Annotated in this window: 200 protein-coding genes, 4 tRNA genes and 1 pseudogene (2 of these 205 running past the window's edge); 156 read left to right on the top strand and 49 right to left on the bottom strand. The window is 48.7% G+C overall.

The window, feature by feature from the left end; genetic code table 11:
- Together ileS and WFJ73_RS08875 are read left to right on the top strand one after the other, a co-directional pair.
- Positions 1-3,007 carry the 3' portion of an isoleucine--tRNA ligase gene (ileS, locus tag WFJ73_RS08880; protein WP_336773089.1) on the top strand. The gene continues 83 nt to the left of window position 1, outside the view, so only the last 3,007 of its 3,090 coding nucleotides appear in the window; its start codon lies beyond the left edge, outside the window; the stop codon is at positions 3,005-3,007.
- 192 nt (positions 3,008-3,199) lie between these two features.
- Positions 3,200-3,496, top strand: a complete 297-nt coding sequence (locus tag WFJ73_RS08875; RefSeq protein ID WP_190276227.1) for a DUF5665 domain-containing protein — start codon at positions 3,200-3,202, stop codon at positions 3,494-3,496.
- A 38-nt stretch (positions 3,497-3,534) separates the two neighbouring features.
- Here WFJ73_RS08875 and WFJ73_RS08870 read toward each other — a convergent pair whose 3' ends face one another.
- Positions 3,535-4,239: a TraR/DksA C4-type zinc finger protein gene (locus tag WFJ73_RS08870; RefSeq protein ID WP_336772680.1), complete on the bottom strand. Its 705-nt coding sequence runs from the start codon at positions 4,237-4,239 to the stop codon at positions 3,535-3,537.
- 168 nt (positions 4,240-4,407) lie between these two features.
- Between WFJ73_RS08870 and lspA the strand changes: the two genes are divergently transcribed.
- The 4 genes from lspA (at position 4,408) to WFJ73_RS08850 (ending at position 7,999) form a co-directional block, all read left to right on the top strand.
- Entirely contained in the window at positions 4,408-4,929 is a 522-nt protein-coding gene (lspA, locus tag WFJ73_RS08865) for a signal peptidase II (protein ID WP_336772679.1), read from the top strand.
- On the top strand, positions 4,910-5,857 hold the full coding sequence (locus WFJ73_RS08860) for an RluA family pseudouridine synthase (RefSeq protein ID WP_336772678.1): 948 nt from the start codon (positions 4,910-4,912) through the stop codon (positions 5,855-5,857). Before lspA ends, WFJ73_RS08860 begins: the two co-directional genes overlap by 20 nt.
- Positions 5,858-6,063: 206 nt before the next feature.
- Complete coding sequence (gene dapD / locus WFJ73_RS08855) at positions 6,064-6,774, top strand: 2,3,4,5-tetrahydropyridine-2,6-dicarboxylate N-acetyltransferase (RefSeq protein ID WP_336772677.1); 711 nt, start codon at positions 6,064-6,066, stop codon at positions 6,772-6,774.
- Positions 6,775-6,880: 106 nt separating this feature from the next.
- Positions 6,881-7,999, top strand: coding sequence for an N-acetyldiaminopimelate deacetylase (locus WFJ73_RS08850; RefSeq protein WP_336772676.1), 1,119 nt, complete (start codon positions 6,881-6,883; stop codon positions 7,997-7,999).
- Between the two features lie 55 nt (positions 8,000-8,054).
- On the opposite strand, the gene WFJ73_RS08845 is transcribed toward WFJ73_RS08850, so the two are convergent.
- Entirely contained in the window at positions 8,055-9,209 is a 1,155-nt protein-coding gene (locus tag WFJ73_RS08845; RefSeq protein WP_336772675.1) for an aminotransferase A, read from the bottom strand.
- A gap of 606 nt (positions 9,210-9,815) precedes the next feature.
- Here WFJ73_RS08845 and pyrR point away from each other — a divergent pair.
- The 13 genes from pyrR (at position 9,816) to WFJ73_RS08780 (ending at position 27,756) form a co-directional block, all read left to right on the top strand.
- On the top strand, positions 9,816-10,436 hold the full coding sequence (gene pyrR / locus WFJ73_RS08840) for a bifunctional pyr operon transcriptional regulator/uracil phosphoribosyltransferase PyrR (RefSeq protein WP_336772674.1): 621 nt from the start codon (positions 9,816-9,818) through the stop codon (positions 10,434-10,436).
- Positions 10,433-11,338, top strand: a complete 906-nt coding sequence (locus tag WFJ73_RS08835) for an aspartate carbamoyltransferase catalytic subunit (RefSeq protein WP_336773088.1) — start codon at positions 10,433-10,435, stop codon at positions 11,336-11,338. The genes pyrR and WFJ73_RS08835 overlap by 4 nt, the downstream gene beginning before the upstream one ends.
- A gap of 31 nt (positions 11,339-11,369) precedes the next feature.
- Positions 11,370-12,662 carry a dihydroorotase gene (locus WFJ73_RS08830; protein ID WP_336772673.1) on the top strand — a complete coding sequence of 431 codons (1,293 nt, stop codon included), beginning with the start codon at positions 11,370-11,372 and terminating at the stop codon, positions 12,660-12,662.
- 35 nt (positions 12,663-12,697) lie between these two features.
- Positions 12,698-13,843: a carbamoyl phosphate synthase small subunit gene (locus tag WFJ73_RS08825; RefSeq protein ID WP_336772672.1), complete on the top strand. Its 1,146-nt coding sequence runs from the start codon at positions 12,698-12,700 to the stop codon at positions 13,841-13,843.
- Positions 13,830-17,048, top strand: coding sequence for a carbamoyl-phosphate synthase large subunit (gene carB, locus WFJ73_RS08820; protein ID WP_336772671.1), 3,219 nt, complete (start codon positions 13,830-13,832; stop codon positions 17,046-17,048). The genes WFJ73_RS08825 and carB overlap by 14 nt, the downstream gene beginning before the upstream one ends.
- A gap of 130 nt (positions 17,049-17,178) precedes the next feature.
- Complete coding sequence (gene pyrF, locus WFJ73_RS08815) at positions 17,179-17,904, top strand: orotidine-5'-phosphate decarboxylase (protein WP_336772670.1); 726 nt, start codon at positions 17,179-17,181, stop codon at positions 17,902-17,904.
- Positions 17,905-17,907: 3 nt separating this feature from the next.
- Positions 17,908-18,555 (top strand): orotate phosphoribosyltransferase, encoded by a 648-nt coding sequence (gene pyrE / locus WFJ73_RS08810; RefSeq protein WP_336772669.1) that lies wholly within the window; start codon positions 17,908-17,910, stop codon positions 18,553-18,555.
- 177 nt (positions 18,556-18,732) lie between these two features.
- Positions 18,733-20,460, top strand: a complete 1,728-nt coding sequence (locus WFJ73_RS08805; protein WP_336772668.1) for a methyl-accepting chemotaxis protein — start codon at positions 18,733-18,735, stop codon at positions 20,458-20,460.
- Positions 20,461-20,635: 175 nt separating this feature from the next.
- Positions 20,636-21,367: an ABC transporter ATP-binding protein gene (locus WFJ73_RS08800; RefSeq protein ID WP_336772667.1), complete on the top strand. Its 732-nt coding sequence runs from the start codon at positions 20,636-20,638 to the stop codon at positions 21,365-21,367.
- Positions 21,333-22,409 (top strand): efflux RND transporter periplasmic adaptor subunit, encoded by a 1,077-nt coding sequence (locus WFJ73_RS08795; RefSeq protein WP_127497689.1) that lies wholly within the window; start codon positions 21,333-21,335, stop codon positions 22,407-22,409. Before WFJ73_RS08800 ends, WFJ73_RS08795 begins: the two co-directional genes overlap by 35 nt.
- 1 nt (position 22,410) lies before the next feature.
- Complete coding sequence (locus tag WFJ73_RS08790) at positions 22,411-25,314, top strand: ABC transporter permease (protein ID WP_336772666.1); 2,904 nt, start codon at positions 22,411-22,413, stop codon at positions 25,312-25,314.
- 5 nt (positions 25,315-25,319) lie between these two features.
- Complete coding sequence (locus WFJ73_RS08785) at positions 25,320-26,204, top strand: ABC transporter ATP-binding protein (RefSeq protein ID WP_251651605.1); 885 nt, start codon at positions 25,320-25,322, stop codon at positions 26,202-26,204.
- Between the two features lie 7 nt (positions 26,205-26,211).
- Positions 26,212-27,756: an ABC transporter substrate-binding protein gene (locus WFJ73_RS08780; RefSeq protein ID WP_336772665.1), complete on the top strand. Its 1,545-nt coding sequence runs from the start codon at positions 26,212-26,214 to the stop codon at positions 27,754-27,756.
- A gap of 100 nt (positions 27,757-27,856) precedes the next feature.
- On the opposite strand, the gene WFJ73_RS08775 is transcribed toward WFJ73_RS08780, so the two are convergent.
- Complete coding sequence (locus tag WFJ73_RS08775) at positions 27,857-28,369, bottom strand: 2'-5' RNA ligase family protein (RefSeq protein ID WP_336772664.1); 513 nt, start codon at positions 28,367-28,369, stop codon at positions 27,857-27,859.
- Between the two features lie 184 nt (positions 28,370-28,553).
- On the opposite strand from WFJ73_RS08775, the gene WFJ73_RS08770 reads away from it, so the two are divergent.
- The 11 genes from WFJ73_RS08770 to WFJ73_RS08720 all read left to right on the top strand — a co-directional run bounded on the left by WFJ73_RS08770 (position 28,554) and on the right by WFJ73_RS08720 (position 36,870).
- Positions 28,554-28,718: a hypothetical protein gene (locus tag WFJ73_RS08770; protein WP_015845421.1), complete on the top strand. Its 165-nt coding sequence runs from the start codon at positions 28,554-28,556 to the stop codon at positions 28,716-28,718.
- A gap of 152 nt (positions 28,719-28,870) precedes the next feature.
- Positions 28,871-28,947 (top strand) — tRNA-Met (locus WFJ73_RS08765).
- 36 nt (positions 28,948-28,983) lie between these two features.
- Positions 28,984-29,060: transfer RNA gene (locus tag WFJ73_RS08760), tRNA-Ile, on the top strand.
- Positions 29,061-29,081: 21 nt separating this feature from the next.
- Positions 29,082-29,170 (top strand) — tRNA-Leu (locus WFJ73_RS08755).
- Between the two features lie 144 nt (positions 29,171-29,314).
- A complete protein-coding gene (locus WFJ73_RS08750; RefSeq protein ID WP_336772663.1) occupies positions 29,315-30,259 on the top strand; it encodes a tyrosine-type recombinase/integrase in 945 nt (314 codons plus the stop codon).
- 209 nt (positions 30,260-30,468) lie between these two features.
- On the top strand, positions 30,469-31,863 hold the full coding sequence (locus WFJ73_RS08745) for a DUF3427 domain-containing protein (RefSeq protein WP_336772662.1): 1,395 nt from the start codon (positions 30,469-30,471) through the stop codon (positions 31,861-31,863).
- 202 nt (positions 31,864-32,065) lie between these two features.
- A complete protein-coding gene (locus tag WFJ73_RS08740; RefSeq protein ID WP_336772661.1) occupies positions 32,066-32,824 on the top strand; it encodes a hypothetical protein in 759 nt (252 codons plus the stop codon).
- On the top strand, positions 32,802-33,413 hold the full coding sequence (locus WFJ73_RS08735; RefSeq protein WP_336772660.1) for a hypothetical protein: 612 nt from the start codon (positions 32,802-32,804) through the stop codon (positions 33,411-33,413). The genes WFJ73_RS08740 and WFJ73_RS08735 overlap by 23 nt, the downstream gene beginning before the upstream one ends.
- 18 nt (positions 33,414-33,431) lie before the next feature.
- A complete protein-coding gene (locus WFJ73_RS08730; RefSeq protein WP_336772659.1) occupies positions 33,432-33,860 on the top strand; it encodes a hypothetical protein in 429 nt (142 codons plus the stop codon).
- A gap of 485 nt (positions 33,861-34,345) precedes the next feature.
- Complete coding sequence (locus WFJ73_RS08725) at positions 34,346-35,719, top strand: DNA primase family protein (RefSeq protein WP_336772658.1); 1,374 nt, start codon at positions 34,346-34,348, stop codon at positions 35,717-35,719.
- Positions 35,720-36,204: 485 nt separating this feature from the next.
- A complete protein-coding gene (locus WFJ73_RS08720; protein WP_336772657.1) occupies positions 36,205-36,870 on the top strand; it encodes a hypothetical protein in 666 nt (221 codons plus the stop codon).
- Positions 36,871-37,206: 336 nt separating this feature from the next.
- Here the strand turns inward: WFJ73_RS08720 and WFJ73_RS08715 are convergent, their stop codons facing one another.
- Positions 37,207-38,526: a hypothetical protein gene (locus WFJ73_RS08715; protein WP_336772656.1), complete on the bottom strand. Its 1,320-nt coding sequence runs from the start codon at positions 38,524-38,526 to the stop codon at positions 37,207-37,209.
- Positions 38,527-38,927: 401 nt separating this feature from the next.
- Between WFJ73_RS08715 and WFJ73_RS08710 the strand changes: the two genes are divergently transcribed.
- The 6 genes from WFJ73_RS08710 (at position 38,928) to WFJ73_RS08685 (ending at position 48,124) form a co-directional block, all read left to right on the top strand.
- The gene (locus WFJ73_RS08710; RefSeq protein ID WP_336772655.1) at positions 38,928-39,422 is read left to right on the top strand and encodes a hypothetical protein; all 495 of its coding nucleotides are present in this window, start codon (positions 38,928-38,930) and stop codon (positions 39,420-39,422) included.
- A gap of 588 nt (positions 39,423-40,010) precedes the next feature.
- Entirely contained in the window at positions 40,011-41,222 is a 1,212-nt protein-coding gene (locus tag WFJ73_RS08705) for a hypothetical protein (RefSeq protein ID WP_336772654.1), read from the top strand.
- 251 nt (positions 41,223-41,473) lie between these two features.
- Entirely contained in the window at positions 41,474-44,221 is a 2,748-nt protein-coding gene (locus tag WFJ73_RS08700) for a DEAD/DEAH box helicase (RefSeq protein ID WP_336772653.1), read from the top strand.
- Between the two features lie 166 nt (positions 44,222-44,387).
- On the top strand, positions 44,388-45,218 hold the full coding sequence (locus WFJ73_RS08695) for a hypothetical protein (protein WP_336772652.1): 831 nt from the start codon (positions 44,388-44,390) through the stop codon (positions 45,216-45,218).
- Between the two features lie 565 nt (positions 45,219-45,783).
- Positions 45,784-47,262, top strand: coding sequence for an AAA family ATPase (locus WFJ73_RS08690; protein ID WP_336772651.1), 1,479 nt, complete (start codon positions 45,784-45,786; stop codon positions 47,260-47,262).
- A 4-nt stretch (positions 47,263-47,266) separates the two neighbouring features.
- Positions 47,267-48,124, top strand: coding sequence for an HNH endonuclease (locus tag WFJ73_RS08685; RefSeq protein WP_336772650.1), 858 nt, complete (start codon positions 47,267-47,269; stop codon positions 48,122-48,124).
- A gap of 190 nt (positions 48,125-48,314) precedes the next feature.
- Here WFJ73_RS08685 and WFJ73_RS08680 read toward each other — a convergent pair whose 3' ends face one another.
- Entirely contained in the window at positions 48,315-49,277 is a 963-nt protein-coding gene (locus WFJ73_RS08680; RefSeq protein ID WP_336772649.1) for a hypothetical protein, read from the bottom strand.
- A gap of 463 nt (positions 49,278-49,740) precedes the next feature.
- On the opposite strand from WFJ73_RS08680, the gene rnhA reads away from it, so the two are divergent.
- Positions 49,741-50,418, top strand: a complete 678-nt coding sequence (gene rnhA, locus WFJ73_RS08675; protein ID WP_336772648.1) for a ribonuclease H — start codon at positions 49,741-49,743, stop codon at positions 50,416-50,418.
- Between the two features lie 12 nt (positions 50,419-50,430).
- Positions 50,431-51,120 (top strand): uracil-DNA glycosylase, encoded by a 690-nt coding sequence (locus tag WFJ73_RS08670; RefSeq protein ID WP_336772647.1) that lies wholly within the window; start codon positions 50,431-50,433, stop codon positions 51,118-51,120.
- Between the two features lie 61 nt (positions 51,121-51,181).
- On the opposite strand, the gene WFJ73_RS08665 is transcribed toward WFJ73_RS08670, so the two are convergent.
- The 6 genes from WFJ73_RS08665 to WFJ73_RS08640 all read right to left on the bottom strand — a co-directional run bounded on the left by WFJ73_RS08665 (position 51,182) and on the right by WFJ73_RS08640 (position 56,889).
- Entirely contained in the window at positions 51,182-52,135 is a 954-nt protein-coding gene (locus WFJ73_RS08665) for a protease complex subunit PrcB family protein (protein WP_336772646.1), read from the bottom strand.
- A gap of 191 nt (positions 52,136-52,326) precedes the next feature.
- A complete protein-coding gene (locus tag WFJ73_RS08660; RefSeq protein WP_336772645.1) occupies positions 52,327-53,244 on the bottom strand; it encodes a cation diffusion facilitator family transporter in 918 nt (305 codons plus the stop codon).
- A gap of 179 nt (positions 53,245-53,423) precedes the next feature.
- Positions 53,424-53,585 carry a hypothetical protein gene (locus tag WFJ73_RS08655; protein ID WP_015845409.1) on the bottom strand — a complete coding sequence of 54 codons (162 nt, stop codon included), beginning with the start codon at positions 53,583-53,585 and terminating at the stop codon, positions 53,424-53,426.
- A 166-nt stretch (positions 53,586-53,751) separates the two neighbouring features.
- Positions 53,752-54,582 carry a carbohydrate ABC transporter permease gene (locus WFJ73_RS08650; protein ID WP_127493584.1) on the bottom strand — a complete coding sequence of 277 codons (831 nt, stop codon included), beginning with the start codon at positions 54,580-54,582 and terminating at the stop codon, positions 53,752-53,754.
- Positions 54,582-55,457 (bottom strand): carbohydrate ABC transporter permease, encoded by an 876-nt coding sequence (locus WFJ73_RS08645; protein ID WP_373312702.1) that lies wholly within the window; start codon positions 55,455-55,457, stop codon positions 54,582-54,584. Before WFJ73_RS08645 ends, WFJ73_RS08650 begins: the two co-directional genes overlap by 1 nt.
- Positions 55,458-55,578: 121 nt before the next feature.
- A complete protein-coding gene (locus tag WFJ73_RS08640; protein ID WP_336772644.1) occupies positions 55,579-56,889 on the bottom strand; it encodes an ABC transporter substrate-binding protein in 1,311 nt (436 codons plus the stop codon).
- A 292-nt stretch (positions 56,890-57,181) separates the two neighbouring features.
- On the opposite strand from WFJ73_RS08640, the gene WFJ73_RS08635 reads away from it, so the two are divergent.
- The 3 genes from WFJ73_RS08635 to WFJ73_RS08625 all read left to right on the top strand — a co-directional run bounded on the left by WFJ73_RS08635 (position 57,182) and on the right by WFJ73_RS08625 (position 60,899).
- On the top strand, positions 57,182-58,810 hold the full coding sequence (locus tag WFJ73_RS08635; protein WP_336772643.1) for a sensor histidine kinase: 1,629 nt from the start codon (positions 57,182-57,184) through the stop codon (positions 58,808-58,810).
- A gap of 15 nt (positions 58,811-58,825) precedes the next feature.
- Positions 58,826-60,328: a response regulator gene (locus tag WFJ73_RS08630; protein WP_336772642.1), complete on the top strand. Its 1,503-nt coding sequence runs from the start codon at positions 58,826-58,828 to the stop codon at positions 60,326-60,328.
- Positions 60,329-60,608: 280 nt separating this feature from the next.
- Positions 60,609-60,899: a hypothetical protein gene (locus WFJ73_RS08625; RefSeq protein ID WP_336772641.1), complete on the top strand. Its 291-nt coding sequence runs from the start codon at positions 60,609-60,611 to the stop codon at positions 60,897-60,899.
- Positions 60,900-61,021: 122 nt separating this feature from the next.
- Here WFJ73_RS08625 and WFJ73_RS08620 read toward each other — a convergent pair.
- A tRNA-Val gene (locus WFJ73_RS08620) sits at positions 61,022-61,094 on the bottom strand.
- Between the two features lie 132 nt (positions 61,095-61,226).
- On the opposite strand from WFJ73_RS08620, the gene WFJ73_RS08615 reads away from it, so the two are divergent.
- Entirely contained in the window at positions 61,227-61,571 is a 345-nt protein-coding gene (locus WFJ73_RS08615; protein WP_336772640.1) for a cupin domain-containing protein, read from the top strand.
- Between the two features lie 43 nt (positions 61,572-61,614).
- Here the strand turns inward: WFJ73_RS08615 and WFJ73_RS08610 are convergent, their stop codons facing one another.
- The 5 genes from WFJ73_RS08610 to WFJ73_RS08590 all read right to left on the bottom strand — a co-directional run bounded on the left by WFJ73_RS08610 (position 61,615) and on the right by WFJ73_RS08590 (position 65,325).
- Positions 61,615-62,352: an anti-sigma factor gene (locus tag WFJ73_RS08610; RefSeq protein WP_336772639.1), complete on the bottom strand. Its 738-nt coding sequence runs from the start codon at positions 62,350-62,352 to the stop codon at positions 61,615-61,617.
- The gene (locus WFJ73_RS08605) at positions 62,349-62,921 is read right to left on the bottom strand and encodes an RNA polymerase sigma factor (RefSeq protein WP_336772638.1); all 573 of its coding nucleotides are present in this window, start codon (positions 62,919-62,921) and stop codon (positions 62,349-62,351) included. The genes WFJ73_RS08610 and WFJ73_RS08605 overlap by 4 nt, the downstream gene beginning before the upstream one ends.
- 112 nt (positions 62,922-63,033) lie before the next feature.
- Positions 63,034-63,717: a cupredoxin domain-containing protein gene (locus WFJ73_RS08600; RefSeq protein ID WP_336772637.1), complete on the bottom strand. Its 684-nt coding sequence runs from the start codon at positions 63,715-63,717 to the stop codon at positions 63,034-63,036.
- Between the two features lie 10 nt (positions 63,718-63,727).
- Positions 63,728-64,987 (bottom strand): plastocyanin/azurin family copper-binding protein, encoded by a 1,260-nt coding sequence (locus WFJ73_RS08595; protein WP_336772636.1) that lies wholly within the window; start codon positions 64,985-64,987, stop codon positions 63,728-63,730.
- A 143-nt stretch (positions 64,988-65,130) separates the two neighbouring features.
- A complete protein-coding gene (locus tag WFJ73_RS08590) occupies positions 65,131-65,325 on the bottom strand; it encodes a DUF2524 domain-containing protein (protein ID WP_336772635.1) in 195 nt (64 codons plus the stop codon).
- Between the two features lie 164 nt (positions 65,326-65,489).
- Here WFJ73_RS08590 and WFJ73_RS08585 point away from each other — a divergent pair, with 164 nt between their 5' ends.
- Positions 65,490-65,654, top strand: a complete 165-nt coding sequence (locus WFJ73_RS08585; protein ID WP_015845397.1) for a hypothetical protein — start codon at positions 65,490-65,492, stop codon at positions 65,652-65,654.
- Between the two features lie 62 nt (positions 65,655-65,716).
- On the opposite strand, the gene WFJ73_RS08580 is transcribed toward WFJ73_RS08585, so the two are convergent.
- Positions 65,717-65,950, bottom strand: coding sequence for a DUF3892 domain-containing protein (locus WFJ73_RS08580; protein ID WP_127493562.1), 234 nt, complete (start codon positions 65,948-65,950; stop codon positions 65,717-65,719).
- Between the two features lie 177 nt (positions 65,951-66,127).
- Complete coding sequence (locus WFJ73_RS08575; RefSeq protein ID WP_336772634.1) at positions 66,128-66,859, bottom strand: MBL fold metallo-hydrolase; 732 nt, start codon at positions 66,857-66,859, stop codon at positions 66,128-66,130.
- 132 nt (positions 66,860-66,991) lie between these two features.
- Here WFJ73_RS08575 and WFJ73_RS08570 point away from each other — a divergent pair, with 132 nt between their 5' ends.
- From WFJ73_RS08570 to WFJ73_RS08560, 3 genes are all read left to right on the top strand, one after another.
- Positions 66,992-67,207, top strand: a complete 216-nt coding sequence (locus WFJ73_RS08570) for a hypothetical protein (RefSeq protein ID WP_015845394.1) — start codon at positions 66,992-66,994, stop codon at positions 67,205-67,207.
- Positions 67,208-67,379: 172 nt separating this feature from the next.
- Positions 67,380-67,949 carry a stalk domain-containing protein gene (locus tag WFJ73_RS08565; RefSeq protein WP_127493558.1) on the top strand — a complete coding sequence of 190 codons (570 nt, stop codon included), beginning with the start codon at positions 67,380-67,382 and terminating at the stop codon, positions 67,947-67,949.
- Positions 67,950-68,065: 116 nt separating this feature from the next.
- A complete protein-coding gene (locus WFJ73_RS08560) occupies positions 68,066-68,386 on the top strand; it encodes a DUF1292 domain-containing protein (RefSeq protein ID WP_015845392.1) in 321 nt (106 codons plus the stop codon).
- Between the two features lie 67 nt (positions 68,387-68,453).
- Here WFJ73_RS08560 and WFJ73_RS08555 read toward each other — a convergent pair whose 3' ends face one another.
- Positions 68,454-68,852, bottom strand: a complete 399-nt coding sequence (locus tag WFJ73_RS08555) for a DUF1885 family protein (RefSeq protein ID WP_248757726.1) — start codon at positions 68,850-68,852, stop codon at positions 68,454-68,456.
- Positions 68,853-68,961: 109 nt separating this feature from the next.
- The gene (locus tag WFJ73_RS08550; RefSeq protein WP_336772633.1) at positions 68,962-70,431 is read right to left on the bottom strand and encodes an aminotransferase class I/II-fold pyridoxal phosphate-dependent enzyme; all 1,470 of its coding nucleotides are present in this window, start codon (positions 70,429-70,431) and stop codon (positions 68,962-68,964) included.
- 199 nt (positions 70,432-70,630) lie between these two features.
- Between WFJ73_RS08550 and WFJ73_RS08545 the strand changes: the two genes are divergently transcribed.
- Together WFJ73_RS08545 and WFJ73_RS08540 are read left to right on the top strand one after the other, a co-directional pair.
- Positions 70,631-71,815 (top strand): MFS transporter, encoded by a 1,185-nt coding sequence (locus tag WFJ73_RS08545; RefSeq protein WP_336772632.1) that lies wholly within the window; start codon positions 70,631-70,633, stop codon positions 71,813-71,815.
- 124 nt (positions 71,816-71,939) lie between these two features.
- Entirely contained in the window at positions 71,940-72,554 is a 615-nt protein-coding gene (locus tag WFJ73_RS08540; RefSeq protein ID WP_336772631.1) for a YitT family protein, read from the top strand.
- Positions 72,555-72,635: 81 nt separating this feature from the next.
- Here the strand turns inward: WFJ73_RS08540 and WFJ73_RS08535 are convergent, their stop codons facing one another.
- Genes WFJ73_RS08535 through WFJ73_RS08525 form a run of 3 tightly spaced genes read right to left on the bottom strand, consistent with a single transcriptional unit; the run spans position 72,636 to position 75,113 of the window.
- The gene (locus WFJ73_RS08535; RefSeq protein WP_336772630.1) at positions 72,636-73,295 is read right to left on the bottom strand and encodes a TetR/AcrR family transcriptional regulator; all 660 of its coding nucleotides are present in this window, start codon (positions 73,293-73,295) and stop codon (positions 72,636-72,638) included.
- A gap of 55 nt (positions 73,296-73,350) precedes the next feature.
- On the bottom strand, positions 73,351-74,370 hold the full coding sequence (locus tag WFJ73_RS08530; protein WP_336772629.1) for an ABC transporter permease: 1,020 nt from the start codon (positions 74,368-74,370) through the stop codon (positions 73,351-73,353).
- Positions 74,367-75,113 carry an ABC transporter ATP-binding protein gene (locus WFJ73_RS08525; RefSeq protein WP_336772628.1) on the bottom strand — a complete coding sequence of 249 codons (747 nt, stop codon included), beginning with the start codon at positions 75,111-75,113 and terminating at the stop codon, positions 74,367-74,369. The genes WFJ73_RS08530 and WFJ73_RS08525 overlap by 4 nt, the downstream gene beginning before the upstream one ends.
- Positions 75,114-75,357: 244 nt before the next feature.
- On the opposite strand from WFJ73_RS08525, the gene WFJ73_RS08520 reads away from it, so the two are divergent.
- On the top strand, positions 75,358-78,375 hold the full coding sequence (locus WFJ73_RS08520) for an efflux RND transporter permease subunit (RefSeq protein ID WP_336772627.1): 3,018 nt from the start codon (positions 75,358-75,360) through the stop codon (positions 78,373-78,375).
- A 250-nt stretch (positions 78,376-78,625) separates the two neighbouring features.
- Here WFJ73_RS08520 and WFJ73_RS08515 read toward each other — a convergent pair whose 3' ends face one another.
- A complete protein-coding gene (locus tag WFJ73_RS08515; RefSeq protein ID WP_336772626.1) occupies positions 78,626-79,276 on the bottom strand; it encodes a DUF1054 domain-containing protein in 651 nt (216 codons plus the stop codon).
- A gap of 403 nt (positions 79,277-79,679) precedes the next feature.
- Here WFJ73_RS08515 and WFJ73_RS08510 point away from each other — a divergent pair, with 403 nt between their 5' ends.
- The 3 genes from WFJ73_RS08510 to gndA all read left to right on the top strand — a co-directional run bounded on the left by WFJ73_RS08510 (position 79,680) and on the right by gndA (position 83,858).
- Positions 79,680-81,398 carry a proline--tRNA ligase gene (locus tag WFJ73_RS08510; RefSeq protein ID WP_336772625.1) on the top strand — a complete coding sequence of 573 codons (1,719 nt, stop codon included), beginning with the start codon at positions 79,680-79,682 and terminating at the stop codon, positions 81,396-81,398.
- Between the two features lie 181 nt (positions 81,399-81,579).
- Entirely contained in the window at positions 81,580-82,176 is a 597-nt protein-coding gene (locus tag WFJ73_RS08505) for a hypothetical protein (RefSeq protein WP_336772624.1), read from the top strand.
- Between the two features lie 269 nt (positions 82,177-82,445).
- Positions 82,446-83,858, top strand: a complete 1,413-nt coding sequence (gene gndA / locus WFJ73_RS08500) for an NADP-dependent phosphogluconate dehydrogenase (protein WP_336772623.1) — start codon at positions 82,446-82,448, stop codon at positions 83,856-83,858.
- A 10-nt stretch (positions 83,859-83,868) separates the two neighbouring features.
- On the opposite strand, the gene WFJ73_RS08495 is transcribed toward gndA, so the two are convergent.
- Positions 83,869-84,165 (bottom strand): hypothetical protein, encoded by a 297-nt coding sequence (locus WFJ73_RS08495; protein WP_127493527.1) that lies wholly within the window; start codon positions 84,163-84,165, stop codon positions 83,869-83,871.
- Between the two features lie 146 nt (positions 84,166-84,311).
- Between WFJ73_RS08495 and WFJ73_RS08490 the strand changes: the two genes are divergently transcribed.
- From WFJ73_RS08490 to ptsP, 5 genes are all read left to right on the top strand, one after another.
- Positions 84,312-84,827 (top strand): shikimate kinase, encoded by a 516-nt coding sequence (locus WFJ73_RS08490; RefSeq protein ID WP_336772622.1) that lies wholly within the window; start codon positions 84,312-84,314, stop codon positions 84,825-84,827.
- Between the two features lie 34 nt (positions 84,828-84,861).
- The gene (gene aroA / locus WFJ73_RS08485; protein ID WP_336772621.1) at positions 84,862-86,154 is read left to right on the top strand and encodes a 3-phosphoshikimate 1-carboxyvinyltransferase; all 1,293 of its coding nucleotides are present in this window, start codon (positions 84,862-84,864) and stop codon (positions 86,152-86,154) included.
- 30 nt (positions 86,155-86,184) lie between these two features.
- A complete protein-coding gene (locus tag WFJ73_RS08480) occupies positions 86,185-86,619 on the top strand; it encodes a CoA-binding protein (RefSeq protein ID WP_127493521.1) in 435 nt (144 codons plus the stop codon).
- 240 nt (positions 86,620-86,859) lie between these two features.
- Positions 86,860-88,746 (top strand): glucose PTS transporter subunit IIA, encoded by a 1,887-nt coding sequence (locus WFJ73_RS08475; RefSeq protein ID WP_336772620.1) that lies wholly within the window; start codon positions 86,860-86,862, stop codon positions 88,744-88,746.
- Positions 88,743-90,491, top strand: a complete 1,749-nt coding sequence (gene ptsP / locus WFJ73_RS08470) for a phosphoenolpyruvate--protein phosphotransferase (protein WP_336772619.1) — start codon at positions 88,743-88,745, stop codon at positions 90,489-90,491. Before WFJ73_RS08475 ends, ptsP begins: the two co-directional genes overlap by 4 nt.
- Before the next feature lie 34 nt (positions 90,492-90,525).
- On the opposite strand, the gene WFJ73_RS08465 is transcribed toward ptsP, so the two are convergent.
- A complete protein-coding gene (locus tag WFJ73_RS08465) occupies positions 90,526-91,053 on the bottom strand; it encodes a type 1 glutamine amidotransferase domain-containing protein (protein ID WP_336772618.1) in 528 nt (175 codons plus the stop codon).
- Positions 91,054-91,108: 55 nt separating this feature from the next.
- Between WFJ73_RS08465 and WFJ73_RS08460 the strand changes: the two genes are divergently transcribed.
- The 4 genes from WFJ73_RS08460 (at position 91,109) to WFJ73_RS08445 (ending at position 93,917) form a co-directional block, all read left to right on the top strand.
- Positions 91,109-91,525, top strand: coding sequence for a VanZ family protein (locus WFJ73_RS08460; protein ID WP_336772617.1), 417 nt, complete (start codon positions 91,109-91,111; stop codon positions 91,523-91,525).
- Positions 91,526-91,641: 116 nt separating this feature from the next.
- The gene (locus tag WFJ73_RS08455; RefSeq protein ID WP_336772616.1) at positions 91,642-92,055 is read left to right on the top strand and encodes a hypothetical protein; all 414 of its coding nucleotides are present in this window, start codon (positions 91,642-91,644) and stop codon (positions 92,053-92,055) included.
- A gap of 153 nt (positions 92,056-92,208) precedes the next feature.
- Positions 92,209-93,219: a catabolite control protein A gene (gene ccpA, locus WFJ73_RS08450; protein ID WP_336772615.1), complete on the top strand. Its 1,011-nt coding sequence runs from the start codon at positions 92,209-92,211 to the stop codon at positions 93,217-93,219.
- Entirely contained in the window at positions 93,219-93,917 is a 699-nt protein-coding gene (locus WFJ73_RS08445; RefSeq protein WP_336772614.1) for a 5'-methylthioadenosine/adenosylhomocysteine nucleosidase, read from the top strand. The genes ccpA and WFJ73_RS08445 overlap by 1 nt, the downstream gene beginning before the upstream one ends.
- 60 nt (positions 93,918-93,977) lie before the next feature.
- On the opposite strand, the gene WFJ73_RS08440 is transcribed toward WFJ73_RS08445, so the two are convergent.
- Both WFJ73_RS08440 and WFJ73_RS08435 read right to left on the bottom strand, forming a co-directional pair.
- The gene (locus tag WFJ73_RS08440; protein WP_336772613.1) at positions 93,978-95,153 is read right to left on the bottom strand and encodes an acetoin utilization protein AcuC; all 1,176 of its coding nucleotides are present in this window, start codon (positions 95,151-95,153) and stop codon (positions 93,978-93,980) included.
- Positions 95,154-95,179: 26 nt separating this feature from the next.
- Positions 95,180-95,815: a GNAT family N-acetyltransferase gene (locus tag WFJ73_RS08435; RefSeq protein ID WP_336772612.1), complete on the bottom strand. Its 636-nt coding sequence runs from the start codon at positions 95,813-95,815 to the stop codon at positions 95,180-95,182.
- A 237-nt stretch (positions 95,816-96,052) separates the two neighbouring features.
- Here WFJ73_RS08435 and acsA point away from each other — a divergent pair, with 237 nt between their 5' ends.
- Positions 96,053-97,777: an acetate--CoA ligase gene (gene acsA, locus WFJ73_RS08430; RefSeq protein ID WP_336772611.1), complete on the top strand. Its 1,725-nt coding sequence runs from the start codon at positions 96,053-96,055 to the stop codon at positions 97,775-97,777.
- Between the two features lie 189 nt (positions 97,778-97,966).
- On the opposite strand, the gene WFJ73_RS08425 is transcribed toward acsA, so the two are convergent.
- Entirely contained in the window at positions 97,967-101,056 is a 3,090-nt protein-coding gene (locus WFJ73_RS08425) for a transglycosylase domain-containing protein (protein ID WP_336772610.1), read from the bottom strand.
- A gap of 425 nt (positions 101,057-101,481) precedes the next feature.
- Here WFJ73_RS08425 and WFJ73_RS08420 point away from each other — a divergent pair, with 425 nt between their 5' ends.
- Positions 101,482-102,012 (top strand): NfeD family protein, encoded by a 531-nt coding sequence (locus WFJ73_RS08420; RefSeq protein ID WP_336772609.1) that lies wholly within the window; start codon positions 101,482-101,484, stop codon positions 102,010-102,012.
- Positions 102,013-102,044: 32 nt separating this feature from the next.
- Positions 102,045-103,580, top strand: coding sequence for a flotillin family protein (locus WFJ73_RS08415; RefSeq protein ID WP_336772608.1), 1,536 nt, complete (start codon positions 102,045-102,047; stop codon positions 103,578-103,580).
- 74 nt (positions 103,581-103,654) lie between these two features.
- Here the strand turns inward: WFJ73_RS08415 and WFJ73_RS08410 are convergent, their stop codons facing one another.
- Positions 103,655-104,428: a class I SAM-dependent methyltransferase gene (locus WFJ73_RS08410; protein ID WP_336772607.1), complete on the bottom strand. Its 774-nt coding sequence runs from the start codon at positions 104,426-104,428 to the stop codon at positions 103,655-103,657.
- Positions 104,429-104,703: 275 nt separating this feature from the next.
- Positions 104,704-105,303, bottom strand: coding sequence for a 30S ribosomal protein S4 (gene rpsD / locus WFJ73_RS08405; RefSeq protein ID WP_132306125.1), 600 nt, complete (start codon positions 105,301-105,303; stop codon positions 104,704-104,706).
- A gap of 363 nt (positions 105,304-105,666) precedes the next feature.
- Here rpsD and WFJ73_RS08400 point away from each other — a divergent pair, with 363 nt between their 5' ends.
- From WFJ73_RS08400 to WFJ73_RS08380, 5 genes are all read left to right on the top strand, one after another.
- Positions 105,667-107,619 carry a sensor domain-containing diguanylate cyclase gene (locus WFJ73_RS08400; RefSeq protein ID WP_336772606.1) on the top strand — a complete coding sequence of 651 codons (1,953 nt, stop codon included), beginning with the start codon at positions 105,667-105,669 and terminating at the stop codon, positions 107,617-107,619.
- A 120-nt stretch (positions 107,620-107,739) separates the two neighbouring features.
- A complete protein-coding gene (locus tag WFJ73_RS08395; protein ID WP_336772605.1) occupies positions 107,740-108,456 on the top strand; it encodes a hypothetical protein in 717 nt (238 codons plus the stop codon).
- Positions 108,457-108,531: 75 nt separating this feature from the next.
- Entirely contained in the window at positions 108,532-109,647 is a 1,116-nt protein-coding gene (locus WFJ73_RS08390; RefSeq protein WP_336772604.1) for an aminopeptidase, read from the top strand.
- Positions 109,648-109,748: 101 nt separating this feature from the next.
- A complete protein-coding gene (locus WFJ73_RS08385) occupies positions 109,749-109,991 on the top strand; it encodes an HPr family phosphocarrier protein (RefSeq protein WP_015845356.1) in 243 nt (80 codons plus the stop codon).
- A gap of 139 nt (positions 109,992-110,130) precedes the next feature.
- Complete coding sequence (locus WFJ73_RS08380; protein WP_127493480.1) at positions 110,131-110,418, top strand: YlaN family protein; 288 nt, start codon at positions 110,131-110,133, stop codon at positions 110,416-110,418.
- A gap of 33 nt (positions 110,419-110,451) precedes the next feature.
- Here WFJ73_RS08380 and cax read toward each other — a convergent pair whose 3' ends face one another.
- On the bottom strand, positions 110,452-111,510 hold the full coding sequence (gene cax / locus WFJ73_RS08375; protein ID WP_336772603.1) for a calcium/proton exchanger: 1,059 nt from the start codon (positions 111,508-111,510) through the stop codon (positions 110,452-110,454).
- Positions 111,511-111,693: 183 nt separating this feature from the next.
- On the opposite strand from cax, the gene WFJ73_RS08370 reads away from it, so the two are divergent.
- On the top strand, positions 111,694-112,077 hold the full coding sequence (locus WFJ73_RS08370; RefSeq protein ID WP_015845353.1) for an Asp23/Gls24 family envelope stress response protein: 384 nt from the start codon (positions 111,694-111,696) through the stop codon (positions 112,075-112,077).
- A gap of 56 nt (positions 112,078-112,133) precedes the next feature.
- On the opposite strand, the gene ftsW is transcribed toward WFJ73_RS08370, so the two are convergent.
- Both ftsW and WFJ73_RS08360 read right to left on the bottom strand, forming a co-directional pair.
- The gene (gene ftsW / locus WFJ73_RS08365; protein WP_336772602.1) at positions 112,134-113,309 is read right to left on the bottom strand and encodes a putative lipid II flippase FtsW; all 1,176 of its coding nucleotides are present in this window, start codon (positions 113,307-113,309) and stop codon (positions 112,134-112,136) included.
- Positions 113,310-113,312: 3 nt separating this feature from the next.
- Complete coding sequence (locus tag WFJ73_RS08360; RefSeq protein ID WP_336772601.1) at positions 113,313-113,657, bottom strand: YugN family protein; 345 nt, start codon at positions 113,655-113,657, stop codon at positions 113,313-113,315.
- A 265-nt stretch (positions 113,658-113,922) separates the two neighbouring features.
- On the opposite strand from WFJ73_RS08360, the gene WFJ73_RS08355 reads away from it, so the two are divergent.
- The 9 genes from WFJ73_RS08355 (at position 113,923) to WFJ73_RS08315 (ending at position 122,571) form a co-directional block, all read left to right on the top strand.
- Positions 113,923-115,104 carry a M20 metallopeptidase family protein gene (locus WFJ73_RS08355; protein WP_336772600.1) on the top strand — a complete coding sequence of 394 codons (1,182 nt, stop codon included), beginning with the start codon at positions 113,923-113,925 and terminating at the stop codon, positions 115,102-115,104.
- 58 nt (positions 115,105-115,162) lie between these two features.
- Complete coding sequence (locus WFJ73_RS08350) at positions 115,163-115,585, top strand: CBS domain-containing protein (RefSeq protein WP_336772599.1); 423 nt, start codon at positions 115,163-115,165, stop codon at positions 115,583-115,585.
- A gap of 124 nt (positions 115,586-115,709) precedes the next feature.
- On the top strand, positions 115,710-117,377 hold the full coding sequence (locus WFJ73_RS08345; RefSeq protein ID WP_336772598.1) for a DNA repair helicase XPB: 1,668 nt from the start codon (positions 115,710-115,712) through the stop codon (positions 117,375-117,377).
- Positions 117,378-117,392: 15 nt separating this feature from the next.
- Positions 117,393-119,159, top strand: a complete 1,767-nt coding sequence (locus WFJ73_RS08340) for a helicase-associated domain-containing protein (RefSeq protein WP_336772597.1) — start codon at positions 117,393-117,395, stop codon at positions 119,157-119,159.
- Positions 119,160-119,232: 73 nt separating this feature from the next.
- A complete protein-coding gene (locus WFJ73_RS08335; protein WP_336772596.1) occupies positions 119,233-119,709 on the top strand; it encodes a YlbF family regulator in 477 nt (158 codons plus the stop codon).
- Positions 119,710-119,746: 37 nt separating this feature from the next.
- The gene (locus tag WFJ73_RS08330) at positions 119,747-120,010 is read left to right on the top strand and encodes a YlbG family protein (RefSeq protein WP_041614405.1); all 264 of its coding nucleotides are present in this window, start codon (positions 119,747-119,749) and stop codon (positions 120,008-120,010) included.
- A gap of 261 nt (positions 120,011-120,271) precedes the next feature.
- Positions 120,272-120,709 (top strand): hypothetical protein, encoded by a 438-nt coding sequence (locus WFJ73_RS08325; RefSeq protein ID WP_127493463.1) that lies wholly within the window; start codon positions 120,272-120,274, stop codon positions 120,707-120,709.
- Positions 120,710-120,808: 99 nt separating this feature from the next.
- A complete protein-coding gene (locus tag WFJ73_RS08320; protein WP_336772595.1) occupies positions 120,809-121,720 on the top strand; it encodes a selenium metabolism-associated LysR family transcriptional regulator in 912 nt (303 codons plus the stop codon).
- Entirely contained in the window at positions 121,711-122,571 is an 861-nt protein-coding gene (locus WFJ73_RS08315; RefSeq protein ID WP_336772594.1) for a PHP domain-containing protein, read from the top strand. Before WFJ73_RS08320 ends, WFJ73_RS08315 begins: the two co-directional genes overlap by 10 nt.
- A gap of 63 nt (positions 122,572-122,634) precedes the next feature.
- Here WFJ73_RS08315 and WFJ73_RS08310 read toward each other — a convergent pair whose 3' ends face one another.
- Both WFJ73_RS08310 and WFJ73_RS08305 read right to left on the bottom strand, forming a co-directional pair.
- A complete protein-coding gene (locus WFJ73_RS08310; protein ID WP_336772593.1) occupies positions 122,635-123,219 on the bottom strand; it encodes a C40 family peptidase in 585 nt (194 codons plus the stop codon).
- A 437-nt stretch (positions 123,220-123,656) separates the two neighbouring features.
- The gene (locus tag WFJ73_RS08305; RefSeq protein WP_336772592.1) at positions 123,657-125,396 is read right to left on the bottom strand and encodes an Rqc2 family fibronectin-binding protein; all 1,740 of its coding nucleotides are present in this window, start codon (positions 125,394-125,396) and stop codon (positions 123,657-123,659) included.
- A gap of 158 nt (positions 125,397-125,554) precedes the next feature.
- Here WFJ73_RS08305 and WFJ73_RS08300 point away from each other — a divergent pair, with 158 nt between their 5' ends.
- The 11 genes from WFJ73_RS08300 to WFJ73_RS08250 all read left to right on the top strand — a co-directional run bounded on the left by WFJ73_RS08300 (position 125,555) and on the right by WFJ73_RS08250 (position 137,633).
- A complete protein-coding gene (locus WFJ73_RS08300; RefSeq protein ID WP_336772591.1) occupies positions 125,555-128,329 on the top strand; it encodes a calcium-translocating P-type ATPase, SERCA-type in 2,775 nt (924 codons plus the stop codon).
- A gap of 115 nt (positions 128,330-128,444) precedes the next feature.
- Positions 128,445-129,278 (top strand): diaminopimelate epimerase, encoded by an 834-nt coding sequence (dapF, locus tag WFJ73_RS08295; protein ID WP_336773087.1) that lies wholly within the window; start codon positions 128,445-128,447, stop codon positions 129,276-129,278.
- Between the two features lie 12 nt (positions 129,279-129,290).
- Positions 129,291-131,192, top strand: coding sequence for a bifunctional homocysteine S-methyltransferase/methylenetetrahydrofolate reductase (locus tag WFJ73_RS08290; protein WP_336772590.1), 1,902 nt, complete (start codon positions 129,291-129,293; stop codon positions 131,190-131,192).
- Between the two features lie 314 nt (positions 131,193-131,506).
- Positions 131,507-131,767, top strand: coding sequence for an extracellular matrix/biofilm regulator RemA (remA, locus tag WFJ73_RS08285; RefSeq protein WP_005548256.1), 261 nt, complete (start codon positions 131,507-131,509; stop codon positions 131,765-131,767).
- A gap of 13 nt (positions 131,768-131,780) precedes the next feature.
- Positions 131,781-132,398 (top strand): guanylate kinase, encoded by a 618-nt coding sequence (gmk, locus tag WFJ73_RS08280; protein ID WP_336772589.1) that lies wholly within the window; start codon positions 131,781-131,783, stop codon positions 132,396-132,398.
- Positions 132,399-132,415: 17 nt separating this feature from the next.
- A complete protein-coding gene (rpoZ, locus tag WFJ73_RS08275) occupies positions 132,416-132,628 on the top strand; it encodes a DNA-directed RNA polymerase subunit omega (protein ID WP_127493448.1) in 213 nt (70 codons plus the stop codon).
- Between the two features lie 302 nt (positions 132,629-132,930).
- Complete coding sequence (locus WFJ73_RS08270) at positions 132,931-133,689, top strand: DeoR/GlpR family DNA-binding transcription regulator (RefSeq protein WP_336772588.1); 759 nt, start codon at positions 132,931-132,933, stop codon at positions 133,687-133,689.
- A gap of 28 nt (positions 133,690-133,717) precedes the next feature.
- The gene (locus WFJ73_RS08265) at positions 133,718-134,446 is read left to right on the top strand and encodes a (Fe-S)-binding protein (protein ID WP_336772587.1); all 729 of its coding nucleotides are present in this window, start codon (positions 133,718-133,720) and stop codon (positions 134,444-134,446) included.
- Positions 134,443-135,957: a LutB/LldF family L-lactate oxidation iron-sulfur protein gene (locus tag WFJ73_RS08260; RefSeq protein ID WP_336772586.1), complete on the top strand. Its 1,515-nt coding sequence runs from the start codon at positions 134,443-134,445 to the stop codon at positions 135,955-135,957. The genes WFJ73_RS08265 and WFJ73_RS08260 overlap by 4 nt, the downstream gene beginning before the upstream one ends.
- Positions 135,950-136,690 carry a LutC/YkgG family protein gene (locus WFJ73_RS08255; protein ID WP_336772585.1) on the top strand — a complete coding sequence of 247 codons (741 nt, stop codon included), beginning with the start codon at positions 135,950-135,952 and terminating at the stop codon, positions 136,688-136,690. The genes WFJ73_RS08260 and WFJ73_RS08255 overlap by 8 nt, the downstream gene beginning before the upstream one ends.
- A gap of 358 nt (positions 136,691-137,048) precedes the next feature.
- Positions 137,049-137,633 carry a hypothetical protein gene (locus WFJ73_RS08250; protein WP_336772584.1) on the top strand — a complete coding sequence of 195 codons (585 nt, stop codon included), beginning with the start codon at positions 137,049-137,051 and terminating at the stop codon, positions 137,631-137,633.
- Between the two features lie 44 nt (positions 137,634-137,677).
- Here the strand turns inward: WFJ73_RS08250 and WFJ73_RS08245 are convergent, their stop codons facing one another.
- Complete coding sequence (locus WFJ73_RS08245; RefSeq protein ID WP_336772583.1) at positions 137,678-138,586, bottom strand: DnaJ domain-containing protein; 909 nt, start codon at positions 138,584-138,586, stop codon at positions 137,678-137,680.
- A 205-nt stretch (positions 138,587-138,791) separates the two neighbouring features.
- Between WFJ73_RS08245 and coaBC the strand changes: the two genes are divergently transcribed.
- From coaBC to spoVM, 12 genes are all read left to right on the top strand, one after another.
- Positions 138,792-140,027 (top strand): bifunctional phosphopantothenoylcysteine decarboxylase/phosphopantothenate--cysteine ligase CoaBC, encoded by a 1,236-nt coding sequence (coaBC, locus tag WFJ73_RS08240; protein WP_336772582.1) that lies wholly within the window; start codon positions 138,792-138,794, stop codon positions 140,025-140,027.
- Positions 140,024-142,525, top strand: a complete 2,502-nt coding sequence (priA, locus tag WFJ73_RS08235; RefSeq protein ID WP_336772581.1) for a primosomal protein N' — start codon at positions 140,024-140,026, stop codon at positions 142,523-142,525. Before coaBC ends, priA begins: the two co-directional genes overlap by 4 nt.
- A 33-nt stretch (positions 142,526-142,558) precedes the next feature.
- Positions 142,559-143,044 carry a peptide deformylase gene (gene def / locus WFJ73_RS08230; protein ID WP_336772580.1) on the top strand — a complete coding sequence of 162 codons (486 nt, stop codon included), beginning with the start codon at positions 142,559-142,561 and terminating at the stop codon, positions 143,042-143,044.
- A gap of 4 nt (positions 143,045-143,048) precedes the next feature.
- Positions 143,049-143,999, top strand: coding sequence for a methionyl-tRNA formyltransferase (fmt, locus tag WFJ73_RS08225; protein WP_336772579.1), 951 nt, complete (start codon positions 143,049-143,051; stop codon positions 143,997-143,999).
- Positions 143,996-145,471 carry a 16S rRNA (cytosine(967)-C(5))-methyltransferase RsmB gene (gene rsmB, locus WFJ73_RS08220; protein WP_336772578.1) on the top strand — a complete coding sequence of 492 codons (1,476 nt, stop codon included), beginning with the start codon at positions 143,996-143,998 and terminating at the stop codon, positions 145,469-145,471. Before fmt ends, rsmB begins: the two co-directional genes overlap by 4 nt.
- A gap of 98 nt (positions 145,472-145,569) precedes the next feature.
- On the top strand, positions 145,570-146,616 hold the full coding sequence (gene rlmN / locus WFJ73_RS08215; RefSeq protein ID WP_336772577.1) for a 23S rRNA (adenine(2503)-C(2))-methyltransferase RlmN: 1,047 nt from the start codon (positions 145,570-145,572) through the stop codon (positions 146,614-146,616).
- 6 nt (positions 146,617-146,622) lie between these two features.
- The gene (locus tag WFJ73_RS08210; protein ID WP_015845322.1) at positions 146,623-147,393 is read left to right on the top strand and encodes a Stp1/IreP family PP2C-type Ser/Thr phosphatase; all 771 of its coding nucleotides are present in this window, start codon (positions 146,623-146,625) and stop codon (positions 147,391-147,393) included.
- Positions 147,390-149,618, top strand: coding sequence for a Stk1 family PASTA domain-containing Ser/Thr kinase (gene pknB / locus WFJ73_RS08205; RefSeq protein ID WP_336772576.1), 2,229 nt, complete (start codon positions 147,390-147,392; stop codon positions 149,616-149,618). The genes WFJ73_RS08210 and pknB overlap by 4 nt, the downstream gene beginning before the upstream one ends.
- Positions 149,605-150,531, top strand: coding sequence for a ribosome small subunit-dependent GTPase A (gene rsgA, locus WFJ73_RS08200; RefSeq protein WP_336772575.1), 927 nt, complete (start codon positions 149,605-149,607; stop codon positions 150,529-150,531). Before pknB ends, rsgA begins: the two co-directional genes overlap by 14 nt.
- Before the next feature lie 5 nt (positions 150,532-150,536).
- Positions 150,537-151,181 carry a ribulose-phosphate 3-epimerase gene (gene rpe / locus WFJ73_RS08195; RefSeq protein WP_336772574.1) on the top strand — a complete coding sequence of 215 codons (645 nt, stop codon included), beginning with the start codon at positions 150,537-150,539 and terminating at the stop codon, positions 151,179-151,181.
- 5 nt (positions 151,182-151,186) lie between these two features.
- Positions 151,187-151,477: a hypothetical protein gene (locus WFJ73_RS08190; RefSeq protein WP_336772573.1), complete on the top strand. Its 291-nt coding sequence runs from the start codon at positions 151,187-151,189 to the stop codon at positions 151,475-151,477.
- Between the two features lie 143 nt (positions 151,478-151,620).
- A complete protein-coding gene (spoVM, locus tag WFJ73_RS08185; RefSeq protein ID WP_010345573.1) occupies positions 151,621-151,701 on the top strand; it encodes a stage V sporulation protein SpoVM in 81 nt (26 codons plus the stop codon).
- A gap of 523 nt (positions 151,702-152,224) precedes the next feature.
- Here the strand turns inward: spoVM and rpmB are convergent.
- Positions 152,225-152,413: a 50S ribosomal protein L28 gene (rpmB, locus tag WFJ73_RS08180; protein WP_015845317.1), complete on the bottom strand. Its 189-nt coding sequence runs from the start codon at positions 152,411-152,413 to the stop codon at positions 152,225-152,227.
- A gap of 302 nt (positions 152,414-152,715) precedes the next feature.
- On the opposite strand from rpmB, the gene WFJ73_RS08175 reads away from it, so the two are divergent.
- The 5 genes from WFJ73_RS08175 (at position 152,716) to WFJ73_RS08155 (ending at position 158,254) form a co-directional block, all read left to right on the top strand.
- Positions 152,716-153,075: an Asp23/Gls24 family envelope stress response protein gene (locus tag WFJ73_RS08175; RefSeq protein ID WP_015845316.1), complete on the top strand. Its 360-nt coding sequence runs from the start codon at positions 152,716-152,718 to the stop codon at positions 153,073-153,075.
- 57 nt (positions 153,076-153,132) lie between these two features.
- Positions 153,133-154,947, top strand: coding sequence for a DAK2 domain-containing protein (locus WFJ73_RS08170; RefSeq protein WP_336772572.1), 1,815 nt, complete (start codon positions 153,133-153,135; stop codon positions 154,945-154,947).
- A 24-nt stretch (positions 154,948-154,971) separates the two neighbouring features.
- Positions 154,972-155,826: a DegV family protein gene (locus WFJ73_RS08165; RefSeq protein ID WP_336772571.1), complete on the top strand. Its 855-nt coding sequence runs from the start codon at positions 154,972-154,974 to the stop codon at positions 155,824-155,826.
- An 11-nt stretch (positions 155,827-155,837) separates the two neighbouring features.
- Positions 155,838-157,892, top strand: a complete 2,055-nt coding sequence (recG, locus tag WFJ73_RS08160; RefSeq protein ID WP_336772570.1) for an ATP-dependent DNA helicase RecG — start codon at positions 155,838-155,840, stop codon at positions 157,890-157,892.
- A gap of 74 nt (positions 157,893-157,966) precedes the next feature.
- Entirely contained in the window at positions 157,967-158,254 is a 288-nt protein-coding gene (locus tag WFJ73_RS08155) for a stage VI sporulation protein F (protein WP_127493404.1), read from the top strand.
- Positions 158,255-158,338: 84 nt separating this feature from the next.
- Here the strand turns inward: WFJ73_RS08155 and WFJ73_RS08150 are convergent, their stop codons facing one another.
- The gene (locus tag WFJ73_RS08150; protein WP_336772569.1) at positions 158,339-159,037 is read right to left on the bottom strand and encodes an SOS response-associated peptidase; all 699 of its coding nucleotides are present in this window, start codon (positions 159,035-159,037) and stop codon (positions 158,339-158,341) included.
- A gap of 157 nt (positions 159,038-159,194) precedes the next feature.
- Between WFJ73_RS08150 and WFJ73_RS08145 the strand changes: the two genes are divergently transcribed.
- The 3 genes from WFJ73_RS08145 to WFJ73_RS08135 all read left to right on the top strand — a co-directional run bounded on the left by WFJ73_RS08145 (position 159,195) and on the right by WFJ73_RS08135 (position 162,416).
- Positions 159,195-160,502, top strand: a complete 1,308-nt coding sequence (locus tag WFJ73_RS08145; protein WP_336772568.1) for a DUF2515 domain-containing protein — start codon at positions 159,195-159,197, stop codon at positions 160,500-160,502.
- A gap of 187 nt (positions 160,503-160,689) precedes the next feature.
- Positions 160,690-161,943, top strand: a complete 1,254-nt coding sequence (locus WFJ73_RS08140) for a DNA polymerase IV (protein WP_336772567.1) — start codon at positions 160,690-160,692, stop codon at positions 161,941-161,943.
- Positions 161,940-162,416, top strand: coding sequence for a hypothetical protein (locus WFJ73_RS08135; protein WP_336772566.1), 477 nt, complete (start codon positions 161,940-161,942; stop codon positions 162,414-162,416). Before WFJ73_RS08140 ends, WFJ73_RS08135 begins: the two co-directional genes overlap by 4 nt.
- A gap of 51 nt (positions 162,417-162,467) precedes the next feature.
- On the opposite strand, the gene WFJ73_RS08130 is transcribed toward WFJ73_RS08135, so the two are convergent.
- On the bottom strand, positions 162,468-163,337 hold the full coding sequence (locus tag WFJ73_RS08130; RefSeq protein ID WP_336772565.1) for an AraC family transcriptional regulator: 870 nt from the start codon (positions 163,335-163,337) through the stop codon (positions 162,468-162,470).
- Positions 163,338-163,537: 200 nt separating this feature from the next.
- On the opposite strand from WFJ73_RS08130, the gene WFJ73_RS08125 reads away from it, so the two are divergent.
- The 18 genes and pseudogenes from WFJ73_RS08125 to mraY all read left to right on the top strand — a co-directional run bounded on the left by WFJ73_RS08125 (position 163,538) and on the right by mraY (position 182,475).
- Positions 163,538-164,401 carry an ABC transporter permease gene (locus tag WFJ73_RS08125; protein ID WP_336773086.1) on the top strand — a complete coding sequence of 288 codons (864 nt, stop codon included), beginning with the start codon at positions 163,538-163,540 and terminating at the stop codon, positions 164,399-164,401.
- A gap of 15 nt (positions 164,402-164,416) precedes the next feature.
- Complete coding sequence (locus WFJ73_RS08120) at positions 164,417-165,313, top strand: carbohydrate ABC transporter permease (protein WP_336772564.1); 897 nt, start codon at positions 164,417-164,419, stop codon at positions 165,311-165,313.
- Positions 165,314-165,389: 76 nt separating this feature from the next.
- Positions 165,390-167,090, top strand: a complete 1,701-nt coding sequence (locus WFJ73_RS08115; RefSeq protein ID WP_336772563.1) for an ABC transporter substrate-binding protein — start codon at positions 165,390-165,392, stop codon at positions 167,088-167,090.
- Positions 167,091-167,101: 11 nt separating this feature from the next.
- Positions 167,102-168,649, top strand: coding sequence for a glycoside hydrolase family 43 protein (locus WFJ73_RS08110; RefSeq protein WP_336772562.1), 1,548 nt, complete (start codon positions 167,102-167,104; stop codon positions 168,647-168,649).
- A 283-nt stretch (positions 168,650-168,932) separates the two neighbouring features.
- Complete coding sequence (locus tag WFJ73_RS08105; RefSeq protein ID WP_336772561.1) at positions 168,933-169,460, top strand: hypothetical protein; 528 nt, start codon at positions 168,933-168,935, stop codon at positions 169,458-169,460.
- Positions 169,461-169,985: 525 nt separating this feature from the next.
- Entirely contained in the window at positions 169,986-170,243 is a 258-nt protein-coding gene (locus WFJ73_RS08100) for a hypothetical protein (RefSeq protein ID WP_336772560.1), read from the top strand.
- A 244-nt stretch (positions 170,244-170,487) separates the two neighbouring features.
- A pseudogene (locus WFJ73_RS33355) lies at positions 170,488-170,664 on the top strand (stalk domain-containing protein); the annotation flags it as partial.
- Between the two features lie 192 nt (positions 170,665-170,856).
- On the top strand, positions 170,857-171,258 hold the full coding sequence (locus tag WFJ73_RS08095; protein ID WP_336772559.1) for a hypothetical protein: 402 nt from the start codon (positions 170,857-170,859) through the stop codon (positions 171,256-171,258).
- Positions 171,234-171,656, top strand: coding sequence for a hypothetical protein (locus WFJ73_RS08090; protein WP_336772558.1), 423 nt, complete (start codon positions 171,234-171,236; stop codon positions 171,654-171,656). The genes WFJ73_RS08095 and WFJ73_RS08090 overlap by 25 nt, the downstream gene beginning before the upstream one ends.
- Before the next feature lie 143 nt (positions 171,657-171,799).
- The gene (locus tag WFJ73_RS08085) at positions 171,800-172,861 is read left to right on the top strand and encodes a LacI family DNA-binding transcriptional regulator (protein WP_336772557.1); all 1,062 of its coding nucleotides are present in this window, start codon (positions 171,800-171,802) and stop codon (positions 172,859-172,861) included.
- A 29-nt stretch (positions 172,862-172,890) separates the two neighbouring features.
- Positions 172,891-174,759 (top strand): sensor histidine kinase, encoded by a 1,869-nt coding sequence (locus tag WFJ73_RS08080; protein ID WP_336772556.1) that lies wholly within the window; start codon positions 172,891-172,893, stop codon positions 174,757-174,759.
- Positions 174,756-176,270 carry a response regulator transcription factor gene (locus tag WFJ73_RS08075; RefSeq protein ID WP_336772555.1) on the top strand — a complete coding sequence of 505 codons (1,515 nt, stop codon included), beginning with the start codon at positions 174,756-174,758 and terminating at the stop codon, positions 176,268-176,270. Before WFJ73_RS08080 ends, WFJ73_RS08075 begins: the two co-directional genes overlap by 4 nt.
- Before the next feature lie 142 nt (positions 176,271-176,412).
- On the top strand, positions 176,413-177,291 hold the full coding sequence (locus tag WFJ73_RS08070; protein WP_336772554.1) for a carbohydrate ABC transporter permease: 879 nt from the start codon (positions 176,413-176,415) through the stop codon (positions 177,289-177,291).
- A 4-nt stretch (positions 177,292-177,295) separates the two neighbouring features.
- Positions 177,296-178,126, top strand: coding sequence for a carbohydrate ABC transporter permease (locus WFJ73_RS08065; protein ID WP_336772553.1), 831 nt, complete (start codon positions 177,296-177,298; stop codon positions 178,124-178,126).
- Between the two features lie 69 nt (positions 178,127-178,195).
- The gene (locus tag WFJ73_RS08060; protein WP_336772552.1) at positions 178,196-179,140 is read left to right on the top strand and encodes a glycoside hydrolase family 113; all 945 of its coding nucleotides are present in this window, start codon (positions 178,196-178,198) and stop codon (positions 179,138-179,140) included.
- A gap of 180 nt (positions 179,141-179,320) precedes the next feature.
- Entirely contained in the window at positions 179,321-180,664 is a 1,344-nt protein-coding gene (locus WFJ73_RS08055) for an ABC transporter substrate-binding protein (protein WP_336772551.1), read from the top strand.
- A gap of 195 nt (positions 180,665-180,859) precedes the next feature.
- Positions 180,860-181,342, top strand: coding sequence for an NTTRR-F1 domain (locus tag WFJ73_RS08050; protein WP_336772550.1), 483 nt, complete (start codon positions 180,860-180,862; stop codon positions 181,340-181,342).
- A gap of 179 nt (positions 181,343-181,521) precedes the next feature.
- Positions 181,522-182,475, top strand: coding sequence for a phospho-N-acetylmuramoyl-pentapeptide-transferase (gene mraY, locus WFJ73_RS08045; RefSeq protein WP_336772549.1), 954 nt, complete (start codon positions 181,522-181,524; stop codon positions 182,473-182,475).
- Positions 182,476-182,552: 77 nt separating this feature from the next.
- Here the strand turns inward: mraY and WFJ73_RS08040 are convergent, their stop codons facing one another.
- Entirely contained in the window at positions 182,553-183,110 is a 558-nt protein-coding gene (locus WFJ73_RS08040; RefSeq protein ID WP_336772548.1) for a TetR/AcrR family transcriptional regulator, read from the bottom strand.
- A gap of 194 nt (positions 183,111-183,304) precedes the next feature.
- Here WFJ73_RS08040 and WFJ73_RS08035 point away from each other — a divergent pair, with 194 nt between their 5' ends.
- The 3 genes from WFJ73_RS08035 (at position 183,305) to WFJ73_RS08025 (ending at position 185,635) form a co-directional block, all read left to right on the top strand.
- Positions 183,305-184,354 carry an NAD(P)-dependent alcohol dehydrogenase gene (locus WFJ73_RS08035; protein WP_336772547.1) on the top strand — a complete coding sequence of 350 codons (1,050 nt, stop codon included), beginning with the start codon at positions 183,305-183,307 and terminating at the stop codon, positions 184,352-184,354.
- Positions 184,355-184,392: 38 nt separating this feature from the next.
- Positions 184,393-184,788 (top strand): (R)-mandelonitrile lyase, encoded by a 396-nt coding sequence (locus tag WFJ73_RS08030; RefSeq protein ID WP_336772546.1) that lies wholly within the window; start codon positions 184,393-184,395, stop codon positions 184,786-184,788.
- A 265-nt stretch (positions 184,789-185,053) separates the two neighbouring features.
- Positions 185,054-185,635 carry a manganese efflux pump gene (locus WFJ73_RS08025; RefSeq protein WP_336772545.1) on the top strand — a complete coding sequence of 194 codons (582 nt, stop codon included), beginning with the start codon at positions 185,054-185,056 and terminating at the stop codon, positions 185,633-185,635.
- A gap of 44 nt (positions 185,636-185,679) precedes the next feature.
- Here WFJ73_RS08025 and WFJ73_RS08020 read toward each other — a convergent pair whose 3' ends face one another.
- The 3 genes from WFJ73_RS08020 to WFJ73_RS08010 all read right to left on the bottom strand — a co-directional run bounded on the left by WFJ73_RS08020 (position 185,680) and on the right by WFJ73_RS08010 (position 187,526).
- Positions 185,680-185,904, bottom strand: coding sequence for a twin-arginine translocase TatA/TatE family subunit (locus tag WFJ73_RS08020; RefSeq protein ID WP_336772544.1), 225 nt, complete (start codon positions 185,902-185,904; stop codon positions 185,680-185,682).
- A 122-nt stretch (positions 185,905-186,026) separates the two neighbouring features.
- Positions 186,027-186,566: a TetR/AcrR family transcriptional regulator gene (locus WFJ73_RS08015; RefSeq protein ID WP_336772543.1), complete on the bottom strand. Its 540-nt coding sequence runs from the start codon at positions 186,564-186,566 to the stop codon at positions 186,027-186,029.
- A gap of 150 nt (positions 186,567-186,716) precedes the next feature.
- Positions 186,717-187,526, bottom strand: coding sequence for an SDR family NAD(P)-dependent oxidoreductase (locus tag WFJ73_RS08010; RefSeq protein ID WP_201001020.1), 810 nt, complete (start codon positions 187,524-187,526; stop codon positions 186,717-186,719).
- A 246-nt stretch (positions 187,527-187,772) separates the two neighbouring features.
- On the opposite strand from WFJ73_RS08010, the gene WFJ73_RS08005 reads away from it, so the two are divergent.
- The 21 genes from WFJ73_RS08005 (at position 187,773) to WFJ73_RS07905 (ending at position 220,540) form a co-directional block, all read left to right on the top strand.
- Positions 187,773-189,590, top strand: a complete 1,818-nt coding sequence (locus WFJ73_RS08005; protein ID WP_336772542.1) for a sensor histidine kinase — start codon at positions 187,773-187,775, stop codon at positions 189,588-189,590.
- 40 nt (positions 189,591-189,630) lie between these two features.
- A complete protein-coding gene (locus WFJ73_RS08000; protein ID WP_336772541.1) occupies positions 189,631-191,214 on the top strand; it encodes a response regulator in 1,584 nt (527 codons plus the stop codon).
- Positions 191,215-191,366: 152 nt separating this feature from the next.
- Complete coding sequence (locus WFJ73_RS07995) at positions 191,367-192,272, top strand: ABC transporter permease (protein ID WP_336772540.1); 906 nt, start codon at positions 191,367-191,369, stop codon at positions 192,270-192,272.
- A gap of 2 nt (positions 192,273-192,274) precedes the next feature.
- Positions 192,275-193,150: a carbohydrate ABC transporter permease gene (locus WFJ73_RS07990; protein ID WP_336772539.1), complete on the top strand. Its 876-nt coding sequence runs from the start codon at positions 192,275-192,277 to the stop codon at positions 193,148-193,150.
- A 67-nt stretch (positions 193,151-193,217) separates the two neighbouring features.
- Positions 193,218-194,792 carry an ABC transporter substrate-binding protein gene (locus tag WFJ73_RS07985; RefSeq protein WP_336772538.1) on the top strand — a complete coding sequence of 525 codons (1,575 nt, stop codon included), beginning with the start codon at positions 193,218-193,220 and terminating at the stop codon, positions 194,790-194,792.
- A gap of 84 nt (positions 194,793-194,876) precedes the next feature.
- Positions 194,877-197,543: a glycosylhydrolase-like jelly roll fold domain-containing protein gene (locus tag WFJ73_RS07980; RefSeq protein ID WP_336772537.1), complete on the top strand. Its 2,667-nt coding sequence runs from the start codon at positions 194,877-194,879 to the stop codon at positions 197,541-197,543.
- A gap of 170 nt (positions 197,544-197,713) precedes the next feature.
- The gene (locus tag WFJ73_RS07975; protein ID WP_336772536.1) at positions 197,714-198,994 is read left to right on the top strand and encodes a glycoside hydrolase family 1 protein; all 1,281 of its coding nucleotides are present in this window, start codon (positions 197,714-197,716) and stop codon (positions 198,992-198,994) included.
- 238 nt (positions 198,995-199,232) lie between these two features.
- The gene (locus WFJ73_RS07970; RefSeq protein ID WP_442955929.1) at positions 199,233-200,198 is read left to right on the top strand and encodes an ABC transporter permease; all 966 of its coding nucleotides are present in this window, start codon (positions 199,233-199,235) and stop codon (positions 200,196-200,198) included.
- A 149-nt stretch (positions 200,199-200,347) separates the two neighbouring features.
- Positions 200,348-201,232, top strand: a complete 885-nt coding sequence (locus WFJ73_RS07965; RefSeq protein WP_442955928.1) for a carbohydrate ABC transporter permease — start codon at positions 200,348-200,350, stop codon at positions 201,230-201,232.
- 125 nt (positions 201,233-201,357) lie between these two features.
- A complete protein-coding gene (locus tag WFJ73_RS07960) occupies positions 201,358-203,112 on the top strand; it encodes a sensor histidine kinase (RefSeq protein WP_336772535.1) in 1,755 nt (584 codons plus the stop codon).
- Positions 203,109-204,719 (top strand): response regulator transcription factor, encoded by a 1,611-nt coding sequence (locus tag WFJ73_RS07955; protein ID WP_336772534.1) that lies wholly within the window; start codon positions 203,109-203,111, stop codon positions 204,717-204,719. Before WFJ73_RS07960 ends, WFJ73_RS07955 begins: the two co-directional genes overlap by 4 nt.
- A 95-nt stretch (positions 204,720-204,814) precedes the next feature.
- Positions 204,815-206,365: an ABC transporter substrate-binding protein gene (locus WFJ73_RS07950; RefSeq protein ID WP_336772533.1), complete on the top strand. Its 1,551-nt coding sequence runs from the start codon at positions 204,815-204,817 to the stop codon at positions 206,363-206,365.
- Between the two features lie 78 nt (positions 206,366-206,443).
- Entirely contained in the window at positions 206,444-208,765 is a 2,322-nt protein-coding gene (locus tag WFJ73_RS07945; protein WP_336772532.1) for a glycoside hydrolase family 2 protein, read from the top strand.
- 192 nt (positions 208,766-208,957) lie between these two features.
- The gene (locus tag WFJ73_RS07940) at positions 208,958-209,167 is read left to right on the top strand and encodes a hypothetical protein (protein WP_336772531.1); all 210 of its coding nucleotides are present in this window, start codon (positions 208,958-208,960) and stop codon (positions 209,165-209,167) included.
- 12 nt (positions 209,168-209,179) lie between these two features.
- On the top strand, positions 209,180-209,938 hold the full coding sequence (locus WFJ73_RS07935) for an SDR family oxidoreductase (protein WP_336772530.1): 759 nt from the start codon (positions 209,180-209,182) through the stop codon (positions 209,936-209,938).
- Between the two features lie 48 nt (positions 209,939-209,986).
- Complete coding sequence (locus WFJ73_RS07930) at positions 209,987-212,302, top strand: glycoside hydrolase family 2 protein (RefSeq protein WP_336772529.1); 2,316 nt, start codon at positions 209,987-209,989, stop codon at positions 212,300-212,302.
- Between the two features lie 203 nt (positions 212,303-212,505).
- Entirely contained in the window at positions 212,506-214,065 is a 1,560-nt protein-coding gene (locus WFJ73_RS07925) for a glycoside hydrolase family 43 protein (protein WP_336772528.1), read from the top strand.
- Positions 214,066-214,120: 55 nt separating this feature from the next.
- Positions 214,121-216,910: an alpha-L-rhamnosidase gene (locus WFJ73_RS07920; protein ID WP_336772527.1), complete on the top strand. Its 2,790-nt coding sequence runs from the start codon at positions 214,121-214,123 to the stop codon at positions 216,908-216,910.
- 12 nt (positions 216,911-216,922) lie between these two features.
- The gene (locus WFJ73_RS07915) at positions 216,923-218,494 is read left to right on the top strand and encodes a hypothetical protein (RefSeq protein ID WP_336772526.1); all 1,572 of its coding nucleotides are present in this window, start codon (positions 216,923-216,925) and stop codon (positions 218,492-218,494) included.
- 214 nt (positions 218,495-218,708) lie between these two features.
- Positions 218,709-219,938, top strand: coding sequence for a multidrug effflux MFS transporter (locus WFJ73_RS07910; RefSeq protein ID WP_336772525.1), 1,230 nt, complete (start codon positions 218,709-218,711; stop codon positions 219,936-219,938).
- 125 nt (positions 219,939-220,063) lie between these two features.
- Positions 220,064-220,540, top strand: coding sequence for a GNAT family N-acetyltransferase (locus WFJ73_RS07905; RefSeq protein ID WP_336772524.1), 477 nt, complete (start codon positions 220,064-220,066; stop codon positions 220,538-220,540).
- Between the two features lie 74 nt (positions 220,541-220,614).
- Here WFJ73_RS07905 and WFJ73_RS07900 read toward each other — a convergent pair whose 3' ends face one another.
- The 4 genes from WFJ73_RS07900 to WFJ73_RS07885 form a co-directional block, all read right to left on the bottom strand.
- Positions 220,615-222,114 carry a glycoside hydrolase family 43 protein gene (locus tag WFJ73_RS07900; protein ID WP_336772523.1) on the bottom strand — a complete coding sequence of 500 codons (1,500 nt, stop codon included), beginning with the start codon at positions 222,112-222,114 and terminating at the stop codon, positions 220,615-220,617.
- A 135-nt stretch (positions 222,115-222,249) separates the two neighbouring features.
- A complete protein-coding gene (locus tag WFJ73_RS07895; RefSeq protein ID WP_336772522.1) occupies positions 222,250-223,161 on the bottom strand; it encodes an ArsR/SmtB family transcription factor in 912 nt (303 codons plus the stop codon).
- Positions 223,162-223,202: 41 nt separating this feature from the next.
- The gene (locus WFJ73_RS07890) at positions 223,203-224,072 is read right to left on the bottom strand and encodes a sigma-70 family RNA polymerase sigma factor (protein ID WP_336773083.1); all 870 of its coding nucleotides are present in this window, start codon (positions 224,070-224,072) and stop codon (positions 223,203-223,205) included.
- Between the two features lie 69 nt (positions 224,073-224,141).
- Positions 224,142-224,798, bottom strand: a complete 657-nt coding sequence (locus tag WFJ73_RS07885) for an NAD(P)H-dependent oxidoreductase (RefSeq protein ID WP_336772521.1) — start codon at positions 224,796-224,798, stop codon at positions 224,142-224,144.
- 337 nt (positions 224,799-225,135) lie between these two features.
- Here WFJ73_RS07885 and WFJ73_RS07880 point away from each other — a divergent pair, with 337 nt between their 5' ends.
- The 4 genes from WFJ73_RS07880 to WFJ73_RS07865 form a co-directional block, all read left to right on the top strand.
- A complete protein-coding gene (locus WFJ73_RS07880) occupies positions 225,136-227,505 on the top strand; it encodes a helix-turn-helix domain-containing protein (protein WP_336772520.1) in 2,370 nt (789 codons plus the stop codon).
- Positions 227,506-227,721: 216 nt separating this feature from the next.
- On the top strand, positions 227,722-229,362 hold the full coding sequence (locus WFJ73_RS07875; protein ID WP_336772519.1) for an ABC transporter substrate-binding protein: 1,641 nt from the start codon (positions 227,722-227,724) through the stop codon (positions 229,360-229,362).
- An 83-nt stretch (positions 229,363-229,445) separates the two neighbouring features.
- Complete coding sequence (locus WFJ73_RS07870; RefSeq protein ID WP_336772518.1) at positions 229,446-230,378, top strand: ABC transporter permease; 933 nt, start codon at positions 229,446-229,448, stop codon at positions 230,376-230,378.
- A 15-nt stretch (positions 230,379-230,393) separates the two neighbouring features.
- Positions 230,394-230,686 carry the 5' portion of a carbohydrate ABC transporter permease gene (locus tag WFJ73_RS07865; protein ID WP_336772517.1) on the top strand. It continues 583 nt past the right edge of the window, so only the first 293 of its 876 coding nucleotides appear in the window; the start codon lies at positions 230,394-230,396; its stop codon lies off the right edge, out of view.

Genomic DNA, 230,686 nt, shown 5'->3' with positions numbered 1-230,686 from the left:
ACAATCCATCGAGAACCGCGCCGGCAAGCCAAACTATGTATTTTATGAAGGTCCTCCGACCGCAAACGGCGCGCCTCATATCGGTCACGTATTGGGCCGTGTAATCAAGGACTTTATCGGCCGTTACAAAACCATGTCCGGCTACCGCGTAGTCCGTAAAGCAGGCTGGGATACGCATGGTCTTCCGGTAGAGCTTGGCGTAGAGAAGCAACTCGGCATCTCCGGTAAGCAAGAGATCGAAAAATACGGCGTTGAGGAATTCATCAAGAAATGCAAAGACAGCGTATTTGTCTACGAGAAGCAATGGCGCGAGCTTACGGAAGCTATCGCGTATTGGACGGATCTTGATAACCCGTATATCACGCTTAAGAACGAGTACATCGAGAGCGTATGGCATATCCTCTCGACGATCCACAGCAAAGGGCTGCTCTATCGCGGTCACCGCGTAAGCCCGTATTGCCCATGCTGCCAGACTACGCTCAGCTCGCATGAGGTTGCGCAAGGCTACGAAGACGTGAAGGATCTTTCCGCAACGGTAAAATTCAAGCTCGCGAACGGCGAATCCATTCTCGCGTGGACGACAACGCCTTGGACGCTGCCGGCTAACGTGGCATTAGCGGTAAATCCGGAGCTGGATTACATCCGCGCCTCCAAGGACGGCGAAGTCTACATCGTTGCTCAAAACCTGGCGGAGAGCGTGCTTAAAGAAGGTTACGAGACGCTTTCGACGGTTAAGGGCTCCGAGCTGGTAGGCCTTTCCTATGAGCCTCCGTTCCGCTATGTGCCTATCGAGCATGGTCACGTTGTAATCCCCGGCGATTTCGTCAGCGACACGAGCGGTACGGGTATCGTTCATATCGCGCCTGCCCACGGTGAGGATGACTATAAAGTTTCCCGTCAGAACGGCATCAGCATGCTGAGCGTCGTGAACAACGCGGGCCGCTATATTGACGAAGTAACCGATCTTGCCGGCCGTTTCGTAAAAGACTGCGATGTCGACATTGTCAAAATGCTCAGCGAACGCGGCTTGCTCTTCTCCAAAGAGCGTTACGAGCATAGCTATCCGTTCTGCTGGCGTTGCAAATCGCCGCTTCTGTACTACGCGACGGAAAGCTGGTTCATCGAAACAACAAAGGTGAAAGAGCAATTGATCGCTAACAATAGCACGGTTGACTGGTATCCTGGCCATATCCGCGAAGGCCGCTTCGGCAAGTTCCTGGAGGATCTGGTGGACTGGAATATCAGCCGTAACCGTTACTGGGGAACACCCCTTAATGTTTGGGTATGCGAAGCAACGGGCAAAGAATATGCACCAAGCAGCATTGCCGACCTGCGCGAGCGCGCCGTAGAATTCGTTCCGGAGGATATCGAGCTTCACAAGCCTTACGTGGACGCAATCAAGCTGAAATCGCCATTCCAGGAAGGCGCAGTCATGACCCGTACATCGGAGGTTATCGACGTATGGTTTGACAGCGGCTCGATGCCATTCGCGCAGCAACATCATCCTTTCGAGAATGCGGAAGAATTCGCTGAGCAATATCCGGCGGACATGATCTGCGAAGGCATCGACCAGACGCGCGGCTGGTTCTTCAGCTTGCTGGCGGTATCGACGCTGTACAACGGCAAAGCTCCTTACAAGGCCGTAATCTCGACTGGCCATATTCTGGATGAGAACGGGCAAAAGATGTCCAAATCCAAAGGCAACGTTATCGACCCTTGGGAAATCATCAACGAGTACGGCACGGATGCCTTCCGTTGGGCGCTTCTTGCGGACAGCGCGCCATGGAACAGCAAACGTTTCTCGCGCGGCATCGTAGGCGAAGCGAAATCGAAAGTAATCGATACGATCGTAAATACTCACGCCTTCTATGCGCTGTATGCATCCATCGACGGCTTTAACCCGGCTGATCACGAAGAACGGCCTTCCGCAAGCAAGCTTGACCGCTGGATCGTATCCCGCCTGAACAGCTTGATCAAGACGGTAGTGAAAGGGCTTGAAGTGAACGACTTCCTGAACCCTGCAAAAGCTATCGAAGTTTTTGTCGATGAGCTGAGCAACTGGTACATCCGCCGTTCGCGCGACCGTTTCTGGGGCAGCGGCCTGACGGAAGACAAAGTGACAGCTTACCAGACTCTGCGCCATGTCCTGCTGACGCTTTCCCGTGTCATTGCTCCTTACGCTCCGCTGCTCGCGGAAGACGTATACGGCAATCTGGGCGGCGAGTCCAGCGTTCACTTGGCAGACTACCCGGTTGCGGACGAATCGGCGATCGACGAGACGCTGGAGCGCGATATGGATAGCGCGAAGCAAATCGTAGAGCTTGCCCGCAACGTGCGCAACGAGACGGGGATCAAGACTCGTCAGCCATTGTCCGAGCTGATCGTATCGCTTGACCGTGATTTTGCGGTAACGGAATATGAGGACATCATTAAGGACGAGATCAATGTGAAATCCATTGTGGTTCAAAATAGCGACAGCGGTTTTGTAGATTTCAGCCTTAAGCTGAACCTCAAAGTCGCAGGCAAAAAATACGGCAAGCATGTTGGACCAATCCAAGGCTACCTGAAAGGTCTGGCACCCGAGGCGACGCGCGAAGCAGTCACTTCCGGCAGCCTGGTATTCACGTCGGCGGAAGGCGAAGCGATTACGGTGACTACGGAAGAGCTGCTCGTAGAGAAGCAAGCGAAATCGGGCTTTGCATCGGCTTCCGCTAACGGCCTGACCGTTGCGCTTAACACGGATATTACGCCTGAGCTGGAGCAGGAAGGCTGGGTTCGCGAAGTGATCCGTGCCGTTCAGGATACGCGCAAAAAGCTTGATCTGCCGATCGAGAAACGCATCGATCTTGTTCTCGACGTAGATGCCGGGCTGCAAGCCGCACTCGAGACGTTCAGCAACGTGCTCAATGAGAATGTCCTGTTGAACAGCGTTTCTTATGAAAAAGCAGACGGTATGGAACGCGTGCAGCTTGGAGAGAAGGAAATCGGTATTCTTGTCCGCGTTTAGGCATATAGACGCCAGGGATCGGGATATAGTATAAGGAGCATGGCCACAAAAAAACGAGAGCCTTCATGGCAAGGCCTCGTTTTTTTCTTCCCGGAAGCGGATGGATAATGCAAAGGGGGACGCTGCATGGTCCGAGTAAAACTGGATAACGACCTGGAGAAAGACCGCAAGGATAAGAATGACGACGGAACGATGGAACATACATTAAGCAGACTGGACATGCGATTAAGCAAAATCGCTACCGACATGGAACGGACTCAAATCGCGGATTACGTGGATTTGCTCAATCATCCGCTCCGGCTTATGTGGCGCAATTTGCTTGGCGGCCTCTCACGAGGCGTCGGAATCGCGATTGGATTTACGTTCTTTGCAGCTACCATTCTGTATGTGCTGCGGATTATCGGTGCGCTTAATCTGCCAATCATCGGCGATTACATAGCAGATATCGTACGCGTCGTACAAATCCAGCTGGAGGGCAAAATTTATTGAAAAAAGGCGGGAGGTGCATCGCACCTTCCGCCTTTTTGTCATTCCTGCTCTAGTTCGTGATCGCCTTCTTCATGATCCATATATTGCTTGTAATGCCGGTTGCGAATAACGGAAACATGGTTGCCTGTAATATCCGTCGCGACAAAGCTTTCGTAGGATTCAACAAACCCGTCGTTCTCGTCCGCTTCGATCCCGATGTGGTCATAATCGTCGACATTGTTGTTCTCCGAGAAAGCCGGAGATTCCGAAGTTCCCCATTGCTCAACAATTTGCCAGGCGTCTTCGCCGTCAAAGCCGTTGTAATCATCGTCATCGCGGCTGGATCTTCCGAAAGGAGGGGCGAGGAAATCCTCTTCCGCAGGCTGGCGGTGGGAAGTCTCCTGCCGCGGCGCATGTTCCACGCAGTACAGGGAATCGGGAAGAGCTTCCAGGCGCTCGTCGGGAATCGGCTTGCCGCAGGCACGGCATTGACCGTAAGTCCCGTTATCCATAGCTTCAAGCGCTTGGGAAATACGAGTCAAGTGAAGATCCTCGTTTTCGAGTAAAGCCAGATCCTTGGAGCGTTCGAAAAGTTCGGTCCCAAGATCCGCCGGATGATTATCTATTGGGGAGAGCTCGCCGGTATTATCACGCAGCGAAGAGGCGAGTCCGTTATGTTCGTTGTGGGATTGACGTTCCTCGATTTCCCGTTTCTCCGCTTCAAGCCGGCTTCGAAGCTGTGCAAGCTGTGTTGCATTCGGCATCGGGTTGCACCTTCCTTAGATGAGATAGGTAAGACGTTACATATCTAAGCTATAGTTTTCGCAAACCGGCTTTTTTTATAAAGGACTTCTTTGGAAAGGGGACTACTGGCTCAGATGCGGGCCATTATGCTACAATACAGTAGTTTGGTACAAACTAGGAGGGATACGATGCGTTTTTATTATTACTGGATCGCGATAGCAGCATTTTTGCTGGACTTGATCACCAAAAAAATCATTGCGGCTCAGCTTGAAATCGGTGAGCAAATCAGCGTGATCGGCAATTTCTTTCTTATTACCTCGTATCGGAACCGCGGCGCGGCATTCAGCATTTTGCAGGAACAGCGGGTGTTTTTCATCATCATCACTGTTCTTATTGTCAGTGCAATTATCTGGTATATCCAGGCCTCCAGAAAATCAGGCAAAGTATGGCTTTTGACCGGGCTTGGCCTCGTGCTGGGCGGAGCGATCGGCAACTTCCTTGACCGTGCGATCGCAGGAGAAGTGGTTGATTTTCTGATGTTTAATTTCGGCAGCTATACGTTCCCGATCTTTAACATAGCGGATTCCGCTATTTGCGTAGGCGTAGCATGCATTTTAATTGATACCTTGCTGAATTCGAAGGAAGATTCGAAACGAATCGGCAACAGAGAGGATAAGGACCAAAACGAGCATGAGCAGCAACCTGTTTAATGAAAACGAAGAATTGTTGGAATTTGAAGCAGCCCCGGAGCAGGCAGGAGAACGAATCGATAAATTCGTAACGGACAGCCTTAACGAGGACTCCATCTCGCGCACGCAAGTGCAGGAATGGATCAAATCGGGTGCTGTACTTGTCAACCAGAATACCGTAAAACCGAACTACAAGCTGTCTTCCGGCGATCAAGTGGCCATTCGCGTGCCGGAGCCGGAGGATGCGGCAATCTTAGCCGAAGATATTCCTCTGGATATCGTGTACGAGGATGCTGACGTTATCGTCATTAACAAACCAAGAGGCATGGTTGTCCATCCGGCACCGGGACATTCCTCCGGAACGGTCGTAAACGCCTTGATGCATCATTGCAAAGATCTGTCAGGCATTAACGGCGTGCTTCGCCCAGGCATCGTGCATCGTATCGACAAAGACACATCCGGACTCTTGATGGCGGCCAAAAATGATCTCGCTCACGTTTCCTTAGCCGAGCAGTTAAAGGATCATTCCGTCTCGCGCAAATACATTGCGCTTGTACACGGCAATTTGCCGCATGACCAAGGCACGATTGATGCCCCGATCGGCCGCGACCAGAACGATCGGAAGCTGTTTACGGTCACCGACCGCAACAGCAAGCATGCCGTCACCCATTTCGTAGTGCTCGAGCGTATTGCTGACGACTACACGATTGTAGAGCTGCAGCTGGAGACAGGACGCACGCATCAGATTCGCGTCCATATGAAATATATCGGTTATCCGCTTGCGGGAGACCCGATGTACGGCCGCAACAAGACGGTGGCACTCAAAGGACAAGCGCTGCATGCGGCGGTTCTCGGCTTCAAGCATCCGCGGACCGGAGAATTTCTGGAGTTCGAAGCGCCGATTCCTGCCGACATGGAGCATGTGATTAATTCTCTGCGCCTTCGTTAATAAGCAGGGACATGCGAAAAATGCAAACTTTTCAGCAAATTATTCATTATTTGATTGCGGAAAGTAAGCTATTCTAAGAAACGATGCTTCACAATAAATAGCCATCAAAAACATGGACTCTGTTCAAAGGCATGTGCTACAATGTTCGGGAAAAAGAGGCTTGTTTTAATGAACAGTTGCTGGTGATGAAGGAGAGACGAAAAGCTATGCAAAACATGGAACAAACAATGGAAGTTATCAATTACATCAAGAACGGCAAGAAAGTTACGCCGGTGAAGGTATACTTCAAAGGCAAAATTGCTTCGGCTAACGCTGAGGTTAAAGTATTCGATTTCGGTGACGGCGGCGTGTTGTTCGGCGATTGGGCGGAAGTTCAGGCGTTGCTGGAAAACGAGAAAGCTAATATCGAATATTACGAAGTTGAGAACGATCGTCGCAACTCCGCGATTCCGATGCTCGATCTTAAAGGCATTAACGCCCGCATCGAGCCAGGCGCGGTTATTCGCGACAAAGTCGAAATCGGCAACAATGCGGTTATCATGATGGGCGCTACGATTAACATCGGCTGCTCGATCGGTGAAGGAACAATGATCGACATGAACGCAACGCTTGGCGGACGCGTGCAAGTCGGCAAAATGTGTCATGTTGGCGCAGGCGCAGTATTGGCTGGCGTTATCGAGCCGCCATCCGCTCTGCCGGTTGTTATCGAAGACGACGTTGTCATCGGCGCTAACGCGGTTGTGCTTGAAGGCGTTCGCGTTGGCAAAGGCGCCGTTATCGCAGCTGGTGCCATTGTTATCGAAGACGTGCCTGAAAATGCGGTTGTTGCGGGCGTCCCTGCTCGCATCATCAAGATGGTTGACGAGAAAACGAAGTCCAAGACGATTATCGTTGAAGGCCTTCGCGATTTGAAATAATAAGATTTGCAGCGCGCGCCATCTATGTGGCGCGTGTTTCCTTGTTAGGCGAGGCTGACGGACAATTGTGTTGGCCCTTGCATGCTGCAGGAGGGGGTTGATCGAAATGAGCAAGTTTGTGGAGCTAAGGCGGAAGTTTCACCTGATTCCCGAGCCGGGCTTTCAAGAGTTTAAGACGCAAGCCATGTTGCTCGAGTATATAGACGGATTGCCGCAAGAAAGGCTGGAAGTGCGAACCTGGCGTACCGGCATCTTGGTTCGGGTAAAAGGCCTGGTCGGCGAGCGTTGTTTAGGTTACCGGGCAGATATGGACGGACTGCCTATTGAAGAAGATACGGGATACGAGTTCCGTTCCACGCACCCGGGTTATATGCATGCTTGCGGGCATGATCTGCATATGGCCATTGGTCTTGGGGTGTTGACGGCAATCGTAGAGCAGCCGATCAATGACGATGTTTTATTCGTGTTTCAACCTGCGGAAGAGGGACCGGGCGGGGCTTTGCCGATGCTGCAAAGCGAAGAATTCAAAGAGTGGAAGCCGGATTTCATGATGGCGCTGCACATCGCTCCGGAATACCCGGTAGGCACCATCGCTACGCGTCCGGGTATTTTATTCGCTAATACGTCGGAACTGTTTATCGATATCATCGGCAAAGGCGGCCACGCGGCGTATCCGCACCGTGCCAACGATATGATCGTTGCTGGAGCGAGCCTTATCATGCAGCTGCAGTCGATTGTCTCGCGCAACGTGGATCCGCTCGACTCGGTTGTTGTGACGTTGGGCAAGATCGAAGGCGGCACGAAGCAGAACATTATCGCGGAACGGGTACGCCTCGAGGGTACGATCAGAACCTTGAGCGCCAAATCTATGAGCGATGTAAAAGCTCGGATCGAGTCTCTGCTGGACGGGCTTAAAGTCAGCTTTGGCTGCCAGACCGAGCTTGACTACGGCTCGAATTATTATCAGGTTTATAATAATGAACAAGAAGCCGAGCGTTTTATGGATTGGGTTCGTGCTTTTGACGGCGTACAGCTCATCGAATGCACCGAAGCAATGACCGGAGAGGATTTCGGGTATTTCCTTCAAGATATTCCGGGCCTAATGTTCTGGCTTGGCGTAGATACGCCGTTTGGCCTGCATCATGCCAAGCTGGAACCGCAGGAGGACGCGATCGGAGTTGCGATCGAGGTTGTATCGAATTATTTGCGGCATCGTTCATCTTAAATAAAAAGCTGCTTTGCGCATGGACGCAAGGCAGCTTTTTTGTAAAGCGGGCCGATTAAAGACCTTCTGCAAAGGAATGAATGCGGTCCATGGCTTCTTGAAGTACTTCCATGGAGCAAGCGTACGAAATACGAATGTAATTGTCGCCGTAAGGAGCAAACGCGGCACCAGGCACAACCGCAACCCGTTTCTCTTCGAGCAGGCGGTGCGCGAAGGTCGTGGAGTCAAGCCCAAACTTCTCAACTGAAGGGAAGATGTAGAAAGCTCCGTTTGGCTTCACGACATCGAATCCTGCCGCTACCAGACGTTCGTAAGCATAATCGCGGCGACGTGCGTATTCGTCCCTCATCGGCAGAGCGTCATCGATGCCGACGGTTAAGGCTTCTACCGCTGCGGCTTGGCTGACCGAGCTTGCGCAGGTTACGTTGTATTGATGTACCTTTACAATGTGCTTTGCCAAATAAGCCGGCGCGAACAGCAGTCCAACGCGCCATCCGGTCATGGAATGCGATTTGGACAATCCGTTGATAACGATTGTCTTATCGCGCAAGCCCGGAAGTGCCGCTATGGAAGAATGGGTCCCGTCGAATACGAGCTCGCTGTAAATCTCATCGGACAAGACGAACAGCTCGCGCTCCCGCACCAGGGCGGCAATCTCTTTAAGCTCGTCCAGCGATAGCGTGCAGCCTGTCGGATTCGAAGGCGAGGCCAGCACGATGCAGCGCGTACGCTCCGTCAAATGAGCCTTGATCAATTCTGCCGTTAATTTGAATCCGTTGCCGGTTGTATCGACATGCACAGGTTTAGCGCCGCACATGCGGATAATCGGTTCATAGCCCGGATAGATTGGACCTGGCAGCAGTACCTCGTTGCCTTCCTCCAATATCGTCCGGAACGCAACGTCAATCGCTTCGCTCGCGCCGACCGTAACGATAACCTCTTCGGAAGGATCATAAGTCAGCCCGTATTTGCGCTGCATAAAATTCGCTGCTGCTTTTCGCAATTGCAGTGTCCCTGCATTAGGGGTATATACCGTTTCCCCGTTGTCGATCGCATGCTTGGCTGCTTCGAGAATATGCTTGGGTGTCGGGAAGTCCGGCTGCCCGATTGTAAGGGACAGTACTCCTTCGTACTGACTAACCTTGTTCGCCATTTTCCGGATGCCGGAAACTTCGATACCGCGGACATCCGCTCTAATTAAACGTTCCATGCTTGCTTTCACCTTTCCCGTCTATGTAAGTTATGGATGGTACTCATCTTAACATAAAGGGCTGGGCACTTCGAGAGGGATAGGGAGCACATATCATGAATCATAAAATGTCCCAGTAATAAAACGAACGAACGAGCGGATGATAAGGTGCAAGCACATTCTTTATTCCTTTTATCCCTATAGATAAATACAAACGGAGCTATTCGAATGATTCTTGAAAAGCGTAGTTTATGCTTCCGAAGTAGCTTTCTTTCAGAAAGCTTTTAGCCCGCCTTTGCCCTTGGGATTGATATCACTTTAAATTGTTCAAAGGAATCCCCGAGCAACGGCGGTTGAAAGAACATTCGATTGCGTAGTTTGCTGTTTAACTGCCACCACCCCTTGACATCTTTTGCAGGGCGCGGTACAATTCCTTTGATATATGGCAGTACCTTTAAATCAGCCCCGTGAGGCTGGCAAGGTAGCGTGAATAACAGATCTGCCACACTTAGAACAGGGCCTTAGTCTAACCGTATCCTGCTGGGATAGCGGAGGTTAAGTCGACCCTCTATGTGTGGCTGGTCTCAGGCTCCTTGCGTTGTTGGCAAGGAGCCTTTTTTCGTCTCCATGCCAACAGGCGCGATTGATTATCCGAGAGCGAAGGAGGCGGTAACGGTGGAAGAAGAGCATCTGGTCATTATGGACGAGACAGCGATCCGAAGAGCACTCACGAGAATTGCGCACGAGATCGTGGAGAAGAACAAAGGCATTGATAACTGTGTTCTGATTGGCATTCGCACAAGAGGGATTTACTTGGCAAGAAGAATTGCGGATCGCATTCAGGATATCGAAGGCAAGCCGGTTGAAGTGCGAGAGCTCGACATCACCTCTTACCGGGATGACCGCAAAGCAGCATCTGTGGACATACGCGTGGAACTGGCTGCGGTAATCGGCGATCTGAATGGCGAGCAGTTCTCCGCACATGATAAGAAAGTTATCCTTTGCGACGATGTTCTCTTTACCGGACGCACGATCCGTGCGGCAATGGATGCCCTGATGGACTGCGGAAGACCGGAAAGCATCCAGCTAGCTGTCCTGGTGGACAGAGGACACAGAGAGCTCCCGATCCGGCCTGATTACGTAGGCAAAAACGTACCGACCTCCAAGCAAGAGCAAATTGACGTCTCGTTAACGGAAATCGATCTGAAGGACCAAGTCATGATCATACACCAGAGGGGGCAGGTCTGATGACGACGATGACACAACTTAAACAACGCAGTTTGCTTGGACTTAAAGATCTCAGCAAAGAAGAAATTGAATCGATTTTGGATCGCGCGGCTTACTGGGAGCAGCACGCGAGCAAAGTGCACAATGTGATGCAGGGTAAATTCGCGGCGAACATGTTCTTCGAGAACAGCACAAGAACTCGCTTCTCCTTCGAAGTAGCGGAGAAACGCCTCGGAGCGGAAGTGCTGAACTTCTCGGCTGCCGTATCCAGCGTTCAGAAGGGCGAATCGATCTACGACACGGTCCGCACGCTTGAATCGATGGGTATCGACGTCGGGATTATCCGTCTCAAGCCAATCGGCGTTCTTGCCGAGCTGGCAACAAAAATCCAAGTGCCGCTTATTAACGCAGGCGACGGCAATAACGAGCATCCGACACAGGCTCTGCTCGACTTATATACAATGCGCAAGCATTTCGGCAATCTGAACGGTCTGACCGTATCGATCATCGGTGACGTTCTTCACAGCCGCGTAGCACGCTCCAATCTGTGGGCGCTCCGTAAGTTTGGCGCGAAGGTTCAATTCTGCTCGCCAAGCAACATGACCGCGCCTGAGCTTGATGTACCTTACGTAACAATGGATGAAGCGCTGAAAGCCGACGTCGTTATGATGCTTCGGGTACAGCTCGAGCGTCATGAGAGCGGCATGCTGAACTCGGCAGAGGCTTACCGCGAGCAGTTCGGCTTGACGGTCGAGCGCGCAAGCCGGATCGCAGAGCACGCCATCATCATGCATCCGGCTCCAATCAACCGCGGCGTTGAGATAGACGATGAGCTGGTGGAACATCCGCAATCGCGCATATTCCCGCAAATGGCTAACGGCGTACCGATTCGGATGGCGGTTGTAGAACGGGCACTGAGCTAACACGAATAAATTCCGGAAGGTGAACAAAACAATGTCAGTATGGATTATTAACGGTAGCGTATGGGATAAAGCTTCTGGAAGCTTGCAAAAGAAACATATTCGCCTCGAAGGCGAACAAATCGCGGAGATCGTTGACGGCTCGGCAGCACCGGACACAGGCTCCGCGGAAGTAATCGACGCAGCAGGCAAGCTCGTATCGGCGGGCTTCATCGATATGCACGTCCACCTTCGCGACCCGGGCTTCGAATATAAAGAAGACATCGCGACAGGCACAAGATCGGCAGCAAAAGGCGGCTTTACGACAATCGCATGCATGCCGAATACCCGCCCTTCGGTAGATACAGCTGAGACGGTGAAATACATTTTGGACAAAAATGCGGCGGAAGGCGTTGTAAAGGTTCTTCCTTACGCTGCCATCACGCAAAACCAGCTGGGCCGCGAACTGACAGACTTCGCCGCTTTGAAGGAAGCGGGAGCAATCGGCTTCACGGATGACGGCGTGGGCGTACAAAGCGCGCAAATGATGAAGGATGCGATGGCGCTGGCGCAATCGATGAATATGCCGATCATCGCGCACTGCGAAGACAACACGCTGGTTGAAGGCTTGTATGTCAGCGAGGGCTCCTTCTCCCGCAAGCATGGGCTGAAAGGCATTCCGAACGAATCGGAAGCCATCCATGTCGGCCGCGACGTTCTTCTCTCCGAAGCAACGGGCGCGCACTACCATGTGTGTCATGTCAGCACCGAGCAATCGGTTCGCCTGATCCGCCTTGCGAAGCAGATCGGCGTACGGGTAACGGCTGAGGTTTGCCCGCATCACCTGGTTCTGTCCGACGAAGATATCCCGGGCTTTGACTCGAACTGGAAAATGAACCCGCCGCTGCGCACCCCACGCGACGTAGAAGCGGTTATCGAAGCGCTGGAGGACGGCACGATCGACATGATCGTTACCGACCACGCACCGCATAGCGCGGAAGAGAAAGCGCGCGGGATGCAGCTTGCGCCATTCGGCATCGTGGGCTTCGAGACAGCGTTCCCGCTGCTCTACACGAAGTTCGTGCAAACAGGCAAATGGACGCTTGGCTTCCTGCTTGACCGCATGACAGCCGACCCGGCCCGCGTGTTCGGCCTGCCTACCGGCCGCATTGAAGCGGGAGCGCCTGCCGACCTGACTATCGTCGATCTGGATAGCGAGCGTGCGGTAGATCCGTCTGCATTCGCATCGAAGAGCAATAACACGCCATTTGGCGGATGGAAGCTGCAAGGCTGGCCAGTGGCTACAATCGTTGACGGCAAGATCGTATACAACGAATCCGCTAACTAATAGAACATACGAAGACCTGATGAGGAGTGATACGGATGCAAGCAAGATTATTGTTGGAAGACGGAACGTTGTTTACCGGACAATCTTTCGGCGCGGAAACGCAAACGTTCGGAGAGGTTGTTTTTAATACAGGGATTACGGGGTACCAGGAAGTATTGTCCGATCCGTCCTACTGTGGACAAATCGTATCGATGACTTATCCGCTGATTGGCAACTACGGCATTTCGCGCGATGACTTCGAGTCGATCCGCCCAAGCATTCACGGGTTTGTTGTACGCCGCTATGAACCGGTGCCAAGCAACTGGCGCGCGCAATATTCGCTCGGCGACCTGCTGAAGGAATACAACATTCCGGGTATCACAGGCATCGATACTCGCATGTTGACTCGTATTCTCCGTCAGCACGGTACAATGAAAGGCATTCTGACAACCGGCACCGAACGCGTGGAAGAGCTTCAGGAACGTCTTGGCGGCATTCAGCTGATGACGGATCAAGTTGCCCGCACATCCACGAAGTCGGTCTTCTCCAGCCCGGGCTTTGGTCCTCGCATCGTGCTTGTAGACTTTGGAGCAAAGAGCGGTATTCTCCGCGAGCTGACGCAGCGCGGCTGCGACGTAGTGGTTGTTCCTCATAACACAACTGCGGAGGAGATTCGCAAATTGGCACCGGACGGCATTCAGCTCTCCAACGGCCCTGGGGATCCGAAAGACGTTCCTTACGCGGTTCAAATGATCAAAGATCTGCTCGGCGAGATTCCGATTTTCGGCATCTGCCTTGGTCATCAGCTGTTCGCTCTGGCTTGCGGCGCGGATACGACAAGGCTTAAATTCGGCCACCGCGGAGGCAATCATCCGGTTAAAGAACTGGCAACCGGACGCTGCTACGTAACTTCGCAGAACCATGGCTACACGGTTCTCGAAGATTCGATCAACAGCACGGAACTCTCCGTTACTCATATTAATAACAATGACAAGACCATTGAAGGTTTGAAACATAACAAATACCCGGCATTCTCGGTGCAATACCATCCGGAAGCCGCGCCAGGCCCGTTTGATTCCAGCTACCTGTTCGATGAATTCCTGGACATGATCCGCGAACATAAGCAGAACAACCCGCAAAAACCTCGTCAAGCTGTGCTGGCGGCAACGTTGAAAGGAGAACTTCAATATGCCCAAAAATAATGAACTCAAAAAGATTCTCGTAATCGGCTCCGGCCCGATTGTCATCGGACAAGCGGCGGAATTCGACTATGCCGGCACGCAAGCCTGCCAAGCGCTGAAAGAAGAAGGCTATGAAGTCGTTCTGATCAACAGCAACCCTGCAACCATCATGACGGATACAAACATGGCTGATAAAGTCTACATCGAGCCGATTACGCTTGATTTCGTATCCCAAATCATCCGCCAAGAGCGTCCGGACGGGCTCCTGCCAACACTTGGCGGTCAGACCGGCCTGAACATGGCCGTTGAACTGGCGCGCGCCGGCGTATTGGAAGCGGAAGGCGTGAAGCTGCTTGGTACGCAGCTGACTGCTATCGAGAAAGCGGAAGACCGCGACCTGTTCCGCGACCTCATGCGCGAGCTGGAACAGCCGGTACCTGAAAGTGTTATCGTTACGACGGTAGAAGATGCCGTGAACTTCGCGAACGAAATCGGTTATCCGATCATCGTTCGTCCGGCCTACACGCTGGGCGGTACAGGCGGCGGTATTTGCGCGAACGAAGAAGAGCTTCGCGAGACCGTTGCATCGGGTATCCGTTACAGCCCGATCAGCCAATGCTTGATCGAGAAATCGATTGCCGGCATGAAAGAAGTCGAATACGAAGTTATGCGCGACGCGAACAACAACTGTATCGTAGTCTGCAACATGGAAAACTTCGATCCGGTGGGCGTTCATACTGGCGATAGTATCGTCGTAGCACCATCCCAAACGCTGTCTGACCGCGAGTATCAAATGCTCCGTTCGGCTTCGCTGAAAATCATTCGCGCCCTGAACATCGAGGGCGGCTGTAACGTACAGTTCGCGCTTGATCCGCATAGCTTCCAATACTACGTTATCGAAGTTAACCCGCGCGTAAGCCGCTCGTCGGCACTGGCATCGAAAGCAACGGGCTACCCGATTGCGAAGATGGCAGCAAAGATCGCTGTAGGCTACACGCTTGATGAGATCGTTAACCCGGTTACCGGTCAAACATACGCTATGTTTGAGCCTACCCTTGACTATATCGTATCGAAAATCCCGCGCTGGCCTTTCGACAAGTTCGTTAACGCGAACCGTAAGCTTGGCACGCAGATGAAAGCAACAGGCGAAGTTATGGCAATCGGCCGTACTTTCGAGGAATCGATGCATAAAGCGGTTCGTTCCCTGGAAATCGGCACACACCGCATTCATCTGAAAGAAGCGGCAACGCTGGATGACGCCGTACTGCAGACACGCCTAGCTAAGCCGGACGACGAGCGCATGTTCCTCGTAGCGGAAGCATTCCGCCGCGGTTACAAGCTGCAGGACATTCAAGACATGACGAAGATCGACTGGTGGTTCCTGGATAAGATCCAAGGCATCGTTGAATTCGAGGATCAAATCCGCCGCGAGGTTGCTTTGTCCCGCGAAACGCTGTACGAAGCGAAACGCAAAGGCTTCTCCGACCGTTCGATCGCGGAAATCCGCAAGGAAGGCTTCCCGAACGGCAGCCATACCAACGAGCATGATATTCGCGCGTTCCGTAAAGAGCTTGGCTTCACGCCAGTGTACAAAATGGTAGATACTTGCGCGGCTGAATTCGAAGCTTCGACGCCTTACTACTACTCGACTTACGAAACAGAGAACGAAGTAACGGCATCGTCGAAAGAGAAAGTACTCGTGCTTGGCTCCGGTCCAATCCGTATCGGTCAAGGCATCGAGTTCGACTACTCGACGGTACACGCGGTATGGGCGATTCAAAAAGCCGGCTACGAAGCGGTTATCATCAACAATAACCCGGAGACGGTATCGACGGACTTCAGTACTTCGGACCGCCTGTACTTCGAGCCATTGTTCTTCGAAGACGTAATGAACGTTATCGAGCAAGAGAAGCCGATCGGCGTAATTGTTCAGTTCGGCGGCCAAACGGCAATCAACCTGGCTGCTCCGCTTACGAAAGCCGGCGTGCGCATCCTGGGCTCGAGCCTTGAGAGCATCGACACTGCGGAAGACCGCAAGAAATTCGAGAAGCTGCTCCGCGACCTGAGCATTGCTCAGCCTGAAGGCAGCACGGTCACTTCGGTTGACCAAGCGGTAGAAACCGCGCAAAAACTCGGCTATCCGGTTCTCGTTCGTCCGTCCTACGTACTTGGCGGCCGTGCGATGGAAATCGTATACTCCGACGAAGAGCTCCTGAGCTACATGGAAGTAGCGGTAAAAATCAATCCGGAGCACCCGGTTCTGATCGACCGTTACATGCTGGGCAAAGAAGCTGAGGTTGACGCGATCTGCGACGGCGAGACTGTTCTGATCCCTGGTATCATGGAGCATATCGAGCGCGCGGGCGTCCACTCCGGCGACTCGATCGCGGTGTATCCTCCGCAATCGCTGTCGGACGACATCAAGAACCAAATCGTGGACATCACGATCAAAATCGCTAAAGCACTAAAAGTGGTTGGCCTTGTAAATATCCAATTCGTTATCCACAACGAAAAAGTATACGTAATCGAAGTTAACCCGCGTTCGTCCCGTACGGTACCGTTCCTGAGCAAAGTAACGGATCTGCCGATGGCGAACCTGGCAACAAAAGCAATCCTGGGCACAAAGCTGGCTGATCTCGGTTATGTAGACGGCCTGTGGCGCGAAGACAGCTACGTATCGGTTAAAGTGCCGGTATTCTCCTTCGCGAAGCTGCGCCGCGTTGACCCTACCCTGACTCCGGAGATGAAATCGACGGGTGAAGTTATGGGCCGCGACGAGAACTACGCGAAAGCTTTGTACAAAGGCCTCATTGGCGCAGGAATGAAAATTCCAATGTCCGGTGCGATCGTTGCAACTGTAGCAGACAAAGATAAAGAAGAAGCGACCGAACTGCTCCGCGGCTTCTACGATCTGGGCTACAAAATTATCGCAACAGGCGGAACCGCCGATACGCTTGAAGCTACGGGCATGCGTGTAAGACGCGTGAACAAGCTGAGCGAAGGTTCTCCAAATATCCTTGATCTGATTCGCGAAGGCGAAGCGCAATTCGTTGTTAATACCTTGACAAAGGGTAAAACGCCTGAGCGTGACGGCTTCCGTATCCGCCGCGAAGCGGTAGAGAACGGCGTTGTATGTATGACATCGCTTGATACCGTACGCGCATTGCTGCGTATGCTCGAGTCGATCAACTTCTCCTCGCGTCCGATGCCGGTGCTGCAGAAGTAATTGAATACATGATAGCACGGCCAGCGCCGGTTGCTTTCCTCGGCAGAAGCTTCTAAACAGGCTTCTGCCGACGAGGCCGGCGGATGGCCGTTTATTTCGGCCTTAGAAGCGAAAGGAGACTTTGATTGCGATGAGTTTAACAAGAGAACAAGCGGCAGGCAAAGTCATGGTTGCCCTTGATTATGCGGATGCGGCTTCGGCCGAGCGCTTGCTCGGCGAGCTGGAAGGCATCCCGTGTTATATGAAAGTTGGCATGCAGCTCTTTTACGCGGCGGGTCCGTCGTTCGTGGAAGAATTGAAGAAACGCGGCTACCGCGTTTTTCTGGACGTGAAGATGCACGACATTCCGAATACGGTAAAAGGCGGCTCGAACAGCGTAACTAAGCTTGGCGTAGACATGTTTAACGTGCATGCTGCCGGCGGCGCGGCGATGATGGAGGCGGCTGTGGAAGGCGCAGAAGCCGCACTTGCGAGCGGACAAGCAAGACCGGCTATCATAGCTGTAACGCAGTTGACCAGCACCAACGTACAAGTATTAAACGAAGAGATAGGTATCGCGGGCACGGTGGAACAGGCGGTCGTCCGTTATGCCGAGCTGGCGAAACGCGCTGGCCTGAGCGGCGTTGTGGCATCACCGCTTGAAGTGGAAGTCATTAAGGCTGCATGCGGCACGGAATTCCAGACCGTAACGCCTGGCATCCGTCCAACTTGGGCGGCAACTAACGACCAGTCCCGCATCATGACGCCTCGCGAAGCCTTGCAGCAAGGAACGGACTATATGGTAATCGGACGTCCGATTACGGCAGCGGCTAGCCCGCGTGAAGCATTGGAATCTATTATCGAGGAGCTGATCTAAGCCATGACGAATGTAACCTTAACGGAATTGCCGCGCGCAATCGCAACAAAACTGCTGGAGATCGAAGCGGTGGCGCTTCGCCCGAATGATCCATTTACGTGGACTTCCGGTTTGAAATCGCCAATCTACTGCGATAACCGTCTGACTATGACTTATCCTGAGATTCGAGACATGATCGCGGAAGGTTTCGCTACCGTAATCCGCGAGCGTTATCCGGATGCAGAAGTAATCGCAGGAACTTCCACTGCCGGCATCCCGCATGCGGCTTGGGTGGCTCAAAAGCTTAACCTTCCTATGGCTTACATCCGCGATAAAGCAAAAGGCCACGGCAAGCAAAACCAAATCGAAGGCAGAATCAACCCTGGTCAAAAGGTTGTCGTGATCGAGGACCTCATCTCGACTGGCGGCAGCTCGCTTAAAGCCGGCCTGGCGGTTCGCGAGGCGGGCGCTGAAGTATTGTCCGTTCTGGCAATCTTCACTTACCAGTTCGAGAAAGCCTCGAACGCATTCGCGGCGGAAAATATGCCGCTTGAAACGCTGTCCAACTACAGCGCTCTGATTGAAGCGGCAGTAGAAATCGGTAAAGTGCAAAGCGAGGATATCGCAACGCTGCAGGCATGGCGCGCGAATCCGGAAGCTTTCGGCAAATAAAAGCTTAACGTTCTAATGAAGAGCAAGTCCCGACGCGGGATTTGCTCTTTTTTGTTTTCAGCGATTCGACATAAAATTTTGCGAAATGTTTGCGTCCTTTATTGCGAACATTCTTTCATTTGCCGATATCTTAGTAGGTCGTTTAATTTAACATTGCTGAAATGGGGAGTCGTGCAGATGAGATTTAACTTAAGGTGGAAAATGGCTTTGATCGGGGTATTACCGCTTGTTTTCTATGTCTTCTCGGGGATCTATTCGCTTACGGAGCTGGAAAAGGTGAACAAGACGATGGCTGATGAAGTATACGGCGTGTCTGCCCGTTCCACATCGCTTATCTTGAATGCGGACCGCGATCTGTATCAAGCCTATTCCGCATATCAATATTTGGCCTTAGGTGAATTAAAAGAAAAGGATAAAAAGGTCTGGAACGATGTGTTTTCCCAAAATCTAAAAGAAGCGGAAGACCGCGTGAATGAGGCAAAGGCAATATTCGAGGCAAATAAGCTGCTTGAGCTTCAGAGCGATGACGGGAGCACAACCATTGGACAATTGATTCAGGATTTTGATGCCGACTTCAGCGCGTGGGCGTCCTTTGTCAGCGGCAAGATTCAATCCGGTACCGCTGCTGCCAGTGATGCGGAGATTCATGAGAAATACGAGAAGGCACGGACAAGTCTGGACGATATATTTAATTTGCTGGACAGCTATGCCAAGCAGCAAATCGCGGACAGCAAGGAGCAGCTGGCATCAACGAAAACGGGCAATTACATCGGCATGGCGATTGCTACCCTTTTGCTGGCGGCTCTTATTTACGTCTTGATCCGCAGCGTGATGAAGACGGTATCCGCCGTAAAAACAAGAACAAAGCTGGTAGCGGAAGGCGATTTGACTTCGGAACGAAACGTCAAATACAGCAAGGATGAGCTTGGCGACAGCTTGCGTTCTGTCGACGAAATGATTGGTGTACTGAAACGGCTTATCACGTCTATTTCATCAAATGCCAAGCATGTAGCTGATTCCACGAGCCAGCTGAACATTGTGTCGCAGGAATCCTCGACTGCCTCGCAGCATGTAGCGGCGAATATTCAAGAGGTAACAAGCGGTACGGAAGTGCAGGCGCGCAGCGCGGAAGAAACGGCGAAGGCAATTGACGAAATGGCTATCGGCATTCAGCGCTTAGCCGAAAATACGTCCGCTTCGGCCGAGCAATCGGCAGCAACGGCGGTTGAAGCGGGTCAAGGGCAGGAGGCGCTTGGGCGCCTTGTTGAACAGATGGGCGAGATTAAAGAGGTTATCGGTCAACTCGCTGGCATGATCGAGACATTGGAGCAGCGATCCCAGCAGATCGGATCGATTGCGGAGAATATTACCGCCTTTGCGAATCAGACGAATATTTTATCGCTGAACGCCTCCATTGAAGCGGCAAGAGCGGGCGAGCAAGGCCGCGGCTTCGCCGTTGTTGCCGGCGAGATCCGCAAACTGGCGGCAAGCTCCTTGGAGTCGGCCGATAGCATTCATCAGCTGGTAGCCGAGATAAGAGGCGAGATCGCGGGAGCTTCCGGTTATATGGCCCGGACGTTGGAGGAAGTACAGCGCGGCAACAATCGCGTGGAGGAGCTCCGGAATAGCTTGACCGTCATTGTGGCAGCCATTGATACGATGACCGGGCAGCTGCAGGAGAATTCGGCCATTACCGAGCAGATGTCGGCGAGCTCCGAGGAGGTTAATGCTTCGATGGACCAAGCGGCGTCATCGGCTGCGGCTAACTTAGAGCGTACGGAGAGCGTCGCCGCGGCAACGGAAGAGCAGCTTGCCCTCATGGAGAGCATTGCATCCGCTGCAAGCCAATTGGACGGGGTCGCCCGCGAGCTTAACCGGGAAGTGAACTATTTTAAAGTGAATTAATGTAAACAAGCAGCAACAGGCATTGTGCATATGTCCGGTATGACGGCAATATGTACGATGCCTATTTTATTTTTTGAAGATTTTTCTTCCGTTTGGAACTTTTTCTGAACCCGCTACGTCTAACGATTAAGATGAGAATTATGAAAGAGAACTAGGGGAGGTATCGCATCCGTTCATGGCGGCAACAGACGAGGAAGAACGACAAGATGGAGGGCAGCAAGGCAACGAATTACATAACAGCACGTTGCTGTCGGTTGTAGATGTAGAAAGGACATTTCAGGCCGGAGGAGCGCCGCTGCGCGTTCTGAAGGGACTTCATATGGAACTGAAACCGGGTCAGCTTGTTATGCTCCGGGGCCGTTCGGGCTCCGGGAAGACAACGCTGCTGAATTGCCTCGGAGGATTGGATACGCCTAGCAAAGGCGAGATCTGGTTTAACGGCAAGCCCTTTCATAAATTAAACGACACCGAGCGTACGTTGATCCGACGCAAGGAAATGGGATTTATTTTTCAGGCGTTTGCTTTAATGCCTTTGCTTTCGGCTTGGGAGAACGTGGAGCTCTCGCTCCGGATGGCTGGTACTCCCCGGTCCGAGTGGAAGGAAAGGGTCGCCTATTGCCTCGAGCTGGTAGGCCTCGAGAAAAGGATGCATCACCGTCCGTTCGAGCTGTCCGGGGGCGAGCAGCAGCGCGTGGCAATAGCGAAGGCTATCGCGCACAAGCCTATTCTCCTGTTGGCGGATGAACCAACCGCCGAGCTCGATTCGAACATGTCCGCGCAGATTATGGCGGTCTTTCAAAATATTATTCGCACGGAACAGGTTACGATTTGCATGACAACACACGATCCTACAATTTTGGAGGTTGCCGATCATGTCTATGAAATGGTGGACGGGAAATTTATATAAGCGTTCTGCGGCTGTAATGATTGCGGCTTCGGTCTTGATGACCAGCGGCTGCTCCTTGCTGCCCGATGAACCGGAAGAGGAGGTGCTGCCGTCCATCGCACCGCCTCAAATCTCGAAGAAGCCGGAATACGAAGTGACGACGGCTACATTGGAGACAAAGGTGCAGGTTATCGGGAAGATGATCTCGCAGCAGGAAGAGACGCTTTATTTTACGCTTGACGGTATGCGTCTGAAGGAGCTGAACATTAAAGCCGGCGATCAGGTAAAAGCGGGCCAGACGATTGGCGTGCTGGACGTCGAGCTGATGCAGAAGGATCTTCGAAACCAGAAGCTGGCGTTCCGGAGAGAAGAGACGGCGATGAAAGAAGCGCTTCAAGGCAAGGACGAGATGGATCCGATTGAATTCGAGGAGAAGTCCATTGCTTTCGAGGAGAAGAAGCAAGCGCTCGCAGACTTGGAGGAGCAGATCAGCCGCGCGGTTCTGACGGCTCCGTTTAGCGGGACGGTTGTTACGCTGAATGTGCAAAAGGGCGATCTGATCAAAGCGTATGACCCGATTGCGGTAATTGCGGATACAAGCCTGCTTGTTCCGGCAGCCAAGCTGACAAAGGACGAACAAGCCAAGATTGCTGTAGGCATGCCAGTCGTTGTTGATATCAACAATGCCGGACAATTCAAGGGGACGGTTAAAGCGCTCCCGGTAACCTCATCCGATTCGAACAACGGTGGAGGCAACGGAGGCGGCGGTGGCCAGCAGCCGGAGAGAGAACGTCCGGAAGATTTTATGATTATCTCCGTGAAGGATTTGCCTAAAACGATTGGCCGCGGTACGCCATTATCCATTAACGTTATTACGAAAAGGAAGGAAAACGTCGTCGTTATTCCGCCATCCACCCTTCGCACGATCGGCTCCAGAACTTATGTCCAGGTCGTAGACGCGGAAGGGAAGCGGGAGGTGGACGTCGAGGTTGGCCAGCAAACGGCAACGCAGATCGAAATTATTAAAGGACTTACGCCAGGCCAGAAAGTTGTAGGTAAATAGCATGGGGATTCCATTATTCCGATTTCTGTTCCGCAAAATGTGGAATACCCGCTGGTTGACGTTAAGCACTTTAGCCGGTCTTATTATGGCCGTTGCTTTCGCAACGAGTATTCCGATGTACGCGGACGGCGCGTTAAAGCGCGTCGTTGCCCAGTCGCTGCAGGAGAAAAGCGACGGCCTCCCCGCAGGCTCGCTGTTAATGCGCTATCAGGTGCCGGGTGGCGAGAAGACGGATCCTGCGGCATTAAAGGAGATGGAACGCTTCATAAAAGAGGACGTTCCGGGCCTTATCGGCTTCCCTTATCAGACGAAGCTGTCCAGCTATTCGATCCGGGGCGCCGAGGTTGTACCGGAGGATCCAACGAAAGTTGATGCAAGTCGTATTCGTCAAATGACGATTATGACGATGGCGGATCTCGAAGCGAAAACCGAAATCACGCAGGGCAGATGGTTCAAAAATACCGAAGGCGAAGATGACGTTCTCGAAGCGGTCATGCTGGAGGAAGGGATGTACCGCAACGATCTCCATGTCGGCGATATTCTCGAGTATCCCGTATACGGCGGAATGGATATGACCCTTCGCGTTAAGATTGTCGGCGTTGTAAAGCCGCTTAACCAGACCGATCCATACTGGTACCAGGGTCTGGAAGGCATGATGAATACGCTGCAGATCAGCGAAGACGAGTTTATGGGATCGCTTATTCAGAAAGCGGGAATCCCGATTAACAACGCAAGCTGGTATTACGCGTTTGATCTGTCGCAGATCAAGACGAGCGAGCTGTCGCCTCTAGGACGGACGCTTGATCGTCTCAACATCGATTTGTACCAGAAGCTCAAAGGCGCGAAAGTGGAAATTTCCTTCGCTTCCACGCTGACGGAATTCAAGAAGCAAAGCTTGCAGCTCCAGACGCTTCTCTTCACGCTTGCAGCTCCGATGCTGGCGATGGTGTTTTACTTTATAGCGATGAACGCCCGCCAATCGCTCGACAAGCAGCGAAGCGATATAGCCGTTCTGCGAAGCAGGGGAGCGGGAACAAGGCAGATTATATGGATTTATTTGCTCGAGGGTCTGCTGCTTGGCAGTCTGGCTATTGTGGCGGGACCGTTTATAGGCTGGTTTATGGCAAAAAGCATAGGCTCCGCGGACGGCTTCCTGTCCTTCGTTAACCGGAAGTCGATCCCGGTAGGCTTCTCGACCGAAGCGATGATTGCCGGAGCAGCGGCTGTCTTGCTGGCGGTTCTGTCTACCGTTATTCCGGCGGTTATCTATGCACGCTCCTCCATAGTCAGCTACAAGAGAGAGCTGGCCCGTTCGGACCGAGGCCCGTTATGGCAGCGTTGGTTCCTCGATGTCGTACTGCTGGGAGTGGCAGGATACGGCTGGTATATGTTTAACGAACGCCAGATGTTGTCCTTCCAGACCGGCATGACAACCGACCAGCTAAACGTTCAACCGTTCTTGTTCTTTGTTCCGGCATTATCCATTTTTGCGCTTGGCCTCGTCTGCCTGAGGTTGTTCCCGTGGTTGCTGAAGCTGTTTAACTGGCTGGGACGCAAGTTCCTTCCGGTACCGCTTTATTTGACGCTGACACAGCTGTCACGCTCGTCTAAAGGCTATTATCCGCTTATGATTTTGCTTATTCTGACGCTTGGTCTTGGCGTATACAACGCATCTGCAGCACGGACTATCGATCTTAACTCAACCGAACGCACGTTGTACAAATACGGTACGGATGTTACCGTCCAGACGGTATGGGAAGGCACAGTCGAGGTGGTGCGTCCAAGCGGCGGTAATAACGGCAATGGCGGCAGCGGCGGTGGAAACGGCGGCGGATCCGGCGGAGGTGGAGGAGGTAACGGCGGCGGAGGCGGTGGTGGTGGCGGCCAGCAGCCGGTACCAACCCGAATTCTGTACAATGAACCGCCGTTTGAAATCTTCCGCAAGCTGGAAGGCGTTGAGGCAGCTGCCCGCGTGCTCCAGACCAAAGGCAATGTGGTTGTATCCGGCCGGTCAATCGGTCAAGGCAGTATTATGGGGATTGATAACGTGGACTTTGCGAAGGTCGCCTGGTTCCGCAGCGATTTGTTCCCGATCCATCCTTACAATTATTTGAATTACTTAGGCATGTATGAGCAAGCGGCTCTTATTCCGTCTAATGTAGCAGAGAAATACCAGCTTAAGCCGGGAGATCTGATCTCGGTAGGCTTCTCGGAAGGCATGCTGGATTTCGTTGTGGTAGGCATTCTACCATACTGGCCGACGCAATATCCGGATCAATCGCCGTTTGTTATTACGAATCTGGATTATATTTATGACCAGCTGCCGATGATGCCTTACGAGGTATGGCTTAAGATGAAGCCAGATGCGAAGGTGGCGCCAATCGTGGAGGAGCTGCAGAAGGCAGGCATCGATATCGCCAATATCAAGGATGTACGCTCGGAGCTGATTACCCAGTCGAAGTTACCGACAAGAGGCGGCGTATTCGGGATTCTTAGTCTCGGCTTCCTTGTATCCGTCATTGTTACCCTGACCGGATACGTGCTGTACTGGTTCTTTAATCTATCCGGCCGGGTCGTTCAATTCGGAGTACTGAGGGCTATGGGGCTCTCCAGAAGACAGCTGACCGGCATGCTTCTCCTTGAGCAGCTATTTACGGCGGGGCTCTCTATCGGATTAGGGATTCTGATCGGCAAAGTTACGAGTCTTATCTTCCTGCCGTTCCTGCAGACCGCAGAGAATGTGGCGGATACGGTTCCGCCTTTCCGGGTCGTCTTCGACTCCAAGGATACGAACCAGCTTTACGCGGTTGTTGGATTTATGATGGTGACGGGAGCGGTGCTGCTCTTCCTGCATATCCGCAGACTGCGTGTACATCAAGCAGTCAAAATGGGAGAGGAGCGGTAAACAACATGATTACTTGCGAAGGACTCGTCAAAATTTACAAAAGCGACGATCTGGAGGTCGTCGCCCTGCAAGGCCTGAACCTGAAGGTCGAAGACGGAGAACTTATGGCTATCATCGGAAACAGCGGCAGCGGCAAATCGACCTTGCTGAATATATTGGGCGGGCTTGACCGCCCTTCCGCCGGATCCGTCCATGTCGGGCCATGGGATTTGCTCAAAATTTCCGAAGACGATCTCGTGAAATACAAGCGCGAAACCGTCGGCTTCATCTGGCAAAATAATGCCCGCAACCTGCTGCCGTATCTGACGGCTCTGGAAAACGTCGAAATGCCGATGATGCTATCCGGCAAGGTCGACCGCGCGTACGCGAAGCAGCTGCTTGAATGGGTTGGTCTTAAAGAGAGGATGCATAACAAGCTGCATCAGCTCTCAGGCGGTGAACAGCAGCGTGTAGCTATCGCCATTTCGCTGTGCAACCGTCCCAAGCTTTTGCTTGCCGATGAACCTACCGGTTCCGTAGATACAGCAACGTCGGATCTCATTATGGGGATATTCCGAAAGCTCAACAAAGAGCTTGGAGTAACGATTGTGATCGTTACCCACGATCTTACTCTTGCCGGCAAGGTGGACCGTGTCGTAGCCATCCGCGACGGATTAACGAGCACGGAATTTCTGAAACGCAATCCGAATATGATTCCCGGTGGAGGTGAGGAGCAGCAGGAGGAGAAGGGGCTTCAAGCCGTTCATGAGGCTTATGTTGTCGTGGATCGTGTCGGCCGACTGCAGGTACCAAAAGAATATTTGAGCGCACTAAACATTAAAGACAAGGCATCGATGGAATTTGACGGCGAGCGGATTATTATTACACCGCCGAAATCACTGGGGGGTTAGAAACCGAATGAAGAGGAAATGGGCGTCTAAAGTTACTTTTTTGTCCTTATCGCTAATTATGACAACGTCGCTGCTTGCAGCCTGCAGCAAAGGCTCCGAGAGCACGGCTGAGAAGCATGTGCTTCGCCTAGGCGTATTGTACGGAGGCACGGATAACGAGTCGTATGTCCGTCAGCAATATACCGATACGTATGAAATGATGCACAAGAACATCGATTTCGAAATCGTGAGCGCGATCGATTACAACGATCAACGATATGATACGCCGGATCCAAACGGCGTCGTAAAACAGCCCGATCCGTTCGCGAAAATGAAAGAAATGCTGACCGGCGACAATCCAGTTGACGTGGTTATTCTGGATTACAGCATGCTGCGCCGCCTCATTCAAGACAATCTGCTCCAGCAGCTGGATCCGCTTATCCAGAAGAGCAAATTTGACCTGACCGACTATGTGCCAACCGTTATCGACGGCATCAAATCGGCTGACGACAGCGGCAATATTTATGCTTTGACGCCTACATTCAGCTCTTCGGCCTTGTACTACAACAAGAAATTGTTCGCTGATCAAGGCATCGATGTTCCAACGGACAACATGACATGGGATGAAGTCATCAACTTGGCATCGCGCGTAGCTACCGGCGAAGGAGCGGACCGCAAGTTTGGCCTCTCCATTAACCGTTGGGCAGGCGACGGCTTCAGCGATGTTCAAACGTATGCGGCTCCATTGCAGCTGAAGATGTGGGATGACAAAGGCGAGAAAATGCTTGTAAACAACGAGCAATGGGAATCCGCATGGAATGCGGTGGCTAATCTCTACAAGCAAAAAATTTCTCCTAGCCAAGAAGATATGAGCGCTTGGCAGACTAAAATTTCGACAGACGATCCAGGCGCTTACAATCCGCTTGGCAGCGATATGTTCCTGAACGGAAAAGTCGCGATGACAATCGCGGAATACGGCTACGTGAATGAGATCAGCAACGCTATGAACAATGCTTCGAAGATTAAGAACTTTACGCCTTTCGACTGGGATGTTGTTACGATGCCGACTCAAACTTCTAAACCGGGCATCGGTGGCAATATTTACTTCAGCCAGCTGATGGGGATCAACGCGAAAGCGCAAAACCCAGACGACGCTTGGGATTTCGTGCAGTTTACAAACAGCAAGGATTGGGCAGAGCTGAAATCGCGCAGCTCGTATGAGCTGGTTGCGCGCAAGGAATTCCTGAAACCGAAAGACGGAATGAATTACAACATCAATGCGTTCACGACGCTGAAGCCTATTCCTCCGCAATCTACCGATACGGAGAAGCTGCAGCGCGAGAAACCGGGCATCTGGGAAGCGCAATCTCCTGGATATGAATTGTTCCAAAAGGTCATCAAAGGGGATATATCGGCGAAGGAGGCGCTCCAGGAATGGGAGACAAAAGGAAATGCCGTCCTCGAGAAGCTTAAAACGAATCCGAACGGCGGTGCCGGTGAAGGCGTCGGAGGCGGCGGTCCAATCGTGAGACCGCTTGACGACACGGCCGTAGAAGCCGTACCGGCAGGTTAATATTTAATACAGAAAAGTGGCTGTGCCAGATTAGCTCTGGCACAGCCACTTTTTTTGTTCCTATAAAACAAAAGGCATTGGAGCATTCATACTCCTTACCTTATCCTTGCAGATCAAAGCTCTTATCGATATGCCATACGCCGCTTGCCGTCTTGCGCAGAAGATGCAGCTGGTCAATCGTCGAGGTCAGATCGACGGCAGACATCCGGAGATTGCCGTAAAGATCGTGGAGCTCATCAGGAGGCATATTTTGCCCGATCGTCACGTGAGGGGTATAGACGAAGTTTGGTGCCGGAACATGAAGCGGCCCGCTGCAGACGGTTTCATGGAGCCGGATCATGGGCGTTGGATCCTCCAGTGCCAAATACAGAACATGACTTGCGGGATAAAAGGAAGAAACGCGATTGAACCGGACTTGAAACGGCTTTGTTTGTGAAGCAACGGCTTCCAAATGCTCGGTAATAGCCGGTAATTGCGCATCGGAGAGCTCTTCCTTGTCCCGGACCGTCATATGCGGCGGAATGATCGAATAATGCGGATCGTGTCGAATACGCCAGCTGTTGGCGAATTCCTGTACAGCTTGTGAAGGGAAAACCGCAATACCGTAAAGCATACTCATCAGCTCCTTTATTCGAATATAAGAAAGTATAGGTTATCATTATCCTGTGCATATTTCTCACTCGCGAAACGTAAGCTGCTCCTCTTGAAGACTGCGCTGTCGCTTGATATTTTGATTATACCCGATTTGCTTGATTTCACCGAATTTGGGCAATATATATCTCGAGGAGGGATCCGTTATGAAATGGATATATTGGGTGCGGCTATACGAAACCAAATTTCAGGCTGGCTGTCTTGTAAGAAGAATGGAAAATGATTGGTGGGTCTATGGCTACGAATGCCCGCAAGAGATCGAGGTTTTTCGGTCGAGAAAAGGGCGTTACGGCGTACGCTTTCTAGTTTAATCATATGTTGTGGAGGGCACAGCGATATGCTCAAATAAAAAAAAGTTCATTTTTTTTCCTCGATGAGAAATAAATGCTTGACTCTGCATATAGGAGTATAGTATATTAATCCATGTCGCCATTTCAATTTGATGACTTTAACAAATGGATATCGCGGGGTGGAGCAGCTCGGTAGCTCGTCGGGCTCATAACCCGAAGGCCGCAGGTTCAAATCCTGCCCCCGCAACCAACCACTCGACTGAAACGTGATTCCGACGTTTATCGAGGGCCCTTAGCTCAGTTGGTTAGAGCGGTCGGCTCATAACCGATTGGTCGTGGGTTCGAGTCCCTCAGGGCCCACCATTTGAAGCATCATGACAAAATGCCGGGGTGGCGGAACTGGCAGACGCACAGGACTTAAAATCCTGCGGTGGGTGACCACCGTACGGGTTCGATTCCCGTCCTCGGCACCATTTTTATAAGGGTTTAGCTCTTATAATCTGCAATCTTACATAACCGCTAAAAGCTTGGTTCTGGGTGTTGCTTAAACACCAAGAACCATTGATAAACTCCTTTTCAGTGCTTGCTAAAAACAAGTCTGGAGAGGGGTTTTTTCGTTGTCAAGAATAACTAAAATTAAACAAGACTTGAATCGTTCATGGACTGAAGCTTTGGAACAATTTTTGTTTTGGAAGAAAGCACAAGGGATTAGTCAACAAACTTATAAGGATTATGAGGGGCAAGTAAGATTATTTTTTAGACGATATGATGACTCGTTCAACAGTATCGATAAGCTGAAAAGTAATCTGTTTGACTATTTGGGTCAAGAGGAAATAAAACCTTGTACATACAATAATCGCTTAGTGTATTTAAGAACATTCTTTAATTGGTGTGTTGAAGAAGAGATCATTGAAGCTAATCCAATAAAAACACTGAAAAAAAGAAAAGATGAAGGTCGTATAGTCAATATCGATGAGCAAACTCTGATTAAGTTATTAGAGCAGCCTGACAAACAAACCTTTACAGGGTTGCGAGATTACGCATTAATCCTTTTAACTTTGGATTGTGGAATTAGACCGAAAGAAGCGTTATCATTAGTTATTCCTGATTTCAATGCCAGTTCATGTGAAATTTATATTACCTCTAAAAATGCAAAGACTAGAGTCTCTAGGACGCTACCCATATCTATTCCTACAGTTAGAGCGATCAAGCAACTTATTTTTGTACGTCCAGAGGAGTGGGATGAAAATGTACCGATTTTCTGTACGAATGAGGGGAAAGCATTGAATCGACATACTTGGGGAGACAGACTAGAAAAGTATAGTGCGGAAATCGGAACACATATTAGACCGTATGATTTGAGGCATACTTTTGCTCTTGAATATATCCGTAATGGAGCAAATGCACTGTCTTTACAAAAAACCTTAGGTCATTCTGATCTAGCTATGACTAAACGATATGTAGCTTTAACGTCCAATGATCTGAAGAACGAACATATTAAAGCATCTCCAGTAAATAGGTTAATGCCTGATAATAAACGAGTTGGGAAATTGAAGCGATAAGTACCAGGTCGTGTATACTTGATTAAAGCCTGTTGGATAGGGTTGTACGCTTCAATATACACTGGGGTGATAGAGTAGGAGATAATACATTAAGATGGCATACAACTGTACTGAGAGGGCTTAGTTAGTTGGATACCATTTTTTGTTGATCTATACATATTTGATGTGGTAAATTCATCCTGTGTCAGCTATATAGGGGGAGATAATACATGCCAATACCAAAAAATATAACGGTTGATCATATCCTGATGGCTATTGAGATGATTGATAGATCTGGAGTTCCTTATGAAAGGCTATCAACCAAATATGTTCTGATCTACTTTGATAAACACTATCCACCGAAATATGTACTATCGCTCGCAAATAAATTTGCTAATGGGGTAGAACTTCAACCACAAGAATTTTCAGGTGGGGTAGAATCTAATTCTTTTTTAAAGAAATTGGGTTTTATAGTTATTGATGAACTGTATATTAATAATTTTCAAACTAGTGAAAATGAAGCTATCTCAAGCTTCCACAAGACTGTTATAGATGCATATAACACCGCTAGAACTGAGTGTGGATACAATGCTAGAGTTTTTATTCAAATGGTAAGTCAGCGTGGGGCTGTAAGTGTGGCAAAGGAATTTCTTGCAAGAAATACTGCTACAACTGGATTTGATCGTCTTTGGGCTGCTAATAGGCTCGATTTGACTATTGAAGCCAGCGTTCTTCTTCCACAGTACAGTAACTTATTTACAGAAAAAGAGCGCAAAACAGCTTTTGAACGCTTAAAAGAACATAATTATATTGTTCAAGGTGTAAATTTTAACTCTTTGTCTTTAAACAAGATGCCATTTAAAGTTGGAGAATATTACTCTCGGAAAGATGTATATAGAATCATGAATGTTCCAGCAGACAAACAGGGCGGTAACTGGGATACTGGATATACCAGGTTCAAAAATGATTCTTATGTTTTTGCTAATATTGGCACAGCAGGTAGAACAGGACATGATTACCCTAATAGGTTTGATGGTAATGACTTGATTTGGTACGGAAAAACAAGTTCAAAATTATCTCATGACTCCATTGACGCTCTAATAAATCCTGAAGGAAAGGTATATATCTTTGCTAGAGAAGATAGTAATGACCCGAAATTTGTTTATATTGGTCAGGGTAAAGCAAAACATTATTATGATACTTCTCCTGTAAATATTGTTTGGCAGTTTAACGACCCACAAGAGAATCACCCTGAGATTTTGGCAGAGGAAGTAAGTGAGCCTGAAAAGCTTATTGAAGGTGCTGTTAAACAGGTGTATGTTAACATATACGAAAGGAATCCTATTGCTAGAAAGAAATGCATAGAGCATCATGGATATGATTGTCGTGTTTGTGGATTCAATTTTTATAAATACTACGGTGAAGTGGGAAAAGAATTTATTCACGTACATCACTTGCATCCACTTTATGAGATTAAACAAGAATATGAAATAGATGCAGTAGAGGATTTACGACCAGTATGTCCGAATTGTCATGCAATGCTTCACAGACGTAAGCCAGCATATTCTATTCAAGAATTGAAGGAAATACTTCAATTTAATAAAAATAAAGCCAATCTCTTTTAATAGAGATTGGCTTTATTTTTGAGAGATGACTTAATGTAAGACAAGATCAAAGAGATATTCCCTCTTGTTTATTGTTAAATAGTATGGTATATTTTCAACTGAATAATATATATAAGTATTACATCTTATACTTAGTATAACCTTTTGAAAAGTGTATTGTCAATAACTTTTTTACTATATTTTATAATGGGGTGAAAGAAGTATGAAGGGACAAAAAAACATTGAGGCTAACAACGAGTTAAACGAAATGATTGAAACATACTTAACAAGTGAACATTCTGCTATAAACCAATTACGTCAACAACAGAATACAATAATGGTATATTGCGATGCTAGTCTTAATCGATCAAAACATTCTATTGGTGTAGGTGTTAGTATTGTCGGACAAGGTTCAGTAATCTTTAGGTCTAATGCTGAGAGAATTGAAACAACAGCAATTGACTCAACTTATGCTGAATTGGTTTCAATTGTATATGCACTTTCAATACTAAACGAATTATTTGAAGAGAACGTATTTAATCTCAAAAAAATTAAAAGGATATTCATATATAGTGACTATATTGAAATAAGACGTTTGCTGTCTAAAACGTTAATAACCAAAGAATCTTACAGTATCAAAGCGGAGGAAATCATTACGGAAATAGAACATTTAAGAGAGAAATACTCTAAAATAAATTACAGTGTAAGGTACTTAGGACATGCAAAGAAATGTTTCTATTATAAGAAGGCTGACCAGATTGCTAAGAGAGCAGTTCTTAATCTAGTTCATAATGAGACAACAATTGAAAATGAAGAAGTCCTGCCATTTGAATCGAATGTTACAGAGGAACTATATAAACTTAAAAAGGAAATTGATCTTGCAGCTTCAAATATAAATCAGATTATGTTAAAACTAGAACAAATAATTGCCTCTTCAGCTGTAGAGGGGAGGAGTAACGTTGGGGTTTCCGAACCAAAATAATTATTATTCAAAATATGACATAGTAAAATTTAAACTTTTCCCTTGGTATGGTTACAAAAATTTAGACAATTACTCGTTTGTGTTCAGTACATTTGAATTGGATGAAGAGTGCGCTGAAGTGCATATAGAAATAGTTCATGACTCCTTATTATTAGCTATGAATGTAAATGTCATAAAAGCCAGTAAGCATATATATAATGGTGGCAATCTTAAGCTTAACAAGTTTCTTGAAATTACTGAAAACAACACGTTCAACCAAATTCATTATATTGCATTGCTAAAGCAACAACATTCTACCAGGAATCGAAAATACATAGGTGAGAGAAGAATACTACTATTTGTTGATAATAGTAAAACGGAAAGGGTTCATAATCTATTCACTTATTTTTATGCTCGTCCCTTCGAAGAAAGTGTCCAATTACAAGAGCAGGAAATCAAATATAAAGCGATGATGGATGTATATCTTCGTTATAGAAGTTCTGAATTGGGGAAAATGTTGAAAATTGAAATAGACAATAAAAAAACACAAATTGACAAGTTAACTGAGAAATATTATGAAGCAATAAAGCCAGAATATTTAGAACTATAACCTAGTGGAGGAATGAGTATGAAAATAACCATTTCGGGCGATTGCCATATGTACATTTATCTTAAGGATAAAGATAAGCATGAATATACAGGTTCACTATCAGATATTAAATGCTGCTTACTTTACGATCTCAATGAGAATTTCATTGGCATCAGAATATTGAGTAAACGATCAGATACTGGTGAGTGCTTAGAGCTGCCAAAAATGGGGGAAATAGAGTTTCCACTACACTCAGCTGTTGTATCACAAGATGATGAAGGAATCCTAATTATGTTTAATCAAGAAGCTGTCATTCATAAAGAAGTAGAGGATGAATGCATCCTTGACCTTAGCATCGATGGTATAGCAGGAGTGGAGCCAATGCCCTATACCAATATTGGTGGCAAAGAAGTTATTAAACGATTTGTTATTAAGGACGTTGATGATGTAATTCTTCCGAGTTGGTGAACTTTCTGTGAACTCCAGGCATCCTTTGATCTCTTGGTTCGCCAAAACCACTTGATAAACCTCTTTGAACTCTCTATTTATACTGTTAGCGTGCTTTATACAATTTCTCTTGGTTTACAAAACCACTTGATAAAACTCTTCCAAGTCTCTATATATAGTGAAGGATTTTTTATACACAAGGTATACTGATAGTATGCAAAACCAATTGATAAAACTCTCCTAAGTCCCTATATATTCTGTTGAAGTGTTTTACATGAGGAAATCATTAATAGTATGAGGAGTTCGTGATCAATAAATATATTAATAGTTTTATTTATCCAGCCTACAGGAGTATTCCGTAGGCTGTTTGTTTTTCAAAAATTCAAAATACGGACTGGAGGTTCAAATAAATTGTATAAGTAGAATGAATCGTATTTGTAATTGTATAGATGGAAAAGCCAGATATGAAATGAAAATAACTGAGAAAACGGAGTGGTGAAAGAAGTATGCTTTTAAATCAACAAAAAAGTACAAGCTTTCCTGTAGGGTATTTACAGGGTTACAAAAAACCTATGAACTATAAATCGAGAAGTTCCAATAGTTCTATAAAAACTGGTATTTCTAATTACATAGTAGATAAGCAATTTAAGCCTCAAATGCTTGCAGAGGACATTCTAGCTAACTATATGACAGCTTATTATGATGGACAAATTCTATATTGCTATAAAGATGGAGTATACATTCCAGGGGGCGAAATGGTATTCAAAAAAATTGCCCATGACCTTTTAGGGATAGACGTTAAGAAAAACTGTATTGAAGAGGCTCTTTACCTTGCAAAAATACAAGCTACGCTTTCTGATCGGAACATGATCAATCCAGATGACGGACTACTTAATATTCGGAATGGATTACTTAATTGGCGAACAGGCAAAATAGTTCCTCATTCAAAAGATCGAATAAGCACTGTTCAGTATCCGATAATCTATGAGCCGTATGTACGAAATGAATCGGTTGAAAATTTCCTGTATTCAATTGTTTCTGCTGAAACTGTAGATACTTTAACTGAAATTATTGGCTACTGTTTATTGCCAAATACAAAATATGAAAAGGCATTCATGTTTACAGGGACAGGTGCAAATGGAAAAAGTACATTCATCAACATGCTTACAAGTTTCTTAGGTCGAGAAAACGTTTCTAATATAGAACTTCAAGACCTCGAAAATCACAAATTTAAGGTAGCTGAGTTAAAGGATAAATCATTGAATACTTTCGCAGATATTTCGCACAGAGGCTTAGTGAAGAGCAGTATTTTCAAATCGGTGGTATCAGGTGATAGATTAACTGCTGAACGGAAGAACAAAGACCCATTTGAGTTTACTCCTTTCGCAAAATTAATTTTTAGTGCCAATGAGCTGCCTAAATCATCAGATTTCACGGATGGGTTTTTCAGAAGGTTATTGATTATTCCTTTTGAAAACAAATTTACACCAGGGAAGGCAGACGTTAACTTACTTGAGAAAATAACTAGCCCAAATGCATTATCAGCTTTGCTTAACCTTGCCCTTGAAGGATTACTCCGCTTAGATTTATACAATAAATTTACTGAGACCGACCAAACAATTGCCGCTCTACAAAAATACAGAAAAGATACTGATAATGTCGCAAACTTTATGGATGAGTGTTGCCTGTTGGATGAATGCAACACTTACGGCACAAAAAAAATGTATGAAGAGTATCAAAAGTGGAGTCATGAATCAGGACTGTTTCCTCTTGGGAAAATTAAATTCAATAACAGACTTGAAACTCAATATGGTTTGACAAAGAAGAGATTTAAAGGTGAAAAGAGTGAACGTTGGATAGGAATAAGTGTAAGGAGTTAATGATACAGAAGTTCTGGTGTAGGCTCAGAACTCTGTTGTAACTCGTGAACCAAGAATTACTTAAAAAATAGGCTATAACGATTTTTGGTACATTAGTTCAAGACTTGAAGCCTATGGGAGAAGAAAAACGTAATTAAAAACATACTGAGAAATGAACAGCTTCCAACCTTTGAACTCGTGTACCGTTTGTCAAAAGACAAGGTATTGAATTAGAAAATCAATACAGAAGTGTTATGAAAGATTCTGTAGCAGTGCAGTACCATCAACACAACTCAGCCAACCAAGCGAGCCTTGCGAGCGTAATTCGAAACGGTCAGATAAATTGCAGCTTTGCTGCGATTTTCTGATCGGTTCACCAAGCGCTTTGCGAAGCAAGGTGCGCGGAGTATCGACCAAACGAAGTGACGGTCAAGTTAAAGGACATACAATAATTAATAAATCAAAGAACAGGAAAATTAAAAGAATTTTTTGGAGGTTAGGAATCAATGTTTCAAAAAAGAAAAAATCAGCTAACAGAACTTACTGAATTGGCAAGAACCAAGGAGTCTTCGAGTAGAAGAAAACTCAAGGAATACGAGTATAGAAAAATGATAGAGTTGCTTATGAAATCATGTCAAAGCTCATTAAACAGGGTCAGAGATAAAAAGAGAAAAGATTATTATGGACTAGAACACCAATTTCACAATGCATTTGATATGACAGAAACATTAATTGGGCTGGACTGGTTTATGAAAGAATGGGAGAGAATTTTTTTGAATTATTCAAGAGCAGGAAGAGTTAAAAAACTGAGTCAAAGACCTACGATTGGCAGAATAGATCATAACAAAGGTTACCTTATTGAAAATATACAGGCTGAATCTTACGGTTTTAACGTAAGTAAAGCTAAAAGCAAGAGCTGCATTATAACTGTTGTAAAGGAAAGTCTGAGTGACGTTAATACAGGCTCTTCGTATTATAAAATAGTAAAATGCTCAAGCCTTGAATTAGCTATTAAGACTGTGAATGGAATTATTCACTACAAGACTCGATTGAGTGATTATTCTGGGAATATAGAAAAAGGACTTGCCGCTAAAATTGGAGACTATTCTATTTCTATTCAATCGGAAAAACTAAGTAACATAAACTCTGGAAGTATAACAAAAGCCATATAGATGTTTTGACAGTAATGGATCTGTTATATAGAGAGGAGAGTGCTGCTCATAAAAAAGACTGTCCTACGGTGCGCAGCCTGTTATTTTTACGATAGCATTAAAACGAAGAATGTCTTTAAAATCAGGAACTCCTATCGTAAAAGCGATAGGAGTTCCTAATTTTACTTTTTGAGAAAAATGTGAATTTGACAAGATGTATTAAGTAACTTAATCGATTGAATTATGACGAGGAGATTAAATGAATCTAAAGTGGCAGTAAATGGGAAAGTGCTAATGAAAATAAATTCTTACTATTGTCTGAGCGATAGCAAGATCGATTCATCATTTTGAATATATTTATCTTTGAACAAAATTCCCATTGCCATCTAAATATCCATTAATTATTTTTATTTTTGTATTATGGTGGACTATTAAATTCATAATACTATCTAAAACACTATCACTAATACTTTGAGGAATAACAATTACCATGTGAAACTCATGAAATTGATTAAGTAGATTGTTACCTAGCTGTATTCTCTTAAATATCCTACTTTTTATTACATCCATCGAAAAAGCTGGATTAATATATAATACTTCAACGGCTATACTCATCTCAGAGTCAACAAGGTCCAATGAGAAGTCATATCCATTAATAGTACTCATGTTTTCTCTAAAGTTCCTTATTCGATGATTTAGGAAATACCAATTAACTACAGCTGTTTCGAATTTTGATGCTAATTGTCCCATGATTCCTAAAGGCTTATTAGGCTCATAGGCATGAATTACATCTTCTTTTTCTTCTTCTCTAAGATTTATCTCATCTAACTTATCTATGGATGCGGTAATTATAATTTTTAACTCTTTAACTAATCCATTAATCTTATAATAATCTTCTTTTGTAATATATCTATTATGAGCAACATGGTTTCTTAGGCTATAAAGCAATTTCCATTTTTCTTGTAGTTTTCTGTCATCATAGTTTATTTGTGATGAGAAATGCTTTTCCCAATTTGATTGGGGAATAAACTTTTTTAAGTTAATTAAGTCTAGATCATCATTTGTTTTAGCTTTACTTAAGATTCTATGCATCTCATCGAGGTCAAGTGTTCTATACTTTGTGAATAATACGTCAGATAAATGTATAAAATCAGTTTTATATAAGTCATCCACATATTGTTCATGTTGTTCATAGCGTTGTATTTTTTCTTTAATTTCATCATGTATTTCTTGTACAGACCAATCCATGCCAACATTTATTAGCATGAACTGAGATATAAGTTTACGCATTAAATTCTCAATTTCGTTTATTAAGGGGTAAGCGTTAATTGCATATTGTCGACCAATATCGTCCCATAGAGTATTAATTTTAGTCTCATCTGGTGTTATTCTTTTAAGTGTTTTTTTTATTTGTTGATTCAGGTTTGAAAAATTATCCAAGTTTTCATCAGTTTCGTTAATAAATTCTAGATGAAAATACCTTTCTTTCTTAGTAGCGATTTCACCTGTTTTTAATTTAAACTTTGCTTTAGTTACAACCTTATTATTTTGATATATGATAGAATCTTCCTCGATTTTAATACTAGAATCAACTTGTAACAATTTTAGAAATGTAGCTGAACTATCACAAAAAGAGTCCTTTTGTTTCATTAGTATAAGATACTCAACTTTATTCATAAAAAAGTTCCTCCAACTTCAAAATTGGAAATATTATAATATGTATTATAACAGTTTAATACAAAATTCTCTGCGAAATATATAAAAACAGTGAAGTTGATTTTTATAGTTTTGTTTGTATGTCCTGTGGTCTAAGCCATATTAGACCACAGGGGTAAGGGGTATGTTTAGATCAAGATGTAATTTTCATATTTGTTCTTTTGCTGTTACTGTATTGCCTCGACAGGTCATTATAAATTATATAAGTATGAAATAATATTTCACAATGTTTCATAAAAAAGTCCTACTATAAAAAAATAAGGAGATCAATGCTTTATAAATCTTACTCAGTAAATAAGATTTATAAGTATTTGACTAAGGAACGTATGTTCGCATATACTATGCATGAGGTGAATTGATGTATGAGTGCGAACAGTAAGAAACTTCATGGAAATGGTCGATGGGAATCATCTAGGATGATGCTACCTGAACATCGCGAACAATATGTTCAATTAATGAATCGTGAACGCATTATAGTTACAGGACAAATACCAAAATCGCCTCCTGCATCACAAGAAGAGTTACAACTGATGCAAGATTACGTATTATTACCGATGGCATACGCAATTGTTGAGAAAAATCGTAAGCAGATTGAGGGAAAAGCTCGTTCCTTACGTGACCTCTTTGTTAAGGCTACAGATATTGTTTTGCACCGTATGTATTCTGATATTGAAAGCCTAAGACAAGAATTAAAGCGTTCAAAGATTAATATTGTCGCTAACGAACGTATTGACGGTATCGCAACCTATACCTACAAATGCCGAAGCCACAACGGTGGATTTGCAATTACACGTGAATATGCCAGGACTCATATTGGTAAATTAATTGCACGCTATATAAACGGATTATTCAAATAAATAAGAAGCCAATTGGGTGAACAGAGAATCTTCTTGTAACTTAAAGATAGTTATGATAAAGTAATGCCTGTTCAACATCAGTAGCAAGGCGGACAATCTTCTTGGTTAAACAAGGAGATGAGTTAAATGCTATTTGATTTCAAACTAAGGTTATTATTCTATCTTGTGATTATTTCTCTTCTGAGACGAGAGCTGCCTCATTTAATGAGCATGCTAGGTAATGTATTGGTTATGTTGGGTGTGATTTTACATAAACTTAGCATTTCATTGAACCGTTTTGGAGAGTTAATGAAAAAAGTCGCAAAATTGTGGGGAAGGTTTAGTCTATCTAAAAAGTGAAATAAGTCAAAGTCATTGAAGAAGAAAGAAAAAATTATGAATAGAAGACGTTTAATACATAACTAAAAAGATTGTTCGCCTGCCTACCTGATATTTTCAGCTAGGCAGGGAGCAAGTGTGAAATATAATAAATAAGAAAAAACACTCATGCTATTTCTGCATTGAGTGTTTTTTCTTATTTTCATCTTTTAGATAACTTGATGACAGTAAAATAATAAAAAATAAAGAAAAGAAAGAAGAGATCGTAGTATGAGTTTATGTTTTAGCTATTTTGAAGAAAGTAGCGTTTTTGTGGCTGCTGACAGTCGTGTAGCAGTTAAAGTAAAAGGATCGTATTATTTTGTTACAGATGAGTACAAGAAGATCAGAAGGATTAGAGATAAAGTGATCTTTTATAGTGGTAATGATGTGGAATTTGCAGAAATGTTATTTGAAAAATTTCACGAAAGTCATTCTATACACTCTATTTATAATCTTGTTAAAAAGATGAACAAGGATCATTCTACGAAATACAGAGAGAAATACGATGTGGAATTAGAGTTTGTAATACAGATACTGACGATGGAGCGAGGGAAGCCAGCTCTATATTTCATTAATAGTAAGGACTTGAAGCTTGAAAAGAAGGACAGTGGTAAGGGGCAATTGTATGCAATAGGCGCGAAGCAGAATGAAGCGTTGTCCTATTGCTTAGAGATTAAAGAGAAGTTTGAAGGGATCAATGAAGCAATTATACGCTCATTTGAGCATGTTGCGGATGAGACGATTGGAGGCATATTAAACTGCTTCATAATTTCGAACGAAGGGATAAGAGAAGGGAAAGCAGTAATTAAAGATAGCAGAACTTTAAGAAAATGTGAGAATGTACATTTTCCCTATTCCTATCACTGTGATCTTAGAGGTAATTTGACCGCTCATAATGCAAATATCAGTGGTAACATCAATATGACAGGTGGAAGTATTAGCTGGTCAAGTGTTGCTAAGCCAAGCTATACAGCGTCTGAAGTAGGAGCAAGAAGTGCAAGCTGGCTGCCAACACCTGCTGAGATTGGGGCAGTATACAATAGCCAAACTGCTGTGTTTAACACATTGACCAATAATGGAGCGAATAAGGGGCTTTATATGAATGGCGGTAATTTATATGTTAATGCCTCGTATATTAAATCTGGAGTAATCAGTGCTGATCTAATTGACACAACTAATCTAGCTGCGCAAAGGATTTATCAGAAGGACTATCCTAATAATTATGCGAGTATTGGTGGACAGTTTGGTGATTTGGAATTGTGTTATGGAGGAGAAAATTATTTTACTATCTATAATGATATTGATGCTATCACTTTTAAACATTACAACAAGGAACATTTGAGGTTTACTAGTGTGACAAACAGTGCACATCCATTGGGAACGTGGGATTTTAGCGGAGCAACTGTGCAAGGACTTGAAGTAGTAGCCAGGTTTGGGTAAGTAATTGGTGAGGTAGTCGCTAAGGCTGCCTCTTAGTGCATTCTTGATTAACTCTATATGTCGAATTTTAGGTGATTAATGTCTAAAGTTGTGGTAGAATTTAACTAAGGTGATATTTAATTTAATTAGTAAATAGAACCTATTTAGTGGTTTGTAGTGATAAATAATCCTGTAGTATTAGAAAATAAATAGAAACATAGGGTGCAACATATGTTACTCAACAATTATTAGACAAAAATTGAGGTGACTTAATGAATATTGTTGACTTGATGGAATTAGGTTTTCCTGATGATATAGTTCATATTTGGAAGGTGAATGGTTTTAGTGAATTATTTCCCATACAAAAACAAGCAATTGAGAAAGGTCTATTTAATGGTCAGAATCTATTAGTTGTAGCACCAACTTCATCAGGCAAAACTTTTATTGGAGAATTGGTAGCTATACAAAATTCCTATATGAACAAGAAGAGCATTTATCTTGTTCCTTTTAAATCAGTATCAGATGAGAAGTACGAAGAATTTAAAGAGAAGTATCATGAAAATGGATTTAATATTAAAATTTCTGATGGTGACCATAGAGATGATGATGAAGATATTCGAATTGGCAATTACCATATAGCAGTCATGACTTATGAGAAGCTTTCAGGAATGTTAATTGTTAATCCAAATATGCTTAACAATTGTGATTGTGTCATCGTTGACGAGGTACAAATGATGAGTGATCCTCATCGAGGTGGTAACCTTGAGTTGCTTTTAACAAAGATGAAAGAGTCCTATAAAAAAACTCAAATTATAGCCTTGAGTGCAGTTCTAGGTTCTTTAAATGGTTTCGATAAATGGCTTGAAGCTGAAGTTATTAAAGAAGTTGATAGACCGTTAGAATTAAGACAAGGAGTTTTATTTACTAACGGAAACTTCGAGTATACTGAATGGAATACTTCATTAATAGGCAACGAACAAATGAATGCAACAAATTTAAATGAATTGTTAAAATTTTTATTAGATAAAGATGAACAGGTAGTCATTATTAAAAATTCAGTTCCTTCGTCCCAAAAATTAGCAAGAGAGTTAGCTAATTATTTTTCAAGTTTGCCTGGCGCAGCGAAAGTTATTGAACAACTTAGAGAAGAGCCTGAAACTGAAATACGGGACGAGTTATTAGTAACACTCAGAAGTTCGATTGCATTTCACAATTCTGATTGTGATATTAACGAACGGAGGCTAGTAGAAGCGGGGTTTAAAGAAGGGGAAATAAAAATATTGGTATCAACAACAACACTTTCAATGGGTGTGAATCTACCTTGTAAAACAGTAATACTTGCTGATCTCCAAAAATGGGATGCTACTGGAGGCGCACCATTAGAAGTAAATTGGAGTGTTGGTGAGGTAAGAAATATTTTTGGTCGTGCGGGACGCTATGGGAAAGGAAATGATTTCGGTAGAGGAATTTTCATAGCGGAAAATTCAGTAAAACGTGAATTTATAAAAAAAACATACTTGAATGCTCCTCTGGAGAACTTTTCATCAGCATTAGAGGACAGGGATATTAGTTTAAGAGTATTGGATGTAGTGGCATCTGGTTACGGAGAATTTGAAGATACTATTACTAAGTTTTTATTTAAGACTTACGCAGCGCTATCCTGGGATAATGATTATGCAAGACAACAAATTAATAAGCACATTAAAATTGGAATAGATACCTGTTTAACATACGGATTGTTTGAACAGTCTGCGCGTGGGAAAATTACTATTACCGAATTGGGAAAAGTATGTGCATCTATGGGTTGTTCAATAGAGTCATTCTCCATGTTGGTGGATCATATCCAAAACACAACTCACCTAAACGATCTTGATCTTATATTCTTAATATCACAAACTGAGGAAGTAAATGAGAAATACTACAGGATTAAATGGGATAATCAGGCACTCAAATACAAGATACAGTCTCGATTAGTAGAGGAGTATTCTAATAGTAGAATGACAGGAACCTACTTATCAGAATATGAGAGATTATTAAACACTGGAAGACCATTGACAAAGACATTATGTACATCGTTCTCAATGGTATTATTAGTTAATGATATTTTATATAGTGAGTTTAGTTTATCCTCGATAAGAAAGGCATTTGGATTTACAACAGCTAGTATTAGAAGCATTTCTCTTAATCTGAGCTGGATGTTAGATATTGTTTGTCAAATATCGAATGTGATAAAACCAGAATTTACAGATGATATAGAACGTCTTAATAAATGTATCGCAAATAGATCGACTTTAAGTAGCTATTTTCTAAATAATCTTTCAAAATATATAACAAGAGAAGAAAAAATAAAGCTGGTTAAATCTGGAATGCTATCTCTGGATGAGTTTTTGGAGAAAGATTCATCAGAATTTAAGGCTTCAATCAATCCTACTAAAGTAGATAAAATTGTAAAAGTTATTAATGATAGAAGGGATAGGAACTATCAGTATTGGGAAAGAGAACATATTAGAAGAGTTGAGAAATTAGGTTATGATTCATCTTTAATTAAATGTTTGTACAATGGACTAGAACTCGAATTTGAACACAAATTATGTGAGTTCCTTAATGCTGATTTTATTGAAGGTACTGTGAAAAGATTAAAGCAGCAAAGTAAAATTGAACCTGGTCTGTTAATGGTATTAGGTAATGGACAGAAGTATTCTATCCAATTAACAGCAAAAGAGAATAAGAATAAGTTTATTGATTCACAAAATGCAGAAGATGTAATCTCCCAATCAGCACATTTAGAACTAGATGGTTATGTATGTATAGGTAGACCTGATTTTCAAGAGTTGGCTATTGATCAAGCTAGTCATCTAGCTAAGAAACATAATTTTAAATTAGTGCCATTATTCGCGTTAATTGAACTATATATTCGAATAAAAGAAGGAGAACTTAGTTCTGAAGTTGTTACCAATTTTTTTGTTGATTTTAAAGGATATTTAAATATCTCGAAAATTGATAAGTATTTCAAAGGATAATACAGGCGAGAAGCACTCGCACTCAGTTGAAGTTAACTTCTACTGTATGCGAGTATTTTTTTGTCTAAGAAAAGCTAAATAGAACAGTAATTGAACTTTATCCGTTTTTTTAAAGGAAGTATATTAAGTACAATGTATAGAAGTTAAGGAAAGAGGCTTAGAACATATGGATATAGATTTTACGAATTATCTGCCTATAGCAGCTGCTATTATTTCAGCGACTCTTGGTTATATGTTTGGCATCAGAACTAAAAAAAATGATAGATTGATACAATTAACTCAAGAAAACCTTAAAGAAGTCTTTAGTCCCATGTATCATGAGATGAAAAAGATATTTACAGACTCATTAAAACCAAAAGACAGAGAATTAATGCTTGAGAAATTCTTCGAAAAATATATTGGCGAAGATACTCCAGTCTATAAATTGGGAGATTTAGAGCTATTGGATACTTTTTACGAATTAAATGATAAGTATGAACAATTCAAGCTATTACGAAAAGAAGAACTTTGGGTAGAATTTTGGTGGGAGTTCGAATTTAAACTCCGCTATAAAATAAAGGATGGATACAGAAATTCAACAAATCTACTGTACAGGGACTTCACATGGCAACAATATATTCAAGCTAAGCCATACTGGATGAAATTTTACTTTGAATCAATGAAGTTTTTGTTCGATACTACAAAAGGCATTAATGTGATTTCTATTATATTGGTATATTTTTCTGGCTGTTTTAAAATATTTGACCTTGGACTATTCCCAAAAGATTTTTGGATTTTCAGTCTCATGATACTTGGATTGAGTGTAACTGCTACATTTGTACTAATGATGCCTAACATCCAGTACATTACTCTATCTTCTAACTCAAAGCAAAGTTTACTTAGACAAGTTATAAAAAAAATGATTCCTAAGGTACTACTCAAATGGGATAACCTTTTTATAAAAAGGAATTATGATAATGTACCAAAAATGTATGAGAAAAAGTTGTTTGAGGATTGATTATAAGAACTAGTGATTTTACGTTTTGTGAAGAAGATTCCCTATAATTGAACAAATGGAGGAGTAACAAATGAAAAGATGTATAGTTGGATTTATCAGTGGTGTAATTATATTATGAGGCATATTGAAAAGTATTATGGTAAAGTCGTTGCTTTACAGTTGGAGTCTGGTGACACGTACAGTGGACTTATTGATAAAGGTGACGAGAATCATGTAACCTTGAATGACATAGTATATGGTAATAAAATTTGGTTTTTTCCTAAGGTTGAGATAATAAACATCGAATATATTAGCCCATCTAAATCGTTTATCTATAATAAAAAATAATATTATGTAGACCATGCAAATTATGGTTTTCGCTGAATCGGAATATGTTAGGATGATTATAAGTCGATATAACTATTTGTGAAACCAGATAATACGTTTCATCTAAATTGGCTTGTGTGAGTAGTGAGAGTAGGGTGGGACTTCGTAAAGTAAGAATATAATTCTAACCTCGCTAAAGTGTTCCTGTAACTATTAGAGCGAGTGATTAAGTTTTACATTAAACATATAAGGGAGATATATGATGTATTTTTACGTTGTAAGTCATCCAAACCAAATTGGGACAATTGAAAGAAAAGTTTATCCATGTATTGAATTGTTGGAGGATAATTGGAATGATTACGGTTATGAGACTTATTATACTGCTTATTATTATACAGGCTATTTGAAAAACTCAATTGAACTTGGAGCAGTTAAAATACTACATAGATCTGAGCTCATTACACGTTCTATCTTACCAAAAGAGTTTACCAGTTTAAATTTGGATTTTTGCTCACTAGGGCAAACATTAGAGTATTATAGAAAATTGAAAAAATTAGGAAGTAATATTTCATCTAAAATATTCAGAAGCCTTAAGGACATTGCAATTCATAAAGAGTTTTATAATAATTTCCCTAAGCAAGGTATTGAAGATTCTTTCTTCAGAGGCAGTGAGGCAAAGAAGGCATTCTCTTCAGCAATTCAGTTTTTTGGCGGTGAGAAAAAGAATGAAGTTTTCATCTTCAAATATGACTTTACCCCTCCCTATTCCAATCAGAGAATTAAGATGGGATTTGATTTCTCAGAAAAAGATTTTTTGCCTAATCGAATCTGTATTTTAGTGGGGAAAAATGGATGTGGGAAAACACAATTCATGGCTAACTTTGCTAATTCTTTATGTGGAAGTGAGAGCAAAGAGAATAGTGTGGAAGCATTTGATGAAATGCCTCTTTTTAGCAAGGTAATTGGTGTCTCGTTCAGTGCATTTGATAACTTTAAGAAACCTCATCAAGAGAAAAGGATAAGTGCTACTTCTCAAGGAGAAAAACTGAATAACTATATTTATTGTGGTATTCAAGGTAGTGATGGAAAGACCTTGTCCATAACTGAAATGAAGCAAACAGGAAAGGAGAGGCTAAGTGGAATTTTAGATGATGAACAAAGATTTGAGGCTTGGAAAAAAATCCTTAAAAATGTTTTCGAGGAAGAGTTTGAAAAGAATCTACTTGAAGAACCAGAAGACATCTTCAGTAAAAAACTTAGTTCTGGTCAAAGCATCTTGTTATATACAATGACCAATGTAATTGCCAACATTGATCAAGAATCAATTTTATTATTTGACGAGCCTGAGCTCCACTTACATCCAAATGCGATCTCTAACTTGATGAGAATGCTATATGATTTATTTGTCGAATATAATTCTTACGCAATTATTGCAACACACTCTCCGTTAATTGTACAAGAGATACCATCGCGTAATATTAAAAAATTCGTTAGGGAAAATAATTATCTAGACATAATGGAAGTTCCATTGGAGACTTTTGGAGAGAATTTATCGGCAATTACTGAAGATATTTTCAATGTTAGGGATACAGAAAGTTCGTATAAAACAATTTTGAGAAATGCTATCGTGCAAGAAGGATTGACTCTAGAGGATGTACTAGAAAAATTTCCAATAGGATTAAGCTATAATGCAATGACATATTTAAATATTATTGATAAAAACAACAAGAGGATATAATAAAATGCGAAATCTTGCATGTCTAGAAGATTCTCCAGAAAGTATCTTTTTAAGTATAGCATCAAGTAAAAATAATCCATGTAAAGATATTCTTTATTTAAATGAAGCTAATCCAACAAATTGTGTTCAGAATAAGGTCTTTAAAAGATATGAGGAATACAAACAAAATAAGCTAGATCTCTTTAAAATATCAAATAGCAGTGGTTTTTCTACACAGGCTGAAGAGTGTTTGAAGGGCTGCTATACTTCTAATACTATAGCAATGGATTGGCTGTATCATCAGTTATTAAATATTCAGGACAAATTTATTAAAGATAAGTGTCCCTATTGTGGTATAAATTCACCGACTTCGAGGGATCATTACTTGCCGAAAGAACTTTTTCCTGAGTTCTCCGTAATGTCTTTTAACCTAATTCCTTGTTGTATAGATTGTAATACTCTTAAGGGGCTAAAGTGGAAAGAGGATATAGCTGGACATAGAACATTTTTGCATTACTACTTTGATGAAATTCCAAATGAAATCTTTCTTAATGCTAATATCGTATTTGATAGCCCAACAGTTCCTACTGTTGAAATCACTTTGTGTCCCCCAAACAATAGTGATTTCTATAAAATTTTGAATACTCATTTTAGCAAATTAAACATAATTGCTAGAATCAATTCACAAGTAAATACTTATGTATCTGAAAAACACGAGACAACGTTAGAATCTTTGAAGCAAGGTCTAGAAGAGATGGACTTAAAGAGACTACTAAGTATTGAGACTATGAATCTGGAGCGAAATCATGGGCTGAACTATTGGAAGGCAGTTATAAATAGAGGGATTATCGAATGCCAAGATTTTTTTGAAATTAGAGTATAATAGAAATGATTATCGATGAGATGAAACCAGATTAGGTTCAAAAGTAAGTAATGAATAGATAGGCGATAATGGTAGGTCTTAAAAACAGACTGAAATCAAAAACCCCTTTAACCAATAAAATTGGAAACGGGGTTTTTGATTGTTTTAAAATCAGAAGTTACACATTTATAAAATTTACAGTGGAGGTATCTTAATCATCTTTGTCTAATCTGTACTCGATACATTCTCTACAAACTGAATTTCCATGAATGTTTCTAAATGTCTGTCCACAGTTATTACAGAAATTTATATCATTACTTGCCCATTCACAGCCACAAGAAAAGCAAATCCATCCTTTGTCCTCTATATATGGAAACAAATGAACCATTGTCTCATGACCACACTCAATACATGAGTATAACGGGTATTCTCCTCCATTTTTGACACATTCATACTCGCTTTCATCAAGTATTTCCCATATATATTCATTTGCTAACTTCTCTGCATCTGTCTCTCTATAGCCACAAAATAAACATCTACTTTCATCACTAATGCAGAGTGCTTCTTGGTAACAGGAAGGACAATTTGTTACTGGAGCATTTTTTTTATGCTCTGAAATATCTTGTGCAAGTAATTTCATTCTTTTATCAATAAATTCCCTGAAATCACGTAATCCAATTCGTATATTTCTAAGTAAATCATCGTACTCTTCTAAATCTTCTTCACTTAGTTGATCATTGATAAAATCAAGAATGGAGTTTAATACTTTCATTGAGGATGACTTAAGAGCAAGAACGGATTCATTTATTTCAAAATGCTCAAGTCTGTTTCTTCTATCTCTTAAGTGAGTAAAATTCTTCTTTGTTTGCTCATTTAATACTATTCCACAAATACTTGCAAGGCGTTCAACGCACTCTTTAGAATCAACGCTTTTAAAATTACCTGAGTGAAAGTCTTCACGATTTGCAGAATCTATTTTTTGAAATAACAATGACCAATGTTCTAAAGAAAGTTTATATTTTAGAATTAAATCAACACCTGCTGATAAATGCAATATTGCATACTTTATATTATTTTTCTCTTTTGATCTAGATAAATACGTGATAGAAGACCTTATAAAGTCCAAACCATTTTCAAGCAGATTTAGATTTAATTCATCTTTACCTACTGCCATGAGTATTCCCTCCATATTTTTTTATCTAAAAAATCACTTTACAATATTTACTAGTATAGTACCATATTATAGATAGGGTGTCGTGAAAAAATGCAGTAATCATTTGGAATACTTGACATTTTTGTGTGTGTATTATAAATTTGATTCAATCACAAAGAACCTTTAATGTTGTTATAAAATGGTTCTGAGTGGCTAAGTAAAGTAAGCATTGAAAAAATGAGTTTTATCAAGCTTTTAGCGGAACTGGCAGACGCACAGGACTTAAAATCCTGCGGTGGGTGACCACCGTACGGGTTCGATTCCCGTCCTCGGCACCATTTTTCAGAACTACATAGGAATTATAAGATAAACCCCTTTCGAATGACCTAATGGTCTTTGAAAGGGGTTTTTACTTAGGTATGGATGATTATCCACGAATCCATTACAATAGGAAGACAATGTTGAAAGCAAAGGTGGTTCATGGATGGCGGGAAGCAAACATTATGTTGTCTGGGTCGGCAAGCAGCCCGGCGTTTACAAGAGTTGGCCGGAATGTCAAGCGCAGGTGAACGGATATCCGGAAGCGAAATATAAATCTTTTGAATCCAAGGATAAGGCGGAAGCCGCGTACAAGGAAGGCTGGAAGAACCATTGGGGCCAGGGGAAAGGGGCGGCAACGTCTGCTGCTTCGCCTGCAAAGCAGAAACCTTCCTTTTACGCCTCCAAGCCGGCTGCAGCGGCAGCAGAGGAGCAGGAGATTGATTATGACAGCATCTCGGTTGACGTTGGCACGCGGGGCAATCCGGGGCCTGTAGAATATAAGGGCGTGGATACGCAAACAGGCGATATCCTGTTCTATGTGGGTCCTATTCCGAATGGCACCAATAATCTCGGAGAGTTTATTGCGGTCGTTCATGCACTGGATTATCTCAAGAAAAAAGGCAGTAACCAAACGATCTACAGCGACTCGCGAACGGCGTTAAGCTGGCTGCGGAACAAGAAGATTGCTTCCAGTCTTGTGAGAAACGCGTCGACCAAGCAGATTTGGGAGCTGGCCGATTGGGCGCTGGACTGGCTGCGCAATAATACGTACAGCAATAAAGTCGTGAAATGGAATACGGAAGAATGGGGTGAAATCCGCGCGGATTTCGGACGGAAATAAGGGAGACGACAGATGGATTTTCAGCTGAACAATGACTGGGCAGAGCTTCTGCAGAGTGAGATGGACGAGCCTTACTTCAAGCAGATGGAAGAGCAGCTTGGGGAGCTTTATATAACGAAGACCGTGTACCCGAAGGTCGAGCATATTTTTAATGCGCTTTCGTTTACGCCTTATGAGCAGACGAGGGTTGTCATTATCGGACAAGATCCTTATCATGGCCCGGGTCAGGCGCATGGGCTTAGCTTTTCGGTACAAGAGGGGATTGCTATACCGCCTTCCTTGAGAAATATCTATAAAGAGCTGCAGCAGGATATCGGCTGTCCGATTCCGAAGCATGGCTCACTTGCCTCGTGGGCTAAGCAAGGGGTATTGCTTCTCAACACCGTCCTGACTGTTGAAGAGGGGCAGCCCAATTCGCATCAGAAGCTGGGCTGGGAACGGTTCACCGACCGGATTATCCGCAAGCTGAATGAACGGGAAGAGCCGGTTGTCTTTATTTTATGGGGCAAGCACGCCCAGGATAAAGCAGCCTTTATCGATACCAACAAGCATCGGGTTATCGCATCGGCGCATCCTAGCCCGTTGGCGGCGCGGAGAGGCTTTTTTGGCAGCCGTCCGTTCTCCAGAGTGAACGAGCATTTGCGGAGCTTTGGCTATACGGAGATTGATTGGAGTCTGCCTGAGCATCCGGAAGAAAATTAATACAAAAAAAGCCTCCCTGTCCATGTCGTAATGGACGGGGAGGCTTTTCATTTGGGCAATATTAGCTTGCCGAAGCCAGGCTGCTAACGGCAGTATTGGCGTTTGCCGAAGCCAATACCGGCTTGTAAGCCGCGTCTACATAAGTGGTTGCGCTAACTTCCGTGATCACTTGCGGGTACATTTTGTTCGGGTCCGGTTGAACCGTCTCTACTTTGATAATCGCTTGACCGTCAACGAAGGAGATCGATGTAACGCGTAGCCCATAACCCGGATGAGGCGCTTGACCGGACACGGTTACTTTGTTGATGTCCTTGTTCACCGAAGTTACAGTCAGTTTAAGATCTTGAATCGGCTGCGGAGCCGGTTCCGCCGGGATCGTTGGCGTCTTCTTTACGAATTCAAGACCGTCGTACAACCAGCCTGCCGCAACGCCGCGCGTAATTTTTTGTTTTGGATAGAAATTGTTTTTCTTATCCAGCGTTGCGATTTTGGAAATGAGCAGCTTTTGGATGCTGTTCATATAATCCTTGTTAACATCCTTTTCGTCGTTAATCGTCATGTACAGTTCAATAAAGGCGAAATCGCCTTTTTTCGTAATCGCCTTGAAGAGATGATGGGCGAACTGTTCGCGTGTCATTTCGTCATTGGCTTTTACGTTCTTAGGTACTTCCAGGCCATTGTATTGGGCAATGATAAACGCATCCGCATACCAGGAGCCGTTCTTCAGATTCGGATAATAATCGGCAACTTCAGGCTTCTTAATGAAACGAATGTTGTCGATATTGAGGTCAAAAGCTTTGACGATCATCGAAATGCCGGCAGCATAGGTCAGCTTACCGTTGGAGTTGAATTTCTCGCCTTTTTCGCCTTTTATTACCCCTTGTTTATGCAGGGACTCAATCTTTGATTTATTCGGATCTTTGCTCGTATCACTGAAGGCGAATACGGTTTGCCCCAAAGTAAATACAAGCAGCATGGACATGGCTAACAATAGAACTGCTTTTAGTTTCATCATCGACTCTCCTCTTGTTTTGAAATTTGCTATAGCATCTATAATAACGAGTCCGATATTGGTATTGTTGCACCAAAAAGAGAAGAGTCATACGAAAATCTGCTAATTTTTTGCAGGCTGCCGGTCGAAAGCGGTTGAATGACTAGCCGCCAGTTAAGGTGAAAAAAAGACCTTTGCAGGTCTTTAGAGCAGGGCTATTTCGAATTATCCTTATACCACGGATTCAGATGGATGAGGACTTCTTCCACGTCCTTGTGATGGTCGAGAATGATTTGTTTTATTTTTCGGGAGACGTCATGGCCTTCTTGAATAGTAAGCTCTCCGGGAATGCCAACACGGACATCAATCATGACATATTGGCCGAATTCTCTCGCCCGGATTCTGTCAATTCGTTTTACTTCCGGGATGGAGGAGACAAGACGCTCGTAATCCTGAAGCATCTCCGGAGATACGGTTTTCTCCATTAATACATCCACGGCTTCTTTTCCCATATGATAAGCAAGCTTCAATACGAAATAGGCAACAACAATCCCGGCGGCCGCATCGCCGTAGCTAAGGAACGAGATATCGTTTCTTTCCCCGATAATAGCCGCTCCGATACCGATAACGGCGGCAAGCGACGCATAAACATCGGCCAGATGATCGAAAGCGGTAGCTTCGAGACTTTTACTGCTCGTCTGCTTGCTGATTCGAATGCAATAAATGTATAACCACAGCTTCCAGAAAAGGGAGACGACAGCGGCAACAAAGGCGACCATGCTCGCCGCGGCGGCAGGGTGGAAGAAGGACTCAAAGGAATGGTAAGCGATAAATAAAGCGGCGATCACCATAATAATGGCGACCAGCGCAGAGCCGATCAGCTCGCTTTTGCCATGACCGTACGGATGGTCCTCATCCGCGGGTTTTTGCGCAACCTTTGCGGCGCCCAAGGCGGCCATCGACGCAATGACGTCACCGGCGTTATGTACACCGTCAGCGATTAATACTTGGCTTTTGAACATAAGGCCTACAATTAGTTTAATGCCCGTCAGAATCAGATTGCTGAGTAAGCTGATCCAGATGGCTAAGACATTCGATGAAACTTTTGTACCTGATACGTTTGAATCGCTCACTCTTTACAACCTCCAATAATTTCCTAACCACGTGAAAAAACAACGACCCTTATCATATATGATGAAGGTCGTGTGGGTCTAGAGAAACAGTGTTGCAACGGGTCAAGATTTTTAGGCGTAGTTAAAAGTCAGCGGAAAGGGAGGGAGCCAAGGGCTCCCTCCCTGCTTGTCCTGCAAAACTAACGGTGCTCAATCAGATCAATAGCGCCAAGCACCATATGGGCTAGGCCAAATCCGAGAACACCGGTACCTACAAGCTTATACTTGCTTTTTCTTAGCAGGGATGCACCAGAGGCCGACACAACGGTTCCGAGAACGGCAGGGATCAAACCTTCACGCATGATATCCACTCCTTCGATTGTTTTGCAAGACGGTTTAGTTTGCGCGATTTAAGGAAGAAAATGCATGAAGCTGCGGATAAGCACGGCTATCAACGTTCATGCCGCCGGATCGTCTGATAGAAACAAAAAAGCCTTGATCTCTCAAGGCCTTTCATGAAGAACAATCCTAACCTTTTACCGCGCCTGCCGTAAGACCGCTGACGATATATTTTTGTCCCGCTAAATAAAGAATGAGGACAGGAATCGACGTCATTACGAGGTCGGCAAAAATGAGATTCCAGTCACGACTGTATTTGCCGTAGAAGTTGTAGATGGAAAGCGGCATCGTCCATGTCGAGCTGTCCGTAAGGAAATACAGAGGGATCGTGATGTCGTTCCATACCGACATGAATACCATGATTGCAACCGTTGCGTTAACCGGCACGATAAGCGGCGTAATGATTCGGAAGAACACGCCCATCAGGCTCGCGCCTTCCAGGAAGGCAACCTCGTCGAGCACCTTTGGTACGGATTTGATAAAACCGCTGTACAAAAAAATGCTAAACGCCGTATTTAATGCAGCGTAAATCAAAATGACGCTTGTGATACTGCCGTAGAAGCCCAGCCACTGCACAACGCGGATCGTTGTAATCGTGGACATCGGAGCGATAAGTCCCATAAAGAAAAACAGATACAGGTAGCTCGCAACCTTGCTGTCGCGGCGCGCTAGTATAAAGGCGGCTGCGGAAGACGTAATAATATTCAATATGGCGGATACCCCGGTAATGACGATTCCGTTCAGAAACGCGCGAGCAAGACCGCCTTCCTTAAATACGGTTACATAATTTGAGAACATCCATTTGTCCGGAAACCGGATTTGAAACTTGGATACTTCGGCGCTAGTCATAAACGAGCCAAAAATCATAAGCAAAAGCGGAATGATGATGCCGAGGCAAGCGATTAACAGCAAGATTTCTACCAGGTAGTTGCGCAGTGATATTTTTCGTGCGAAATTCATTATTCGGTAACCTCCTTACGACGCATGAAGACAAGCAACGGAATTGCAATCAGGCTGACGATGAGGAATAAAAGCGTATTTATCGCCGTGCCAAGGCCCCAGTTGCCTTCGCCAAACGCCCGGAGAATAATCGTACCCACAACCTGCGAGGAATTGCCCGGACCGCCGCTCGTCAATACGAATACCTCGGAGAAAACCTTCAATCCGCCAATCAACGTAAGCATCAGGTTGATATTGATGGCCGGCAGCAGAAGCGGAACGGTAATGTTCGTAAAGCTTCTCCACGCACCTGCACCGTCAATCGTTGCAGCTTCGTAGTATTCCTTCGAGATGGATTGCAGGCCAGCCAAATAAATAGCCATTTGGAAGCCGGCTTGCTGCCATATGGCAACGAGAGCAACCGTCCAAATAACAAGATGAGGGTCGGTCAGCCAAGCCTGGCTCAGGAAGTGAAGGCCGATGGCGTCAAAAAACTTGTTCACCATGCCTTCTGTGCGAAGGATCGGGGTAAAGACGATAGAGATTACGAGTACGCTTAAAATAGAAGGAGAGTAAAATATGGCGCGAAGGAAATTGCGGGATTTGAGCCGCATATTTAAAGCGATGGCGAGAACAAGGCCAATCACATTTTTTCCGACAACCGTTGCTAGCGCAAAAATAAACGTGTTTTTCATGGCAAGAAGCAAGGTATCGTCCGTGAAGATCTTGTTGAAGTTATCGAAGCCGATAAACTTGATGCCGATACGATCTAGACGCCAATCGGTAAAGGAATAATACAGACCGATAATGGCCGGCATTACGAAGAAGACCGTATAGATCAGCAGCGCAGGCCATACGAGATAATAGCCATACATACTTTTGGAGCGTGTCATCATTTTCTCATCCCACCAAAATTGTTGATTTTATATTCTAGTTCCGCTGCAGTGTTCCTTAGACGGAGCGGCCGCCGTATGGAACAGCAGCCGCAGAAACGTGTAACCGATTTATTGTTGTAGCTTAGAAGCCGGCTTCGCCTTTGTCCTTCATCAGCTCGGCAAACTTGTCATTCCAGGTTTGAAGTACTTGCTTGGACGTTTTGCTGCCCGTGAACTCGTCTTGCAGGCTTCTATACAGTTCGCTGCGGTCAACGAGCATGTATGCGTCCATCGTCATGGCAACCTTCTTAGGCGTGATGTAGTTGTCCAAAATTTCTTGCTTGTAAGCAGGAAGCTCAGGCGTTGTCACGTCGCTGAAATTGGATACATAGCTTTGGTTGTTCACGATTTTTTGCGCTACTTCTTTTGTTGCAATGAAATCAAGGAATTTTTTGGCTTCTTCGATATGCTTTGCTTTTTTCGGAATAAACAGCTGGCCGCCAAGCGGGCTTGCGCCAAGGTACGCGTCGCCGCTGTTGTCCGTAGGATAAGCGAACAGGCCCAGATTCATGTTAGCATCCTGCTGCTGAACCGATTCGATCAGCCAGTCGCCCATGAACATCATCGCTACTTCCTTGTTCAGGAATTTACCCGCAGCCATGTCGTAGCTGTCGCTCAATACGTCTGTATTGGTATAGCCTTTTTTATACAGATCGTATTGTTGGTCAAGGATTGTCTGGAACGCTTCAATGTCCGTCCATTTTTTCTTGTTTGCGTTCAGATCGTCGAAGAGGGTAGGTTCGTTTTTAGCCGCGTATTCGCCAAACGATGCGCCCGGCATTACGTTAGCCGCCCAGTTGTCTTTAAATGGCATAAAGATTGGCGTGTAGCCGGCTGCTTTGATTTTCTCGCAAGCCGCAAGGAATTCGTCATACGTCTTCGGAACTTCAAGTCCAAGCTCTTTGAAAATATCTTTGTTATATACAACCCCCTGCATGCCCGTATCTTGGCTTACGTGGAAGCTGTAAACATGGCCGTATGCGGACAGGACGTCTTTGTTCAGAAGACGGCTGACCCAAGGCTGGTCATCCAATATTTCAAAGTTGCGCTCGAGATTAAGATCGGTCGTCGCGCTAGCCAGGTTGTATTGCAGAATATCCGGCGTTTCGTTAACGGCTAGCTTGGTCTGAAGCACGGTCGACGTTTGCTCTGCCGGAAGCAGCTGCAAATTAACTTTGATATTCGTCTCTTTCTCGAACTCGTCGAGCAGGTCCTGCTGCACGAATGCGGAGTCCTGCGAGCTTTTGGATAGAGCAAGCTCAATCGTTACTTTTTTGCCGCCTCCGGTGTTTCCGCTTTCGGAATTCGAGCTGTTGCTTCCGCAGGCTGCCAGCGATACGGCTAGTACCGCGCTTACTGCGCCTAATGATAGCTTACGTGCTGTTTGCTTCATGTTTTTCTCCCCTCATGGTGCCCTTTGTTGTATCTTCGACTGAATCCGTTTACAATCCAATTGTAGGTTTTTTTCAAAAGGAGGTACATGTTTGACCTTTACCTTTTCTGTGTAAAATTCTGAACTCATATCGAATCGGAGGCTATCATTCTTGAAAGGCTTCAGCAGGAAAATCAAATTTACTCCACGACACACCAGCCTTCAAACGAAGGTAGTCCTTATGTTTTTAGTTTTGCTATTTTTTGTGCTGTGCTGTTTTTTGGCCTATGTGAATTGGCAGGTCATCCGGCCATTGAAGGAAAACAACGAAAACGATAAGCAGCTCACGGCAGCTAAAATAAGCGGACAGCTGGACCAATATATTAAAAACCAGAATCAGCTGTCTCAGCGCGTCTTGTCCAACCAGCAGGTTGCGGCGGCATTATCCGGAGGCTATCATTCGGCGGATTCCGCGGAAGGTCTGACTCAGAGCCGTATATTAAAACAAATGATGTTCGAGGCAATCGGTCCAAGCGTGGATATTCGGGATATGATCATCTATGATCTTGAAGGGCGGGCGGTTTCTTCCTATATCGGTTATCCGTCCAACCCGATGCTGCTTGAGGCCGGTCTGCGGACTGCAATGGACGATAGCGACTATATCTTATACCAGCAGGAAAATGGCATAACGGCGTTTGATAGAGCGATTATCAATCAGAATGGCCAGATTTACGGCTATCTATCCATTCAGTTGGACCAATCCGAGCTGCAGCTGCCAACGGAAGATGTAGCGGTTGGCGACGTCTATATCATGGACCAGGAGCATCAGTTGATTGCCCGCTCGCAGAATGCCAAGGAGCCAGATCATCTGGAGCCTGTGGAAGCTGACCCTGAGAGCAGCGGCATGTATGTGGACGGCGATTCCAATTACATCGCCTATAACCATTCGGCCAGCACCGGTTGGATAACCTATGTTGTTACACCGAAGCAGGCCGTGCTTGGACCGGTCAATTCCGTCCAATATTTGTCGATTACGCTTATTTCCATCCTGATGCTGTTTTCTTTCGTGTATATTTATTTCAGTACCCGGAATCTGCTGCTGCCGATTCGGAAGCTGCGGGGCCAAATGTCACGCATCAACTATAGCAACCTGGATATCAAAGTGGACAACCGTTCGCATAACAACGAGCTGATCGCTTTAAACGAGTCCTTTCAGGAGCTGTTAGGCCGCCTCCAGCAATCGATCGAAAACGAGAAGCTGGCGCTGCGTGAAGAAGTGAAGGCCAGAAACTCGGCTCTACAAGCGCAAATCGCGCCGCATTTTATTCACAATGTGTTATATTTGATTAGCATTGCCGCCCAAGAGGGCAAAAACAAAGCGGTATCCGATATGTGCAAGCAACTGTCCGATTCCTTGCGGTATATCGTGACGTCTCCTTACCAGCATGTCTCCATGGCCGAAGAGCTGGAGCATACCCGCAACTATTTGTCGCTTGTCGAGCAAAACTACGAAAACGACCTTGAATGGGAAATTATCGCCGAAGATGCAGCCGCCAATCTTATACAGCTTCCAAGGCTGGTCATCCAGCCGTTCGTCGAGAACTGTATCGAGCATGCGTTCACGAATACCGATCCGCCTTTGCGCATCAAAATTCTGGTGAAGCTGTACAATGGCATTTGGGCCATCGAAATCAGCGATAATGGCGAAGGTATTGAAGCCGGCAAGATGAATGAAATCATGAATAATATTTCGAATTCCGAGGCGAGGGAGCATGAGCTCCATATGCCTTCAAGCTTTGGAAATATGGGAATTGTTAATACGGTGAATCGACTTAAGCTGATGTATAAGAACCGGTTGTTTTTCAATCTGTACAATAACGCGGGAGAGGAAAAAGGTTCAACCGTGCAAATTATCGCCTCTCTCACGAAAGATTTTTATTAGAAGGGGTAGAAGCCTATGTTTAACGCCTTGATAGCCGAAGACAGCAAGCCGATATTGCGTAATATCAAGGCGCTTCTCGAATCATCGGAACTACCGATCCGGATCGCGGCTACGGCTTATAATGGGGAAGAGGCACTGGATTATTTGAAGAAGCAGGCCGTCGACATTCTGATCACGGATATCCGGATGCCCAAGTTGGGCGGGCTTGAACTTATCGAGCAGGCCAAGAAGCTGAATTCGTCGCTGAAAGTTGTGCTTATTAGCAGCTACAGCGATTTCCAATATACGCGCAAAGCGATTAATTTGCAGGTGTTTGATTATTTGCTGAAGCCCGTCGAGCGGAACCAGCTGATCGAGGTTATGCAGCGGATCGTTGATTCGCTCGCGGAAAAGTTGGAGTATAGCCTCGAGCCTTTAAAGTCAATCGTGGCTCCTGCCTTTCTATCCGGCTTGCGTCTTGGGCCGCAATTTCATGAACAGCCGGTCTCGCTGTTTCTAATTGGCAAGCAGCCTTTTATTCCGGATTCGGGCAATTGGAAGAGCGAAACGGTGCAAACGCTGCTTGACGCTATTTGCCAGCCGCAAAGCTGCTGGGTGTTTCCTGCTAAGGATTCGGACGGTTACCTTGTATTTGTCCAGTCCGCTATGAAGGAACGGTTCGTCACGACACTTGCTTGGATGGAATCCGTTGAACGTGTGCTGCTAAGCGTTGGCATTGAAATCGCCATGGCTGGCCGCTTCCAGCCGGTAGATTTCAACCAGCTGCAGCTTCAATACGACAGGCTGAAAGGTCTGCTCAATGAAGAGACGCTGCTGGATAAAAGAGTGCTGCTCGATACGGATTATCGCATTCCGGAACAAACGGTGAAGGATGACGTCATCAGAAGCTTTACCGAAATGATTGAACAGCGCCAATCGCAGCCATTCCAGATTAAGCTCCGCGAGTATCTGCAAATCTCCTATAGAGAGCATGCCCGATATGTTGATCTGGAGAGGCTTGTATCGGCGATTGGAGATGCTTTCGTCCATGCGCTGCCGAGCAGCGGACCTGAGGAAAGGCTGGCAGCGGCAGCGGCTGTCAAAGAAATACTGGAGCAAGGCAGCTACCAGAGATTCTGCGAGCAATGCTTGGACTGGTGTGCCCACAGCTTTGAGCAGCTGCAGCAGCGCAACCGGAAGAGCGGAGAAGAGTTGTTCGAGCAAATGGATGCTTACGTTAAGCTCCATAAATTTTCGCAGCTTTCCATCAATGATCTGGCAGCCAAATTCCATGTCAGCGCGTCGTATGTGAGCCGGATTATTAAGCGCTATACGAACACAACGTTCGTTCAGTATTACATGGAGCTGAAGATCGAGGAGGCCTGCAAGCAGCTGCGGGCCAAGCCGGAAATGAAAATCAAGGAGCTCGCGGATGCGCTTTCTTTTAGCGACCAGCATTATTTCTCCCGCGTGTTCAAGGATCATACGGGATTAAGCCCAAGCGAGTATAGGGAGCAGTGTGTTGGTTCAGAGTTTTAAAAAAGCGGTGCATGGGTAGTCCATGCACCGCTTTTCTGTTCGTATGAGCTGTAGTGGTCTCGAACCACTGCCATGCCTCGGTAGAAGTTGTGCTCTCTTCCTAATGCAAAGTTCCTTGACTAGCCACTTGAACAGGCAATAACCGATACACGGCAATTCTCTCGCCTTTCAACTCCCATGAATATCGGAGGCTATCGCCTTCAGGGTCAAGTGTACAGGTCGTACTTCCCCTCAGTGAATACAATAAGCTGTAATCTAAAACTGGAAGGGGATAATTACAGTGAACCGCAACTATTACATGGGCATGGGCAATGTAGGTAGTATGAATGAAGCTAACTTTTGTCCCGATTGTCCAACGCAGACGATTTATGATCCTCCAATTACTCTTTATGAGAACTACTACCATCCACAGCTTGTGAATGTCGTCCAAAATATTGAAACGGTGAAGCAACATCATTGTTGCCCTGTTTATCAGCATCTTTACACGCATACCGAGAAAAATGTTATGGTTTCGAGCGCGAAACGCGGGAAAAAAGCTAAAGCATCTTCCAAGAAACATTCGAAAAAATAGATCAAAAACGCAAATACCGTGTGATTGGGCTGAACTTCGGCACTCCTGTATCACTTCATATGGAATACCTGTACCAATAAGAAAACCCGCAAAGCCTAAGGCTTTGCGGGTTTCTATTCGTATGATCTGTAGTGGGCTCGAACCACTGACCCCTACCCTGTCAAGATAGTGCTCTCCCAGCTGAGCTAACAGATCGTGTGAGTGATGAATATTAATATATCAGCATCCAAAATGAATGTCAACACAATTATTACCTTTTCATCTACCCGGAAAACTGCTACGATAACTATCACATTAAAGGTCAAGCTGACAGCAAGGAGCAGTATGATGAAGGTAAGCAAAAGCAATGCGGAACATTACATATGGGGGGACCAATGCGACGGCTGGCATCTGCTGAAGCGGCAGGATTTGAGCATCATCCATGAGAAAATGCCGCCGCATACGGCTGAAACGCGCCATTACCACGAGAAGTCCCAACAATTCTTCTTTGTTCTTGAAGGGACGGCGACCATTGAGATTGCCGGCGAGACCTTTGAGCTGGAAGCGCATGAAGGGATTCACGTAGCCCCGCATACTCCGCACCAGATGTTTAACCAATCGGATCGCGACATTCAGTTTCTTGTCATCTCGGAACCTACAACCAGAGGAGACAGATATCCTTCTAATCAGTAGACCGCCATTCGTACCCGAGCGTACGGATGGCGGTTTTTATTCATCAGGAGATGGAGCTGTACAATCTTGTTCCCCTTGGCTGCTTGCCGTGTTCGTCAGGCTCAAGCGTAATGCCAATAGAGTCAAAAGCAAGCGTATCGCCGGATATAGGCATCGCGAGTACTCCGATACCTTTGTCATCAACCCGGAAAGTACCTGCGCTGTCCTTTTGTCCGGCATGGTTCAGCCATACCTGGTAGACGGAGCTGTCCTTGGATGCCGGTGCGCCAAATACATAGACGACAAATTGCTTGTTGCTTCCGTTATCCACGATACAGGCGACGGCATAGGACGAAGCGACTTCATCCGATACAGGCTTTAAGGAAATAAGCTGATTGATCTGGGAAGCGGATACGGACAATGCCTGTTCGATAGGGATAACGGCCGGACCGCTTCGGCTGCGATACAGCTCCACATTCCATGCCGTGCCCGCAATCAATACGGCGAGTACGGCTGCGGCAGCAGTACCCCAGGTCAGCTTGCGGAAGGAGCGTTTTGCAGGGCGCGGTTGAATGGAGGCCAGCGCGGCGTCCATGACCTGCTGCTTCAAGTCAGCCGGCGGTTCGATCAGCTCCATGTCGGAAGGGAGAGAGTCCCATACGAGCCGAAGCTCTTCGAGCTCGGTCTGGCAGGCGGGGCAGCCTGAAAGATGCCGTTCGAAAGCTTTCTTTTCTTTATCGGAGCAAGCACCCGAAATATAGTCAAGGGCATTATGGCAAACCGTCTCATTTTGCTGCTTCATGATTGCTCTCCTTCGGCCACGAGATGCCTGCGTAATATTTTTAACGTCTGATGCAGACGGTTCTTTACCGTTCCTATCGGCTGGTTATATATAGCCGCAAGCTCGCTTATGCTGTAGCCCTGCCAATAGAAATGCTCAAGCAGATGGATCTGCTGGGCGGACAAATCGCGGTAAGCGCTGCGGATCTGGTCCTTCATCGCGCTGTTAACGGCAGCCGTTTCCGGCGTGGCGGAAGCTTCATCCGGGATTTTAGCCAGCTGTTCCGGTTCGACTTGAACGAGAGGAGCCGTATCTCTCCGTCTTTTGCGCAGCCAATCGGTCGTAATATTGCGGGTAATGGTCAGCAGCCAGCTGGAGAACCTGCCTTGCTCGGGATCATAGACGGATTTGGTTGTCCATAATCGCATAAATACGGCCTGGACGATTTCTTTAGCGACATTCTCGTCCTTTAAGGTTTTCCAGGCGAAGGAATAAACGAGAGACGAGTAACGGTCATATAAAACGGAAAGCGCCTCGCTCTGCTTGCTCTGAATGAGCAGCATCAATTGATGATCCGTAAGCTCCCGCATACGATGGTACCTCCAAGAGGATGATATAAATCTATTCTATCAAGTGTTTACAGCCTTGCAATGCGAAAAGGAAAACAGGGATAACCAAGTATGGTTATCCCTTCATTAGTATCTATTTGTCCGAGACGCTAATCGTGGCCTGCATTCCGGGATGCGGCATACAGTGATAGGCGAAATCGCCTGCTTTATCAAAGGTAACCGTTTTAGCTTCATTCTCTGCAAGCAGCCCGGTGTCAAAAGAATTGTCGTCTGCTGTTGCGCTATGCTTGATTTCGTCCTTGTTAATAAATTTGACGCGGTCCCCCGGCTTTATTTCCAGCTTGGCAGGGGAGAAGGCGAAATTGGAAATTTCAACGACATATTCCTTGCCGCCATCCTCTGTACTTGGCGCCGTTGCGGCAGGCGAGCTTTTTGGATGATCCTCGCTGGCAGCAGGAGATGTCTTCGAATCATCATCGTGTGTACGCCCGCCATGATGATCATCATGAGTGGGGGATGGCGAAGGTTTTGGCGTAGCCGTCGCCGTTGCTTGCGGTTTGGCCGTTGCCGATACTTCGGGAACTGCAGACGGAGATGGCGATTCCGAAGGCGCGGCTGATTCATGCTGCATATTCTCGTGCTCTTCACTAGACATAGAAGCTTCTGGGGTAGGGCTTGGCGTAACGGTCGCTGCCTCCTGCGATGGAGGGGGAGCGGAGGCCGCCTTATCGGATGAACTGCCGCATGCCGCCAGTAAAAACACAAACAGTAGTCCGGATAACATGAGCAGCAGGCTTTTACTTGTTATATACTTCATGATAAATCCCTCATTTCACAATAATCTGACCGGTCATAAACGATTTGTGCAGCTCGCAATAGTAATTGTAGGTACCCGGTTTATCCAGGGTGATTGCATAGGACTCTCCTGTTTTGAGCACGGGAACTTTAAAGCTGCCGTCTACGGCCACCGCGTTATGCTCCATTTCGTCATAGTTGGTGAAGGTAATTTTGGAGCCTGCTTCAACAGTAAGAGGTTCCGTACCGAAAGAGAACTGTTTAATATCTATCCGGTAAGCTTTGGCTTCCGGTGTCATGCCTTTAAATGTAGAAGGATTTATAACAAACCATACTTGGTTTACGTTCTGGCCAAGCACATCACCGGATTGTGCATCCTTGATAAAGTAGTAGAGCGGGTAGCCTTTGTAAGTCCATTGCTTCGTGCCGTCGGCACGGGTGATGCTCGAGAAATCGGCTTTATTCAGGAAGGCGGGAATTTGCAGCTCATCTGACGTGAACACAGGCCAGTTGACGAGGCATTGCCCACCGCAAGCATTAATATTCTCGGCATCCTTGGTGAAATAGTACAAGGTCATGCCGTTATTGTCGGTCAGATAAGTACCCAGCTCTTGATGGCTTCGCAGCTCAATTCTTTTACCTTGAGGCAGTGCTGCGGATTGCGGGAGTACGCCTTTCTGCTGGAGGTTATCGAAAAAGGATTGCCCTTGCGGGGTTTGTACGTTTAAGGACTCGATAAGCGCTGTAGCAAGATGCGCGTTGGTCAGCGGGCTGGCTGCCGCTATGGATGCCATTCCTTTGGAAGCCGCAAACGTCAACGTATCCGCATAAGCGAACTCGGAACCGGAACGGAAGCCGATATTTTCAAGAAGAACTTTGTACAGCTGTTGTGCGCTGACGGGATCGTTCGGATGGAAGGTGCCGTCCGGGTTGCCGGCCCAGCCTAGTTCAGGATGCTGCTTCAAGTAGGCGAGAATAGGAACATTGGATTTGCCTGCTTTGTCTGCGTCTTTAAAAGAAGAAGCGCCATTGCCCGCCATGGCCTCCTTCAAATGGCCGTTCAGGCGCAAAGAAATGATGGCCGCCTGCATGCGGGTGGTCCGCTTGGCCAGGTAAGCATCGTTAAGGCCGTTGCCGTCGCCCAGCAGAAGCCCCAGCTTCGCCGCCGTTTCTGCGTCGGTTGTCACGGAAGCGGGCTGCGTTTCCGCTGCCGAAGCTCCGATAACAGACGACAGCAGACCCGTTAAGAGTACTGCGGCAAACATAAACATAGTTAATTTTTTGGTGGTCATGAATAATCCTCCTTAAAGAATAATGGTCTCTTATAGGAGGTAACGAAGGAAATGAGAAAGCGGTTTGAAGGAAATTGAATTTTTTTTCGGGGTTTATTAAAGAAGAAGGTCCATGCCGTTTAGCATGGACCTTTCGTGTCTCGCTATTGATGATTACTATGCGGAATATCGCATTTGTTCTGAATGAACCGGATCTGATTCTCGAGGCGGTTAATCTCTTCCTGCTGCTCGGCAGTGGAAGCGGACCCGTTCCTTAACGAGTCAAGCTGCGCGATAAGATTCGGCAAGTCGGAAGAAGCATTTGCGCAATCATAGCTGCTGTTCAAATCTGAAGTCATGGTAAAGTCACTCTCCCTCTGTATTGTGAGTACGTTTGTCCGCCATTTAGTATGATCCGGATAGGCAATTATGATGCGAACTTGTGACAAAATTAGCATATTTTATTCTCGACATACATACCTGTATAGAAAGCATTTGCATGACTAATAGGAGGCGGTATCGTTTGGCACAGGAGTATGCCTATATGGCCGTATGGCTTCTGGGCTTGTTTGGCATCGTGGGTACGGTAATCGCTTGTGTGGCAAGGTTTGTCGTTAAAGATTCCTTATCTTATGATCAAACTCATGTATGGCGCAGAAAACTGCCTCCCGAAACGAAGAAAAAATGATCATCGATATGAGGTAAAGAAAAAATCGGCTGTCCGCGATCGCGGCAGCCGATTTTCCGGTTTTAGAAGGTTGGCAGATTGTCGAGATTATTGTCCTTGCGGCCGTCCGCGTTAGAACGAAGATGCTCTTCGTGGTCGCGGCCTTTAAAGACGTTTAATCCGGCAATTTCATTATTTTTAACCATCGATTGCGCGGTTTTATAATCGACGACCCGGCCGGATGTTAATTGCAGCTCAACAATATCGCCGTCCCCGTTCTTGCGTACGGCAACTACTTCTTCTTGTGTGTGATCCATATTATCATCCTCCGATGATAGTATGGATCACTGAGGCTGAATAAATGCATGAAGCTAATTTCATATTTCATATAGGCATCCGAGGGTTACAATCTTTTGACCGGAAACAGGCAGCCTGCATAAGCTATACCTAGAGCGGATGTCTGCAGCGCCAGTAGCGCGGTGGATATCTGCTTGTTAGGTTTTAATTTCGTAAACGGCAAGCTGCTCCACGAAACGCATTTTTCCCGTATGGCCGACGAACTCTTCCATATTGTCGTTATAGTGCATCAGCCACATCTTCTCCTGGATGTCCTCGGGCAGCGTGAGCAGCTCGTCCAGACTCGCATGAACAACTCCCGGGGAGATAAGCTGACAGTCATGGAAAATCGTTGTTACCCCGCTTGCGTTCAACTCCATCAGGAGTCCGCCGTCAAACTTCATATCCGCGGAATAGAAAAAGGTCTCGTTAAAGAGGAAGGAATAGCTGAGCTTGCCTGCGATATGATCTGTCCGGATCAGCTTCACGCGAATTCCGGGATGGATCTCGTACGACTCGCCTTCCTTGATTGGACGAACATCAAAGAAATCGGACAGCTCATTAAGAGGATCCTGCGTCAAGCCTCCGCGAAGCGTCTGCTCCCATAATGGCTCTACCAGCGTATCGGCAATATACAGGACAGGCTTTTTGCCGTAACGGAACATCATCTGGAACGCGTATTCCTCCAGCCCGCCGACATGGTCGGCATGCATATGGCTGATCAGCACCGCATCGAGATCGTCAAACGAGTAGCCGGCATCGTGAAGCGACCGGGGCAGCGTGATGCCGCAGTCCACGAGCAGCTTGAAGCCGTCAACTTCCATCAAAGCATTATTGTTCGAATATTTTTTCGCGAAAGCACCGCCGGTGCCTAACATTTGGATCTGCATGCTAAGATCGCCTCCCATTTCATGGTTGTCTCCACTTTATCAAATAACGCAAGATGTTGACAAACAACAGATGCATAATGCTCTCCGCCTACATATAATGCAGAAGCAAAAAGGCGGGAGGATTGAACGAAGATGAGTGCAGCAGCGGCAAAGGGCAAAGGCAAAGTTGTGAAGAAGAAAAAGTCGTCCAGTGACAGGAAGCAGTATTACTACAAGCTTGTGTTGTCCGACACTTGCGCGGTGTGCAAAACGCCATGCGAGCGTGGGATGCGCTATTGGAAGCGAATGCAGGAGCCCGGAGCGGTAGGGAAGGGCGTACCTTGCATCTTGACCCGCACTTACAGCTAACCGCGGGCAATACGTAAGTATTTCCTGGGCAAGCGCATGTTTCAACAGCTTTTGACAGGTTCTGCCTTGAACGATCAGGCTTAAAAACTTTTATTGCCGGGCGCAACTTTGGGCCAAAACCCGAGTATAACCAAACATCCAGACAAACCGGATGGAGGGAGGGTTAACAGCAATGAAAGTCGGATTTAAAAAAGTAGCTATTCTGCTCGCTATTTTGTCGGTATTCGGAGGCACGCTCATTTTCGCCGATTCAGCATCCCAGAAAGTACGCGTCATTGTAAACGGCAGTGAGCTGGATGACGGCGGCATTATTGTGGACGGCAAAACCTACTTGCCTCTTCGCCAGATGGTAAACAGCCTAAATGCGCTTGTTGACTGGGATAATCAGAGCAAGAAAGCGACAATTAACAAGCCTAATGTCCATATGATTCTGTTCCAGGATAAAGTCATTTTTGGCAATGTGGACAAAGGCAACAAATATACGTTTAATGTCTTCTCCCAAATCGACAATCTTAAGACAGACATCTCTGCTGTAAAAGTGTCGATTACGGACCCATACGGCACCGAGAAGGTTATTCAATCCCAGAATGTAAGCATCACAAAGGATAATTTCTGGTACCGGACGGAGGATATCAAATATAACTTTGAGTACGCAGGCAAATACGCGGTACGGTTCTATTTGAAAACATCGCCTTCGGATGACTGGACGGTTGTATCGGAGAAGCTCATCACATCCCAGTAAATAAGGCTTGAAAAAAGGACGCTCCGGACTACGGCAGGGCGTCTTTTGTTTGACCGGCGATACTTCGCATGGTACGATACGTAAGTATGTATAAATAACTGAAATGGGGTAATTCCATGAGCGAGCATCAACATCAGCACGGCGAAGACTGCGGCTGCGGACAAGATCATGAACATGATGAGCATGTGTTCATCGTGACAGACGACGAAGGCCAAGAGCGTGAAATGGTCATGGTCTATACATTTGAATCGGAGAACAACGTATATGCGGTATTGCTGGATCGCAACGATCCGGAGGCTGACGGCGTTATCTTCCGTATTGAAGAAGAGAACGACGAAGCGTTTCTCGTTGGTATCGAAGACGATGCAGAGTGGGATCGCGTAACGGCGATCTACGAAGAAATCGCGCGCACCGAGAACGAGAACAAAGAAGGTTAATGACCTAAAACACCCGTCTAATCCAAGCGGCTGCTTCAGCCCGGATAGACGGGTGTTTTTTTGTATGTCATTTACGCGGATTATAATAAATCGTGCGGCCGTTAAACATCGTAAGCTCGGCAAGCAGCTGTTTGGCTAAATACTTGCAAAGCTCGTTAGCTTTGGCTTTGTCGCCATGGGTGGACCCGTCGGGAAGGACGACTTGAATCGTGGAAGGGCCCTCATCTCCATTGCCAAACACGATATATTTGTATCCGGGATTGGTGCCTTGCAAGTAAAACCATCGGTCATCCTGCTTCGATTCGAACGTATACGGAAAAGCCGCTTTTGCATAATCCCAATCTAGCTGCGTTCCGGTTAAAGCGGTCTGTTCCCGGTAATGGATTAGCTTTTCCTTCAGTTCTTCCAGCGGAAGTTCACTAACGGCAGATCCTTGAACAAGCTTAATAAATGCGCTTTGACTCATTCGTCCCACCCCCACCTCATCATAGCATGGCTCTCTAAGGGTTTACAATAAGTGGAATCATGCAAAAAGCCAACAGCATCGCCTTATAGCTCTGCTGTTGGCTTTTCGTTTAGAAGATCGCGTTCTCTTCCACAATAACTTTAACGAACTTAATGCTGCGGTCCTCCGGCCCTTTGACAGGCAAGCCAACCTCAACATGATCCACGATATAGTCGATGTTCTTCTGCGAAATAACTTCACCCGGCAGCAAAATCGGAATCCCTGGCGGATACACGTAAATAAATTCGGCGATAATCCGTCCGGCTGACTCCTTGAACGGTACAATTTCCGTCTCGCCATAGAAAGCGTCGCGCGGCGTCAGGGACAACTGCGGGATATCCGGAATTTTTACGACAAGCTCGCGGGCTTCCGCGCCTTCATGGTACGTCTCCGACAAGCCGCGGAGCGCATGCAGCAATTTATCGACCGACTCGGAGGTATCTCCAGGCGTCACGAGGCAAAGAATGTTATACATATCGCTCATCTCGATCTCTACGTTGTAGTGATCGCGGAGCCAGTTCTCAACCTCGTAGCCGGTTACGCCAAGATGGCGGACATGCACCGTAACCTTGGTTGGATCATAATCGTACGTCGCTTCATCGCCGAGAATATCTTCGCCGAAGCAATAAAGGCCAGGGATCTGATTTATCTGTTCACGGGCATATTGGGCAAGTTCAATCGCACGCTCCGCAATTTCATGGCCGTTAATGGCCAGATTGCGGCGGGAAGTGTCCAAGGATGCGAGCAAAATATAGGATGTCGAAGTTGTCGTCAGCATACTCAGGATTGTCTGTATGCGGAACGGGTTGATCCGACCTTTGCGAACGTTCAAAACCGAGCTTTGCGTCATGGAGCCGCCAAGCTTATGTACGCTTGTAGCTGCCATATCGGCACCGGCCTGCATAGCGGACATCGGAAGCTTCTCATGGAAATGGATAAGTACGCCATGGGCTTCGTCAACAAGAACCGGAATGTCGTAGCTGTGAACAAGATCCACGATTTCCTTCAGGTTCGCGCAAATGCCGAAGTAAGTCGGGTTAATAACCAGAACGGCCTTGGCATCCGGATGACGGTCCAGCGCGCGTTTCACCGAGCGGGTCGTAATGCCGTGGTCGATCCCGAGATTCGAATCGCGTGCGGGCGAGATAAATACCGGACGCGCGCCGGCGAAAATAATAGCGGCCATTACCGACTTGTGAATGTTGCGCGGTACGATAATTTTGTCGCCCGGGCTGCAGACGGTCAGAATCATCGTAATAATCGCGCCGCTGGTGCCTTGAACGGAGAAATACGTGTAATCTGCGCCAAACGCATCTGCAGCAAGTTTTTGCGCTTCTTCAATAACGCCGGTTGGCTGATGCAAGTCATCAAGCGGAGCTATATTTATAAGATCGATCGACAAGGCGTTGTCGCCGATAAATTCGCGAAACTCAGTATCGCTGCCGAGACCTTTCTTATGCCCCGGAATATGAAATTGTACCGGATCGTTCTCCGCATGGCGGCGGAGTGCGCTGAAGAGCGGGGTTTTGTTATGATCCATCGCTTTCGTCCCTGCCTTTCGACTGTCGTCTAATGTCTAATGTACAAACAAAGTTGAGTATAGCAAAAACAAGTCGGAATGCAAGCAACAATTTTAATGATGGAGACAGGCATTCCGAAGCTGGACAAGTATTGTTCTCCATTTGTTCATAACTATGGCCAGCTTGATATGATACGATAAGGGATGGGGTGAAGACAAAATGCGAGATAAACGACTTCTAATAGTAATGGCTATTCTAATGACCACCTTCATCGGGTTCGGGATTATTATTCCTGTTATGCCTGAAATGATTAAAGCCGTCAGCCCGGGTAACGCCGAGCATCATACGGGTTTAATGCTTGCGCTCTACTCAGCCGTATCGTTCATACTCTCTCCATATTGGGGAGGCTTATCCGACCGGATTGGCCGAAGGCCGATTATTATCATTGGCGTGACCGGTTTTGCAATCAGTTTCTTCTTGTTTGGCTTATCTTCCGACAATTTAACCATGATGTATCTTTCCCGTATTCTCGGGGGCTTGTTCTCCGGAGCGGTCACTTCTGTTATTGTCGCTTACGTAGCGGATATTACACCGCCAGAGCAGCGTACAAAAGGAATGGGGCTTGTCGGAATGTCGATTGGCTTCGGCTTTACGATCGGTCCTGGCGTAGGCGGTCTGCTCAGTCAGGTTTCGCTCGAAGCGCCTTTTTACGCGGCTTCGGTCATGGCGTTAATTACTTTGTTTTTCGCAATAACCAAGCTGAAGGAATCGCTGCCGCCCGAGAAGCGGAGAGCCGCGGGCGAGAAGCGGGAATCCCGCTGGTCGGCCTTTACCGGGCCGCTTAAGTTTCTGTACGTTCTTGCGTTCTTCGTTACGTTTACGCTCGCCGGCATGGAAGCAACGCTGCAGTTCTTCGGCATTCAGCGTTTTGACGTAACCCCGGTGCAGGTCGGGATGCTGTTCTTCGTATGCGGCTTCGTTGGCGCGCTTGTGCAAGGCGGTGTCGTTCGGCGGAGAATCAAGCGGGGGCAGGAGCCTCAATATATCGCGCTTGGCTTGATTATTTCGGCGGTTGGCTTCTTCCTCCTGCTTGCTGCCCATTCCTTGTGGTGGGCTACGATGTCGCTTGCCGTATTTGGCATTGGCAACTCGCTGATCAGACCGTGCGTAACCTCGTTAATTACCCAGAAGACGCAGGTGGGACAAGGCGTTGCCTCCGGCCTCAGCTCTTCGATGGACAGCTTGGGACGTATTCTTGGACCGCTTGTTGGTTCGTTCTTGTTTACGCTCGATTTGCGCCTGCCATACGTTTCCGGCGGCATTCTGTGTCTCTTGGCGTTGATCCTGCTTGTACAGTTCCGCAGAATGGACAGCACGGCGGGTTCAACTGCAGCACAGGAATAAGGACTGGCGTAAAGCCGGCTTCTCATGAATATATGAGAGGCCGGCTTTTTTTTGTTTTTCCAGAGAATGGCATGTACCAGACCCGCATATAAATGAGGTAGAGCAAAAAGAGGTGAAAGGAAGAATGGGGATACTGTCATGGCGCAGGTGGGCGGCTATCATATTGGGAAGCCTGCTGATATCGGTCGGGATTAATTTTTTTCTGGTACCATTGATGATTTTGGACGGGGGGCTTATAGGGATCGCCCTCATTGTCAATTATCTGTTTCATATTCAAGTAGGGCTGACCATGCTGCTATGCAGTATCCCGATTTTTGCCCTGGTCTGGTTTCAAAACCGGAGTATGATCTACCAGAGCCTGAACGGCCTGCTGTTATCCAGCTATGTCATCGATTTGCTTAGCCCCTACCGGTTCCACTTTCTTTATTACATTGAATGGACTCCGTTTACGCGGGCGGTGCTTGGCGGCTTTTGCATTGGGACAGGCCTCGGAATCATGCTCAGGAACGGTACTTCTACAGGAGGGACGGATCTTCTGGCTCATTTCTTGTCCCGGTATATGCCGTTAAACGTTGGGGTTATTATTTTTTTAACGGATTTTATTATTATCGGAACTGGAGCCATTCTGCTGCCGGAAGATACGTTTCTGTTATCTCTCATAACGGTTGCGGCAGGAGGGGTGGCGACAAGTCTATGCACGTGGAATTTACCGCATAATCACCAATTCAAGCATCATTAAAAAGCCGAAAGCATCGCGGGAAGCCCCTCTCTTGCAAGAGGGGGATTCCTGCCATGCCTTCGGCTTATTTGCTTCGTACGCTTACGGGGCTAATCCCTTCATAATAAAAGCGATAGTCGCTTCCCGCTCCTGCTCGTCATTCCAGCTGCTGCCTTCCCGTTTGCCGTAAATCATTCGTATTGCGGCATATCCAAGGAGGGAGGAGACTGTAAGTCTAATGATTGTATAAGGCGACCAGTTCACAAGGGTGCCTTCTTCCTGGAACCTGCGGATATTCGGCGTGACCTTCTCGAACACCTTGGCGAGAATCAGCTTCTCGAACTGCTCCTGCAGCTCCGGATGAAACGGAATTTCCTGGATAAAAATTTTCAATACATTTAAATGCTTTTCAAGAAATGCCAGCCTGTTCTCGAGAATCGCGCGAAGCATCTGGTCGTAGCTGTCGTATTTGCCGTCCAGCACTTTATAGAACTCCCTCATCACAAAAGGCGCGACCAGCTTAGCCATCACCGGTGCCACGATGGAGACAAGCAGTTCTTTTTTGGTTTTGTAATGCCGGAAAATCGTACCTTCCGCCACACCCGCACGTTGTGCGATCTCGCTCGTGGATGATCCGGCAAAGCCTTTCTCCGCGAATATTTCGGAGGCAGCCTTGACGATTTTCAGCTGCTTATCGGTCATCGATTTCTCATCGCCAAGCTTATTCAGCTCATTCAGCCATTCCTCAATCGGCTCGCTCATGCCAGACACTCCCTTTTTGACCATTCCCGTCATTATAGCAGAAATAGAAGGACGCCTACATCCGGCGGTGCTTCTTCAATGCCGCAACGTTGAGAAGGGCGAATAGGATCGACAAGCCGGCCAGCACGTAAATATCAAGCTGGATATCGGCAATGCCTTCCCCCCGGATCATAATCCCTCGCATGGCATCCGCCCCGTAGTACAGCGGCATCATGTAGCTGAGCTTCTGCAGGACCGGATTCATGGCATCCAGGTTAAATAAACCGGAGAAGAATGCCTGAGGCACAATGATGATCGGAATGAACTGAATGATTTGAAATTCGCTGCTCGCGAACGAGGATAGCAAGGTTCCAAGCGTTAATGCGGTCAGAGACAACAGCAGATTAATCAGCAGCATATTGACGATATGGCCGGCCATCGCCATGCCAAGCACCTGAACGGAGAACCAGGCGATCAGGGAAGCCTGGAGCAGCGTGAAAATGCCAAAGCCCGCCAGATAACCCAGAACAATCTCCGACCTTCGGATTGGAGTCGCCAACAGCCTTTCCAGCGTTCCGCTCGTTCGTTCGCGAAGGAAGGATACTCCCGCGAGCAGGAAAACAAAGAAGAAAGAAAAGAAGCCGATGAGTACCGGGCCAAATGAATCAAAAGAGGCCATATCCGGTCCGCCGTACAGATAGTGAACCGTAGGAGCAAGCTCCTGAACATTGCTCTGCAGAGCTTTCTGCATGACTAGCTGCGTGCTGCGGCTTACCGATGGATCGCTGCCTTCCAGCGTAATATCCGGCTTGCCTTCTTTGATCTGAATGACGGCATCGAGCTTCCCGTTCTTCAAAGCCTCTTCCGCATCGCTAACAGAATCAAAAACGGTAATGCTGGCATTCTGCTCTTCGAGCTTCTCGGCAAACGTGCTAGCCGGACCTGTCAATCCGATCTCTGGCGATACGGTTCTGCCGTCGAATACAAGCTTTGTTAAGCTGAGAATGAGAAGAGGGGCGAGGAATAACAAAGCCAAAGTCCGTTTGTCGCGGACGAATTGGCGGATAATACGTACAACCAGCGCGCGTATTCTCATGCTTGTTCCTCCTTCCGGCTGCCAAGTGCGATAAACGCTTCTTCGATCGTATGGACTCCTGCTTGCTGGGTAATAGCTTCGGGAGTGTCCAGCGCAATTAATCTACCGTCGCGGATGAGTCCCAAGCGGTCGCATTTCTCGGCTTCGTCCATTACGTGAGTGGTGACGATAATCGTAACGCCTTGCTGCGTCAAGGCGCGCAGCTCATTCCAGATCGATTGACGGAGAACAGGATCGATGCCAACCGTAGGTTCGTCAAGCACTAGAAGCTGAGGTTCATGCAGCAGAGATATGGCAAGCGACAAGCGGCGTTTCATGCCGCCTGAATAAGCGTTTACCGTCTTATCCAGATGGTCGGTCAAATTCACCAGCGCGGAAGCGGACTGGATTCGGGTAGCGAGAGCTTTGCCGGACAACCCGTAGAGGGAGCCGTAAAAAGCCATATTCTCCTTACCGGTCAGCTCCTGATAGAGAGCATCGGACTGCGCCATATACCCGAAGGTCTGCAGCATCTTGAGCTGGGGCATCGGCTCGCCGAACAATTCAACCTGTCCGGCGTCGGCGAGGTCGATGCCGGTTATAAGCTTGATAAGCGTTGTTTTCCCGGAGCCTGACGGACCAAGAAGTCCAAACAGCTCCCCGCATGGAACGGTGAGCGTAATATCATCTAATACCTTTCGGTCCCCGAACTTTCTCACGATTCCGGAGACGGCAATAGCAGGCTTTTCCGCTGATTTCGTCAATAGAAACACCTCTTTGAGTGGAGTGAGTGAATACTCACTTTTAGTATAGAAGTCAGTTGTTCCGCTGTAAAGTGAGTACTTGCTCACTTTTGAATACTGGACCAAAGTCGTAGAAGCACTCCGACCCGGGGCGAGAGTAAAATACCGTCTGGAGACGTTTTTACATTATTTTCAATGCAGGTATGCTTAGAAATGTCAAAAACACATAAAAGAGAAATCCGAATAGGGAGAAGGAGTAGTTGTAATGAACAAGTTAACCGAATGGTCGTTCCGTAACAAGGCGGCCGTTATCCTGATCGTCGTTATGGCATTGACGGTTGGGGTCATCAGTTATTTGAAGCTGCCAATGGAGTTCCTGCCGGAAGCGGACAACCCGCAAGTCATGGTGACCGTAATCGGGCCTGGCATGGACGCCAAATCGATGGAGCAGCAAGTGACCAACCCGCTCGAAGAAGCGGTTATGTTCACGAAAGGCAAGACCGATATGTTCTCTACATCGGGGAACGGTTACGCCCAGGTTAACGTAAATTTCGATTCCAATACGAATATGAAGGAAGCGAAAGCCGAAATCGAGCGTTCGGTTGATCAGGTACAGCTTCCGCAAGGCGTTATGAAGCCTTTTGTAATCCAGTTTAATACATCAATGATTCCGATCTCCTGGATCGTTGTTACGTTTGACGAAGGTCTTAGCGAGCAGGAGAAGGACGCGAAGATCAAGCTGGTCAATACGGAATTGCAAAAGTCTGAGGGAGCGGGTCAGATCAGCGTTAACGGCAAGTCTACGCCATCGATCCACATAACTCCCGATACGGATAAGCTGGCGCAAAAGGGACTTCCAGTTCAATCCCTGCTCAGCGTGCTGCAAGGACGCGGCGTATCCGCTTCGATCGGCGAACGCAATGTAGACGGTGCTGCCGGCAACATTAATGTATATGACGAAGTAACAAGCATCGATACGCTTCGCAATCTTCCGGTTGCGCCTGGCGTGAAGCTGTCCGATGTCGCAAAGGTTGAGCAAGCGAAAGAGCAGGAAAGCATCAGCCGGATGAACGGCAAGGACGCGATTTTGTTCACGGTATCGAAGTCGGCTAACGCCAACGCCGTATCTACGGGCAAAAACGTTGAGAAGACGGTAGAACGTCTGAACAAGGATGTAAAAGGCGTTGACGCGGTGGTTCTGCTCAGCACGGCTGAATCCGTGACTCATTCGGTAAACAGCATGCTTCGCGAAGTACTGATGGGTGCATTGTTCGCAACGATAATCATTCTGCTCTTCATGCGTAATTTCCGCGCAACGCTGGTTACGATCGTATCCATCCCGTTGTCGCTTGGCATCACGCTGTACCTGCTCGACCTGTCCGGCGTAACCCTGAATATCATTACGCTTGGCGGTGTGGCCGTAGCGGTAGGACGCCTCGTGGACGACAGTATCGTCGTTATCGAGAACATTTACCGCAGGCTGCAAAAAGAGCCGTTCTCGGTTACCGTTATTACCGATGCAACAAAAGAAGTCGCAACGGCGATTACCTCGTCGACACTGGTTACCGTAGCGGTATTCCTGCCGATGGGTCTGCTCCGCGGCTCCCTGCAGGCCTTCCTGCTGCCGTTCGCGCTGACCGTAGCGTATTCGCTTTTGTCCTCGCTGCTGGTTGCCTTAACGGTTGTACCGCTGCTTAGCGCGATTCTGCTTCGCGGCACGAAGGAAAAGCCGCATAAAGGCTCGAAGAAATTCGCATCGTTTATCCGTTGGAATCTGCAGCACAAATGGGTCACGCTGCTTATCGCCTTAGTTCTGTTCTTAGGCTCTGTCGGCTCTTACGCGATGATGCCGAAGGGTGCGATTGACTCCTCCAGTGCGGAAAACCTGAACATTTCCCTGCAGTATCCGAGCGATACGCCTTCCGAAAAGGTTGAGCAGGGCGGTACGCAGCTGGAGAACTTCCTGAAGGATGACAAAAACGTTGAATGGGTTATTATGCAGCTTGGCAACAGCTCAGAAAATGCGCAATACGGTTCGGTATCCTCGCCGACGCTTGTTACGTATATGGTTGATCTGAAGAAAGGCGTAGACGCCGAAGTGTTTATGGATGAAGTGAAAAAACAAAAAACGAATTTCAGCGATGCCGAGCTGTCCGTAAATGCGACAGATCTGATGATGGGCGGAGGAGGTTCGCAAGTCTTCGTTGACGTCACGGGCGATGATCAGGAGAAGCTGACGCAAACAGCGGATCAACTGATTGCCGCAATCAAACCGATTAAAGGCGTGCTCAAAGTACAAAGCAATCAGGAAGAGAAAAAACCGGTCTATACGTTCCAAGTGGACCCGGAAAAAGCAAAAGGCCAGGAAGTTTCAATGCAGCTGCAGAGCATTCTTAATCCGGTACCGGTAGGCAGCGTCAAGGTAGACGGACGCGACACATCCGTGGTCGTGCAGCCGGTTGTTAATCCGGATACGGAAGCGGCTCTCAAGGATCTGACTATTGCGACGGAATCCGGCGTCGTTCCGGTGTCGAGCGTGGCGAAGCTGGTACGTACGGAAGAACCTAGCTTGTATTACCACAAAGAAGGCAAGGTTTATGTCCGGATTACGGCTGATGCGGATCCGCAGAAGCTCTCGATTATTGGTGCGGACATTCAGAAAGCCGCAGATAAGCTAAAACTACCAGATGGCGTCGAACTGAAGGTTGGCGGCGCATCGGCTGATCAGGCTAGCGATTTTGCGGATATTGGCATGACAGCGCTGATCTCGATCGGCATCGTGTACTTGATTATGGTGCTGACCTTCAAAACGTTGCGTGCTCCGCTCGCTATTATGTTCTCGCTGCCGCTTGCGGCGATTGGCGCAGTCGTAGGCCTCTTGATCTCCGGCGTTACGCCTGACTTTACCGCGATGTTTGGCGCGTTGATGCTGATCGGCATTGTAGTGACGAACGCGATTGTTCTAATCGACCGCGTGAAGCAAAACGAAGAAACCATGTCGATCCGAGATGCGCTTGTAGAAGCAGCAACAACACGGATGCGTCCGATTATCATGACGGCTGTTGCAACGATTTGCGCTATGCTGCCTCTCGTGTTCGGGGCAAGCGAATCGGGCAGTATCGTATCGCAGAGCCTGGCGATCGTCGTGATTGGCGGTCTGGCTGCGGCAACGCTTCTGACGCTGATCGTTGTTCCTTGCATGTACGAATTGCTGTTCTTCCGCGCTTCCCGCAAGCAGCGCCGTGCCAAAGCGCAGGCTGCTAAAGCAGCAACCGCGGTCTAACCCCAATCAAAAAAGCTGTGCGGAGTTCATTCCGCACAGCTTTTCTGTTCTTCCCCCAGCCTTTGTATTGTTTTTTCTGCATAATAGTTAGGTTAATTGCAGACGTAGCAATTCAAATGATTCTGGAGAAGCGTAGCGTTCGCTTTTGTGAGTGGATTCCAACCTTGTTCAATCTAATCGAAGGAATCCACGAGCAATGGCGATCGGAAGAACATTTCATGCGCAGTGTGCCATAAGTAACCTGATCCTCTTAAACAGAAGCAGCCAAACGATACAAAGGCATCAACGTTCCATAGGTATCCTGAGCAAGCTTGTACAGCGCATCCCCATCGTGAAGAAGCGGATCGCCTGCAGGAAGATGGCGGCCGATCAGCAGCTCGGCTTTTTGCACGTCGCGAAGCCGGGTAAGGGCATTGGCCCAGTCCTGCTTGCTCATTTCGCTTACGGCCTTGGACTCCTTCTTCATATGGTCAAGCGAAAGCGCGTAATCCGAAGGAACAGCCGCGATGACTTCATCTAGATGGTCCAGATAGATGGAAGCGATTTTGGACTTGTTAGGCGCTTCGTAAATAAGGGCAAACCACAGGAAGAGATGGTCGTCGAACAAGCCAAGCTGGAAATGCGGATGAGCTTTGTAACCGCGTTTATTATTGCAGATGGCAAGCCAGGTATCCTTAGGCGGATTTACGGTCCGGCGGGCATGCTTCGCAATATGCAGGAACATTTCGTCGCCTGCCTGCACGGCAATGTCGCCGGCGAGCTTTTCGCCCAAATAGCGGAACTTCGGACGAATCCGTTCCTCAATGGCAGCCATGCGCTGTTCCAGTCCTTCAATCAGAAACGTGTCAAAATCTTTTTGTTCGAAGCCGGTAAAGGCGCTCGTTGTTGGTGTTGTAGTCATCTATTTGATCTCTCCTCGTCATGAAAGCCGATAATTAAGCTTGATTATAGCACGTTTGTTCTTATCCGCGCATCATGGACCATCTTGACGAGGAAGATCACTTGTTGTAAATTTATCTAAATATTCCAACAGCTTTGACCAAGGTCGAGCATTAAGCCAATGTTCATTCCAGAGAGGGAGCCCGCCGCTGCAAGGCTTCTATGAACGCTTAAGACTCATCCTGCCTTGTGAGCTGCAAAGACTGCTGCTTCCAGCTCAGTTTTTGCCGGGATGAGAATCCCGTTATCTATTAGAGGGCCGGCAGCGTTGCTGCTCCGGCTAACAAAGGGTGGTACCACGAGCACATTCGTCCCTTGCGAATGTGCTCTTTTTGTTTTTCTATCAACCGTCGGGAGTGAGAATTATGCGTCAAAGTCAACTATTATTGCCAACCTTGCGCGAAGCGCCTTCCGAAGCGGAAGCGATCAGCCACCAGCTGATGCTGCGCGCAGGCCTGATCAGGCAGCTTGCTGCCGGAATTTATACGTATTTGCCGACGGGCCGCCTGGTACTGCGCAAGCTGGAGACGATTATTCGGGAGGAGATGGACAATGCCGGCTGCCAGGAAGTATTTATGCCCGCGATGCAGCCCGCCGATCTATGGCGGCAGTCCGGCCGCTACGAGAAATACGGTCCCGAGCTGGTACGGCTGAAGGATAGGCATGACCGCGAGTTTGCGCTTGGTCCAACCCATGAGGAGGTCATTACGGATCTGGTTCGCGGGGAAATAAACTCTTACCGGCAGCTGCCGGTTACGTTATATCAGATCCAGACCAAATTCCGGGATGAGAAGAGACCGCGTTACGGCTTGCTTCGCGGCAGGGAATTTATGATGAAGGATGCCTACTCCTTCGATACCGACTGGGAAGGGCTTAATGACAGCTATCAAAGGATGTATGACGCCTATCACCGGATATTTTCCCGCTGCGGGCTGCATTTCCGACCGGTGGAAGCGGATGCGGGGACCATAGGCGGAGAGGGCGGCACCCACGAATTTATGGCGCTTGCCGATATCGGCGAGGATACGATCGCAGCCTGCGACCACTGTCAGTATGCGGCTAATCTCGAGAAAGCCGGGTATAGGACCCCTGAGGCGGCTATAAGTACAGGTGACTCTAATGCATATCCTGAGCTGGAGAAAATCCATACTCCCAATGTCAGAAAGATCGATGAGCTGGTTCAGGCACTGGGTACATCTGCGGATCGGATGCTGAAGACGCTGCTGTTCCTTGCTGACGGCAGACCTGTTGCGGTAATCGTCCGAGGCGATCATGAAGTCAACGAGCTCAAGCTCGCAGGCTTGCTGCAGGCGGATAAGCTGGAGCTTGCCGATCAGGAGACAACCGAGAGATTGACAGGCGCAGCGATTGGTTTTGCGGGACCAATCGGATTAAGCATTCCGGTTATCGTTGATTATTCCGCCGCGGATGTTGGTTCCGCCATTGCCGGCGCAAATGAAACGGATTACCACTGGAAGCATGTTCGTCCCGGAGTGCATTTTGAGGTATCCCGTTTAAGTGATGTACGTAATGCCATTTCAGGGGATGGTTGTCCGAATTGCGAGGAAGGGAAGCTTCGGATGTTCCGCGGGATTGAGGTTGGACAAGTATTCAAGCTGGGGACCAAGTACAGCGAAGTCATGCAAGCTAATTATCTTGACGCCACGGGATCGGAGAAGCCAATCATTATGGGGTGCTACGGGATCGGGATATCCCGCGTCATGTCTGCCATTGTAGAACAGTATCATGATGAGCAGGGGATTCGCTGGCCGCTTGAGCTTGCGCCTTATCAGGTCCATGTCGTGCCTGTATCCGCCAAGGACGCGTTGCAAATGGACGTTGCCGTCAAACTGTACGGTGAGCTCAAAGCTGCCGGATTTGATGTGCTGCTGGATGACCGCGATGAGCGTCCGGGCGTGAAGTTCAAGGATTCCGATCTGATCGGCATTCCGGTCCGGATCGTTGTCGGAAGACAAGCGGCTGATGGCGTTGTAGAGCTCAAGTACAGGAACGCAGGAGAAGTGTTGCAGGTATCAACCGGGGAAGCGGTGACGCTTGCAAAGGGTTATTTCCGTTCACATTAAGCTTTGCGAGGCGGTCAAGCATCCGATTTGGACGGCTTGACTGCCCTTTTTTCGATTTGGACGGCCAATCCTTTAAAATTAGTCAATAATCCAAGTTGCCAGATCATAAGATGGAGTATAAGATAGAAGTAAGACCAAATTGTCAGACTATTTCGTCAAATGCTTGAAAGGAGGGATTGCCGTGAATAAGAGCTACGAAGTCGAATATTGCAATTTGGAGCTGCGTTTTGACCGCCGGCAAATCCAGAACCTCATCCGTGATCTCATTCAGGAAGGGTACTCCTTGTATTGGAGCGAGACGGAGGGGCAGTTCCTCATTTCAATTCGAACAGGTCGTAAGCTCGTGAAGCTAAGGTTTCAGCGGATGAAGAACCGTTACAAGATCGTTGGGGATTACACCATTAAGGACGAGAAGCTGTCGGAGTTGCTTGAAAAGCTTATTAATGACACGCGCGGACATGCGATAGTCAAGCGGATCAAAGATCGTCAGATCGTCATTGAGAACATCATGTTTGGTGAAATAATACGACTTGTGGAGGTGTCCGGAATGGAACATCGGATTATTTATCAAAAGAAGCCATTCGTAACTATAGAGGAAATGATTAAGGCATTCCAATCCAAGCGTGCCGAGGAACGCGCGGCGGTGCTGCGCTATGAACTCGATTATGAGCTGACGGTGCTGTTCGACGCACTCCAGGAGAACAACGAGGAAGCTATCGCCGAGTCGAAGGAAAAGCTGGTGCTGCTTCGTTCGGAAATGCTGCAGCTGGAGCTTTGAGATCTCATCGATAATTTTTTTTCCAAAAACGAATCAACGGATGGTTCCTGGCGAATCATTTGATTGATTCGTTTTTTTGTCTACCCGGATTTCTCATTTTCTGGTTAGCATTTCTTCGCAATATAAGGTAAACTTTCTAATGCGGTCAGGAAAACTAATGGACGAATGCCGACAAATTCCGCGCAAATGGTTTTCATCTCCTTGCAAAAGGAGTAATATAAGACTATTGAAGACCACCATATTATAAAGAAAAGGATGGAAGAACCAAAATGGCTAAACAGCAAATTGGCGTTATCGGCCTCGCAGTTATGGGTAAAAACCTTGCCCTGAACATTGAGAGCAGAGGTTTCACTGTATCGGTGTACAACCGTTCCCGTGAGAAAACAGATGAATTGATCAAAGAATCCGCAGGCAAGAACCTTGTTCCTGCATACACAGTTGAAGAGTTCGTGCAATCGCTCGAATCTCCTCGCAAAATCCTGATCATGGTACAAGCAGGCGCAGGTACTGACGCAACAATCGACGCGCTTGTTCCGCATCTGGACAAAGGCGACATCATCATCGATGGCGGCAACGCTTATTTCCCTGACACGGTTCGCCGTAGCAAAGCTCTTGAAGAGCAAGGCATCCGCTTCATCGGTACCGGCGTATCCGGCGGTGAAGAAGGCGCCCTGAAAGGTCCTTCGATCATGCCAGGCGGCCAAGAATCGGCTTACAAGCTGGTTGAGCCTATCCTTACAGCTATCTCGGCAAAAGTCGGCGACGACGCTTGCTGCACATATATCGGTCCGGACGGTGCGGGCCACTATGTAAAAATGGTTCACAACGGCATTGAGTACGGCGACATGCAGCTCATCTGCGAAGCTTACGACCTGCTGAAAAACACTTTGGACCTGAACGCTGAAGAGCTTCACAGCATCTTCACGGAGTGGAACAAAGGCGAACTCGACTCCTACCTGATCGAGATCACGGCTGACATCTTCTCCAAATACGATCCTGAGACTGGCAAGCCTATGGTTGACGTTATTCTCGACTCCGCTGGCCAAAAAGGTACCGGTAAATGGACAAGCCAAAGCTCCCTCGACCTTGGCGTGCCACTGTCAATCATCACGGAATCCGTATTTACTCGCTTCCTGTCCGCTATGAAAGACGAGCGCATCGCAGCTAGCAAAGTACTGAACGGTCCTGAGAAAAAACCTTTCGAAGGCGACAAAGTAGCATTCATCGAATCCGTTCGTAAAGCTCTCTTCGCTTCGAAGATCTGCTCGTACGCACAAGGCTTCGCTCAAATGCGCGCAGCTTCCGAAGAATACGACTGGAACTTGCGTTATGGCGACATCGCAAAGATCTTCCGTGCAGGCTGCATCATCCGTGCACGCTTCCTGCAGAACATCATGGACGCTTATGACCGCGATCCTAGCCTGAGCAACCTGCTGCTTGACCCTTACTTCCAAGGTATCGTTGAGTCGTACCAAGGCGCATGGCGCGAAGTGGTTGGCACAGCCGTAGCTAACGGCGTACCGGTGCCTGCATTCGCAAGCGCACTGTCGTACTTCGACAGCTATCGCTCAGAGCGTCTGCCTGCAAACCTCTTGCAAGCGCAACGCGACTACTTCGGTGCACATACGTTCAAACGTCTGGACAAAGAAGGTACGTTCCATTACAACTGGATGAATTCCTAATCCGGTTTGATTATTTTAGCCCGTATGAAGCCTCGATGAGGCAATTCCGCAGGCGGGTAGCCTCCTGCTCGGAGTAATGCTTGCGGCGGATCAGCAGCATGGAGGCTTCGGCGAAATAATGAAAGTTTTTCAATAAGCGTGGCTGCGAAAGGTCCCTGAGTGCAGGGTCCCCGTCAGCCACCTTTTTTTTAATATATTCAAGCATCCAGACCACGTCCTCGCGGCAGAGCGGGTGATCGGGGCTCAGGATTCGGTCAATTCTTTCGTTGGTCAGGCGGCTGTCAGGCAAATTCGATTCAGTGGTCATGCCTTTTCACTCCTATTTATGAAATATGCATCATTATCATCCTTACGGCATATGCAACATTTTTATACCCTATACCTTATAAAAAATGATATGATGTTGTGGAAAAGCATGTATGTAGGGGAAAAGAAGACAGGGGAGTTCTTGCATTGGAGCAACGCACAAGCAAAATTGTATTGGTAGGCTTTATGGGAACGGGCAAATCCACCGTCAGCCGATTGCTTGCAGAGCAGCTTGGCTGGTCCCGTTACGATTCGGACGAAGTCATTGTAGAGCGCGAAGGAACGATCTCGAGTCTGTTCGAGACACTCGGCGAAGCGGGCTTCCGCGACATTGAGAGCAAGGTGCTGGCATCGCTGTTGGAAGCGGAGGAAAGCTCCGTTATTGCGACAGGCGGCGGCTGCGTGCTGATGGAACAGAACCGGGAAGCCATGCTGAAGCACGGTTTCGTAGTCGCGCTTACTGCAGAGGCGGAGCATATTATCGATCGGGTGAAATCCGATACTTCGCGTCCGCTGCTGCAGGGCGACATTGCAGCCAACGTTCACCGGATTATGGAGCAGCGCAAGAATGCTTATGATTTCGCGCATCTCCGTTTGGATACGACATCATTAACGCCGCACGAAGCGGCCGAGGTGATATTGAAGGCATTGCAGGAGAGATAAGAACCACTCTAATAAAAAGGAGAATTGCTGCATAATGGACGTAATTGTTACACCTACTCCAACACTCCAGGGGGAAATTCAAGCGCTTTCCTCTAAAAACTATACGACTCGCTACCTGCTTGTCGCCGCGCTTGCGGATGGTACAAGCACGATCTACTACCCGGCTCACAGCGAAGACAGCGACGCGATGCGCCGTTGCATCCGCGATTTGGGTGCAATCGTGGAAGAGGACGACGAGAAGATCGTTATCACGGGCTTTGGCAAAAATCCGAAAGCCGTAGATCAACTGGATGTTGGCAATGCCGGCGCGGTACTGCGTTTCCTGATGGCCATTGCTTCGCTGTGCCCGGATGTTACTTTCATTAACCGTTATCCGGATTCCTTGGGCAAACGCCCGCATAACGATCTGATCGATGCGCTTGGTCAAATGGGCGTAAAGATTGAACATAACGAAGGCAAGTTGCCAATCCGCATCCAAGGCGGAGCGCCAAAAGGCGGCAAAATCCAAGTATCCGGCAATGTCAGCTCGCAATTCCTGAGCGCGCTTCTGTTCCTTACTCCGCTACTGGAGGAAGACAGCGAGATCGAAGTGCTGCATGATCTGAAATCGAAGGTTGTAGTAGGACAGACGCTTGAAGTGCTTGAGCAGGCAGGCATCGTGATCCACGCTAGCGAAGATCTCATGCATTATCGCGTACCGGGCAATCAGAAATACGAAGCGAAGAAATATGTCGTTCAAGGCGACTACCCCGGTTCGGCGGCGATTCTTGCTGCGGCTGCGGTAACGAATTCGGACGTCATCGTTCACCGGCTGGCTGAGAACAGCAAGCAAGGCGAACGCGCGGTTGTTGACGTGCTTAGAATGATGGAAGTTCCTCTTACGCACGAGAACGGCATCGTTCATGTTAAAGGCAACAGCAAACTGAAAGCGGTCGAGTTCGATGGCGATAAAGCAACGGATGCGGTGCTCGCTATGGTTGCCGCAGCGGTCTTTGCCGAAGGCACTTCGCGCTTCTATGACGTTGAGAATCTGCGTTACAAAGAATGCGACCGGATTACGGACTACTTGAACGAGCTGCGCAAAGCCGGCGCTAATGTAGAAGAACGCCAGGCCGAGATTATCGTGCACGGCCGTCCGGAAGGCGTTGAAGGCGGCGTGGAGATTAATGCCCATTACGACCACCGTGTTATTATGGCGCTTACCGTCGTTGGCCTGCGCGCCAAAAATCCGATCCGGATCCGCGACGCGCATCATGTTGCCAAGTCCTATCCGATTTATTTCGATCATTTGAAAGCGTTAGGCGCAAACGTAGAATGGGTAGAATAAAGGTAAAAGGATGAAAGCGAGGCGCTGATTATGGCATTTGAGAATCCGACCCGAGATGAAATCAAGGAAATTCTGCAAGCGAGCAACACCATTGCCGTCGTAGGATTGTCCGATAAGCCGGACCGCGTATCCTACATGGTATCGCAGGCGATGCAAAAGAAGGGTTACCGCATTATTCCGGTAAATCCCGCTGCCGAGACCATTCTGGGCGAGAAGAGCTATGCTTCCCTCAAAGATATTCCGGAGCCGGTTGATATCGTAAACGTCTTCCGCCGCCCCGAGCATACGCCTCCAATTGCGGAAGAAGCCGTAGCTATCGGTGCGAAGACCCTCTGGCTGCAGCTTGGCATCGCGAATGACGAAACGGCGAGAATTGCATCCGAAGGTGGACTTCAGGTCATTATGGACCGCTGCATCAAGGTGGAGGATTCGATTCTTCTGCCGCATGGGAAGCAGACAACCTAAACAGTGCCTTTTAAGTTATACCTTACATTGGCGGGCCATCAAGGCCCGTCTTTGCTTTGACAAAAAAGCTTGAACGCCGTACCATCGTTATAGAGAAAAGGATCAGGTAAAAAGAATTATCGCAAAAAACGCAATAATTCTTTAAGTCCATGCTTACGAAGCAAGAATTGCTTCGCAATTCTTTAAGCGAATGCTTACGAAGCAAGAATTGCTTCGCAATTCTTTTCAGGAGGTGACAAAGTGAATTTTCTAGGAAGGTTTCAGCAGCTTGGACGGGCTTTTATGCTGCCTATGATCGTACTTCCCGCTGCGGCAATCTTTTTATTTCTAAGCCAGCTGCCATGGGATCTTCTTGGAATTCCCAATACCGGGGACTATCTGCAGGCGGCAGGCCATGCGATTTTTACGTTTCTTCCCTATATTTTTGCCCTTGGCGTATCGCTGGGTTTAACGGGCAACGCGCTGGCAGCCGGTATGGCTGCACTCGCGGGGATGGTTATTTATGTTGGCGTAACCGGAACGGCCGATTCGCAAATCGAGCCAACCGTGTTTGTAGGCTCCATTATCGGTATGATTTCCGGCTTCAGTTACGAACGTTTTAAGAACCTGCGATTACCGGAATATATACAGTTTTTCGGCGGGCCGCGGTTTGTGCCTTTATTCGTCAGTGTTGTAACCGTTATCTTGTCCATGGCTATGATCGGCGTTGCGCCATTAATTCAGCGCATGCTGGAGGGGCTCGGTGATATCGTCGCTTCCGGCGGCGGGTTTGGCGTGTTTTTGTTCGGATTCTTGTACCGGATTCTCGTTGTGTTTGGTCTTCATCACCTGCTGAGCCATGTGTTCTGGTTCCAGGTTGGGGGCTACGAGACGGCGGACGGATCGATGGTATACGGCGATTTGCCGCGGTTTTTCGCAGGCGACCCGACTGCCGGGGCATTTATGGCCGGCATGTATCCGATCGTCATGTTTGCTTTGCCGGCTATAGCGTTCGCCATCATTCATGAGGCCAGGGAAGATTTGAAGCCAAAGATCCGGAAGACGTTCCTCTATGCGTCTCTGGCCTCTTTTTTGACAGGAGTCACGGAGCCTGTTGAGTTTGCGTTCTTGTTTGTTGCGCCGTATTTGTTTGTGGTGCATGCGATCTTGTCGGGCATTATTATGTGGGTCACCTATGAATTGGGTATCCGGCACGGATTCTCTTTCTCCGGCGGCGTTATCGACTACATTATTAACGAACATCTGGCTACTAGGGGCTGGCTGCTGATCCCGATCGGGATTGTAGTTGGACTTGTGTATTACGTGGTGTTTCGCTGGGCAATCAACCGGTTCCGGATTCCTACTCCGGGCCGCGAGGAAGGCTCGCAGCTCGACGAATGGGCGGGCGACATTCCTTACCGTGCTCCGCTTATCCTGCAGGCAATCGGCGGCAAGGACAACATTGTGCAGATGGAGTCCTGTATTACAAGGCTTCGCCTTAAAGTTTCCAACGAGAAGCTGCTCGATAATAATGCCTTGAGAAATCTGGGGGCGGCAGGAGTGCTTAGACTTGGCGGAGGTAACGTTCAGGTCGTATTCGGTACGTATTCGGAATTAATTCGGGCAGAGATGCTAAAAGCCATTCAGCGTGACCAGGAGCAGGTGCTGTTCAGTTCGCCTGTGCAAGGACGCATGATTCCGCTTGAGGATGTTCCCGATCCGATATTCGCAGGCAAGCTGGTTGGACAGGGCGTTGCGTTTATTCCCGAGAAAGGCGAACTTGTATCGCCTGTTAAAGGCACCGTAATGATCGTGTACCCTACGATGCATGCCGTGGGCATTCGTACGCAGGAAGGGCTTGAGGTTCTGCTTCATATCGGTATCGACACTTCCAAGCTCACCGGAAAATCGTATTTCAAAGCGGTTGTCGAGGAGGGGCAGGAGGTTATGCCGGGCGACATGCTCGTGCGATTTGATCTGCAGCGCGTCCGCAAGGAAAGCAAATCTCTTGCTACGCCGATGGTGATTACCAATTCGGATCTTGTTCATTCCTGGCGCTTCGCGCCGTTCAAAGCAGTGAAGAAGGGGCAGTCTTCGGTTTTGTCCGTTGTCCTTAAAGAGAGAAATGGTGGAGGGGAAAAACCATGATACAAGGAATAGGAGCTTCGGCCGGCATTGCGATCGGGAAGTCGTTTGTGCTGCCGAACTGGGAGTGGGAATTTCCCGAGCAGCGAGTGGATGTAGCAGATTTCGCCCGTGAATTCGAGCGGGTCTACGAGGGGATACGTACATCCAAGCATGAGATCGAACAGATCAAGGATGAGCTGAGAGAAGTGGTTGGTTCCGACGAAACGCAAATCTTCGATGCGCATCTTGCGATTTTGGATGACCCGGTGTTTATGAACGAGATTCAGGGAATCATCCAGCGTCAATACAAGGCCGCGGAAGTTGCAGTGAAGGAGGCCATCGATCATTTTGTAACGATGTTTGATCTGCTGGATGACGAGTATATGAAGGAACGAGCTCTCGATATCAAGGATGTAGGGAACCGCCTGCTCAAACATCTGCTTGGCGCTCCGGAGATTACTCTCCCATCCGATACGCAGCCTTTTATTCTGATTGCACGGGAGCTTTCACCCTCCCAGCTGGCCCATATAAACCCGAATAACGTGCTTGGCATTGTGACGCTTGCAGGAAGTTCGACCTCTCATTCCGCCATTATGGCCCGTGCTTTAGGCGTACCGCTAGTCGTAGGAGTGGAAGCCAAGCTGGAGGAGCCGATCCAGACCGGTCAATCCCTCATTATCGACGGTACGGAAGGTCTGCTGTTCATTGAACCCGATGACTCGTTAATCCGGCATTACTCCGAGCTTCAAACCAGACAGGCGGAAGCTAGACATCGTCTGAGCGGCATTGCCGGACACCAGTCGGTGACCCCGGACGGCAAGGTGCTTGGTCTGGCGGCGAATATCAGCTCTCTGAAGGAGCTGGAAGTCGCGTTGTCGAGCGGCGCGCATGGCGTTGGATTGTTCCGCACGGAGTTTCTGTACATGGACCGGAACCGTTTCCCTAAGGAAGAGGAGCAGTTCGAGGTTTACAAAAGCGTCGCCGAAAAGCTGGCAGGCGAGCCGCTTATTATCCGGACGCTGGATATTGGCGGGGATAAGCAGCTTGATTACTTCAATATTCCGGAAGAGGACAATCCGTTTCTTGGTTACCGGGCTATCCGGATCTCGCTAGATCGCAAGGATTTGTTCAAGACGCAGCTGAGGGCGATTTTGCGAGCGAGCAGTTTTGGGCAGGTGAAGGTGATGTATCCCCTGATTTCCTCGGTAGAGGAAGTTAGAGCAGCTAATCAGGTATTGGCGGAAGCCAAGCAGGAGCTCGAGAGAGAAGGGATTTCTTACGATCCGGGCATCCAGGTGGGTATTATGGTTGAAGTGCCTGCCGCGGTTATGCTCTCGGATTTGCTTGCCCAGGAGGTTGATTTCTTCAGTATCGGTACAAATGATCTTGTCCAGTTTACCTTGGCGGTCGACCGGATGAACGACGAAATCAGTTATTTGTACGAACCGTTTCACCCTGCGGTGCTGCGTATGCTGAAGCAGACGGTTGAAGCGGCCAAGCGAAACGGAATCAAGGTTGGAGTCTGCGGCGAACTTGCCGGCGATCTGCGTGCACTGCCGATCTGGCTGGGTCTTGATGTAGATGAAATCAGCATGTCCTCCCATTCAATTCTGCAAGTGAAAGAGCGGCTGCTCTGCACAACGCAGAAGGACAGCCGCTCGCTGCTGCCGCAGCTGCTGGAATGCCGCATGAGTGCGGACATTCATCAGAAGCTGAAGCAATTTATGGACTCCGTTGACGAGAAAGGGGCAGCCTCCGCGATTTAGCGGGCGGCTCCTTTTGTCTTAGTGCCGTTTCCGGCTAGGCCTGTTGCTCCAAGGCGTCAACAAACGCTTTTGCATAAGGAGGCAAATCCGGCGGACGGCGTGCCGAGATCAGGTTGCCGTCTACCACGACCGCTTCGTCGAACCATTCGGCGCCGGCGTTTTCCATATCGTCGCGAATGCCCGGCGTGGAGGTGACTTTTCGTCCCTGCAGGATTTTGGCGGAGATGAGAACCCAGCCGGCATGACAGATTTGACCGATCGGTTTGCCTGCCGCGTCAAGCTCCTGAACAAGCTGCAGTACCTTTGGATAACGGCGAAGCTTGTCCGGTGCCCAGCCGCCGGGAACGAGCAGGCCGTCAATATCGGCGCTGTTTACTTCGTCGAAGGAGAGGTCGGCGACAGCGGGGACGCCGTATTTTCCGATATGCTTCTTGCCCTTTTCCGGGCCGGCATACAGGACGGTAGCTCCGGCTTCGCGGACGCGGTATACCGGATACCATAGCTCAAGATCCTCGAACTCGTCATCAAGCAGACAAATAACGGTTTTATTATGTAATGACATGATTGGTTTCCTCCCGTATTTATTATTTCATATTCATTGTAACGAAGGAGAACACATGAATCAAACGAACAGACGCAGGATCCTCCGATTTGCGCCGGCCGTGATCTGGATGGCTGTTATTTTCGGATTTTCCTCCCGCACAGGCGATGAGATGAATACGATGCTGCCGTTCTTCCGTAAGTTTTTCCCGCATATGGCAAGCTTCGACTGGGGGCATTTCATCGCTTATTTTATATTGGCTGCCGCTTTCGATTACGGCCTTGGGAAAAAGGGAGACCGTTTCCTCTACAAGCTGTCGATAATTATCGGATGCGGTCTGTACGGAGTGACGGATGAATACCATCAATCCTTTGTTGGCGGCAGGATGCCCGATGTGATGGATATCCGGAACGATATGATCGGAGCAGCCATTTGGGTCATTCTGGTATCGATTCCATTCTTGAAGAAGCGCTGGCGGAAACTCGCTCCATAGTAAAAATTACATAGTGCGGATAAGCAGGATTTTATGCAGAAAAGGTCGAATCCTTTACGCATCTCGAAATAGAAAAAGAGGAACGGAAGAGAAGCGCGTAAAGGGAGTGGACCAAAGTGCAGAAAAGGTGTCATTGCGGTGACATCATGAAGATGAAACTGCGTACAGTGATCTATTCGGGGAAAGTCGAAATCGACAATGTTCCGATCTATTCATGCTCGGTATGCAGCCGCAGCGAAGTACTTCCCGATGTGAAGCCGGATCTGACCGGACTCATCGCAAAGCTGGGCCAGGAGCCTCCGAAGCAAACATTTATGTTTAATGAATGCAACGAATGGGCAGACCTGCTCGTAGAAGCAAGTGAAGACAAAAATCAGCCGGATCCTTATCATATTGAACGGCTGACGCAAGAGCGCATCAACAACCTGCTCGACCTGCATCTGATTGCGCAATCGCTTCATGATGAGGAATGGATTGCTGATATTAACAAAAGGCTATCTCAACTTAGCAGACGGTCCATGCATACATAAGCCATACGGGAATATCACTCTCCATTCGCTGCATGATGATGCACAGATTGACGCCAGACATGCGCTAACATTGCGAAAAGTAATATTTTGTCGTATGATTACGTTAATATGCAGCGAACGTAAATAAAATTTGAGATATTGGAGAGAAGTACCGTGACGGTTACCATTTATGATGTAGCAAGAGAAGCAGGAGTATCGATGGCTACGGTTTCTCGGGTTGTGAACAACAATCCGAACGTGAAGCCGGCAACGCGCAAAAAGGTGTACGAGGCTATTGAACGACTCGGGTACCGTCCAAATGCGGTTGCTCGGGGCTTGGCCAGCAAGAAAACGACTACGGTCGGCGTTGTCATTCCGGATATTTCGAATGCGAATTTCGCCGAGGTTGCGCGTGGTATTGAAGATATTGCGAATATGTACCATTATAATATTATTTTGTGTAATGCAGATAAGAAGAAGGATAAAGAGATCCGCGTTATCAACACGCTTCTGGAGAAGCAAGTGGACGGGCTGCTCTTTATGGGCGGCGCTGTAACGGAAGAACATATGCAGGCTTTTAAGACTGCGAACGTGCCAATCGTCCTTTGCGCAACAACGGATGAGAATGGTCAAATTCCGTCTGTTGACATTAACCATGAAGAAGCGGCTTATGACGCAGTGCGCAAGCTGATTCAGGAAGGGCATAAACGTATTGCGATGATCAGCGGTACGCTGCAGGATCCAGCAAATGGTTATGCTCGTTTCCAGGGGTACAAGCGTGCACTCGAAGACTCCGGGATTCCTTATGATGAAACGCTGGTTCGCACGGGTAATTACCGTTACGAATCCGGTGTTGAAGCGATGAAATATTTCATTGATCTGTCTGAGCGTCCTACAGCCGTATTTGCTGCAACGGATGAGATGGCTATTGGTGCCATTCATTGCATTCAAGACTCCGGTCTGAAAGTACCTGACGATATCTCGGTTATCAGTGTTGACAATACACGCATGGCTTCAATGGTTCGTCCGCAGCTTACTGCTGTTGCTCAGCCGATGTATGATATCGGCGCGGTATCGATGCGTCTGCTCACGAAGCTGATGAAGAAGGAAGTTGTTGAACACGCAAAAGTGATTTTGCCGCATGAAATCGTTGTTCGGCAATCCGTTGGAGGTTTGCAAGCATAATGGCTTTTAACAAAATCGGTATTATTGGCGCAATGGTCGAAGAGATCGAGCTGTTGCATCAAAATGTTCATGTAACAAACAGCGTAACGAAAGCTGGCATTACCTATTATGAAGGCCAGCTTCATGGGAAGACGGTGGTGTTCTGCAAATCCGGCGTAGGGAAAGTTAACGCGGCTGTCTGCACGCAGATTCTGGTTGATCTGGGAGTTGACAGCGTGTTGTTCACCGGGGTAGCAGGGGCGCTTGATCCACGTCTTAATATCGGCGATATCGTGGTTTCATCCAGCTGCGTGCAGCATGATATGGACGTAACACCGCTTGGGTTCGCCAAAGGGGTTATTCCTTACCAGGAGCGTTCGGAGTTCACGGCCGATGAACGGCTCGTGAAGCTTGCATCGGAAGCAAGCGAGCGTTTGTTCGAAGGGCGCAGCTTGATCGGCAAAGTATTGTCAGGCGATCAGTTCATCGCAAGCCGCGATACGGTTCGCGAGCTGTATGAGAACATGCAGGGCGCGTGTGCGGAGATGGAAGGCGCTTCGGTCGCTCATGTGTGTGATTTGAATGAGGTACCGTTTGTTGTAATCCGCTCGATGTCGGATAAAGCTGACGGTTCGGCACATGTGAATTATGCAGAGTTTACGGTAACAGCAGCCAACAATTCTTATGCGATTATTGATGACATGATCCAGCATATTTAATGCAAAAATGAACGTCCGTACCGAAAGGTACGGACGTTTTTATATTCCGTTAGGGATCACTTATAGATCTTGAATGGCGATGGCGACGGTCTGGCGGTTTTTGAGTTCAATCTCGGCTCTCCGCGGAATAGGCAGGACCTGACTCATATCGTCCAGCCAACTTGCAGGCAGGGGATCAGGGCTTGAGGCGGACCATTTATCCAGCCAGGCTTGCGGCAGCGGAACGTCTTCATGACGGTTAAGCTGATCTACGATCGGATGATCCGTCATCGTCAGCCAGACAAGCGACCAGGCTCTAGGCACAACCCGCCACCAGTCGTAACCGCCGCCGCCAAGAGCAACCCAGCGACCGTCCGTATGCTTATGGGCAAGCTCATGGATGATCATAGGCATTTCCTGATAGATCCGCATACTGCAATGAATATGCGATAGAGGGTCATACGCATGCGCGTCACAGCCATGTTGGCTTAAGATAATATCGGGCTTGAAGGCTTCGGCGATTTTTGTTACCGAGCTCCGAAAGCACTCCAGCCAGGAGTCGTCCTCCGTATAAGGCTCCATCGGTACATTGTAGCAGGCTCCGTAACCGGTATCAGCTCCTTTCTCATGGACAAATCCGGTTCCGGGGAAGAGGAATTTGCCGGTTTCATGAATGGAGTAGGTGCAGACATCGGGATCATGGTAAAAGCTCCATTGCACTCCGTCCCCATGATGGACATCCGTATCGATATACAAGACGCGCGCGCCATAGGTTTGGCGTAGGTATTGAATAGCAACGGCGGCGTCGTTATAGACACAGAAGCCTGCACCCCGGTCAGGAAAGGCGTGATGCAGCCCGCCTGCCATATGATAAGCATGAGCGGCTTGACCGCTCATGACGAGTTCTGCGGCGTGGACGGAGCCGGCAGTTATGGTTGCCGCCGCGTTATGCATGCCCGGAAAAAAAGGCGTGTCCTCCGTATCAAGTCCGTATTTTCCGGCAGTCGCTGCCGCTTCGTGAGCAGGGTTGTCCATGCTTAGCTGCTTAACGGTATTTATGTAATCCGCCCGGTGAACGAGCGCAAGCAGCTCCTCGTCTGCCGTCGCAGAAGGGGAGTTCATTTGATCTTGATGGAGTGCTCCCGCAGCTTGCAGCAAATCAAGCGTTAGAGCAATACGAAAAGGGCTAAACGGGTGCTGCTCTCCAAATTGATAGCGGGTACTGTCAGAATGATGAACGAATATTGCGTTAGTCACTTCTTAACCTCCCAAATAAAAACACGCTAGTACATGAAACGCTGCCTGAAACGGATTCGGTCAAATTGCTCTTCGGACTCCTGCGGCACTTCTTTGCCGATTCGTACCATCAAGCAGTTAGCAGGATGCGAGCAAATCTCCGGATCATCGGTTGCGTACCAGACCATGCCGACGGATTTCATCAGCTTCTCCATAATGCCCCTGTACTCCCATACGCTCAGCTTTGTCCCTTCCAAATCCCAATGCCAGTAATACTCGGTGGTAAAAACGATCATATTTTCAAGCTGTCCGTCTGCGAAAGCCAATTGAATCATTTTTTTGCCGAGCCCATAGGATCGGTATTGATCCGCTACTTCAATGGCTCCCAGTTCGACTAAATCCGGCATGCCGGCTTCATACCAGCGTTCCAGCTCGTCCGGGTAATGAAAGGTGACATAGCCAACAATCAGCTCGTCTACGCGGGCAAGAATAATTCGTCCTTCTTTAAGACCTGCAATCTCCACCAAAGCTTCATGCTGATCCTTGGGCCGCCGGAACGCGTCCAGATCGGCATGCATGGCGAGGGTTTGCAAGGACTTCGGAGGGACGGGGCCTTCAATGATACAGACTCGGCCGTCCTGCAATTCTATTTGCTGCCGTTGATACATTTTGCGATGCTCCAATAACGGTATCTCCTTTCCGAGGCCGTGAGCTCCCTTATATTTAAGGTTATAGCAAACATCGGGGAAAATGAAAAGCATAGTCGAATGGAAAGTCATTATGCTATAATTGTTGTGGCGGTTGAGTAACCGGAATAGATGCGTTCGATAGACGGCTTGTTTGCCTGCAAGATCCGGCTAGCATTTGAAAGCGCATTCTTTGCGGTTAATGTTTAACAGATTTGATGGGAGAGTGATAGAATGATCAACTTGCATCAAGAACGTATTCCGGCAGTTGCAACAAATCCAAATCTTAAGAATTACGAGCAAGCATCGAATGATTTCAAATGGGAAGAGATTGAAAGCCAATTCAGCTGGCACGAGACAGGGAAAGTAAATATGGCGTACGAAGCCATTGACCGTCATGTGGAGTCCGGTAAAGGAGCGAATATCGCTCTTTACTACAGCGACAGCGCACGCGATGAATCTTATACTTATGAACAAATGAGCAAGCAGTCGAACCGGTTCGCGAATGTATTGCGGAAATACGGCATCGGCAAGGGAGAACGGGTATTTATCTTTATGCCGCGCACGCCGGAATTGTATTTTGGCGTATTAGGCGTTCTGAAGGTAGGTGCCGTTGTAGGCCCGCTATTCGAAGCTTTTATGGAGACGGCTGTCAAAGACCGTCTGCAGGACAGCGAAGCAACGGCGATTATAACAACGCCGGCTCTTCTTCCGCGTATTAAACGCGACGAGCTGCCTAACTTGAAACATATTTTTGTCTTTGGCGATAACGTAGCGGCTGACGATGTGATTGTCGACTTCAGCGCGGAGATGGCGCAAGCTTCGGAAGAAGCCGAGATCGAGTGGCTCGACCGCGAAGATGGCCTTATTCTTCACTACACATCCGGTTCTACCGGCAAGCCTAAAGGGGTCTATCACGTACAGAACGCCATGATTCAGCACTACTACACGGGTAAAATCGTACTGGATCTAAAAGAAGGCGATATCTACTGGTGTACGGCTGACCCGGGCTGGGTTACGGGAACCTCTTACGGTGTCTTTGCGCCATGGCTGAACGGAGCGACTAACGTTATTCGCGGCGGACGCTTCAGTCCAAGCGACTGGTACGGTACGATTCAGAAATACGGCGTAACGGTATGGTATAGTGCTCCAACCGCGTTCCGTATGTTGATGGGAGCAGGGGACGACCTGTCAAGCTCATTCGATCTGTCGAGCCTGCGTCACGTGCTCAGCGTTGGCGAGCCGCTTAATCCGGAGGTTGTTCGCTGGGGAATGAAGGTTTACAATCAACGCATCCATGATACTTGGTGGATGACGGAAACCGGCGCTCAGCTGATCTGTAACTATCCGTCCATGGATATTAAGCCGGGTTCGATGGGTAAACCGCTGCCGGGCGTCAAAGCGGCGATTATCGACGATCAAGGCAACGAGCTTCCGCCATATCGCATGGGTAACTTGGCCGTGCAGACTCCATGGCCATCGATGATGCGGAAAATTTGGAACAATCCTTCGAAATACGAGGAATATTTCCGTATTCAAGGCTGGTACATTTCCGGAGACTCTGCTTATATGGATGAGGACGGTTATTTCTGGTTCCAAGGCCGTATTGATGATGTCATCAACACAGCCGGGGAGCGGGTAGGTCCGTTTGAAGTAGAGAGCAAGCTTGTAGAGCATCCAGCGGTCGCAGAGGCCGGTGTAATTGGCAAGCCGGACCCAATGCGCGGCGAGATTATTAAAGCGTTTATCGCTCTTCGTGAGGGCTATACGGCTTCGGATGAGTTGAAGGCCGAGATTGCGCAATTCGTAAAAGTCGGATTGTCTGCTCATGCCGCACCACGCGAGATCGAGTTCAAAGACAAGCTGCCGAAGACGCGCAGCGGCAAAATCATGCGCCGCGTCCTCAAAGCTTGGGAGCTTAACCTCCCAACAGGCGACCTGTCCACAATCGAGGACTAACCCCATATAAAAAAGCGCCACGGAATTAATCCGCGGCGCTTTTTTTCTGTTCTTTTTCTTAACGGAGCAGTTTGAATGATTCTGGAGAAGCGTAGCGTTCGCCTTTGTACTCCGGATTCCCACCCTGATAAACTTGTTCAAGGAATCCGGGTACAACAGCGATCGGAAGAACATTCAAATGCGAAGTATTTACTTCCCCACTTTTACTTGCTGGGAAGGAGGGGATTTGCCGGTATCATTCTCCGCAATGACGTAGAAGGTACCGGTCGTAAGCGGTGAAGCATATTCAAAGCTTGGTTTTTGAGTTTTTCCTACCTCAACGTATTTACCGTCGTTATTTGCGCTGAAGAATACATGATAAGTCGTAACGTATTCGGCATCCGCATTTGCGTTCCAAGTCAGCAGCACGCTCAAATCAGTTGGTGCTGCAGCCAAGCCGCTTGGCGAGGAAGGCGGAGCCAGATCCGGATGCTCGGCACCCGTGTTGCTGCCATTGTCGGTGTTATCGCCAGGCAAACCAGGAAGGCCAGGAAGCTCTACAGCTCCTTTTCCGAAGGTAACGACTTGACTTGCCGCCGATTCTTTACCGGCTACGTCTACCGCAGTGGCATAGAAGCTGTATCCTTGATTGCCGCCTACCGAAATTTTTGCTTTCAGCTCATCGCCAACAAGTATGGAATCTCCAACCTTTTGAGCCGGCTGCCCGTTAACGGATTGATAAACCCGGTAGCCTACAATATCCTTCTCGGTGCCGCCTGTGAAGGTCAGCATAACAACTCCGGAACCAATCGATTGCAGCTTCACATTGCTTGGCGCATTTGGCGCATTCCCGTCATCTACGCGCGGATCCACTTTGGAAGGCGCATTGGTATCTGCATCAGCAGGAAGATAGGATTCGAGCGACTTTCTGCTGCTTGCCGGAAGCTTCGCTTGCGCCGCCTTGATTTCGTCCATTAATTCATCAAGCGGTTTCTTCCTTTTAATAACGATACGTTCGCGGACCATATCTTTCGGTGTAGCAGGATTAGGTACATAATTGACACCGTTGAACGGAATATATGCCATCTTCACTAAAGCGTCATCGGTTTCCTTCGGCAAATACTTCTGATTGAACCAGTCCGTGACCAGCATGCCGGATTCCTTCGTCAGCTGGCTTGGAAGCTTGCCGCTTGCGCTGGATACCGTAGCTTTGACAAGGCCGGAAGGACGTTCGAATTCCTTCGTTGTGAACAGATCGGGTTTGGCTTTCGTAATCTCATTCATCATAAGCGCCCAGATAGACCGTGCCCGCTTTTTGCCAGGGTCAGACAACGTATGAATCTGCTCTTCATAACCTGCCCATACACCAAGAGTAACATCAGGGGTGAAGCCCATAAACCATACGTCGCCGTAGCTTTGCGTCGTACCGGTTTTGCCTGCGATTGGAATTTTACCGTATTGCTTGAAGTCGGAAGTTAAGGAATGAGCAGTACCTTGACCGCTCGATACGACCGTCTTCAGCATGTCGGTAACCAGGAATGCCGTTTGCGGCGAGAATACCTGCTTTGGAGCAGCTTTATGCTCGTAAACCGGTTTTCCTTGCGAATCGGTAATTTTCGAAATCATGTAAGCATCGTTAAAGACGCCTTTATTCGGAATAGCGCCATATGCGTTCGTAAGTTCTTCAACCGAAACCCCGATGCTGAGACCCCCAATTACACCGGTCTGCGCATTGTCGTCCTGCGGCTGCAAGGTTGTAATGCCAAGATCGCGCGCGAAGCTCCATGCGCCTTTGATCGTAACATCGTCAAGGAAGATCTTGATAGCCGGCAGGTTGAGCGAGCGGTTAAGCGCTTCGCGCGCCGTCACAAGCCCAAGGTATCTGTTTGTCGAGTTTTTCGGGATATGGAAGCCTTTTTGTCCATCCTTCAGTACTACGGGAGCATCATCAACGATGCTTGCAGGTTGAATGAGTCCCTTATCAATGGCTGGCAGATAGGCGGCGATCGTTTTCATCGCCGAGCCTGGCTGACGCGTCATCTGAGTGGCAAAGTTCATTTGCTCCTCGTAGAAGTCGCGGCCTTCCAGCATACTCAGAATCGCGCCGGTCTTGTGATCGATCATGACAGCGGCGGTCTGCTCGAGGCCCTTCTCCTTGCTGAATGCGGAGAAGTTCTTAGGATCTGCCGCGATATCGTGCATGATCTTGTAGATCTCTTTGTCAATCGTAGTATAGACATGATATCCGCCGTTGAGCAGACGCTGGCGGGCATCTTCTACAAGCGCGGAGTTTTCTTTCTTCTTCAGATCCGTCTTGGTAAGCTTTGGATTCTCCTGAAGAACCAGAATTTCAGCAGCCTGCCGTTCCGCTTCCAGCATCAGGTAAGGATAAGTCGTATATGCCTTCTCCGATGGAGGCGCAAGGGAGGAGCGGATATCAAAAGCTTTTGCTTCATCATATTGCTGCTTCGTAATCCGTCCGAATTTCAGCATCTGCGATAGTACAGTGCCTTGGCGTTCAATAGCAAGCTGGAATCCTTCCTCATCGAATTGTCCTTTGCTCGTGAACGCGGTATAGGCCGAAGGGCGCTGTGGCAGGCCGGCCAGATAAGCGGACTGCGCAATGTTTAATTGATTAAGGTTGGTGATATTGAACAGCCCTCTGGCTGCCGATTTAATACCGTATAAATTATAACCGCTGGATCCGTTGCCAAATGGCACCTTGTTCAAATAGGCGGCGAGAATCTCGCCTTTGGTCAAATAACGTTCCATCCGAAGCGCAAGAAACATCTCTTTTACTTTACGGCTGTCCGTTTTGTCCAAGCTAAGGAACACGCGTCGTGCCAGCTGCTGCGTCAGAGTACTGCCGCCGGTTTGCGTATCTTCATTTAAAAGCTTCTGTTTGACAGCCCGTCCAAGGCCGTTAATATCGACGCCTTTGTGATGCATAAAGTTGTTATCTTCAATGGCAAGCACGGCATCGATAACCTGTTGAGGCAGATCATCGTATTCGATTGGCGTACGGTCCTCTTCGGTCCGCAGCTGTCCAACAAGCGTATCGTCATTGAAATACACATATCCTGTAATGGAATTTTCGTTTACCTTCTCCTCTATTAATGTGCGAGGACGTACAGCTTCGTCCTTGACAAGCGAGGCGACATAGCCGGTTAAAGCCCCTCCGGTTAATAAACCGATAAAAATGCCGAAATAAATGAGCCATTTGACAGTCATCAATGATATGATTCCGAAAGTACGCCATCCGCTCCTGCGGGGCGGCGATTTGCGATCTTCTTCTTGCATATGTACAAATTCCCCCTCTAAATGACCAGAACCTATTATAACACAGAACGTTTATTTGGAGCACTAGCATGATTGACTTCCCTTTAGCCCTGTGGTACTTAAGCTGATGCGCTGATTGACTTGGTAAAAACTAGCGAATGATGTCGAACGAAACGAGGTATGTTTCATGTATTGTTATATTGCCCAAATGTTTAATTTCGGCAGCGTTCTTTTGCCGACGAATGCCTAAAGCAGCATTTGCCGTCTATATAGACGTTGAAAGACAGGAAAAGTTGTATGGCGTAATTAGAATAGTTTTACTGCCGATGCTTGAAAAAATTAAAAAAATGAAGCTTTCGATTAGAAACCTCCCATTTTTTCGAAACAAAGTGGGAGTATATGCGTATGAATTAACAGCATATGGTTGCTGTGAGAGGAGGAGGAAGTTGGAGGCGGTATTTTGGGGATGTCTCATTGGCGGAGCTTTATATGCCATTATTAGTGCTCTGCTTGGGGATTTGATCGGTCACGCGCTAGGCGGCATTCTTGATTTTTTGTCGCTGGACGGTCATCCGTGGCTTAATCCGACAACCTTGGTTGGCGGAATTACCGCATTTGGCGGTGCTGGGCTGCTGCTTGCGCATTACACGTCACTTGGGCTCGCGGCCGTATTCATTCTTGCCCTTGCGGGAGGTGTGGTCATTGGCGGCAGCGGCTATTTCCTTTACGTAAAGCCGATGAGCGAAAGCGAGAATTCGATTGCGCTCTCGGAGAAGGACTTAAGCGGCAAGATCGCGGAAGTGATTACAGCCATTCCTTCCAAGGGTTACGGCGAGGTGTTGGTCAAAGCGGGAGCGGGATATACCAACCAGATTGCAGCCAGCTTTGACGGTGATGACATACCAGGCGGTTCGCGGGTTGTCGTTGTGGAAGTAAAAGAAAATACGTTGTACGTCTCCAAGCTTGACCCTTACTAAAAAGTGCTTAACTGAGAGGAGAAAGAAAGTTCATGCCAGAGTATCTTGTTATTCCTTCTATTGTAGTTGCCGTATTCGTTATCCTCGGTATTGCCTTTTGGGCGCGCTACCGTACCGTAAGCCCGGACGAAGCGATGATCGTAACGGGTTCTTTCTTAGGAAGCCGGAACGTAAGCACGGATGAAACCGGCCGTAAAATTAAAATCGTCCGCGGCGGAGGCGCCTTTATCCTTCCGATCTTCCAGAAGGCGGAGTTTCTATCGCTGCTCTCCCACAAGCTGGACGTCTCTACTCCGGAAGTATATACGGAACAAGGCGTACCTGTTATGGCGGATGGTGTCGCGATTATCAAAATCGGCGGTATCGTTGAGGATGTGGCGACGGCAGCCGAGCAGTTCATGGGTAAACCAACCGAAGCGCTGAAGAGCGAAGCGCAAGAGGTGCTGGAAGGTCATCTCCGGGCTATCCTTGGTACGATGACGGTAGAAGAGGTTTACCGGAACCGCGACAAATTCGCTCAAGAGGTGCAGGGCGTCGCAGCCAAGGATTTGAAAAAGATGGGCCTGCAGATCGTTTCCTTCACGATCAAGGATTTGCGGGATAAGCACGGATATCTGGATGCACTTGGTAAACCGCGTATTGCTGCCGTAAAGCGCGATGCGGATATTGCGGAAGCGGAAGCGGTGAGAGATTCCAGGATTAAGAAGGCACTTGCCGAGGAAGAAGGACAGAAGGCCGAGCTTCTGCGCGATACCAATATCGCCGAGGCTGCTAAAGAGAAAGAACTGAAGGTAGCTTCCTTCAAACGCGAACAGGATATGGCGAAAGCGGAAGCGGATCAGGCTTACTCGATTCAGGAAGCGCGCGCTAAGCAAAGCGTAGTAGAAGAGCAGATGAAGGTTGAGCTCGTCCGGAAGGAACGCGAGATTGATCTGGAAGCGAAAGAAATTCTGCGCCGCGAGAAGCAGTATGATGCGGAAGTGAAGAAAAAAGCCGAAGCCGACCGTTATGCGGTCGAACAAGCGGCCGAAGCGGATAAAACCAAAAAGCTCCGCGAAGCGGATGCCGTGCAATACCGCATTGAATCGGAGGCGAAGGCGCTTGCTGAGCAGAAGCGTCTGGACGGTCTTGCGATCGCCGATGCAGAGCGTGCGAAAGGTACGGCCGAAGCCGAGGTCATCCGTCTGCGCGGTCTTGCCGAGGCGGAAGCGAAGGAAAAGCTTGCTCAAGCGTTCGAAAGCTTTGGCGAAGCTGCGGTTCTCGATATCATCGTGAAAATGCTGCCTGAGCTTGCCGGCAAAGTGGCAGAGCCGATTAAAGGCATCGACAAACTGACGGTTGTAGATACCGGTCATGGCGAAGGGGCAGCGCGCTTAAGCAATTACGTAACCGGCTTAATGGCGACAGCACCGGAGATGCTGAAAAACGTATCCGGAATTGATGTCAATTCCCTGATGAAAAACTTAACGTCCCGGGTATCCGGTGCTCTAACTCCGCCTGCGGCAGCAGCTGCCGAGACACCTGTGCAAATCCCGCAGCCTGCTGAGCCTGTGGAGAAAAACGAATAACGAAACATAAAAATCCCGGAGAGGACAATTGGATCCTCACCGGGATTTCTTTTACCGCAATAGAATAGGTTTTCTCATAACTTCACGGCAGATATACGGATACGTCTGTAATCCGCTTGATAAACGCCATTAACGACCAGCAGCTTTCGTCTGGCTGCGTCGTATACCTCTTGCTTGGCAGACTGTCTATCGGCGTTATCGAGGCCTTTGAAGAAAGCATCCCCGAATCCGTCCAGCCAATGCATTACCCCTTTTTCACCTTCCGGCAAAGGAGTAGGGCGGTCGAAATGCTCGGCGATTTTTACCTCGAATCCATATTGCTCGAGCAAACTTGCATATTCGCCAATTGAAGGGAAGTACCATGGATTCCGTTCAGCCGGCTGAATGCCATACCGGGGCATCACTTTATAAAAGGCCTGGACAAAAACATCTACATTGCCCTTGCCGCCAAATTCGGCAACAAACCTTCCTCCGCCCTTTAAGGAATCCCGAACGGATTCGATAGCACCGCGGGCATTTGTCATCCAGTGCAGGGCCGCATTCGAGAAAACGGCATCAAACGGAGCTTCGAAACTGAATTGCTCACCGTCACCAACGATGAAGTTAATATCCGGATATTTGCTTCTTGCGGATACAATCATGGCTTCCGACTGATCCATACCGGTTACCTTCGCACCCGATCCTGCGATTTCAACGGCCAGATCGCCTGTACCGCAGCCCAGATCCAGAATATGTTCTCCTGGCTGCGGATCCAGCCAATCCAGAATGCCTTTGCCAAGCTTCGATACAAATCCGAGCTGCGTATCGTACGTTCCGGGATTCCATGCCTGCGTGCCTTGATTGATCATGTTTCATCGCCTCCGATTTGTTATACCTTAGTTTTACCTCCTTGAGCCATATAAGTGAAATATATAATATCTATTCACTTTATAGTTTTTGCCTATGATGAAACTTTAATCGAGGACTTTCGAAGATGAGCGACCGCGTTTAGAAGTAAGTTTTATCGCCAAATAGAATTGTAATTTCGATTGTCCTGGAACTTGTAAATTTTAATTCTAGTGTGGTTAAGAAAACAGTAAAAACCCCGGAGAGCATAAGCTCCCGGGGTTTCCGAGTCAAGCGATTAACGGCTGTAGAACTCGACGATTTGTTTCTCGTCGATCTCTTGGGAAAGCTCAGCACGTTCTGGAAGACGAACGTATTTACCTTCAACAGCTGTATCGTTGAATTCCAGGTAGTTCGGTAGGTGATGACGGCCTTCGATTGCTTCTTTGATCGATTTCAGACCACGGCTGCGCTCGCGCAGACCGATTACGTCGCCAGTCGATACAGTGTAGGAAGCGATGTCGACTTTTTTACCGTTAACGGTTACGTGACCGTGGGAAACCAACTGACGTGCGCCTGCACGGGAGTTAGCGAAACCAAGACGGAACACGAGGTTGTCCAGGCGGCTTTCGAGAAGGACCATGAAGTTTTCACCGGAGATACCTTTCAGTTTAGCCGCTTTGTCGAACAAGTTGCGGAATTGCTTCTCGTTCAAGCCGTACATGTGACGCAGTTTTTGTTTTTCTTGCAATTGAACGCCATAACCGCTAAGCTTTTTGCGTTGGTTAGGACCGTGTTGGCCTGGAGGGAATGGACGTTTCAATTCTTTGCCAGTACCGCTCAAGGAAATACCAAGACGGCGGCTTAATTTAAATTTAGGACCTGTATAACGGGACATGAGTTGTGTAACTCCTTCAAAATTGTATTTTTGAGGATGGGGTTGTGTTTCGCCGAATACGCTCTATGCTCGAAATCTTCGAAGCCTGATAAACAGTTCAGCCGCTGGTATATCAGCGAACGTATTTCTGAGGGTGACACAAAACCGTACGCCCATGCATTCATTTATAGATAATATATGAAATTGCTTGCCTTTGTCAAGGCGCCAGCACTTCCCATCAATGGCGGCAGACGCGGTTCAAAAGACCTAAAAGCTGGAATTTTGAGTAGTGCAAAATTCTCAAAAATAAAGTATATTATAAATTGAAATAATAGCTTGATAGACTCGTCTCCTTTATATAGAGGGAAGGGCTGGGTGTTGCCGATGGCGGATTTATATAATAATCCACAGGCGTTAGATGAAACTGCCGCGGCAGCTCATCGGATTGAAGAGGATATGCGAACAATATGGTTTGAGAATGAAGATATTCAAGCTGCGGATGAACCGTACTTGCTGCCATTGCTGCAGGAGAGCTTTGCATGCTGGCGCAAGGATTCCGATGAGCAAGCTATGCAGGTAGACGGACAGTTCGTATTGTTTGATTTGAACAGCAATGTAATTGGTTCCGCGGGAACTTTGGAGATAAATCGTCAGGCGGAGGTAATTGCCGCCGCGAGGCAGGCTGCTGCCGATTCCATGACATCATCAGAATCTGCGACAGAAGATGAGCGGAAGTTGGAGGCCGTGGCCGTTCCCTTACTCACTCGATCGGATCGTCGTCCTTTTTGCGTCTTGGTTTATGTAACAGATTTTCTTGACGGGGCTCAGGCCAAATCCATCGCGCAGCTTAGCGCGCTTCATCTTCGGACTTGCTTTTACCGCAGGTTTGAGCAGCTCTACATCAAAGATCTGCTTTTGCAGCAAAAGCGGACGGACAAGGAAGCGAGCAGGCGCGACGCCTTGTTTTTGGCGGCCAAAAGGCTGTATGACCAGTTCGATGTCACGTCGGTATTGTCCGAAATGCTAAGCAGTTTGGAGCAGTTATATCCGAATTCGGTTGCGCAATTGTATTTATCGCAGGATCATGTCAACGGGGATTCCCGAGTCAAACCGCTTGTATTTAAAAATGCGGCGCATGACCTGGTAGCCAAGTCGTTTCTGGAAGGCAAGCTTGTGACCGAGCAGGACCGGGAAGGGACTAAGCGCCTTGCGGTACCCATGACGGGTAAGCAGGCTGCTTACGGCGTTTTATGCTTGACGGTTAACGCGAGCAGCTGGGACGATGCGGACCTGCCGGCATTTGTTTTGCTGGCCGACACGGCCGGCACAGCGTTTGAGAACGCGAAGCTGTACGAGCAGTCGAACCTTCTTATTAATGAGCTAAGATTGATTAACGAGCTTACTAAGAGGCTGAACCAATCGCTGAAGCTGAAGGAAATTTTCAAATTTGCTTCGTCAGAGCTTCTGAGCGTATTTGATGCCGATTATTGCTGCGTCCTTCAGCTTAACAAAGAGAAAAATCAATTTGTCGTTATGGCAAGCAATATCCCTGCCATGTCAAGCGAACATTTCTCGCCCGAATACGGGTTCTGCGGCATCGTGCATCGCACGAAGGAACCTCTTATCATCTCGGATTATTGGCACACGAGAGTCGTCAATTCGAAGCTGATGGATAATACGGGCGCACGCTCGCTAATTGCTACGCCAATTCTTGTCGATTCGGAAGTTGTCGGCGTTATTATGGTTGCCCATAAAAGCGCAAATTTCTTTTCCTATGACAATTACAAGCTGTTGCAGGTCATGTCTACGCATATAGGGCTGGCCATTACGAATGCATCGCTTCATGCCGAAGTCCGGAGAATGGTGATTACGGATAATTTGACGGGCCTGCACGCCCGCCATTATCTGAATGAGCAGATTCAAAGCCGTCAAAGGAAAGATCCGCTCGGTGCACTGATCCTCGTCGATATTGACCATTTCAAGCAAATCAACGATACGTTTGGCCATCAGGTTGGCGATCAGATTCTGGTACAGGTCAGCAGCATAATCCGCAGCTCGATCCGGCAGGGCGACATTGCCGCGAGATGGGGCGGGGAGGAATTGGCGGTTTATTTGCCGGGTATTCATTCAGAACAAGCTTACAGGATTGCCGAACGGATCCGAACCCATGTGGAAGCAGAGACACAGCCGGTTGTGACGGTTTCCTGCGGTGTCTCCGAATGGACGTTTGAGAATGAGAAAATCAGCGTGGAATCACTATTCTACAGAGCGGATATGGCGCTTTATGAAGCAAAAAACAACGGAAGAAACCGGATTTATATCGGACAAGCCAATTGATTGTTACGAAGGACACCTCCAGAGGTGTCCTTTTCTTTTTGGAAAAGATCCGAATAAGGCGCTGTCCGTTCAGGGACGATAAGGTTATATGGAACGATTTAATGAAAGGTGCTGTGTTAATTGAAGACCCTGAAACATACTCTTATTAGCACGCTGCTTGCAGCGCTTGTACTAGCCTTGAACGGATGCTCAACCTCCAGCCGCCCGCCCGAGGAATGGCTTAACATGTCGATTGCCGGTCTTGCGGGCAAGGATCAATATGCGTTCTCCGGCCAAACAACCATCTACTCGGCGGAAGGCTGGGCTTATGCGCCCCGGACCTTTCAAGGACATATTGAAGAGCACACCAAGCTGCATGCACAAGGCGATGACGGCGAGGATCTGGAATGGAGCCCGATTGAGGTTCTGAACAAAGTGAAAAACGCGGATAAGAAAGTAAACTTTGTCGACGCGGCCACAACAGCCGACCAGGTTGCGTTGCATATCGAGCTAAGCGATCAGGATGCCAACAAGCTCTGGAAAGAGCAGCTTCAGGATGAGATGAACGCGCTGGCTGCCAAAGAACCGCTGGAAGAAGGACCATATAAACAAGCCTGGCTGAAAGAATTTAACGAATCCCAAAAGCAGATGGACAAAATGCTGAAATCTCTTCAGGTTAAAGCTCAATATGAAGTGTTGATCGACAGAAATAATCTTGTTCCGACCAAGCTGGAGGAGCATTCCGTCCTTCATTATTCGCTCTCCGGACAAGACAAACAGGAAAAGCGCGATACCAACGTTACCTTTAGTCCCTTTAACGGAACAGCCACAAGAGCAGGAACAGGAACTGTTCAATAAGCAAGCAACATGCTAATATGTTCGAAGGCTGTTTTTCATAGAACAGTGCTCATAAGTAATGGAGGTTTGAGAAAGATGCGTGATGCAAGATTACAGAAGCTGGCGGCCAACCTAGCCGGCTACTCGATTGATGTACAACCCGGCGACAATGTACTGATCGATTTGATTGGCCTCGAGCTGGAGCTGGGCAAATGCCTTATTGAAGAAGTAACAAAGCGTGGCGGAAGACCGTTTGTGGAGCTGAGCGACCGCTCTGTCCTGCGGACGATGCTGACGCATGCAACCAAGGAGCAAATTGAGCTTTGGGCGAAGCATGACCTTGAGCGCATGGAGCAAATGCAAGGCTATATCGGCGTTCGGTCGGGCTCGAACGTAAACGAATTGTCTGATGTGCCAAAGGAAAAAATGCGTTTATACGAGCAATTATACACACATCCCGTACATATGGAGGAGCGCGTTAAGCGTACGAAGTGGGTTGTTCTCCGTTACCCGACTCCATCGATGGCGCAGCTGGCTAACATGAGCACGGAAGCGTTTGAGGATTTCTATTTTGATGTATGCAACCTGGATTACGCGAAAATGGACCGGGCGCAGGATCCGCTTCAGGCATTGATGTCCCGTACGGACAAAGTACGGATCGTTTCGCCGGGTACCGATTTAACTTTCTCCATTAAAGGAATCGGTGCGAAAAAATGCTCCGGCCAGCGGAATATTCCTGACGGCGAAGTATTCTCCGCGCCTGTTCGGGATTCGGTTAATGGCGTAATTACGTACAATTCGCCAAGCGTCTATTCCGGAACAACGTTCCAGAATATCTCGTTTACGTTCGAGAATGGCAAGATCGTTAACGCTACCAGCAATGACACGAAGAAATTGAATGAGATTCTGGACAGCGATGAAGGCGCGCGTTACATCGGCGAATTCGCAATCGGCTTTAATCCGTATATTTTACATCCGATGAACGATATTTTGTTCGACGAAAAGATTGCGGGAAGCCTTCACTTTACGCCCGGTCAGGCGTATGAGGAAACGGATAATGGCAACCGTTCTTCCATTCATTGGGATTTAGTATTGATTCAACGTCCGGAGTACGGCGGTGGCGAGATTTATTTCGATGACGTATTAATCCGCAAAGACGGCGTTTTTGTGCTGCCGGAGCTGGAAGGACTAAATTCCGAAAATTTGAAATAAATGAAAATGAAGCGTTTTTGAACTTTTCTCTTGATGGATGATATATTTCGGGTTATCATGATGTCAAGGAAAGCTTTACTAATTAACTGGAGGGATTCCCCATGTCCAACAATGCAGCTATCGTAGAAATTTCTCAAGCGGCTAGCCAATTCCGCTCTTCAATCGTTCTGCAAGCCGACAACAAATATATCGATGTTAAGAGCATTCTTGGACTGTTTACGACGTTGGTAGGCGGCCACGCTTACGAGCTTCATGTTCATGGTCCTGATGCGGAAGAAGCGAAAGCAAAAATGGCAGAAATTTTCGCGAAACATAACTTGAATGTATCGGTAATTAGCGAATAAGACTTGTTCGGTCGCAAACAAAGCGTTTCTTCTTCTGAAAAGAAGAAGCGCTTTTTTGTTTTGTCCTTGTGTATTGGCTCTTTTTCGTCTAATATAAAAGATATAGACGACGGCGGGTACACGCACAGGGGGGAAAACGATGTCTTCACCGGAAGTCACGGTTCAATTGCATGAGAAAGCGCTTCGTCTCCTAACGGAAGATGCGAGTAAAATAGAAAAACTTATCGAAGTTCAGATGGAGAACTTGACGACCCGTCAATGTCCGCTGTACGAGGAAGTTTTGGACACGCAAATGTATGGATTCTCGCGGGAGATTGACTTTGCTGTGCGCGCGGGATTGATAGCCGAGCAGAGCGGAAAAGAAATGTTAAGCCGATTGGAACGCAACTTGGCCCAGTTGTATGAAGCGTTAAATAATAAAGAGTAGTCTCCATTTGGAGCCTACTCTTTTTTTGTTTTCTCAAACTAGATAGAAGGCAACGCCCAATATGACATAAACCATAAGGAGCAGGAACCCCTCATACCAGTTGGTCGTACCGTCTCGGGAAACGGATTTCGCTATAAAGACGGAAACGCCGATAGCGGTTAATTCGATTGGCGTGAAGATAATATCCATTGTATTGCCCATAAACGCACTAATCAGAATCAGCACCGGAGCTACAAACAACGCGATCTGCAAGCTGCTGCCGATGGCGATTTCGACTGCTGCGCCGATTTTGTTCTTAAGTGCCAGCATAACCGCTGCGCTATGTTCGGCTGCATTTCCGATGATCGCAATAACGAACGCACCGACAAACAGCTGGGACAGGCCAAATTTCTCGGTAAAGCTGTCGAGAGTATGCACAAGCCATTCGCTGACGAAAGCGACCATAACCGTCGCTACAATCAGCATAATAACGGATACGCCTTTCGACCACATCGGCTCCTCGCCATGATCGGCATTCATTACGTTATCCGCGAGAACATCTTTATGAGTAATCATCGAGAACACAAGCCACAGCAGGTAAGAAACGATCAGAATACAGGCAACCGTGATGCTGAGGAAATGGTCCTTATTAAGCGTGAAATGCTCGGCTCCAACAAAGACAGCCGGTACAAACAAACCGATAACAGCCATAATCATCAGCGTTGCGTTATGCTCGGCCAATTGATTATTGAAAAACTGCTGTTTGAATTTAATGCCGCCCGCAAGGAGACTAAGACCAAGGACGAGCAGCAGGTTGCCAATGATGGAACCGGTGATACTCGCTTTAACGGTATCGAACAAGCCTTCTTTAACGAGGAAGATCGCAATGATCAGCTCTGCCGCGTTACCAAACGTGGCATTTAGAAACCCGCCAAGCCTTTGTCCGGCGTAATGGGCAACACTTTCCGTCGCTTTGCCGAGAAAGCCCGCCACAAACACGACGGCGATAGCGGAAATGATAAATTGAAGCGTCATGTCCCAATGGGCGAAATGCCCGAGTGCGCTCAAGAGGAACATGACAATTAATCCGCCGAAAAACAGTTTCTGTCTCACCAAATCCACCTCTTCAATTATGTAAGTCTAAAAAACATTATTAATCATAACGAAAAAAGGCAACCATGTAAACTTTTCCAAAAAATATGGCATAGGGCCTCAGATAGATCTACTTCCTTCCTTGCTTCAAATTGAGCCATCCAGTACAATGATGGTATATGGCAAATTGAGGAGTGGAATAACATGAACGAGGACCTTCAAACAGGCATTATCCGTATTTCAGACGATGTAGTGGCAACGATTGCAGGACTCGCTGCGCTTGAGACTCCAGGCATTGCCGGAATGTCAGGCGGGATCTCCGAAGGACTGGCGAAGCGCCTTAGCGGTAAAAACGTGCAAAAAGGTGTATCCGTCGAAGTAGGTCAGCTGGAAGCGGCAATCGATCTTCGCGTTATCGTTCATTACGGCATTCCGATTCAGGAGGTCTGCAGACAGCTGCAGCTGAATGTAAGAGAATCGGTTGAGAATATGACCGGTCTTAATGTTGTTGAAGTTAATGTAAAAGTGGAAGGCGTTGCCTTCAAAGAAGAGGAAACGTCTGAAGAACCGCAGCAACGCTTGAAATAGTATGCGGAACTTACATAAAAAAGGCTGAACCGTTACTTAGACGGGTTCAGCCTTTTTTAGTGATGAGAACGTTTCGTGCGCTCTGGCTTGTCTTGCTTGTTGGCTTCCCGCGAGATGCTGAGAAGCACTCCGATACACATCAGACAGACCAGCAGGGAGGATCCCCCATAGCTGACGAAGGGCAGCGTTACGCCGGTCAGCGGTATTGCGCCGGTTACGCCGCCGACATTAACGAAGGCCTGGATTCCGAACAAGCCAACAATTCCGACTCCTACAATGGTTCCGTAGTGATCGGGGCAGCGAAGGGCAACGATAAGCGCCCGCCAGAGAAAGAGCAAGTAAAACAAGAGGAACAGGCTTGATCCGATAAATCCCAGCTCCTCGGCAATGACAGAAAAGATAAAGTCATTATAAGGGTAATCCAAGTAATGCAGCTTTTGCACGCTTTCCCCGAAGCCAGCTCCCGTCAAACCCCCGTGCCCAAGCGCCTGCAAGGAGGATACCAGTTGGAACCCCGAGCCCTGTTGATCCGCCAGTGGATCGGAATAGGCTGTAAACCGGGCAACCCGGTAAGCCCAACCATCGGGATTTGTGGCCATGCCGATCGCTGCGAAAAGGACGGCGAAGATACCGATTACGCCTCCTGAAACGGCAACCTGCTTGAGATTAGCGCCGCCTGCAATGATCATTATCCCCGCACAAGAAGCAAGAACGAGACAGGAGCCCAAATCCGGCTGCATCATGATAAGGAAGCAAATAAATCCTACGATGATTAATACCGGAAGCAGGCCTTTTTTGAAGTCCCGGAACTTTTCGCCCTTCTTGGTAATAAGAGCCCCTATATAGAGGATCATGGCAAGCTTGGCCATCTCCGTCGGCTGAATTCCCATGGTTCCGATACGGAACCAGCTGCTCGCACCGTTCAACGATCCAATGGTTGGTACAATCATCAGCATGACTATGACCGGAATGAATAGGAAGATAAATCCCTTTTTAAAAATCTGGTAAGGGAGATTCATCAAGAAAAGCATTGCAAAGATGCCGAGAACCGCCCAAATGAGCTGCCGCTTAGTAAAATATAACGCATCATTGTGGAATTTCGCCGAAGTCAGCGTAATGTTCGAGCTTGCACTGAACACCATGACCAGTCCAAATCCAACTAGCAGCAGCGTTAAAATAAGGAGCAGAAAGTCCGGTCTGCCACGACTGCCATTCTGCTGTGTCTTCTTCATAGATTAGGCAAGCAGCTGTTTCAGTTTCTCGAGGCGTTGATTCGCAATCGTCATGATCGGCTGCGGAACCGGCGATTCGTATTCAAGACCATGTGGGAATGTAGCTTTTCCGATGTATACGTGTTCAATTGCAAGCACGGCATTAGGATTTTCAAGCTTGCCTTCAACAGCGCGAGTGTTGACGCGCAGGAAGTACTCCGATTTCGTTGCTTGATCTTCCAGCTTCAGATCGTATGTAGCGCGGTAGTATTCCCACTGCCAACGTACAAAGCCAAGCTGCTCGGCAGACTCGTCAAGATGAGCCAGATCGCTTTGAAGGCCGTTAAGACCCGAGTTTTCAATAATCATCGTTATTCCTCCTATAGTTGCTTGTGGAATGTAAGGTTTATGCTGGCAAAGCCCGTTTTGCTCAAAGCGCAAAACTTATTTGTACATCTTTTCCCATGATAGTATGTTTCCCCAGTCAGCGCAAGACTTACTCTCTGCTATAGCTATGCTTTCTCTTTGCCGCATGGCGCCGTTCTGTTAGAATAGATGGAAATAAGTTTTGCTTCATAACGCTTTTGTAAGGTTATGCGTTTACTTCAAACAAAACTTTTAGGAGGTGTGTCCAATGAAGACTAGTAGCTATATAAAAGAGCAGCTGCAGCGTCTTTATCCGGAAATGGTCCGGTGGCGCAGACATCTCCACCAGAATCCGGAGCTGTCTTTTCAAGAGGTACATACATCCCGGTGGATTGCGGAGCAATTAAAGGCCTTTGGCTGTGAGGTGCGCGAAGGCGTTGGCGGACACGGTCTGCTGGTTACGATAAAAGGGGAACTGCCGGGTCCGGTTATCGCGCTTCGCGCGGATATTGACGCCCTTCCGATTCAAGATGAGAAGGAATGCGAATACCGGTCCCAGGTTCCCGGCGTGATGCATGCATGCGGACATGATGGGCATACGTCGGCATTGCTAGCCGTAGCGAATTACTACCAGAAGCATAAGGCAGAGCTGGCCGGCGAGCGCCGGTTGATTTTCCAGCCTGCCGAGGAGCAGACACCGGGCGGAGCGATCCGCATGATTGAGGACGGGGCCTTGGACGGCGTAGACGCCATATACGGGGTGCACTTGTGGTCGCCGATTCCGTATGGTCAGACCGCAACCAAGCCGGGACCTTTTATGGCAGCAGCGGATGAATTCACTTTAGAAATCGTAGGCCTTGGCGGACATGGCGGCATGCCTCATAAGACGATCGATACAATCGTAATCGGCTCGGCTCTCGTGCAGGCGGTTCAATCCATTGTTGGCCGCAACGTTGATCCTTTGAAGCCTGCGGTAGTTACAATCGGGTCCTTCCAGGCCGGAACAACCAATAACGTCATTGCCGAGCGCTGCGCGATGAAAGGGACGGTCCGTACATTCGACGAGGAATCCCGAAAGCTTACGCATGAAAGGCTTGAGCAACTGATTAACCATACTTGCAGCATGTACGGAGCGAAATACGACTACCATATGCGTATCGGGTATCCGCCCGTCATCAACGACGAGCAGGAGGCGGGCCGTTTCTTCCGGGTATCCGGCGAACTGTTTGGTGTCGAGAACACCCTTCGTTCGGAAGCGATGATGGTCGCGGAGGATTTCTCGTATTATTTGGAGAAGGTACCGGGCTGCTTTATGTTTGTTGGGGCGGGGAACGAGGAGACGGGAGTCGTATACGCCCATCATCATCCTCGCTTTGATATCGATGAGCGTGCCATGGTACATTCCGCCCAGCTTCTTATTCAAATGGCGGAAGATTTTGCGGCAGGATGACAACTCTTCTGGCTGGATATCCTAAAGGAAGAAATTCCGAATAGGAGGTTTGTCCGCCTTGCGTAAAACGATCAAAGAGGTTATGTCTTCGCCGTGCATTACGGCAACTTTACTGGATAACGTATATGAGCTTGCCGTCTTAATGAAGAAGCATGATATCGGATTTATACCTATAGTAGAAGGCTCAAAGCTGATTGGCGCCGTAACGGACCGGGATCTTGTCGTACGCGGTTATGCGGATAAGCATTCCGGCTCCACAGCCGTCGAGAAAGTCATGACAACCGATTTGCTGACCATTGCGCCGGACACAACCATGGATAAAGCGGCAGATCTGATGGCCAAGCATAAAATACGCCGTCTTCCCGTCGTAGAAAACGGTGAATTGGTTGGAGTTGTCGCAATTGGCGATCTGGCTGTCCGGGATGCCTTCATTCACGAGGTAGGCGCAGCCCTTAACGAAATATCGGAGCATGTGCATTAGATGAAATAACGGGATTCTTCCGGGGCGAACGCCTTTGAGGAATCCCGTTTTTCGTATAAAATTCTGGATAATTTTGCATACTGTGAGGTGAATGCTTACCGCTATGAACAATGGGGGAGATCTTATGTTGGAACGTCAGGATGGACCGTTAATTATTCAGTCGGATATGACGGTGCTGCTCGATTATGAGCATCCTTTATCGGAGGAAGCGCGCAGGATGCTGATCTTGTTCGCGGAGCTCGTTAAACGTCCGGGAAATTGGCATACGTATAAAATGTCCTCTTTATCCTTGTGGAATGCGGCTTCTACCGGCATGGATGCGGCAACGGTTATCGAATCGCTAAGAAAATATGCCAGGTACGGACTGCCCGGAGTATTGGAGACGAATATTCGTACGCTTATGGAGCGGTATGGCAAGCTTCGGCTGGAAATCAACGAGTACCATCTCATCTTATATGGTGACAATTCTTTGCTGGATGAGATCGCAGGGCATCCGATCATTCTGGAATGCCTGAAGGAACGCGGAACCGGCGGTTCCTGGGAGGTAAATCCGGAGTACAGGGGCCAGCTTAAACAGGAATTAATCCGGCTTGGGTTCCCTGTCATCGATTTGGCCGGCTACCATACGGGAGAAGCATTATCCGTGTCGCTTAGACCGTTAACGCTGAGCGGCAGGTCCTTCGAGCTTAGGGACTACCAGCGGCAGGCGGTTGATCTTTTTTATAAAGAAGGGACGATTCAAGGGGGCAGCGGCGTTATCGTTCTGCCATGCGGAGCGGGCAAAACGATCGTCGGGATCGCGGCATTGGCAAGGCTGAACAGCGCTACGCTTATTCTTACTTCCAACGCAACCAGCGTACAGCAATGGAAGGAAGAGCTGCTGGACAAGACAACCCTTCAACCGGCGGAAGTCGGAGAATATACGGGCGCCTCGAAGGAGGTCCGCCCCGTAACGATTGCAACGTATCAAATTCTGACCCACCGGAAGTCGAAGAAAGATTCGTTCCGTCACATGAAGCTGTTCTCCGAGCGCGACTGGGGGCTCATTATATACGACGAGGTGCATTTATTGCCTGCCCCGGTATTCCGCATGACGGCCGATATCCAGGCAACAAGAAGGCTAGGACTCACGGCAACGTTGGTTCGGGAAGACGGCTGCGAAGAGGATGTATTTTCCCTGATTGGACCAAAGCAGTTCGAGCTGCAATGGAAAACGGTCGAAGCGGAGGGGCATATCGCATCGGTTAAATGCACGGAAATCCGCGTGCCGATGGATCAAGGCATATCCGAGCTGTACCATTCGGCGGAGAAGCGTTCGCGGCTGCGTCTCGCAGCGGAGAATCCCGGCAAGGTACCGGTTGTCCGCCAGCTGCTGGAGCGTCATGAGGGAACGCCAACTCTCATCATCGGGCAGTATCTCGATCAGCTTCATTCTATTGCGGATTCATTAGAGGTGCCGGTCATTACGGGAGAATTGCCGCAAAATGAACGCCAAAGCTTGTACGAACAGTTTAAGTCGGGAGATGTGCCTGTTCTTGCGGTATCCAAGGTGGCGAATTTTGCGGTTGACCTTCCCGATGCGGCCGTGGCCATTCAGATTTCGGGAAGCTACGGTTCAAGGCAGGAGGAAGCACAGCGGATAGGCCGCATTTTGCGTCCGAAGGAAGGCCGGAATGAAGCCTGGTTCTACACCATTGTGACCGATGAGACCAGCGAAACGGAATACGCCGCTAGGCGTCAGATGTTCCTGCTTGAGCAAGGCTACCAATACGAGCTTGAAAAACACCAGTAAGGGAGGTCATTCTTCATGTTTGTACAACAATGGTCGGAGAAACTGACAAGCCGCGTGAAGCAGCAATTCATGATGTCTCCCTTATGGATTGATGCTGCAGAGCGCGGGTTGCATTGGGAGGAAGCCGTAATCGACAGGCGATCCATCGAAGAAGCGGTGAACCGGATGGACGAAGCAGCCGCCGCCGTTCTGCGGGCATTTTATAATTGCTTTGGAGCCGGTCCCGTCTCGGAGGAGCGGCTTTTTTCGTTGCGGCAGCGATTCTCGGGTGCCGAGTTCCGTTACGGATTGATCCAGCTGCAAAATGCGGGGATTATTTTTGCGCTCCGTCAAGGCTGGGGGGAGCGGCTGTATGCGATGCCAAGCGATTGTTTTATGCGGTGGCATCCCTATTTGTTTCGGCTTGATCAACTGCCCGCAGCAAACAGGTTAAGCGGATTGTGGGAGCAGCGGCAGGAGGATATGGCCCTTAAACCGCTTGGAAGACAGCTGCTGTCGATATGGGCGGAGCTAGCCCGAAGCGGTTTAGGCCTGACGTCAAAAGGAGTTCTTCCCAAGAAAACAGCCGCAAAACTTATGCATGCCGTTTCTATTACGGATGCGGATCTTCTCCAGGCTGGCTGGCAGCAGGAGGAAACGGATCCTTATACTCCTGCCGTATCTTTTGCGCTGAGGCTTAGCAGGCAATTAGGCATAGTGGCAACTGAAGGAAAGCAGTTAAGGTGGCAGAAAGATACGCTTGCTGCTTGGTTCTCGGAGGAGGAGCTTAAGCGGGAGGCTTTATTATTTCTCTGGTGCCTGGATGAGCTTCTGGAGAAAAAACCTGCGATGTGGCATGTCATGGCGCTGTTGACCCGGCTTGAGCCTGGGGCCTGGTATTCGGAAGCGGATATAGCAGACCAGCTCCCGCTGCTTGATGTGGAAGGCATGGAGTGGGGTGAGAGCCGCGCTACTTGTTTGAATCTGCTGCGCAGCTTCGGATGGATGGAACTCGCGCGCACCGGAGACCATAGAATGCTCCGGTGGACGATGATGCCGCTCTTCCTCGATACTGGGCGGCGTCCGTCGGCGAGGCCAGAGCCCATTATGATAGAACCTAACGGCGATCTGCTTGTTCCTCCGGGCTGTTCTTACAGGGTCCGATGGGAGCTGGAGCTTGTGGCAGACAGGAAGAGCGACGACCTGCTGTCCGTATGGCAATTAACGCGAAGTTCTATAGAACGGGCAATTATTAACGGACGGAGCGTTGCTTCGGTTATAACCTTTTTGCAATCGGCTTCCGGCGGAATGCCAATCTCGCCATTGCTCGAAACCAGCTTGGCCGATTGGGAAAAACAGACGGAAGCGGTTGCTAAGCAGGCATCAGAAGCGTATCCCGAATTGCCTCTTGAACATCCATCGGAAGAAAGCGGGTTCGCGCTTTGTTTTTCCGGACGGGCATTTGCGGGCTGCGAGCTTATGAATCATGAGGATTTCAGAATAGAGCGGTTTCTGCCCGAGCTTGAACGGGTACCTATAAATTGGATGCAGCAGTTCAGATCTTATCATCACTCCACGCGCCTGGAAATTCTGGAGAGGGCTTTGAGCTGGCAGGCTCCGGTCCAATTAAGGATGAACGAAAGCGTTGTGGCTTTTGTGCCAGCCAGACTGGAGAGGAGCGGAGACGGCTGGACCGTCACCGGCTTGCTGCGCGAAGCCGAGACGCACCGCGAAGTATGCTTGTCTCCGGAAATGTGGGAAGGGATGAAGTTGGTTGCGCCGGGAGTGAGTGGATTTGTGTAAAATTGTATCTATTCATTGAATGATTATGATATGATAGATTCTAAGCAAGTGTAAAAGAAAAGAGGGTGAACAAATGCCAACAACCACAGTTCTGCCCTATGATGGTGCAAGCGGCGTTTCTTCGCTGGATATGGCGTCGCTGTTAATGTGCGCTTACGAGCTGGGCGATTTTATTAACCAATCGGCTGAGGTAGCCGATTATCTATATTGGAAAGAAGCTGTACAGGAGGATGAGCAGGTGAAGGTGCTGACCAAGCAATTCGCCAAAGCGAAAGAGCTGTTCTCGGAATGCGAGCGGTTCGGCAGATTCCATCCGGATTATCATGCAGCTAAGGATAAAGTGAAGCAAATCGAGCGGGAGCTGGACGAGATTGAAGCGGTGAAACGGTTCAAGACGGCCGAGCAGCTCGTAGATACGATGCTGTATGACGTATCCCGCATGATTGCGGAATCGGTATCCGAGACGATTAAGGTACCGGGCAATGAAGGGAAAACGGGTGGCTGCGGAGGCGGCGGATCCTGCAGCTGCGGAAGCGGCGGCTGCGGATAGACCTTTGCTTGATTCGACTCGACGGAGGGAATAGATGTTGTTACCGGAACGGACAGGTTATATCATATGGGTGAGCGATCTGAAAGCGGCCAGAACGCTGGAAAAGTACGGAACCGTTCATTATATGTCGCGCAAGATGCATTATGTCGTGATCTATATGAACGCAGAGCGCGCGGAGGAAGCGGTAAAGACAATAAGCCGTCTGCCGTTCGTGCGCAAGGTTGAACGATCTTACCGCAACGAATTAAAGACAGAATATACAAAAGATGCCGAGGATAAGACCAGATTCTACAGCATGTAGAACTAGAATTTCATAAGCATGAATATTTATGAAATTCAAAGAAGGAAGTTAATTATAATTAAATAAAATTGCGGGAAGATCGCTGGTACACAGAGGACCAATGTACGGCGATCTTCTTTCTTTTATTAAGTTTTACAAATAATTACATTTATGGGCTGAGTTTATTTTATTGTTGAAATCTCGGACAATCATGGTTAAAATATCCTTATACATAAAAATGGTAAAAAAGACCTGGTTCCTAAGATGGAGGTGTGGTGAACGATGAAGGACAAAACGACTAGAAGATGGAGCACTTATGAGACTTTTTATATCGAATTGGGCGATAAGAAAGTGGCGGACATCGTTATTACTAACCATGCCAGGAGCCGGTGGGTGGATCGGGTTGAAAGTGAGAAGACGGGTTACGAGGATATTGCCGAATTCTTATGGGAATGCCTGAAGCAAGGACGAGTTGAGCCTTATTACCGGAATGAAGAGGATGTTTACCTGATTGACGACGATCTGGTGTTTGTTGCTGAATTTGCCCCATCGGAAACAGACATTGATCTGCTTGGCAACCCGCTACACAAGATGATTGTAGTTACCTTTTTGGGCCGTATGTCGGAGACGATCGAATTGCGGGATTTGAAATCATACTATTCATGGCTTCGTCACTCCAGAAGAATGACCTTGGTGAAAAACAGTCGAAAAAGGAAATAAACGAAGAACCGCTGGCGCAACATCCTTTCGAAGGGTGCTGCGCTTTTTTGCGTGCATTTGTAGTATAATAACCGCTAAGAAGAGAGGATGGTCGGACAGATGGCGCTTAATTTTCATCAATTGCACATTTTTTATACGGTAGCGGAACGGGGCAGCTTCTCTGCTGCCGCCCTGTCGCTGCATATGACTCAACCGGCCGTGACGATGCAGGTGCAGTCGCTGGAGGACTATTTCGGGACAAAGCTGCTGCAGCGGTCTACCAAACGGATCGACTTGACGGAAGCGGGTAAGGCGTTGATGCCTTACGCCCGGAGAAGCATCGAGCTGATCCGCGATACGGATCAAGCGATGTCGGCGTTTACCAAGCAGCTCAAGGGACGGCTTCAACTTGGCGCCAGCCTGACGATTGGAGAATACATTTTGCCGCGCTTGCTTGGTCCGTTCGGGCAGACGTTTCCGGAAATATCGATCAGCATGAAGGTAATGAATACCGCTCAAATCATTGAAGAGATTATCAATCATCAATTGACCTTTGGATTGATCGAAGCCCCGGTCAATCACCCGGATATGCAGATGGAGGCCGTCATGAGCGACGAGCTGAAGCTGATCGTCCCAAAAGATCATCCGCTGTCAAAGAAGCCGACGGTTCTCCTTGACGAAGTAGCTGATTATCCGTTTGTTGTGCGTGAGCAAGGCTCCGGTACACGATTAGTAATGGAGGACCAGCTTAAGCGGAAAAAAATCGATCCGGCTGACCTGAAGATTGTGATGGAGCTGGGCAGTACGGGGGCGGTAAAGTCGGCGGTAGAAGCCGGTCTTGGCGTCTCTTTTATCTCCGAATCGTCCGTAAAGCATGAGGTGGCGCTTGGGCTTTTGCATGTGGTTCCGATTGAGGACACCCGGTTCAAACGGCAGTTCTACTCGATTTATTTGAAATCCACGCTTTTGCCGATATCGGCAGTTACGTTTCTCACTTTTTTAAGAGAGAAGGATTTGCAGCAATGGTTGTAGGAAAAGCGGATTTGCACAATCACACAACCGCCTCGGACGGAACGATGCCGCCGGCCGCCGTTGTTGCCCGCGCGAAGGCGGCGGGGCTAGCTGCTGTCGGGATTACCGATCACGATACGATGGCAGGAGTGGAAGAAGCGCTCGCGGAAGGACGGAAGTTGGGGATTACCGTTGTCCCCGGGGTTGAGCTTAGCACGGTTGCCGACGGTCGCGATATTCACATGCTGGCATACTATCCGGACTGGCATAATGCGCTCTGGCAGGAGCGACTTGCCGGGCTTCGTGAGACGCGCGGCACGCGGAATGAGATGATTATAGAGCGGTTAGTCCAGCTCGGGATTCCCGTTACTTTGCAAGAGGTCGAGCGAATTGCTGCCGAGCAGGCGTTGGCCGGAAACGGAAAAGGCAAAGGGAAAACGATTGGCCGCCCGCATATTGCGGAGCTTTTGATCCGAAAAGGCGCCGTTGCCACGATGGCGGAAGCATTTGAACGGTATTTGGGGGAAGGCGGCGCCGCGTACGTGAATCCTCCGCGTCTCCATCCGTTTGAGGCAATCGAATGGATTCGCGAAGCGGGAGGGACAAGCGTAATCGCGCACCCGGGCTTGTATGGCCGGGATGATCTGGTCGAGCACCTGATCGGGAAGGGCGTTCAAGGGATCGAAGTATACCATTCCGACCATGGACCGGAGGAAGAACGGCGTTACGCGGAGCTGGCAAGGAAACACGGACTTATTATGACCGGCGGCTCGGATTTCCACGGGGAGCGTCAAGGCGAGGTGTTCCACGGCGAGATCGGCAGCAGAACCGTTGATGCCTCAGTGCTGGACCAACTTCGCAACAATAAATAACATTCACGAAAAATAGCGGTGCATGGGAGATGTCCCTGCACCGCTATTTCTATATATTTGCCGCTAGTTAACGATTCTTTTAGCGTAAACCAGCGAAGATGCAAACCATGTGCCTTCCATTGGCTCGTAAGTGACTTTTGCGCGTCCGCCGCCGGCTTGGAGGATGTAGTGCTTGCCGTTAACCACGCCCGCATAAATGCCGACATGGCCGCCGCCGCCGCTTGTAGAGCGGTTTAATGATCCGTCACCCCGATCGGCCGAATTTTTAAAGAACAACAAGTCTCCGACTTTCAGGTTCTTGTATTTATTTTTGGAGTCAACGATAACTTGCTTGCCGATGCTGCTGCTATAGCGCTGCGTGCGCGAAGCGCTGGAAAACTTGATTCCGAGCGTGCTGCTGTATACCCAGGAAGTAAAGTTGGAGCAGTCAAAGCCGTAACCGGGTTTTTGTACTCCGCTGCGCCATTTTACGCCAAGCTGGGTTTTGCCTTTCGTAATCAGTTTGCTAAGCTGCGTGCTTTGAGTAGAGGTTGCTGCTGCCGCTTTAGGAGTGGTTACTCCAAGCGCAGGGGCTTGTACAGCACCGGTTAAAGCGATAACGCCTGCCAAAGTGATAATCCCTTTTTTGAAAATCGTTTTTTTAGTCATGTATATATCCTCCTAATGGTTTTTTTGTGCAAGAAAGCGTGTAGTCTGCCAGGACAAGTTTTGTTTGGCACTTTTAATACTAATGACTTTTTAAGGGGGTAGTCAGCTAATAAAAGTTACCAATTCCATTGAAAAGGACTAAAATAAATATTCTTTTATAAACCCTTATTTCACCTTTAAAACAAAAAATGCTAATTTAACAATTAATAATCGTCAAAAAAGAAAGAAATGAAATAAATAATAACCGTTAGTCATCTGTATTTATGTATTTAAGTATGATTAGGTAATTTAAGGTTTCCTGATTTATCGGATTGGGCCTTTATTCCAGAGAAGGATAGCGAAGGGGTTAAGGTTCGTTAAAGTTTTCTAATTTAGGATAGATCGAGCAAAAAACGAAAAAGCAGCCCGCCTCAGGTTGGGGGCGGACTGCTTTTTGTTTAATTCACGCTGCGCGATGGCATGGCTTTGATCCGCTGCTCATCGGGAGTAATAAACAGGGTCTTCTGATGGTCATAGATGACATAACCCGGTTTCGATCCGCTTGGCTTGCGGACATGGCGGATAAACGTGTAATCCACGGGGATTAGGCTGGATTCCCTCGCTTGACTGTAATAGCCGGATAACATAGCTGCTTCTTCCAAGGTGGCATCTCCAAAGTCTCCTCCGCGGATGACGACATGAGACCCCGGAATATCCTTCGTATGCAGCCACACATCCGAAGGGGAAGCAAGCCGGTTCGTTAAGTATTCGTTCTGCGTATTGTTCTTGCCGACATAGATGCTCACGCCTTCGGAGGAAGTGTAGCAAATCAAAGTTGGACGCGCCGGCTTTTTCCGTTTCGGTCCGCGCTTCACTCTGCTGCGAAGATAACCTTGCTCGACAAGCTCATCCCTGATCTCCTCGATATCGGCAAGCGAAGCATTGTCCAGCTGCTGCAGCAGCGTTTCCATATAGGATATTTCGCCTTGGGCGATCGCCATTTGCTCTTCAACCACGGCAATGCTGTTCTTCTGTTTCGTATATTTGCGGAAATACCGCTGCGCATTGTCCGAGGGCGTAAGCTGCGGATCCAGCTCGATCGTGACCGTTGCCTGCTCTTCGTCATAGAAGTTGATGAGTCGGGCCGATGTGTCGCCGCGGTTGATCTGGTGCATATAGGCAGTCAGCAGCTCGCCCAGCACGCGGTATTTATCCGCATCCTGTGCTTCCTCGACCGTTTCCTTCAGCTTTTCTATCTTCTTCTCGTTCTTGACCTTCTCGTTCTGGACGAACCGGATGAGATCCAAAGCGCGCTGCTTGACCGTATCCCGTTCCGCTTTATCGCCGTAAAAGGCTTCCAGGCATTCGCTGATTGAAGCAAAATGCTCGGAAAAGCCTTGCACATGGGTTAGCGGAGTGATGGAAAAGTAGGATTTGCCATTGGCATCCACCGCTATGGTTGGCGCGTAGACATGTGCCCGGACATCGCTCATAAGCGCCTGGAAGCTGTTCCAGAGGCTGCTGCTTCCGTTCTCCGCGCGGAATACGATCTCTTTGGCGAGCAGAGGGCTTAGTCCGCTAAACGCCTGAACAAGCTGCCGCTGGGGCGGCAGGCTTTCATTGCTGTCATCCGCATGCTGCTCGAGTGCGGCCAGAAAATCCTTTTCGCTTGCAATGGCAAGGGGGTCGGTCTTTCCTTGATCGGGCGGGGCAGTGTATTTGCTGCCCGGCATAACAATCCGGAACGTACTGATGGCAGGCGTGACGTGATGGATGCCGTCATGAATCGTCCCGGTTGAGGGATCCAGCAAAATAATGTTGCTGTGCCGTCCCATAATTTCAATAACGATCGTCTTGAGCGAAACATCGCCAAGCTCGTCGCGGTGCCGGACGTCGATATGGATAATCCGTTCGCGTCCGATTTGTTTGACTGCTTCAATCGTTGCGCCTTCGCAATATTTGCGCATCAGCATGCAGAACATCGGTGCTTCCAGCGGATTAACGTAAGAAGCATTCGTCCAGTGAACGCGAGGATACGTCGGATTGGCGGACAAGAGCAGCTTGCCCTGCGCCCCTGCGCCGCGGATGCTGAATACGAGATCATTGTCCGTCGGCTGGTGAATTTTATGAATGCGAGCGCCAATGCAGCGCTGAAGCTCTTCAACTGCTGCGTGAATAACAATGCCGTCTAAGGCCATGAGGGTTTAAGTCTCCTTTATCAATGTCTTTCTCTATCATGCCATAGTTAAACCAAAAACTTAAGTCTTTAAGTGGGATATTTTGCAGTTTGTCCGAATACATTTAGGCTTGAGAGGCTGTCCGAGAGCGCTCGGCATATACGGGAGGGAGTCGTACAATGGAACAATTGAAATGGCACCAAATGGAGGCGGGCGAACTGGCGAATAAGCTGGGCAGCTCGCTTGCGCAAGGGCTGTCTGCATCGGAAGCAGAAGACAGGCTGTCGAAGAACGGGCGAAACGAGCTGGCGGAGGGCGAGCGTATTTCCCCGGTTGTGCTTTTCCTGAATCAATTCAAAGATTTCATGGTGCTTGTGCTAATGGGCGCTACTCTCATATCGGGGCTCTTGGGCGAATATTTGGATGCCGTGACGATTGTGGCCATTATCGCGATTAATGCGGTACTCGGCTTCATTCAGGAATTCCGTGCGGAGAAGTCGCTTAGTGCCCTCAAGGAACTGTCTGCGCCTACGGCAAAAGTTATTCGCGGCGGACAGCAGTTGATGATTGCAGCGAAAGAGCTAGTAAACGGGGATGTTATTCTGCTCGAAAGCGGCGACCGCATTCCGGCCGATATCCGGCTGATTGAAGCGAACAGCTGCTATGCCGAGGAATCTGCCCTGACAGGCGAATCGGTGCCGGTCGGCAAGCATGCCGCAGCTATTCATGAAGAGGACCTGCCGCTGGGCGACCAACGGAATTTGGGCTTTATGGGGACCATGCTTACCCGCGGAACAGCCAAAGGGGTTGTCGTCCGGACGGGCATGGAAACGGAAATGGGTAAAATCGCGGGACTCATTCAACAGACCGAATCGATGGAAACGCCGCTTCAGCACAGACTGGAGCAGCTTGGCAAAATATTAATCGCCGTTGCGATCGGACTTACGATTATGGTCGTTGTTGCCGGCATTCTGCATGGACAGCCTGCCTACGGCATGTTCCTCGCCGGTGTCAGCCTGGCGGTAGCGGCTATTCCGGAAGGGCTCCCGGCCATCGTTACGATTGCGCTTGCCCTTGGCGTACAGCGGATGATTAAACGGAAGGCGATTGTCCGCAAGCTGCCTTCCGTGGAAACGTTAGGCTGCGCTTCGGTTATCTGCTCCGACAAAACGGGCACGCTCACGCAAAATAAAATGACCGTCACGAACATTTGGCTGGGCGGCCGTCATCTCCAGGTGACGGGCGAAGGCTACGAGCCGGTTGGAGCTGCTTTCGAGGATGGCGCCATGGTGGAAGTGAAGCATGATATCTCCCTCAAGCGTCTCCTGCAAGTATCGGCGCTTTGCAATAACGCGACCATTACGCAGGCGGAGCAGCAGGAATCGAAGAAACGGAAAAGCAAAGAGTCTCAGGAGGAATGGGTGCTGAAAGGCGACCCGACGGAAGGCGCGCTTACCGTACTGTCGGCTAAGCTTGGGATGTCCGCGAAATCGCTGGAAGGCTTATATAAGAGGGAAAAGGAATTTCCGTTTGATTCCGAACGGAAGCGGATGAGCGTTCTTGTCTCGCATCAGGGTGGCAAGGTTGTGTATACGAAAGGCGCTTCCGACATGCTGATGGACCATTGCAGCTACGTGTTATGGGACGGCAAGGTTGTGCCGTTTACCGCTACGCTCAAGAAAAAATGCGCGAATGCCGCGGAAGAAATGGCGCAAAACGCGCTGCGCGTGCTTGGCCTTGCTTACCGGGATATCCGCAGCGGCGAAGCGACGGAGACGGAAAGCGATGTGGAATGCCAGCTTGTATTTGTCGGCCTGACCGGCATGATCGATCCGCCGCGCCGCGAGGTGCGCGATGCGATTGCGACCTGCCGCAGAGCGGGCATCAAGACGGTTATGATCACGGGCGATCATCAGTTAACCGCGGAAGCGATCGCTCACCAGCTTGGCATCATGCCGCGCGGCGGCGTTGCGCTGAGCGGCAGCCAGCTGGAAAATATGACGGACGATCAGCTCGACAAGCATGTAGACAACATCTATGTCTACGCCCGCGTATCGCCGGAGCATAAGCTCCGGATCGTCAAATCCCTGCAGAGAAAAGGGCATGTGGTTGCCATGACCGGCGACGGCGTAAACGACGCTCCGGCTATTAAAGCCGCCGATATCGGTATCGCAATGGGCATTACCGGAACGGATGTCTCCAAAGAGGCTTCCGCGCTTGTATTAAGCGACGACAACTTTGCGACGATCGTCTCGGCTATCGAAGAAGGCCGGAGTATTTATGAGAATATCCGCAAATTCATCCGTTACCTGCTGGCGTCAAACGTCGGCGAGATTCTGACGATGTTCCTGGCGATGATGGCGGGTCTGCCGCTTCCGCTCGTGCCGATTCAGATCTTGTGGGTTAACCTTGTGACGGACGGCTTGCCGGCTATGGCGCTTGGGGTTGACCAGGCGGAGAAGGATCTTATGCAGCAGAAGCCGCGCTCGGCCAAGGAAAGCGTATTTGCAAGAAGGCTTGGCTGGAAAATCATCAGCCGCGGCGTATTGATCGGGGTATGTACGCTAGGCGCCTTCTGGATTACGTTAAAGCTTGCTCCGGGTACAGCCTCAGAGCAGCTTACCAAGGCGCAGACGGTCGCTTTTGCCACGTTGGTATTGGCCCAGCTCATTCACGTCTTTGACTGCCGCAGCTCGCGTTCCATCTTTCACCGCAACCTGTTCCAGAACCGTTACCTGGTGCTTGCCGTTCTATCGTCCTTGATCCTGATGATCGGGGTGCTCTACATTCCGATGCTTCAGCCGATCTTCAAGACGGTGCCGCTCAACTTCCGCGAATGGTGTCTGGTATTTGTGGCCGCCGGCATTCCAACCTTCCTGATGGGTATCGGCAGCGTGCTTGGAACAAGCAAGCCTAAAAGCAAGCCGGCAAAAATGGCGTTTAAAAATGTGTAACGAAGTACAAATGATGAACGGAATTATGAATAGCGTTTCCCTTTGCTTTGCGGTATGCTAAGGAAAAATGATAGCTTATTTGATCCATTGGCTGCAGTAAAGGGGGAACACCATGATGAAGTTTACAAAAATGCATGGTTTGGGGAATGATTTTATCGTTATCGCCGGCGAGCAGCAGCTTCCGGTCAATGTAGCGGAGCTTGCGAAAAACCAGTGCAACCGGTTTTTCGGTATCGGCGCGGACGGACTGGTGTACATTCTTCCTTCGGAAGTGGCGGATTTCCGCATGCGCATCATCAATTCCGACGGCTCCGAAGCGGAGCAATGCGGCAACGCGATTCGCTGCGCGGCGAAATACATTTACGATAACGGTCTTACGGATAAAGAGGAGTTAACGATCGAAACGCTTGGCGCCGGCGCGCAGACGGTTCAGCTGGAAGTAGCGGACGGCAAAGTTCAGCAGGTTCGCGTTGATATGGGCGCGCCGATTCTAAACGGACTGCAGGTGCCTACAACGGTTGACGAGGAACGCGTAATCGAGCATCCGATTGAGGTGGATGGCCGCGAATTCCGGTTCACGGCGGTATCGATGGGCAACCCGCATTGCGTGATCTACGTGGACGATGCCGCCAACTTTGATCTAGCAACTTGGGGCCCCAAGCTAGAGACTCATCCGATGTTCCCGCGCAAGATCAATGTGGAGTTCGTTACCGTAACCTCCCGCGAGCATGCGGAGATGCGCGTTTGGGAGCGCGGAGCCGGACCAACGCTGGCTTGCGGCACCGGCGCATGCGCAACGGTCGTTTCCTCCGTATTGAACGGTTTAACGGACCGCACTGCGGTTGTAACGCTCAAAGGCGGAGACCTGAAGATTGAATGGAACGAAGCAGATAATCATGTTTATATGACTGGACCTGCAGCCGAAGTCTACCGCGGCGAATGGGAATAGGGAGAAATGAATATGAAGCCCGATTTAAGAACGAAGCTTAAGCAGCGTATCTTGACCGGGGACGGCGCGATGGGAACCTATCTGTATCAGATGGGGTTCCCTGTCGGCGTTTCTTACGAAGAATTGAATATGACCCGTCCGGATGTCATTGAAGGCGTCCATCGCCGGTACTACGAGGCAGGGGCGCGCGTAATCGAGACCAATACCTTTTCTGCCAATCTGGTCAAGCTGTCCAAATACGGCCTGGAGCCGGATATGGAAGCGATTAACCGTGCCGGGGTGCGAATTGCGAAATCGGCGGCTGGCGAGGATGCCTACGTGGTTGGCGCTGTTGGTTCGATCCGCGCGGGCAAGCTGAAGGATGTGCGGACATCCGAAGTCGGCCATGCGTTTGAGCGTCAGCTCGACGCTTTGCTTGCTGAAGGCGTGGACGGAATTCTGTTCGAAACGTTTTATGATTTTGACGAAATGCGCCTGGCATTGGAACTTGCCCGCAAGCATACCCAACTGCCTGTCATTTGCCAGTTTGCCGTAGAGAATGTCGGACGCACCCAGGACGGTACCGGCTTGCTGGATGCCTTCGCTTTATTGAAGGATGAGGGAGCGGACGTCGTCGGGTTCAACTGCCGGAGCGGTCCGAACGGAATTATGCGGGCGGTTGAGTCGATTGGCGGACCGGTAGAGCTGCCGCTGTCCATCTTCCCCAACGCGGGTATTCCGGATTACGTTGACGGCAAATACAAATATTCGGCGGGACCGGAGTATTTCGCGGAGACCGCCCTGCAATTCGCGGACCGCGGCGCGCGGATCATCGGCGGTTGCTGCGGAACAACGCCGGAGCATATTGCGGCCATGGCGAAGGCATTGAAGGATTATGCTCCGGAAAGCGTTGCCGCCGCAACCGTTGCGATAACCGACTCCCCGGAGGCGGAGGTTATCGTAATAGAGGCGGAACCTGCCGAAGTGGTGAAAAATGCTTCCGAGGAGCGGGCGGACACGCCGATTATTCCGGAACCATCGCTGGTGGATACCGTAAAAGTAAGACATACGGTTATCGTTGAGCTGGATCCTCCGCGCGATCTGGATATCACGAAATTTATGGCCGGCGCAGCCGCCATTAAAGCCTGCGGAGCGGATGCCATTACGATGGCGGACAACTCGCTGGCGGTGACCCGTATGAGCAACCTGGCGCTTGCCGCGCTGGTGAAGGATCGAATCGGCTTGCGCCCGCTCGTTCATATTGCCTGCCGGGACCGCAATCTGATCGGAACGCAGTCGCATCTGATGGGGCTGGACGCACTCGGGATCGACCATGTGCTGGCGGTTACCGGCGATCCGGCGCGTTTCGGCGATTTGCCGGATTCCAGCTCGGTGTACGACCTGACTTCCTTCGAGATGATCCGGATGACCAAGCAGCTTAACGACGGGATCGCCTTCTCCGGCAAGCCGCTTAAGCAGAAGGCCAGATTCGTCGTTGGCGCGGCGTTTAACCCAAACGTCAAGCATCTGGACAAGGCGGTCCAGCGGCTGGAGAAAAAGATCGCTTCCGGCGCGGATTATATTATGACCCAGCCGGTCTATGATCCGGCGCTCATCGAGAAAATCGCGGATGCGACAAAGCATCTATCCGTTCCGGTGTTCCTGGGCATTATGCCGCTTGCGAGCGGGCGCAATGCCGAGTACCTGCATAACGAGGTTCCGGGCATCCAATTATCCGATGAAGTACGGAAACGGATGGCGGGACTTGAAGGCGCGGCGGGACGCGCGGAAGGCATTCGAATCTCCCGTGAGCTGCTGGATACCGCAATCCGTCATTTCAAGGGAATTTACTTCATGACGCCGTTTATGTTCTACGAGATGGCGGTGGAACTGACGGACTATGTATGGACGAGGACAGGGATGAAAAAACGATAAAATAGTCCGTTTTCGCAATTTCTCTTGTTTTCTCTTGTTCGTTTCTCCAAAATCCTTTAAACTATATAATAATGGATCGGGCTGCCTCTTTGACCGGCTGCATCTTTCCCGGGACAGGCAGTGTCCCCGGAATAGCGGGAACAGGCATGGAGGCGCGGCGCGGAACGTATGCTCCGGACTTTTTTCGTCAACAATAGTGCAATGGTTCTGTCGTTATTTGGCAGGGTGGAGCAATTCATCAGGGTCCAATACATTTATACAAATATATGATTTATACGGGAGTTGCACGAGGAAGACCGGAGGGGGAACCTGACTTGGCTATTAAACTTATTAATATCGGCTTCGGCAATATTGTTTCGGCCAATCGCATTATTTCAATTGTTAGTCCGGAGTCGGCACCAATTAAACGGATTATTCAAGAAGCACGTGACAGACATATGCTGATTGACGCGACTTACGGAAGACGCACGCGCGCTGTTATCATTACGGACAGCGACCATGTCATTTTATCGGCGGTGCAGCCGGAGACGGTTGCGCATCGCTTGTCGACCAAGGATGACGATAACGACGAATAATACGGGGAGTAATATGGATAAGGGATTGTTGATTGTATTGTCCGGACCTTCAGGCGTAGGAAAAGGAACCGTGTGTTCCGTCCTTCGCCAAAAGGTGCCTGAGCTTGTCTATTCCGTATCGGCCACGACGCGGAAGCCGAGACAAGGCGAAATCGATGGCATTAATTATTTCTTCAAGACGAAAGAGCAGTTCAAGGAGATGATTGCAAAAGACGCACTCCTCGAGCATGCCGAATATGTTGGCAATTGCTATGGTACTCCTCGCGATTTCGTGGAGAGTACGCTTGCAAGCGGCAAAGACGTTATTCTGGAGATTGAAGTCCAAGGCGCATTAAAGGTGAAAGAAAAGTTCCCGGAAGGCGTATTTGTCTTCCTGCTGCCTCCTTCGCTTGATGAGCTGAAGTCCCGTATTACGGGCAGGGGAACGGAAACCCAGGATACAATCAATAACCGGATGACGGTAGCGGTAGAAGAAATGAATCTGATCCGTCATTATGATTATGCGGTTGTTAACGATGAGATCGACGCCGCGTGCCATCGTATTCAAAGTATTATTACGGCTGAGCATTGCCGGAGAGACCGGTTTTATTCCCATCTGGGAGAGCTGTCAGCTGCTATCGAGAAAGTCTGAGCGAGAGGTGAAGAACAATGTTGTATCCATCGATTGATGAAATGGTGAAAAAAGTAGACAGCAAATATTCGCTTGTAGTTGCGGCTTCGAGACGCGCCCGCATGCTGCGTAACGGTGAAAAATCCGAGCTTCGCAACCCGAAATCCCGCAAATTTGTTGGTGTTGCACTGGAAGAAATCTTCCACGACATCGTGCAAGTCGAACAAACAGCGGACAAACAACAACAATAATGTTATTAAAAATAGGATGGAGCTGATCAGCTCCATCCTATTTTTTTTTGCTTTTTTCGTTTGTGGTCATGTCCGTTTTTGTTTGAAATAACAGTTTTCAAAAATAAACAAACATGTTAACATATAAACAAACAAAAACAAATCTAATCGGAGGGAAAACAAAATGGCTCGCAAGTTATGGGATTCCTGTTAACCCGGCATGTTGTCCTTCTGGTTCCGATCCTTCGTTGTATAATAAATAGCTTGGCCTTAAAATATCGATAGGTATGGAAAAATTGAGAAGAAAGAGAAAGAGGTAGGCTATGCTGGTTGCGGAACGGTACGAAACGATAGTTCGATTGGTAAATGAGCGGGGCAGCATCCGAGTATCGGAGCTGAGCGAGCTTTGTCAGGTCACGGAGGAGACGATTCGCCGCGATCTGGATCGCCTGGAACAGGCGGGACGGCTTCGCCGCTCGCATGGCGGCGCGGTCAGCGTGAAGGATACGCAGCCGGAGACTCCGGTAGCGGAACGGGAAATTATGCATGCAGACGAGAAACGACGTATTGCGGAAGAAGCGGTCAAGCTGATCAAGCCGAATGACCGGATTTTGCTGGACGCCAGTTCCACGGCATGGTATATGGCATCGATCCTGCCGGATATTCCGCTCACTGTTTTGACCAATTCGATTAAAGTTGCCGTCGCCCTAAGCAATAAGGAGAAGATCGAAGTGATCTCGACCGGCGGCATTTTGGCTTCGCGTTCTTTATCCTATGTAGGGCCGCTCGCGGAACGGTCACTCGAATCCTATCATGTAAACAAGCTGTTTTTATCCTGCAAGGGCGTGCATCTGGAGCGCGGCATCAGCGAATCGAATGAGCTTCAGGCACGAATTAAGCATAAAATGCTCGGCATTGCGGAGCAGGTCATCCTGCTTGCGGATTCCAGCAAGTTCGGCGTTCAGGCGTTTACCCATGTTGGCGATTTGGCGGAGGTTGACGCCATTATCACGGACCGCCGGCTTTCGATGGAAGCCGCAGCCGGACTATCCGAGCGTTCAATACCGGTTACGATGGTTTAACGAATCGATACGTTTGTGAGGTGACGAGGTGAAGGTCTCATTATTTATCACCTGTCTTAGCGACACGATATATCCCCGAGTGGGAGAGGCAATGGTCAGACTGCTGGCCAAGTACGGAATTCAGCTGCATTTTCCAACGGTGCAAACCTGCTGCGGCCAACCCGCTTTCAACAGCGGTTATTGGAAGGAAGCGCGGGAGAGCGCAAAGACGATTCTGGATGCGTTCGAGGATTCGGACTTCGTGATTTCGCCTTCCGGCTCCTGCACGGGCATGATCCATCATTATCCCAAGTTGTTTGAAACGGATCCGGTTATGCATGAGCGGGCAGTGAAGCTTCAACGCAAATCCTACGAATTTACGCAATTTCTTGTTCAAGTGCTTGGCATAAAAGACGTCGGCGCGGTATTCCCGCACAAAGTGACGTACCATCCTTCCTGTCACGGCAGCAGGCTGCTTGGCATTAAAGAGGAGCCGATGGAGCTTATGCGCCATGTGCAGGGGCTTGAGCTTGTGCCGCTTCCGTTTGCGGAGGACTGCTGCGGCTTTGGCGGCACGTTTGCGGTAAAGATGGCCGATATTTCCGGCGCGATGGTAACCGAGAAGGTAGACCATGTGCTGGAGACGGAAGCTGAAGTACTGGTAGGACTCGATCTGGCTTGTCTGATGAATATTGCCGGCAACCTGCGGTACCGCAATCAGCCGGTAAAGGTAATGCATTTGGCAGAGCTCTTGTATGAAGGGGTGAAGCAGGCATGAGTACGGCTGGGAATGCATCAACGGTAAAAGAACGCGCGGAGCTGGCGCTGAACGACGAATTTCTGCGCAAAGCGGTCAAGTTCACGACGGAACGGCTTCGGAACGGTAAAAAACAGGCTTCCGCCGAGCATGGCAATTGGGATGACTGGCGGGAGCGCGGACGGCAAATCCGGCTTCATACGATCGCTCATTTGGATTACTACTTGAATATGTTTGCGAATCAGGCGCGCGCTAACGGCGTGCATGTGCATTTTGCCGAGACGTCTGCGGAAGCGGTAAAGCTGTCTCTCGAGATTGCGCAGCGCAAGCAGGCGAAGTCGGTTGTAAAGTCGAAATCGATGGTTACGGAAGAGCTGCATTTGAATCATGAGCTTGAGTCCATTGGCGTTGAAGCCATTGAAACGGATCTTGGCGAGTATATCATTCAACTGGCCGGCGAGACGCCTTCCCATATTATTATCCCGGCTATTCACAAGAACCGTTATCAGGTGGCTGATCTTCTGTCCCAGGAAGCGGGCGAGACGCTTGCTCCGGATACGTCCATTCTTGCGGGCTTTGTGCGCAAGAAGCTCCGGGAGAAGTTCCTGGAGGCGGATATCGGGATGACCGGCTGCAACTTCGCGATTGCCGAGACCGGCTCGATGGTGCTTTTCGAGAACGAAGGAAACGCGCGGATGGTCACAACCGTTCCGAAGACGCAGATTACGCTAATGGGGATGGAACGGATTATTCCGTCCTGGGCGGATCTGGAGGTTATGGCTACTCTCCTGCCGCGATCGGCGACAGGACAGAAGCTGACGGTTTACATGTCCGGCATTACCGGTCCAAGACGCGAAGTTGACGCGGACGGACCGGATGAGATGCATATTATTATCGTCGATAACGGACGATCCCTGCAGTTGGGCGATCCGGAGTTCCAGGAGCTCCTGAACTGCATCCGCTGCGGCGCTTGTCTAAACGCTTGTCCGGTATACCGTCACATCGGCGGACATGCGTACGGCGGTACTTACAGCGGTCCTATCGGTGCCGTGCTGACGCCTGCTTTGCAGAAAAACGTAGCGGAGTGGGATGATATCGCCAACGCATCAAGCTTGTGCGGCGCCTGCTATGAGGCTTGTCCGGTCAAAATTCCGCTTCACGAGATGTTGATTTATTTGCGCCGGCGCAAGCAGGAGCAAGGGCATGGCAATGCGGCCGAGTCGATCGGGATGAAGGGCTTTGCTGCCGTCATGGGCAGCTCGAAGCGTTATGCCGGCCTTGTGAAGCTAGGCAAGCTGGGACAAAAGCTTGTGGTGAGGGACGGAGGAATCCGTCTGAAGCTAGGCCCGCTTAAAGGCTGGAATACGTACCGGGTAACGCCAAGCCTGCCGAAAAAGTCGTTCCGCGACCAGTGGGGGACGCTTGAGCAGGAGCTGCGCCATGGATTGAAGGAAGTTGCTCCCGACGTGCGCAGCCGGATGGAAGCCATTGTGAAAGGCAGAGACAGCAAGGGAGGCAACGGTCATGGCTAAGCAGGCGGATTCCCATGAGGAATGGCTGAAGCAGCTGGCGGAAGAGTCGAAACGGAAGCAGGAGGCGTTCATGAACGGGATTGCCCAGAAGCTGAGACGTCCCCGGGTGACTTCGGCGCCGGAGCATCCGTTCCGTGGCGCGCCGGATTTCTGGCAAGCGTTCGAATGGCCGCTTGAGGAACGCATGGACCGGTTCGAGGCGAACTTCGAGGCAGCCGGCGGGCATGTGGAGCGGCTTGCCGACATGGAGGCGGCTAAGCGGTTTATCGCGGAGAAAGCGGAAGCGCTTAGCGCCAAATACGTCATCCGGCAAAATCAGCCGGAGTTAAACGGTCTTGGTCTCGAGGAGTCGCTTGCTGCGTCCGGGGCGGAAGTCCGCATATGGAACAGCGAGGCGGAACAAAATTGGAGAGCTCGCGCGGCGGAATCGGACTTCGGTATCGTAATGGCCGACTATGCAGCCGCGTATACCGGCTCCGTAACCGTGTTATCCTCGAAGGATAAAGGCCGCTCGGTGAGCTTGCTGCCGACCGTATTGTTTGTTCTGATCCCGCTGGAGCGCTTGAAGACGCGACTAGGTGAGATCCTGGTCAATTTCGATGAAGCGGGACGCGACCAGCTGCCGGCCGGGATTCATTTTATTTCCGGACCAAGCCGTTCGGCCGATATCGAGAATGACCTGACGATCGGCGTCCACGGCCCCGGCGTTGTCTACGCTTTGCTAGTTGGTTAGTTACGCGAGCAGACTCGTCCCGCTAACGAAACGTAGTATCCTTATTTGCCGAAAAACAACCACATTCGGAACCTAACGAAACGGAGTAACGCTATTTGGCTCGTTAGAGGCCATATGAGGAGCAAAAGCAACGAATAGCGATACGTAGTTTCGCTAGAATTTGAAAATCCCCAAAATTAGGCGAATAGCGATGCGTAGTTTCGTTAGCCTTTTGGAGTAGTTACATGAGGAATGCCCGTATGCTTGATGCGGCGCTAATGGCGTCCGGTCTGATGAGCACACGGGCTTTTTTTGCAGGAATCGGTCGGTCCGTCTTGAATTAGTGGTTACTGGCATTCAAGACAAGGAGGGTGGCTTCATGAAGACGAAACCGGAGCTCGTACTAGACGCGGCAGGCGTGATTGCGTCGAATTTTTCACCGAGGTTTTGGCAGGAGCTTGTATGGCGGTATGGGCTGCCATACGACAAGCTGGCCCAATTCAAACAGGAGATTCGCGTGAGTTTGTGGACGGGCGTTATATCCGAAGATGAATTCTGGGACGAGATTTGCAGCGGGTTTCCGGCAATCGACAGGGATGAAGCCAGAATACAGCTGTTGTCCCAGATTACGCCGCTACCTGCCGCGGACCAAATTCCGCGCTGGAGCGAGCATGCCAATATCCATCTGCTCAGCAACCACCGCTTGGAATGGCTGGAGCTGATCGTTGATCCGCTGCGTCCATATTTGCGCAGCGTCACGATCTCCAGTACAGCCGGCTGCTGCAAGCCGGATGCGCCAATTTACGAACGGGTTGAGCAGCATTTCGAATCAAAGGCGCCCATCTTGTTTGTTGACGATCAAGCGAAAAACTTCAAGGAACCCGAGCTGCGCGGCTGGACGACTCTTCTCGCCGACGAGCAAGGAGGTTGGGTAAATCGGGTCAACCGGTTTCTTGCCATATAAAAGCAGCAGGCTCCCACTCCGGGAACCTGCTGCTTTTACATATCCTATTGTTTGGTCTCGAGGAATTTCTCGATGAACTGAAGCGCTTTTTCGGTATTTTTGGAGCCTTCGCGAACGCTGGCGATATAATTGTCCTTGGCTTGCATCGGAATATTTCCGATGATCGGGCTGCCGGAAATTTTTACGCCATACGTATGCTCGGTTGGATCTTCTTCCGTTTTTTGCTTAAAGCTGTCCTCCGGCTTAAGCAGCTTGGTGATAGCCGTCTGCGAATCCAGATTCATAAACGCGCCTTGCGGGCCAACCCAGTTAAACGCAGCCGTATCCGTAATATAGATGTCGGGGCGTTCCGTCGCGAGTACGACCATGGCTTTTTGCTGGGAGGCAATGTCCATTTGATCCTTCGCATCCAGCGGTACGTACGTGAAGTTGACTTTAAAGCGCTTGAATTCCGGGAACTGCTTAATGAGCGCTTCTTCGATATCGGTCTCTTCGGTCTGCTTGCCCGTGCTGTCGCTCATGTAATACTCGCCAAGGAACATGATGGACAGGTCCACCGGCGGAAGCTTGGCAAGACGTTCCTGCTCAGCCCGATGATCCAGATAGCTGTTAATGCCAACGATAACAAGAATGAGGGCAATGATGCCGCCAAGAACGTGGAACTTGTAGTAGCGCCAGAAATGGTCTACTTTTTCCGCGGAGCCGGCCATTTTCTTGTACTTGCCGTATTCTTGCTGATTGAATGCTTCATTGGCTTTCCGGTTGTCCTCGTCCAGAATATACCGGTAAGCGCGCGTGACTTCTTCAAAGTCAGCTTGGTCGGTTCCTTCCGGGTTCTCTCTTTGTCTCGCCCGAGCTTGTCGCATTAAGGTGGTGTAACGCTTATCGACCTCTTCTTTCGAAGCGTTTTCAGGAAGACCCATCGTTTCGTAAGCTCGTTTTAGTTCGTCCATGGAGTTGCTCTCACCTCTGTTAGGATTAGAAAAAATAATAGCTACTCTCTAGTATACGGATTTGAATAGAAGATTTCCATTCCTCCATCTGGGAACGGTGCAGGCTACAAATTGGGATGACCTATGGTATGATAGGAAAAAGCGCGAATGGGTCTCACCTAAACGGTCAATACATAGATTAACAGCATAAATCGGGGGAAACAGTATGTTGAGAGGGAAAACGATAATACTAGGCATTTCTGGCGGTATTGCAGCCTATAAAGGCGCGGCTCTTTGCAGCAAGCTTGTGCAGGCGGGGGCCGAGGTTCACGTCATCATGACGGAGTCGGCTACCAAGTTTATTACGCCGCTGACGCTGCAGACCTTGTCCCGCCATCCGGTGCACATCGATACGTTCGACGAGAAGGACCCTTCGGTCGTTACGCACATAGATTTGGCGGACCGTGCGGATCTGGTCGTAATTGCGCCGGCAACTGCGAATATTATAGGAAAAGCGGCTAACGGACTAGCCGACGATATGCTGAGCACTACGCTGCTCGCCGCAACAAGTCCGGTTTTGATCGCTCCGGCCATGAACGTGCATATGTATGAGCATCCGGCGGTTATCCGCAATCTGGAGCTGCTGGCATCCCGCGGCGTGATGTTTGTGGAGCCGGGAACGGGGCAGCTTGCTTGCGGCTACGTAGCCAAAGGCCGTCTTGCGGAGCCGGAGGATATCGTCATTGCGGTTCATTCTTTGCTGAAAGCGAAAGAGCACGGAGCGCTAGCGGGCAAGCGCGTGCTCGTAACGGCGGGAGGCACGATGGAGCGTCTGGACCCGGTCCGGTATTTAACGAATGATTCTTCCGGCAAAATGGGCTTTGCCATCGCGGAAGCCGCCAAGGTGATGGGGGCCGAGGTTACGGTTATCGCGGGCAGAACCTCCGTCGATCCGCCGGCGGGCGTGAAGGTTATACGGGTAGAGTCGGCGCAGCAGATGCTTGACGCCGTACTGGAACGATTCGACGAATCGGATATAGTGGTTAAATCGGCAGCCGTAGCGGATTACCGCCCGGTGACCAGACATGGCCAGAAGATTAAGAAGTCCGGGGAAACCTTAACGCTTGAGCTGGAGAAAACGACGGATATTTTGCAGACGCTTGGCGAGCGGAAGACACATCAGCTCTTGATCGGTTTTGCGGCGGAGACGGAGCAGCTGGAGAAGTACGCCATGGACAAGCTGAAGCGCAAAAATGCCGATTTGATCGTGGGCAACGACGTCAGCCAGGAAGGCGCAGGCTTCAATGGGGACACGAATATCGTACAGCTGTACGGTCCAAGCGGATTAATTGAAGCGATGCCGCTGCTGTCCAAGCGCGAGACGGCGCAGCGCATTCTGACGATTGCTGCCCGGCGCCTTGCGGAGGTAGCCTCCCGCGATGGGGGTCGGGGCGAAGAATGATTGCCAAAGTGATCGTAGACGTGCCGAGCCGCCAGACGGACCGGCCGTTTGACTATAAAGTACCGCCCGGCATGGAGAACTGGATTGAGGTCGGCAGCCGGGTAGGCGTTCCTTTTGGCCCAAGGACGCTGCAGGGGTTCGTTATTGAGCTGGCGGAGACCGCGGATGTGGATCCTATGAAGCTTAAGGCCGTATCCGAGCTGCTTGATCCGGTTCCGCCGCTGCTGCCCGATCTGATCGAGCTGGCCAAATGGATGAGCGACAAATATTGCTGCTCTTGGACGACAGCGCTGCAGGCCATGATTCCGGCCGCGCTGAAAGGGAAAGCGGAGCGGTATATCAGCCTGAACGATGATCCGGATTATACGGCGGAGGACAATGGTCTGACGGCGCTGCTGCCGGAGGAGATGCTGACGTGGATCGGCAGACAGAAGCAGCTTAAGCTGGAGACGCTGCAGCAGCGGTATCCGGAGCATTCGGCGGCTATTAAGGAAGCGCTCCGCGATGGGCTGCTTCAGGAGCAGACTTCAATCCGCGACCGTCTGGCCATCCGCAAGGTACTGACTGTATTCCCGCCGGATGATGAAGCTGCTGCGCGCGAAGCGCTGGAGAGCTTCCCGGCCCGGGCCGGGAAGCAGCGGGAGCTGCTCGCCTTTATGCTGGAGCGAGGCGAGGCGATGCCGCTTCAGGCGCTGCTGGCGGAAGCAGGGGGTTCGCCTGCCAGCGTACGTGCGCTTGCCGACAAGGGCCTGCTTGGCCTTCATGAGGTCGAACAGGAACGGGATCCGTACGCAGGCCGGGATTTCCAGCGGACCGTACCGCTGCCGCTTATGCCCGGCCAGCAGGCCGTGTACGAGCGGATTGCCGGCACGGTAAGTCGCGGCGAGCCGCAGGTGCTGCTGCTTCATGGCGTTACGGGAAGCGGCAAGACCGAGGTCTATATGCAGTCGATCCAGCATTGTCTGGAATTAGGGAAGCAAGCGATTGTGCTGGTTCCGGAGATTTCGCTTACGCCGCAGATGGTGGAGCGGTTCAAGGGACGCTTTGGCGAAGCCGTTGCCGTGCTGCACAGCCGGCTGTCTAACGGCGAGCGTTATGACGAGTGGCGCAAAATCCGGAGCCGCCGCGTACAGGTCGCTATCGGGGCGCGCTCGGCGATCTTTGCACCTTTTGAGCGGATTGGGCTTATTATTATTGATGAAGAGCATGAATCCTCCTACAAGCAGGAGGAGAGCCCGAAATACCACGCGCGGGATGTCGCGGTAAGGCGCGCAAGGCAGCATGGGGCCGCGGTTGTGCTTGGCTCCGCGACGCCGTCGCTGGAATCGTTCGCCGCCGCCAGCAGGCAGCCTGCGCCCGGCAAGGAATCGGCGCTGCTGCCCATGCCGGAGCGGGTCGGCAGCCGTCCGATGCCGCCGGTTCAAGTCATTGACATGCGCGGCGAGCTGCAGGACGGCAACAGGTCGATGTTCAGCCGGAAGCTGCATGCCGCTCTGGCCGATAGGCTCGAACGCGGCGAGCAGTCGGTGCTGCTGCTTAACCGGCGGGGCTACTCCACCTTTGTGATGTGCCGCTCCTGCGGGTATACGGCTGCTTGTCCGCATTGCGACATATCGCTCACCTACCATCAGAAATCACGGGCGCTGCGCTGTCATTATTGCGGGCATGCCGAGCTGGCTCCGAAGGAGTGCCCTTCCTGCAGCAGCGAGCATATCCGCTATTTCGGGACAGGGACGCAGCGGGTAGAGGAAGAGCTCGCGAAGCTGTTCCCGGGGATCCGGGTGATCCGGATGGATGTGGATACAACCTCCGAGAAGCATTCCCACGAGAAGCTGCTGAAGCAATTCGGCGAGCGGAAAGCGGATGTGTTGCTGGGCACGCAGATGGTCGCGAAGGGGCTCGATTTTCCGTACGTTACGCTGGTTGGCGTAATAGCCGCGGATACGTCGCTCAATCTGCCGGACTTCCGTTCGGCGGAGCGGACGTTCCAGCTGCTGACGCAGGTAGCGGGACGCGCCGGGCGCCATCATCTTCCCGGGGAGGTTATCATTCAGACGTATTCTCCCGAGCATTACGCCATCCTTACCGCCCAGCATCATGATTATGCCGCATTTGTGCGGGAAGAGCTGAAGCACCGGAGCGTGATGGGCTATCCGCCTTTTTGCAGGCTGGTTCTGGTGACAATGTCGCATGAACAGCTGCCTCTATTGTCCTCGGTCAGCGAACAGTTTGCCGAGCGGCTTAGGGGATTGGCGGCGGATGAAGGGGTTCTTGGCCCGCTTGAAGGCGGTCTGCCGAGGGCGATGGATATTCTTGGGCCCGTCGCTTCGCCCATTTCCAGAATGAAAGATCGCTACCGTTTTCAATGTGTGATAAAATATCGTGGAAACATCGACATACCCGCGCTGCTGAGGCATGCAATGGCGCCTTTTGTGGAGGGCTCGCCGGCAAAGCAGGTGCAGTTCAGCATCGATGTCGACCCACAAGTCATTTTATAAAATAGATAACGATTGTAAAGGAAGGTAACGGCCATGGCCATTCGTATTATTGTGAAAGAACCCGATCCGGTGCTCCGCGAGACGGCAAAGGAAGTAACGAAATTCAACTCCAATCTTCAAAAGCTTCTGAAGGATATGGCAGAGACCATGTATGACGCGGACGGCGTAGGGCTTGCGGCTCCGCAGATCGGGATCTCGAAGCGCGTCATTGTTGTGGACATCGGCGACGAGACAGGTCTGATCTCGATGGTTAATCCCGTTATCGTTGAAAAAGAAGGCGAGCAGGTTGGTCCGGAAGGCTGCCTCAGCATCCCTAACCTGAACGGAGACGTAAAACGTTACGAGCGTATCGTTATAAACGGGCAGGACGCGGAAGGCAATCCGTTCACGGTAGAGGCAAGCGGCTTCCTTGCGGTTGCGTTCCAGCATGAGATTGATCATCTGAATGGCATTCTGTTCACGGATATTGCGCAAAATGTATACGACATTACGGCAAGACAAAGAAAAGGCGGCGAGTAAAGGAATGCGTATCGTATTTATGGGAACGCCGGAATTCGCCGTTCCTTCTCTGCGGCTTCTGATCGAGCAGGGCTACGATGTAGTCGCTGCCGTGTCGCAGCCGGACCGCCCGAAAGGACGCAAACGCGTGCTGACGCCGCCTCCTCTGAAGGAAGCGGCTCTTGCGCTTGGCCTGCCGGTTCTTCAGCCGGAGCGGATGCGCAGCCCTGAAGCGGTTGCGGCTATTGCCGAGCTTCAGCCGGATCTGATTGTCACGGCCGCTTACGGGCAAATTTTGCCGAAGGCGCTGCTGGACATCCCGCGGCTTGGCTGCATTAACGTGCATGGCTCGCTGCTGCCGCGCTACCGCGGCGGTGCTCCGATCCAACGCTCGATTATCAACGGCGAGACGGTTACCGGCGTAACGATCATGTACATGGCGGAAGGACTCGATACCGGCGATATGATCAGTAAGGTTGAAGTTCCGATTACGGACGAGGATACTTCTGGTACTATGTTCGAGAAGCTGAGCGCTGCCGGCGCTGAATTGCTGGGACGGACGCTTCCCGCTCTTTTTGCAGGCGAACTGAAGGCCGAGCCCCAGGATAACGAGCTGGCTACGTATGCGCCAAACTTAACGCGCGAGGACGAGCGGATCGACTGGAGCAAGCCGGCGCGCAGCATCTTTAACCAGGTACGCGGCTTATCTCCGATGGCAGGCGCTTTTACATACCTGAACGGCGAAGTGTTTAAAGTATGGGCATGCGCGAAGCCTGAAGGCAAGGCGGGTAACGGATCCGCTGCTCCGGGTACCGTAGTTGCCGCAAGCACCTCCGGTATTGACGTACAGACCGGTGACGGGCTGCTTCGCTTGCTTGAGGTTCAGCCCTCAGGCAAGCGGGTTATGACGGTTGCGGACTGGCTGCCTGGCGCACGGCTGTCTTCCGATGCTGTATTTGGCGGTGGCGAAGCATGAGCGAACGGGAATCTTTAAAATCGCAGCGAAAGCGGAAGCCAGGCGGAAAAGGCCATAGCCGCGGACCTGGACAGGATGGGCGCAAGGAACAGCGCCCGGCACGCGTCCGTACGCCGCGCGAGCTTGCTCTTGATACCCTGGTGAAGGTGGCGGAGACCGGTGCGTACAGCAACCTGCAGCTCAACCGTGTCCTTCAGGATGCACAGCTGCAGCGCGCGGACGCTGCTCTTGTAACCGAGCTGGTATACGGAACGATTCAGCGTCAGCTGACGCTGGATCATTGGCTTGGCAAATTTGCGGCCAAGGGGCTGCGCAAGCTGGAGCCTTGGGTGCATCAGCTATTGCGCATGAGCGCTTATCAATTACTGTATCTTGACCGTATTCCGGCCCATGCTGCGGTGAACGAGGCGGTTACCATTGCAAAGCGCAGAGGACATCAAGGGATTTCAGGAATGGTGAACGGCATTCTTCGCAGCATTGACCGGAACCGTGCGGAGCTGACGGTTGACGCCATCGTGGACAAGAATCCTGTCGTGCAGATCTCCGTCAGACATTCTTATCCGGAGTGGCTGGTTGAACGCTGGGTCAAAGCATACGGCGAGCAAACAGCTGAAGCGATTTGCGCTTCGGGCAATGAGCCGCCGCATGCGAGCGTTCGCGTCAATCCGCTCCGCTCATCGCGAAACGAGGTGCTGAGCCTGTTGACCGAACATGGCGGCGATGCCGAAGCTTCAAGACTTGCGCCTGCCGGTATCGTGGTGCGCCGCGGCGGCAACCTGGCCGATACGGAAGGCTTCCGCGATGGCCTCTGGACGATGCAGGACGAAAGCTCCATGCTGGTCGCCGAGGTGGTCGCGCCTAAGGCAGGCATGCAGGTGCTGGATTGCTGCGCGGCGCCGGGCGGGAAAACAACCCATATGGCGGAACTCATGAGCGGCAAAGGCAAGGTCTATGCCAATGACCTTCATCCGCACAAACGCCAGCTTATTGTCGATCAGGCGGTACGTCTTGGCCTTCAAAATATCGAGGCGATTACCGAAGACGCAGGCAATCTCGGCGAGCGGTTTGCTCCGGCTTCGATGGATGCGGTGCTGCTGGATGCGCCATGTTCGGGATTTGGCGTTATCCGCCGCAAGCCGGAAATCAAATGGACCAAAACAGCGGGCGATGTCGCCGAGATCGCGGCTATTCAGCGCAGGCTGCTCGGGGCTGTTGCAGGGCTGGTTAAGCCTGGCGGAACGCTGGTGTACAGCACCTGTACGATTGAGAGCGCCGAGAACGAAGAACAGGTGGCGGCTTTCCTGAAGGAACATCCCGAATTCCAGCTTGACGCGGAATGGCCGGAGGAAGCTCTCGCGCCGCTGCGCGAGAAAGGCATTGTCGACGGTTCGTTTGACGGACAAGCGCAGCTGCTTCCGCATCATTACGGCAGCGACGGCTTCTTTATTGCCCGTCTTCGCAGACGTCCGTAGGGCCCCTTGTGGCTCGGCATGGGCGTTTGTGGTAAAATAAATCATCAGCGCCGGCATAACTGGCGCGCTATTTCAGAGTCAGGTGTGATAATAAGAAGATGAAACCAATAATTTATGACTATAACCTAGATCAGCTTCAAGACTGGATGAAAGAAAACGGCGAGCCGGCATTCCGCGGCGGACAGCTGTTCGATTGGCTGTACGTGAAGCGCGTGAAGAGCTTTGAAGACATGTCCAATCTGCCGAAGCCGCTTCGCGAGAAACTGGAAGAGTCCTTCCAGTTCGTGACGCTGTCGGAGATAACAAAATTCGAGTCGAAGGACGGCACGGTCAAATTCCTGTTCGGCCTTCATGACAACCATGCGATCGAGACCGTTATCATGCGCCATGAGTACGGCAACAGCATCTGCGTAACGACGCAGGTCGGCTGCCGGATTGGCTGTACCTTCTGCGCCTCGACGCTTGGCGGACTGAAACGCAATCTGACCGCGGGCGAGATTGTTGCGCAAGTGGTAACGGCCCAGCAGATGCTGGATGCAACCGGAGAACGCGTTTCAAGCATCGTTATTATGGGCTCCGGCGAACCTTTCGAAAATTATGACGCCACGATGACCTTCCTGCGCATTATGATTCATGAGAAGGGTCTGAATATCGGCCAGCGCCATATCACCGTCTCGACAAGCGGTATCGTCCCAAGCATGTATAAATTTACGGAAGAGAATACGCAGATCAACCTGGCCATCTCGATCCATGCGCCTAATGACAAGCTCAGATCCAAGCTGATGCCGGTTAACCGCCGCTTCCCGTTTGAGGATGTAATGGCAGCCTGCCGCAATCATATTGCGAAGACCGGCCGCCGCATCACGTTTGAATACGCCTTGATCGGCGGGGTTAACGACCAGGCCGAGCATGCGCAGGAGCTTGCCGACGTGCTTCAAGGCATGTTGTGCCATGTCAACCTGATCCCGGTTAACCACGTGCCGGAGCGGAACTACGTACGCACGCCGCGCAATGACATTTTCGAATTCCAGCGCATTCTGGAAAAGAACAAAATCAATTGCACGATCCGCAGGGAGCAAGGCCATGATATTGCGGCTGCATGTGGCCAATTGAGGGCGAAACATATGGAGTCCACGACGAGGTGATCACGGTTGATTACGGCAAACCGAAGCGATGTCGGACGAATTCGTCATATTAACGAAGATCGTTCGTGGGTAGGACAGCTGGATAACGGCATTACTTTAGCGATTGTCGCCGACGGAATGGGCGGCCATCAAGCCGGGGATGTAGCGAGCCAGCTGGCGGTTAATACGTTCAGAGACATGCTTGAGAAGAGCGCGTCGAAGGCGGATTTATCGATGCAAGAGGGGAAAATGCTAATTCGCCAGGCGCTTGTCATGGCTAATGACGTCGTCTACGATATGGCATCGCGCAACGAGCAGTACTACAATATGGGAACGACAATCGTTGCTGCCTTGTACAAGGAACAGCAATTGATTATCGGGCATATCGGGGACAGCCGCGCCTATCTCATTACCGCAGATGGAATTGCGCAACTGACGGAGGATCATACCCTCGTCAACGAGCTGGTCAAATCCGGCCAGATCAGCCTGGAGGAAGCGGCGCATCACCCGCGCCGCAATGTTATTACGCGTGCCGTTGGCACGGACGCGCAAGTCGAGGTAGATATTTATACCGCAGCCTTGTCCGATAACGATGTTCTGCTGCTCTGCAGTGACGGTCTGACCAATATGGTCAGCGACGAAGAGATGCTGCAGACGGTTCGTGAGGAAGGGCTGGGATTGGATGATAAAGCGGATCGCCTCATTCAATTGGCGCTGCAAGCCGGGGGAGACGACAATGTTACGGTCGTGCTTCTTCAGGAGGAAAGCGCTGCTTATCGAGGAGGTGACAACGGATGATCGGACATCAATTAGGTGGACGCTATGAAATTTTAACGAGAATCGGCGGAGGCGGAATGGCGCTTGTCTATAAAGCGCACGATATCCTGCTGAACCGTAACGTCGCGGTAAAGGTGCTGAGACAGCAATTCGTCCATGACGAAGAATTTATTCGGAGATTCCGCAGGGAAGCGCAGTCGGCTGCCGCCCTGTCCCATCCGAATGTCGTCAGCATTTACGATGTAGGGCAGGAAGAGGATACCCATTACATCGTAATGGAATATATCGAGGGTCATAATCTTAACGAAATTATTCATGAGCGTGCGCCGCTGCAGGCTGACGAAGCGGTGCGGATTGCCGTGCAGATTTGCGATGCGCTGGAGCACGCCCATCAGAATCATATTATTCATCGCGATATTAAGCCTCATAACATTTTAATCGGCAAGAACGGAAGAGTGAAGGTAACGGACTTCGGGATTGCCCGTGCCGTAACTTCCTCTACGATTACGCAGACCGGATCGGTTGTCGGTTCGGTTCATTATTTTTCGCCCGAGCATGCCAAAGGGATTAGTACGGGGGAGAAGTCCGACCTGTACTCCCTGGGCATCGTGCTCTACCAGATGCTGACGGGAAAGCTTCCGTTCTTCGGGGAAAGCCCGATCAGCGTTGCACTCAAACATTTGCAGGAGGAGTTCGAGGAGCCTAGGAAGGTGAATCCTCACATCCCGCAGAGTGTGGAAAACGTCATTTTGCGCGCGATGCGCAAAAACCCGAATGAACGCTATCAATCGGCCCGCGAGATGCTAAACGACCTGGATACTTGTCTTAAGCCAAGCCGTTTAAGCGAGCCGAAGGCGACGTTCACAAGCGGCAGCGATCTCGATGAGACCCGCGTGATGCCTGCGATACGGGGCGATATGCTCGCCTCTGCGCAGCAGTACGAATTAACGCCTGTTCCGCCGCCTGTTGAAGCATCCGCTCCCCTTGAACGAGCGAATAAGGCTACTGCTGCATCGAGTCAGCCGGAAGCGGAATGGAAAGACGAGAAAGCAAGCGGAAAGCCTAAAGGCTGGAAGCGCCCAACGACGATCGTAGCGGTAACCCTGGTCATATTAGGCTTGATTATATGGGGCTTCTTTGCTCTGTTGAACAAGCTTGACGTGCCGGAAGTGGACGTGCCTTTTGTAGTTGGCAAGCAGGAGGATGTAGCTCGGTCTATGATCGAGGGAGCCGGACTTAGGGTCAAGGAGCCCGTTATTCATGAGTTTATGGGCGATGTACCTGCCGGGGAGGTCTTTGCGCAGGATAAGGCCAATATGCGGGTAAAGGAAGGCTCTTGGATTCAGCTGTCCGTCAGCGACGGTGCCGTGCTGGAGAAAATAACCGACTATAAGGGCAAGCAGCTGCAGGAAGCCAAAGATGATTTGATATCCCTTGGCGTACCTGAAACGCAGATTTCAGCGGAGCAAGTATTCAGCGATCAGGATCCGGGCACGATCATAAGCCAGACGCCGGAGTTTGGCTCGGAGTTCGATCCGAAGACGGCGACCGTTAAGTTTATGGTCAGCAAAGGCCGCGAAACGATTCCGATGCCGAATCTGATCGGCCATACCGTTGCCGAAGCGAAGGATATCGTGAAGTCCAACGGGCTGGTCCTTCAGGATGACGATATTCTGGAAGAGCCAAGCTACACGCAAGGCAAAGGATTCGTTATTGACCAGGATCAATTCAAGCCTAACGATCCGGTGCCTAAAGGATCGAAAATAACGATTACCGTAAGCTCCGGTCCGCCGAAGGATGCGAAGAACCATACGTTCAACGTAACGATATCGCCGGCCGAAGCGGGTAAAACAAGCGAAATCCGGATCGTATATTCCGATGCGCGCGGTCAGGACATCGAGTGGGGCAAACGCCAAATTCAAGATACCCAATCCTTCCCTGTGCAGGTCATCTTGGCGCCAAATACGGAAGCCAGAGTGACGGTATATCGGGACGGCCAGTTTGTAGATACTCGCACGATCACATACGAGGAGCTGGCCCAGGGCTCGAATTCCTCTTCGCTTACGATACCGGGTTCCGGCAACAGCAATAACGGCAATAACGGTAATAACGGCAACAACGGTAATGGCAACACGGATACGGAGACCAGCACCGACCCGACAGAGAAAACGAAAAACCCGGATCAGCCGGCAAATGCGGATCCGACAGAAAGCACTGACAACGGAGGCCAAGATGAGCAGCACTAGTGAAGCCAAGGGAAGAATCGTCAAGGCGCTCAGCGGTTATTACTACGTATTGCCGCATGATGCGGAATCGTCGGGGCAAACGGTGCAATGCCGTGCTCGCGGCGTATTCAAGAAGAGAGGCTTAACGCCGCTAGTCGGCGATGACGTGGTGTACAGCTTAACGGAGAACGGCGAGGGCACGGTGGAGGAACTCCTCCCCCGCTCTTCCGAGCTGATCCGGCCGCCGGTCGCCAATGTCGATCTGGCTATCCTTGTCTTCTCCGTGACGGAGCCCACCTTGAATTTGCAGCTGCTTGACAAATTCCTTGTCCATATCGAGCATTCGGGTATTGAGGCGGTGCTCTGCTTAAGCAAGCAGGATTTGGAGCAGGACGGCGAAGAGACGGAAGAAGCCATAGCAGCTGCCGAAGCGGTAAACCGGATTTACACGGCTATTGGCTATGAAGTATACGGAACCAGTTCTCGCCAGGGCGTAGGCGTTGAGGAGCTGCATGGCCGTCTTAAAGGGCATGTAGCGGTCTTCGCGGGTCAATCGGGCGTAGGCAAATCCTCGCTTCTGAACGCTCTTGTGCCGGGCCTTGCGCTCGAGACAAACGAGATCAGCAACAGACTTGGCCGGGGCAAGCACACAACGCGCCATGTGGAACTCGTCGAGATAGGCGGCGGTTACGTGGCGGATACGCCGGGCTTCAGCCAGCTTGATTTCACGGAGCTTGGCATTGAGGACCTGGGGTACTGCTTCCGCGAGATGCGCGAGCTTGCGCCGGACTGCAAATTCCGGGCGTGCACCCACGTGCATGAGCCGGGATGCGCAGTGCTGAAGGCGGTGGAGGAGGGCGCGGTTGCGCCTAGCCGCCATCAGAACTATTTGACGTTTATGACGGAAATGAAAGAGAGAAAGCGGAGGTATTAAACCATATGGCAATTATCGCACCATCTATCTTGTCGGCGGATTTCGCGCGGCTTGGAGAAGAGATTAGAGCAGCTGAAGAGGCCGGAGCGGATTGGATTCACGTCGATGTTATGGACGGTCAATTCGTACCGAACCTAACCTTTGGTCCTCCGGTTATCGCGGCCGTACGTCCGGCTACAAAGCTTCCATTTGACGTGCATCTGATGATCGAGCGTCCGGAGCTGTCGATTCCGAGCTATGCAGCGGCGGGAGCTGATCGGATTACGGTTCATGCTGAAGCAACGGTTCACCTGCACCGCACAATCCAGCAGATCAAGGATTTGGGTCTGCCTGCCGGCGTTGCGCTTAATCCAAGCACGCCGTTGTCGGTTCTGGAACATATTCTGGGGGATGTCGATCTGATTCTCATTATGACGGTTAACCCTGGTTTTGGGGGACAAGCCTTTATCGAGGAGTCGCTCAATAAACTTCGTCAGCTTCGCAAAATGCTTGACGAGCGCGGCCTCGGCCTTGTTCATGTGCAAGTGGACGGCGGTATTAACAGCGTTACTGCTAAGCAGGTTGTAGAAGCCGGTGCGAACGTGCTTGTTGCAGGTAATGCCGTATTCGGGGAAAGGGATCGCGCGGCCGCGATTGCTGCGCTTCGGTAACGAGTGTGGATGAAGATTTCGAGTTAGAGGAAAGTATTTGGAAGAAACTGTTCTGGATTGCTTTTTACGCGATAACGGCCGGCGTTCTGCTGGGGCTCTTTACGGCCATCAGCTCGCCTATCAAGTACGTCTGCTCTTTGGTGGCTTTGTATATCGCCATTAAATGCTTTAAGCGCTTCTCTACCTGGGGACCGCGGATTTCCTTTATCGTTTCCGCAATAATCGTTTATTTCGCTACGGCTCTTGTCATCGCAATCGTGGTTTATATGCGGGATAATCCGATGCCGGCAGGCTAATAGAATACTAGCTGGCGCTTTGGAATAGGACAGCTTAGCATCGCATAGGATGGTTACATGAACGAAGGTTCGTGTAGCCATTTTTGCGTTTATATTATTGGTACACATCCAATTTCGATGAGCGTGTCTGAGGAGGGATGGGCATGAAATTTTACACGATCAAACTGCCGAAATTTCTGGGCGGATTCGTAAAAGCAATATTGAATACCTTCCAAAAAAACTAGGTCCGATGCACGGCTTAACGAACGATCGTGGGCAAGGCAGAACGGTCCCGCCATTTTAGAGGCGGGGGGAGGCGTTCTGATCCGTAGAATTCTAAGCGAGATTATAAAGGTAAACTTATAATCCTTAGAATTCAAGGCGGAACAGTTTTGCTGTCTATAAGCAGCAAAACGCGTTCCGATCCGTAGAATTCTAAGCGAAATTATAAAAGGTAAACTTATAATGCTTAGAATTCAGGCAGAACTGTTGCGCTATCCACAGGTAGCAGAACGGTCCCGCCATTTCATGGCGGCGGAATCGCTCCGATCCGGAGAGTGAAACGGCTCCACCATTCCGTGTCAAAGGGCGGGTCGCATTCCGGAGAAATGAACGAAGAAAAAGCACCTGAGCTCAGGTGCTTTTTGTCTAAATATAAGAAAGTATAAACAAGTATACGACGCTTATATTCATAGCGAAACGTTCGCTGCGCCGCCAGATTGACGGCGTCAGCCGTTTGCGCTAGACCGCTCGGTTGGAATCCGTCAATTAAACACGAGTTACTTTGCCGGATTTCAGTGCACGTGTGCTGACATAAACGCGTTTCGGTTTGCCGTCTACCAAGATGCGAACCTTTTGCACGTTTACACCCCAAGAACGACGGTTTTTGTTGTTTGCGTGGGATACATGGTTGCCTGTACCAGGCGATTTACCAGTAATGAAACATTTGCGGGACATGAGTACACCTCCTTAAGGTTGTGCCGCAAGAAAGCGAGGCTTTCCTGCAAGCATGCGCTTAGAGTTTGCTTTTTGAGCCATTAGCTGCATTGTTAGCACAAGCTGTATTAAAAAATACCTGGGTCAAGCCTGCACATAAACATACTTGACTATCGTATCACAATTGTTGTGTATCAGCAACTTAAATGTACATGAAATGATGGATTTTGTCATCGTTTTTGCCTTGCGCCCTTCTATAATGAAGCGGTTTATAGTACAATAATCCTTAGTCCATATTATTTTCGGTAAAGGAGTGTATTCCCATACCACTGCAGATTAAGAACGAGCTTGGACAGATAATTGTGAATGATGACTGCATTGCAGTGATTGCAGGCTCTGCAGCCATGGATTGTTATGGGCTTGTCGGGATGGCTTCCCGCAAACAGCTTAAGGATGGCATCGCCGAGCTGCTCGGCAGAGAGAACATGTCGAAGGGCGTCGAGGTACGCCGGGAGAATGAACAGCTCCATATTGAATTGCATATTATCGTAAGCTACGGCACGAAAATTTCCGAAGTCGCGCATAATATACAGAACAAGGTTAAGTACGTCCTAAATGATGTAATTGGTCTTCAAGTGGACCAGGTCCATATATTTGTTCAAGACGTAAGGGTATCTACGTAGTCAATGCTTACGAAGTTAGAATTGCTTTTGCAATTCTTTTAGGAAGGGGAATTGTCGTTGAGTAAGCGCTCCATTAACGGATCTGATTTTACCGCCATGGCACTGCTCGGTGCGGAATATTTAGAAAGAAATGTAGACCGGGTTAATGCATTAAATGTGTTTCCTGTGCCAGACGGAGATACGGGTACGAACATGAATCTAACGATTGTCTCGGGGGTTCGCGAACTGCGGAACAAGCCATCCGCCCATTTGGGAAAGGCAGCCGAAGCATTGTCCAAAGGACTTCTGATGGGGGCGAGGGGCAACTCGGGGGTTATTTTGTCCCAGTTATTCCGCGGCTTTGCCAGATCGCTCTCCAACCTGGAAGAGGCCGGGACTTTGCAGATTGCCGCTGCCTTCCAAAACGGCGTCGATATGGCTTATAAAGCGGTCGTGAAGCCGGTCGAAGGAACGATTCTTACGGTAGCAAGAGAAGCGGCCAAGCATGCCGTTCAGTATGCCCGCAGAACGAGTGATGTCGTTGAACTGATGCAAGAGATTCATGCGAAGGCAAATGAAGCGCTTCAGCGCACGCCGGACCTACTGCCGGTATTAAAGCAGGTTGGCGTCGTTGATTCCGGCGGACAAGGTCTCGTCTTTATTTACGAGGGCTTTGTTCAGTATTTGACGCATAGCGGTACGATTCAGGAGAAGGTATTCGCATTCCCGTCCGAAGCGGCAGCACCGGAAGAAGTGGCTGCAGCGCAACCGGCTGCGTCGAACAGACCGTCAGCCGTCGTAAAACCGTCCGTGCCGGCATCCGCGCAATCGAAGCTGGCGACAGAGGATATCGAGTTCCTATACGATATGGAATTCTTTATTAACCGCAAAATTAGCGGGAAACCTGCAACGTTTTTTAATGAATACGCTTTCAAGAAGGCGCTTGAAAAAGACGGCGATTCGATTCTTGTCATTGCCGACGACGATATTATCAAAGTGCATGTCCATTCCCGCAAGCCTGGCGATGTATTAAACCTTGCAATGGCTTACGGCGAGCTGACGGACTTCCACATTCTGAATATGCGGGAACAGCACCGTGACCTGCTTGAGCATGAAGCGGCGGCTGAGCCTTTTGCACCGGTACCCGAGTACGCGCTGACCGGCGATATTTCGTCGACGGAGCTGCTGGCAGGACCGGCTGCGCAGGTGGTAGCGCCTGAGAAGCTGCATGAGCTTGCGCCATTTGGCATCGTTGCGGTTGCGCTTGGCGAAGGCATCGCGAACATTTTCCTCAGCAACGAGGTGGATATCGTATTGTCCGGGGGACAAACGATGAACCCGAGCACAGAGGATTTCGTGAACGCGATTGAATCGCTGCCGGCAGAGCATATCTACCTGCTGCCTAATAACAGCAACATCATTCTCGCGGCAGAACAAGCCGCAGAGCTGAGCGGACGCCAGGTAACGGTTATTCCGACAAAAACGATTCCGCAGGGCCTGGCCGCGATTCTTGCCTTCAAGGAAGAGGAATCGGCGGAGCGTAACGCGGCATGGATGAAGAGCGCGGCGGAGCAGGTCGTATCCGGCCAAGTGACGCAGGCGGTACGGAATACGTCAATCGACGGCGTAGACATCCAAGAAGGCGACTATATGGGGATTAAAGAGAAGACGATTGTCTCCTCCAAGCCAACCCTGCTTGAAGCTTGCCAGCTGCTGATGGCGGCTATGGCCCAAGGGGGCGGCGAGCTGCTGACGATCCTGACCGGCGAGGATGCGAAGGAATCCGATACAGCCGAACTATGCGAATGGATCGAGGAGGCATACCCGGATGTTGAGCTTGAGGTTCATGCCGGCGGCCAGCCTTTATATCCTTATTTGTTCGCTATGGAATAGCCATAATAAGTTGGGAGGGGACGTATGGGGAACATACGCATCGTGACCGACAGCGCATCGGACATTCCACTCGCGCTGAGGCAAGAGCTTGGCATTGAGATGGTTCCGCTGAAAATTCTGTTCGGGGAAGAGACTTACTATGATGCCGTTACGATTGATACGGAGCAGTTTTTCGAGAAGGTAGCGTCATCACCGGCAATGCCTACTTCGTCCCAGCCATCACCGATGGAGTATCAAGAGGTATACGAACGCATTTTGCGGGAAGATCCCGGGGCGTCCATTATTTCGATTCACTTGTCGGGTGCGGTCAGCGGGACCTATCAGTCCGCCGTTATCGCCAGCTCGATGATTGAAGGGGATCCGGATATTACGGTTATCGATTCGAAAACAGCCTCTTATGCCTATGGCATGCGCGTTGTAGCAGCGGCCAGAATGGCTAGAGAAGGGGCTTCGAAAGAAGCGATTATGGCCGAGATCCAGCGGATGCAGCGGGAAACGCAGCTGTATTTTCTCGTGGATACGCTTGAATATTTGCAAAGAGGAGGACGGATCGGCAAAGCTTCCGCTCTTATCGGATCTATTCTTAATATTAAGCCGATTCTGTCGCTCGACAAAGAAGGCATGGTATATGCCGTAGATAAAATGCGCGGTACAAAAAAGGCAATGGCGCGGATTATGGATATGCTTGGCGATGCTTGCGGCCAGGATCCGGTCATTGTAACAATCGCCTGGAACACGAATAAGGAAGCTGCTTTGGAATTCCTCGAGCTGATCAAGGGACGCTTCAATGTTCAAGGGGTTGAATACGCAACCGTTGGTGCCGTAATCGGAACCCATGTGGGTCCCGGCACGATGGCTGTGTTCGTGCGCAGAGTGTGAGGTAGAGAACAATGACGCTGGAACAGTATTCGGTCCGGCAAATTAAAGGCGTGAGCGCTCCGAAGGAAGAAGAGCTTCACGCCTTTGGCGTACACACGGTCGCCGATTTGCTGGATTATTTTCCATTTCGATATGAAGATTACCGCATCCGGGAGCTTGCCGAGATCAAAGACGGCGAAAAGGTGACGGTGCAGGGGACGATTCGCGGGAACGGGATTTTGCAGCGGTATGGCAAAAACAAATCGCGCCTGACCTGCAAAATCGAGGTTGACCATATGCTGGTGACGGCTGTCTGGTTCAACCGTCACTTTCTGCAAAGCCAGCTTGTCCCAGGCAGAGAAATTATGCTGACGGGCAAGTGGGAGCAGCAGCGCCTGCAGATGACCGTGTCGGAATCCGAATTTGCGGACAAGTCTACAGGCATGGTGAAGTCGGGCACGCTTCAGCCGGTCTATTCCGTAGGCGGAGGAATTACGCAGGCCTGGATGCGCAAGACGATCAAGCAGGCACTCCTTCAGTACGGCTCCATGATTGAGGAAGTGCTGCCGCATGAGCTTGTTGAGCGCCACGGGCTTATGGCAAGGCGGGATGCCGTTCAGCGGATCCACGATCCGGGTGAGGTCAAGGAAGGCCTCGAAGCCAGGCGGCGGATGGTCTATGAGGAGCTGTTTCTTTTTCAACTGAAGCTGCAGGCTTACCGTTCTTTAACACGGAAACGCGGGGACGGCATTGTTCATCAGGTGAACGGGGAGACGATTCGCAACTTTGCGGCTACGCTTCCTTTCGAGCTAACGGATGGCCAGAAGAAGGTTGTTAACGAGATTATGTCGGATATGCGCCAACCCGCGGCGATGAACCGCCTGCTGCAAGGGGATGTCGGATCCGGCAAAACGGTCGTTGCGGCTATTGCGCTGTATTGCACGATCAAAGCCGGGCATCAAGGGGCTTTAATGGTACCCACGGAGATTCTTGCCGAGCAGCATTTGCGCTCGCTGCAGAAGCTGTTTGCGGATACGGGCATTGAGGTCGCTCTCCTGACGGGCAGCTTGACGGAGAAGAAGCGCCGCGATGTGCTTGCCGGGCTGCAAATGGGCATGATTGATATTTTGGTCGGTACGCATGCGCTTATTCAAGACGATGTCTTTTTCCGCAGCCTGGGGCTTGTCGTAACGGACGAGCAGCACCGGTTCGGGGTGAACCAGCGGAGTATTCTGCGCCGCAAAGGGATGAATCCCGACGTGCTGACGATGACGGCCACTCCGATTCCGAGAACGCTGGCCATTACGGCCTTCGGGGATATGGATGTGTCCACGATCAAGGAGCGTCCGCACGGCCGGAAGCCGATTAAGACGTATTGGGTGAAGCATGACATGATGGACCGCGTTCTTGGTTTTATCCGGCGTGAGGTTGAAGAGGGACGCCAGGCGTATGTGATCTGCCCGCTGATCGAGGAATCGGACAAGCTGGATGTGCAAAATGCGATTGATCTGTACGTGCAAATGCAGCAGGCTTTTCCGGATTTGAAGGTGGGGCTCCTGCACGGGCGGCTGTCGGCTTCCGAGAAGGATGAAGTGATGCGCGCGTTTGGCGACAACGAGACGCAGCTGCTTGTTGCGACAACGGTCGTTGAGGTTGGCGTCGACGTTCCGAATGCCACGCTTATCATTATCATGGACGCGGAGCGGTTCGGACTTTCCCAGCTGCATCAGCTGCGCGGGCGCGTCGGGCGCGGGGCGCATCAGTCGTTCTGCGTGCTGGTGGCGGATCCGAAGTCGGAGAACGGACGCGAGCGGATGAAGGTGATGACGGAGACCAACGACGGCTTTGAGGTGTCTCGCCGGGATCTGGAGCTGCGGGGACCGGGAGATTTCTTCGGGACGAAGCAAAGCGGCCTGCCGGAGTTCAAGATCGCGGATATGGCAGCGGATTACGAGATGCTGGAGCTTGCCCGCGATGATGCGGCGGAGCTTACCGGACGGGATGATTTCTGGACGAATCCGACCTTTGAACGGATGCGTGTCCAACTGCTGAAGGATCAAATTTTTCAAGGGGAACAGCTCGACTAAGCAATATCTTCCCTCTTACGGCATATAGTTAAACGATCGAATCATCGGAATGCCGGATGGAGGTGTAAGCCTAAGTGAGTTACCAAAAGTACGGCATTCGGCCGCAATTGGTCGAACGCGTCAAATTCAAATTAAAAAATCCGGTCGTTAAGGACCGGATACGGCTGTTGCTGGGCAATGTCACGAAGTATGATCTGCAGGACCGGGTAAAGGTGCGGAAGCTGGTGAAATCAGCGACTTCTATTTTACAGGAACCGCTGACGGATATTCAGGAAGAACAGATTATCGATTTTGTCCTTGCGCAAAAAATAGATCCAAACAACACCTTCCATTTGCTGAAGCTATGGGGGATGTTCCGCTGACCGCTTGCGGTCGGCTTTTTTTTTATTTGGCGATGCTGACTACGTTGGAGTTTATACGGCAGATGGGTGCACTTTGCCCGTAATCTACCACAGATGCAGCTGGCCGCCCGGGGATACCGGTTCGATGCATTCCGCGGTGTCATTCTTGACGCTCCCGACTGCCGGGGATACCGGATAGGCTTCGAGCTCTTCCGCCGCATACGGCAGGAAAAGACGCTGCAAGGCCTGCGGGTCCTGCACGGCCCGGTCGAGCCAGAAGGGCTCGTCCTCCCGGCGCAAAATCACGGGCATCCGGTCGTGGATCGGGGCCATCAGCTCGTTGGGAGAGGTCGTCATAATGGTACAGGTGCTGACCGTTGTTGTGCCGTCCGGCGCAAGCCACGATTCATATAGACCCGCCATGCTGAAGATGGAGCGGTCCTTTCGGACAATACGCATCGGCTGCTTGCCGCCGTCCGTCTTTTTCCATTCGTAGAAGCCGTCTGCCGGGATCAGGCAGCGCTTGCGGCGGAGCGGCGTCTTGAAGGCCGGCTTCTCGGCGGCTGTCTCGGAGCGGGCATTGAGCATTTTATTGCCCATCTTCGGATCGTCCGCCCAAGGCGGAACAAGCCCCCACTGCAGCTCGCCGAGCCGGTTGCGCTGACCGTCATTAATAATGGCAAGCACCTGCTGGCCAGGCGCCACGTTATATTTGGGACGATGGTAAGGCACCTTCGTCTCGCCGATCATATAACGAATCATCAGCTCCTCGAGCGATACGGTGATGGTATATCTTCCGCACATGGCCAGTCCTCCTAAAATTTTTTTTCGGAAATTAAGTGATTTTCGCGAAACAAAAACACAGCTCCACAAAACTTGTGCGTTCTTTGCTTTTTATTATGCATGAACAGGCGGTCTGACGGCAAATACTTGTGTTACCAGGATAGGAGGAGGGCGGTCGATGTTAAGCAGGGGGAGAGGGCACGGCCGCTTCGGAAGACGGCTTCGCAAAATCAAACAGTTCTTTTCTCTGCCTGCCGCGGCATGGGATTATGCGGTGGGCAAATGGCATGGCCTCGAGGCTTCGCATGAGATGCTCGCGGAAGCAGCTCCGCTGCAGCTTGCCGAGGATGCGGTCGCCGAGCTGGACGGAGAATGGCGGAAGCTGGAGGAGCAGCAGGCGGAGCAGGTGACCGGCGCATGGAGCGGGCAAGAGAAAATCCTTATCGAACGGATTCGGGCGGAGACCTCCCGTCTGAACCGCAATAACGTGACGCGGACGGAAGCCTACCGGTTGATGTATCAACGCCATCCGGAGCTGCACTGGGCGATGCTGGCCCATCTCGTTTCCCGCAACGGCGGGTGGAATATGACGGATCTGGCAGGCGAATGGCTGCCGCAGCTGCTCCCGGGCGATAAGCGCCAGTCGGTCTTCTTGCTGCTGGAGCATGCGAATACGTTTATTTTTGGCGATGCTTATCCGCAGCTGCTGCTCTATGAGGAAAGCGTCCGCGTGCAGCGTCCGTTGTTTCATCTGCTTCCGGCTTTTGGGATAACACGGTTTATGAAGCCGGTATGGGAGCAATTCTGGCGAAGACGCGATTCCGTGCCTCTAACGGTAGCGCTTATTGTGAACGAGCAGCATTTCATTGAGCAGCGGGTAGTACAGGACGATTACTTCCGCAAAAACGTGCTCGATACCCTTTTCTTCGGCATGCAGTCGCTGCTGCAGCTGAACGCGGTGATGTTCCCGTATCATACCGAAGGGGAACGCGAGCTTCGGCTGGCCGGATTAATCATGGAGGACTTCGACGATGTGTCCGAGCGGATTGAATTCGGCAAGTCATTGTATGCGATATTGTTCGGCGTACCCCGGGTACGGGGAGGGGCGCTGGCCTTTGCGGCGAATGCGCGCCATACAGGGTCAAGGGCGGACTATGCCCCGCATCTGTTCGCCCGGGTACGCCGGGAGCCGCCCACAGCGCTGTACAAGGAGCGATTGTTAGGCGGCAAGCTTCTGCCGGGAGCCGCGCCTCTCTACAGCCCGGAGCTTCGCGATGCCTGGGCGAACCAGAAGCTCGAGACCGCGAAGCGGGAAGACTGGTTCGGCTCGGCTGGCGGCATCCTGCCGTATTTCCGAAAGCTGAAGCTCCCCCGCAGCTTCGAGTTGACGAACGAATACGGCCTGCTGCTGAACAAAATTGAGCTTGCCGTGCTTGCTGCCCAGCAGCTGAGGCAGGAGGAGGAAGGGAAGAAGCCGCGTCCTTGAAGACAGCCCCAAAAGAAGCATGCTGTTCCAACCCGAACATCAGGCTTCTTTTGGCTGTTTTACGGGCAGGATCGGCTTCTGGCCCAACTGTTTGAAATTACCTTTAAATATCCCTTGCATAGCGAACATACATTCGGTATATAATAATATACGAACATACTTTCGCATTTGTATTGGAGTGGGGATTATGGAACGTGTCATTATGCTGATTGACTGCCAGTCGTTCTACGCGTCCGTCGAGAAGGCGGCGCATCCCGAATATAAGAACGATCCGGTCGTTGTGGCCGGCGATCCTTCGAGGCGTTCGGGCATTATTCTGGCAGCTTGTCCGCTTGCGAAGCAGTACGGCGTGACGACCGCCGAGACCCTTGGCGAGGCGCTGGGCAAATGTCCGCATCTCGTCATTATCAAGCCGAGGATGCAAGCTTATATCGATGTCTCGCTAATGATTACCGACATTTTTCGTTCGTTTACCGATCTGGTGGAGCCCTTCTCCATCGACGAACAATTCCTGGACGTTACCGGTTCCTTGTCTTACTTCGGCACGCCCGAAGAAATTGCAACGCAGATCCAGACCAAGATCATGACCTATACCGGCGTATGGGCCCGGGTTGGCATCAGCTCCAACAAGATTCTGGCCAAGATGGCCACGGATATTTGGGCGAAAAAAAACGATACCGGCCAGTTCACTCTTCCGAAATCCGAGGTGGAATCTTTATTATGGCCGCTTCCCGTGAACAAAATGTTTGGCGTCGGCTCGCGGATGACCGCGCATTTCCAGCGCATGGGGATCTCGACGATCGGAGATCTCGGCCGTCTGCCCCTGCCGGAATTCAAGCGCAGGCTGCAGGCGCGGATGGGCCGCAACAGCGATATTCAGGCAGAGCTGTTCTGGCAGACGGCAAACGGCATTGACCCAAGCCCGGTCAAGCCAAGCACCCATGACGCGCAGCAAGCGGTCGGTCATCAGATGACGCTTCCCAGGGATTACAGCAAACCGCAGGAGATCGACGTTGTCCTGCTGGAACTAAGCGAGGAGGTATGCCGACGCAGCCGGGCCAAGGGCTATATGGGCAGCGTCGTTGCAGCAGGCGCGCAAGGCGCGGATTTCGACCACCCGACCGGCTTTTTCCGCCAGATGACGGTACCCGACCCGACGAATATTACGAAGGAAGTATTCGCTGCGGCCCGCACGTTATTTTATGCCCATTGGGACCGGCTCCCCGTCCGCAAGCTTGGCGTGACCTTATCGAAGCTGGTTCCCGACGACCAATATCAGCTTACCTTATTCGGCAATAGGGAGAAGGAAAGAAAGCTGGATCGCGTCACGGACGCGATCCGCCATAAATTCGGAACGACCTCGATTCTCCGGGCGTCCTCGCTGCTCGAGTCAGCCCAGGCCCGTGAGCGCAGCGTCAAAATTGGAGGACACTACAAATGAGCAAGAAACTGGAAGGAAACGGCCGCTGGGAATCCAGCCGTATGATGCTGCCTGAGCACCGGGAGCAATATTTAGAACGGCGCGAGCCGTCCAAAGCCTCCGGACCTGTCCCCGTCCCAAGCAAAGAGGAGCTTGAGCTTATCCGCGATTACGTACTGCTCCCCATGATGCTGACGATCGTAGATAAGAACTGCAAGGAAATCGAGCTGTCCTTCTACTCCATGAAGCAGCTCTTTATGAAAGCCTCTCGCGTCTTAATGGGGCATATACACACGGATCTGACCGCTGTCCGCAAAGCGCTTAAGGAGCGCAATATCCGGGTCTTCCTCGAGGAGAGCGACAGCGAGCATGGAGCGATTCATTACAAGTTCGTCTGCCGAGGCTACGAGGACCGCTTCTCCATGATCCGCGATGCGGCCCGCGCAGAGATTAGCGTCCGCATCGCCAAATATATCTCCACGATGTTTAAGTGAACCTTACAAGAGCACCCTCGCCGGCATACGGCGCGGTGCTTTTTTATTTGGTCAATTAAACTGTTCCCTGCGGTATACCTTCGGAGACATCCCGTAAACCTTGGTGAACTGGCGGGTGAAATAGTTGCTGTCGTTAAAGCCGCTTTTATAAGAAACTTCCGTAATCGGGACATGGGTTGTCTTAAGCAGATTGCAAGCATGCTCCAGGCGGAGGCGCAGAAGATAGGCAAAGGGCGTCGTTTGATAATAGGATTGAAATATCCGGTTTAAGTGCCTGACCGAAATATCCGATTTATCGGCGATTTGCTCACGCGTAAGCGGCTCAAGATAGTGGTCTTCCATAAAGGAAATCGCATTCGCCAAATGCATCAGATTTCCTTGGATTCCTTGCTGGTCCTGATTCTGATACTGCCTGGACAAATAAACGACAAGCTCCATGAAGCGTGACCGCAGCATAGTCTGATAGCCCTGAAGCTTGTCCGTGTATTCCTCAATCATAAAGGCGACGAGGGAGGATACGTATTCCAGACCCGGGATCGGCAAGCTGAGTTTGCTGCTGAAGGACTGGATATTCCGATAAAACGGTTCCAGGACGAACAACGCCCGGAAGCCATTAGAGGATCTCAGGTCGGGGCCGGCTGAAGCAAGGATGTCCGGACGGTACATGATGTTGCAGATCCGGAAATCATGAGGATCCTTGTAGGCATGAGAGGCAGCGCCGTCAATAACAAAGACATCCCCCTTCTTAATAAACGAAGCTTCGGTGTTTACGATATGCGTCGCATTCCCGTTCAAAACGATAACGAGTTCGGAAAAATCCACATGATCATGAAGATACATGTCCTCGTCATGCCCGCCATACCCGATATAGAACAGAAATTGCTCGTCGGAGGTAAACCAATTCAAATGGACGCTTCTCATAGACTTAAGACTCCCCTCAAAAACATGACGTAAGCTAGTTTGATGTCCTAATCATGCTATTTTAAGACCTTAAAATCAAGGATTAGGTCTAATTTTCTCCATTATAATGCTAAGTGAACAAGAAAATGCAGAGGAGTGGTACAGATTTGTCCGTCATAAGCATTTGGCAGCGCATCGTTCGGCAGCGATATCTTTATTACATGTCGGTCCCTTTTGTCATTTTTGTTTTTGTATTCAGTTATATGCCGTTATGGGGCTGGACGATGGCTTTTCAGCAATTTCGAGTAGGCAAATCCTTCTTCGACCAGAAGTGGGTCGGCTTGGATAACTTCCGGATGTTGTTTCAGGACGATCAATTCTTTAATGCGCTGCGAAACACCTTGGCGATGAGTTTTATGGGGCTCATTGCGAGCTTTACGATTCCGATCCTCTTCGCCGTTCTGTTGAACGAGGTCCGTATTTCGTTTCTGAAACGCTTCGTACAGACGGTTTCCTATCTGCCGCATTTTGTCTCCTGGGTGGTTGTTGCGGGGATTGTGACGAAGATGCTTTCAGCGGAGAATGGCGTTGTGAATCAAGTGCTGGTAAGCCTGCATCTGATTCATGAGCCGATTCAATTCATGGCGAAGGAAAATTTATTCTGGTACGTGGTGACAAGCGCGGATATTTGGAAAGAAACCGGCTGGAACGCCATTATTTATCTGGCCGCCATTGCCGGGATTGGTCCGGAGCTATACGAGGCAGCCCGGGTTGACGGTGCAAGCAGGCTGAAGCAGATTTGGCATATTACGCTGCCGGGTATCCGTTCCACGATTATTATTTTGCTGATTATGTCAATCGGTCATCTGATAAGCATCGGGTTCGAGAAGCAGTTTCTCCTCGGGAACAGTCTGGTAAAAGAGAAATCCGAAGTTCTTGACCTGTATGCCCTTAACTACGGACTGGGAATGGGACGTTATTCGTTCGGCACCGCAATTAACATTTTTAACTCCGTAGTAAGTCTGATCCTGCTATTCGTCGCGAACGGCATTTTCAAGAAAATCACCAAAGAAAGCATTATGTAAGGAGGGCTTGAAATAGTGAAAGTTCGTATCTCACTGACGGATCGGCTTTTTGACGTGATCGTTTACCTCGTTATTTCGCTGGTAGCGGTCTGTACCCTTTATCCGTTCCTGAATGTGCTGGCTATATCCCTGAATGATTCAACCGACACGGTAAGGGGAGGGATTACGGTTTTTCCCCGTCACCTGACGTTTGACAATTATTCGCTCATTTTCTCGTTCGCAGGGCTGCTTACCGGACTCAAGATTTCGGTGCTGCGGACCTTGGCCGGTACGGTATTGGGGCTTATCAGTTCCTCCATGCTGGCTTACGTGCTGAGCCGGACGGAATTCGACGGACGTAAATTTCTATCCCTATTCCTGGCGCTAACGATGTATGTATCGGGCGGTCTTATTCCGTTTTACCTTCTGATGCGCGATATGCATCTTATCGGAACGTTCTGGGTGTATGTGCTGCCCGGACTCGTAAGCGCATTCAATGTATTTATCATCCGTTCGTTTATCGACGGGCTGCCTTATGCCCTTCAGGAATCGGCCAAGCTGGACGGAGCTAACGATTTTACGATTTACCGGCGCGTCATTCTCCCTTTATTGATGCCGGCACTGGCAACGGTTGCGTTGTTCCTCGCGGTTGGCCAATGGAATTCCTGGTTTGATACGTATTTGTACAACGGCTCGAAGGAGCATTTGACCACGCTGCAGTTCGAGCTGATGAAAGTGCTGCAGAGCACCCAGGTGGGCAGCAACGGTCAAGAGGTTAATGGGACGAGCATGAATCAAGTGATGAATAGAATTTCCCCGGAATCGGTCAAAATGGCGATCACGATCATTGTTACGGTCCCGATTCTACTGGTATACCCGTTTCTGCAGCGGTATTTCGTTACGGGCATGACGCTTGGTGCGGTGAAAAGCTGACTCACCTAACAGCGGTATCGGCAGGGTAACCTGTTTATACGATATACGAATCTTAATTTAAATGGGGGTATACAGGATGGTAAAAGCAGGGGAAATCTCGAAGCTGGGCATGGTCTTTACGCTCGCGGTAGGCGTATTGGCCGGATGCGCGGGAAATAACGGCAATGGCAATGTTGTAAGCGGTAACACGGGAAAAGAGCAGGGAAATGATACCTCCCCGGTCACCTTCTCGTTCTTCGGCGAGGATCCAAATCCCAACTGGAGGGATATGCAGGATGATGTAGGCAAAGAGATTACAAAGCAGACGGGCGTTACGCTTGATGCCGAGTTTGCGGTAGGTGACCCGGCACAGAAAGTAGCTCTCATCGCGACCAGCGGGGATTATCCCGATCTGATCAGCCCCAAAGGGGATTTGAACAAAATGGTCGATGCGGGAGCCATGCTTGATCTGACGAATTTGATCGAGAAATATGCCCCAAATCTCAAGAAGCTGTTTGGCGATCAAATTAATCGGTTGCGCTACAGCAACGACGATCCGTCCATCTATGTGATCCCGACCTATTCGGCTGTTGACGGACAAACGTTTGTAGCGGGAGGCGGATTTGAGCTGCAGCACCGCGCGGTGAAGGAAGCGGGTTACCCTGAGATCAAGACGCTGCAGGATTACGAGAATGTCATCAAATCCTATTTGGAGAAGCACCCGACCGATGAAAACGGAAATAAAAATATCGGACTCACCCTCAATGGGGATGACTGGCATACGTATATCTCCGTGACCAACCCGGCAGCCGAAACGACCGGCAAGTCAGGGGACGGCGAGTATTACATTGATCCGAAAACGAATGAAGCAACCTATCACTACCGTACGGAAGGCGAGAAAGAGTATTTTGGGTGGTTGAACCATATGTATAACATCGGGCTGCTGGATAAAGAAAGCTTCGTGGAGAAGAATGACCAGTACCTGGCGAAGATTGCCTCCGGTCGGATAATCGGTTTGATTGATGCGGATTGGGGTTATGCGGACGGCGAAAAAGCACTGAAGGCTGACAACAAGCTTGACCAAACCTACGGGCATTACTCGGTTATGCTGTCGGACGCTTATAAAGATAACCGCTTCCAGTCCACGGGCTTTATGGCCGGCTGGGGAGTAGGCATTACAACATCCTGCAAAGATCCGGTAAGAGCGATTAAATTCCTGGATTATCTGGCATCGGAGCAAGCACAGGTTCTTAACAACTGGGGAATTGAAGGCAAGCATTATACGATCCAGGATGGTAAACGCGTAGTTCCGGAAGATGTTCAGAAGCGCATCATTAACGATAATACGGCTTTTAGTCAAGAATCCGGCATTGGCTTCTATTCTAATATTGGCGCGCATTACGGTGATGGCGTTAAAGATTCCACGGGCAATTATTATACCAAGAATTTCCCTGAGCAAATCGTGAGCACGTACACAAGCGCCGATAAGGAAACGCTTAAGGCGTATAACGCTACAACCTGGAAAGACCTGTTCCCGCAAGAAGATCAGTTTCCGGTAAAGGCTTGGGGAGCGGCTTGGAATATAAGCGTGCCTGGCGATGATGAAGTGACCATTCTCGCCAACAAAATGAAGGACATTACATGGAAGCAGATTCCGCAAATGATCATGGCGAAGCCGGGAGACTTCGATAAGATGTGGGACAGCTACCAGAAGGAACTGCTCGATGCAGGTGTCGAGAAGATGGAAAAAGGCTTTACGAAGTATGTTCAAGACCGCGTCAAGCTTTGGAGTGAATAGGACTTAAGGAAATGGAATGGATTAGGAGAGAGAACATAGTGAATCAATATAGCAATCCCGTTATTAGCGGGTTTCATCCGGATCCCAGCATCTGCCGGGCAGGAGAAGATTATTATTTGGTGACAAGCTCGTTTGAATATTTTCCGGGCGTTCCCTTATTTCACAGCAAGGATCTCGTCAATTGGGAGCAGATTGGGCATGTTCTAACGCGTACGGAACAATTGGATTTAAGCAAGGCTGGAAGCTCGGGCGGAATTTATGCGCCAACCATACGCTATAACAACGGAACGTTCTTCATGACGACGACCAATGTATCCGGCGGGGGGAACTTCTACGTCTACACAGACGACCCAAGAGGAAGGTGGTCAGATCCTGTCTTTGTAGACCAGCCGGGTATTGACCCCGATTTGTTTTTCGACGAGGATGGCTCCGTCTATTATACAACTTCTCATGATGCCGAAGGGCAAGGCGTCTATCAGAGCAAAATCGATATTAAAACCGGGGAACGCTTGTCCGAGGTAAGCCTGCTGTGGAAGGGAACCGGCGGTCAATATCCGGAAGCCCCGCATGTTTACCGCATTGGCGAATGGTATTATCTCATGATCTCCGAGGGAGGAACGGAGTACGGTCACATGGTCACCGTTGCGAGGAGCAAGAGGCCGGACGGTCCATTCGAAGGATGTCCGCGCAACCCGATCCTAACCCATCGCAGCCAATTGAAAACCATTCATGCAACGGGGCATGCTGATTTTACTCAAGGGCCGGATGGCAGCTGGTGGGCTGTTTTCCTCGGCATTCGCCCAGCCGGTTATCCTAATCATCATTATCTGGGCCGAGAGACCTTCCTGGCCCCCGTTGCTTGGACGGAAGATGCGTGGCCTGTTATTGGAGATAACGGAATGATCGGTGAAATCATGCCTGCGGGAAATCTTCCGTTGCAGCTCAAGACGGAGCCTGCGGCTAGAGATGACTTTGAAGACGCGTCGCTTGCCCCGTGCTGGAATTTCCTGCGCTCGCCGGATCCAAGCAATTGGTCGCTTACCGCGAAGAAAGGCAGCCTGACGTTATACGGCTCCGGGGATACCCTGAATGAAACGGGGGTTCCGTCTTTTGTCGGGCGCAGACAGCAGCATTTTTCATTCCGGGCAAGTACTCACCTAACCTTTGCGCCAAAGCGGGATGGGGAAGAAGCGGGTATTGCCGTGTACATGAACGAACGCTTCCATTACGAGCTTGCAGTCACGCAAATAGCAGGCGCGCGCAAGCTGATTTTCCGCAGAAGGCTCGGCACGCTCTGGAAGGTAGAAAGCGAGATGCCGTGGCCCCATGACACCGTTGTATTAAGCATTCGAGGGGATAGAGCCGATTATGTTTTTGGCTTCGCCAGAAGCGAGGAGGAAGACCCTGTCCGAATGGGTCAAGGGGAGTGCAGAATGCTGGCTACGGAGGTAGCCGGCGGGTTCACCGGTGTATTTATCGCCATGTACGCAACAGGCAATGGGGTACGCTCTATATCGCCGGCTCATTTTGACTGGATGGAGTACCGGGCTGTAGAGTAGATGCGCGGTTCCTTTAAGCCAGATGCTGCAGCCGGCAGGCTGCAGCGAGGATAAATCCTGATTATAAAGATACTAAAAAACCCCGAAAGGGGTTTTTTTCTGTGACAATAATATAACGACGCTCACAGCGCGCTAAACGGTTATAAAATCTCCTAGGGATCCTCGAATAAATAGAGGGAAACGCGACCGCCGAATCAAAATTATTTAGAAGCAGAAATAGAGATATTTTCTAAGTAAGGGGGATAATTACGGTTCGACATAATTTGGAGGAGAGATGATGAATATGAGAAAGCTCGCAATTTCTTTAATGATACTTTTTGTACTGTGCGGATGCTCAAGTAAAACAAATAGTGTTACCGCTAATTTAGAAATAAATAATTCATTGATTCCCATATTCCATACTTCTGCTTATGATGAGAAGACTTTAGATGGGCTGGGTATTAAATTAAGTTCAACAAATATAGCACCTGGAATAAGGGAACTGGAAGTGCGCAAAATCACTGAAGATTTATTGCGGAAAACCGCTGCACAACCCAAAGGTATATATCTTGAATACGGTCTAATAATGGCTAATGTTGGCATAGGCGCAATATCAGCAGAGGCTAAAAATGCAAATCCGGTATTAAAGAATAAAAAATCAATTTTAGATGTACCTGTCTGGGTAATCACATTTAAAGGGCTTCTTCCAGATGACTTTGTGCCAGACCATAGAGGGAAAGAACCGTTGGATATTAGTAGTACCGTAATTGATGCTATTACAGGAGAAGTTTTATTCGGATTCGGAATTGGAAGGATGGAGGAGAAGAAATGAACATTAAGTGTTTTGACCAACTCCGATCATTTGGATATACCGGATTCAGCTAAATAATTCATGATAAAATTAATCCGACAAAGAGATAAGGAGAAGGCTGTGGAAATTTATACTCCAAGTAAAAAATTTGTCCTATTGGGATTTCTATTGATTTGCTTAGCTATATTACCTATAACCGAGCATACAATCGTTGGGGTCATAGCCGGCATTTTATCAATAATCGGTGGTATGGCATTTATACTATTCGGGCTAGGGAAATTATCATACGTAGAGTTAACTAATGATTATTTGATGTATCATACCTATTTTAGAAGGACTAAAAGATGGAGAATTGAAGAGATATCTCTAATTACAAGAACTAAACGATGGGACCGAACAACTATCTATGTATATAAAGGAAATGAAAATATAATACTCTACTCTTATAGTGATCGGTTATTAAATCATCTAAAGTGTATTGCAATAAACGCAAAAGTAACTAATGATTAAGTTACCGATGGATAGTTCAGTAAAGGGGTGAATTGCTTGCATCTTGGTTTAATGATTCTAACCTTAATAATTATTTTACTAATGCTTGTCTATTTATCAGGAATAGTCTTAACTCTCATCAGTCCCACTGTTCTTCAAATTCAACTGCTAGGTATTCAACTAACCGTGTTCGGAGCAGTTATTTTATTAGCTTACAATGAAGCAAGTGGGTATGGACTTACTATTGGCATTGTTGGACTTATTACTGGAATTTTTGGTTCTTTTAGAGATAAGAATACGACACAGAATAACTAAACATACATTGGTGAGTTAGTACCTCCTAAAAAACGAAAGAAACCCGTAGGCAGTTTTATGACTGTCTACGGGTTTTTATTAGGAAACAAATCGCAATTGTTTGGCTATAAAGTAATTAGATAGCATGTATTTTTAAACACTTTTGGAAACATATTGTGTTTATTGTGCGTCTATACACAACAAAATGATTAGGAGGGGTAGAGTGAAACTATATGTGAAAGTTGGATTAGTAGGTACTGCTTGAATAGCATTATTCAGTTCTGAAGTTTACGCAGCTACCGTCGCACCCAGAATCTTTATTAACAGCAACGAAGTTAAGACTACTGCCCAGCCCAAATTGATAAATGGCAGCGTATACGTTCCTATTTGGGCAATCTCGGAAGGGTTAGGAGCAGCAATCGCCTGGGATAACAAAAACAAATCTGTCTATGTGAATTCTGTCCCGTCGTATGATAAAGAGACGGATCGGACATGGTGGGTACCCTATCGCAATATGGTCTTTAAATTTATTATGGCCTATGATGAAAGGGACAGTAAGACATACCATGAATTAACCAGCAGTGATTTTACGACAAACGTATTCTTAGAATTCCCAACTGGCGGGTATACGGACATGACCAGCATCATAGATTACGAGCTCGTCGGTTATCAAGAACTAACGGACAAGAAACAGTTAAAATTTACTGTGCACCGTTCCGTTACCTTAGAAATATCATCGACTATTACTGGCTTGTTTGAGGCAATGAAGAAGAACGATGCGGTAAAATTCGCTGAGTTGGACAGAAAGGGCGTTCTAGCTCCATTTTATAAGCAGCGGGATAAGGTTGACAAAATATTATGGATACAAAACGACCCTGACAATAGAGCCCAAGCCGTAAAAGAGTGGTTACAAATCAACAATTCTAATATGAAATTGATAAAGGTGTTCTACTTAATGAAGGACGGTTCCATAATTGATCCAAACTATGCCATGGTACGGGAGGACGGAAAATGGGTTATCCTCAGAGAGGATTAAATTCAAAAGCTAAAATTACACTAATCATCATTATGTTGGCAGCTGGGTTTTCCGTATTTGGTTTTCTCTATTACCAGGATAAGATGACCCCAAAGCCTGATAACGAACATTGGTTATCAGTCGGATCGATAAGCGAATTGCATATGTCTAAAAAACAAATTGATTTCGTTGATTATAAAGGATCCATGACTTTTCAAGGGGAGTCCGTGGACAAGAGCTTAGAAGCACCCAAAGGGTTCGTTGTTACAAAAGATACGCTTGTTTTCAAAAAGAAAAGCGATGGAAAAAGGGAACTCGCAGCCGTTGATGATTTAACAAATGGGCAGGAAATAGAAGTTTGGACTCATTTTTTGAGCGACCATCTCATCGGCGCTTACGAAATTACAATAATAAACTAAACGGCACGTACATATGTACGTGCCGTTTTTCTTGTTTATCCTTCAATGCGTTTGTTAGCGCAAACAAATTTATTTTTGCCTAACAAAAGATATGTTATGATAACGCTTATACAGCTAATTCAGCCAAAAGGATGTGCTTAATCATGGTCATCAAAGTTACGATGCAGCAAATTGCCGATCATCTCGGCGTTTCAAAGTTCGCGGTATCCAAAGCGCTTTCGGGAAAGCCGGGCGTCAGCGCGGAAACAAGGGACAAAATTGTAAGCGTTGCCACGCAGCTTGGCTATTTTGTCAATAAACAAACGAATACCGCCGCGAAACGGAATAAACCGGCATCACTTATAACCAATACTCGGGATACGGTCATTTTACTCGTACCGAAAGTAAGGTTCCAGACGCGGGATTCTTATTTCTGGGGACGAATTATTGACGGCGTTACGGAGGAGCTCGCCGACCGCGATATAAGCGCCCTGGTCGTAACCGAGAATTTCAAGGACAACTTCTCGAATCTCATTAATCCAAATGGCGTTCTGGGCATCATTGGCGTCGGTTATATTGCTTCCAAAATGCTGCTCGAGATTCGGAATCTCGGCATTCCGTTTGTTCTCGTCGATCACGAGGATCCGCTTATTCCTTCGGATGTTCTATTCATGAATAATATGGAATGCACGAGACGCGTCACCAATTATTTGATTGGCTGCGGCCACAGCAAGCTTCAATTCGTCGGCAACACCCGCTATTCGCGCAGCTTCGTTGACCGCTATATCGGTTACCGTACGATGATGGAGGAGCATGGGCTTGCTCTTAATCAGGAGGAAAGACTTCTTACCTTTGAAGGCGGGAATCGGAGTGAAATCACCGAGGCTCTGGAAGTTATTGTGAAAGAGTTGATTAACGAGCATCGGCTTCCGACCGCCTTTGTCTGCGCGAACGATTCCATAGCCATTTGCATGATGACCGTGCTGGGCAAGCTGTCGGTACAGGTTCCCGGGCAATGCTCCGTTACGGGCTTTGATAACATTGAGGATGCCGCATGGGCAAAGCCAACTCTGAGCACCGTTAATGTCCAGAAGGAAGCAATCGGCCGCCGGGCCGTGGAAATGCTTCTTAGAAGACTGGAGCATCCGGATAGTCTGCAGGAAAAAATATTGCTAGCAGGAGAATTCATCATACGCGAATCAACAGCGCTTCCGGTGGGCAGCTAACCGGGCAGCCGGTTAAAGGAGATGACAATTTGAGTAAATGGAGTTCCCGTTTGCGAATATGGACCGAGTGGCCGTCTACGCGGATGGAAGCGAAGCTGTTAATCGTTTTTGTCCTGCTTATTCTGGTTCCCATAGCTTTGCTTACTTTATTGTCTGCGCAGCGATACACGCAAACGATTGAAAGGAACACGGTATCTTATGCATCGGAGCTCACCGATAAGATGATCGGCAAGCTGGACGATTACACGGTGGATATGAAAAAAATCTCGATAATCCCGTCTTATTTGGACGAGATCCAAGCCGGGTTGAAACAGTCCAACGACTATTACGCGAAGGAGCTTGAAGCAAAAGGGACATTAACGGACAAATCGGCTGCGGATGATACGGTCAGGCTTAAGATTCAGCGCAAGATCGAGAGCAGTATCTATTTCATGAACAATATTAAAGAGGGTACAAGCAATATCTATTTGTTTGACCGTTACGGCAATTCCTATTATGTGATAAAGAGCGGGGGCGTACGATCGAATCTAAGCGACTATTATGGGAACTGGCAGCAAATTGCGGATGAAGCGCATGGCAAGCCTGTCCTGGTCAGCACGCAGGAAGTGACCACGGTTAACCGCAAGCAGTATGTTTTTACGGTTGTCCGCGAAATCATTGATAAATCCTATAACCCTATCGGACTCATCGCCGTTGACGCGAACATATCGGTTATTACGAATATTGTGCGAGATTTGGATGCGACGACGCATGGTACAACACTCATCTTGGATGAGCAGAAGAACGTCATTTATGACAGTGAGCAAAAATACTTGCTGCAAAATCTATCGGATAATGAGCTGCTAAAGCAGGTAACAGGCAAAGAAGGCAGCTTCCATATTGGCGAAAAAGATCATTCGCAGCTGGTCATATACCGCAAATCGGAGGTATCCGGTTGGCTGATGCTGATCTCAATCCCGGAGAAGCAGCTCAAGTCCGAGGCATTGCGAACACGCAATTATACGACGGCGGCTGCCATTTCCACGATGTGTCTGGCGCTTGTCATCTCGCTTGTCACTATTTTCGCGTTAACCAAACCGCTGCGCTCGCTCGTTAAGCTGATGAAGCAGGTTCAGTCCGGGAAGCTGGATGTGATGTTCCCCATCAAGCGGCGTGACGAAGTAGGCATGGTGGGTAACGCGTTTAACCGGATGATGTCACGCATTGTCTCTTTAATTGACGATATTTACCGGATCGAGCAGCGCAAGAAACAAATCGAGCTCGAGAGTCTGCAGCGTCAAATCAATCCTCACTTCATCTATAACACGCTTGAATCGATTCGGATGACCGCCGTCATTAATGATGATCCGGAAGTAGGGCAGATGGTGCAGCTGCTCGGGCAGCAGCTCCGCTATAGCATTCATGCCGGAAGCGAGACCGTACAAGCCAAGCAGGAATGGGAGCACTTAAGAATGTATATGCAGCTTCTAAGCTATCGTTACGGAACCCGTTATTCCTTAGAGCTGCCGGAGGATCCCGCGGTTGGGAAAATCGAAGTGATGAAGCTGCTTTTCCAGCCAATCGTTGAAAATGCCATTAATCATGCGTACGACGAACAAACGGGAGATTTAGTTATTTCAATCGGTTATAGGCAAGCTGGAGGAGATCAATATTTTATCGTCAAAGACGAAGGCAGCGGCATGGATGAGAAAGCGCTGCAACGGCTGCGAAGCATGCTGGATGCGGAGCAAATGCCGGAATGGGAAGGCCGCGGCATCGGTCTGAGAAATGTGAACGAGCGGCTCAAATTACGCTATGGCGCAGCTTACGGCATTACGGTCGACAGCATGCCAGGTGAAGGAACAACGGTGTCCATTAAACTTCCGATTCAATCCAAACAGGGGGGAATGACCTTATGAACATTATCGTAGTCGATGACGAAGAACGAATTAGACTCGGATTGTGCAAGCTGATCGAACAGGCGGGTGATAACTACGTCATTATCGGCTCTTATGGCAGCGGTCAGGAGCTTCTGGACGAAATTGAGCATCTGGAGCCGGATTTAATTATTACGGATATTAAAATGCCGCAAATGACCGGAATTCAGCTTATTTCAAAAGTGGTCGGCATGCGAAGAAAGGTGAAATTCGCCGTCCTGAGCGGCTTTAATGATTTCGAATATGTGCGCGAGGCGCTGCGCTATGCGGTTAAGGATTATTTGCTTAAACCCGTTAATTTAGAAGAACTGAACCGTATGCTTGCAAAGGTGGAGGCGGAAGTAAGGCAGGACAATAACCGCAGACGGCTGGAATCGGAAGATTTGGTCAGTCTGCTGCTGTTTGCTGACGACAGGCAACTGCCTGCTTTATTGAAAGAGGAGGTAAGCAGCGAGCTTGACCGCAGCCGGTTATTTGCTGAACATTATGCCGTATTGCTTATAGGTGCTGAACCGGCGATTACCGATGAGCATCTCAAGAAATGGACTTGCGATTGGCAGCGTGAACGCAAAATCGTAAGGAACGAGAGTCGGCGACAAGCCGTCATTATCGCAATCGGACAGAATGACCATGCGAATACGGTACGGGATCTTGCGGTAACGCTGCTGCAGCGATTGCCTGGCTTTACGAAGGCAAAGATCGGATTTAGCGGTGTATTTAGCGGCAGCAGCCGTCTCGGGCAGGCCTATCGCGAGGCTTCGGCCGCATTTCAACAAGCCTGGTATAATAGTGAGCTTCGCGATTGCTCGGGGGTAAGTAACCAAGCGGCGCATAAGGAAGAACGATATCGGTTGCTCCGCATTATCGATAAGGAGGTTTTGCCAGCCCTTCAGATATGCGACTTTGCTATGGCAAGCCGCGCTTTCGAGAGCTGGCTGACGGAGTGCGCCAAATACCGTTTAAATTGGGATGAGCTGAGGGAAGTATGCTCGGACATGGATGTGCTTATAAACGAGGAAATAAAGCAAAGGCTTGACCGGCAGCTGTCGATTGGCGGCGAGCCGAGCAAGATGATTGCTCCCGAGAGCTTCGAGGATTGGCGGGCCTTTGCCGCTCAGCTGCGCGCGGATATGAACGACCGTTTCCATACGCTTGAGCAGGGGCGTTCCGAGAATAAGGCGGTTGAAACCATTAAAGCCTATCTTCAGAAGCATTATACGGAAGAAATCGAACTGCAGCGTCTGGCTGATCTTGTCTATTTGACGCCAAGCTATCTGAGCAAGCTGTTTAAAACCGAAACAGGCGAGACGATAACCGACTATTTGACTTCGGAGAGAATCGAACAGGCCAAACGTCTGCTTCGCGACGAGCATGGTCTGAAAACCTATATGGTCGGCGAGATGGTAGGTTACGCGGATCCGGCTTATTTTACGAAAGTATTCAAAAAAATGACCGGTAAAACGCCCAAGGAATACCGTGATATTGTTAGGTGATTGTTGTTAGGTGAAAGTTAGCGAAATTGAAGACAATAAAAAATAACGGAGTCCATTAAAATGATAGAGCCTTTCTCCTATAATAGGATGTAAGCGTTAACAACTCAGCCCGCAGTCATCAAACAGAAAGCGAGGGAGCCTATTGTTTAATTTCAGTTATAAAACGCAGCGTTATCTTATTTTATTCGGATTTCTAACGATTCCCGTCCTGCTGTCGCTGACATTTTCTTATTATCCAGCCATCTCCTTGCTCTATTACAGCTTGACCGATTGGAGTGGACTAGGCTGGGATATGAATTTCATCGGCCTCGACAATTACAAGGAAATTTTCACGAAACCGGAAGTGTTCGGCGCGCTGAAGAACAATCTCTATTATTTTATCGGAGGACTTGTCCAGGTTGCGTTATCGCTCTATTTCGCCGTGATCCTAACTGGCAAGCTGCGCGGCCGCAACGGATTCCGGGCGATGTTATTCATCCCTTACGTCCTGCATAGCGTTGCAACCGTAATCATGTTCAAAAACCTGTATCACATGGAGTACGGGTCGCTTAACGTCTTGCTTGGCTCGATCGGATTGGAGTCCTGGCAGCAGAGCTGGCTTGGCAACAAACATCTCGTTAATTACTCGCTTGCTTTTATATCGATGTGGAAGTACATGGGGCTCAACATGGTTATTTTTATCGGTGCGCTTCAATCCATTCCTAGTGATTTGTATGAGGCAGCTTCGATAGACGGGGCAAACGGCAGACAGAAGTTCCGGTTCATTACGTTGCCGAGCATCCGAAAAGTAATGGAGCTGATGCTTATTCTGACCTTGACCGGAGCGCTCGAAGCCTTCGACATTCCTTATGTCATGCTGCTTGGCGCGAACGATACCTCGACCTTCGTCATTAAGACCGTGGACACGGCGTTCAAATACCAGAACTTCGGTCTTGCTTCCGCAATGGCAGTGATACTGCTCATCATGGTGCTTATCTTCATCGTTATTCAACGCAAGCTGCTGTTCAGAGAGGAGAGGTAACGGGATGAAAAGAGAAGAGTCATTCTCCTTTACGATATTCAAATACGTGACGCTGGCCATGGCCTTGTTCGTCGTGTTCTTTCCCTTGTATTCCGTATTTATCGGCGCGTTCAAGACGCAGCGGGAATATTACCAATCCGGGCTCCGAATGCCTGCTAATCTATTTAACTTTGAAAACTTTAGCAAGGTTATCGAAATCGGCAAGCTTGGGCTAGGCTTTAAAAATATTTTAATCATTCTCGTTATTGCGGTTGCCGGCAATGTTTTGTTCGGAACGATGGTAGCTTATGCGGTCGGAAGATTCGATTTCAAGTTGAAAAAACCGATTATGGGGATGTATTTGATTGCACAAGTTATCCCGATGGTAACGACCCAGGTTGCTACGTTCAGCGTTATTAAATCGCTGCATCTGTACAATACGATGGGCGGTCCGATCATTTTGTATTTGGGCGCAGACGTGCTTCAAATCGTTATTTATTTGCAGTTTGTGAATAGCATTCCGAAGGATTTGGACGAAAGCGCGATGATGGAAGGGGCTTCGCTATTCCGAATTTACCGCTCTATTATTTTCCCGCTGCTGGGGCCTGCCACGGCAACGCTTGTTATCCTGAAAACCATTTCGATTTATAACGATTTCTATACCCCGTACTTATACATGCCGAGCCAGAAGCTGAAGGTCGTATCGACAGCCATTTATTCCTTTGTCGGACCAAATGCTGCCCAATTAAACGTGATATCTGCCGGCATTCTTATTATTTTCATACCGACGCTGCTGCTGTTCCTGTTCCTCCAGCGTTATATTTTTGCGGGAGTTACGAATGGCGCGGTTAAGTAGCTGGATGGACTAAGTAGCTGAAGAATGGACTAAATAACTTACAAAAGGAATTCATGAGGGAGTGCATCAATGTTGAAACCATGGAATGAACACGTGAACGGAATGACGTGGGGCTGGACCGGCGTGCGCGGCACTTGGGCAAGTCCCGAAGCTGAGCACTCCATGTCGGAGATGACAAAGCTGAATGTAAACTGGGTGGCGATCGCTCTTGCTGCCAATCAAGAAACACCGCAATCCACCGTTATTCCTTATTGGAATGAACCAACCGTAACGGACAACGAAGTGTTGTGGGCGATCCGAGAGGCGAAGCGGCATGGATTAAAAGTATGCTTGAAGCCGGTCGTTAACTGTGCAAACGGGACTTGGCGGGCTCACATTAATTTCTTCGATGATGAGGTGCCCGGCGAACCGAGCTGGGCGGAGTGGTTCCGTTCTTATCGCACTTTTATTAAGCATTATGCCGCAATTGCGGAAGCGGAAGGCTGCGAAATGCTGTGCATCGGCTGCGAAATGGTACAGACCGACAAACGCGATAAGGAATGGCGTGCTTTAATTGCGGAGGTTCGTGAAATCTACAGCGGGCTTATTACTTATAATTGCGACAAATATCAGGAGGAGCGGGTCACCTGGTGGGATGCCGTCGATATTATTTCCTCCAGCGGCTATTATCCCATTGATCAATGGGAAGCTCAGCTCGATCGGATCGAAGCGGCCGTGAAGTCTTGGGACAAACCGTTCTTCTTCATGGAGGCCGGTTGTCCAAGCCGTGAGGGTTCGGCTGTGAGACCCAATGATTGGTCGCTTCCCGGAGGTCCTTCCGAGCTCGAACAAAAGCGTTATTACGAAGCGATGTTCGAAGCTTGCTCGAAACGCGAATGGATGCAGGGTTATATGCTGTGGGATTGGCCGGCACGATTGTATGAGAGTGAGGAAGCTGCAAACAATGACGATTACTGCATGTATGGCAAAATCGCGGCTGCAGTCATAAGCCAGCATTATGCTGGAACCGTATAGTCCTTTACTGCCTTTCAACCTAACAAAACAAAAATTGTTAGCATAATTAATGACAATAAAAACAAAAAAACTTCATATGAATTTGTTTTTCCAGAAGATATGATGATGATGTAAGCGATACCAAAGTGTGGAACAAAGCAGATGGAAGTTGTTAAATACTAATTGCAGGGGGTAACAACGATGGAAAAAAGATTTGCGGTCTCATTGGTTCTTGCTTTAACGGTAGTCCTCACGGCAGCTTGCGGAGGCAACAATGCAGGTAATAACAATGCGGGAACGGCTACGAATTCCGCCACTAACAATGCTGCAGCTTCTAACGACGCCGGTTCGAAAGATGCTGAAACGACGGATGCTCCAAGCGATCTGAGCGGCACGATTAAAGTACTTACGCAAAGAACGGACTACGTAAACGATGGAACCTTCGACCGGTATGCGGCAAAATTCAAGGAAAAATATCCAAACGCGAAGATCGAATTCGAAGGTCTTACGAACTATGCTACGGACATTCAAGTCCGATTGACGACTGGGGAAGCCGGCGACGTTCTGATGATTCCGGCAGGCCTGGCTACATCGGAGTACAGCAAATATTTCGAACCGCTTCCGGATGAATGGTTCAATAACGTTTATTTCGCGGATAACACGTTGTTTGACGGCAAACGTTACGGTCTCTCGACCGGCGTTAACACGCAAGGTATCGTGTACAACAAGAAAGCATTCGCGGCTGCGGGCATTGATAAAGTGCCAACAACGCTCGATGAGCTTTATGCCGATGCTGAAAAGCTGAAAGCGGCGAAGATCACGCCTCTGTACATGAACTATGGCGCGCAATGGCCGATGGGCAACTGGGGAGATGGCTCCGCTTGGTACGTAAACGGTGACCCGCAATTCGCCACTAAACAAGTATCCGAGGATGCACCGTTCCAATTGGATAACGCTTGGGGCACACTCGCAACGATCGGCCGCACATTCGTTGAAAAAGGTTATGTAGAGAAGGACTTGTACACAAATAACTGGGAAATGTCCAAAGGCGAAGTAGCTAGCGGCAAAGCGGCCATGTATTTCCTTGGCAACTGGGTAATTCCTCAAATTATCGGTGCGGGTGCGGCATCGGAGGATATCGGCTTCTTCCCCCTTCCTTACGATAACAGCGGCAAATATAACGCACCGCTTGGTTCCGACTATTTCGTAGCCGTAAGCAAAGACAGCAAAAACAAAGAGCTGGCAAAAGCATGGGTCGAATTCTTTGTAAAAGAATCCGGTTACGTTGAGGATTCCGGCTTTATGCCAATCGACAAATCGGCGCAATCCTCTATTCCGCAATTGGCAGAGTTCCAAGCGCTGAACCCGACGCTAATCGAAAGCGAAGCAACGGATCCTAAATACAATGAAATCGCGAACAAAGCGCAAATCGGCATCGGTACCGGCGACTACGTTCAAGAGTACATTGTAGCTGATGATCTCAAAACAGCATTCGATAAGCTGAATAAAAAATGGAAAGACGCAAAAACAGCTTTGGGCTACTAAGCTAAAGCTAATCTAATCAAACAGCCTCGCTTCGGGATATGCCGGAGCGGGGTTTTGCATTATTACTAGAAATCGTATGTTTCTCCCGTAACTCTATGAAATGGGCTTCAAGTCAGGCCATTGAAAGAACCAAGCCGTACAAGCCTTCATAAAATGAGATAGCTTCACCATCCATCTATGAGGGGGAAACATGCGATGAGTATCGTTAATTATGTCACGAATAGCGGATTCGAATCGGGGCTGACAGGGTGGGTAACCTCCGGGACAGTAACTCTCAATTCAAGCTACAGCCAGACCGGCTCGAACTCCGCCCAGATTGCAGGAGGGACGGCCGGCTCTTACATCTATAAGCTCGTGAACGTACCTGACAGCAACAGCTTCGAGCTAATGGTCTCGTTGTCGAAGAACGGCTCCGGTCTTGGACCGTCGGTCTTTATTGGCGTCTTTTACTTCACGCCCGGGCTTGTCTATCAGAATACGGGACTTATAGCGACGGTGCCTTCCCGTCTGCCGGACGGCACGGCGAATAACTGGAAAACCGCCTACTTCAATGTGGAGCCTGCCTTCTCGGGAGCGACCGTGGCTCAAATCTTCATTATGAACAGTTTGCTGGCTAGTTCGGTAGACTTGTTCGTCGATGATGTCCAGCTGCTCAACACCGCTTTGGATCTTGGCTGATGCAAGCAAATAAAAAGGGAAGAAACAGGTGCGTCCTGATCTTCCCTTTTCATTTGCCTTGAAGATTTATAATGCAATTATCATTGACGAGTCATTGTAGCTGGAAGGACAACGCAGTAAAATATTGGATAAGCATGATTGGAAAAACGTAGGTTAGCGGTTGGGGGAGAGAGGCTGAGGTGGATACTTCGTTGCTTGTCGCGTTAAGTATTTCATTTGCCATTGTGACGGTGTTTACTCCTGTCTTGATATGGGGGCTGCGCAGCCTGAAGCTGCTTCAGCCTATTCGGGTTGAGCTGCCGGCTGATCATCAGGCCAAACGCGGCACGCCGCTAATGGCTGGACTTATTTTGCTTACCGGCGTGTTTACCTCGGTCTATTTTCATCCCAGTCCGCTTATGCTTTTTCTGGGAGCAACGTTTGTTCTGTTCAGCCTGGTTGGCTTTATGGATGATATGAAGAAGGCGGCCTTTCAGGATCCTTCAGGCATTTCAGGGAAAACAAAGCTAGTATTCCAATTTGCCTTTACGATTCTATTGCTATATATTCTGTTGACTCAATTTCATTTGAGCTCTGATATTCTGCTGCTTCGTAACTTAGCGGTTCATCTGCCGGTGTGGGTATACTTGATACTAATGATGCTGTTTATCGTCGGCTCCGCGAATGCGATTAACTTTACGGATGGGCTCGACGGGCTGCTGATTAACGTCTCGATCCCAACTTATTTTTTCTTCTTTATGATTTCGGACAAAACAGAAATTAAGACCTTCTCGTTAGTTATGATTGGCTGCCTGCTGGGGTTATTCCTATACAATATTTATCCGGCCAAAGCTTTTATGGGCGATACCGGCTCGCTTGCGATTGGCGGTTCGCTTACCTTTCTAGCTGTCATTGAAAAAGTTGAAATTCTTATTCCGATATTATTTTCAGTCTATATAGCGGAACAACTATCGGTCATTCTGCAGGTCTGGTATTACAAGAGAACGAAAAAGAGATTGTTCCGTATGGCTCCGATTCACTACCATTTCAGTTTGAAATATGGCTGGAGCGAAAATAAAATCGTTATTATTTTCGGATTTGTATCTTGGATATCCGCCCTGATCTGCTGGGTTCTATGGAAGTACATGCGATGAACATGCAAAGATAATGGATAAGCACTGACGCCTTAGGGGCTTCAGTACTTATTTTTGTTAGCCAGCAGCTATCTTAATTAAAGACTTCGCTCCAATAATAAACCAACTTGCTTCGCCATAACTTCCGGCGGATGGGGCATTCCGTTTCTGATCCACCACTCAATTACCCCTACATAAGCAGTTCCGGCATACTGCAACATAACATCCTCGCTCAAATCGGTATTTCTGTCGCTTTCCCTGTCAATTTCACCTTTGAAGCCTTCCATAAAAGAGTTCAGCAGCCGGGTTCGGAAAGAGGACGGGGCACCTTTGGCTTCTTTGCTGGCAAGCATCGTGGAGAAAAAAAGATAATTCTCTTCGAAATAGTTGAAATAAGGAACCAGCGCGTCAACCCAATCCATTTCGCATGCCCATTTATCCATTTCTCCCAATTCATTTAAGTGCGTTTCGATGAGTTTATCGAGTAAGTCGTATTTATCCTGATAATGCAGGTAAATCGTTCCGCGATTTAGGTTTGCCCGGTCCGCGATATCCTGAATCGTAATCTCGTCAAAGCTTTTTTCCGACATTAGATCGATAACCGCGTGTTTTAATGATTCCTGCGTTTTAAGAATTCTCCGATCTACTTTGGGCATGAAAATAGTCACCTGGCTTTCGTAAAGATATTTAACATTTTTGTCTTTCGTGTTGATATATCAACATAATCCGAGTTTTTAACCATTGAATGCGATCTTCTAAGTTATATAATAATGAACATGAGTTGATTAAACAATGTGTTTTGTTTATCCAGTTCAATGTTTATTCGAATAGTCTACCGGGAGGTTGAACAATGATTACAGCTCATGCACGCGCAACATTTAGTCAAGAAGGTACTTTCGAACTCACGGCTATCGAACGCAGGGAACTGCAGCCTCGCGATATCCTTATAGAAATCAAGTTTGCCGGAATTTGCCACTCCGATATCCATTCCGCCAGGGGGGAATGGGGGCCTGTACAATATCCTTTTGTTCCGGGTCACGAGATTGCCGGAATTGTCTCTAAGGTTGGTTCGGAAGTAACCAAGTATAACGTTGGCGACCGGGTTGGAGTAGGCTGCATGGTTGATTCCTGCGGGAAGTGCGCAAACTGCCATAAGGGGGAAGAACAGTATTGCCTGGAAGGAATGACCGGTACTTATGGCTCTATTGACCGCTACGGGCAATATACGCAAGGCGGTTATTCCACCCATATCGTCGTAAAGGAAGAGTTCGTGGTTAAAATTCCCGACGCGTTGGCGCTAGACGCGGCCGCCCCGCTTTTGTGCGCCGGCATTACAACGTATTCGCCGCTGCGACATTGGGGAGCCGCTCCAGGCAAAAAGGTTGCCGTTGTGGGACTTGGCGGGCTTGGGCATATGGCCGTTAAGCTCGCTCACGCCATGGGAGCAGAGGTAACGGTATTATCGCAATCCTTGAAGAAGAAAGAAGACGGTCTGCAGCTTGGCGCGGATTATTATTATGCGACAAGCGATCCGGAGACGTTCAAGCAGCTGGCTGGTTCCTTTGATCTTATCGTAAATACGGTAAGCGCTAAGATTGATATTAATGCGTACCTTTCGCTCTTGGCCGTGGACGGTACATTAGTCAACGTTGGTGCTCCATCGGAGCCGCTGCCGGTTCAAGTATTCTCGTTGATTCCTCAGCGCCGTTCATTTGCCGGTTCGTCTATCGGCGGAATTCGCGAAACGCAGGAGATGCTGGACTTTTGCGCTGAACACCGGATTACTCCCGAAATCGAAGTCATTTCAGCCAATCAGATCGATGAAGCTTGGGGGCGCGTATTGGCTTCGGATGTCAGGTATAGATTTGTCATTGACGTCAGCACGATGATGAATCAGTAAGATCTTATTGAACGAATACGAAATGGAGGAATTTTAAAATGACCATCAGAAGAATTGGCTCTCAGCCTTCCGGTAAAGGACCGTTTGATTATTTTACGGGAACGGTGCGTATTGATCCTCTGTTTGAAGCGCCAGACCCTGCACGTGCTGCCGGAGCAAGCGTGACGTTCGAGCCGGGAGCAAGGACCGCGTGGCATACGCATCCGCTTGGCCAGACGTTGATTGTAACCGTGGGCAGCGGACGGATACAACGCTGGGGAGGACCAATTGAGGACATTTTCCCCGGAGACGTAGTCTGGTTCCCGCCGGGAGAGAAGCATTGGCATGGCGCTTCTCCAACGACCGCGATGACTCATATTGCCATACAGGAGCGTCTGGACGGCAAGGCGGTCGAATGGCTGGAGAAAGTAAGCGACGATCAGTATCAAGGCTGATCGGGTGCGACATTATTACATCGTTATACTGGATAACGTCCGCTGCTCCGGAGGCGCCGGAGTTCGCCAATAGATTATTTGAAACGCAAAATAAAGAAGCATGGACGTTTTCCGCTCATGCTTCTTTATTTTTTAGCTTGCGGTACACATTGTGAGATAGGCCGCCGCTGCAAGTTCAATCCGCAGTCAGCTCTAGGCAGGAACCCATAAAGAAAAGCCGGCATAACATGAACTATTGTCAGCAAGAGGGGAGACGGGAAGGAAATTGCATTGGCTTAGTATTTTGGGGATCGGTCTGGCATCTAATTTAGACAATTTGGGAATCGGCTTTTCTTTTGGCACCCGGCGCATAAAAATACCTATTCGTTCTAACCTACTTATTGCCGCCTTATCAACGTTATCCGCTTATATCGCTATAAGATGCGGACATCTCATTGCAACGTATACGTCACCAACCTTTGCGAATGCCGTTGGCGGCAGTATGATTATGGCCATTGGCTTGTGGGCGATAATGAAGTCCCTGATGGCGACAAACAGAAGGAAAGCATCAAATGCTCAAAAATCATATAAGGCGGATCAAGCCGGAGATGTCATCGTAAGTTGGAAAGAAACATGGACGCTTGCAATTGCTCTTTCGTTAAATTGCATTGCCAGCGGATTAGGGGCGGGAGTGACCGGTGTATCGGCTTGGGGTACAACGATTTCGGTAGGAGCGTTCTCGATTATTACCATTGCATTGGGTTCGCGTCTTGGACACGAAATATCCAATACGGTGGTTGGGAAGTATTCCAATGCTATAGGGGGAATAATTTTAATTTGCATTGGTATTTATGAGATGATTATCTAAGCCCGTTGGCCATTATATATCCAATAAGAAAACAGCAGCTTCCGTTATTCCGGAAGTTGCTGTTTTGAATTGGGGCGGTCGGTTTCGTACTCTGCCGTGTTCTTTTTCGCAATTGGCTCATCCTCATTCATCAGGCCATGCATGCCGGATTTAAATTCCCGGACGGTGCGGCCAAGCGCACGCCCAAGTTCGGGAAGCTTTTTGGGGCCGAATAGAAGCAATGCAACAATAATAAGAAGGATAAAGCCGGGCATTCCGATGTCAGCCATCAATGAACCCTCCTAAAAACAATGTAAACGCTATACATAGTATAAACCACAACTTCGCCTAATAGAAAGTGCCGGTATGGACTGGCATGGAAGTTGACAGTGAGAGCGTTGGAACACGGGACTTAACTAAAAATCGTATCAAATATGGATTCGATTTTATCGGCAATATCGAACTGGCCATTGTCAAACTTCCACATAACGATAGCTCCGACCATGGCTGCCGTATAAGCGTCGAAAAGCTTCTTGGCGGATTCAGCGGAATGGATTTCTTGAAGCTCGATAGCTTTATGGATTAAGCTGACGGACTGTTCCTCCGCATGGAGATACGTGTAAAAATGCCGGCCTTCAAGCTCAAATTCGGCCATTAGAATATGGTACATGAAATCATGCCCCACCTGATGAATAATGGCAGCGTAATCCATCGTATGTTTCTTCAAAATCCGTTTAGGAGATGCCAAGCTCATATCAACGGCTATATTTTTTTCGACCTGGGAAGAAAACCAGAATAATAATAAGTCGTTCTTGCTGGAAAAGTGATGGTAAAAGGAACCGCGGGTAACCTTCAGCTGATTGCAAATCATATTAACGCTAACTTGTTCAAAGCCGATTTCCTTGAACATATGAATGGCTAGTTCGCACATATTTTCTTTTGTCGTGATCATTTTTTTTTAACTCCTCAAACGTTTAGTTCATTTGACCAAGGCTAATCTTGGTCATGAACTAAACGTACTTCGTAAGCAGCTCTTAAAGCGGATTATAGCATAAAACGAAAAATAACTTCCTGGTCGGGAAGTTATTTTTTAGTAGGTTTATTAGTCCAGAATCTCCGGATGAGACCACTGCGTAGGAGTCACTTTGCCAACGTGGGAGCCGGCGTCGATCGTAATGGCGGAACCACTGATGTAACGGGCAAGATCGGAGGCCAGGAATAAGGCGACATGAGCCACTTCCTTCGGATCCCCAAGCCTGCCGTTTGGAGAGAGAATCTTCGCGTATTGCTGGATCACTTCTTCGGGTGCGTCTCCCCAGATCGAAGTCCGGATCGTTCCCGGGCAAATGGCGTTGACGGTGATGTTATAAGCGGCATAATCGAGGGCGGCGGTTTTCGTTAATCCTACAACCCCATGCTTGGAAGAAGTATAAATACCCATCGAACTATTGCCCATAATCCCTGCCAGGGAAGCCACATTAATGACAAATCCGCCCGGTGATTTCGACTTCAGGATCGCTTCGATCCCGTATTTCATTCCCATAAATACACCCTTGAGATCAATAGCCGTAATTTTATCGAATTCTTCAATGGAATATTCGTGAATGGGTCTGCTGTCGGCGCTTATGCCCGCATTATTGACGATACCGTCCAATCGTCCGTAAGTCTCAACCGCAAAATCGATTAATCCCCTAACATCCTCTTCTTTGCTGACATCCGCTTTGAAAAAGACCGCATCTCCGCCATTTGACGCAATCTCCCGTACAACTTCCGAGCCCTTGTCCGAATGAATATCGGAGACAACGACCTTCATTCCGTTCTCCGCAAAACAAAGCGCGATAGCTTTGCCGAGACCGTCGGCTGCACCGGTTACAATGGCTATTTTACCGCTTACGCTTGTGAAATCCGTCATGCCAAACACCCCCTCTTATTAAAACATACAGGTGTATGTTTTAATAAGGATATTAGCTTTGCCAGGCAGAACTGTCAAGCATGAGCGTTCCATAGAGGAGGGAATTTTGATTACAGGACGATAAGGACTACAATAATTCATAAAAAAGACCCGGTAAAAACTTAAAAAACACGATTTCATTATCGATTATGCTTAATTTACACTTCCGTGTAATCGGTTACAAACATGGACGAAGGCGGGTTGCATATGGAGCGAAGAGGCTGGCTGCGAAGGGCAGCATTATTGATCCGAAATATGAGATTCCAGAACAAATTAATGGCAGGGTACCTTTTGGCCTGCGTCATTCCTCTGCTTGGAGTAAGTACGCTTATTTTTCATAAATCGGCGGAAGGGCTTGAACAATCCTCACAGGAATTCGCTTCCTTGTATACGTCCCAAATCAGGACGACATTAAACGAATTTATTGATGAGTATGACAAGGTTACGAAGTCGGTGCTGGTCGACAGCGAAGTGATTTCCAAGCTTGGTAAAGAGCGGAACTTATCCATGGACGAGTTAATTATTCAAAGAGTGGCTATTCAAAGATTACTGATGCGCATTACTTTACTCAAGCCGGCTATAGGAACGGCTATATTAATCAGCAAGGAGAACAATGTGTACCAATACACGACAACAACAAGCAGAGTAAACGAAAGGATGCTGTTATCGCGGGACTGGTACAAGCAGCTCCGCAGCTCGGAGGAAACTTTTTTTATTACCGGCTTGCATGACCGTTCCTATTACGAGGATAAAGGCGCGGGTGCGGTAGTGACGGTAGGACGAGTGCTGTTCAGCTCCGACGGAGCGTATGCGGGCATGCTTCTTATTGATCTGGATCCGTTTGCCCTGCTGCAGCTTGACCCTGATTTTATACTAGCCAGGGATAAATACGGGATCAGCGTCATTATCAGCAATCGCGAGCAGGAGATTGTGTACCATTCCGATGCGGCCAGCGGCCGGTTGTCCTGGGAACAGGTGCTTGACTCCGGAGAGAGATATATCCAGGATGACAGCAGCCATGGGAAGATTATTTTAACCGGGACGACTTCGCAGGAGAAGCTGTTTATCAAGACCGAGATTCCTCGCTCAAAGCTGTTGCAGAAAATCAATCAGATTAAAGCGATGACCGTAATCGCTATTTTGATGAGCTGCCTGGTTATTACGCTTATCTCGCTTGGACTCAGTTATACGATTACGAAACCTATCAAGGCGCTCCGCAGAAGGATGAAGCAGGCGGAGACCGGCCAGTATTTGCCCATCGAACAAGTACAGTCGAGCGATGAGATCGGAAGTCTCGTCCGCAGCTACAACAACATGATTACGACAATCGGAACCTTAATCGAAGATGTGTATATGGCCGAGATCAAGCGGCGTCAAGCCAAGCTTATCGCGCTTCAGAACCAGATTAATCCCCACATGCTGTACAATACGCTGGAATCCATCCGCATGAAGGCTCTGATGAAGGACGACGAGGAAACAGCGGGAATGATCAAGATTTTGGCGCGCATGTTTCGCTTAACGTTGGGGAAAGAAGGCAAGTACCATTCGGTGCGTCATGAATTGGAGTATACGGCCAATTACTTGCAGCTTCAGAATATCCGCTTTGACGATTCTTTCCATTTGCATATAAAGGTCCCGGATGAAATGCTGTCATGCAGCATTATTCCCCTTGTATTCCAACCTATTGTGGAAAATAGCATCAACCATGGATTCGAGGATTACAGCCGGCCATTAAATATCGAGATTGAGGGCATTTGGACGGAAGAAGGGGAGATCCTGATCCGGATAACGGATGATGGGGCAGGAATTTCCTCATGGAAGCATAAGGAGCTGCTCCAAATGCTTGAGGAAGCAGGAGCGGGCAAGCCTAGGCTTGCAGACGCCGAGCTGCCCGAGAATGAAGGCTTAGGCCTGAAAAATATTGCCGAACGCATTAAGCTCCATTACGGCGAGCGGTATTCCCTGACGATTCGTCCGGGCCAGGACCGAGGAACCATTGTGGAAATTTTAATCCCCCGGCTTTAAGTGAATGCTGGATGCGAAGAGACAAGGAGCGGTGTTGGATATGAGGTTGATCTTGGTGGATGACGAAAAAGGCATTGTGGACGGTCTCAAAAAAATGATAAGCCGTTATATCCCGGAATGCGAAGTTGTTGGTACGGCCCACAACGGCGCGGACGGGATCAAGCTTGTTCAGAAAATAAAACCGGATATTGTCATTACGGATATTCGGATGCCTCAGACAGACGGTCTCGATATGATCCATATGGTGCAGGAGGCTGGCGTCCATACAAAGTTCATTCTGCTTAGCGGCTACGCCGACTTCGAATATGCCCGGAGAGGGATGCAGCTTGGCGTGCAATTCTATATCAATAAGCCGGTCGAGGAAGAGGAATTGCGGGACTGTCTGTATAGCGTGATGAAGGCGATTCAAGAGGAAAGGGTGAAGCGCCGGGAAGTCGATGATTTAAGGCAAGAGGTGCACAGCCTTATGCAAGAGAATGCCTTGCGCGATCTGCTGGATATCGGCAGCGAGAACGAGGAAGTAATTGAAGAGCTGCTTCAAATAGCGCGGATTCCGTCGGCAGGCACCTGGTTTGGCTGCATGCTGCTTGAATTTTATGGTTCCGCGGATACCTTGAAGGATTCCGTTATTCAGCAGGTGCTTCTTCAGATTGACCAGATTCTCGGCAAATACCGGGGAGTTTACCGTTTTCGCTATTCAAGCACCCAGATTGCGGTCATTGTGTCTCAAAGCCGCTCGATCGGTTATGCGGACCTGGTAAGCTCGGTGCATCGGTTGAAGGAGCAGGTCTATCAGCATTACGAGCTGTCAATGACGGTTGGAATCGGCACGGTTCAAAAGGGGGCAGCCGGGATCAGCTTGTCATTCGAGCAAGCCCGCCATGCGCTTAGCTATAAGGTAATCAAGGGCGCAAACGCAGTAATCGCCTTTCCTGAACTTGATCATCTGACAGGGCGGAGCGAGCCGGTTCCCGAGGAGATGATTACGAAGCTGGAAGCAGCGCTCGAAAACCTCGACGAGAAGGAAGGCATAAGCCTCATACGCGACATTTTCCGGACGATGGAAGCCAGAGCAGGCATAAGCCCGGCGGATCTTCAACTGCAGTGCTTGAACATTCTTTTATCCAGCGTCCGTAAAATGTCGTTCCAGCAGCTGCAGCAAAATGATTTCCTGGGCCGCCATATTCTGTCGCTGGAGGAGATGTCCAGGTTTCGGACGCTTGAAAGCCTGAAGGAGTGGATGGCTGAGGTCATTCGGAAAATTATCGTATTCAAGCAAGAGCATAACATCCCGAAGAAAAAGGATATTATCGCGGAGGTTAAGGAATACGTCGCCGAGCATTACAGCGAACCGATTACGCTTGCGGATTTGTCCGCGCGTTTCTTCATCAGTCCTTATTACTTAAGCCAGTATTTCAAGCAAAAGACGGGGGATACCTACGTTAACTTTTTGACCCAAATACGGATAAACAAAGCGAAGGAGCTGCTTGAGCGAACCGACTTGAAGGTGTATGAGATTTGCCAAATGGTGGGCTATTCGGATACGCAGCATTTTGCGAGAATGTTTGAGAAATTAATGGGTTACAAACCTAGAGATTACCGGAAACAACTGCCCAAGACGTAATTAATTCGAAAACCTTCACATGAGCCGGTTCGCCTTTTTTACTTAAAAATGGCCTTGTTTATCCTTAAAAAAGCCCGATTGAGAGGGCTTACCCCTGACTGTATAGTTACGATGTAAGCGAATTCAACATCTAAGATACAGGGGGGAACCTATTGAAAGCAATTGCATTTCATCGAATGAAGGTCTACTGGCCGCTATATGCCATGGCGATTCCGGGAATTATTTTTCTTGTCGTATTTAAATACATTCCGCTGGCCGGCGCCGTAATCGCCTTCAAGGATTACTCGGTGTTTAAAGGGTTTATCGACAGTCCGTGGGTGGGCTTCAAGCACTTTGAGACGCTGCTGCATCATCCGGACTTTGCCCGGGTGTTCGGGAATACGTTAATGCTCGGATTACTCAAGCTTGTATTGGTCTTTCCGATACCCGTTCTGCTGGCGCTGATGATTAACGAGATTCGCAAATCGGCGCTGAAGAAAGGCATTCAGACCGCGCTTTATATCCCGCATTTCTTGTCTTGGGTAATCGTAGCCGGCATCGTGTTTGATTTCTTCTCGTTAAGCGGGTTGTTTAACATCGTCCTTGGCTGGTTTGGCCATGAGCCGGTGCTGGCGATGCAGGAGAGCGATTACTTCCGTCCCGTGTATGTCATTTCCTCCATATGGAGGGATGCCGGTTGGGGAACCGTCGTGTATATGGCGGCGATCAGCGCCATTGACCCTCAGCTGTACGAATCGGCCATGATCGACGGAGCGTCCAAGCTCAGGCAAATGCGCCACATTACGTTCCCTCTGCTGCTTCCTACCGTATTAGTGCTGTTCCTGCTCGAGATCGGCAATTTCCTGGATCTGGGCTTCGACCAGGTATTCAACCTCATTACGCCGATGACCTATAGCGTAGGGGACATCCTCGATACTTACGTATTCCGGACAGGCATTCAGCAGGCACAGTATAGTTTTGCGACGGCGGTTGGCTTATTCCAGTCCGTTATCGGATTTATCCTGGTCTATATCTTTAACAGGCTGTCGAAGAAAGTTTCGGATGGGGGGCTCTGGTAGACATGTTCGAATCGCGAAGCGAGAAGGTTTTTGTTTCCGGCATTACGATCATTCTTATCCTCATGTCCGCCATAGCGATCATACCGCTCCTGTCCGTCATCTCTACTTCGCTTAGTTCCAAAAGCGCAGTGGACATGAACCTGGTAACCTTATGGCCGAAGCAATTTACCTTCGACTCCTGGGCGTATATTATCGACCGTCCCGATTTGTGGAGATCCTTCTTCCTGACCTTGGTCACGACAGTAATCGGAACGGCGTTGGCTCTTCTGATGACCGCTCTGCTTGCCTACCCGCTGTCAAAGACAAAGTCGGAGTTCCGCTGGGGCGGCGTGGTTATGATCGGCGTAGTCATCGCCATGATATTTAAAGCGCCAATCGTACCCTATTTCCTGACCGTCCGGGGCATTGGACTTTATAACAATCCATTGGTTCTCATCGTACCGCATATTCTGAATCCCTTTAATCTCATCATCATGCGGACGTTCTTTAAACAATTTTCCAAGGAGCTGGAGGAAGCCGCATTCCTTGAAGGCTGCGGATATTTCCGGATGCTGTTCCAGCTGGTGCTCCCTCTGTCCAAGGCCGTACTTGCAACGCTTGCGTTATTCTATGGGGTACTGCTCTGGAATCAGTTCCAGCATCCGCTCTTCTTCCTTCAAAATCCGGACTGGTTCCCGCTGCAAATCAAGATCCGCCAGTTCATTACGGATGACAGCGTGATTATGGCAGGTTCCGCGTCAACAGCGGATCTGAACTATAATAGCCGGACCTTGCGGGCCGCAACCGTCATCTTTGCGATTATCCCGATTATTCTGGTCTATCCTTTCCTGCAAAAGTATTTCGTCAAAGGGGCCATGATTGGCTCCGTAAAAGGGTAAAGTTCTTATCCGGTTTATTGGCAGCCAGCCTTAAACATATCCATCATACACATAAGGGGGAAACGAAATGAAAGCTAGGAAAATGGGATTATTATTAGCTGCAGGCGTCCTTGCCATTACGGCCGTAACGGGCTGCAGCGGAAACGCAAAGAACTCGTCCGAGAATGCCGGCAAGAATCAAACGGAAAGCGCGGACGGTACGGTCGATATTGAGGTATGGGGTACCAATATCGGGTATAAGCCGGTTACGAAGGGCAGCAAGCTGTATGAATTTTATAAAGAAAAGCTTGGGGTTGGCGTCATTAACCCGTATGTGGAATGGAACGGAGGCACGAACTACCTCAACCAGCTGAACCTGAAAATCGCAGCTAACGAAATGCCGGATTTATTCATACCCCAACAGGGCATAGAAGATAATTTGGCGAAAAACGGCGCGATTGCGGATTTGACGGATTTGCTGCCTAAATATGCGCCAAACGTTTGGTCAGCCATTCCGGAGGATATCTGGAATGTCGTAAAAGCAAACGATCCGACCGGTCAAGGCCGAATTTATTATATTCCAAACATTGTGGAATATGGACGTTACGCGAGTATGATCCGCCAGGATTGGCTGGATAAGCTAGGCTTGTCGATGCCTAAGACGCAAGATGAATACGTGAAGGTGCTTGAAGCATTCCGCGACAAGGATCCGAACGGCAACGGCCAAAAGGATGAAATTCCAACCGGCGGCCGGGAACAAGCCCGCTGGATGGATCATCTGTTTGCCATGTACGGGGTAGCGATGTTTGAAGGTTATCCGGACTGGGATATTTACGATGGTCAGCTTACTTACTCCGCGGTAACGCCAAATATGAAAGCTTCCCTGGAGTTTATAGCCATGCTGTACAAAGAAGGCCTGATCGATAAGGAATCGCTGCTTAACACGAAGGATAAGTGGGAAGGCAAGATTCAATCGGACAGGGTAGGGAACTATTTCCATTGGGTCGAACAAGGAAATCTTGTGTTCGAGAATCTGTATAAGAGCACGGGCGTAAAAGCGCAATATTCCGTTCTCCCACTGCCCGAGGTCCCGGGATATAAGGGCTTCTACACGATGAAGAAGATCGCGAATCCGCAATGGCTCGTTAAGAACAACAAGGACCAAGATAAGCTTATGGCAACTTTGAAGCTGCTGAACAACATATACGACAAGAAAAACTGGAAAGACCTGTACCTAGGCGTAGAAGGCATGCACTACGAAATGAAGGATGGCAAAGCCATCAAGCTGCCGGATGACAAGAGCACGCAAGAAAATCAAATTCTTAATCCGGTGAATAACGTATCGACATTAGACATGACCATTGATCTCTTTAACAGCACGGCATCCGAAGAGAATAAGTGGGAGATTGATCAAGTTACCCGCAACATGCAGGAAGCTCAGAAGTATGCCAAAGCGATTGCCGGCGCCGGACTGCCCGCAAGCATTTATGACGGCTTCCCGGATATCAACAACCGCACGTTGTATGCGGAGTATGCAACCAAAATTATTATCGGCGAGTATCCGATCAGCAAGTTTGACGAGTTTGTTGAGAAGTGGAACAAATCCGGCGGTGAAGAAGTAACGATGCGCGCAAGAGAATGGTACGAGAAAGTAAATAAATAATCTCTATGGATATCCGCCCGTATCGACCCGTACCCGAGTCCAAGACGGGCGGATTTTTTTATAGAGCTCACACAGGAGGCAATCATGAGGAATCGTCTTAAGGAAGTGCTTGAAGGCCAGGAACAAAATTATATTCTTCCGTTTCTCTGGCAGCATGGGGAAGAGGAGCACAGGATTCGGGAGGAGATGGCTCGCGTGCATGAAGCGGGAATCGGCGCCGTCTGTGTTGAAGCCCGGCCGCATCCGGATTTTCTCGGTCCGAAGTGGTGGGCGGATATGGATGTCATTATGGATGAGGCAAGGCAGCGCGGCATGAAGGTATGGCTGCTGGATGACGATCATTTCCCGACGGGGCATGCGGCAGGCAAGGTCAAGCAGGCTCCGGAAGAGCTGCATCGCAAGTTCCTGGCCGAACGTTATATCGATACGGTTGGTCCGGCGAAAGGCACTTCCCTCTTGCTGGACACGCTTCTGACGAATGGACTTCGGCCGACTTTTTCCACTCTAGAGTATGCCAAGGGCAAAAATAAGCTCGTTTCGGTTACGGCGGTACGCCGGGATTTTTCCGATGGCTCATTGCTTAGCGAGTGTATAGATCTTACCGAACTTATCACGGACGGCATCCTGTATTGGGATATCCCGGAAGGGTATTGGCGGATATTCGTTATTTCGGAGAGCAAGGATGGGGGAAGCGCCGCACAAGAAGATTACTTGAATCCACTGGTTCGGGATTCCGTCCGCATTCTGATCGATACGGTGTATGAAGCCGTCTATGAACGCTACAAAGCGGATTTCGGCAGCGCCTTTGCAGGATTCTTTTCCGATGAACCCGGATTCTATAACGATAAAAAGACCTTTGATTTCCAATCGAGGCCGGGTAAAAAAGGAGTGCCGCTTCCTTGGAGCAGCGAGATGCCTGATTTGCTGGAACAGGCACTTGGGGGAGAGTACCGCAAGCGGCTTTATCTTTTCTGGCAGGAGGATGCGGATGCGCAATTTCATGCTGTTCGCTACGCGTATATGAATATCGTCAGCAAGCTTTATGCGGATAATTTCTGCAGCCAGATCGGGGATTGGTGCAGAGCCCGGGGAGTCGAATATATCGGGCATGTCCTTGAGGATAACAATGTTCATGCCAGACTTGGACCAGGTCCGGGGCATTTCTTCCGTTCGCTCTGGGGGCAGGACATGTCGGGGCTTGATGTCGTGTTGTGGCAGATTGTTCCCGGCTTTGACCAATTGAGCTTCCGCAATACATCGGGGGAAACGGACAGCGAGTTCTTTCATTACGGCTTAGCTAAGCTAGGCGTATCGCTCGCTCATATGGATCCGAAAAAACAAGGCAGAACCATGTGCGAAGTGTACGGTGCCTATGGCTGGACGGAAGGTCTGAAGCTGATGAAGTGGCTGACCGACCACATGCTGGTCCGCGGCGTGAACTACTTTGTGCCTCACGCGTTTACGCAAAAAGCGTTCCCGGAACCGGATTGCCCGCCGCATATGTATGCTGACGGGAAAAATCCGCAATACCGCTACTATAAGCATTTGAATCACTACATGAACCGCATGAGCCACCTCATCTCAGGTGGAAGGCATGTGGCAACCGCCGCCATTATGTATCATGCCGAAGCAGAATGGTCCGGGAAGGCGATGTATTTCCATAAACCGGCGAAAGCATTAATGCAGCATCAGATCGACTGCGATATTCTCCCTGTCGATGTTCTACTGGAATCAGCCAGCATAATGGATAATAGGCTTGTTGTTCATCAAGAAGATTATAGATGCCTGATCGTGCCTTACGCGGAGGCGCTTCCGGCGAAGATGATTCGAAGCTTAGTGCAATTTGCGGAGCAAGGTCTGGAGATTTTCTTTGTGGGAGAGCTGCCTTCACGAGCAAGCGAGGGACTGGATGCTGCCGATAATTTATGGACACTCGCCCATCATCCGAAGGTGAAGCGGGTTGCTTTAGACAATCTGGCTCAGGAGCTTACGGCAAACGGTTATTATGAGGTTAAGGCTGATCAATACCAGCCGTATCTGAGGAACTATCATTATCAGCATGATGGCTTGGATGTAATTATGTTTTTTAATGAACACCCGTATCAAACGATTGATACGAAGCTTGATTTGCCCGATTCGATTCAAGGTGAGGTTTATGCTTACGATGCTTATCTGAATCGCTTGCGCAGAATAAAGGCAGTCAGTGAAGACGATGCAAATACAGTGCAGTTGGTCCTTTCTCCGTACGAATCGGTTGTTCTGCTCCACGGTAAGGATCTTGACCCATGTACCGCACTGCCATCGTATACGGTTGGATCAGGACTCGAATTGACTGGAGGATGGAGAGTGTCTACCGCTGAAGCCGAGCAGTACCCTGCCTTCAAGGAATGGGGTGGGCTCGCGGAATTATCGAATATGAGCAGGCCGGATTATTTGCCGCGGTTTAGCGGTACTTTCCGGTATGAAACGGAATTTGAATGGAGCGAAGCATCGGAACAGGCTATCCTCGAATTGGGAGAGGTATACGAAACGGCGGAGGTTTGGATAAACGGCAAGCAGGCGGGCGTCCGCATCTGTCCTCCTTACCGCCTCGAGATCAGCGGCCTGCTGAAGAAGGGCGTCAATAAGCTTGTCATTGAAGTAACGAATACGCTTGCGAAGGATCAACGCGACTTCTTGTCGTCCTTTGCGCAGCAGGAACCAAGCGGACTTATCGGACCGGTTACGGTTAAGGGACTTACAGTTCAATAGCTTTGAAAGAATGAAGAGGTGCTGAAAGAAACAGCATCTCTTTTTTGTAGCGTCAATGGTTAAAAAATGTCGTCAAAACGTTAGTGTTGAGTCGTTAATTTGTTAGTTGTCCTATTGTTGAAGCTATAGAATGAGGGGGTAGCTATAACCGAAGTTAAGGGGGATAAAGCATGGCATTACTATTTCCGGATCGTTTTTTATGGGGAGCATCAACGGCAGCGCATCAGGTAGAAGGCAATAATACCAATTCCGACTTCTGGCTGATGGAAAATTTGGAAGGTTCGTTGTTCAAGGAACCATCGGGCAGCGCTGTTGACCACTATAACCGTTATAGGGAAGATATTGCAACGATTGCCCGGTTGGGCCTCAATTCCTATCGCTTCTCCATCGAATGGGCTCGGATCGAGCCGGAGGAGGGACGGTTCGAAGCGGCCGAAATTGAACATTATCGGAATGTACTGCTTGCGTGCAAAGAAAATAACATTACTCCGGTCGTGACCTTGCATCACTTCAGCTCGCCGCAATGGCTTATCCGTAAGGGAGGCTGGGAGTCGGCTCAAACTCCTGCCCGGTTTGCCCGTTATTGCAAACATGTCATGAGCGAGCTGGGCGGCTTGATTCCGTATGTTTGTACAATTAATGAAGCGAACATTTCCATCGGAATCAAAAAAATTATGAAGCGTATGGAAGCCCAATCGAAGACTCCGGGAGCACAGGTCGGCTTGAATACGGGAGACAGTATGTCTCAAATGCAAAAATATTTTGCGGAACTGAGTAAGGCATTTGGCGTGCCTCCAACCGAGGTTCACTCTTTCCTGGCTCCCCGTTCCGAGCAAGGTCTAGCAACGATTTTTCAAGCGCATATGGAAGCGAAAGGCGCAATCCGCCAGATTAGTCCGCAAACTCAAGTCGGAGTGACACTGTCGCTTTACGACATACAAAGTAAGCCCGGCGGAGAAGAGCAGGCGGCACATGCCTGGAAGGAAGAGTTTCTTCAATTCCTACCCTATCTGCAAGACGATGACTTTTTCGGGTTGCAAAACTATACGCGTGCCGTTTATGGACCTGAAGGAATTCTTCCTGTCCCGGAAGGCGCGGAGATCACGCAAATGGGGAACGAATATTACCCGGAGGGGTTGGAAGCGGTTGTCCGCTATGTCAGCAAACAGCTAAATATTCCAATCATCATCACGGAGAACGGGATAGCTACGGATGACGATACGCGCCGTGTTGCTTTTATTGATCGGGCCTTGAAGGGGGTACATGCTTGCATTGCGGACGGCATTCAGGTTCTGGGCTATATGCATTGGTCGCTGATGGATAACTTTGAATGGCAGCTCGGGTTCGCCAAGCGGTTTGGTCTCATTGAAGTGGACCGTACCACCCAAGAGCGGACGGTAAAGCCAAGCGGTATTCACCTAGGGAATATTGCGAAGTTAAACGCGTTGTAAATGGGACCGAAATCGCGGCCGACGGCGGCTGGACGGGTTATTGAGGCAAGTGTAAGGCTGAACGGGCATATGCTCGCTCAGCCTTTTTTCACGGCGCAGTTGCTTACGCTTGTATCAACGAAAAGTCGATAAAACGTCAGGATGATGTCGTCAGATTGTTAGTGGGATGAAACCGCATCCGCTAAGATCATAGCAAGACCTATATATAAGTCTATTACAGAAAGGAAGGAATAATTAGATGGAAAAAGCGCTGTCGGCGAATGTACCTCAGACGGATATTCCGTACAAGAAAAAAAAGAATAAATATCGCAAATACTCACCTCTCCTGATCATGATGGTGCCTGGACTTCTCTATCTGCTGTTCAACAATTATCTGCCGATGCTGGGGATCGCAATCGCCTTCAAAAAAATCAATTTCGCTAAAGGGCTGCTTGGAAGCGATTGGGTCGCCTTTGATAATTTCACTTACCTTTTCAAGACGTCCGACGCTTTTATCATTACACGAAATACGATACTCTATAATCTTTTATTTATCGTTGTTGGAACGTTCCTATCATTTGCCTGTGCCATCCTGCTAAACGAGATCAAGAACAAAGTATTGTTGAAGTTTTACCAAAGCATCATCACGCTGCCGCATCTCATTTCCATGGTCATTGTAAGCTATCTGGTCTATGCGTTCATGAGTGCGGACACAGGATTTATGAATCATACGGTACTCCCCTGGTTTGGAATCAAGGATGGTATTTCGTGGTATACCGAAGAGAAATATTGGCCTTGGATATTAAGCTTGGTTCATTTCTGGAAAAGCGTCGGTTACTCCAGCATCGTGTTCTTTGCAGCTCTGCTTGGCATTGACGAGGAATATTATGAAGCTGCGAGACTCGACGGCGCAAGCCGGCTCAAGCAGATCCGCCACATTACTTTGCCGATTCTGACACCGGTCATCATTATGCTGACACTGCTGAGCGTGGGACGCATCTTCTACTCGGATTTCGGCTTGTTCTATCAGGTTCCCATGAATTCCGGAGCATTATTTAACACGACGGCTACGATTGATACTTATGTATTCAAAGGGTTGATGGGCACCGGCGATCTTGGCATGTCCGCAGCGGCAGGCGTCTATCAATCGGTTGTTGGTTTCTTGCTCGTCATACTTGCAAATTATATCGTGCGGCTGTACAGCAAAGACAGCGCACTGTTCTAAGCGTGTGCTTACCATATTTTTTTTAGCTTAAGCTTACGAAGCAGAATGGCTTCGCAATTCTTTTAGCTTAAGCTTACGATGCAAGAATCATCACGATCAGCCTGAACATGGCTGTTTGTGTGATAATTCTTTTTAGGAGGCAGATATCCTTGAAAAACGATAGCAGAGGCTTAACTTTGTTCAGCCATATCATGATGTTCTTGTTCGCAGTCGTTTGCATACTCCCGTTCATTCTGCTCATTTCCGCTTCGCTGACGAATCAGAACGACATCATAGCACACGGCTATTCCTTTATCCCCCATACGTTCAGCACCGCAGCGTACGAGTATTTGTACGAAAGAGGAACGGAAATTGCCCGTGCTTACGGGGTAACGATTTTCGTTACGGTAGTTGGCACGGCGCTTGGTGTAGCGATAACTACGCTGCTGGCTTATCCGTTGTCCAGAAGCGTCACCCCTCACCGTAATCTTATTATGTTTATCGTCTTCTTCACGATGCTGTTTCAAGGCGGGTTAGTGCCTTCCTACTTGGTATATACCCAAATCTTTGATGTTAAAAATACGATCTGGGCCTTAATCTTCCCCGGGCTTTTGATGAACGGCTTTTACGTGATGCTGATGCGGACCTTCTTCCAAACAACGATACCGGGCGCATTGATTGAATCCGCGCAAATAGACGGAGCGGGGGAATACAGAACCTTATGGTCTATCGTGCTTCCTTTATCTGCTCCCATCCTTGCGACGATTGGCTTGTTTGAATGCATCATGTACTGGAATGATTGGCAGCTCGGGATGATTTATATAACCAATCCCAAACTGTTCAGCATTCAGAACCTGCTTAACCGAATCATGCAGGATATCGATTTCATCAACACAAATTTATCAAGCAATGCAAGTGATGTCATGCAGCAAATGCCTACGGATGCCGTAAAAATGGCTATTGCGGTAATAGGAGTGCTGCCGATCCTCGTCGCTTATCCGTTTTTTCAGAAATACTTTATTAAAGGCATCATGATCGGTGCTGTTAAAGGATAAGGGATTAACGCTTCCGTACGAACGATCGCCGCAACTGAAACATCTGGTTGTGGCGTTTTTGCTAGGTATGCGTTTATGATAGATGCAAGACTTATTACCTATCCCCAGAAGGAGCCTGGAACGACATGAAAACCCTACTATTGTACTGGCAGCGAACCTCTTTGCGATTCAAGCTGATCGCCAGCGTACTTATAATGACGATACCGCTTGTAGGGATGCTCTTATACAACAATTATTATGCAATTCATGTCGTCCGAGGTCAGGTTGCAGATTCCTATAAGAACATGTTAAAGCTCTACAAGAATCAGCTTGATTCCAGCCTGAACGATATCGACTCGTATATGAGCACGGTCGCTTCCGGCTATGATTTGTTATCGCTTAGCCAGGCTGCAACGGATGGAGATTATTACACCGCCAAGATTTATTTGTTCAACAAATTGAGCCAGGATATTAATTTGTTTGATCCGATTGGTTCTTTTTTTATATATACGGAGCATAGGCAAGATTTCCTGAACATCTCGAAGGATGACCCTTATGCCATTCAGGAACATGACAGGATCGAAAAGTATGTGATCGACTTCATTCATTCGGGCAAATATCCGACGGGAGCTACCTCTAAAGTATGGAAGTCTGTCCGGATCGATCAGGATAATTACCTCATCGATATTGTACATGCGGGTGATTCCTATCTTGGAGCATGGGTGAAAACCGACGAAATATTAACGCCTCTGGATTCTCTTCAAATCGGAGAAGGGGGAGAAGCGTTATTGGCCAATATGCAAAACGAACCTATTTCCAATTCCACTCTAGTAAATAAATATGGGATTGAGCTGAGGCAAGATGTACACGAATACTATATCTCGGGTACGAAAAAGAAATTTCTCGTTATCGGCGCCCCGTCCAGTCGCGGTGATTTCAATATGGTTGCGCTTGTACCCGATCATGATATATTAGCTAAGCTTCCTTATCTTCAATATATTATTTGGTTCATTACGGTAGCCGCATTTCTATTTGTTCCTATCGGGCTTTATTCCATGAGGCGGTCGATTCTGCTGCCTTTATATCGGTTGCTGCGCACCATGAAGAAGGTCCGGGACGGCGACTGGAGCAGCAGGGTAGAGCTGAGTCATACTTCCGGGGAATTTCAAATCATTGGCGGTGCGTTTAACGCCATGATGTCCGAGGTGGAACGGCTTCGCGTCAATGTTTACGAGGAACAGCTGAACAAGCAGAAGGAAGAGCTGCAGCGGCTTCAGCTCCAGGTCAACCCTCATTTTTTCCTGAATACGCTTAATATCGTTTATAATCTCGCAAAGGTCAAAAATTATGATTTAATCTTGGAAATGACGATGTCGTTAATCGAGTACTTCCGTTACATGTTCCGAAGCAACACCTCTTTCGTACCGCTCCGGGACGAGCTTGATCATACCCGGAATTATTTGAAGATTCAAAGTCTGAGATTTCCGGAAAAACTGAAATGGGATATCCGTTCGCCGGAATATTTATCGGATGTCCCGATCCCGCCGCTGGTCATTCAATCTTTTGTTGAGAATGCCATTAAGCATGCGGTTACTCTAGATGAGCTGCTCTCTATTGCGGTTAGTATTGAATTTATGGCAGAGGAGCAGGGCTCCCGGATGAAGATAAGCATTAATGACTCGGGTCGAGGATTTCATCCTGATCTGCTTGCAGAGCTTCAGGCTGGCAGAAGCATTGCAAATGAGCGGGGCGAGCGTACCGGAATCTGGAACGTAGAGCGGCGAATAAGGCTTCTGTACGGTGAAACCGCGTCTGTCAGATATGATAACGCCAAGGACACTGGAGGAGCGACAATCGAAATGATTTTGCCTACCAATCCGGGAATGGAGGAATCGATATGAATTACCATCTGCTTATTGTAGACGACGAAGTTCTCGCCATCGAAGGGGTGAAGGCTGATCTCGATCTCCATCACTTGGGCATTTCAAAATTGCTGACAGCGCTCAATATCAGACAAGCCAAAGACTTGTTTGGAAGGGAGAAGATCGATATTTTACTGTGTGATATCGAAATGCCCCAAGGAAGTGGCTTTGACTTGCTGTCTTGGGTGCGGGAGCATTGTCCGAATACGGCGACGATTTTCTTCACGAGTCATGCCAATTTCAAATATGCCAAAGAAGCGTTGCATCTAGGGAGTCTGGACTACCTGCTTAAGCCTGTTCGCAAGGCTGACTTGGAGAATGCCATTCGCAAGGCACAAGCGGTAATTGACCGCAGCAGCGAATTTAATCGCAACAGCCAGTCCCATCAATTATGGCTGAAGCATCATGCCTTTATCATCGAACGGTTCTGGGTGGACCTTATTAATCATTCCACGCCAAGCAAACCGGCTGCAATTCGGGAGCTAGTAGAGCATCACCATATTCCGATTAGCGATGAATCCGTGTTTCTTCCCATTCTTATTTCCATTAAAAGATGGAAAAAAGGACTTGACCGCAGGGATGAGAAGATTCTGGAATATGCCCTAAAAAAATCCGCTGAAGAAATGCTTATCGGCGACAACTCAAACGGAATATGCTTTCTGCTTGACCGGGGGATTCTTCTAATCATATTGGTCGCAAATCGGGGAACCAGCTGGGATTACGAACATCTGATCAGAGCTTGCAGGCAATATATGGACTCCTGTATCGGTTATTTTTATTGTGACCTCTCCTGTTATTTCGGACGTACCGTAGAAGCCCATGAGATGGCATCTATGGTTGCGGAATTACGGGGGCGCGATCGGAACAATGTAGTCTTTGTGAACCAACTCTTTCTTTATGATGATAACAGGGGCTCCATTCCGGCCGTTAAGCTGCCTGCATTAGGAGTTGTCGCTTCGCTGATGAAGACCGGCACGAGGGATGCCGTCGTTCATGAAGTGGAGGCGATCGTAAACAATATTGTTAATCATCAAGAGATAGATGCCGGAGTTCTGCATCAATTCAATCAGAATTTTACGCAAGTGGTGTTTTCCTTTCTTAACTTGAGAGGGATTGAAGCGAATCAATTATTCGGAGATGAAGAGTCTAGACGTATTTCGGAGTCGGCTTTGTGGTCCGTAACGGATATGATGGCTTGGGTGCGTCATGCCGTAAGCAGAGCCATGAACCATGCGGAGGCGGTTAAAGAGACCGAAAAGATAGTGCGAATCGTCAAAAATTATATCTCTCTTCATCTGGATCAGGATATGACGCGCGAATCGATTGCCGATCAGGTTTTTCTCCATCCGGATTATTTAACCAGAATCTTCAAGAAAGAAACGGGCTATGCCTTATCGGATTATATTGTGCTGGAAAAAGTAAAGGTAGCCAAAGAATTATTGTCTCAAACCGACCGTCCCGTAAGCTCTATTGCATCAACGCTCGGCTATACGAATTTTTCTTATTTTACAAAGCTGTTCAAAAAGCATGCCGGGATTGGGCCGATGGAATATAGAAATCAGTTCTCAACATTCAACAAGTCGTGAAAACGCTATTATGCCGTCGGTAGAGTGCTAGTCGGCCTACAATGGACAGCGATATGATGAAGAAGTAAATTCATTATATTTTTGGGGGGAATACGATGAATAAAAAAGCCAGACTAGCCACTTTAACGCTAGCAACCGTGATGCTGACAGGTGTGATGGCCGGATGCGCGTCAACGAAGAATGAAGGGAACAACGGGAACTCCGGAGCGCCGGCTTCGAGCACAAACACAAATGAAAACAATAGCCAAAACAGTGCCACGAAAGATTCGTATGAAATCGCAATTGCGATTCCCGTCTTTGGTCCTGTCCCGAAGGATTTGGTGGCAGTACAAGACGAGATCAGCAAAATTGCGAAGGCCAAAATTAATGCAACGGTAAAAATCCTTCCTATCAGTATCGGTGCATGGGGGCAGCAAATGAATTTGATGACCTCCGGCCGAGAGAAGCTGGATCTGTTCTTTGACTTTGGTCAAGGTTACAGTCCTGATGTGGCTGCAGGCAAAATCATTCCGCTTGACGATCTTTTGGATCAATACGGAGAGGGGATCAAAAGCCAGATACCTCCCGAGTATCTAAATAGCGCAAAGATTAACGGAAAAATCTATGGGGCACCCGTATACAAAGATTATACGACAGGGGTTCCCGGGGTGCTTATGCGCAAGGATTTGATTGATAAATACAAGATTGATGTAGCATCCATCAAGACGATTGATGATCTGGATCAAGTTTATAAGACCGTTAAGGAAAACGAGCCGACGATCGTTCCGCTGGGTGCCGGCTTAACCGTGCCGTCCGATAAGTATGTTTGGTATGACAAGCTGGGGGACCGCAACGGGGTATTGCCTGGATTTGACAACAATCTTAAAGTCGTAAACTTGTTCGAAACGAAAGAATATGAGGATTATTTGAACAAGATGCACAGCTGGGCGAAAGCGGGATATTTCAACAAGGATGCCGCTACGAGTCAAGTGGGCGGTTCAGAACTTCTGAAAGCTGGCAAGGCATTTTCCTATTTTATCGGTCTAAAGCCGGGTAACTTGGAATCGGAAATGCGCACGACCGGCAAAGAGCTTGTCTTTGCGCCGTTAATGTCCAATATCTATGCTACGACCTCCGACACGCTAGGGGGACTATGGACCATCTCCAGCAACTCCGCTAATCCTGAACGAGTGATGATGTTTATGAATCTGATGTACACGGACAAGGATATTGCGAATTTATTCATTTACGGCATTGAGGGTAAAGACTACGTGAAAGTATCGGACACTACGATTGATTATCCGGAAGGAATTGATGCGAAGACGGTCGGTTATTCGTTCCAAAGCTGGATGTACGCAAATCCTTCCATTGCTTATCTGATGAAGTCTGATCAGCAGGAAATGTGGAAATTGACAGCGGAAGCCAATCAGAATGCCATTAAATCGAAAGCGCTTGGCTTCGCTTTTAATGCGGAACCAGTCAAGAATGAGATTACGGCTCTGAAGAATGTAACGGATCAGTATGTAAAAGGGCTGGAGACGGGAACTTTCGACCCGGCCGACAAGCTGCCTGAGTTCAAGGCCAAATTGAAAGCCGCGGGTATCGATAAAGTTATTGCAGAAAAGCAAAAGCAGCTTGACGCATGGGCGGCAGCAAACCAAAAGTAAGACAGACGAAAACCAGGCTTCCATGTTTATGGACCTGGTTTTTCTTTAGAATCATTCATACAGAGAGGCGAGTGAATCATGAGAAAAGTCATTCCTATAAACATGGAATGGAAATTCATTAGGCAAGATGAGGCGAATGCCTGCAATAAAGTCTACCTGGACGAAAATTGGGAAGCGGTTAATCTGCCGCATACTTGGAATGCGATTGACGGCACATCCGGTGTGGATTATTACAAAGGGGCTTGTTGGTATCGTCATAAGTTTACAATGGAATCCCGGTACGAGCGGAAAAAAATATTTATCGAATTCAACGGTTCAAACAGTGTTACGGATGTTTATGTGAACGGCCGGCATTTCGGTCAGCATAGAGGCGGCTACTCCATCTTCCGGTTCGATATAACGGATGCGATCGAGTTCGGCAAAAAAAATACGTTGGCCGTTAAGGTTGATAATACCGTAGTTCAGGATGTATATCCGCTGGCTGCCGATTTTACCTTTTATGGCGGTATTTATCGAGATGTAAATTTGGTTATTGTCGATCCGGTGCACTTTGATTTGATGAATTACGGCTCAAAAGGAATTTATCTCGTGCAAGATGAAGTTGCGGCAGCTGAGGCGCGGCTTACTATTAAATCAAGGATTGCTAACGATAGCGATGAAGAGAGAAAAGTGAGATTATGGGCGGATCTTCAGAATGCAGATGGGGAACAAGTGGCTTACACAGTGAAAGAAGAGATTTTAGCTGCCGGTGAGACGAAGGAAGTCGAAGTGCCGGTAGTGATCGAGAATCCAATCTTATGGAATGGACGAAAAAATCCTTACTGCTATGAAGCAAAGATATCTCTGGAATGGTTCAACGACACGATTGATGAAGTCTCTATTCCTTTTGGTGTTCGACATTATTATGTTGATCCGGAGAACGGCTTCTTTCTGAATGGAGAACATCTTCCTTTGCATGGCGTGTCCAGGCACCAGGACCGCAAAGAAATGGGCTGGGCTATAACCAGGCTTGAACAAGAGGAAGATATGGCACTTATTAAAGAAATGGGGGCTAACTCGATTCGGTTAGCGCACTACCAGCATGATCAGCTGTTCTATGAGCTATGCGACCGTGAAGGGATGATTGTGTGGGCGGAAATTCCGTTTATTACGATGATGTCCAGCACCGAGCTAGAAGGTATAAATGCCAAGCAGCAAATGATTGAATTAATTCGGCAGAACTATAATCATCCGTCTATTGTTTTCTGGGGAATTCAAAATGAAATTCAAATCGGCGGAGACCGGCCGGAAGTTAGAAGAGTGGTCAAAGAGTTAAACGAACTGACAAAGAAAGAAGACCCAACCCGATTATCCACGATGGCCAACGTCTATATCGTGAAAGATGATGACGAGTATAACTATATTACGGATACGGTCGGATACAATAGATACTTTGGCTGGTATAACGGGAAATGCGAGGATTTTGCAACGTGGCTGGATGAGTTTCACAAGCTTAATCCTAACGTGTGCCTTGGCATATCGGAATACGGCGCGGAAGGAATTATACAATATCATAGCAATGATCCAAAGGTTAAAGATTACACGGAGGAATATCATGCGCTGTATCACGAGAAGGTATGGGACATTTTCTCCAAACGTCCTTATTTATGGTCTACCTATGTATGGAATATGTTTGATTTCGGCGCCAGTAACCGGGATGAAGGAGGGGTAAAGGGGCGAAACAATAAAGGGTTAATGACTTACGACCGTAGAATTAAAAAAGATGCCTTTTATCTATATAAAGCTAACTGGTCGGATGAGAAGTTTGTCCATATTACAAGCAAACGGTTTGTCGACCGCCCGGACAACGAGATTACAGTCAAGATATATTCGAATTGCGAAGCGGTCACGCTTTACTCAAACGGGATAGAAATCGCCACGAAATCAAGCGATAACCGCGTATTCGTTTTTGAAAAGGTTCCTTTAAACGGCAGTTTGAATGAAATCAAGGCTGTAGGGAATCAGGATGGAGCAGCTGTTATCGATGTCGCCATTTTTAATAAGGTCAAAGAGCCAAATCTGAGCTACGAAGCCCCTGACAAAGGGAAAGGGGAAGCTGTTTCCAATTGGTTCTCCGTCCCGGATTTGGATGATGTCATCATAGAGGATATTGAAATCACGGATGATGTATATTCAACAAAAGTTGTTCTTCGTGAGCTGTTGGCTAATGATGAAGCAAAAGCGATTGTGGAGAAGTATCTGGATAAGCTGCTTAAAAGAATCGAAGGCTCCATGAATGAAATGGTACTATCCATGAATTTGGAATCGCTGACTTCCTTCTCTCATGATGACCGTAAAGAGAAGCTGCTGTATCGGATGAATCAGGAACTTACTAAAATCAGCAGAGCGCACTTCGTATAAGACTCTCTGATTAAGCGCGCGAAAACCAGGTCCATATTGGGCCTGGTTTTTTATTTTCTCTCACTTATTTCTCTCGAAACAGGAAGTCGGTAAAACGTTATGGATAAGTCGTGAGATTGTTAGTGAGCCAATAGGGTTGCTTATATGATAGAAGCAAGCTGAGAAAGCAGTGAAAGGAGGTGAGGATAAGAAATGAAATTCGATCAGAATTCCACGTTGGGTGAATTGTTAGCCAGCGACGCGGCTAAAGCCGTGCTGGATAAACATATTCCCGGGTTCTCTGCCAATCCGATGCTCGGAATGGCAAGCGGGTTTTCGCTTACTCAATTAGCGGGATTTCCCCAGGCAGGCTTATCGTCGGAACAGTTAGCAGCTATCGTTACCGATCTCAAGAACATATAGGGGGTATGGAAGATGAAGCTTTCCGGAAAAGTCGCGGTTGTCACAGGGGCGGCGTCAGGTATGGGCAAAGCGATCGCGGAGCTCTTCGCTGCGGAAGGAGCGAAGGTCGTCGTTTCGGATCTGAATGTAGAGAATGCGGGCCAAGTGGTCGAAGGAATCAAAGCGGCCGGCGGTAATGCCGTCGCGGTGGCATCCAATGTCGCCTTGGAAGAAGATGTTCAAAGGTTGATCGAAACCGCTGTTCAAGAATTCGGGACGGTAGATATATTGGTCAATAACGCGGGAATTATGGACAATTTTGTACCGGCCGGGGATATTACGGACGAGCTTTGGGAGAAAGTGTTCGCCGTGAATACGACAGGTCCGATGCGGACGACTCGCAAGGTGCTTCCCCTTTTTATCGAGAAAAAGTCAGGCGTCATTGTAAATATCGCTTCAGCCGGCGGTTTGTTCGGTTCGCGGGCTGGCGTCGCTTATACCGCTTCGAAGCACGCCGTCGTCGGGTTCACCAAGAACGTAGGCTTCCAATATGCCAAGCTCGGCATACGCTGCAACGCCATTGCGCCGGGTGCGGTTGCGACGAATATCGCCTTAACCATGACGTCCTTGAATCCATTCGGCGCAGAGCGCGCGCAAATTGGCATGGGCATCAATCCCGGTTTAGGCAAACCGGAAGATATTGCAAAGGTCGCACTATTTCTGGCATCCGAAGACGCAAGCTTCGTGAATGGCGCGACAATTACGGCAGATGCCGGTTGGACTGCTTATTAATAAGTTTCCAATGATACATGGATTCTAGACGGGGAGAGTAGCTGCACAATGAAAAAGCGTATCGGGATGAATGACGGTTGGCGATTTATTCGGCAGAACATAGAAGATGCCAAGCGTGAGCATTTTAATGACAATCAATGGACGGTTGTGAATATTCCCCACACATGGAACGCAATCGATGGCGCAAACGGCTATCAATATTATCAAGGCGCTTGTTGGTATAGAAAGACGTTTACGGTGGAGCCTTCTTGCGAGGGCAGTAAAGTATTTATTGAGTTTGCCGGTTCGAACAGCATTACGGATGTATACGTCAATGGGCGGCATATGGGTCAGCACAAAGGCGGATACTCGACCTTCAGGTTTGACATTACTGACGAGATTAACTATGAAACGAATAATGTACTAGCGGTTAAAGTTGACAATACGGTTGTCGATGACGTTTATCCCCAGAAGGCAGACTTTACCTTCTACGGCGGAATCTATCGTGACGTGAATTTGATTGTTACGACTCCCGTTCATTTTGATTTAATGGACTACGGTTCGAATGGCGTATATATCGTTCAGGAAGAAGTATCCATGAAGCAAGCTCGACTGACAATTAAATCAAGGCTTGTCAATGATAGTCATGAGGAGAAAAAAATTAGACTTTGGGCGGATATTCTCGATGCCGATCAACGCACTGTAACCTATGCCGCCAAGGAAATTATTCTGGCAGCGGCAGAAACCAGAACAGAAGAGATGTCCTGTGTCATCGACAGCCCAAATCTTTGGCATGGCAGAAAAAAACCCTATATGTACAGAGCCAACGTTTCCATGACGGCCTTTAATGACACGATCGAGGAAGTATCGATACCTTTTGGCGTGAGATATTATCATGTTGATCCCGAAAAAGGCTTCTTCTTGAATGGGGAGCATTTGCCTTTGCGGGGCGTTTCGCGGCATCAGGACAGGAAGGATAGAGGTTGGGCCATTACGGAACAAGAGCAAGCCGAAGATATGGCCTTCATTAAGGAAATCGGCGCATCTTCGATTCGGCTGGCCCATTACCAGCACAGCCAATATTTTTATGATTTATGCGACCAAGAAGGCATGGTTGTCTGGGCGGAGATTCCCTTCATTTCGGTTATGTCGCAGAACGAATGGGAAGGGATCAATGCCAAGCAGCAGATGCTTGAATTGATCAAACAGAATTTCAATCATCCTTCCATTCTATTCTGGGGGCTGCAAAATGAGATTCAAATCGGCGGAGAGCGGCCGGAGGTCCGAAAGCTCGTTAAAGAGTTGAATGAACTGACGAAAAGGGAAGACCCGTCCAGACTAACGACGATGGCGAATGTTTTATTCGTCAAAGAGGAAGATAAATACAACCGAATGACGGATGTGATCGGATACAATAAGTATTACGGCTGGTATCATGGCAAGGCTGAGGATTTCGAGCCTTGGCTGAAGAAGTTTCATGCGATTAATCCCGATGTGCCGTTGTGCATCTCCGAATACGGCGTCGAAGGGATCGTACAATATCACAGCGCTGCTCCAAAGGTAAAAGACTACACCGAAGAGTACCACGCTTTATACCATGAAATTGTGTGGAAGATATTCGAGAAAAGACCTTTCCTTTGGGCTACTTATGTATGGAACATGTTTGATTTTGGCGCCAATATAAGAGATGAAGGCGGAGTGAAGGGAAGGAATAATAAAGGTCTAGTCACTTATGACCGAAGGATTAAGAAGGACGCTTTCTATATGTATAAAGCCCACTGGTCGGAAGAGAAATTTGTCCATATTACCGGCAAGCGCTTTGTGGATCGGCCAGAGGACAGCATTCATGTGAAAGTATATTCGAACTGCAAGGAAGTAACGCTATACGTGAATGGCGAGAAATTCCAGTCCGAAATAAGCGATAATAAAATCTTCGTCTTCGAAAACGTGTCCTTAGATGAAGGCATGAATGAAATACTTGCAGTGGCTGTAGAAAATAATGAGCAATATCTTGATACAGCTAGAATTAATAAAGTGGATGGGCCTAATACAAGCTATGAAGCCCCGGGAACTGACAAAGGCGAAGAAGTCAATAACTGGTTCCAAGCACCTGAGCTGCAAGCAGAGGAAATAGAGGAATTACAGATTACGGACGATGTGTATTCCACTCGCTGCACGTTTAAAGAGCTTTTTGACCATATTGAAACGGCGGCCGTCCTGAATAAGTATTTTGGAGAAGACTTTCGGGAAAGACCTACGTATGGCATGACGCAAGGATTTACGATTGATATTCTGGCGGATATGGCACCGGAATACTTCAATGAAAAGCTATTGTACGCACTTAATAAAGAACTTACAAAGATAAAAAAGGCTTCGTCATCCTAAGGATATACTGGAGGGCGACCAGTTATATGATCGCACCGATCATAGAAGACCTGCTAGGTTGATATCAAGCAGGTCTATTTTTATTTGGTTTATTGGAGGGCTCGCTTGAAAGTCGGCAAAACGTCATCGATAAGTCGTGAGATTGTTAGTGACCGATAAATATTATTCGTATGATGAGAGTAAGCAACAGAGGCGGAAGGAAGATGACATTGACAGAAGCGAACAAGCAATATTCGAACCCGGTCATTCCCGGTTTTCATCCCGACCCGAGCATCTGCAGAGTCGGCTCGGATTTTTATTTGGTCACCAGCTCATTTGAATATTTCCCTGGCGTGCCCATCTTTCACAGCCGCGATCTCGTGCACTGGAAGCAGCTCGGACATGTACTTACAAGGCCGAGCCAACTGGATCTGGAAGGGTGCAGAAGCTCGGTGGGTATTTATGCTCCGACCCTTCGGTACCATAACGGCCGATTCTATATGATTACAACCAATGTGAAGATGTTCCGAAATTTTTATGTGTGGGCGGAAAATCCGGAGGGACCGTGGTCCGAGCCGATCTGGCCGGAATGGCCGGGCATTGACCCCTCGTTGACCTTCGACGATGACGGCCGCGTCTATATTACGGGCACAGGCGGATTTTTCGGGGACGAGCCGAAAGGAATCTATCAGGCGGAGATTGAGATAGAGACCGGGAAGCTACTGACCGAACGCCGTCTGATCTGGCAAGGCACAGGCGCCAAAGCGCCGGAAGGTCCGCATTTGTATCGGGTTAACGGCCAGTATTATTTGATGATTGCGGAGGGCGGGACGGAGTACGGCCACATGGTGACAATAGCTCGCAGCGACTCGCCGTATGGTCCATTCGAGAGTAATCCTTCCAATCCCATTCTGACGCACCGTAGCTCGGGCATCTCCATCCAGGCGACAGGGCATGCGGATCTTGTTCAGCTCGAGAATGGCAGCTGGTGGGCCGTGTTCCTCGGAATTCGCCCGGTTTCGGTTCCGTTCAGCGGACGGCATCATCATCTTGGCCGCGAGACGTTCCTGGCTCCCGTCTCCTGGTCCCCTGAAGGCTGGCCAGTCATCGGAGATGGAGGAAAGGCTGCGGAGAAGATGGACGCAGGAACGCTTCCGCTTGAAGATGACGGAGCGCCTGGGGCGGACAGAGATGATTTTGACGCAGGACGCATGCAGCCAGAATGGAACTTCCTGCGCAATCCCCGGGACGAGGACTGGTCCTTGTCGGAGCAACCGGGCCGACTGACGCTTCGCGGCTCAGCCGTAACGCTGAACGATACCGCATCTCCTGCGTTTGTCGGCAGGAGACAGCAGCATTTTCGCTGCAGCGTTGCAACCTTCTTGTCCTTCGCGCCAAAGCAAGAAGGCGAGGAGGCCGGTCTGACGGTTTATATGAACGATCGGTTCCATTACGAGATCGCGCTCGTCTACGGCGCGGAAGGAGAACGCAAAGTGATCCTTCGCAGGCGGATCGGGTCGCTGTGGAAAGTGGAGCTGGAAGCGAAATATGAAGGCGCTGACATTGTCCTTGGCTTGGAAGCCGATCCATCGCAATATTCGTTCTACTACGCCTCGCCGGATGGAGAGCGCATCCCGTTTGGTTCCGGCGAGTGTGCGCTGCTGTCAACCGAGGTTGCCGGAGGTTTCACGGGCGTGTACTTCGGAATGTACGCAACAGGCAACGGCAAAGCGTCGACGGCACCGGCCGCTTTCGACTGGTTCCAATATACGCCGCGTGCCTGAGTTACCATTGATTTGGTCGTGTTCTTTATAAAGCGTAGCCTAGGAGGTCACATCCATGCTGGAAGTATTATCGTTGCGAACCGAATATTTGAATAATCCGTTGGGTCTGGACGCGAAGGAGCCGCGTTTAGGCTGGAAGCTCCGGTGCGATGGCAACAACGTCATGCAAACCGCCTATCAAGTGCAAGCCTCTTCAGCAGCGAGCTTCGCTACTATTCTGTGGGACAGCGGGAAAGTAGAGACGAGCGAATCGCAAGTCATCCGTTATGCAGGTCCGGCATTGAAATCGATGGAGCGCGTTTATTGGCGGGTGAAGGTCTGGAACAATCTCGGGGAAGAGTCGGCGTTCAGCGAGCCGGCGTACTTCGAAACCGGGTTGCTTCATTTTTCCGAATGGAGCGCCCGGTGGATTGAGCCGGAGAAAGAAGTCGACATTCACGCCTATAAGCCTGCGGCGTATATCCGGAAGGAATTCAGCGTTAAGAAAGGGCTTGTCTCGGCGAGAGCTTGCTTGACGGCGAAAGGGCTGTACAGTTTTTTCGTGAACGGCGTCGAAGGAACGGATCATCTGTTTACGCCCGGGTTCACCTCCTACTATAAACGGCTACAGTATCAAGTATACGATGTGACCCCTCTTTTGAAAGAAGGAGCCAATACGCTTGGCGTGATTCTTGGGGACGGCTGGTGGAGAGGAGCAACCGGCGGGGCAAGTCTGAAAAACAATTTTGGATATAAGGTGGCCTTTCTAGGCCAACTCATGTTGGAATACGAGGACGGATTACGCGAGATCATCGGCAGCGACGATTCTTTCAAGACGTCTCACGGTCCACTGCTGAAATCGGACATGAAAGCCGGTGATCTCTTCGATGCCAGGGTTGCCATGGATGGCTGGAACCAAGCCGGCTATGACGATTCTACTTGGGATTATGTTCAAATAACCGATGATGGATTCGACAACCTGATCGCTACCCGCAGTGTCCCAGTAAGAAAGAAAGAGATATTTACGCCGATCGTCATGCAGACTTCAAATGGAGAAACGGTGTTGGATTTCGGGCAAAATATCGCCGGCTGGGTTGATATGAAGGTCCAAGGAGAAGCGGGAACCAAAGTGGTGTTGATCCACGGGGAGGCGCTCGACCGGGACGGTAATTTTACGCTGAAGCATCTTGGGGAGCATGAAACGATTGAGGATTTCCAAGAGGTTCATTATATTCTGGCAGGTAACGGGGTAGAGAGCTACCATCCGCGGTTTTCTATCTTTGGTTTCCGTTATGTTCTGGTGAAGAACTATCCGGGTGATATCCAGGCGGAGAACTTTACCGCTGTTGCCGTCTATTCCGATTTAGAAGAGACCGGCGATTTCACCTGCTCCAATCCATTGATTAATCAACTTGCATCCAACTCTAAGTGGAGCCAGAAAGGCAACTTCATGGAGGTGCCAACCGATTGCCCGACCAGGGAGAGGGCGGCGTGGACGGGAGATGCGCAGGTATTTAGCAGAACGGCTGCGGATTTCATGAATGTATATCCTTTCTTTGAGAAATGGATGGCTGATGTAGCGGCAGAGCAATTCCAGGACGGTTCGGTCGGAAGTACGGTGCCTACGGTATTAGGACATCATTGCACAGAGGAATGGGAGCGGGTATCTAAAGAAATCACGAACCCCATGATGGCTATGCGCAGGCCAAAGCCTGGAACCGCCGGTATGCTTGACGGTTCTTCGGGCTGGGGGGATTCTGCCGTTATTATTCCGTGGACCATGTATCTCTGCTATGGAGACAAGGCCATTCTCGAGAACCAGTTCGATTCGGCGAAGGCATGGGTAGACTATATGGCTGCCTGCGCGAGAAATGCAAACGAGCGGTTCAAAGAAACGCCAGCCTATCAGACTTATACGGATGGAGAGCTTGACGCCGATTATATTTGGGATACAAGGTTCCATTGGGGCGAATGGCTCGAAGCCGACACGGAATTTAACGACCTGTTTGCGGCGATGAGCAAGTCCCAAGGCTGCCATCCGGACGTAGCGACAGCCTATTATGCCTATTCCACCCGTCTATTGGCTGAGATGGCTTTGGTGCTGGAGAAGACGGAGGAAGAGGCAAAGTACCGTGAACGCTATGAGAAAATCAGACGAGTTTATAATAAATATTTCATTAAAGAAAACGGGATTATTCTCGATGACAGACAGGCGCCAAATGTCCGAACGCTCGCATTTGGTCTGGCAGAAGAAGGTAAGAAACAAGCGGTCGCCGATCGGCTGGCGCAGCTGGTTATCGAGCAGGATTATCATTTAAATACGGGCTTCCTATCGACGCCATTTATTCTCCATGCGCTTGCGGATAATGGGCATGCCGATATTGCATTCCGGTTGCTGGAGCAGGATACTTGCCCGTCATGGCTGTATGCCGTAACCAAAGGAGCAACAACAATATGGGAAAGCTGGAGAGGGATGAAGCCAAACGGAGAATTATCGGGCTCCTTGAACCACTATTCTTACGGGGCTGTATGCGATTTCCTCTTCGCAGGTATTGCCGGTATACGTCCGGTGTGGGAGATACCTGGTTATAAACATTTCCTTTTAAAACCGCTTGTTGGAGGAACGCTGACGAACGCATCCGCAACGTATGCATCTCTTTACGGCAACATCCAATCCAGTTGGGAGAAGTCGAACGAACAGGTAACCTACCGTTTCGGGGTGCCTGCGAATACGACAGCGACAATTATGCTTCCCGGAACCCTGGATGATCAGAAGAGAGTAAAAGGCGATTTCCCGGATGCTCGCTATGAAGAGGGCCGTATTGTATTTACGGTTGGAAGCGGCGACTATACTTTTACAATTTAGGAGGCGATTGAGGTGGAAAAAAGAAATGCTTCAATTGAAAGTGTAGAGATAAGCAGCGTTACATTGCCGGATTTCGTGAGATTATTGAGCGGAACTTACACCTACTCCGGGAAAGTACTGATTTCGTATAAGACGGAAAACGATATCCATACGGCCGATTTTTATAACATAGCTGTTCTCAATGATGATGGAACGGATTTTAACACGATCTTCTCCGGCGTAATTCCGACAAAAGCTAAGGCCAACGGGATTCGGTATATGCCTTATCAAGATAATACGCGTGTGCTGCTAGGAGATTACGTGCTTGAATGTACGCCCGATATTGATACTTGTAGAAGCACGAAAATAGTTCCTGTCACATATCCGTCGATCCTCGAGGAAGATGAACGCACAACCCATCACTGGTCTGAAGTCATCATCGCACCCGATAATAAACATATAAGCTGGACGATTCTCCGCTCGGATCTTGGTGCTGCCGTTGCTATAGGCGTTCTGGAACGTAAAGCGGATTGTTACGCGATTGAAAACGTACAGCTTATTAACAATATGCATGCCTTTGAGCAAGACCCGAATAACCCTGGCTTTATTATTCCTTGTCCTATACGGGGGGGAGAAGTGAAGCAGTTTGTGCGGGGAGGAAACGCCATATCCGTCGTTGGGGGAAAACATAACTGTACGCCAGATTCCATATTGCAGGAATTGACTTCCGATAATCTTACGCAAATTACCTATACACCTGGATATGACGAGACCACCATCTTCTCTCCCGATGAACGATTAGGAATCGTCATGAGTACCAGGTTCTCCAAACATACGGATCCGGCTATATTCGGACTCGTTCCTAGACCTTATGGGATCTATACCGGGATGGGGATGGCATGGTTTCTATATACGTATGCGGTAACAGGAATACGTAAATTCAGAGATGGGAACATTGGTCCGGTATTGATTGACATTCATCGTTCCATGAACGAACCAGGATATAAAGGTGTACAGCTTACTTCGGATGAGAATTGGGTGTATTGCTCGCCTATGTCCTGGCATCCGGATGGGAAACATGTCATGTGGCCGGAGATGATGAGGGGAAGCGATGGTTCCCGGATGCGGCTCCAGACAGCGAAATTGCTGGATTATGAGCCGGCCTCCTCTGTACCGTTTGAAACGACAACGGATCATATTCCTTATGGGATCAAAGACTTAACGGTATTAGATTCAGTTGACCCGAACGTAGAAGGGAAAATTGCCGGGAAACACTCCGGATACATGAACTTTATCAAAAATGTCTCTGGTTACTCGGGAATGTCGAAAGCGCAGTATGTCAACTTTTCCGATGACGGCGTGAATTTCTACAACGGATATGAGAAGGTCAATTATAGTGCTGCCGCTGGAGGACGCTATGAATCCGACCTTCAACTGACCGGTTCCAATCAGGGAGAGATGAAGTTTAGGGCAGCCTTCTCGGCGCTTGGAGGACCAAAGCCTGCAATGCTGTTGTTTGACAAAGACGAAGACGGCAAGCCTAAAAGCTACGGATATGCCACATATAACGGAATCACATTAAACATCGCAGATCTGCTTGAATAACGTGCAACATAGCCTTAAAAAGCCGCTGGTTAATTAAACCGGCGGCTTTTCGTTACTACTAGCTAAGATTCTTATAATCGCTAGGGCTGTACCCCGTATGTTTGCTTTACTTTACTTTTTATTTCTCTTGACTTGGAGTGAGCTCCGGGTTGTATAATCACATTTGATACAGACAGAGAAAACAGACTAGGGAGATAGGAGATTCTTATTCGCAATGAATGCAAACAAAAAATCGAATTTCATTCGGCAAGCCTTGCTGTTAGGGTTATTTTCGACGCTAGGCCCGTTTACGATTGATATGTATCTGCCGGCGTTCCCGGAAATTGTGGAACAGCTTGGCTCGTCGGCTTCACTCGTTCAGTTCAGTCTCACCGCCTGCTTACTGGGACTTGGCATCGGCCAGCTTGTGATGGGCTCGCTAAGCGATGTCTATGGCAGACGTATTCCGCTGCTTATCTCAATGGCCTTTTATGTGGCGTCCTCATTGGCATGCGCATTCGCGCCGAATATCGTTCTCTTGATTCTATTCCGCTTTATTCAAGGCGCTGCCGCTTCGGCCGGTATTGTTATTTCCCGCGCGATCGTACGCGATCTGTACAGCGGTCACGAGCTAACCCGATTTTTCTCGCTGCTCTTGCTCGTAGGTAATTTGGGACCTCTCGTGGCGCCTGTTGCCGGGAGCGGGGTGTTGTCGGTTACCTCCTGGATTGGCGTCTTTATCTTCCTGGCGGTGCTTGGCATCTACCTGCTATCCGTGACAAAATGGAGCCTCAAAGAAACGCTGCCGGTCGACCGCCGCAGCCCTTCCAATTTCGGGCAGCAGCTGCGAAACTATGGTTCGCTGTTAAGAGATCGCCAGTTTGTCGGCTACATGCTGGCACAAGGCATTATGATCGCCGGAGTATTTGCTTACGTATCGGGAACCCCGTTTATTTATCAAAATATTTACGGAGTATCGCCAACCGTATTTGCTCTTCTGTTCGGCTCGAACGGGGTCAGCCTGATCATCGGCTCCCAAATTGTGGGACGTCTAGCGCATCGCGTATCTGAACGCAGCTTGTTGTTGGTTGGTCTTTGCCTTGCCTTATTGGCAAGCATGATCGTTGTAGTGGTAACGCTAGTTCATGGACCGTTATTCACGCTTGTTATTCCGTTGTTTATCTTTGTAGCTTCGATTGGCATTACTTCAACGGCAGCCTTCCCGCTTGCGATGGAAAGTCAGGCTAATCAGGCGGGCAGCGCGGCTGCACTGCTTGGCGTTGTTCCGTTCCTGCTTGGCGCGGTTGTTGCTCCGCTTGTTGGCATTGCCGGGGAAGATACGGCTGTTCCGCTTGGGATCATTATTTTAATCACAAGTATCGCGGCTATGCTCGCCTACTTCCTGCTCGTAAGAAGAGGCACGAGTGCGCCTAAATTAAACACGGTGGGTCAAAAAGCCGTATAAAAGCCCGACAAAAATCCCGGTCATGATTGATCGGGATTTTTGTCATGATGATCAGATAGGATTTGACTACAGCCGCTTCGTGCTATACTCTGATAGAACGATGAAACAGCAAAAGGGAGATACAAATGCCTTCGATTATAACCAAGCCGTTCGATAAAGAAATGCAAAACCTGTTAGGCGAGTTAAGCTCGGGTTATCATGCCGGGGAATTAAGCCGGAAGGATCCTTCGGAATTACCGGAAGTGATTTATACGATTGAGCATGATGACGAAATGGTTGGATACGGAGTCGTACGGGAATACGCGCAGGGCAACCAGTTAATTCAGAAGGCGGAAAAGGATTATTTTCACCCGGATGAAAGGTACCTGGAGAAGGATTTCTATATTGATATCAAGAACGAGACGAACTTTATTTTTATTGAAGCTTTGGATGTGCTGAAGGAACATGAAGGAAAAGGGTACGCGGCGTACTTCATGAATTGGCTGAAAGAGAGATATCCGAATAAAAAGATGTATGTCTATTCGCTTGATAAATCTCAGAATTTTTGGTACAAACAGCAGTTTGAAGTGGTAGGAAGTACGGTTTGGATGACTTACAATTAAATGGCGTTACGCTATCAATCCATGTTAGAGCTGTCCAATGTCAGTTAATGACTATTGGGTCAGCTCTTTGTTTATTAAGAATTAGGAAGATACTCGCATTTGAAGTTTGAGAATTCTGCTCGAGAGTTATGGCCATGGGCATACAGCCCGATAATGACGCCAGTAAATCCTCCGGCGACTTCCGAAGAGAGATACTTCGTCTGCGCCGATCCCAAGTCGATCAGCCCATTGTCCGTAACGATATGGAAGCTGTAGCGGGTATGGCTTGCTTTGATGAGCAGCGACGCCTGATTAATTTGCTTCAAATTCACATCATGCACGACTGACTTTATGTCGCCGATATTCAGGCGTTGAATTACTTTGTACCCGTCTTCTGTCTTCCGGATGGCCAAATCATAATGATGATTCTCATCCATATAGAGGGTTAGGCCGGATTCGCCGCTGGTTAAGGAGACATCGCAGGAAATATCCGCGATAAAGTCCTTTTGACGAATGCCGATAAAGGTCGGGGAGTCTGCCTGATCCAAGGAAATCTCCGTACCTTTAAGCGTCAGCTTGTTCCGTTCAAGCAGATAGTTGTCCGGCTCCGGAGTGCGGAGGTAACACCAATCCATACCCCAGTCCGTATTTTCAAAAGTGAAGCTTGTCTTCTCGGTCTGAACAACTTGATCCGGAATCAGGGCAGTATCAAAGCTGCTGAGAGTAGTGCCGTTGTGACCAGCGGTAAACCAGCCGTCCTCTCCGAAGGTAACCGGCGTAAGGAAGACTTCCCGTCCAAGATGATGGTAGGCAAGCCATTTGCCGCTTTGGCGGAAGCCTAGATGAAGCATCCACCAATTCCCGTCTGGATCCTGAACCAGGTCTCCATGACCAACAGCCTGCACTTCATAACCGCCTAAATTGCGATTGGTTAGGACCGGATTGAGGGGATAAGCTTCAAAGGGGCCATGTAAGGATTCGCTTCGCGCGTAGGTAACCATATGTCCAAATTCGGTGCCGCCCTCGGCCGCTACCAGATAGTACAGGCCGTTAATATTATACATATGGGGGGCTTCAAGGAAACGTCCTCCCGTACCTTGCCAGATCGTGCGACTTGGAGTCAGCTTGCGTCCGGTTTCAATGTCAATCTGACATTGCACGATCCCGCCAACTCCGAAATCATCGGCTCCGTTGCTCATGAAGAAGGCTTTGCCGTCTTCGAAAAATAAATCCGGATCAATTCCGCCCTGATCGACATAGACCGGTTCGGACCATTCTCTGTAAATGTCATCCGTCCACACATAGAAGTTTTGACGGGTGGTATCATTGGTGGTTGTCATGTAGAAACGTCCGTTATGGTTACGGATCGTAGGGGCAAAGACGCCGCCGGAGCTGTTTACTTTTCCGAGCTGGATCTGGCTTTTTCTGGTCAAGCAATGGCCGATCTGATTCCAGTTCACGAGATCTTTGCTTTCGAACAGCGGAACGCCGGGAAAATACTGCATGGAGCTGCATACGAGATAATAAGTGTCTCCAACCTTGCATACGCTTGGGTCGGGATAAAAGCCTTTAATAACCGGGTTGTTGAATTTCATATCGCTACCTCTAATTCCTCTAAGTGTTGGGATGGCGCCAATAAGGAAATTAAACAACATAAGCACCATACGTTCAATGGCGTAAGAGGGAAGCGGCGAACTATTTTGGTTGAATTCACATTCATATGAATTTAATTACTCGTCTTCGGGATAGACACGGATAACGATATCCTTATCGTGGTTGCCAAAGCCGGCGCCATACAGCGTTAATCCGCCAACGTGTGGACTGTGTTCATCAACCGTAAAACGAAGCGTCCAAAAAGGTTCCGCCAGCCGAAGATCGGCAACCGTAACGTCTGACATTTGTTCATTATCCATAAAGGTGCCTTCCGAATCCACGCGAATCGTCTTCCATAACCCGTATTGATTCACGTTGCGGTGCCACCAATCCGGCGTATATTTGCCGCGTGCGGCTCTGCCGAAGTCAGCCGGACTTGTCCAGGTTCCCAGGTTAATCCCGTTAAAAGCGAAAGCGATATCGGAAGGCCAATGATCGCTGAGACCGGGTGCTTCCGAAGCGATTTCCATTGAAATTTCCAAGACGCTGACGGTTTGATCGGGCTGCAAATAGTTAGGCGTTTTATATTCCACGTATCCTTTTCCAAACCACAGAATAGAAGCGTTCACCCGTTCCGGATCGAGAAAATAGCGGGGATCGTCCCAGACGCCAATCTCCATCTCGCGGGTTCCAAGCCCGCAGGTCGGATAGACCTCAAAAGAGGTATAATGGCCAACCGGGATGGATTGTTCCCTGAAGGGCCGGGGCTTGTATGCGAAAGGCAATTCAATCTCGATATGTCTTTCCGTCAGAAAACATATTTTATGAGTTCCGCCGTTCAGGCGGACTCTGCGGCTGCCAATCAGTCCGGCTTGTTCAAGCTTGCGGACGTGCATCGTTACGATGGACGGACTAAGCTGCATACGACCGGCAATGTCTTTGGTGTTCATTTCCTTTTCGGCGAGCAGCTCCATAATTCTCCATCTGACTTCGCTAGCCAGCGCGTCGTAAAGAGGAAGGAACTGTTTATCTCCATTTGCTCTGATCATTGCATGACTCCTACACTAATTATAGCTTACCCTGTTGTTATTTAACGCGGAAAAGCCTGAAGCTTATCGGGATTTCGGACGATGTACAGCTTGTTAATCTTCTCTTCTTCGAATTGGAAAAGCATAACGGCATGAACCTCGTTGTCTCCCAAGCGAAGAATGATGGCTGATTGACCGTTAGCCCGGCACACTTCGACGAATAGCTCCTTGTCTAAGGCTGAAGCATTACGCAAACCGCCGATGAGGAAACGGCTTACTAATTCAGGCGAAACAACCGGATTGACGGTAGCTACCACTTTACCGCCGCCATCGACAACCAGAACGATATCTTGATCCAGCAAGGAAATAAGCTGTTTCATGTTTCCTTGCTGGAGCGCTCCCATGAATCCGCGAACCCATTCCTGACTTTCCGGATGCGTCGGAATGGGTTCATCCGGTATCCGCCCGATTTTGGCGCTTGCGCGGCTGAACAGCTTACGGCAGCTTGCTTCGTTTTTATCCATAAGACTCGCGATCTCGGCATAATCGAAGCCTAACGCTTCCCGGAGAACAAAGACGGTTCGTTCCGAAGTCGTCAGCTTCTCCAGCAAGACAAGCATTCCGTAAGACAGGAGATTTTGCCTCTCGTAGGAGACCTCCAATGAATCGTCGCCCAATGAGAGTAGTGGCTCCGGGAGCCATTCCCCGACATATTTCTCCCGTGTTCTGCGTGCTGATTTCATCATATCCTTGCATCGATTGGCGACCATTTTGCAAAGATACGCTTTAGGCTCCTCCAACTGTACCAGAGAAACGCGCTGCGCCTTTTCGAATACATCCTGAACGGCATCTTCCGCGTCGAAAACCGATCCCGTTAATTGATAAGCAAGTTTAAACAACAGCTTCTTGTATCGTGAATAAAGATCCTGCATCAACCTGCTCCCTCCGTAACGGGTTTTTCCTTCACCATAAAGGAAATTTTGAGTTTTAACAAGCGGCCCTTATACCCACTCAACGATGTCCTCTAGGTTTTGCCTTGCTTTTGGTCGTTTAGGCTCCTCCAGTCGATAGCCGAAAGCAACCATGCAGGCTATGCCATAATCGATAGGGTTAATAATGCCTTCCTTTTGCAATAAAGAGGTTGCCTGCTTTTTGTCAAAGCCTTCGATCGGACAGGAATCAATTCCGATTTGAGCCGCGGCCGTCATCATATTTCCGAGTGCAATATACGTTTGTCTGCTTGCCCATTCAAAAATAAGGCGATCGTCATTTTCAAGCTCGTTTTCAATAAAGGTTTGATAATGGCCGGCAACATGCTGCGCAATTTCATCCGGCATTCGCTGAATGTCCTTTAACATTTTGATCACGTGGGCTGAATCAGCTCTCAAGTTCTGTCTGACCAGCAGAATGACAAAATGGCTTGCGGTAGGGAGCTGCCCTTGGGCGCCTCCCGCTACGGCTTTCAATTTCTCGCGAAGCTGCGGATTTTGGATAACGGCAAATTTCCAAGGCTCTAGGCCAACCGAACTTGGAGACAATCTGCCCGTCTCTAAAATAAACCAAAAATCGTCGTCCGGAATCTTTTTGTCGATATCAAAAACTCTGCACGCATGCCTGAACCGGAAAGCTTCTAAAATTTTTTGTTTATTTGTCTCCATTTTTTCCAGCCCCTTGTTAGGTTTTGCACATATAACGATGCAGGGAACCATTTTGTGACATCGGAACCAAATAGCCAACCGATTAACCGAACGTTTCCGTTTCGTCAATAGCGCACGATATCTTCAGCCCGATCCAATGCGGATTGGGCTGATTGCTTGTTAGTGCGGATTCAATTGGAATTCGGTCCCGGTAGATAAAGGAGCTTCCGAAACCCTGTCGAATATGTAAGACAAGAAATTTTTTCCTCCGATATGCCTCGATTTTCCTCAAGGTTGTCCGGTGCAAAATGTACGTGATCACATTCAAGATGGGACGTGATTAGCTTTGCAGCTGCGGATGTATAAAAGGCTTTTCGGCAATCGAAGCCATGCGCTTCAAACGATGATCATTTCCAATTTATTCATTCTTCTCATTCCGTTGGCTATGGGTGTATTTCTGTATGCCAAGGTTGAGAACAGCCTCGAGAAAAGCACGAACCGTTCCAATGAAGCAATGCTGGAGCAGCTCAGGCTGACGCTCGACAATAAATTGTCGGAAGTCGATCTGTTGGCCCGTCAGGTTGTATTTGATCCCAAGCTGGATTACATGCTGAAGATACAAGGACATCCGAGCAGCGCGGACCGGTATCAGTTCGTCGAATTTATGAGGGACAAGCTGGCTCGTTACCGGAATATGACCAGCAGCTTCATTTTTGATTATTTCGTCTATTTCTCGCGAAGCGATACGATTATCAAATCCGATCAGCTGACCGATTCGCATACGTTTTACGAAACAAATTATACCTTTAAAGATCAATCCTACGAGCAGTGGAAATCCGGAATGCTGGAAAGCACGCATCAGTCGGCTTACCTGCCGGTTACTTCCCTCTCCCGAGGGTTAAATCCACTCGCAAGTCTTGAGGTTATTCCGGGCGACGTCATCGTATACGAGCAAACGCTGCCCGTCAGCTCACCGTCGGATCGCATGGGGAACTTTATCGTTCTGATCGACGTGAATGAGATCAAGGCTATGTTCGCTCAGCTCGAATCGGCAAGCAACAGCGACATCTATATTCTGGGTAACAACGGACAGACGATTATGAGCACCGGCTCCGCTTTGTTCCCGGCGGACCTGCTGAAGCGAATGGATCAGACCAATGCCCCTTTTGCTTACAAGATGGGCGGAGTGGATCAGATGGTATCGTTCGTAAGCTCCCAGAAAGCGGGCTTCCGCTATGTATCGATTACTCCGAATAACGTGTTTATGAAGCAGGTGAACCAGATTCAAAGCTGGTCGCTTGGATTATTTCTCTTATGCCTAATCGCAGGTCTTCTTGCGGTTGTAGCGGGGGTATACCGCAGCTATAAGCCGCTGCATGCCACCATACATGCGATCATGCGCGGCAAAGCCATACACGGGCGCTCCTTCCACAATGAATACGAGTTCATAAGGCAGACGTTTGAGGGATCTATTCACGAAGAAAAGCATTTGCGGAACACGCTGACCAGGCAGACACCGTTCATACGCGCGAATTACTTGTCCCGCCTGCTGCACGGCTATATGGATGTGGATCTGTCCTCCGAGAGTGAAGAATCCCTGCATTTCATGAATTTGAACTTTATTAGCGACCGGTTTGCCGTATTTCTGGTGAAAATCGAGGATGTGCATCTCTTCTCCGACGAGGATGAAGAGAAGTGGGCAAGAGCCAGGTTTGTGGTGTCCAACATTGGCATTGATCTGATCGGCCCTCCGCAGAAGGGATATGTCGTGGAGCTCGAACGGGATCGGCTTGCGTTCCTTATTAATCTGGATAAGGATCGGAGGAACGAGGAAGCCGTCATACACGATATCGTGCAGTCCCTATACGAGATCCTTTCGAAGAGATTCAAAATCGGAATAACGATCGCGGCCGGAGGCGTCCACGAAGGCCCGAAAGCGATTCGGAACTCTTATCCGGAAGCGCTGGCCGCGTTGGAATATAGGCTGATTTTGGGCAAAAACGCCATTATTTATTTCCAGGACCTTTCCAGCACGAAACAGCATTATTACTATCCGCTTGAAATCGAGATTCAGCTGACGAACTTCGTAAGAAGCGGCGATACCGACAATGCCGGCAAGCTGCTGGACAAAATCTACGAAATGAATTTCTCGTCCAGCCATTTCACGCCGGAGATGGGGAAATGCCTGTTCTTCAATATTATCAGTACGTTCCTGAAAATCATGAACTCGACCAATATGAATCAGCTGGAGGAGCTTGGCGAGGACTTCGATCCAATAAAGGCCGTGTTTACGTATTCAACGGCAGAGGGGATGCAGCGCAAGACAAAGGAGCTGTACGATACGCTGACCCGGTCCTTCAACGTGGAACGGTCCGATCATCGCACCCAGCTGCTTCAGGATATACTTGCTTACGTAGAGGAGATGCTTGGCGATTCCAATCTGGGGCTTGCGATGATCGCCGAGCATTTCCGGATGACCCCGCCGTATATCTCTACCTTCTTTAAGAAAAATCAGGGGCAAAACCTGATCGACTACATTACCCAGAAGCGGATGAAGGCGGCAAAACAGCTGATGGACAATAAGGATCTGACGATTGCGCAGATCGCGCAGCTGGTCGGCTACAACAATGACGTCGTTTTTATCCGGGGATTCAAGAAGCTTGAGGGAATTACGCCGGGGAAATACCGGGAGACCATTGTGCCGGATGCCATTAGCTTGAATGAATAGCCAGACAGTCTCCATGGGACTGTCTTTTCCTTTATAAATCAGCACTGATCGGTTTTAAGATCCAACTGACTCGTTTTTTGCTTGCGCCAAAATCTTATGAAAATACAACGCAGATGAAAAGTAGAGCATAGGCGCACCTCGGCCTCCGAACGTACACTTGGAATCGTAAGCGCTTGCAAGACGATGACCACTAATTCAGGGGGAGTGTTCACACGCATGAACAAAACTTTAAAATGGTCCGGCAGTATTTTGACCGTATCGGCTCTTGCTGTATCGCTTGCGGCATGCAGCAGCGGGAATAACGGGGGCAAGGGAAACGCCGAGCAGCAGACAAGCGGAACCGAATCGTCAGGAAGCAAGGAAACACAGCCGCCAAAGCTTAGTCAGCTATCTTATTGGGTGGCGAATCACGCCGCGGCCGCGGCACAAATGAAAACCTACGCGGAAATGGGCATGTATAAGGAGAGGGAGAAGGAATCGGGCGTTAAGGTTGAATTCCAGCATCCGCCGCTCGACCCGGCGCAAGCGAAGGAGCAGTTTAACCTTATGATCGTGTCCAGCAAGCTTCCGGATGTCATTGAATACAACTGGAATGATTACTTGGGCGGACCGGAGAAAGCGATACAGGATAACAAAATCATCAAGCTTAACGAGCTTATCGATCAATACGCTCCTAATCTGAAGAAGCTGCTCAACGAGCATCCGGACTGGAAGAAGCAAATCACGACGGACAACGGCAGTATCTATGCCTTCCCGTTCCTCCGCGGCGACGATAAAGTAAGGGTGTTCTTCGGACCTGCGATTCGCCAGGATTGGCTCGACAAGCTGGGCCTAGGCAAGCCGGAAACCATTGATGACTGGTACAACGTTTTGAAAGCGTTTAAGGAGAAGGATCCCAACGGCAATGGACAGGCAGACGAAATTCCTCTCTATCTGGACAAAGACCTGTTAAATGTAGACGCTCCATTCCTTGGTGCATGGGGAATTAACAACAGCTTCTACCAGGATAACGGAACCGTCAAGTATGGCCCGATTCAGCCGGAATTCAAGTCGTTCCTGGAGACGATGAACAAGTGGTATAAGGAAGGGCTGCTGGATAAAGATTTCGCCGCGCCAAATGCCAAGCTGCTGGATAATAAAATGACAACAAACCTGCTTGGCGCAACGGCTACCTATAACGGCGGCGGGATCGGCAAATATGCCGGTCTTATGAAAGACAAAGATCCTAACTTCAAGCTTGTTGCGGCTCCTTATCCGGTACTAAACGCCGGCGATACGCCGATTTGGGGGCAAAAGGATTTTGCCTTTAACGGAATTGGCGCTGCCATTACAACAAGCGATAAAAATCCGATCGAAACCGTTAAATGGCTCGATTATGCCTATGGCGAGCAAGGCGAATTGCTGTTCAACTACGGCATAGAGGGCGAGAGCTATACCATGGAGAACGGCAGAGCTGTCCTGAAGCAGGATCTATTGACTCCGTCTAACGGGATCAGCAGCCAGCAGGCCATTGCGAAGTATAACCGTGCCACATGGAGCGCTCCGTTTGTGCTCAGCGACAACTTCCAATTGCAATATCTCGCGCTTCCGCAGCAGAAGGATGCTCTTGAGATCTGGTCCAAGCCAACGGTTGAGCGCAAGATGCCGCTTGTGACGCCTACGCAGGATGAGAGCAGCAAGTTCGCCTCGATTATGACGGATATCAATACCTACAAAGATGAGATGCTGTTGAAATTTATTATGGGCGTTGAGCCTATCGACCAATTCGATAACTACGTGAAGAAGATTAAGAGCATGGGAATCGACGATGCTGTCCAAATTCAGCAGGCTGCGCTCGAACGCTTCTCCAAGCGTTAATTCCGGAATCGGCTGGGTGGGGGCGAGAGCTCGTCTCCACCAGCGCGAGTGCGTCACCTTGAACAGAGAGGAAGGAAGGATCGATGTCCAAAAACGTCGGGAATCCAGCTTTGCTGCACACGATAAAAACGGATATGAAGCGGCATTGGGGCGTTTATTTGATGGCGCTTCCCGTTCTTGCTTACTATATTATTTTCCATTACGGCCCCATGTACGGCTTGCAGATTGCATTCAAGGACTTTCAGCCGTCCGATGGCATATGGGGCAGCGCATGGGTGGGGTTTAAGCATTTCGAGAGCTTTTTTAACGGTATCTATTTCTGGCGTTTAATTACGAATACGATTCTGCTCAATCTTTATGAGCTGCTGTTTGGTTTTCCGGCGGCGATTATTCTGGCTCTTCTGCTGAATGAGATCCGGAAGAGCTCGTTCAAACGGATTGTGCAGTCTATTTCCTATTTGCCGCATTTCATCTCCATCGTTGTAGTTGCGGGAATGATGGTCGATTTTCTTAGCCGCACCGGTCTTGTGAACCAGCTTCTTGGCTCCTTCGGCTTCCAGCCGGTCGATTTCCTGATGGAGGAGGGATGGTTCCGGTTCTTGTACGTATCCTCGGGAGTCTGGCAAGGCGTGGGCTGGGGATCGATTATTTATCTGGCCGCAATATCAGGGATTGACCCTACGTTGTATGAAGCTGCGCGAATCGACGGAGCGGGGCGCTGGAGACAAACGCTAAACGTAACGCTGCCCGGGATTATGCCGACGATTATCATTTTGCTGATCCTGCAAATGGGCAATATGATGTCCGTTGGCAGCGAAAAAGTACTCTTGCTCTACAACCCGCTTACCTATTCAACGGCAGATGTGATCTCAACCTACGTGTACCGTAAAGGGGTATTGGAAGCCAGTTACAGCTTTACCGCCGCGGTAGGTTTATTTAACTCGATAATCAGCTTCATTCTGATTTTGGCAGCCAATAAAATCAGCAGGCGGTTCAGCGAGACCAAATTGTGGTGATAGAGGAGACTTGCTATGAAAAGAACGATGGGAGAGAGGGTATTCGGCTGGATCAACGTCATCCTGATGATTGGCCTTTGCGTGGTGACGCTCTATCCGTTCCTGTATGTACTGTTCGCATCGTTTAGCGATGCAACGGCTTTTCTGCAGAACCGCGGGCTGCTGCTAGCGCCTGCAGGATTTGATTTAAGTGCTTATAAAGCGGTATTCCGCAACCCGATGATTATGAAAGGGTATGAGAATACGCTGCTGTACGTGCTGCTCGGCACTGCAATTAACCTCGTCATGACCGCTATCGGCGCTTACGT

The sequence above is a fragment of the Paenibacillus sp. MMO-58 genome, assembly GCF_037146255.1.
Classification (GTDB): domain Bacteria; phylum Bacillota; class Bacilli; order Paenibacillales; family Paenibacillaceae; genus Pristimantibacillus.
Note: the sequence above shows the minus strand (reverse complement) of the source record. Positions and strands in the feature narration are given on the sequence as shown.

Bases quoted from the DNA above. Each gene is read 5' to 3' on its own strand.
- WFJ73_RS07870 (WP_336772518.1), top strand. From the start codon at position 229,446: ATGTCCAAAAACGTCGGGAATCCAGCTTTGCTGCACACGATAAAAACG.
- WFJ73_RS08055 (WP_336772551.1), top strand. From the start codon at position 179,321: ATGGAAAAAAGATTTGCGGTCTCATTGGTTCTTGCTTTAACGGTAGTC.
- WFJ73_RS08090 (WP_336772558.1), top strand. From the start codon at position 171,234: ATGGGTTATCCTCAGAGAGGATTAAATTCAAAAGCTAAAATTACACTA.
- WFJ73_RS07910 (WP_336772525.1), top strand. From the start codon at position 218,709: ATGAATGCAAACAAAAAATCGAATTTCATTCGGCAAGCCTTGCTGTTA.
- WFJ73_RS08600 (WP_336772637.1), bottom strand. From the start codon at position 63,717: ATGAAGTATATAACAAGTAAAAGCCTGCTGCTCATGTTATCCGGACTA.
- WFJ73_RS08310 (WP_336772593.1), bottom strand. From the start codon at position 123,219: ATGACTAAAAAAACGATTTTCAAAAAAGGGATTATCACTTTGGCAGGC.
- rpsD (WP_132306125.1), bottom strand. From the start codon at position 105,303: ATGTCCCGTTATACAGGTCCTAAATTTAAATTAAGCCGCCGTCTTGGT.
- WFJ73_RS08705 (WP_336772654.1), top strand. From the start codon at position 40,011: ATGAGTTTATGTTTTAGCTATTTTGAAGAAAGTAGCGTTTTTGTGGCT.
- WFJ73_RS08645 (WP_373312702.1), bottom strand. From the start codon at position 55,457: ATGATGACACGCTCCAAAAGTATGTATGGCTATTATCTCGTATGGCCT.
- rlmN (WP_336772577.1), top strand. From the start codon at position 145,570: ATGAAACCAATAATTTATGACTATAACCTAGATCAGCTTCAAGACTGG.
- WFJ73_RS08845 (WP_336772675.1), bottom strand. From the start codon at position 9,209: ATGGAACGTTTAATTAGAGCGGATGTCCGCGGTATCGAAGTTTCCGGC.
- WFJ73_RS08010 (WP_201001020.1), bottom strand. From the start codon at position 187,526: ATGACGGATTTCACAAGCGTAAGCGGTAAAATAGCCATTGTAACCGGT.
- dapF (WP_336773087.1), top strand. From the start codon at position 128,445: ATGAAGTTTACAAAAATGCATGGTTTGGGGAATGATTTTATCGTTATC.
- WFJ73_RS08040 (WP_336772548.1), bottom strand. From the start codon at position 183,110: ATGCCCAAAGTAGATCGGAGAATTCTTAAAACGCAGGAATCATTAAAA.
- WFJ73_RS08795 (WP_127497689.1), top strand. From the start codon at position 21,333: ATGTCTATGAAATGGTGGACGGGAAATTTATATAAGCGTTCTGCGGCT.
- WFJ73_RS08775 (WP_336772664.1), bottom strand. From the start codon at position 28,369: ATGCTTTACGGTATTGCGGTTTTCCCTTCACAAGCTGTACAGGAATTC.
- WFJ73_RS08655 (WP_015845409.1), bottom strand. From the start codon at position 53,585: ATGCGTGAAGGTTTGATCCCTGCCGTTCTCGGAACCGTTGTGTCGGCC.
- WFJ73_RS08595 (WP_336772636.1), bottom strand. From the start codon at position 64,987: ATGACCACCAAAAAATTAACTATGTTTATGTTTGCCGCAGTACTCTTA.
- WFJ73_RS07875 (WP_336772519.1), top strand. From the start codon at position 227,722: ATGAACAAAACTTTAAAATGGTCCGGCAGTATTTTGACCGTATCGGCT.
- rsmB (WP_336772578.1), top strand. From the start codon at position 143,996: ATGAGCGAACGGGAATCTTTAAAATCGCAGCGAAAGCGGAAGCCAGGC.
- WFJ73_RS08075 (WP_336772555.1), top strand. From the start codon at position 174,756: ATGAACATTATCGTAGTCGATGACGAAGAACGAATTAGACTCGGATTG.
- WFJ73_RS08140 (WP_336772567.1), top strand. From the start codon at position 160,690: ATGGAACGTGTCATTATGCTGATTGACTGCCAGTCGTTCTACGCGTCC.
- WFJ73_RS08730 (WP_336772659.1), top strand. From the start codon at position 33,432: ATGAAAATAACCATTTCGGGCGATTGCCATATGTACATTTATCTTAAG.
- WFJ73_RS08690 (WP_336772651.1), top strand. From the start codon at position 45,784: ATGATGTATTTTTACGTTGTAAGTCATCCAAACCAAATTGGGACAATT.
- WFJ73_RS08480 (WP_127493521.1), top strand. From the start codon at position 86,185: ATGGCATTTGAGAATCCGACCCGAGATGAAATCAAGGAAATTCTGCAA.
- WFJ73_RS07900 (WP_336772523.1), bottom strand. From the start codon at position 222,114: ATGAAATTCAACAACCCGGTTATTAAAGGCTTTTATCCCGACCCAAGC.
- WFJ73_RS08495 (WP_127493527.1), bottom strand. From the start codon at position 84,165: ATGACCACTGAATCGAATTTGCCTGACAGCCGCCTGACCAACGAAAGA.
- WFJ73_RS08325 (WP_127493463.1), top strand. From the start codon at position 120,272: ATGAAGGACAAAACGACTAGAAGATGGAGCACTTATGAGACTTTTTAT.
- WFJ73_RS08360 (WP_336772601.1), bottom strand. From the start codon at position 113,657: ATGATTATTGAAAACTCGGGTCTTAACGGCCTTCAAAGCGATCTGGCT.
- WFJ73_RS07955 (WP_336772534.1), top strand. From the start codon at position 203,109: ATGAATTACCATCTGCTTATTGTAGACGACGAAGTTCTCGCCATCGAA.
- rpmB (WP_015845317.1), bottom strand. From the start codon at position 152,413: ATGTCCCGCAAATGTTTCATTACTGGTAAATCGCCTGGTACAGGCAAC.
- rsgA (WP_336772575.1), top strand. From the start codon at position 149,605: ATGAGCAGCACTAGTGAAGCCAAGGGAAGAATCGTCAAGGCGCTCAGC.
- WFJ73_RS08145 (WP_336772568.1), top strand. From the start codon at position 159,195: ATGTTAAGCAGGGGGAGAGGGCACGGCCGCTTCGGAAGACGGCTTCGC.
- WFJ73_RS07980 (WP_336772537.1), top strand. From the start codon at position 194,877: ATGAGGAATCGTCTTAAGGAAGTGCTTGAAGGCCAGGAACAAAATTAT.
- WFJ73_RS08695 (WP_336772652.1), top strand. From the start codon at position 44,388: ATGGATATAGATTTTACGAATTATCTGCCTATAGCAGCTGCTATTATT.
- WFJ73_RS08575 (WP_336772634.1), bottom strand. From the start codon at position 66,859: ATGCAGATCCAAATGTTAGGCACCGGCGGTGCTTTCGCGAAAAAATAT.
- ptsP (WP_336772619.1), top strand. From the start codon at position 88,743: ATGATACAAGGAATAGGAGCTTCGGCCGGCATTGCGATCGGGAAGTCG.
- WFJ73_RS08805 (WP_336772668.1), top strand. From the start codon at position 18,733: ATGAGATTTAACTTAAGGTGGAAAATGGCTTTGATCGGGGTATTACCG.
- pyrE (WP_336772669.1), top strand. From the start codon at position 17,908: ATGACGAATGTAACCTTAACGGAATTGCCGCGCGCAATCGCAACAAAA.
- WFJ73_RS08780 (WP_336772665.1), top strand. From the start codon at position 26,212: ATGAAGAGGAAATGGGCGTCTAAAGTTACTTTTTTGTCCTTATCGCTA.
- WFJ73_RS08030 (WP_336772546.1), top strand. From the start codon at position 184,393: ATGACCATCAGAAGAATTGGCTCTCAGCCTTCCGGTAAAGGACCGTTT.
- WFJ73_RS08130 (WP_336772565.1), bottom strand. From the start codon at position 163,337: ATGAGAAGCGTCCATTTGAATTGGTTTACCTCCGACGAGCAATTTCTG.
- WFJ73_RS08415 (WP_336772608.1), top strand. From the start codon at position 102,045: ATGCCAGAGTATCTTGTTATTCCTTCTATTGTAGTTGCCGTATTCGTT.
- ftsW (WP_336772602.1), bottom strand. From the start codon at position 113,309: ATGAAGAAGACACAGCAGAATGGCAGTCGTGGCAGACCGGACTTTCTG.
- WFJ73_RS08725 (WP_336772658.1), top strand. From the start codon at position 34,346: ATGCTTTTAAATCAACAAAAAAGTACAAGCTTTCCTGTAGGGTATTTA.
- WFJ73_RS08745 (WP_336772662.1), top strand. From the start codon at position 30,469: ATGCCAATACCAAAAAATATAACGGTTGATCATATCCTGATGGCTATT.
- WFJ73_RS08150 (WP_336772569.1), bottom strand. From the start codon at position 159,037: ATGTGCGGAAGATATACCATCACCGTATCGCTCGAGGAGCTGATGATT.
- WFJ73_RS08110 (WP_336772562.1), top strand. From the start codon at position 167,102: ATGGAATGGATTAGGAGAGAGAACATAGTGAATCAATATAGCAATCCC.
- WFJ73_RS08590 (WP_336772635.1), bottom strand. From the start codon at position 65,325: ATGACTTCAGATTTGAACAGCAGCTATGATTGCGCAAATGCTTCTTCC.
- WFJ73_RS08570 (WP_015845394.1), top strand. From the start codon at position 66,992: ATGAGTGCAGCAGCGGCAAAGGGCAAAGGCAAAGTTGTGAAGAAGAAA.
- WFJ73_RS08425 (WP_336772610.1), bottom strand. From the start codon at position 101,056: ATGCAAGAAGAAGATCGCAAATCGCCGCCCCGCAGGAGCGGATGGCGT.
- WFJ73_RS08315 (WP_336772594.1), top strand. From the start codon at position 121,711: ATGGTTGTAGGAAAAGCGGATTTGCACAATCACACAACCGCCTCGGAC.
- WFJ73_RS07895 (WP_336772522.1), bottom strand. From the start codon at position 223,161: ATGATCAGAGCAAATGGAGATAAACAGTTCCTTCCTCTTTACGACGCG.
- WFJ73_RS08135 (WP_336772566.1), top strand. From the start codon at position 161,940: ATGAGCAAGAAACTGGAAGGAAACGGCCGCTGGGAATCCAGCCGTATG.
- rnhA (WP_336772648.1), top strand. From the start codon at position 49,741: ATGGCGGGAAGCAAACATTATGTTGTCTGGGTCGGCAAGCAGCCCGGC.
- WFJ73_RS08305 (WP_336772592.1), bottom strand. From the start codon at position 125,396: ATGGCCTTAGACGGCATTGTTATTCACGCAGCAGTTGAAGAGCTTCAG.
- WFJ73_RS08545 (WP_336772632.1), top strand. From the start codon at position 70,631: ATGCGAGATAAACGACTTCTAATAGTAATGGCTATTCTAATGACCACC.
- WFJ73_RS08535 (WP_336772630.1), bottom strand. From the start codon at position 73,295: ATGAGCGAGCCGATTGAGGAATGGCTGAATGAGCTGAATAAGCTTGGC.
- WFJ73_RS08510 (WP_336772625.1), top strand. From the start codon at position 79,680: ATGCGTCAAAGTCAACTATTATTGCCAACCTTGCGCGAAGCGCCTTCC.
- WFJ73_RS08580 (WP_127493562.1), bottom strand. From the start codon at position 65,950: ATGGATCACACACAAGAAGAAGTAGTTGCCGTACGCAAGAACGGGGAC.
- WFJ73_RS07925 (WP_336772528.1), top strand. From the start codon at position 212,506: ATGACATTGACAGAAGCGAACAAGCAATATTCGAACCCGGTCATTCCC.
- WFJ73_RS08445 (WP_336772614.1), top strand. From the start codon at position 93,219: ATGGCTTTTAACAAAATCGGTATTATTGGCGCAATGGTCGAAGAGATC.
- WFJ73_RS08105 (WP_336772561.1), top strand. From the start codon at position 168,933: ATGAGAAAGCTCGCAATTTCTTTAATGATACTTTTTGTACTGTGCGGA.
- WFJ73_RS08515 (WP_336772626.1), bottom strand. From the start codon at position 79,276: ATGACTACAACACCAACAACGAGCGCCTTTACCGGCTTCGAACAAAAA.
- WFJ73_RS08605 (WP_336772638.1), bottom strand. From the start codon at position 62,921: ATGCGGGAGCTTACGGATCATCAATTGATGCTGCTCATTCAGAGCAAG.
- rpoZ (WP_127493448.1), top strand. From the start codon at position 132,416: ATGTTGTATCCATCGATTGATGAAATGGTGAAAAAAGTAGACAGCAAA.
- WFJ73_RS08555 (WP_248757726.1), bottom strand. From the start codon at position 68,852: ATGAGTCAAAGCGCATTTATTAAGCTTGTTCAAGGATCTGCCGTTAGT.
- WFJ73_RS07935 (WP_336772530.1), top strand. From the start codon at position 209,180: ATGAAGCTTTCCGGAAAAGTCGCGGTTGTCACAGGGGCGGCGTCAGGT.
- WFJ73_RS08870 (WP_336772680.1), bottom strand. From the start codon at position 4,239: ATGCCGAATGCAACACAGCTTGCACAGCTTCGAAGCCGGCTTGAAGCG.
- lspA (WP_336772679.1), top strand. From the start codon at position 4,408: ATGCGTTTTTATTATTACTGGATCGCGATAGCAGCATTTTTGCTGGAC.
- WFJ73_RS07930 (WP_336772529.1), top strand. From the start codon at position 209,987: ATGAAAAAGCGTATCGGGATGAATGACGGTTGGCGATTTATTCGGCAG.
- WFJ73_RS07945 (WP_336772532.1), top strand. From the start codon at position 206,444: ATGAGAAAAGTCATTCCTATAAACATGGAATGGAAATTCATTAGGCAA.
- spoVM (WP_010345573.1), top strand. From the start codon at position 151,621: ATGAAATTTTACACGATCAAACTGCCGAAATTTCTGGGCGGATTCGTA.
- WFJ73_RS07940 (WP_336772531.1), top strand. From the start codon at position 208,958: ATGAAATTCGATCAGAATTCCACGTTGGGTGAATTGTTAGCCAGCGAC.
- WFJ73_RS08740 (WP_336772661.1), top strand. From the start codon at position 32,066: ATGAAGGGACAAAAAAACATTGAGGCTAACAACGAGTTAAACGAAATG.
- WFJ73_RS08800 (WP_336772667.1), top strand. From the start codon at position 20,636: ATGGCGGCAACAGACGAGGAAGAACGACAAGATGGAGGGCAGCAAGGC.
- priA (WP_336772581.1), top strand. From the start codon at position 140,024: ATGATTGCCAAAGTGATCGTAGACGTGCCGAGCCGCCAGACGGACCGG.
- WFJ73_RS08850 (WP_336772676.1), top strand. From the start codon at position 6,881: ATGAGCAAGTTTGTGGAGCTAAGGCGGAAGTTTCACCTGATTCCCGAG.
- WFJ73_RS08290 (WP_336772590.1), top strand. From the start codon at position 129,291: ATGAAGCCCGATTTAAGAACGAAGCTTAAGCAGCGTATCTTGACCGGG.
- WFJ73_RS08550 (WP_336772633.1), bottom strand. From the start codon at position 70,431: ATGGATCATAACAAAACCCCGCTCTTCAGCGCACTCCGCCGCCATGCG.
- WFJ73_RS08165 (WP_336772571.1), top strand. From the start codon at position 154,972: ATGGGGAACATACGCATCGTGACCGACAGCGCATCGGACATTCCACTC.
- WFJ73_RS07950 (WP_336772533.1), top strand. From the start codon at position 204,815: ATGAATAAAAAAGCCAGACTAGCCACTTTAACGCTAGCAACCGTGATG.
- pknB (WP_336772576.1), top strand. From the start codon at position 147,390: ATGATCGGACATCAATTAGGTGGACGCTATGAAATTTTAACGAGAATC.
- WFJ73_RS08650 (WP_127493584.1), bottom strand. From the start codon at position 54,582: ATGAATTTCGCACGAAAAATATCACTGCGCAACTACCTGGTAGAAATC.
- WFJ73_RS08380 (WP_127493480.1), top strand. From the start codon at position 110,131: ATGTCTTCACCGGAAGTCACGGTTCAATTGCATGAGAAAGCGCTTCGT.
- WFJ73_RS08355 (WP_336772600.1), top strand. From the start codon at position 113,923: ATGAAGACTAGTAGCTATATAAAAGAGCAGCTGCAGCGTCTTTATCCG.
- WFJ73_RS07885 (WP_336772521.1), bottom strand. From the start codon at position 224,798: ATGGAGACAAATAAACAAAAAATTTTAGAAGCTTTCCGGTTCAGGCAT.
- WFJ73_RS08830 (WP_336772673.1), top strand. From the start codon at position 11,370: ATGTCAGTATGGATTATTAACGGTAGCGTATGGGATAAAGCTTCTGGA.
- dapD (WP_336772677.1), top strand. From the start codon at position 6,064: ATGCAAAACATGGAACAAACAATGGAAGTTATCAATTACATCAAGAAC.
- WFJ73_RS07905 (WP_336772524.1), top strand. From the start codon at position 220,064: ATGCCTTCGATTATAACCAAGCCGTTCGATAAAGAAATGCAAAACCTG.
- WFJ73_RS08610 (WP_336772639.1), bottom strand. From the start codon at position 62,352: ATGAAGCAGCAAAATGAGACGGTTTGCCATAATGCCCTTGACTATATT.
- WFJ73_RS08540 (WP_336772631.1), top strand. From the start codon at position 71,940: ATGGGGATACTGTCATGGCGCAGGTGGGCGGCTATCATATTGGGAAGC.
- WFJ73_RS08390 (WP_336772604.1), top strand. From the start codon at position 108,532: ATGCGTGATGCAAGATTACAGAAGCTGGCGGCCAACCTAGCCGGCTAC.
- fmt (WP_336772579.1), top strand. From the start codon at position 143,049: ATGCGTATCGTATTTATGGGAACGCCGGAATTCGCCGTTCCTTCTCTG.
- acsA (WP_336772611.1), top strand. From the start codon at position 96,053: ATGATCAACTTGCATCAAGAACGTATTCCGGCAGTTGCAACAAATCCA.
- WFJ73_RS08460 (WP_336772617.1), top strand. From the start codon at position 91,109: ATGAATCAAACGAACAGACGCAGGATCCTCCGATTTGCGCCGGCCGTG.
- gmk (WP_336772589.1), top strand. From the start codon at position 131,781: ATGGATAAGGGATTGTTGATTGTATTGTCCGGACCTTCAGGCGTAGGA.
- WFJ73_RS08015 (WP_336772543.1), bottom strand. From the start codon at position 186,566: ATGATCACGACAAAAGAAAATATGTGCGAACTAGCCATTCATATGTTC.
- WFJ73_RS07920 (WP_336772527.1), top strand. From the start codon at position 214,121: ATGCTGGAAGTATTATCGTTGCGAACCGAATATTTGAATAATCCGTTG.
- WFJ73_RS08680 (WP_336772649.1), bottom strand. From the start codon at position 49,277: ATGGCAGTAGGTAAAGATGAATTAAATCTAAATCTGCTTGAAAATGGT.
- WFJ73_RS08565 (WP_127493558.1), top strand. From the start codon at position 67,380: ATGAAAGTCGGATTTAAAAAAGTAGCTATTCTGCTCGCTATTTTGTCG.
- WFJ73_RS08670 (WP_336772647.1), top strand. From the start codon at position 50,431: ATGGATTTTCAGCTGAACAATGACTGGGCAGAGCTTCTGCAGAGTGAG.
- WFJ73_RS08005 (WP_336772542.1), top strand. From the start codon at position 187,773: ATGGAGCGAAGAGGCTGGCTGCGAAGGGCAGCATTATTGATCCGAAAT.
- WFJ73_RS08020 (WP_336772544.1), bottom strand. From the start codon at position 185,904: ATGGCTGACATCGGAATGCCCGGCTTTATCCTTCTTATTATTGTTGCA.
- WFJ73_RS08085 (WP_336772557.1), top strand. From the start codon at position 171,800: ATGGTCATCAAAGTTACGATGCAGCAAATTGCCGATCATCTCGGCGTT.
- WFJ73_RS08000 (WP_336772541.1), top strand. From the start codon at position 189,631: ATGAGGTTGATCTTGGTGGATGACGAAAAAGGCATTGTGGACGGTCTC.
- WFJ73_RS08410 (WP_336772607.1), bottom strand. From the start codon at position 104,428: ATGATCAATCAAGGCACGCAGGCATGGAATCCCGGAACGTACGATACG.
- WFJ73_RS08400 (WP_336772606.1), top strand. From the start codon at position 105,667: ATGGCGGATTTATATAATAATCCACAGGCGTTAGATGAAACTGCCGCG.
- WFJ73_RS08125 (WP_336773086.1), top strand. From the start codon at position 163,538: ATGTCGGTCCCTTTTGTCATTTTTGTTTTTGTATTCAGTTATATGCCG.
- WFJ73_RS08875 (WP_190276227.1), top strand. From the start codon at position 3,200: ATGGAACATACATTAAGCAGACTGGACATGCGATTAAGCAAAATCGCT.
- aroA (WP_336772621.1), top strand. From the start codon at position 84,862: ATGGACGTAATTGTTACACCTACTCCAACACTCCAGGGGGAAATTCAA.
- WFJ73_RS08385 (WP_015845356.1), top strand. From the start codon at position 109,749: ATGTCCAACAATGCAGCTATCGTAGAAATTTCTCAAGCGGCTAGCCAA.
- pyrR (WP_336772674.1), top strand. From the start codon at position 9,816: ATGCCAACAGGCGCGATTGATTATCCGAGAGCGAAGGAGGCGGTAACG.
- WFJ73_RS08250 (WP_336772584.1), top strand. From the start codon at position 137,049: ATGAAGACGAAACCGGAGCTCGTACTAGACGCGGCAGGCGTGATTGCG.
- WFJ73_RS07960 (WP_336772535.1), top strand. From the start codon at position 201,358: ATGAAAACCCTACTATTGTACTGGCAGCGAACCTCTTTGCGATTCAAG.
- WFJ73_RS07990 (WP_336772539.1), top strand. From the start codon at position 192,275: ATGTTCGAATCGCGAAGCGAGAAGGTTTTTGTTTCCGGCATTACGATC.
- WFJ73_RS08035 (WP_336772547.1), top strand. From the start codon at position 183,305: ATGATTACAGCTCATGCACGCGCAACATTTAGTCAAGAAGGTACTTTC.
- carB (WP_336772671.1), top strand. From the start codon at position 13,830: ATGCCCAAAAATAATGAACTCAAAAAGATTCTCGTAATCGGCTCCGGC.
- WFJ73_RS08115 (WP_336772563.1), top strand. From the start codon at position 165,390: ATGGTAAAAGCAGGGGAAATCTCGAAGCTGGGCATGGTCTTTACGCTC.
- WFJ73_RS08255 (WP_336772585.1), top strand. From the start codon at position 135,950: ATGGCTAAGCAGGCGGATTCCCATGAGGAATGGCTGAAGCAGCTGGCG.
- WFJ73_RS08665 (WP_336772646.1), bottom strand. From the start codon at position 52,135: ATGATGAAACTAAAAGCAGTTCTATTGTTAGCCATGTCCATGCTGCTT.
- coaBC (WP_336772582.1), top strand. From the start codon at position 138,792: ATGTTGAGAGGGAAAACGATAATACTAGGCATTTCTGGCGGTATTGCA.
- WFJ73_RS08630 (WP_336772642.1), top strand. From the start codon at position 58,826: ATGTTTAACGCCTTGATAGCCGAAGACAGCAAGCCGATATTGCGTAAT.
- WFJ73_RS08345 (WP_336772598.1), top strand. From the start codon at position 115,710: ATGTTGGAACGTCAGGATGGACCGTTAATTATTCAGTCGGATATGACG.
- WFJ73_RS07970 (WP_442955929.1), top strand. From the start codon at position 199,233: ATGGAAAAAGCGCTGTCGGCGAATGTACCTCAGACGGATATTCCGTAC.
- WFJ73_RS08370 (WP_015845353.1), top strand. From the start codon at position 111,694: ATGAACGAGGACCTTCAAACAGGCATTATCCGTATTTCAGACGATGTA.
- WFJ73_RS08530 (WP_336772629.1), bottom strand. From the start codon at position 74,370: ATGAGAATACGCGCGCTGGTTGTACGTATTATCCGCCAATTCGTCCGC.
- WFJ73_RS07985 (WP_336772538.1), top strand. From the start codon at position 193,218: ATGAAAGCTAGGAAAATGGGATTATTATTAGCTGCAGGCGTCCTTGCC.
- WFJ73_RS08095 (WP_336772559.1), top strand. From the start codon at position 170,857: ATGACCAGCATCATAGATTACGAGCTCGTCGGTTATCAAGAACTAACG.
- WFJ73_RS07975 (WP_336772536.1), top strand. From the start codon at position 197,714: ATGGCATTACTATTTCCGGATCGTTTTTTATGGGGAGCATCAACGGCA.
- def (WP_336772580.1), top strand. From the start codon at position 142,559: ATGGCCATTCGTATTATTGTGAAAGAACCCGATCCGGTGCTCCGCGAG.
- WFJ73_RS08245 (WP_336772583.1), bottom strand. From the start codon at position 138,586: ATGGACGAACTAAAACGAGCTTACGAAACGATGGGTCTTCCTGAAAAC.
- WFJ73_RS08340 (WP_336772597.1), top strand. From the start codon at position 117,393: ATGTTTGTACAACAATGGTCGGAGAAACTGACAAGCCGCGTGAAGCAG.
- WFJ73_RS08300 (WP_336772591.1), top strand. From the start codon at position 125,555: ATGGAACAATTGAAATGGCACCAAATGGAGGCGGGCGAACTGGCGAAT.
- WFJ73_RS08520 (WP_336772627.1), top strand. From the start codon at position 75,358: ATGAACAAGTTAACCGAATGGTCGTTCCGTAACAAGGCGGCCGTTATC.
- WFJ73_RS08465 (WP_336772618.1), bottom strand. From the start codon at position 91,053: ATGTCATTACATAATAAAACCGTTATTTGTCTGCTTGATGACGAGTTC.
- WFJ73_RS08700 (WP_336772653.1), top strand. From the start codon at position 41,474: ATGAATATTGTTGACTTGATGGAATTAGGTTTTCCTGATGATATAGTT.
- WFJ73_RS08270 (WP_336772588.1), top strand. From the start codon at position 132,931: ATGCTGGTTGCGGAACGGTACGAAACGATAGTTCGATTGGTAAATGAG.
- WFJ73_RS07890 (WP_336773083.1), bottom strand. From the start codon at position 224,072: ATGCAGGATCTTTATTCACGATACAAGAAGCTGTTGTTTAAACTTGCT.
- WFJ73_RS08715 (WP_336772656.1), bottom strand. From the start codon at position 38,526: ATGAATAAAGTTGAGTATCTTATACTAATGAAACAAAAGGACTCTTTT.
- WFJ73_RS08785 (WP_251651605.1), top strand. From the start codon at position 25,320: ATGATTACTTGCGAAGGACTCGTCAAAATTTACAAAAGCGACGATCTG.
- WFJ73_RS08770 (WP_015845421.1), top strand. From the start codon at position 28,554: ATGAAATGGATATATTGGGTGCGGCTATACGAAACCAAATTTCAGGCT.
- WFJ73_RS08060 (WP_336772552.1), top strand. From the start codon at position 178,196: ATGTTGAAACCATGGAATGAACACGTGAACGGAATGACGTGGGGCTGG.
- WFJ73_RS08710 (WP_336772655.1), top strand. From the start codon at position 38,928: ATGAGTGCGAACAGTAAGAAACTTCATGGAAATGGTCGATGGGAATCA.
- WFJ73_RS08790 (WP_336772666.1), top strand. From the start codon at position 22,411: ATGGGGATTCCATTATTCCGATTTCTGTTCCGCAAAATGTGGAATACC.
- WFJ73_RS08560 (WP_015845392.1), top strand. From the start codon at position 68,066: ATGAGCGAGCATCAACATCAGCACGGCGAAGACTGCGGCTGCGGACAA.
- WFJ73_RS08320 (WP_336772595.1), top strand. From the start codon at position 120,809: ATGGCGCTTAATTTTCATCAATTGCACATTTTTTATACGGTAGCGGAA.
- WFJ73_RS08685 (WP_336772650.1), top strand. From the start codon at position 47,267: ATGCGAAATCTTGCATGTCTAGAAGATTCTCCAGAAAGTATCTTTTTA.
- WFJ73_RS08720 (WP_336772657.1), top strand. From the start codon at position 36,205: ATGTTTCAAAAAAGAAAAAATCAGCTAACAGAACTTACTGAATTGGCA.
- gndA (WP_336772623.1), top strand. From the start codon at position 82,446: ATGGCTAAACAGCAAATTGGCGTTATCGGCCTCGCAGTTATGGGTAAA.
- WFJ73_RS08825 (WP_336772672.1), top strand. From the start codon at position 12,698: ATGCAAGCAAGATTATTGTTGGAAGACGGAACGTTGTTTACCGGACAA.
- WFJ73_RS08065 (WP_336772553.1), top strand. From the start codon at position 177,296: ATGAAAAGAGAAGAGTCATTCTCCTTTACGATATTCAAATACGTGACG.
- rpe (WP_336772574.1), top strand. From the start codon at position 150,537: ATGGCAATTATCGCACCATCTATCTTGTCGGCGGATTTCGCGCGGCTT.
- WFJ73_RS08640 (WP_336772644.1), bottom strand. From the start codon at position 56,889: ATGAAGCAAACAGCACGTAAGCTATCATTAGGCGCAGTAAGCGCGGTA.
- WFJ73_RS08050 (WP_336772550.1), top strand. From the start codon at position 180,860: ATGAGTATCGTTAATTATGTCACGAATAGCGGATTCGAATCGGGGCTG.
- WFJ73_RS08335 (WP_336772596.1), top strand. From the start codon at position 119,233: ATGCCAACAACCACAGTTCTGCCCTATGATGGTGCAAGCGGCGTTTCT.
- WFJ73_RS08615 (WP_336772640.1), top strand. From the start codon at position 61,227: ATGAAGGTAAGCAAAAGCAATGCGGAACATTACATATGGGGGGACCAA.
- WFJ73_RS07880 (WP_336772520.1), top strand. From the start codon at position 225,136: ATGTATAAAAGGCTTTTCGGCAATCGAAGCCATGCGCTTCAAACGATG.
- WFJ73_RS08260 (WP_336772586.1), top strand. From the start codon at position 134,443: ATGAGTACGGCTGGGAATGCATCAACGGTAAAAGAACGCGCGGAGCTG.
- WFJ73_RS08860 (WP_336772678.1), top strand. From the start codon at position 4,910: ATGAGCAGCAACCTGTTTAATGAAAACGAAGAATTGTTGGAATTTGAA.
- recG (WP_336772570.1), top strand. From the start codon at position 155,838: ATGACGCTGGAACAGTATTCGGTCCGGCAAATTAAAGGCGTGAGCGCT.
- pyrF (WP_336772670.1), top strand. From the start codon at position 17,179: ATGAGTTTAACAAGAGAACAAGCGGCAGGCAAAGTCATGGTTGCCCTT.